General features: G+C 71.3%; 152 protein-coding genes, 1 rRNA gene and 3 pseudogenes. 92 read left to right on the top strand and 64 right to left on the bottom strand.

The window, feature by feature from the left end; all coding sequences use genetic code 11:
- The first annotated feature begins 211 nt into the window (after positions 1 to 211).
- The 3 genes and pseudogenes from rrf (at position 212) to ABZ906_RS41750 (ending at position 2,556) form a co-directional block, all read left to right on the top strand.
- Positions 212 to 328 (top strand): 5S ribosomal RNA (gene rrf / locus ABZ906_RS41740).
- Positions 329 to 471: 143 nt separating this feature from the next.
- Positions 472 to 1,368: pseudogene (locus tag ABZ906_RS41745) on the top strand (hypothetical protein); the annotation flags it as partial.
- Positions 1,369 to 1,674: 306 nt separating this feature from the next.
- Positions 1,675 to 2,556, top strand: coding sequence for a hypothetical protein (locus ABZ906_RS41750; protein ID WP_361392058.1), 882 nt, complete (start codon positions 1,675 to 1,677; stop codon positions 2,554 to 2,556).
- 71 nt (positions 2,557 to 2,627) lie between these two features.
- On the opposite strand, the gene ABZ906_RS41755 is transcribed toward ABZ906_RS41750, so the two are convergent.
- On the bottom strand, positions 2,628 to 3,905 hold the full coding sequence (locus ABZ906_RS41755; RefSeq protein ID WP_361391815.1) for a DUF1015 domain-containing protein: 1,278 nt from the start codon (positions 3,903 to 3,905) through the stop codon (positions 2,628 to 2,630).
- A gap of 72 nt (positions 3,906 to 3,977) precedes the next feature.
- Here ABZ906_RS41755 and ABZ906_RS41760 point away from each other — a divergent pair, with 72 nt between their 5' ends.
- Positions 3,978 to 5,006 (top strand): HAD hydrolase-like protein, encoded by a 1,029-nt coding sequence (locus tag ABZ906_RS41760; RefSeq protein ID WP_361391818.1) that lies wholly within the window; start codon positions 3,978 to 3,980, stop codon positions 5,004 to 5,006.
- A 508-nt stretch (positions 5,007 to 5,514) separates the two neighbouring features.
- Here ABZ906_RS41760 and ABZ906_RS41765 read toward each other — a convergent pair.
- Both ABZ906_RS41765 and ABZ906_RS41770 read right to left on the bottom strand, forming a co-directional pair.
- Positions 5,515 to 6,363, bottom strand: coding sequence for a siderophore-interacting protein (locus ABZ906_RS41765; RefSeq protein WP_361391821.1), 849 nt, complete (start codon positions 6,361 to 6,363; stop codon positions 5,515 to 5,517).
- Complete coding sequence (locus ABZ906_RS41770; protein ID WP_361392061.1) at positions 6,363 to 7,364, bottom strand: ABC transporter substrate-binding protein; 1,002 nt, start codon at positions 7,362 to 7,364, stop codon at positions 6,363 to 6,365. The genes ABZ906_RS41765 and ABZ906_RS41770 overlap by 1 nt, the downstream gene beginning before the upstream one ends.
- Before the next feature lie 280 nt (positions 7,365 to 7,644).
- Here ABZ906_RS41770 and ABZ906_RS41775 point away from each other — a divergent pair, with 280 nt between their 5' ends.
- The 3 genes from ABZ906_RS41775 to ABZ906_RS41785 are packed head-to-tail and all read left to right on the top strand — an operon-like array spanning position 7,645 to position 10,672.
- Complete coding sequence (locus ABZ906_RS41775) at positions 7,645 to 8,688, top strand: iron chelate uptake ABC transporter family permease subunit (RefSeq protein ID WP_361195912.1); 1,044 nt, start codon at positions 7,645 to 7,647, stop codon at positions 8,686 to 8,688.
- Entirely contained in the window at positions 8,685 to 9,713 is a 1,029-nt protein-coding gene (locus ABZ906_RS41780; RefSeq protein WP_361195910.1) for an iron chelate uptake ABC transporter family permease subunit, read from the top strand. Before ABZ906_RS41775 ends, ABZ906_RS41780 begins: the two co-directional genes overlap by 4 nt.
- A complete protein-coding gene (locus tag ABZ906_RS41785; protein ID WP_361391824.1) occupies positions 9,710 to 10,672 on the top strand; it encodes an ABC transporter ATP-binding protein in 963 nt (320 codons plus the stop codon). Before ABZ906_RS41780 ends, ABZ906_RS41785 begins: the two co-directional genes overlap by 4 nt.
- On the opposite strand, the gene ABZ906_RS41790 is transcribed toward ABZ906_RS41785, so the two are convergent.
- Positions 10,656 to 11,003 (bottom strand): alkyl sulfatase C-terminal domain-containing protein, encoded by a 348-nt coding sequence (locus tag ABZ906_RS41790; protein ID WP_361391827.1) that lies wholly within the window; start codon positions 11,001 to 11,003, stop codon positions 10,656 to 10,658. The genes ABZ906_RS41785 and ABZ906_RS41790 overlap by 17 nt on opposite strands.
- Positions 11,004 to 11,045: 42 nt before the next feature.
- On the opposite strand from ABZ906_RS41790, the gene ABZ906_RS41795 reads away from it, so the two are divergent.
- Genes ABZ906_RS41795 through ABZ906_RS41805 form a run of 3 tightly spaced genes read left to right on the top strand, consistent with a single transcriptional unit; the run spans position 11,046 to position 13,130 of the window.
- Complete coding sequence (locus ABZ906_RS41795; protein ID WP_361195904.1) at positions 11,046 to 11,390, top strand: hypothetical protein; 345 nt, start codon at positions 11,046 to 11,048, stop codon at positions 11,388 to 11,390.
- Between the two features lie 7 nt (positions 11,391 to 11,397).
- Complete coding sequence (locus tag ABZ906_RS41800) at positions 11,398 to 12,213, top strand: TlyA family RNA methyltransferase (RefSeq protein WP_361195902.1); 816 nt, start codon at positions 11,398 to 11,400, stop codon at positions 12,211 to 12,213.
- Positions 12,210 to 13,130, top strand: a complete 921-nt coding sequence (locus tag ABZ906_RS41805) for an NAD kinase (protein ID WP_361195900.1) — start codon at positions 12,210 to 12,212, stop codon at positions 13,128 to 13,130. Before ABZ906_RS41800 ends, ABZ906_RS41805 begins: the two co-directional genes overlap by 4 nt.
- Before the next feature lie 116 nt (positions 13,131 to 13,246).
- Here ABZ906_RS41805 and ABZ906_RS41810 read toward each other — a convergent pair whose 3' ends face one another.
- On the bottom strand, positions 13,247 to 14,596 hold the full coding sequence (locus tag ABZ906_RS41810; RefSeq protein WP_361391830.1) for an FtsX-like permease family protein: 1,350 nt from the start codon (positions 14,594 to 14,596) through the stop codon (positions 13,247 to 13,249).
- Positions 14,597 to 14,817: 221 nt separating this feature from the next.
- Between ABZ906_RS41810 and recN the strand changes: the two genes are divergently transcribed.
- The 3 genes from recN (at position 14,818) to ABZ906_RS41825 (ending at position 18,955) form a co-directional block, all read left to right on the top strand.
- On the top strand, positions 14,818 to 16,545 hold the full coding sequence (gene recN, locus ABZ906_RS41815) for a DNA repair protein RecN (protein WP_361195941.1): 1,728 nt from the start codon (positions 14,818 to 14,820) through the stop codon (positions 16,543 to 16,545).
- A gap of 138 nt (positions 16,546 to 16,683) precedes the next feature.
- Positions 16,684 to 17,466 (top strand): hypothetical protein, encoded by a 783-nt coding sequence (locus tag ABZ906_RS41820; protein ID WP_361391833.1) that lies wholly within the window; start codon positions 16,684 to 16,686, stop codon positions 17,464 to 17,466.
- A gap of 352 nt (positions 17,467 to 17,818) precedes the next feature.
- A complete protein-coding gene (locus tag ABZ906_RS41825) occupies positions 17,819 to 18,955 on the top strand; it encodes a glycosyltransferase family 4 protein (protein ID WP_361391836.1) in 1,137 nt (378 codons plus the stop codon).
- A gap of 24 nt (positions 18,956 to 18,979) precedes the next feature.
- Here the strand turns inward: ABZ906_RS41825 and ABZ906_RS41830 are convergent, their stop codons facing one another.
- Positions 18,980 to 20,623, bottom strand: coding sequence for a PucR family transcriptional regulator (locus tag ABZ906_RS41830; protein ID WP_361391839.1), 1,644 nt, complete (start codon positions 20,621 to 20,623; stop codon positions 18,980 to 18,982).
- Between the two features lie 154 nt (positions 20,624 to 20,777).
- Positions 20,778 to 22,589 carry a glycoside hydrolase family 15 protein gene (locus ABZ906_RS41835; RefSeq protein ID WP_361195891.1) on the bottom strand — a complete coding sequence of 604 codons (1,812 nt, stop codon included), beginning with the start codon at positions 22,587 to 22,589 and terminating at the stop codon, positions 20,778 to 20,780.
- 412 nt (positions 22,590 to 23,001) lie between these two features.
- Between ABZ906_RS41835 and ABZ906_RS41840 the strand changes: the two genes are divergently transcribed.
- The 12 genes from ABZ906_RS41840 (at position 23,002) to ABZ906_RS41895 (ending at position 36,581) form a co-directional block, all read left to right on the top strand.
- A complete protein-coding gene (locus tag ABZ906_RS41840; RefSeq protein ID WP_361195940.1) occupies positions 23,002 to 24,651 on the top strand; it encodes a CTP synthase in 1,650 nt (549 codons plus the stop codon).
- 86 nt (positions 24,652 to 24,737) lie between these two features.
- Complete coding sequence (locus ABZ906_RS41845; protein ID WP_361195889.1) at positions 24,738 to 25,364, top strand: NUDIX hydrolase; 627 nt, start codon at positions 24,738 to 24,740, stop codon at positions 25,362 to 25,364.
- A gap of 217 nt (positions 25,365 to 25,581) precedes the next feature.
- Complete coding sequence (locus ABZ906_RS41850) at positions 25,582 to 27,672, top strand: tetratricopeptide repeat protein (protein WP_361392064.1); 2,091 nt, start codon at positions 25,582 to 25,584, stop codon at positions 27,670 to 27,672.
- A gap of 144 nt (positions 27,673 to 27,816) precedes the next feature.
- A complete protein-coding gene (gene ald / locus ABZ906_RS41855; protein WP_361392067.1) occupies positions 27,817 to 28,932 on the top strand; it encodes an alanine dehydrogenase in 1,116 nt (371 codons plus the stop codon).
- A 366-nt stretch (positions 28,933 to 29,298) separates the two neighbouring features.
- Entirely contained in the window at positions 29,299 to 30,432 is a 1,134-nt protein-coding gene (locus ABZ906_RS41860) for a ParA family protein (RefSeq protein ID WP_361195888.1), read from the top strand.
- Complete coding sequence (locus ABZ906_RS41865) at positions 30,417 to 31,016, top strand: hypothetical protein (protein ID WP_361195886.1); 600 nt, start codon at positions 30,417 to 30,419, stop codon at positions 31,014 to 31,016. The genes ABZ906_RS41860 and ABZ906_RS41865 overlap by 16 nt, the downstream gene beginning before the upstream one ends.
- A 17-nt stretch (positions 31,017 to 31,033) precedes the next feature.
- Positions 31,034 to 32,092, top strand: a complete 1,059-nt coding sequence (locus tag ABZ906_RS41870) for a segregation/condensation protein A (RefSeq protein WP_361391842.1) — start codon at positions 31,034 to 31,036, stop codon at positions 32,090 to 32,092.
- Positions 32,089 to 32,745 carry an SMC-Scp complex subunit ScpB gene (gene scpB, locus ABZ906_RS41875; RefSeq protein ID WP_361195883.1) on the top strand — a complete coding sequence of 219 codons (657 nt, stop codon included), beginning with the start codon at positions 32,089 to 32,091 and terminating at the stop codon, positions 32,743 to 32,745. Before ABZ906_RS41870 ends, scpB begins: the two co-directional genes overlap by 4 nt.
- 10 nt (positions 32,746 to 32,755) lie before the next feature.
- On the top strand, positions 32,756 to 33,952 hold the full coding sequence (locus ABZ906_RS41880; protein WP_361391845.1) for a pseudouridine synthase: 1,197 nt from the start codon (positions 32,756 to 32,758) through the stop codon (positions 33,950 to 33,952).
- Positions 33,953 to 34,077: 125 nt separating this feature from the next.
- Positions 34,078 to 34,806: an NUDIX domain-containing protein gene (locus ABZ906_RS41885; protein ID WP_361391848.1), complete on the top strand. Its 729-nt coding sequence runs from the start codon at positions 34,078 to 34,080 to the stop codon at positions 34,804 to 34,806.
- Complete coding sequence (locus tag ABZ906_RS41890; protein ID WP_361391851.1) at positions 34,803 to 35,807, top strand: ADP-ribosylglycohydrolase family protein; 1,005 nt, start codon at positions 34,803 to 34,805, stop codon at positions 35,805 to 35,807. The genes ABZ906_RS41885 and ABZ906_RS41890 overlap by 4 nt, the downstream gene beginning before the upstream one ends.
- A gap of 3 nt (positions 35,808 to 35,810) precedes the next feature.
- Complete coding sequence (locus ABZ906_RS41895) at positions 35,811 to 36,581, top strand: nucleotidyltransferase domain-containing protein (protein ID WP_361391854.1); 771 nt, start codon at positions 35,811 to 35,813, stop codon at positions 36,579 to 36,581.
- Here the strand turns inward: ABZ906_RS41895 and ABZ906_RS41900 are convergent.
- Genes ABZ906_RS41900 through ABZ906_RS41915 form a run of 4 tightly spaced genes read right to left on the bottom strand, consistent with a single transcriptional unit; the run spans position 36,507 to position 39,067 of the window.
- Positions 36,507 to 37,274, bottom strand: coding sequence for a nucleotidyltransferase domain-containing protein (locus ABZ906_RS41900; protein ID WP_361391858.1), 768 nt, complete (start codon positions 37,272 to 37,274; stop codon positions 36,507 to 36,509). The two genes, ABZ906_RS41895 and ABZ906_RS41900, sit on opposite strands and share 75 nt — an antisense overlap.
- Positions 37,275 to 37,296: 22 nt before the next feature.
- On the bottom strand, positions 37,297 to 37,773 hold the full coding sequence (locus tag ABZ906_RS41905; protein WP_361195872.1) for a Rieske (2Fe-2S) protein: 477 nt from the start codon (positions 37,771 to 37,773) through the stop codon (positions 37,297 to 37,299).
- On the bottom strand, positions 37,770 to 38,363 hold the full coding sequence (locus tag ABZ906_RS41910) for a DUF6529 family protein (protein WP_361195871.1): 594 nt from the start codon (positions 38,361 to 38,363) through the stop codon (positions 37,770 to 37,772). The genes ABZ906_RS41905 and ABZ906_RS41910 overlap by 4 nt, the downstream gene beginning before the upstream one ends.
- 29 nt (positions 38,364 to 38,392) lie before the next feature.
- The gene (locus ABZ906_RS41915) at positions 38,393 to 39,067 is read right to left on the bottom strand and encodes a hypothetical protein (RefSeq protein ID WP_361391861.1); all 675 of its coding nucleotides are present in this window, start codon (positions 39,065 to 39,067) and stop codon (positions 38,393 to 38,395) included.
- A 187-nt stretch (positions 39,068 to 39,254) separates the two neighbouring features.
- Between ABZ906_RS41915 and ABZ906_RS41920 the strand changes: the two genes are divergently transcribed.
- The 6 genes from ABZ906_RS41920 (at position 39,255) to der (ending at position 44,301) form a co-directional block, all read left to right on the top strand.
- Complete coding sequence (locus ABZ906_RS41920) at positions 39,255 to 39,722, top strand: YidB family protein (RefSeq protein WP_361391864.1); 468 nt, start codon at positions 39,255 to 39,257, stop codon at positions 39,720 to 39,722.
- Positions 39,723 to 39,855: 133 nt separating this feature from the next.
- Positions 39,856 to 40,218 carry a chorismate mutase gene (gene aroH, locus ABZ906_RS41925; RefSeq protein ID WP_361195866.1) on the top strand — a complete coding sequence of 121 codons (363 nt, stop codon included), beginning with the start codon at positions 39,856 to 39,858 and terminating at the stop codon, positions 40,216 to 40,218.
- The gene (locus ABZ906_RS41930) at positions 40,215 to 41,300 is read left to right on the top strand and encodes a prephenate dehydrogenase (protein WP_361391867.1); all 1,086 of its coding nucleotides are present in this window, start codon (positions 40,215 to 40,217) and stop codon (positions 41,298 to 41,300) included. Before aroH ends, ABZ906_RS41930 begins: the two co-directional genes overlap by 4 nt.
- A gap of 121 nt (positions 41,301 to 41,421) precedes the next feature.
- Positions 41,422 to 42,114, top strand: a complete 693-nt coding sequence (cmk, locus tag ABZ906_RS41935) for a (d)CMP kinase (protein WP_361195934.1) — start codon at positions 41,422 to 41,424, stop codon at positions 42,112 to 42,114.
- Positions 42,072 to 42,758 (top strand): lysophospholipid acyltransferase family protein, encoded by a 687-nt coding sequence (locus tag ABZ906_RS41940; protein WP_361195862.1) that lies wholly within the window; start codon positions 42,072 to 42,074, stop codon positions 42,756 to 42,758. Before cmk ends, ABZ906_RS41940 begins: the two co-directional genes overlap by 43 nt.
- A gap of 70 nt (positions 42,759 to 42,828) precedes the next feature.
- Positions 42,829 to 44,301 carry a ribosome biogenesis GTPase Der gene (gene der, locus ABZ906_RS41945; RefSeq protein ID WP_361195861.1) on the top strand — a complete coding sequence of 491 codons (1,473 nt, stop codon included), beginning with the start codon at positions 42,829 to 42,831 and terminating at the stop codon, positions 44,299 to 44,301.
- A gap of 71 nt (positions 44,302 to 44,372) precedes the next feature.
- Here the strand turns inward: der and ABZ906_RS41950 are convergent, their stop codons facing one another.
- Complete coding sequence (locus ABZ906_RS41950) at positions 44,373 to 44,702, bottom strand: hypothetical protein (RefSeq protein ID WP_361391870.1); 330 nt, start codon at positions 44,700 to 44,702, stop codon at positions 44,373 to 44,375.
- A gap of 128 nt (positions 44,703 to 44,830) precedes the next feature.
- A complete protein-coding gene (locus ABZ906_RS41955) occupies positions 44,831 to 45,634 on the bottom strand; it encodes a hypothetical protein (protein WP_361195857.1) in 804 nt (267 codons plus the stop codon).
- Between the two features lie 521 nt (positions 45,635 to 46,155).
- Here ABZ906_RS41955 and ABZ906_RS41960 point away from each other — a divergent pair.
- Both ABZ906_RS41960 and ABZ906_RS41965 read left to right on the top strand, forming a co-directional pair.
- Entirely contained in the window at positions 46,156 to 46,791 is a 636-nt protein-coding gene (locus ABZ906_RS41960; protein ID WP_361391873.1) for a transglycosylase family protein, read from the top strand.
- A 112-nt stretch (positions 46,792 to 46,903) separates the two neighbouring features.
- Positions 46,904 to 47,827: a transglycosylase family protein gene (locus ABZ906_RS41965; protein WP_361391876.1), complete on the top strand. Its 924-nt coding sequence runs from the start codon at positions 46,904 to 46,906 to the stop codon at positions 47,825 to 47,827.
- A 45-nt stretch (positions 47,828 to 47,872) separates the two neighbouring features.
- Here ABZ906_RS41965 and ABZ906_RS41970 read toward each other — a convergent pair whose 3' ends face one another.
- The 3 genes from ABZ906_RS41970 to ABZ906_RS41980 are packed head-to-tail and all read right to left on the bottom strand — an operon-like array spanning position 47,873 to position 51,742.
- Complete coding sequence (locus ABZ906_RS41970) at positions 47,873 to 48,562, bottom strand: ATP-binding cassette domain-containing protein (protein ID WP_361391879.1); 690 nt, start codon at positions 48,560 to 48,562, stop codon at positions 47,873 to 47,875.
- Positions 48,559 to 51,222, bottom strand: coding sequence for an ATP-binding cassette domain-containing protein (locus tag ABZ906_RS41975; RefSeq protein ID WP_361391882.1), 2,664 nt, complete (start codon positions 51,220 to 51,222; stop codon positions 48,559 to 48,561). Before ABZ906_RS41975 ends, ABZ906_RS41970 begins: the two co-directional genes overlap by 4 nt.
- Positions 51,223 to 51,226: 4 nt before the next feature.
- Entirely contained in the window at positions 51,227 to 51,742 is a 516-nt protein-coding gene (locus tag ABZ906_RS41980; protein ID WP_361195932.1) for a hypothetical protein, read from the bottom strand.
- Positions 51,743 to 51,943: 201 nt separating this feature from the next.
- Between ABZ906_RS41980 and ABZ906_RS41985 the strand changes: the two genes are divergently transcribed.
- The 5 genes from ABZ906_RS41985 (at position 51,944) to ABZ906_RS42005 (ending at position 57,311) form a co-directional block, all read left to right on the top strand.
- Positions 51,944 to 52,477, top strand: a complete 534-nt coding sequence (locus ABZ906_RS41985; RefSeq protein WP_361195848.1) for a hypothetical protein — start codon at positions 51,944 to 51,946, stop codon at positions 52,475 to 52,477.
- Positions 52,452 to 53,732, top strand: a complete 1,281-nt coding sequence (locus tag ABZ906_RS41990) for an ABC transporter substrate-binding protein (RefSeq protein WP_361391885.1) — start codon at positions 52,452 to 52,454, stop codon at positions 53,730 to 53,732. The genes ABZ906_RS41985 and ABZ906_RS41990 overlap by 26 nt, the downstream gene beginning before the upstream one ends.
- A 164-nt stretch (positions 53,733 to 53,896) precedes the next feature.
- On the top strand, positions 53,897 to 55,177 hold the full coding sequence (locus ABZ906_RS41995; RefSeq protein WP_361195844.1) for a glycosyltransferase family 4 protein: 1,281 nt from the start codon (positions 53,897 to 53,899) through the stop codon (positions 55,175 to 55,177).
- A complete protein-coding gene (locus tag ABZ906_RS42000) occupies positions 55,174 to 56,049 on the top strand; it encodes a hypothetical protein (RefSeq protein WP_361195842.1) in 876 nt (291 codons plus the stop codon). The genes ABZ906_RS41995 and ABZ906_RS42000 overlap by 4 nt, the downstream gene beginning before the upstream one ends.
- 164 nt (positions 56,050 to 56,213) lie before the next feature.
- Complete coding sequence (locus ABZ906_RS42005) at positions 56,214 to 57,311, top strand: YafY family protein (protein WP_361391888.1); 1,098 nt, start codon at positions 56,214 to 56,216, stop codon at positions 57,309 to 57,311.
- Here the strand turns inward: ABZ906_RS42005 and ctaD are convergent.
- A pseudogene (gene ctaD, locus ABZ906_RS42010) lies at positions 57,247 to 58,884 on the bottom strand (cytochrome c oxidase subunit I); the annotation flags it as partial. The gene ABZ906_RS42005 and the pseudogene ctaD overlap by 65 nt on opposite strands.
- A gap of 416 nt (positions 58,885 to 59,300) precedes the next feature.
- Here ctaD and ABZ906_RS42015 point away from each other — a divergent pair.
- Positions 59,301 to 59,516 (top strand): I78 family peptidase inhibitor, encoded by a 216-nt coding sequence (locus ABZ906_RS42015; protein ID WP_361195838.1) that lies wholly within the window; start codon positions 59,301 to 59,303, stop codon positions 59,514 to 59,516.
- A 123-nt stretch (positions 59,517 to 59,639) separates the two neighbouring features.
- Here the strand turns inward: ABZ906_RS42015 and ABZ906_RS42020 are convergent, their stop codons facing one another.
- Both ABZ906_RS42020 and ABZ906_RS42025 read right to left on the bottom strand, forming a co-directional pair.
- Positions 59,640 to 60,662 (bottom strand): phosphatase PAP2 family protein, encoded by a 1,023-nt coding sequence (locus ABZ906_RS42020; RefSeq protein WP_361195836.1) that lies wholly within the window; start codon positions 60,660 to 60,662, stop codon positions 59,640 to 59,642.
- A 236-nt stretch (positions 60,663 to 60,898) separates the two neighbouring features.
- The gene (locus ABZ906_RS42025) at positions 60,899 to 62,056 is read right to left on the bottom strand and encodes a glycosyltransferase family 39 protein (RefSeq protein WP_361391891.1); all 1,158 of its coding nucleotides are present in this window, start codon (positions 62,054 to 62,056) and stop codon (positions 60,899 to 60,901) included.
- Between the two features lie 230 nt (positions 62,057 to 62,286).
- Between ABZ906_RS42025 and ABZ906_RS42030 the strand changes: the two genes are divergently transcribed.
- Both ABZ906_RS42030 and ABZ906_RS42035 read left to right on the top strand, forming a co-directional pair.
- A complete protein-coding gene (locus tag ABZ906_RS42030) occupies positions 62,287 to 63,912 on the top strand; it encodes an MFS transporter (RefSeq protein WP_361195832.1) in 1,626 nt (541 codons plus the stop codon).
- Positions 63,913 to 64,043: 131 nt separating this feature from the next.
- A complete protein-coding gene (locus tag ABZ906_RS42035; RefSeq protein WP_361195831.1) occupies positions 64,044 to 65,240 on the top strand; it encodes an acyl-CoA dehydrogenase family protein in 1,197 nt (398 codons plus the stop codon).
- 13 nt (positions 65,241 to 65,253) lie between these two features.
- Here ABZ906_RS42035 and ABZ906_RS42040 read toward each other — a convergent pair whose 3' ends face one another.
- A complete protein-coding gene (locus ABZ906_RS42040; protein ID WP_361195829.1) occupies positions 65,254 to 65,697 on the bottom strand; it encodes a cell division protein SepF in 444 nt (147 codons plus the stop codon).
- 288 nt (positions 65,698 to 65,985) lie between these two features.
- Here ABZ906_RS42040 and ABZ906_RS42045 point away from each other — a divergent pair, with 288 nt between their 5' ends.
- On the top strand, positions 65,986 to 67,281 hold the full coding sequence (locus ABZ906_RS42045) for a DUF5685 family protein (RefSeq protein WP_361391894.1): 1,296 nt from the start codon (positions 65,986 to 65,988) through the stop codon (positions 67,279 to 67,281).
- 74 nt (positions 67,282 to 67,355) lie between these two features.
- Here the strand turns inward: ABZ906_RS42045 and ABZ906_RS42050 are convergent, their stop codons facing one another.
- Positions 67,356 to 68,315, bottom strand: coding sequence for an ABC transporter substrate-binding protein (locus ABZ906_RS42050; RefSeq protein WP_361391897.1), 960 nt, complete (start codon positions 68,313 to 68,315; stop codon positions 67,356 to 67,358).
- Positions 68,316 to 68,318: 3 nt separating this feature from the next.
- Here ABZ906_RS42050 and ABZ906_RS42055 point away from each other — a divergent pair, with 3 nt between their 5' ends.
- From ABZ906_RS42055 to adhE, 10 genes are all read left to right on the top strand, one after another.
- Positions 68,319 to 68,477, top strand: coding sequence for a hypothetical protein (locus ABZ906_RS42055; protein ID WP_361391900.1), 159 nt, complete (start codon positions 68,319 to 68,321; stop codon positions 68,475 to 68,477).
- Between the two features lie 383 nt (positions 68,478 to 68,860).
- Complete coding sequence (locus ABZ906_RS42060; protein ID WP_361195822.1) at positions 68,861 to 69,718, top strand: amino acid ABC transporter permease; 858 nt, start codon at positions 68,861 to 68,863, stop codon at positions 69,716 to 69,718.
- A complete protein-coding gene (locus tag ABZ906_RS42065) occupies positions 69,715 to 70,590 on the top strand; it encodes an amino acid ABC transporter permease (protein ID WP_361195820.1) in 876 nt (291 codons plus the stop codon). Before ABZ906_RS42060 ends, ABZ906_RS42065 begins: the two co-directional genes overlap by 4 nt.
- Positions 70,587 to 71,348, top strand: a complete 762-nt coding sequence (locus ABZ906_RS42070; RefSeq protein WP_361195818.1) for an amino acid ABC transporter ATP-binding protein — start codon at positions 70,587 to 70,589, stop codon at positions 71,346 to 71,348. Before ABZ906_RS42065 ends, ABZ906_RS42070 begins: the two co-directional genes overlap by 4 nt.
- An 83-nt stretch (positions 71,349 to 71,431) precedes the next feature.
- Complete coding sequence (locus ABZ906_RS42075; RefSeq protein WP_361391903.1) at positions 71,432 to 72,403, top strand: ABC transporter substrate-binding protein; 972 nt, start codon at positions 71,432 to 71,434, stop codon at positions 72,401 to 72,403.
- Between the two features lie 59 nt (positions 72,404 to 72,462).
- A complete protein-coding gene (locus ABZ906_RS42080) occupies positions 72,463 to 73,293 on the top strand; it encodes a DUF1684 domain-containing protein (RefSeq protein ID WP_361391906.1) in 831 nt (276 codons plus the stop codon).
- A 257-nt stretch (positions 73,294 to 73,550) separates the two neighbouring features.
- Complete coding sequence (locus ABZ906_RS42085) at positions 73,551 to 74,447, top strand: S1 family peptidase (protein WP_361195813.1); 897 nt, start codon at positions 73,551 to 73,553, stop codon at positions 74,445 to 74,447.
- Positions 74,448 to 74,638: 191 nt separating this feature from the next.
- Positions 74,639 to 75,583 (top strand): slipin family protein, encoded by a 945-nt coding sequence (locus ABZ906_RS42090; protein ID WP_361391909.1) that lies wholly within the window; start codon positions 74,639 to 74,641, stop codon positions 75,581 to 75,583.
- 276 nt (positions 75,584 to 75,859) lie between these two features.
- On the top strand, positions 75,860 to 76,945 hold the full coding sequence (locus ABZ906_RS42095; RefSeq protein WP_361391912.1) for a S1 family peptidase: 1,086 nt from the start codon (positions 75,860 to 75,862) through the stop codon (positions 76,943 to 76,945).
- A 209-nt stretch (positions 76,946 to 77,154) separates the two neighbouring features.
- Positions 77,155 to 79,746 carry a bifunctional acetaldehyde-CoA/alcohol dehydrogenase gene (adhE, locus tag ABZ906_RS42100; RefSeq protein WP_361392070.1) on the top strand — a complete coding sequence of 864 codons (2,592 nt, stop codon included), beginning with the start codon at positions 77,155 to 77,157 and terminating at the stop codon, positions 79,744 to 79,746.
- Between the two features lie 22 nt (positions 79,747 to 79,768).
- Here the strand turns inward: adhE and ABZ906_RS42105 are convergent, their stop codons facing one another.
- Positions 79,769 to 80,917, bottom strand: coding sequence for an AAA family ATPase (locus ABZ906_RS42105; protein WP_361195807.1), 1,149 nt, complete (start codon positions 80,915 to 80,917; stop codon positions 79,769 to 79,771).
- Between the two features lie 67 nt (positions 80,918 to 80,984).
- Positions 80,985 to 82,040, bottom strand: a complete 1,056-nt coding sequence (locus ABZ906_RS42110) for an ABC transporter permease (protein WP_361391915.1) — start codon at positions 82,038 to 82,040, stop codon at positions 80,985 to 80,987.
- A gap of 163 nt (positions 82,041 to 82,203) precedes the next feature.
- Here ABZ906_RS42110 and ABZ906_RS42115 point away from each other — a divergent pair, with 163 nt between their 5' ends.
- The 5 genes from ABZ906_RS42115 to ABZ906_RS42135 all read left to right on the top strand — a co-directional run bounded on the left by ABZ906_RS42115 (position 82,204) and on the right by ABZ906_RS42135 (position 89,802).
- A complete protein-coding gene (locus ABZ906_RS42115) occupies positions 82,204 to 85,662 on the top strand; it encodes a DNA polymerase III subunit alpha (RefSeq protein ID WP_361391918.1) in 3,459 nt (1,152 codons plus the stop codon).
- The gene (locus tag ABZ906_RS42120; protein ID WP_361391921.1) at positions 85,659 to 86,633 is read left to right on the top strand and encodes a hypothetical protein; all 975 of its coding nucleotides are present in this window, start codon (positions 85,659 to 85,661) and stop codon (positions 86,631 to 86,633) included. Before ABZ906_RS42115 ends, ABZ906_RS42120 begins: the two co-directional genes overlap by 4 nt.
- Positions 86,634 to 86,717: 84 nt before the next feature.
- Positions 86,718 to 87,992 carry a sensor histidine kinase gene (locus tag ABZ906_RS42125; RefSeq protein WP_361391924.1) on the top strand — a complete coding sequence of 425 codons (1,275 nt, stop codon included), beginning with the start codon at positions 86,718 to 86,720 and terminating at the stop codon, positions 87,990 to 87,992.
- A complete protein-coding gene (locus ABZ906_RS42130; protein ID WP_361391927.1) occupies positions 87,989 to 88,720 on the top strand; it encodes a response regulator transcription factor in 732 nt (243 codons plus the stop codon). Before ABZ906_RS42125 ends, ABZ906_RS42130 begins: the two co-directional genes overlap by 4 nt.
- A gap of 197 nt (positions 88,721 to 88,917) precedes the next feature.
- Positions 88,918 to 89,802: an alpha/beta fold hydrolase gene (locus ABZ906_RS42135; RefSeq protein WP_361391930.1), complete on the top strand. Its 885-nt coding sequence runs from the start codon at positions 88,918 to 88,920 to the stop codon at positions 89,800 to 89,802.
- Between the two features lie 116 nt (positions 89,803 to 89,918).
- Here the strand turns inward: ABZ906_RS42135 and ABZ906_RS42140 are convergent, their stop codons facing one another.
- A complete protein-coding gene (locus tag ABZ906_RS42140; RefSeq protein WP_361195795.1) occupies positions 89,919 to 90,929 on the bottom strand; it encodes a lytic polysaccharide monooxygenase in 1,011 nt (336 codons plus the stop codon).
- 285 nt (positions 90,930 to 91,214) lie between these two features.
- Entirely contained in the window at positions 91,215 to 91,901 is a 687-nt protein-coding gene (locus tag ABZ906_RS42145) for a response regulator (RefSeq protein ID WP_361195793.1), read from the bottom strand.
- Between the two features lie 250 nt (positions 91,902 to 92,151).
- On the opposite strand from ABZ906_RS42145, the gene ABZ906_RS42150 reads away from it, so the two are divergent.
- The 4 genes from ABZ906_RS42150 to ABZ906_RS42165 all read left to right on the top strand — a co-directional run bounded on the left by ABZ906_RS42150 (position 92,152) and on the right by ABZ906_RS42165 (position 95,657).
- Complete coding sequence (locus ABZ906_RS42150) at positions 92,152 to 93,135, top strand: tripartite tricarboxylate transporter substrate binding protein (RefSeq protein ID WP_361392073.1); 984 nt, start codon at positions 92,152 to 92,154, stop codon at positions 93,133 to 93,135.
- A gap of 77 nt (positions 93,136 to 93,212) precedes the next feature.
- Positions 93,213 to 93,695, top strand: coding sequence for a tripartite tricarboxylate transporter TctB family protein (locus ABZ906_RS42155; protein ID WP_361195927.1), 483 nt, complete (start codon positions 93,213 to 93,215; stop codon positions 93,693 to 93,695).
- Position 93,696: 1 nt separating this feature from the next.
- Positions 93,697 to 95,205: a tripartite tricarboxylate transporter permease gene (locus ABZ906_RS42160; RefSeq protein ID WP_361391933.1), complete on the top strand. Its 1,509-nt coding sequence runs from the start codon at positions 93,697 to 93,699 to the stop codon at positions 95,203 to 95,205.
- Positions 95,202 to 95,657, top strand: a complete 456-nt coding sequence (locus tag ABZ906_RS42165; RefSeq protein ID WP_361195789.1) for a GNAT family N-acetyltransferase — start codon at positions 95,202 to 95,204, stop codon at positions 95,655 to 95,657. Before ABZ906_RS42160 ends, ABZ906_RS42165 begins: the two co-directional genes overlap by 4 nt.
- A 51-nt stretch (positions 95,658 to 95,708) precedes the next feature.
- Here ABZ906_RS42165 and ABZ906_RS42170 read toward each other — a convergent pair whose 3' ends face one another.
- A complete protein-coding gene (locus ABZ906_RS42170; RefSeq protein ID WP_190082724.1) occupies positions 95,709 to 95,849 on the bottom strand; it encodes a hypothetical protein in 141 nt (46 codons plus the stop codon).
- Positions 95,850 to 95,987: 138 nt separating this feature from the next.
- Between ABZ906_RS42170 and ABZ906_RS42175 the strand changes: the two are divergent.
- Positions 95,988 to 96,500 (top strand): annotated as a pseudogene (locus ABZ906_RS42175) (NUDIX domain-containing protein); the annotation flags it as partial.
- Positions 96,501 to 96,509: 9 nt separating this feature from the next.
- Here ABZ906_RS42175 and ABZ906_RS42180 read toward each other — a convergent pair.
- Both ABZ906_RS42180 and ABZ906_RS42185 read right to left on the bottom strand, forming a co-directional pair.
- Positions 96,510 to 97,016 carry a DUF402 domain-containing protein gene (locus tag ABZ906_RS42180; RefSeq protein WP_361391936.1) on the bottom strand — a complete coding sequence of 169 codons (507 nt, stop codon included), beginning with the start codon at positions 97,014 to 97,016 and terminating at the stop codon, positions 96,510 to 96,512.
- Positions 96,997 to 97,926: a GNAT family N-acetyltransferase gene (locus ABZ906_RS42185; RefSeq protein ID WP_361391939.1), complete on the bottom strand. Its 930-nt coding sequence runs from the start codon at positions 97,924 to 97,926 to the stop codon at positions 96,997 to 96,999. The genes ABZ906_RS42180 and ABZ906_RS42185 overlap by 20 nt, the downstream gene beginning before the upstream one ends.
- Positions 97,927 to 97,996: 70 nt before the next feature.
- Between ABZ906_RS42185 and ABZ906_RS42190 the strand changes: the two genes are divergently transcribed.
- A complete protein-coding gene (locus tag ABZ906_RS42190; protein WP_361195783.1) occupies positions 97,997 to 98,392 on the top strand; it encodes a GntR family transcriptional regulator in 396 nt (131 codons plus the stop codon).
- Positions 98,393 to 98,458: 66 nt separating this feature from the next.
- On the opposite strand, the gene ABZ906_RS42195 is transcribed toward ABZ906_RS42190, so the two are convergent.
- Positions 98,459 to 99,553, bottom strand: coding sequence for a DUF5925 domain-containing protein (locus tag ABZ906_RS42195; RefSeq protein WP_361195781.1), 1,095 nt, complete (start codon positions 99,551 to 99,553; stop codon positions 98,459 to 98,461).
- Positions 99,554 to 99,756: 203 nt separating this feature from the next.
- On the opposite strand from ABZ906_RS42195, the gene ABZ906_RS42200 reads away from it, so the two are divergent.
- Positions 99,757 to 101,181: a xylan 1,4-beta-xylosidase gene (locus tag ABZ906_RS42200; protein WP_361391942.1), complete on the top strand. Its 1,425-nt coding sequence runs from the start codon at positions 99,757 to 99,759 to the stop codon at positions 101,179 to 101,181.
- Between the two features lie 67 nt (positions 101,182 to 101,248).
- Here ABZ906_RS42200 and ABZ906_RS42205 read toward each other — a convergent pair whose 3' ends face one another.
- From ABZ906_RS42205 to ABZ906_RS42230, 6 genes are all read right to left on the bottom strand, one after another.
- On the bottom strand, positions 101,249 to 105,145 hold the full coding sequence (locus ABZ906_RS42205; RefSeq protein WP_361391944.1) for a lipopolysaccharide biosynthesis protein: 3,897 nt from the start codon (positions 105,143 to 105,145) through the stop codon (positions 101,249 to 101,251).
- Positions 105,146 to 105,221: 76 nt separating this feature from the next.
- Entirely contained in the window at positions 105,222 to 106,022 is an 801-nt protein-coding gene (locus tag ABZ906_RS42210; RefSeq protein ID WP_361391946.1) for a polysaccharide deacetylase family protein, read from the bottom strand.
- Between the two features lie 31 nt (positions 106,023 to 106,053).
- The gene (locus ABZ906_RS42215; protein ID WP_361391948.1) at positions 106,054 to 107,085 is read right to left on the bottom strand and encodes a glycosyltransferase family 2 protein; all 1,032 of its coding nucleotides are present in this window, start codon (positions 107,083 to 107,085) and stop codon (positions 106,054 to 106,056) included.
- Complete coding sequence (locus ABZ906_RS42220) at positions 107,082 to 107,915, bottom strand: glycosyltransferase family 2 protein (protein ID WP_361195772.1); 834 nt, start codon at positions 107,913 to 107,915, stop codon at positions 107,082 to 107,084. Before ABZ906_RS42220 ends, ABZ906_RS42215 begins: the two co-directional genes overlap by 4 nt.
- Positions 107,916 to 108,295: 380 nt before the next feature.
- Entirely contained in the window at positions 108,296 to 109,396 is a 1,101-nt protein-coding gene (locus ABZ906_RS42225; protein ID WP_361391951.1) for a GNAT family N-acetyltransferase, read from the bottom strand.
- 1 nt (position 109,397) lies between these two features.
- The gene (locus tag ABZ906_RS42230) at positions 109,398 to 109,829 is read right to left on the bottom strand and encodes a hypothetical protein (protein WP_361391954.1); all 432 of its coding nucleotides are present in this window, start codon (positions 109,827 to 109,829) and stop codon (positions 109,398 to 109,400) included.
- Between the two features lie 234 nt (positions 109,830 to 110,063).
- Here ABZ906_RS42230 and ABZ906_RS42235 point away from each other — a divergent pair, with 234 nt between their 5' ends.
- Entirely contained in the window at positions 110,064 to 110,885 is an 822-nt protein-coding gene (locus ABZ906_RS42235) for an SGNH/GDSL hydrolase family protein (protein ID WP_361391957.1), read from the top strand.
- Positions 110,886 to 110,933: 48 nt separating this feature from the next.
- Here ABZ906_RS42235 and ABZ906_RS42240 read toward each other — a convergent pair whose 3' ends face one another.
- From ABZ906_RS42240 to ABZ906_RS42255, 4 genes are all read right to left on the bottom strand, one after another.
- Positions 110,934 to 112,553 (bottom strand): serine/threonine-protein kinase, encoded by a 1,620-nt coding sequence (locus ABZ906_RS42240; RefSeq protein WP_361392076.1) that lies wholly within the window; start codon positions 112,551 to 112,553, stop codon positions 110,934 to 110,936.
- Positions 112,554 to 112,663: 110 nt separating this feature from the next.
- Positions 112,664 to 114,022 carry a sulfite exporter TauE/SafE family protein gene (locus ABZ906_RS42245; protein WP_361391960.1) on the bottom strand — a complete coding sequence of 453 codons (1,359 nt, stop codon included), beginning with the start codon at positions 114,020 to 114,022 and terminating at the stop codon, positions 112,664 to 112,666.
- A gap of 301 nt (positions 114,023 to 114,323) precedes the next feature.
- Positions 114,324 to 115,661, bottom strand: a complete 1,338-nt coding sequence (locus ABZ906_RS42250) for a hypothetical protein (protein WP_361391963.1) — start codon at positions 115,659 to 115,661, stop codon at positions 114,324 to 114,326.
- 157 nt (positions 115,662 to 115,818) lie between these two features.
- Entirely contained in the window at positions 115,819 to 117,378 is a 1,560-nt protein-coding gene (locus ABZ906_RS42255; protein ID WP_361391965.1) for a DUF4331 domain-containing protein, read from the bottom strand.
- Between the two features lie 213 nt (positions 117,379 to 117,591).
- Between ABZ906_RS42255 and ABZ906_RS42260 the strand changes: the two genes are divergently transcribed.
- The 4 genes from ABZ906_RS42260 to ABZ906_RS42275 all read left to right on the top strand — a co-directional run bounded on the left by ABZ906_RS42260 (position 117,592) and on the right by ABZ906_RS42275 (position 121,283).
- Complete coding sequence (locus ABZ906_RS42260) at positions 117,592 to 118,146, top strand: sigma-70 family RNA polymerase sigma factor (protein ID WP_361195759.1); 555 nt, start codon at positions 117,592 to 117,594, stop codon at positions 118,144 to 118,146.
- Positions 118,143 to 118,973 (top strand): anti-sigma factor, encoded by an 831-nt coding sequence (locus tag ABZ906_RS42265; RefSeq protein ID WP_361391968.1) that lies wholly within the window; start codon positions 118,143 to 118,145, stop codon positions 118,971 to 118,973. Before ABZ906_RS42260 ends, ABZ906_RS42265 begins: the two co-directional genes overlap by 4 nt.
- Before the next feature lie 116 nt (positions 118,974 to 119,089).
- Positions 119,090 to 119,356 (top strand): hypothetical protein, encoded by a 267-nt coding sequence (locus ABZ906_RS42270; RefSeq protein WP_361195755.1) that lies wholly within the window; start codon positions 119,090 to 119,092, stop codon positions 119,354 to 119,356.
- A gap of 274 nt (positions 119,357 to 119,630) precedes the next feature.
- Positions 119,631 to 121,283: an amidohydrolase gene (locus tag ABZ906_RS42275; RefSeq protein WP_361391971.1), complete on the top strand. Its 1,653-nt coding sequence runs from the start codon at positions 119,631 to 119,633 to the stop codon at positions 121,281 to 121,283.
- Positions 121,284 to 121,298: 15 nt separating this feature from the next.
- Here ABZ906_RS42275 and ABZ906_RS42280 read toward each other — a convergent pair whose 3' ends face one another.
- Both ABZ906_RS42280 and ABZ906_RS42285 read right to left on the bottom strand, forming a co-directional pair.
- Entirely contained in the window at positions 121,299 to 122,081 is a 783-nt protein-coding gene (locus ABZ906_RS42280; RefSeq protein ID WP_361391974.1) for an ABC transporter permease, read from the bottom strand.
- Positions 122,082 to 122,144: 63 nt separating this feature from the next.
- Positions 122,145 to 123,083 carry an ATP-binding cassette domain-containing protein gene (locus ABZ906_RS42285; protein ID WP_361391977.1) on the bottom strand — a complete coding sequence of 313 codons (939 nt, stop codon included), beginning with the start codon at positions 123,081 to 123,083 and terminating at the stop codon, positions 122,145 to 122,147.
- Between the two features lie 63 nt (positions 123,084 to 123,146).
- Here ABZ906_RS42285 and ABZ906_RS42290 point away from each other — a divergent pair, with 63 nt between their 5' ends.
- A complete protein-coding gene (locus tag ABZ906_RS42290; protein ID WP_361391980.1) occupies positions 123,147 to 123,857 on the top strand; it encodes a TetR/AcrR family transcriptional regulator C-terminal domain-containing protein in 711 nt (236 codons plus the stop codon).
- Between the two features lie 24 nt (positions 123,858 to 123,881).
- Here the strand turns inward: ABZ906_RS42290 and ABZ906_RS42295 are convergent, their stop codons facing one another.
- The 3 genes from ABZ906_RS42295 to hmgA form a co-directional block, all read right to left on the bottom strand.
- Entirely contained in the window at positions 123,882 to 125,081 is a 1,200-nt protein-coding gene (locus tag ABZ906_RS42295) for a type ISP restriction/modification enzyme (protein WP_361391983.1), read from the bottom strand.
- A 15-nt stretch (positions 125,082 to 125,096) separates the two neighbouring features.
- Complete coding sequence (locus ABZ906_RS42300) at positions 125,097 to 125,846, bottom strand: GntR family transcriptional regulator (RefSeq protein ID WP_361391986.1); 750 nt, start codon at positions 125,844 to 125,846, stop codon at positions 125,097 to 125,099.
- A gap of 61 nt (positions 125,847 to 125,907) precedes the next feature.
- The gene (hmgA, locus tag ABZ906_RS42305; protein WP_361392079.1) at positions 125,908 to 127,254 is read right to left on the bottom strand and encodes a homogentisate 1,2-dioxygenase; all 1,347 of its coding nucleotides are present in this window, start codon (positions 127,252 to 127,254) and stop codon (positions 125,908 to 125,910) included.
- Between the two features lie 101 nt (positions 127,255 to 127,355).
- On the opposite strand from hmgA, the gene ABZ906_RS42310 reads away from it, so the two are divergent.
- The 4 genes from ABZ906_RS42310 to ABZ906_RS42325 all read left to right on the top strand — a co-directional run bounded on the left by ABZ906_RS42310 (position 127,356) and on the right by ABZ906_RS42325 (position 133,143).
- Complete coding sequence (locus ABZ906_RS42310) at positions 127,356 to 127,994, top strand: TetR/AcrR family transcriptional regulator (RefSeq protein ID WP_361195743.1); 639 nt, start codon at positions 127,356 to 127,358, stop codon at positions 127,992 to 127,994.
- A gap of 85 nt (positions 127,995 to 128,079) precedes the next feature.
- Positions 128,080 to 130,332: a molybdopterin oxidoreductase family protein gene (locus ABZ906_RS42315; protein WP_361391989.1), complete on the top strand. Its 2,253-nt coding sequence runs from the start codon at positions 128,080 to 128,082 to the stop codon at positions 130,330 to 130,332.
- 121 nt (positions 130,333 to 130,453) lie between these two features.
- On the top strand, positions 130,454 to 131,899 hold the full coding sequence (locus ABZ906_RS42320; protein WP_361391992.1) for a citrate:proton symporter: 1,446 nt from the start codon (positions 130,454 to 130,456) through the stop codon (positions 131,897 to 131,899).
- On the top strand, positions 131,899 to 133,143 hold the full coding sequence (locus tag ABZ906_RS42325; RefSeq protein ID WP_361391995.1) for an MFS transporter: 1,245 nt from the start codon (positions 131,899 to 131,901) through the stop codon (positions 133,141 to 133,143). Before ABZ906_RS42320 ends, ABZ906_RS42325 begins: the two co-directional genes overlap by 1 nt.
- 86 nt (positions 133,144 to 133,229) lie before the next feature.
- Here the strand turns inward: ABZ906_RS42325 and ABZ906_RS42330 are convergent, their stop codons facing one another.
- Positions 133,230 to 134,444: a S8 family peptidase gene (locus ABZ906_RS42330; protein WP_361195736.1), complete on the bottom strand. Its 1,215-nt coding sequence runs from the start codon at positions 134,442 to 134,444 to the stop codon at positions 133,230 to 133,232.
- A 316-nt stretch (positions 134,445 to 134,760) separates the two neighbouring features.
- On the opposite strand from ABZ906_RS42330, the gene ABZ906_RS42335 reads away from it, so the two are divergent.
- The 3 genes from ABZ906_RS42335 to ABZ906_RS42345 all read left to right on the top strand — a co-directional run bounded on the left by ABZ906_RS42335 (position 134,761) and on the right by ABZ906_RS42345 (position 138,890).
- A complete protein-coding gene (locus tag ABZ906_RS42335; protein ID WP_361391998.1) occupies positions 134,761 to 136,149 on the top strand; it encodes an aldehyde dehydrogenase family protein in 1,389 nt (462 codons plus the stop codon).
- 50 nt (positions 136,150 to 136,199) lie between these two features.
- Positions 136,200 to 137,282, top strand: a complete 1,083-nt coding sequence (locus tag ABZ906_RS42340; protein ID WP_361392001.1) for a Zn-dependent alcohol dehydrogenase — start codon at positions 136,200 to 136,202, stop codon at positions 137,280 to 137,282.
- Positions 137,283 to 137,528: 246 nt separating this feature from the next.
- Complete coding sequence (locus ABZ906_RS42345; RefSeq protein ID WP_361392004.1) at positions 137,529 to 138,890, top strand: MFS transporter; 1,362 nt, start codon at positions 137,529 to 137,531, stop codon at positions 138,888 to 138,890.
- On the opposite strand, the gene ABZ906_RS42350 is transcribed toward ABZ906_RS42345, so the two are convergent.
- From ABZ906_RS42350 to ABZ906_RS42360, 3 genes are read right to left on the bottom strand one after another with little or no spacing between them, the layout of a single operon-like run.
- Positions 138,856 to 139,926: an urea transporter gene (locus ABZ906_RS42350; RefSeq protein WP_361392008.1), complete on the bottom strand. Its 1,071-nt coding sequence runs from the start codon at positions 139,924 to 139,926 to the stop codon at positions 138,856 to 138,858. The genes ABZ906_RS42345 and ABZ906_RS42350 overlap by 35 nt on opposite strands.
- Positions 139,927 to 139,986: 60 nt before the next feature.
- Entirely contained in the window at positions 139,987 to 140,691 is a 705-nt protein-coding gene (locus tag ABZ906_RS42355; protein ID WP_361392011.1) for a winged helix-turn-helix domain-containing protein, read from the bottom strand.
- A gap of 43 nt (positions 140,692 to 140,734) precedes the next feature.
- Positions 140,735 to 141,385, bottom strand: a complete 651-nt coding sequence (locus ABZ906_RS42360) for a TetR/AcrR family transcriptional regulator (protein WP_361195726.1) — start codon at positions 141,383 to 141,385, stop codon at positions 140,735 to 140,737.
- Positions 141,386 to 141,469: 84 nt separating this feature from the next.
- On the opposite strand from ABZ906_RS42360, the gene ABZ906_RS42365 reads away from it, so the two are divergent.
- From ABZ906_RS42365 to ABZ906_RS42375, 3 genes are all read left to right on the top strand, one after another.
- Positions 141,470 to 142,621, top strand: coding sequence for an acyl-CoA dehydrogenase family protein (locus ABZ906_RS42365; RefSeq protein WP_361392014.1), 1,152 nt, complete (start codon positions 141,470 to 141,472; stop codon positions 142,619 to 142,621).
- Between the two features lie 99 nt (positions 142,622 to 142,720).
- Positions 142,721 to 143,011 (top strand): YiaA/YiaB family inner membrane protein, encoded by a 291-nt coding sequence (locus ABZ906_RS42370; RefSeq protein WP_361195722.1) that lies wholly within the window; start codon positions 142,721 to 142,723, stop codon positions 143,009 to 143,011.
- A gap of 69 nt (positions 143,012 to 143,080) precedes the next feature.
- Complete coding sequence (locus ABZ906_RS42375) at positions 143,081 to 143,713, top strand: TetR/AcrR family transcriptional regulator (protein ID WP_361195721.1); 633 nt, start codon at positions 143,081 to 143,083, stop codon at positions 143,711 to 143,713.
- A 54-nt stretch (positions 143,714 to 143,767) separates the two neighbouring features.
- On the opposite strand, the gene ABZ906_RS42380 is transcribed toward ABZ906_RS42375, so the two are convergent.
- Positions 143,768 to 144,232, bottom strand: coding sequence for a MaoC family dehydratase (locus ABZ906_RS42380; RefSeq protein ID WP_361195719.1), 465 nt, complete (start codon positions 144,230 to 144,232; stop codon positions 143,768 to 143,770).
- 137 nt (positions 144,233 to 144,369) lie between these two features.
- Between ABZ906_RS42380 and soxR the strand changes: the two genes are divergently transcribed.
- Positions 144,370 to 144,837 carry a redox-sensitive transcriptional activator SoxR gene (gene soxR / locus ABZ906_RS42385; protein ID WP_361195717.1) on the top strand — a complete coding sequence of 156 codons (468 nt, stop codon included), beginning with the start codon at positions 144,370 to 144,372 and terminating at the stop codon, positions 144,835 to 144,837.
- Positions 144,838 to 144,850: 13 nt separating this feature from the next.
- Here soxR and ABZ906_RS42390 read toward each other — a convergent pair whose 3' ends face one another.
- Both ABZ906_RS42390 and ABZ906_RS42395 read right to left on the bottom strand, forming a co-directional pair.
- Positions 144,851 to 145,927 (bottom strand): RNA ligase (ATP), encoded by a 1,077-nt coding sequence (locus ABZ906_RS42390; RefSeq protein ID WP_361392017.1) that lies wholly within the window; start codon positions 145,925 to 145,927, stop codon positions 144,851 to 144,853.
- A gap of 113 nt (positions 145,928 to 146,040) precedes the next feature.
- Positions 146,041 to 146,760: a 3-keto-5-aminohexanoate cleavage protein gene (locus ABZ906_RS42395; RefSeq protein ID WP_361392020.1), complete on the bottom strand. Its 720-nt coding sequence runs from the start codon at positions 146,758 to 146,760 to the stop codon at positions 146,041 to 146,043.
- 40 nt (positions 146,761 to 146,800) lie between these two features.
- Here ABZ906_RS42395 and ABZ906_RS42400 point away from each other — a divergent pair, with 40 nt between their 5' ends.
- A complete protein-coding gene (locus ABZ906_RS42400; protein ID WP_361195712.1) occupies positions 146,801 to 147,319 on the top strand; it encodes a hypothetical protein in 519 nt (172 codons plus the stop codon).
- 73 nt (positions 147,320 to 147,392) lie between these two features.
- On the opposite strand, the gene ABZ906_RS42405 is transcribed toward ABZ906_RS42400, so the two are convergent.
- Positions 147,393 to 148,001, bottom strand: a complete 609-nt coding sequence (locus ABZ906_RS42405) for a hypothetical protein (RefSeq protein ID WP_361195710.1) — start codon at positions 147,999 to 148,001, stop codon at positions 147,393 to 147,395.
- Between the two features lie 238 nt (positions 148,002 to 148,239).
- Here ABZ906_RS42405 and ABZ906_RS42410 point away from each other — a divergent pair, with 238 nt between their 5' ends.
- The gene (locus tag ABZ906_RS42410; protein ID WP_361392023.1) at positions 148,240 to 151,068 is read left to right on the top strand and encodes a penicillin acylase family protein; all 2,829 of its coding nucleotides are present in this window, start codon (positions 148,240 to 148,242) and stop codon (positions 151,066 to 151,068) included.
- Between the two features lie 12 nt (positions 151,069 to 151,080).
- On the opposite strand, the gene ABZ906_RS42415 is transcribed toward ABZ906_RS42410, so the two are convergent.
- The 4 genes from ABZ906_RS42415 to ABZ906_RS42430 form a co-directional block, all read right to left on the bottom strand.
- Complete coding sequence (locus ABZ906_RS42415) at positions 151,081 to 152,352, bottom strand: serine-threonine protein kinase (protein WP_361195707.1); 1,272 nt, start codon at positions 152,350 to 152,352, stop codon at positions 151,081 to 151,083.
- Between the two features lie 53 nt (positions 152,353 to 152,405).
- Positions 152,406 to 153,722 carry an MFS transporter gene (locus tag ABZ906_RS42420; protein WP_361392026.1) on the bottom strand — a complete coding sequence of 439 codons (1,317 nt, stop codon included), beginning with the start codon at positions 153,720 to 153,722 and terminating at the stop codon, positions 152,406 to 152,408.
- Between the two features lie 50 nt (positions 153,723 to 153,772).
- Positions 153,773 to 155,095 (bottom strand): erythromycin esterase family protein, encoded by a 1,323-nt coding sequence (locus tag ABZ906_RS42425; protein WP_361392029.1) that lies wholly within the window; start codon positions 155,093 to 155,095, stop codon positions 153,773 to 153,775.
- A gap of 106 nt (positions 155,096 to 155,201) precedes the next feature.
- Positions 155,202 to 156,470 (bottom strand): DUF1343 domain-containing protein, encoded by a 1,269-nt coding sequence (locus ABZ906_RS42430; RefSeq protein ID WP_361392032.1) that lies wholly within the window; start codon positions 156,468 to 156,470, stop codon positions 155,202 to 155,204.
- 155 nt (positions 156,471 to 156,625) lie between these two features.
- On the opposite strand from ABZ906_RS42430, the gene ABZ906_RS42435 reads away from it, so the two are divergent.
- Genes ABZ906_RS42435 through ABZ906_RS42445 form a run of 3 tightly spaced genes read left to right on the top strand, consistent with a single transcriptional unit; the run spans position 156,626 to position 159,728 of the window.
- Positions 156,626 to 157,393 (top strand): SDR family oxidoreductase, encoded by a 768-nt coding sequence (locus tag ABZ906_RS42435; protein WP_361392082.1) that lies wholly within the window; start codon positions 156,626 to 156,628, stop codon positions 157,391 to 157,393.
- Entirely contained in the window at positions 157,390 to 159,111 is a 1,722-nt protein-coding gene (locus tag ABZ906_RS42440; RefSeq protein ID WP_361392035.1) for an AMP-binding protein, read from the top strand. The genes ABZ906_RS42435 and ABZ906_RS42440 overlap by 4 nt, the downstream gene beginning before the upstream one ends.
- A gap of 20 nt (positions 159,112 to 159,131) precedes the next feature.
- Entirely contained in the window at positions 159,132 to 159,728 is a 597-nt protein-coding gene (locus tag ABZ906_RS42445; RefSeq protein ID WP_361195698.1) for a TetR/AcrR family transcriptional regulator, read from the top strand.
- 20 nt (positions 159,729 to 159,748) lie between these two features.
- On the opposite strand, the gene ABZ906_RS42450 is transcribed toward ABZ906_RS42445, so the two are convergent.
- From ABZ906_RS42450 to ABZ906_RS42460, 3 genes are all read right to left on the bottom strand, one after another.
- A complete protein-coding gene (locus ABZ906_RS42450; protein ID WP_361195696.1) occupies positions 159,749 to 160,963 on the bottom strand; it encodes an acyl-CoA dehydrogenase family protein in 1,215 nt (404 codons plus the stop codon).
- Between the two features lie 7 nt (positions 160,964 to 160,970).
- A complete protein-coding gene (locus tag ABZ906_RS42455; RefSeq protein ID WP_361392038.1) occupies positions 160,971 to 162,002 on the bottom strand; it encodes a phosphotransferase family protein in 1,032 nt (343 codons plus the stop codon).
- 231 nt (positions 162,003 to 162,233) lie between these two features.
- Positions 162,234 to 162,530 carry a hypothetical protein gene (locus ABZ906_RS42460; RefSeq protein ID WP_361392041.1) on the bottom strand — a complete coding sequence of 99 codons (297 nt, stop codon included), beginning with the start codon at positions 162,528 to 162,530 and terminating at the stop codon, positions 162,234 to 162,236.
- 186 nt (positions 162,531 to 162,716) lie between these two features.
- Between ABZ906_RS42460 and ABZ906_RS42465 the strand changes: the two genes are divergently transcribed.
- The gene (locus ABZ906_RS42465) at positions 162,717 to 163,673 is read left to right on the top strand and encodes an NADP-dependent oxidoreductase (RefSeq protein WP_361195691.1); all 957 of its coding nucleotides are present in this window, start codon (positions 162,717 to 162,719) and stop codon (positions 163,671 to 163,673) included.
- A gap of 47 nt (positions 163,674 to 163,720) precedes the next feature.
- Here ABZ906_RS42465 and ABZ906_RS42470 read toward each other — a convergent pair whose 3' ends face one another.
- The 5 genes from ABZ906_RS42470 to ABZ906_RS42490 are packed head-to-tail and all read right to left on the bottom strand — an operon-like array spanning position 163,721 to position 166,415.
- Positions 163,721 to 164,056: a DUF202 domain-containing protein gene (locus tag ABZ906_RS42470; RefSeq protein WP_361195689.1), complete on the bottom strand. Its 336-nt coding sequence runs from the start codon at positions 164,054 to 164,056 to the stop codon at positions 163,721 to 163,723.
- A complete protein-coding gene (locus tag ABZ906_RS42475) occupies positions 164,053 to 164,445 on the bottom strand; it encodes a DUF202 domain-containing protein (RefSeq protein WP_361195687.1) in 393 nt (130 codons plus the stop codon). The genes ABZ906_RS42470 and ABZ906_RS42475 overlap by 4 nt, the downstream gene beginning before the upstream one ends.
- 9 nt (positions 164,446 to 164,454) lie before the next feature.
- Complete coding sequence (locus ABZ906_RS42480) at positions 164,455 to 165,000, bottom strand: NUDIX domain-containing protein (RefSeq protein ID WP_361392044.1); 546 nt, start codon at positions 164,998 to 165,000, stop codon at positions 164,455 to 164,457.
- Positions 165,001 to 165,018: 18 nt separating this feature from the next.
- On the bottom strand, positions 165,019 to 165,792 hold the full coding sequence (locus ABZ906_RS42485; protein ID WP_361195683.1) for a glucose 1-dehydrogenase: 774 nt from the start codon (positions 165,790 to 165,792) through the stop codon (positions 165,019 to 165,021).
- Positions 165,789 to 166,415 carry a helix-turn-helix domain-containing protein gene (locus ABZ906_RS42490; RefSeq protein ID WP_361392046.1) on the bottom strand — a complete coding sequence of 209 codons (627 nt, stop codon included), beginning with the start codon at positions 166,413 to 166,415 and terminating at the stop codon, positions 165,789 to 165,791. The genes ABZ906_RS42485 and ABZ906_RS42490 overlap by 4 nt, the downstream gene beginning before the upstream one ends.
- A 129-nt stretch (positions 166,416 to 166,544) precedes the next feature.
- Between ABZ906_RS42490 and ABZ906_RS42495 the strand changes: the two genes are divergently transcribed.
- From ABZ906_RS42495 to ABZ906_RS42515, 5 genes are all read left to right on the top strand, one after another.
- Entirely contained in the window at positions 166,545 to 168,200 is a 1,656-nt protein-coding gene (locus tag ABZ906_RS42495) for an FAD-binding dehydrogenase (protein ID WP_361392049.1), read from the top strand.
- A gap of 211 nt (positions 168,201 to 168,411) precedes the next feature.
- Positions 168,412 to 169,395, top strand: coding sequence for a hypothetical protein (locus ABZ906_RS42500; protein WP_361392052.1), 984 nt, complete (start codon positions 168,412 to 168,414; stop codon positions 169,393 to 169,395).
- Between the two features lie 41 nt (positions 169,396 to 169,436).
- Positions 169,437 to 171,011, top strand: a complete 1,575-nt coding sequence (locus ABZ906_RS42505) for an APC family permease (protein ID WP_361392055.1) — start codon at positions 169,437 to 169,439, stop codon at positions 171,009 to 171,011.
- 152 nt (positions 171,012 to 171,163) lie between these two features.
- On the top strand, positions 171,164 to 171,829 hold the full coding sequence (locus ABZ906_RS42510; RefSeq protein WP_361392085.1) for a molybdopterin-dependent oxidoreductase: 666 nt from the start codon (positions 171,164 to 171,166) through the stop codon (positions 171,827 to 171,829).
- A complete protein-coding gene (locus ABZ906_RS42515; RefSeq protein WP_361195673.1) occupies positions 171,801 to 172,406 on the top strand; it encodes a cytochrome b/b6 domain-containing protein in 606 nt (201 codons plus the stop codon). Before ABZ906_RS42510 ends, ABZ906_RS42515 begins: the two co-directional genes overlap by 29 nt.
- Positions 172,407 to 172,471 lie beyond the last annotated feature (65 nt).

The raw sequence follows: 172,471 nt of genomic DNA on the forward strand, positions 1-172,471 counted from the left end.
GTTGATAGGCCAGATCTGGAAGCCCGGTAACGGGTGGAGGTGACTGGTACTAATAGGCCGAGGGCTTGTCCTCAGTTGCTCGCGTCCACTGTGTTAGTTCTGAAACAACGAACAGTTGTGTCGGCTGAACGGCTACACCACTTAATTGAAGAGTGTGCTTGTTCGCTGCCCTGTTTGAGACCCCGCTATGCGGCGGGATATTTCATAGGGTTTCGGTGGTCATAGCGTGAGGGAAACGCCCGGTTACATTCCGAACCCGGAAGCTAAGCCTCAAAGCGCCGATGGTACTGCAGGGGGGACCCTGTGGGAGAGTAGGACGCCGCCGAACAATTTTTGGAGGACCCCTGGTCCCAGCGTCCACGCTGGGACCAGGGGTCCTTTTGTTTTTGTCGAAGCGCGCCGGCTACCCGGCTGCGCGAGAATGACTGCGGTACCGAAGACGAGGAGTCACCGATGTCCACCAACTCTCCCGACGAGCGACCGGAGCGCGGGCAGCGCAGCCGGGACGGTGGCGACCGGGGCGGATACCGCGGCGGCGCACCCCGTCGCGACGACCGCAGCGGCGGTGGGCGTCCTCCGTTCCGCCGTGACGACCGCTCCACCTCCGGTGGCCCCCGTCGTGACGACCGTGACCGGGGCGGCCCGCGTCGCGACGACCGCGGTGGTTTCCGCCGTGACGACAACCGTGGTGGCGGCGACCGCGGCGGGTTCCGCCGTGATGACCGCTCGACTTCCGGCGCCCCGCGTCGTGACGACCGCCGTGACGGTGACCGTCCCCTGTTCCGCCGTGACGACCGTCGCGATGACCGTCGTGACGATCGCGGTGGTGACCGTGGCGGGTTCCGTCGCGACGACAACCGTGGTGGCGGCGGTGGCGGCTACCGTGGTCGCGATGACCGCTCCGGCGGCGGGCGTCCTCCGTTCCGTCGTGATGACCGCTCGACCTCGGGCGCCCCGCGTCGTGACGACCGTCGTGACGGTGACCGTCCCCCGTTCCGTCGTGACGACCGCTCGACCTCGGGCGCCCCGCGCCGTGACGACCGGCGCGATGGCGACCGTCCCCCGTTCCGTCGCGACGACCGCCGCGATGACCGCCGTGACGACCGTGGCGGTGACCGCGGTGGTTTCCGCCGTGACGACAACCGTGGCGGCGGCGACCGTCCCGGATTCCGTCGTGACGGGGACCGTCCGGGGTTCCGCCGCGATGACCGGCGCGATGACCGGCGTGACGACAACCGTGGTGGCGGCGACCGGGGTGGGTTCCGGCGTGACGACCGCGGTGGCGATCGCGGTGGTGACCGTGGTGGCTTCCGTCGCGACGATCGGCGTGATGACCGTCCCCGTGGTGGCGACCGTCCCGGTTTCCAGCGCGATGACCGGCGTGACGACAACCGTGGTGGCGGCGACCGGGGTGGATTCCGGCGTGACGACCGCGGCGGCGATCGCGGTGGGTTCCGGCGCGATGACCGTGGTGGCGACCGGCGTGATGACCGCGGCGGGTTCCGTCGTGACGACAACCGTGGCGGCGGTGGCGGTTACCGCGGCGGGCGCGATGACCGCGGGCCGCGACGTGACGACCGTGGTGGGCGGCCCGGCGGGTTCCGCGGGCGCGACGACCGGCGTGACGGCGACCGCGGTGGCTACCGCGGGCGTGACGACCGTGACCGCGAGCCCATCAAGCGGCTGCCGATCCCGGATGACGTCACGGGCCACGAGATCGACAAGGACGTACAGCAGGAGCTGCAGAGCCTTCCCAAGGGGCTCGCCGAGGACGTCGCCAGGAACCTGGTGATGGTCGCCAACCTCATCGACGAGGACCCCGAGCAGGCCTACGCGTACTCACGGGTCGCGCTGCGGCTCGCCTCGCGTGTCGCCGCCGTACGGGAAGCCGCGGGCTTCGCCGCGTACGCCACGCAGAACTACAACGAGGCGCTCGGCGAGTTCCGTGCCGCCCGGCGGATGACCGGCAGCGTCGAGCTCTGGCCCGTCATGGCCGACTGCGAGCGTGGTCTTGGCCGGCCCGAGAAGGCGCTGGACATGGCCGGTGCGCCCGAGGTGCAGAAGCTGGACAAGCCGGGGCAGGTCGAGATGCGTCTCGTCGCCGCAGGCGCCCGTCAGGACCTGGGGCAGACCGATGCCGCCATCGTCACCCTGCAGGGGCCGGAGCTGGCATCGAACTCCGTCCAGCCGTGGACCGCGCGGCTGCGGTACGCGTACGCCGACGCGCTGCTCGCCGCGGGCCGTGAGGACGAGGCGCGCGAGTGGTTCGCGAAGGTCATCGAGTCCGACAAGGACGGCAGCACCGACGCGTCGGACCGCCTTGCCGAGCTCGACGGCGTCGAGTTCGTCGACGCCCTCCAGAACGACGCGCCGGCGCCGGTCGCGGAGGCGGCTCCCGCCGCGCCTGCGTCGCAGCCCGACGTCGTCTTCGTCGCCCCCGTCCAGGAAGACGAGGACGAGGGCGTGGAGGAGTTCTACGACGAGGACGACTTCGAGCTGGACGATGACGATGACGGTGACAGTGACGCCGGTGGTGACGAGGGCCGCAAGGCCTGAGCACTGAGCTGGTCGTACGGCGACGGGCGGGACCCCCACCAGGGTCCCGCCCGTCGCCGTATGTGCGTGCTTCAGAGGTCCAGGTCGCGCAGGACCAGGCCCGATGCGGGCTTGGGGCCGAAGGACGTGGACTTGCGGGGCATCGTGACCCCCTGGCGGGCCAGGTCGCGTACGACCTCTTCGCGGACCGGGTGCATCAGGACGGCCGTGCCGCCGTCGCGTTCCGCCTTCTCCACGGTCGCCGCCGTGTCGTGGATGTACGCGATGTGCTCCGGGGCGTCCGGGATCCTCCATATGTGATCAAGGAGCGTGGAGTGCAGGACCGTCGCGTCCAGGGTGCGCCAGGCCTCGGGGTGGTCGTTGGGGATCGTAGCGGCGAGGAGGTCCGGGGACGGGCGGTCGATGAGGTGGAAGCCGCCGTCACCCGCGAGGACGAAGGCGTTGCTTTCGGCTGCGGCCTCGGCCAGGGCTTCGAGTGCGCGCGGCAGCGGGCCCTCGACGGCGCGTACCCGGAAGGAGCCCGCGAGGGCCGCGAGGGCGTCGGAGACCGGGAGGCGGTGGAGGTAGCGGTGGATGGCGCGGACCCGGAGGGGGTAGCGCGCGGTGTCCACCAGGAGGACCAGGCCGTGGTCCCAGGGGCCGGGCGTCGGGTGCTCGGAGCGCAGCCGGAGATAGGTCGCCCAGCGGTGGTGCCCGTCCGCGATCAGGGCCTGGTGGCGGGCGAGATCTGACCGGATCTCGGCGAGGTCGGCGGGGTCGGTGACCGCCCACAGGCGGTGGCTGAACCCGTCCTCCGTGGTCGTCGACAGGAGGGGCTCGGTCAGCGCGGTGCGTTCGACGACGGCCGTCGCGCCCGTGGTCGCTCCGTTGGAGCGGTACGTCAGGAGCAGCGGTTCGAGGTTGGCGCTCGTCGCGCGCATCAGGCCCGCCCTGTCCTCCACGACGTGGGACATGACGCCTTCGTGGGGCAGGACGATGCCTTCTTCCGCCTCGGAGAGGCGCAGTGCGCCGATGATGCCGCGCTGGAGCATGCCGGCGTCGCGCTGCTCGTAGACGTAGAAGCCGGGTTCCGGGTCGGGGGCGAGGATGCCCTCCGAGAGCCAGGTGTGCAGGGTGCCGGCCGCCTGGTCGTTGCGGGCCGCCGGTGTGGTGGCCTGGGGGAGGATCAGGCGGACGATGTTGTGCGGGTCGGCGGACTCCAGGTGGAGCAGCCCGTCGGGCCGTACGACCACGTCGTACGGAGGGGACGTCACCGCGGCAAGGCTGCCGACCCGTTCGGGGACGTAACGCACGCCGCGGAACGGGATCAGGTCGAGGCCTTGGCTGTCGGTATGACCCGCTGTGTTCATTGCTGCATCGTATGTGTGTCAGTGGCATGAGCGATGATCGGGGGAGTGGGATCGATCGAGGAGCGATGCGTAATGAGCCAGACCGTCAGGACCCGGCCCGATGGCAGCCGGAATGTGCTGAGCGAGGCGTATGACACGGCGCTGCTCGACCTGGACGGGGTGGTGTACGCGGGCGGGCAGGCGATCGCGCACGCCGTCGAGTCGCTGGGTAAGGCCCGCACAGGCGGCATGCATCTCGCGTACGTGACGAACAACGCGCTGCGCACGCCGGATGCCGTGGCCGGGCATCTGTCGGAGCTCGGCATCCCGACCGGGGCCGCAGACGTCATCACGTCCGCGCAGGCGGCGGCGCGGCTCGTGAGCGAGCAAGTCCCCGCGGGCGCGCGGGTCCTGGTGATCGGCGGGGAGGGACTGCGGGTCGCGCTGCGGGAGCGCGGGCTCGAGCCGGTCGATTCGGCGGACGACGGGCCGGTGGCGGTCGTGCAGGGGTACGGCGGTCCCGACATGGCGTGGGGGCGGTTCGCCGAGGCCTGCTATGCGATCGCGCGCGGGGTGCCGTGGTTCGCTTCCAACACGGACCTGACGATTCCCAGTGCGCGGGGTATCGCTCCGGGCAATGGGGCGGCCGTCGAGGTCGTACGCATCGCGACGGGGGCGGAGCCGCAGGTGGCGGGCAAGCCGCTGCCTCCGATGCACCGCGAGACGATTCTGCGGACCGGTGCGGAGCGGCCGTTGGTCGTGGGGGACCGGCTCGACACGGACATCGAGGGGGCGTTCAACGGCAAGGTGGACTCGCTGCTCGTCCTGACCGGGGTCACGGACGGCGCCCAGCTGCTCGCGGCCCCGCCCGAGCACCGGCCCACGTACGTGGACGCGGACCTGCGCGGCATGCTCACGGGTCAGCCCGAAGTGACCCCGGAGGACGGGGGCTTCGGCTGCGGCGGGTGGACGGCGTCCGCGCGGGGGCACGAGCTGGTGCTCGACGGCGAGGGTGACGCCATGGACGGGCTGCGGGCGCTGTGTGCGGCGGCGTGGACGGAGGCGGGGGACGGGAAGTGCGCGCTGGACGGGGAGAAGTCGCTGACGCGGCTGGGGTTGTAGCCGGGCCGGGGGGGGGCGGGCCGGAGTGACGGGGACGCTCACCTGGACGGCGGTGCTGAGCCGGGTGCCGTGCCCAGCGGGTTGCCGTGCTCGGCCGTCCGCCGTGCCGTCCGGGCGGGCCGGAGTGACGGGGACGCTCAGCTGGCCGGCGGTGCTGAGCCGGGTGCCGTGCCCAGCGGGTTGCCGTGCTTGACCGTCCGCCGTGCCGTCCGGGCGGGCCGGAGTGACGGGGATGCTCAGCTGGCCGGCGGTGCTGAGCCGGGTGTCGTGCTGAGCCGGGTGCCGAGCTCAGCGGGGTGCCGTGCTCGGCCGTCCGCCGTGCTGTCCGGGCGGGCTGGAGTGACGGGGATGCTCACCTGGCCGGCGGTGCTCAGCCGGTGCCGTGCTCAGTGGGGTGCCGGGCTCGACCGTCCGCCGGGCTCGACCGTCTGTCGCGTTGTTCGGCTGGTGGTCCTCTGTGGCCGAAGCCCCGGCCGGCGGGCGGGCAGGGCTTCGGGCCGGAGAGGGGTCAGGCTGCTTCGTTGCGGTCTATCAGTTCGTCCGTGGTGGTGCCCTTGCGCCAGTAGCCGGAGAAGCAGATCCGCTTGCGGTCGAAGTCGCGGTCGCGGACCAGGTGGCGGCGGACCGTCTTGACCGTCGCGGACTCGCCCACGACCCAGGCGTACGGGGTGCCCGAAGGCAGCTCGGCGGCCTGGATCGCCGACGGGGTGCCGCCTTCCTCCGTGAGCCAGGTGATCTCGGCGTCGGCCTTCGTCGTCAGCTCCTGCTTGTCCGCCAGGTCGTGGACCTCGATCCAGACGCGGGCCGGTGTGGTGGACGGGAGCGTCTCCAGGATGGCCGCCACGGCCGGGAGCGCCGACTCGTCGGCGGTCAGGAGCACCCAGTCGGTGTCCTGCGGCGGCCTGAACTCGTACGCGCCGTTCTCCTCCTCGAGCGGTGCGAGCACGCCGATCCGGGCGCCGGGCACGGCGTTCCGTGCCCAGCTGGTGGCCGGGCCGTCGGAGGGCGAGGGCGCCGGGCCGTGGACCGCGAAGTCGACGATCAACTCGTCCGGATCGCGGCGCAGTTCACGCGTGGTGTAGGTGCGCATGATGCCCCGCACGTCGGGGTCGAGGGCGCACCAGTCGGCGTACCAGTTGGCCGCGTCGCCCGACGTGTCCGGCATGACAGGGGCGTCCTGGCCCGGGTGCGGCAGGAACACCTTGATGCGCTGGTCGCGGCCCGCAGAGGCCATCCGTTCCAGGCCGTCGCCGCCGAGAGCGACGCGGATCATCGCCGGGGTGACGTACTCGGTGCGCAGTACGTGGCAATCGAAGAAGTGGTACGGGGAAGCAGGGGACGCAGGGGTCGCAGTCATCAGGTGAGCCTCTTCGACTTCTCGATGGCGGTGGCGAGTTGTTCGAGCACCGGGGCGTAACCGGCGTAGCTGTAGCGCTCCTCCATGGACCAGGGCACGGTCTGGCCGGCCTTGACCGCGGGGAGCAGCTTCCAGGTGGGTTTCTTCGCGAGCTCCTTGGGCGGCAGCGCGCTCGAACGGTTGTCGATCATGATGAGGTCGGAGTGGTACTTGTCGGCGTTCTCCCAGCTCAGGAACTCCCAGAAGCCCCATTCGTCGCTCTTCTTGCCCTCGACGAACTCGACGCCGAGGTCCTTGAAGTAGTTGAGGTCGCAGTAGGAGTCCGGCACGGCGACGTAGAACTGGTCGGCGTCGCCGGTCATCGCGAGGACCTTCAGACCGCCCTTGGCCTTCGCGTCCTTCGCGGCCTTGCGCAGTCTGCGCTCAGCCTTGTCGAAGCGGGCCCTGGCGGCCCGCACCTTCTCCGTCCCCAGGTCGCCGCCGAGCGACTCCGCGAGTTCGGTGTAGCGCTTCAGGGGGTCGAGGAGCGAGGTGCGGGCGCCCTTGATGCCGACGGTGGGGGCCAGGGACTCGATCTTCTTGGCGCCTTCCTCGGGGATGAACCAGAGGGCGGGCGGCGGGAACATGTTGCTGATCAGGAGGTCGGGCTTGAGGCTCGCGTACTTCTCGATGTTGAACTGCCCCCAGGACTCGCCCAGGCTCGTCAGCTTGCCGACGTCGAGATCGCCCGCCTGCGGGTTGGGCTTGCCGCCCACCGGCTTGGAGGGGCCGAAGATGCCGGTGACCGAGACCCCGTAGTCGTGCAGGGCGGCGGCCGTGCTGACGAAGGCGACGATGTTCTTCGGGGCGTGGTTCACCTTGGCGGTCTTGCCGCGGTCGTCCTTGAAGCTCCAGGGCTCGGAGCCCGCGTCCTTGGCGGTCTTGTCGTCGCTTCCGCAGGCGGTGAGCAGGGCTCCGAGGCCGAGGGCCCCGCCGGAGGCGAGCAGGCCGCGACGGGTCATGCCCGGGCCCGGGGTGTTTCTGCCGGAGATGCTTCTGCCGGAAAGGGAGCGGTGGGTGGTGGTCATCAGGCTGCCGCCTTCTTCGAATGGGCGACGGCTGCTGACGACTTTGCGTCATCGTCGTTGGCGCCGCATGCTGTCAGGGGTCCGCCGATGACGAGAATGCCGCCCGCGCCGAGCACACCACGACGGCACAGAGCGGGAGGTATCGGGCGGCGGGCGTGCATCGGTGGTGCTTCTCTCGTCGAAGTCAAGTGCGAGGGTAGGCTAACCTAACCTGGTGTTGGTCGACAGTCCCCCCGAAGCCAGCGCGGAGACCACACCCGCGCCACCCAAACGCCGCGCGATACGCAGCGCCGGGCTCCTCGTCTCGGTCTGTGTGCTGCTGCTCGTCGTCGTCGCGAGCATCGCGGTCGGTGCCAAACAGATGCCCCTGGACCAGGTCTGGCACGGGCTCTTCCACGACACAGGGACGTACGGCGATGTCGTCGTCGGCGAGCGGCTCTCGCGCACGGTGCTCGGTGTGCTCGTGGGCGTCGCCCTCGGCCTCGCCGGAGCCGTCCTGCAGGCGCTGACCCGCAACCCGCTCGCCGACCCCGGACTGCTCGGCATCAACCTCGGCGCTTCGGCGGCCGTCGTCACCGCCATCAGCTTCTTCGGCGTGACCTCGCTGAGCGGCTACGTGTGGTTCGCCTTCTGCGGCGCGGCCGTGGTCGGCGCCGCCGTCTACGCCCTCGGAGGCACCCGCAACGCGACGCCCGTAAGGCTCGCGCTCGCCGGAACCGCGCTGAGCGCCGCGCTCTACGGCTATCTGCAGGCCGTGATGATCACGGACAATGCCGCGCTCAACAAGATGCGCTTCTGGACGGTCGGCTCCCTGGCCTCTGCCAAGAACGAGACCATCATGCAGGTGCTGCCCTTCTTCGTGATCGGCATCGTGCTGGCCCTCGCTCTCGCCCGGCCGCTCAACGCCATGGCCATGGGCGACGACACCGCCCGCGCGCTCGGCGCGAACCTGAACCGCACCCGCGCCCTGTCCATGGCCGCCGCGACCCTGCTCTGCGGGGCGGCGACCGCGGCCTGCGGGCCCATCATGTTCGTCGGCCTGATGGTGCCGCACGTCGTGCGCTCCTTCACCGGCCCCGACATGCGCTGGATCCTGCCGTACGCGGCGATCCTCTCGCCGGTCCTTCTGCTCGGTGCCGACGTCGTCGGACGTATCGTCGCGCGCCCCGCCGAGCTTCAGGTCGGCATCATCACCGCGTTGATCGGCGCCCCGGTCTTCATCTTTCTCGTACGACGGCGGAGGCTGGCTCAGCTGTGAAGGCGATACGCACCCGGGGCGGGCTCAGCTTCCGCCTCGACGTCCGCACGGCCGTGGTCGTCGCCGTGCTCATCGTGGCCGCGCTCGCAGCGAGCGTCGTCCTGATCGGCACCGGCGACTTCTACATCCCCACCGCCGACGTCATCCGCACCCTGCTCGGCAACGGCGACGCCGGGCAGGAGTTCATCATCAACGACCTGCGCCTGCCGCGGGTCCTGGTCGGCCTCCTCGTGGGCGCCGCGCTCGGGCTCGGCGGCGCGATCTTCCAGTCCATCTCGCGCAATCCGCTGGGCAGCCCGGACATCCTCGGCCTCGGCCAGGGGTCCACGGCGGGCGCCCTCATCATGATCGTCCTCTTCCAGGGCAGCGCGGTGCAGGTCGCGGGCGGCGCGCTCGTGGGCGGTCTGGTGACCGGCTTCGCGATCTATGTGCTCGCCTGGAAGCGGGGCGTGCACGGCTTCCGCTTCGTCCTGGTCGGCATCGGCGTCTCCGCCTTCGTCACCGCCGTCAACGGCTATCTGCTCACCAAGGCGGACATCGTCGACGCCGCGCGCGCCGTCGTCTGGATGACCGGCTCCCTCAACGGCCGTGACTGGGAGCAGGTCTGGCCCCTGCTCATCCTGTGCGCGATCCTCGTGCCGCTCGTCATGACGTACGCACGGCCGCTGCGGATGCTGGAGATGGGCGACGACGTCGGGTACGCGCTCGGGGTGCCCGTCGAGCGCACCCGCATCGTCCTGATGGGTTCGGCCGTGCTCCTCACGGCGGCCGCCACCGCGGCGGCGGGCCCCGTCAGCTTCGTCGCGCTCACGGCGCCGCAGCTGGCCAGGCGGCTCACCCGCTCGCCGGGGCCGAACCTGCTGCCCGCGATGTTCATGGGCGCCACCCTGCTCATCGTCGCGGACTGGGCCTCGCAGCGGGCCTTCGGCGCCGATCAGCTGCCCGTCGGCGTGGTCACGGGCGTGCTCGGCGGCATCTATCTGCTGTGGCTCCTCGTCATCGAACGCAAGGCGGGGCGGATATGAACAAGCCCGCGAACCCCCGTACCAAGCCCACGGACCCCCGTACCAAGCCCACGAACCCCCGTACCTCCCAGAGCACCGACAGGCAGGAGCGTGCCGCAGTGAACCGGCTCATCGCGGACGACGTGACCCTTGGCTACGACCAGCGCGTCATCGCGGAGAAGTTGTCCGTCGAGATACCCGACAACTCCTTCACGGTGATCGTCGGCCCGAACGCCTGCGGCAAGTCGACCCTGCTGCGCGCCCTGTCCCGGATGCTCAAGCCCTCGTCGGGCCGCGTCCTGCTCGACGGCAATGTCATCCAGTCGATGCCCGCGAAGAAGGTGGCACGGACCCTCGGTCTGCTCCCGCAGTCGTCCATCGCGCCCGACGGGATCACGGTGGGCGACCTGGTGGCGCGCGGCCGCTACCCCCACCAGGGCCTGCTACGCCAGTGGTCGGCGGAGGACGAGCGGATCGTGGGCGAGTCGATGGCGTCGACCGGTGTCGCCGAGTTGGCCGATCGCTATGTCGACGAACTCTCGGGCGGTCAGCGCCAGCGCGTCTGGATCGCGATGGCGCTCGCCCAGCAGACCCCGCTGCTTCTCCTGGACGAGCCGACGACGTTCCTCGACATCCAGCACCAGATCGACGTGCTCGACCTCTGCGCCGACCTCCACGAGGAGCAGGGCCGCACGCTCGTCGCCGTCCTGCACGACCTCAATCACGCGGCCCGGTACGCCACGCACCTCATCGCCCTGCGCGACGGCGAGGTCGTCGCCGAGGGCGCGCCGTCCGACATCGTCACGACGGAGCTCGTGCGGGACACCTTCGGGATGGAGTGCCAGATCATCGACGACCCGGAGACCGGTACGCCGCTGGTGGTGCCGGCGGCTCGGCGGGTGCGCACGAAGGTGGCGGCGGGAGCGGCGGGGGCCGCTTCAGCGGGCGTCGGGGCGGCCGGGGCTAAAGCAGCGACCTGAGGCGGAGCATGTCGCGCAGGCCCGCCTCCAGCTTGACCCGGCCGGCGGCCCAGGCCTTCGCGAAGTTCAGCTCGCCGTCCACCATCGCCACCAGATCGTCGCCGGTCATGGTGAGCCGGATCCCGGCCTTCTCGCGAGGGGGGCCCGGCTGCGTGTCGAGCACCGTGATCCGGCCGTTCTCCAGGCGCCCCGTGAAGGTCACGTCAAGATCGGTGATCCGGCAGCTGAGCGAGCGGTTGAGCGCGGCGGCGCTCCGTACGCCGCCGTCGGCGCCCGCCAGGTTGTCGCTGAGTTTGTCGAGCGCCGTGCGGCACTCTTCGATCGTCGCCATCGTGATCGACGGTACCGCAGCGCTTCGCGGTAGCGTCTGGGCATGAGCGACTCGATGCCGGGCCCGGGGCCTGAGCCGGTGGAGCCCGAGCCGGTGGAACCGGCGGCGGCCGAAGAGCGGGCGGAGGCGTACGACCCGGCAGGGCCCGCGCCCCTCGGGGTGGAGCGCGCCCCGACGGGGGACGCCCGGGTCGACGGCCTCCTCGGGCGCCTCGGCGATGCCGACCACCTCGCCACGGACGGCCACATTGAGGTGTACGAGGATGTACACCGGGGACTGCGTGACGCGCTGACCGCGCTCGACGCACACCCCGGACCGCCGGTGCCCTCGCCCATGGGGACGCCCGCGGCTTCGTCCCCGCACCCGACCCCGTACAACAGGAGCTGAACAGAACGTGGCAGGAGTGGCACGCCGCCGCCTCGACGCCGAACTGGTGCGCCGGAAGCTGGCGCGCTCGCGCGAGCACGCCAGCCAGCTGATCGCCGCCGGCCGGGTGACCGTCGACAAGAACACCGCGACGAAGCCCGCGACGCAGGTGGAGACCGCCGCCGCCATCGTGGTCGCGACCGACGAGAGCGATCCCGACTACGTGTCGCGGGGCGGCCACAAGCTGGCGGGCGCGTTCGCCGCGTTCGTGCCGCAGGGCCTGGTCGTCGAGGGGCGGCGCGCGCTCGACGCGGGCGCGTCCACCGGCGGCTTCACCGATGTGCTGCTGCGCGCCGGCGCCTCGGGCGTCGTCGCCGTGGACGTCGGTTACGGCCAGCTCGCCTGGTCGCTGCAGAGCGACGACCGGGTCACCGTGAAGGACCGGACGAACGTACGGGAGTTGACGCTCGACCTCATCGACGGCACCCCCGTCGATCTGGTCGTCGGCGACCTCTCGTTCATCCCGCTCGGCCTGGTCCTTCCCGCCCTCGCGCGGTGCGCGGCCCCCGACGCGGACCTTGTCCTGATGGTCAAGCCGCAGTTCGAGGTCGGCAAGGAGCGCCTGGGCAGCGGCGGTGTGGTGCGCAGCACGCAGCTGCGGGCCGATGCCGTACGCAATGTGGCGCGGCAGGCGTGGGGGCTCGGGCTCGGTGTGCGTGGCGTGACTGCGAGCCCCCTGCCCGGACCTTCCGGAAATGTCGAGTACTTTCTGTGGCTGCGTGCCGGGGCGCCCGAACTCGACCCGGCGGACGTTGACCGTGCCGTGGCGGAGGGGCCCCGTTGACCCAGACCCGAGAGACCCAGACCCGAGCTCGAACCGTTTTCCTGCTCGCCCACACCGGACGGCCTGCCGCCATCCGCAGTGCCGAACTCGTCGTCCAGGGGCTGCTGCGCAGCGGCATCGGCGTACGCGTCCTGGAGGCGGAGGCGGCCGATCTGCCGCTGCCCCCCGAGGTCGGCACGGTGAAGGAGGCCACCCCCCAGTGCCTCGACGGCTGTGAGCTGCTCGTGGTGCTCGGCGGCGACGGCACGCTGCTGCGCGGCGCCGAGTTCGCCCGCGCATCCGGCGTGCCGATGCTCGGCGTGAACCTGGGGCGCGTCGGGTTCCTCGCCGAGGCCGAGCGCGACGACCTCGACAAGGTCGTCGACCGGGTCGTCACCAAGGCGTACGAGGTCGAGGAGCGGATGACCATCGACGTCGTCGTGCACAGCAACGGCGACGTCGTGCACCGCGACTGGGCGCTCAACGAAGCGGCCGTGCAGAAGATGTCGGCCGAGCGGATGCTGGAAGTCGTCCTGGAGATCGACGGACGTCCGGTCACCGGCTTCGGCTGCGACGGCATCGTGTGCGCGACGCCGACCGGCTCCACCGCGTACGCCTTCTCCGCGGGCGGGCCCGTGGTGTGGCCCGAGGTGGAGGCGCTCCTGATGGTGCCGATCAGCGCCCACGCGCTGTTCGCCAAGCCCTTGGTGACCTCGCCTGACTCGGTGCTCGCCGTCGAGGTCCAGCCGCACACCCCGCACGGGGTGCTGTGGTGCGACGGCCGGCGCACCGTGGAACTGCCGCCGGGGGCGCGGGTCGAGGTGCGCAGGGGCGGGGTGCCGGTGCGGCTCGCGCGGCTGCACCACGCTTCGTTCACCGACCGGCTCGTGGCCAAGTTCGCGCTGCCGGTTTCGGGGTGGCGGGGAGCGCCTCACTAGCGTTCCGCTGGATGGGCGGTGCGGATCGTACGGGCTCGGCTGTGGGGACACCGCGGGCCGGTGGGGGCTGGGCGCGCAGTTCCTCGCGCCCCTTATGGGGCGCGCTTCCTGCGCGGTCACGTCGAGCAGACAACGGTGATCGCTCTCCTTCGCATCACCGACGCCACCGGCAGCCCCGTCGCCAGCAGCGTGAGCAGCAAGGTGCCCGCCGCGACTCCCGTCGGGACGGCCCACGGCAGGTGCGGGAGTGCTGAGCCGAAAGCCGTGCTGAGGATGGGGGCCAGGGTGCCCAGGGCTATCGCGGCGCCCAGGAGCAGTGCCGTCCCCGCCACGACCACCGCCTCCCAGGCCGCCATGGCCCGCACCTGGGCCCGGCGGCTGCCGACCACGCGCAGCAGGGCGATGTCGCGGCGGCGCTCGAAGGAGATCATGGCGAGGGTGTTCGCCGCGGCGATCGCGGCGAATCCGGCGTAGAGACCCGTGCCCACATAGTCGAGCCAGACCTCGCCCGTGCTGCCCGCCGAACCGGTGTGGTGCTGCGCGGTGGTGTGTATGCCGATCTTGGTCAGGCCGAAGCCCACGACCAGGACGAGCGGCACGACCGCGGCGGAGAAACGGCGGGGCTGCGAGCGGACGTTCAGCATCGCCAGGCGCGCGCTGCCCCCGAACCGGCCCACCAGGGCGGAGACCAGCCAGGCCGCGGGCCCGATGATCCGCGGGCCGAGCAGCCCCGCGCCGACGCAGAAGAGGATCAGGACGAGAAACGCCCCCTCGCCCGCCTCGTCCGCGGGCTGCTTCGACAGCAGCACCGAGACCACGCAGGCCCCCACGACCGCGATCACGCCGAGCGGCGCCCGGAGCATGCCGAGCCCCCGCCGGCCGGTCGCCGCCTCGCTCAGGGCGCGGGCCGGGCGGAGCAGCGAGAACCGCAGTGCCGAGAGGAGCGCGGCGAGCGTCGTCGTCACCACCGCCACGCCCAGGCACACCGGCAGGGCGACCCAGCTGAAGCGGAAGCCCGCTTCGGAGGGGAGCAGCCCGTGCGCGACCATGCCCGCGTGCCACCACCGGGCGACGAACCCGCCGAGGACGAAGCCCGCGAGCGCTGCCGGGATCGACGCGGCGAGGGCCTGACCGGCCACCGCGCGGCGGATCTGGCGCGGCCTCGCGCCGATGGAGCGCACCATGGCGAGCTCGCGGTGCTGCTGTGCGACGGCCGTGCCCATGGTCGACACGACCACGAATATCGACATGTAGACCGAACCGATCAGCAGGACGAGCGCCATGTCCGCGACGCCGTTCGCGGTGATCTGCCTGCGTGCCCGCGCGGAGAGGCCGTCGGTGCCCGTCGCGCCGAGCATCATCGTCGACGCGCTCACGACGGTCGCCGCGAAGAGCGCCGCCACCGCCGTGCCCACGAATGCCGGGCGATGTGCGCGCAGCGCCGCCCGTGCCAGTCCCGTTCCCATACCGATCATGGTGGGGGGCCGGGTCACCCGTGCACCAGGAGGCTGTCAGGAAGATCGTGCGGGGGTAATCCCCACCCGGGAAAACCCCACCCCCGCGGGTGACAGCGTCCGTTCGGTCCGCCTTTGCCACCAGCGTCTTCGTCCCGGGAAGGGGGAAGCGGGCCAGGGCCCGTCGCACACCAGGCCCATGACCTCGTAAGGTCGTGTCCGTGTTGGAGGAGATGCGGATACGGTCGCTCGGAGTCATCGACGACGCGGTGGTCGAGCTGTCGCCGGGATTCACAGCGGTGACCGGCGAGACCGGTGCGGGCAAGACGATGGTGGTCACCAGCCTTGGACTGCTGCTCGGCGGACGCGCGGATCCCGCCTTGGTGCGGATCGGCGCGAAGGCGGCGGTGGTGGAGGGGCGGATCACCGTGCCCGCGGGCGCCTCTGCCGCCGTGCGCGCGGAGGAGGCGGGTGCCGAACTCGACGACGGGGCGCTGCTGATCAGCCGTACCGTCTCGGCGGAGGGCAGATCCCGGGCGAATCTCGGCGGGCGGTCGGTCCCGGTGGGCCTTCTCGCCGAACTTGCCGACGACCTCGTGGCGGTGCACGGACAGACGGACCAGCAGGGGCTGCTCAAGCCGGCCCGGCAGCGCGGCGCGCTCGACCGGTACGCGGGCGACGCGGTCACCGTGCCGCTGGCCAAGTACACGTCGGCCTACCGCAGGCTGCGGGCCGTGACGACCGAGGTCGACGAGATCACCACGCGCGCGCGTGAACGGGCCCAGGAGGCCGATCTGCTGCGCTTCGGCCTCGAAGAGGTCGCGGCCGTCGAGCCGCGCGAGGGCGAGGACACCGAACTGGCCGCGGAGGCCGAGCGGCTCGGCCACGCGGAGGCACTCGCCTCCGCCGCCACGGCCGCGCACGCCGCGCTCGCGGGCATCCCCGAGGACCCGGAGGGGGTGGACGCCACGACGCTCGTGGCGGGCGCCCACCGGGCTCTTGAGGCGGTGCGCTCCCATGACGCCGCCCTGGCCGCGCTCGCCGAGCGGATCGGCGAGATCGGGATCCTGCTGGGCGACGTGGCGGGGGAACTCGCGGGGTACGCCGATGACCTCGACGCCGATCCCCTGCGCCTCGCGGCGGTGGAGGAGCGGCGGGCCGCACTGACCCAGCTGACCCGGAAGTACGGCGACGACATCGACTCCGTGCTCGCCTGGGCCCAGGAGGGGGCCGCGCGGCTCACCGAACTCGAGGGCGACGACGACCGCCTGGAGGAGCTGACCGCCGAGCGGGACGCGCTCCGGGGCGAACTCGCCGGGCTCGCGCAGGCGTTGACCGACGCCCGGCAGGAGGCGGCGTCGCGGTTCGCGGCGGCCGTCACCGAAGAGCTGTCCTCGCTCGCGATGCCGCACGCGCGCGTGACGATCGACATCACCGCCACGGAGGTGCCGGAGGGCGCGGACGGCGTACCGGTGGACGGACGCCTCGTCGCGTACGGCCCTGCGGGCGTCGACGAGGTCGAACTCCTCCTCGCCCCGCATCCGGGGGCTCCGCCGCGGCCGATCGCCAAGGGCGCGTCCGGTGGTGAGCTGTCGCGCGTGATGCTGGCCGTCGAGGTCGTTTTCGCGGGCACGGACCCTGTTCCGACGTACCTCTTCGACGAGGTCGACGCGGGTGTCGGCGGCAAGGCCGCGGTCGAGATCGGCCGCAGGCTCGCGAGGCTCGCCAAGTCGGCGCAGGTCGTGGTCGTGACGCACCTTCCGCAGGTGGCGGCGTTCGCGGACCGGCAGCTCCTTGTCGAGAAGACGAACGACGGGTCCGTGACGCGGTCCGGTGTGCTCGTGCTCGAAGGGGAGGACCGGGTGCGGGAGCTGTCCCGGATGCTGGCGGGGCAGGAGGACTCGGAGACCGCGCGGGCCCATGCGGAGGAGTTGCTGGCCACGGCTCGGGGGGACGGGTAGCGGGCCTTCAGCGGGCGGGGGCGCCTTCACCGGACGCGCTGGGTGCCGTCGGTCACCGGACGCGCTGGATGCCGTCGGTCACCGGCTGCGCCGAGCTCGTCATCGAGCGCCGGACGGGCCGAACGTAGGCTGGGCCGCATGATCGACCGCGCGCCCGCCCGGCGCTCCACCGCCCTCCTCGCCGCGGCCGCCGTCACGCGCGCGGCCACCGCTGCCCTGCGCCGGCGTGCCCCCGGCGGGGCGGGCCGCTGGGAGCGGAAGAACTACGCGGGGCGGACGGTGGAGTTGTACGCCGGGCCCGCCGCCGCCCTCGGTGCCGTGGCCGGGGCCGTGGCGCTGCCGCCCAGGGTCCGCGGCGCCGTCGCGCTCGCCGTGCTCGGTGCGGGGGCCTGCGGGGCGTACGACGACGTGGCGGGCGAGGCCGATCCGCGCCGGGGTTTCCGGGCGCACCTGGGGGCCCTGCGGGGCGGCGAAGTCACCAGTGGGGCCGTGAAGTTGTTCGGCGTCTCCGCGGCGGGTCTCGCCGCGGGTGCGCTGCTCAAGGAGCGGCCTGTGGACAAGGTCCTTGCGGGCGTGGTGATCGCGGGCGCGGCGCACTTCGTCAATCTCGTGGACGTACGCCCGGGCAGGGCCGCCGGTGCGGTGGTGGCGCTGGCCGCGCCCGGGTTGCTGCGCGAGGGCGGCGCCGGGGTTCTCGCCGCCGCTTCCGTGGGGGCCGCGGGGGCCGTGCTTCCGGAGGACGTGGGGGAGCGCGCCATGATCGGTGACGCGGGGGCGCATGCGCTGGGCGCGGCGCTGGGGGCGGCGGTTGTTGCCGGGAACGGGCGGGTGGGGCTGGTTGCTCATGCGGGGGCGGTCGTGGGGGCGGCGGTGTGCGGGGAGCGATTCGGGGCTTCCTTGCTCCGCCCTGCGGGCGGCTGATCGGTGCCGGCGGGGGCCTGCGGGGCCCTGCGGGGCCCTGCGGGGCTGCCGGGGGTGGTGCGTTCGTGGGTGCGGGCTCGTTTGGGTTGCTCGCGCAGTTCCCCGCGCCCCTTGCGGGGCGTGGCAGCGTAGATCCGTGTCCCTTACGGGGCTTCTGGGCTGGTTATGGTGGTGTGTGCGGCTCGGGGTGTCCGTGGGGGTGGGACCGCTTTGTCATCACCCGTGTGGGTGAACCGGGTCAGGGAGTTGTCCGTCGCGACACGGAAGAGACCTTTCAGTGGTGCCGGAACGTCCGTGCGGGCTGGCATCCTTGGCGCAGCCCCCCGACGCCGAACCCAGGAGCCCCGGCTACGTGAGCCACGTGAGCAGCCAGTCGCCGCACGGCCAGCCCCCGCTGCACACCGTGCAGGTGCTGGGCGGTGGCAGCGCGGGCAGCAGCGCGCACGTCAGGTCGCTCGCCGCGGGCCTCGCCGCGCGGGGCGTGCGGGTCACGGTCTGCGCCCCCAGCGAGGCGGCAAGCGCCTACGACCTGACGGGTACCGGCGCCCGGCACGTCCACGTACCCCGCAGCAGCGACCCCGCGTCCGTCGCCTCCCTGCGCATGGCCTGCGCCGACGCCGACCTCGTGCACGCGCACGGACTGCATGCCGCACTCCGCGCCGCCCTCGCCCTCACCGGCCGCCGCATCCCCCTCGTCGTCACCTGGCACACCCGCGCGCACGCGGAAGGCGCCCGCGCCCGCCTCCTGCACCTTCTGGAGCGGCGCGTCGCCAAGGCCGCCGCCGTCGTCCTCGGCACCTCATCCGACCTCGTCGACCGCGCCCGCAGCAGGGGCGCGCGGGACGCCCGCCTCGCCCCCGTCACGTTCCCCGCGCCGCGCGCGGCGGACGACGCGGTCGAGGAGGCCGACGGGCTGCGCCACAAGGCGCGCGCCGAGATCGGCGCCGTCGACCGGCCGCTGGTCGTCACGGTCGGCACGCTCGAACGGCAGCGCGGCTACGACATCCTCCTGGAGGCGTCCCGCGCGTGGCGCCATCTCGACCCCCAGCCGCTCCTCGTCATCGCCGGTGAGGGGCCCGAGCGGGCTGCCCTGCAGCGTCGTATCGAGGGCGAAGGCCTCCCGGCCCGGCTCGTGGGGCGGCGCGACGACATCTCCGAGATGCTTGCCGCGGCCGACCTCGTGGTGCTGCCCAGCAGCTGGGAGTCCCGCTCCGTCCTCGCCCAGGAAGCCCTGCACGCGCGCGTGCCGCTCGTCGCGACCGCCGTCGGCGGCATCCCCGAACTGGTCGGCGACGCGGCCGTCCTGGTCCCGTACGGCGACGCCGAGGCCCTGGCCACCGCCGTCGCCCGCCTCCTCGCCGACCCCGCGCTCGGGGAGCAGCTCAAGGACAAGGGGACGGCCCAGGCGGCGACCTGGCCGACCGAGGACGAGACGGTCACGCAAGTGCTCAGCGTCTACGACGAGTTGACGCAGCCGCTGGCCCTGTAGCCGGCGCGCGGCTGCCTGCGGCCGCTACGCCACATGCCTCCGCGCCCGCAGCGCCAGGCTCAGCGCGAGCACCGTCTGCGGGTCGTCCAGATCCGTGCCCAGGAGCTCGCTGATCCTGGCGAGGCGGTTGTAGAGGGTCTGGCGGTTCAGGTGCAGTTCGCGCGCCGTCTCCGCCTTGCGTCCCGCGTGGGCCAGATACGTCTGCAGGGTGGGCAGCAGCGGCGGCTTCGAGCGCTGGTCGTGGGCCCGCAGCGGGCCGATCGCGCGGTCCACGAACGCCGCGAGCGCCGAGTCGTCGTAGTTGTGCAGGCGCCAGAGGAGCAGGTCGATGTCCAGGCGCCGCGCGTCGTACCAGGGGCGGTCCGACAGGCCCTGTGCGGCCGTCGCCGTCTCCGCCGCGTGCCGGAGCCCCGCCGAGGCCGCGGCCCAGCCGCCCGCGACCCCGACCACCACGACCGGCGGCAGCGCCCCGGCCCGCTGCATCCCCGCCCGCTCGACGCCCGCCCGCAGCGCGGTGGCGACCCGGTCGGCCACCGCGGTGCGTTCGGATTCCGAGCGGAGTCCGAGGAGCAGCGGGACGCGCCCCTCGACCGGACGCACGCCGAGCAGCACCGGCACCCCCACCGCCGCGAGCTCCTCCGCCACCGCACGGGCGAGGACGGCCCAGCCGCCGCCGGGCGGAAGACCGTCCGCGAGTCTCATCACGACCGGCAGCAGGGGACTCTCGCCGGGCTTGAAGCCGAGCACCCGCGCCTGGGCGGGCGCGTCGTCGGGCTTGATGCGCCCCTCGGCCAGATCGGTCAGGAAGTCGCCCCGGCCGCGCGCGGCGAGCTCCTCCTCCTGCCGGGCCTGCATCAGGACCACCGCGAGCGAGCCCGCCGCCCGCTCCGCCGCGATCCGGTGCACCGGAAGCAGCGCGGACTCCACGGCGAGCAGCACGAGCCGGGCGCGTACCGAGCCGGAGCCGGGTCCTCCGCCGGGCACGTCGACGAGCAGCGCGCCCGCGGGCGGCTCGTCCCTGTCGACGGTCCGGCCCCGCAGCCCTTCCCACACCTGGAGGGGATCGGCGCACTCGGTGCCCGCCCCGGCGGCGTACAGCAGCTGCCCGTCCGCCGTCTCCAGGAACACCGGGTTGCCGCTGAAGTCCGCGAGCACGGCGAGGACCTGGGGGACGCCACCCCCGCCGAGCAGCGCCTCCGTACAGCGCCGGTGGACCTCGTCGGCCCGCTGGAGCAGTGCGTAGTGGCCGTTGACGATCTCGGTGTGTACCTCCTCCGTGACCGTCACGAAGGGCACCTCGCGGTGCAGCTGCACCAGCGGCAGGCCCGCCGAGCGCGCCGTCTCCACTATCGCCGCGGGGAGCCGCGCGAAGCGGGGGCCGAGCTCGACGACGAGTGCCGCGATGCCGCGCTCGGCGAGCTTGCGCACGAAGACACGCTGCTCGGCGGGGCGCGCGCCGAGGCCGAGGCCCGTGGTCAGGAGCAGTTCGCCGCCCTTGAGGAGCGAGGCGATGTTCGGCACCTCGCCCGCGTGCACCCACCGCACCGTGCGCTGCAGCCGTTCCGCGCCCGCGACCACTTCGGGGAGCCCGCCGCGCAGACCCGGAAGTTCCAGGGCCCGCTGCACGGTGATCCCGCCCTGAGCGCCCTGCGTGCCCTGACTTTCCATGGAGCGGACGGTACCTGCGGATACGTCCGCAGAACATCTCCGACCGGTTACGGGAATGATCTGTCGCGCTCATATCCCGACAACTCGCCGCCCCGAACACGCAGCGGACGGCGACGGGCAACCCGTCGCCGTCCGGACCGGACGCGGGGCCGGGCTAGCCGCCGTACGCCCCGCTGGCCGTGAGCCGCAGCGCCGTGTCGATCAGCGGCACGTGGCTGAACGCCTGCGGGAAGTTGCCGACCTGCCGCTGCAGGCGCGGGTCCCACTCCTCGGCGAGCAGCCCCAGGTCGTTGCGGAGCGAGAGCAGCTTCTCGAAGAGCTTGCGGGCCTCGTCGACCCGGCCGATCATCGCCAGGTCGTCCGCCATCCAGAACGAACAGGCGAGGAACGCGCCCTCGTCGCCCTCCAGGCCGTCCACGCCCGCGTCGTCACCGGTGGTGGGGTAGCGCAGGATGAAGCCGTCCGGCGTCGAGAGCTCCCGCTGGATCGCCTCGATCGTGCCGATCACGCGCTTGTCGTCGGGCGGCAGGAAGCCCATCTGCGGGATGAGCAGCAGCGAGGCGTCCAGCTCCTTGGAGCCGTACGACTGCGTGAACGTGTTGCGTTCCTTGTCGTAGCCCTTCTCGCAGACGTCCCGGTGGATGTCGTCGCGCAGCTCGCGCCACTTCTCCAGGGGGCCGTCGGCCTCGCCGGACTCGATGAGCTTGATCGTGCGGTCGACGGCGACCCAGCACATCACCTTGGAGTGCACGAAGTGGCGGCGCGGGCCGCGCACCTCCCAGATGCCCTCGTCCGGCTGGTCCCAGTTCGACTCCAGGTAGCGGATGAGCTTGAGCTGGAGCAGCGAGGCGTAGTCGCTGCGGGCCAGGCCCGTCATGTGCGCCAGGTGCAGGGCCTCGGTGACCTCGCCGTACACGTCGAGCTGGAGCTGGTGCGCCGCGCCGTTGCCGGCCCGGACCGGGGTCGAGCCCTCGTACCCCGGCAGCCAGTCCAGTTCGGCCTCGCCGAGCTCGCGCTCGCCCGCGATGCCGTACATGATCTGCAGGTTCTCCGGGTCGCCCGCCACCGCGCGCAGCAGCCACTCGCGCCAGGCGCGGGCCTCCTCGCGGTATCCGGTACGGAGGAGCGAGGAGAGCGTGATGGCGGCGTCGCGCAGCCACGTGTAGCGGTAGTCCCAGTTGCGGGAGCCTCCGATGTCCTCGGGCAGCGAGGTCGTGGGCGCCGCGACGATGCCGCCCGTGGGGGCGTACGTCAGGGCCTTGAGCGTGATCAGCGAGCGGACCACGGCCTCGCGGTACGGGCCGTGGTACGTGCAGTGCTCGACCCACTCGCGCCAGAAGTCCTCCGTCGCCACCAGGGCGTTCTCGGGCTCGGCGGGGGCGGGCGGCTGCTTGTGCGAGGGCTGCCACGAGATGGTGAACGCGATCCGTTCACCGGGCGAGACCGTGAAGTCCGAGTACGTCGTGAGGTCCTTGCCGAAGGTCTCGGCGGACGTGTCGAGCCAGACCGAGTCGGGGCCCGCGACGGCCACCGTGCGCCCGTCGACCTTGTGCACCCAGGGCACCACACGGCCGTAACTGAAGCGCATCCGCAGGGCGGAGTGCATCGGCACCCGGCCGCTGACGCCCTCGACGATCCGTACGAGCTGCGGGGCGTCCGTGTCGCGCGGCGGCATGAAATCGGTCACGCGGACCGTGCCGCGCGGGGTGTCCCACTCGGATTCCAGGATCAGCGAGTCGCCGCGGTAGGTGCGCCGCGCGGCGGTCGGCGGTGGCGCGTCAGGGCTGTGTGCGGGCCCAAGGCGCCAGAATCCGTGCTCCTCCGTGCCGAGCAATCCGGCGAAGATGGCGTGAGAATCGAAGCGGGGCAGGCACAGCCAGTCGACTGTGCCGTCCCGGCAGACCAGGGCAGCGGTCTGCATGTCTCCGATGAGTGCGTAGTCCTCGATGCGCCCGGCCACGTGCATCTCCAGTCAAACGGCCACGTCGCCCTCGCGGGGGCGGTCGCTCTACGGTCAAGGGTTCGCTGTAAAACGAACTGCGCGAGCCTTGTGTTCCGGGAGAACGGTCGGGGGTGGTGCCGTTGATTCGGTCGGCTCGGCAGCGAGTGTCCGAGCAGGATACGACGCACCTCGGCGATCTGCTTGCCGCTCCCGGCAACGGGGCTGCGCCGAACGGGTGAGCACCTGGTGAGGAAGGTGTGACGTGGGTGGCCGAGCGTGGCCTGAAGCAGCCTCCCTTCGTCGCTGATACCCTGGTAGCCCGTGAGCCGGTGGTCATAGAACCCCCGAACCGCAGCGACGGCACCTCCCCAGAATCCCCGGTGAGGGTGCCGGTACGCACCCTTCAGACCGCGACCACGGGAGCCCCCTCTTGGCCATGCAGCCAAAGTCCACGACGACCAAGCACATCTTCGTCACCGGGGGTGTCGCCTCTTCCCTCGGCAAGGGTCTGACTGCCTCGAGCCTGGGTGCGCTCCTCAAGGCGCGCGGCCTGCGCGTCACCATGCAGAAGCTCGACCCGTACCTGAACGTCGACCCCGGCACGATGAACCCCTTCCAGCACGGCGAGGTGTTCGTCACGAACGACGGCGCCGAGACCGACCTGGACATCGGCCACTACGAGCGCTTCCTGGACGTCGACCTCGACGGCACGGCCAACGTCACCACCGGCCAGGTCTACTCGCAGGTCATCGCCAAGGAGCGGCGCGGCGAGTACCTCGGCGACACCGTCCAGGTCATCCCGCACATCACCAACGAGATCAAGCACCGCATCCGCCGCATGGCCACGGACGACGTCGACGTCGTCATCACCGAGGTCGGCGGCACGGTCGGTGACATCGAGTCCCTGCCGTTCCTGGAGACCGTCCGCCAGGTCCGCCACGAGGTCGGCCGCGACAACGTCTTCGTCGTGCACATCTCGCTGCTGCCCTACATCGGCCCGTCCGGTGAGCTGAAGACCAAGCCGACCCAGCACTCGGTCGCGGCCCTGCGCAACATCGGTATCCAGCCGGACGCCATCGTGCTGCGCGCCGACCGTGACGTGCCGACCGCCATCAAGCGCAAGATCTCGCTGATGTGCGACGTCGACGAGGACGCGGTCGTCGCCTGTGTCGACGCCAAGTCGATCTACGACATCCCGAAGGTCCTGCACACCGAGGGCCTGGACGCCTACGTCGTCCGCAAGCTGGACCTGCCGTTCCGCGACGTGAACTGGACCCAGTGGGAAGACCTCCTGGACCGGGTGCACAACCCGAACCACGAGGTCACGATCGCGCTGGTCGGCAAGTACATCGACCTGCCCGACGCCTACCTCTCGGTGACCGAGGCCCTGCGCGCCGGCGGCTTCGCCAACCGCGCCCGCGTCAAGGTCAAGTGGGTCACCTCCGACGACTGCAAGACCGCCGCGGGCGCCGCCAAGCAGCTCGCCGACGTCGACGGCATCTGCATCCCCGGCGGCTTCGGCGACCGCGGCGTGACCGGCAAGGTCGGCGCCATCACCTTCGCCCGCGAGAACAAGATCCCGCTGCTCGGCCTCTGCCTCGGCCTGCAGTGCATCGTGATCGAGGCCGCCCGCAACCTCGCGGACATCCCCGACGCCAACTCCACGGAGTTCGACTCCGCGACCGCCCACCCGGTCATCTCGACCATGGCGGAGCAGCTGGACATCGTCGCGGGCGAGGGCGACATGGGCGGCACGATGCGCCTGGGCATGTACCCCGCGAAGCTCGCCGAGGGCTCCATCGCCCGTGAGGTGTACGACGGCAAGGAGTACGTCGAGGAGCGCCACCGTCACCGCTACGAGGTGAACAACTCCTACCGCGCCGAGCTGGAGAAGAAGGCGGGCATCCTCTTCTCGGGCACGTCCCCCGACGGCAAGCTCGTCGAGTACGTCGAGTACCCCCGCGAGGTCCACCCCTACCTGGTCGCCACCCAGGCGCACCCGGAGCTGCGCTCGCGCCCGACCCGCCCGCACCCGCTCTTCGCGGGTCTGGTGAAGGCCGCCGTGGAGTGCCAGACGGGTAAGTAACACAAGAGCGATACGGTTGCCGGGGTACGAGCCTTGTGGGGCGCGTGCCCCGGTTTCTGTTTGCACGTGTGGGAGGACAGGGCGATATGACGATCAAGGACACCGCCGAGGAGTGGCAGGTCACGGCCACGCAGACGCCCTTCGTGGGGAACAAGACCTCCGTCCGCACGGACGACGTGGTCATGCCCGACGGGACCGTCGTCCACCGTGACTACCAGGTACACCCCGGATCGGTCGCCGTCCTCGCCCTCGACGACGCGGGCCGCGTCCTGGTCCTGCGCCAGTACCGCCACCCCGTGCGCCACAAGCTCTGGGAGATCCCGGCCGGGCTGCTCGACGTCCCGGGCGAGAACCCCCTGCACGCCGCCCAGCGCGAGCTCTACGAAGAGGCGCACGTCAAGGCGGAGGACTGGCGCGTCCTGACCGACGTCTACACCACGCCCGGCGGCTGCGACGAGGCCGTGCGCATCTTCCTCGCCCGCGACCTCTCCGAGGCCGAGGGCGAGCGCTTCGAAGTCTCCGAGGAGGAGGCCGACATGGAGCTGGCGCGCGTACCGCTCGAAGAGCTCGTACGCGGTGTGCTCGCCGGTGAGCTGCACAACAACTGCCTGGTCGTCGGCGCCCTTTCGCTGACCGCAGTGCTGAGCGGCGACGGCGTCGACGCGCTGCGCCCGGCCGACGCGCCCTGGCCCGCGCGCCCCTTCGAGGCCTGAGGCACCGGCGCGGGGCCATCGGAGTACTCCGGTATGACGATCTACTGATCCGATCGGGGGACTTGTGCGCGCCGCTCGTCGGGGGAGGCGGCAGGGCCTGAACTAGGCTCTGGAAGCGTCCCGACCGGAGTCCCGGCGGGTTCGCGCGCAGGCGGACGGAGCATGGCCCGTGACGGATCAGGCGGTCGACACGGACGGATCGGCAGCGGGCGGCGCGGTGCCGCGGCCCGCCCCGGCCCAGACTTCCGACGACGGCCGATTCGTCGGCAGGCGCAGGGAGTTGAAAGAGCTCCGCGCCGACATCGACCGCGCGGGGCTCGACACCATCTCGGGCCGCAAGGCGCCGCGCGCCCGCGTCCTGCTCATCGCGGGCCGCCCCGGATCGGGCCGCACCTCGCTCGCCGAGGAACTCGCGCGGCAGGTCGCCGAGAACTACCCCGACGGGGTGCTCCGCGCCCACCTCACCGAACCCGACGGCACGCGCGTGCCCACGGACCGCACCGCACGCGAACTCCTGGACGCCCTCGGCGTCCCGGCCCCCGCGGGCGCCGACGAGGACGAGCTCTCCGAAGTGCTCAGGGACGCGCTCTCGGGCCGCAGGGCCCTGCTCCTCCTGGACGGCGCGGCGGACGCCGAGCAGGTCGACCCGCTGATCCCGGACGCACCGGAGTGCCTGGCCGTCGCCGTCTCGGAAGGGCCGCTCACCGGCATCCCGGACGTGCGGCCGTGCACGCTGGGCGGCCTCGACACCCCCGCGGCGGTCGAACTGCTCTCCCGCGCGGCGGGCCCGGTGCGCATCACCGTCGACCCGCGGTCCGCGGAGAGCCTGGTCGAGGCGTGCGCCGCGCACCCCGCCGCGCTCGTCCTGGCCGGCGGCTGGCTCTGCGGGCGGCCCAAGGCGGCCGTCGCCGACCTGGCCAAGCAGGTGCACGACCGGCCGGGGGACGAGTCGGCCTCCGGCGCCCTTGCCCGGATGTTCGAGCTGTCGTACACCTCGCTGCCGGGAGCCGCCGCGCGGATACTGCGTCTCCTCTCGCTGGCCCCCGCCGGTCACGTCGACCCGCACACCGCGTCCGCGCTCGCGGGCTGCTCCGTCTCCGCCGCCCGCACGACCCTGGACGACTTCGTGAAGCTCGGCCTGATCAGGGCCGTGCCGTCGCCCCTCCCGCAGTACGAGCTGCCCGGCTGCCTGGTGCCGCTGCTCCGTGCGCGCACCGAGACCCAGGACCGGCCCGCGGAGATCCAGCTGGCGCGGGCCAGGATGCTGGAGCGGACCGTACGCCTCCTGCAGTCCTGCCGGGCGATCACGGAGCCGGACGGCTCGGCCTCCCGCAAGAAGCTCGCCGGCCTGCCGCGCGCCCTGCGCTTCCCCAACCCCGCGGCCGCCTTTGAGTGGCTGCACATCCGCCGCCCCGCCCTGCTCGCCGCCGCCCGCCTCGCGGTGGCCGACGGGGAGCTGGACACCCTCGCCCGGCGCCTGATGGCGGCCCTGACGCGGGCCCTGGTCGCCCACCGGGGCACGGAGGACGCCGCTCCCGACCTGTACGGCATCCACCGCCTCGTCCTGGACGTGGCCGAGCGCAGGAAGCTGCCCCGCGAGAAGGCGGCGGCCCTCCTGAACCTCGCCGATCTGGACGCGAGGACGGGACGTACGCAGGGTGCGCTGGTGCGATATCGCCTCGCTCTGGACGCCGGACGGGAGGCAAATGATCCGTACGCGACCGGCCGCGCGATGGAATCCGTAGGCGGTGCCTACCAGGAGCTGGGGGACTGGTCGCGGGCATCCGACTGGTTCGGCCGCGCCCTCGCCCACCGGCTCGCGCGGGACGAGCGCACCGACGCCGCCCGCCTCTACGGCCGCATCGGCACGGTGCACACGTACGCGGGCCGCTACGGAGAGGCCCTGCGCAACTGGAGCTCGGCCGTCACCGGGCACCGCAAGACCGGCGATGTGGCGGGCCGGGCACGTGCGTTGAGCGAACTGGCGCGGGTGCAGGAGTACGCGGGGCGGCCCGAGGAGTCGCTGCGCACCTGCCAGGAGGCCGTCGAGCTGGCGCGGCAGGCCGACGACGTACGGCTCCAGGCGGCGCTGCAGCTCAGGCTGGCCGACACCCTGGATCACCTGGGCGACCCGGCGGCCGCCCGGCTGCACCGGGGCGCCGCCGAGCGGATGCTGGGAACGGAGCTCGCTGACGCCACAGGGGTCGCGGACGTCACAGAGGCCACAGGGTCGGCGGCCGAGAAACGACCGAAAGGCGCAGGCGGGGCTCCTACCTGCGAAATCCGTAGCGCTGCCGCAGAAGATTGATGCATTGAAAGGCTAGACAGCGAGAAGTCCTTCATTAGACTGGCTCCGCCGCGTACATCCGTGGTGTCTCCGATGCGCCCTCTTGTGTATCGGTATGTAGTGCATTGCCCGAAGAATCCCTGAGCCAAGAGGACCGTGATCGACGTGAAGGTCGGCATCCCCCGCGAGGTCAAGAACAACGAGTTCCGGGTGGCCATCACCCCCGCCGGTGTGCACGAGCTGGTGCGCCACGGCCACCAGGTCGTCATCGAGCGGGACGCCGGTGTCGGCTCCTCGATCACGGACGCGGAGTACGTCTCCGCGGGCGCCGTCATCCTGGACACCGCCGACGAGGTCTGGGCCACCGCCGACCTCCTCCTGAAGGTCAAGGAGCCCATCGCGGAGGAGTACCACCGCCTCCGCAAGGACCAGACCCTCTTCACCTACCTGCACCTGGCCGCCTCCAAGGAGTGCACGGACGCCCTCCTGGAGTCCGGCACGACCGCCATCGCGTACGAGACCGTCGAGACCGCGAACCGTGCGCTCCCGCTGCTCGCCCCGATGTCCGAGGTCGCGGGCCGCCTCGCCCCGCAGGTCGGCGCCTACCACCTGATGGCCGCCAACGGCGGCCGCGGTGTCTTGCCCGGCGGTGTCCCCGGCGTCGCGGCCGGCAAGGCCGTCGTCATCGGCGGCGGCGTCTCCGGCTGGAACGCCATGCAGATCGCCATCGGCATGGGCTTCCACGTGACCCTGCTCGACAAGGACATCAACAAGCTCAAGGAGGCGGACAAGATCTTCGGCACGAAGATCCAGACCGTCGTCTCCAACGCCTTCGAGCTCGAGAAGGCCTGCATCGAGGCCGACCTCGTCATCGGCGCCGTCCTCATCCCGGGTGCCAAGGCGCCCAAGCTCGTCACCAACGAGCTCGTCTCGCGGATGAAGCCGGGAAGTGTCCTTGTCGACATCGCGATCGACCAGGGCGGCTGCTTCGAGGACTCGCACCCGACGACGCACGCCGAGCCGACCTTCCCGGTCCACAACTCGGTGTTCTACTGCGTCGCCAACATGCCCGGCGCGGTGCCCAACACCTCGACGTACGCGCTGACCAACGCGACGATGCCGTACATCGTCGAGCTGGCGAACCGCGGCTGGGCCGAGGCGATCCGCCGCGACAAGGCGCTTGGCCTGGGCCTCAACACCCATGACGGCAAGGTCGTTTACAAGGAGGTCGCCGAGGCGCACGGTCTCGAGCACGTCGAGCTCGAGGCGCTCATCGGCTGAACCGGACCGCTTTCGTCAACGAAAGTCGTCAATCTCACGCCAACGGCCGGACCTTGAGAGGGGTCCGGCCGTATGCGTATGTCCATGGACATGGTCAACTCGCCTTGAACGTAACCCTTTAACCGATTCGCACCCCACGGAATTGTGCCGACGGCACGCCGCGCACCCTTGACATGGGGGCGTTCGATTGCCGACACATCGGGCCGGGTCCGGCGGATTGTGTTGCTGCGGAGCGGTGACACGCCATAGAGTCGCCAACCGTCGGCATGGTGCCACGCTGACCTATCGAGAAATTTCCTGGTCACCAAGGAGGTAAGACGACTTGTGAATGAGTCGACATTTGCTCCCGGGGGTGGTCAACCAGGAATGTCTGAGCGCGGCCAAGGACCCGTGGGGCTCGAGGCTGTCGGCTCCGTCGCTGTCCGCACCTTCGCAGCCCGCCAGAAACCGCAGCCGACACCGACTGCAACCCAGAGCATGGATGGCCATCACGTGAACGCCATGGCCGGCGACCGGAGTGGCGATAACACCACCCACACCCAACTCGCCGACTACGAGGAACTGCCCCAGGGGCACTTCTACGACCCTGACGCCGAGTACGAGCCCGATCCCGAGTACGCGGCCACGCTGGCCCCGGACGCGGCCCGTCAGCGCCGTGAGCGCATCGGTCCCACGGGACGCCCGCTGCCGTACTTCCCGATCCCGGGTCCGCTGACCGATCACGGTCCCGCGAAGATCATCGCGATGTGCAACCAGAAGGGCGGCGTGGGCAAGACGACGTCGACCATCAACCTGGGTGCCGCGCTCGCGGAGTACGGACGCCGGGTCCTGCTCGTCGACTTCGACCCGCAGGGCGCCCTTTCCGTGGGCCTCGGGGTGAACCCGATGGAGCTGGACCTCACGGTCTACAACCTGCTCATGGAGCGGGGCATGTCGGCGGACGAGGTGCTGCTGAAGACGGCGGTCCCGAACATGGACCTGCTGCCCAGCAACATCGACCTGTCGGCCGCCGAAGTGCAGTTGGTGAGCGAGGTCGCGCGCGAGTCCACGCTCCAGCGGGCGCTGAAGCCGCTGATGCAGGACTACGACTACATCGTGATCGACTGTCAGCCCTCGCTCGGTCTGCTCACCGTGAACGCCCTGACGGCGGCCCACAAGGTGATAGTGCCGCTCGAGTGCGAGTTCTTCGCGCTGCGCGGTGTGGCCCTGCTGACGGAGACCATCGAGAAGGTCCAGGAGCGGCTCAACCCCGACCTGGAGCTCGACGGCATCCTGGCCACCATGTACGACTCCCGCACGGTGCACAGCCGTGAGGTGCTCGCGCGGGTGGTCGAGGCCTTCGACGATCACGTGTACCACACGGTGATCGGACGCACGGTGCGCTTCCCGGAGACCACGGTCGCCGGTGAGCCGATCACGACGTACGCATCGAACTCGGTCGGCGCGGCCGCTTATCGCCAGCTCGCCAGGGAGGTGCTCGCCCGGTGTCACGCCGAGTGAGTCTGCCGGGGGCCGACGAACTGTTCCGTACGACCGGGGGGATGGCGCTGCAGTCCTCGTCCCCGCGACGCCAGACCAACGGCGAGGCGCGGGTGCCGGGGCCCGCGGGCGAGAGCGACGAGGCCGCCGCCGTCGACGCGCACGGCAGCGTCTCGTCGCAAGAAGGCACGGACGCCGCCGAACACGGCGCCGCCGACGCGGAGTCGGGCGAGTCCCGCACCCGGTCGGCCGCCGCCGACGCCGAGAAGGAAGGGCGTGCTCCCGCCCGGGGCCAGGAAGGCGCCGCGGCACAGAGCGGCGGCGGCCGGTCCGCGAACTCCTCCTCCACGGCACAGGCGCGGCGGCGAGCGCGGGCGGCCAACCGGCGGCCCAGCGGGCGCGAGCGGCACGACGAGAAGATCACCGTGTACGTCTCCGCCGAGGAGCTGATGGACCTCGAGCACGCGCGTCTGGTGCTCCGGGGCGAGCACGGACTCGCTGTCGACCGCGGACGCATCGTGCGCGAGGCGGTGGCCGTCGTTCTCGCGGATCTTGAGTCCCGCGGGGACGCGAGCATTCTCGTACGACGGCTTCGCGGGCGGTAGCGGTAGCGTTCCCGCCGATGCCCCTGAACGACGATTCCGCACCGGCCGCCCGTCGGCGTGCGCTGGGGCGTGGCCCCGGGGCGGCTCCCGCGGAGCCCGCGCCGGAGCCGATCCCGGAGCCGACTCCCGAGCCGGAGCCGCAGCCGGTGCCGATCCCGGAGCCGGAGGCGACCGCCGAGTCCGAGGTGCCGCCCGAGCCCGAGGCGTCCCCCGAGTCCGAGGCTTCGCCCGATCCTGAGGCTTCCCCCGAGCCCGACGACGGGCGGTTCAAGGTTCGGCTCGCCAACTTCGAAGGCCCCTTCGATCTGCTGCTCCAGCTCATCTCGAAGCACAAGATGGACGTCACCGAAGTCGCCCTGTCGACGGTGACCGACGAGTTCATGGCGTACATCCGCGCCATGGGACCCGACTGGGACCTGGATCAGACCACCGAGTTCCTGGTGGTCGCCGCCACCCTGCTCGACCTCAAGGCGGCCCGGCTCCTGCCGTCCGCCGAGGTCGAGGACGAAGCGGATCTGGCGCTGCTCGAAGCGCGAGACCTGCTCTTCGCGCGGCTGCTGCAGTACCGCGCGTACAAGCAGATCGCCGACATCTTCAGCGGGCGGCTCGACGAGGAGGCGCGGCGCTATCCGCGCACGGTCGGCCTGGAGGCGCACCACGCCGAGCTGCTGCCCGAGGTCGTCATCAGCATCGGCGCCGCGGGGTTCGCCGCGCTCGCCGTGAAGGCGATGCAGCCGCGGGCGAAGCCCCAGGTGTACGTCGACCACATCCACGCCCCGCTGGTCTCCGTGCAGGAGCAGGCCGGGGTGGTGGTGGCCCGGCTCCGGGAGCGGGGCGAGGCCAGCTTCCAGGTGCTCGTCGAGGACGCGGGGGACACCCTCACGATCGTCGCCCGCTTCCTGGCCCTCCTGGAGCTGTACCGGGAGAAGGCCGTCGAGCTGGACCAGGACGAGGCCCTGGGCGAGCTGATGGTGCGGTGGACCGGCGGGGACGGCGAGGGCGAGCCGACGGTGACCGACGAGTTCGACCGCGCACCCGATCCACCGGGTGAGACGACTGAGGAGACGGTCACATGAGTGCGGAGAGTCCTGCGGGTGATCTGGTGAGCGCCGTCGCCGATCTGGAGCTGCGGCCCGCCCTGGAGGCCGTCCTGATGGTCGTCGACGAACCGGCCACCGAGGAGCACCTCGCCAAGATCCTCGACCGGCCCCGGCGGCAGATCGCCGACGCCGTGCGGGAGCTCGCCGACGAGTACACCGTGCAGCGCAGGGGCTTCGAGCTGCGGCTCGTGGCGGGCGGCTGGCGGTTCTACACGCGGCCCGAGTACTCCGCGGCCGTCGAGCGCTTCGTCCTCGACGGGCAGCAGGCGCGGCTCACCCAAGCGGCCCTGGAGACCCTGGCGGTCGTCGCGTACCGCCAGCCGGTCAGCCGGTCGAGGGTCTCCGCGGTGCGCGGAGTGAACTGTGACGGGGTGATGCGGACGCTTCTCCAGCGGGGTCTGGTGGAGGAGGCGGGCGCGGAACCCGAAACAGGTGCGATCCTGTACAGGACGACGAACTACTTTCTGGAGCGGATGGGCCTGCGCGGCCTGGACGAGCTCCCGGAGCTCGCGCCCTTCCTCCCCGAGGCGGAGGCGATCGAGGCCGAGACACAGGAAGGCGCTCTGTCGTTCGATCCGGACGCACCCGATGCGCCGGGTTACGAGTACACGCAGGACACAGCCGACTAACGGAAATTTGATGCGAAGCAGCAACGGCAGGAACAGCAGCGGAAACAACGGCGGGAGCCGTGGTGGCAACAGCGGCAGCCGTGGCAGCAGCGGTGGTCGCGGCAGCGGCGGCGGCCGCGGGAACTACCGCGGCGCCGGCAACAGCCGGGACGACCGGCGCGACGACCGACGCGATGACCGGCGTGACGACCGGCGCGACGACCGGCCGAGCAGGCCGAAGAAGCCGCGCCCCGAGGAGCGTCGCTACGACGTGGGCCCCGGCGGCAACCAGGACGGCCCGAAGTCCGGTCGCGGCGCCTCCGCGCGCGGCGGCGCCAAGGGCGGCCCCAGGGCGCCCCAGGGCCAGGCCAGGGGCGGCAACCGGCGCGGCGCGGGAGCTCCCGCGACGTCCCGTGAGTACGACGCGCGGCAGGAAGAGCGCAACCGCGAGCGTTACGCGGGCAAGCCGAAGGTGAGCACGCCCAAGACCTTCCCCGGCGCCGAGCAGGAGGGCGAGCGCCTGCAGAAGATCCTCGCCCGCGCGGGCTACGGCTCGCGCCGCGCCTGCGAGGAGCTCGTCGACGAGGCCCGCGTCGAGGTCAACGGCGAGATCGTGATGGAGCAGGGGCTGCGCGTCGACCCCGAGAAGGACGAGATCAAGGTGGACGGCCTGACGGTCGCCACGCAGTCGTACCAGTTCTTCTCGCTGAACAAGCCCGCCGGTGTCGTCTCCACCATGGAGGACAACGAAGGCCGCCAGTGCCTGGGCGACTACGTGACCAACCGCGAGACGCGGCTCTTCCACGTGGGACGGCTCGACACCGAGACCGAGGGCGTCATCCTGCTCACCAACCACGGTGAGCTGGCCCATCGCCTCACGCACCCGAAGTACGGCGTGAAGAAGGTTTATCTCGCGCACATCGTCGGCCCGATCCCGCGTGACCTGGGCAAGCAGCTCAAGGACGGCATCCAGCTCGAGGACGGGTACGCCCGTGCGGACCACTTCCGCGTCGTCGAGCAGACCGGCAAGAACTACCTGGTCGAGGTGACGTTGCACGAGGGCCGCAAGCACATCGTGCGCCGCATGCTCGCGGAGGCCGGCTTCCCGGTCGACAAGCTGGTGCGGACGTCCTTCGGGCCGATCACGCTCGGCGACCAGAAGTCGGGATGGCTGCGCAGGCTGTCCAACACCGAGGTCGGCATGCTGATGCAGGAAGTCGACCTCTAGGCGAGAGCGAGTCGGCGAAGGCGGCCGGTCCCTGCGGATGCAGGGGCCGGCCGCCTTTTTTTCGTTGCGGAATCCACCTTCGCGGATTTATAGTCGTGCTGACCATAAAGGGAGAGGGGGGAGTCATGCAGGGCTACGACAAGTACGCGTTCGAGCCGTTCGCCGTCACCGTCGACCTCGCCGTCTTCACCGTCCGCGCGGGCCGCCTGCACGTGCTGCTCGTCGAGCGCGGCCAGGAACCGTACGCGGGACGCTGGGCGCTGCCCGGCGGATTCGTGCTGCCGGACGAGTCCGCCGAGACCGCGGCGGGACGCGAACTCGCCGAGGAGACCGGCCTCGCGGCCAGCTCGGGGCTCCACCTGGAGCAGCTGCGCACCTACAGCGAACCCGACCGCGATCCGCGGATGCGGGTCGTCTCGGTCGCCTTCGCCGCGCTCGTCCCCGATCCGCCCGCGGTGCACGCGGGCAGTGACGCGGCCCGCGCGGAGTGGCTGCCGTACGGCACTCAGGGGCCGCTCGCCTTCGACCACGACGTGATCCTCGCCGACGCCCACGACCGCGTGTGCGCCAAGTTCGAGTACACCGGCCTGGCCACGGCCTTCTGCCCGCCCGAGTTCACGCTCGGCGAGCTGCGCCAGGTCTACGAGACGGTGTGGGCCGCCGATCTCGACCCGGCCAACTTCCGGCGCAAGGCGCTCGGCACCCCGGGCTTCGTCGAGGCGATCCCCGGCGCCGCGCGTCTGACCGGCGGCCGGGGCAAACCGGCGGCCCTCTACCGGGCGGGCCCGGCCACCGCCCTGCACCCGCCCCTCCTGCGCCCCTCGACCGCCCTTTCGGAAGGAAGCCCCTCATGAAGCGTGCCGCCACCGGATCCCTGATCGGCCTCGCCCTCGGGGACGCGCTCGGTTTCCCGACCGAGTTCAACGACGTGCCGTCGATCCTCTCCAAGTGCGGGCCCTGGCGCGAGATGGAGCTGCCCCGGCCCGCGATCGTCACGGACGACACCCAGATGACGCTGGCATTGGGCCGTGCGCTCAAGACCGCTTCGGGGCGGAGCCTCTGCGGGCCCGAGCGGTTCGCGCATCTCGTGCGCAGGGAGTACGTCGCCTGGTACCACGACCCGGAGAACAACCGGGCGCCCGGCAATACCTGCTTGCAGGCCTGTGACCTGCTGGCCGATCCCGACCGCCCCTGGCGTGACGCCAGCCAGCTGCACTCCAAGGGGTGCGGGGCGAACATGCGGGTGGCGCCGCTCGGGCTCATACCGTGGCTGAAGGAAGACATGCGCTCCGGCGCCGCCCAGCTCCAGTCCGCTCTCACCCACGGCCACCCCACCGCCCTCGCGGCCAGCGACCTCACCGGGTACGCGGTCAGGCTGCTCGCCGAGGGCGCGGAACCGATGGGACTGGTCGGCCTGCTGCGCTCGTACGCCATCGAGAACCGCACCGACTACCGCCACGACTGGCTCGGCGACCTGTGGACCCGCTCCCAGGACCCGACCCCCGAGCACTTCATCGCGCGCGGCTGGGACGACTGTCTCGCGATCCTGGAACGCCTCGCGGCCGCGCTGCGCGACGCCAACCCGGAGACCGATCCCTGCCTGGCCACCGGCGCGGGCTGGATAGCCGAAGAGGCGCTCGCCACCGGCCTGCTGTGCTTCCTGATGTTCCCCGACGAGCCCCTCACCGCCCTGCGCCGGGCGGCCTGCACCTCGGGTGACTCCGACTCGATCGCCTGTCTGACCGGCGCGTTCGCGGGAGCCCACCTGGGCGCGGACGTCTGGCCCGCCGCGTGGGCCGAGCGGATCGAGTACCGGGACGAACTCCTCGAACTCGGGGCGCTCTGGGATTCTTGAGCCATGACTGTCGACCTCGGCCCCGACCTGTACGCCGATCTCGCTTCCGTCGCGGCGGAGCAGACGGACCCCCTGCTGTTCGCGACGGTCTCCGGGGCGCACCTCTACGGCTTCCCGTCCCGTGACTCCGACGTGGACCTGCGCGGGGTGCATCTGCTGCCCGCGGCCGAGCTCATCGGCCTGCGGGAGCCGGAGGAGACCCGCTCGGAGATGTGGGACAGCGACGGCGTGGAGATGGACCTCGTCACGCACGACCTGCGCAAGTTCGTGCGCCTGATGCTGCGGCACAACGGCTACGTCCTGGAGCAGCTGCTCTCGCCGCTGGTGGCGCACACGACGGACGTCCACGCGGAGCTCGTCTCGCTGGCGCCCTCGGTGCTCACCAGCCATCACGCCCACCACTACCGCGGGTTCGCCAGGACCCAGTGGCGGCTCTTCGAGAAGAACGGCGAGCTCAAGCCGCTGCTCTACACGTTCCGCGTACTGCTGACCGGGATCCATCTGATGCGCAGCGGGACCGTGCTCGCCCATCTGCCCACGCTCGTGGCGGAAGCGGGCGACTCCGTGGCCCCCGCCTATCTGCCGGACCTCGTCGCCGCCAAGAGCGAGGCCGAGCACGGCGGCGCCGAAGTGGACCGCGCGCGGGTGGCCGCCGACGTGGAGCGGCTGCACGGAGTGCTCGACGAGGCGCAGGCGGGCTCAGGGCTTCCCGGTGCCCACCGTGCGTTCGACGCCCTGCACGACCTCGTCGTCCGCGTACGGCTCCAGGGCTGACGCCCGGCGCACGCGGAACAGGAAGTCCGCCACCCGCTCCCGGTCCGGTTCGGCGGGCAGCGGAGAGCGGGCGGCCGCCGTCTCCGCCTCCTGCGCGAGGCGCCGCATCCACGACTCGACCTCCGGCCAGGACACCTCACCGCGCTTGACCGCGAGCAGCGGCTCGCGCTGGTCGCCGACGTCGATCGTGAGGCTGCCGGTGCGCAGGAGGTCGCGGCAGCTCGTCAGGAGGCGCAGGAGGTGCATGGCGTGCTTCCAGCGGGGAGCGCCGTGCAGGCGTACGTCGTCCTCGAGCTTCTTGTGCTGGCCCAGGGCGTAGCGGGCGAACGTGTCGTGTGCGTGCCGGGAGAGGAACGCGTCCCGCAGGGCGAGGAGTTCACGGCCGGTGTCCGTGACGTGTTCCACCAAGGGGGAGTGCAGGCACTCCAGGATGTTCGGGTTGGCGCGCAGGGCCAGCTCGCAGAACCGCTCCACCTCCCAGCTGAACTGTTCCTCCGCCGGCCCTTCCACGTGCGTGGGCGGCTTCTCGAAGCGCCAGAAGAGCGGTGTGGGGGCCAGGAAGACGCCCCTGCGGTCGGTGTCGCTGCCGTCCGTGGCCAGTCCGAAGGCGCGCGAGCCCATCACGCAGGCGTAGACGGTGTGGTCGCGTACGAGATCCGGGGCCGGGTCCTTGGCGTCTTCAGGGCTGTGCATGCCCGGAGCGTACGGCCACCGGCTAGGCGAGGGTGATCGAATTTCCGGTGACCGTGATGTTCCGCGGGGGCAGCGGGCGCGGCGCGGGGCCGCCCGCCACCGAGGCGTCCGCCACCTTGTACTTGCTGCCGTGGCAGGGGCAGTTGATCGTGCCGCCCGCGACGTCGCCGACCGTGCAGCCCGAGTGGGTGCAGATCGCGGAGAACGCCTTGAAGTCGCCCTTCTCGGGCTGGGTCACGACGACCTTCTCGTCCTTGAAGACCTTGCCGCCGCCGACCGGGATGTCGGAGGTCTTCGCCAGCTCGTCGCCCCCGGGCGGCGGTTGCTTCTTGCCGCCCGACTTCGACGGCGCACCCGAGTCGGACCCCGACTCCGGCTCCGACTCCGGCGGCGGCTCAGGGTCCGCGCCCTCGTCGCCGTACTTGCTGCATCCCGCGGTCAGCGCGACCGCGCCGCCCGCCGCGAGGACCGTGCGCCGTGACGGGCGCGCGGCGCTCATGTCGTCACCCCGAACGTACGGAAGAACCACAGCGCCGACGTCCACCAGACCACCGTGAGGACCACGAAGACCAGGCCGCCGACCACCGGAAGCAACCAGCCGGGCAGCTTCTCCGAGCGGAGCAGCAGCATCTTGGCGCTGAACGCGCCGAAGAAGAAGCAGCCGAGCAGCGAGTGCCACATCACCCGCGTCGAGTACGTCTGGTACCCGAGTGCGTAGAGGCAGTGGACCGCCACGGGCACCGACACCAGGAACGCGATCCGGCCCGACCAGCGGTGCAGCGCCGAGGACCAGGACGGTCCCGGCAGGCGTCCGTACACCATGAGCGCCGAGACGATCTGGACGAGGGCGAAGGCGAACGCCGTCGTGCCGAGCCACGCCTTGACCGCGCTCGTGCTGCTGAACCCGGCGAGGTTGAAGGCCGTGCCCTCGGGGTCGTGCGCCTTGCCGTACACCCCGAGGCCCACCGCGACGGCCGCGGCGACCAGGGCGGGGACGAGATACCGGGCGGCGTGCGGGCGGCGGTGCTCGCCCGCACCGGGGGGCGGGCCGAAGCCGCCCTGTGTCGCGGCGTTCGGATCGACGCTCATGGCGGCTCCCTGGTCGGGGCGGAGCGGGGTCAGGGCACGACGGGACGGGCGGTGAGTTCGCCGCCGTCGTACGGGACGGCGCCGGTCTCCGGGTCGAGGCGCGGGGCGGGCTTCGGGGTGCCGTCCTCCTTGAGGATCCCGACCTGCCGCCCGTCGGGCAGGACGATCCAGCCGCCGTCGATCTCGGCGCCGCGCACCTCGGTGGTCGCGCGGTACAGACCGGAGGGCTTCTTGGCCCTCGCGGCGGTGAAGTCCCGCGGCTGCTTGTTGACCTCGACCGTGCCGCGGACCGCGTTGTCGGCGAGGGTGGCGTCCAGCTTCGCGCCGTTCTTGCCGGTCAGGCGCATGGTGCCGTCGTCCTTGACGTCGCCCTTCAGCCAGGACTCGGCGTCACGGCCGTTGCAGTAGTACGCGATGGCCTTGTCGTCACGGATCGAGACGGAGACCGCGGCGGCGTCGTCGGCCGTGCGGCCCGCGTACTCGGACTTCCCGGCCGGCCTCTTCGACGCGCTCTTCGAGGGGCTCTCGGAGGGTGCGGGCGTGCTCTTGGTGGGCTTCGCGGACGGGGCCGCCGGCGACGCGGCGCCGGGCGAGTCCTTCCCGTACGACGTATTGCCCTCCCCTGTCGTCGCGTTGAGCGACAGCATGAACAGGGCGAGCAGCAGTCCCCCCAGAAGCGTGTACAGCGGTCCCGAGCGCTTCATGCGGCCTCCCCCGAGGCGTGGGCCGTGACGGCTCCTCCATGCAAGCGGACCCGTGCCCCGGCGTCCATAGTTGAACACCCACCAATCGGCCCAAGTGGCGACAGGGGGCGATTCGGGCGACATTGACAGGGTCTGAGGCCCGCGCCCTCCATGCGCCGGCCCGGTCACTCACTCGAAAGGCGCGACCATGGCGGGTAACGATCTGGGAAGCCTTCTCGGCGGTCTCCTCGGCGGCGGCCAAGGGGGCCAGGGCGGCCAAGGAGGCCAGGGCGGCTCCGGAGGCGGCAACGTCCTCGGCTCGCTGCTCGGCGGGCTCCTCGGCGGCGGAGCGGGCGGTGCCGGTGGCTCCGGCGGGCAGGGCGGCAATCCCCTGGGCGGCCTGATGGACATGATCACGAAGTCGGGCCTGGTCAGCCAGGACCAGCTCGACTCCTGGGTCGGCAAGGGCGACAACCAGCCGCTGAGCCCGGACCACGTCAAACAGGCCGTCCCCGACGAGACCCTGGACAGGGTCGCCACCGAGGCGGGCGTCAGCCGTGACGAGGCCGCCGACCAGATCGCGCGGCAGCTGCCGCAGGCCGTCGACAAACTGACCCCGGAAGGGCAGGTCCCGTCCGGCTCCCTGGAGGACCTCATCAAGGAGCAGAAGCTCTGACCCCACGGTGCTCCCCACCTCGGTGAGGCACGCGGCGTCCGTCTCGGCAGGCGGGCGCCGCGCACCCGTCCCCCGGGGCCTGACTACCCTTGTCGGTACATCAGTCATAAGTACGCGAGCGAGGAGCAGCACTGTGGCGGTACGAGCGGTCCGGGGCGCCGTCCAACTGGAGCGGGACGCGGCCGACCACATGGACGAGCAGGTCAGCGAGCTGCTCACCGCCATCCTCGAGCGGAACGGGCTGAGCCAGGAGGACCTGATCAGCATCTGGTTCACCGCGACGCCCGACCTGCACAGCGACTTCCCCGCGGCGGCGGCCCGCAGGCTCGGCATCGTGGACGTCCCGCTGATCTGCGCCCAGGAGCTGCAGATCGAGGGCGCCATGCCGCGCGTGGTCCGCGTCCTCGCGCACATCGAGTCCGAGAAGCCCCGCGCCGAGATCACGCACGTCTACCTCGGCGCCGCGGCCACCCTGCGCAAGGACATCGCCCAGTGAGAACCGCCCTCGTCATCGGCACCGGCCTGATCGGCACCTCCGCGGCCCTGGCCCTCGTCTCACGCGGCGTGGCCGTGCACCTCGCCGACCATGACCCCGGTCAGGCCCGCACGGCGGCCGCGCTCGGCGCGGGCACCGACGAAGCACCCGAGGGACGGGTCGACCTGTGCGTCGTCGCCGTGCCGCCCGCGCACGTCGCGGCGACCCTGGCCGACGTCATGCGGCGCGACGTGGCCCGCGGCTACCTCGACGTGGCGAGCGTCAAGGGCGGCCCGCGCCGCGAGCTCGAAGCCCTCGGCATCGACCTCACCCCGTACATCGGCACGCACCCCATGTCCGGGCGCGAGCGCAGCGGCCCCCTGGCCGGCACCGCCGACCTCTTCGAGGGGCGGCCCTGGGTCCTCACGCCGACCCGCGACACCGACACCGAGGTCCTCAACCTCGCCCTGGAGCTCGTCGCCCTCTGCCGCGCCGTGCCGGTGGTCATGGACGCCGACGCGCACGACCGCGCGGTGGCGCTCGTCTCGCACATGCCGCACCTGGTCTCCAGCATGGTCGCCGCACGCCTGGAGAACGCCGAGGAGACGGCGGTGCGCCTGTGCGGACAGGGCATCCGTGACGTCACGCGCATCGCGGCGTCGGACCCCGGCATGTGGATCGACATCCTGTCGGCCAACCCCGGCCCCGTCGCCGACCTCCTGTCCGCCGTCGCCACCGACCTCGACGAGACGGTGACGGCGCTGCGCGCCCTGCAGTCCGCGGACGACGCCAAACGGCGCGAGGGCGCCGCCGGGGTCGAGAACGTGCTGCGGCGCGGGAACGCGGGACAGATCCGGGTGCCCGGCAAGCACGGCGCCGCCCCGACGACGTACGAGGTCGTCGCGGTGCTCATCGACGACCAGCCGGGACAGCTGGCGAGGATCTTCGCCGACGCGGACCGGGCCGGCGTGAACATCGAGGACGTACGCATCGAGCACGCGACGGGACAGCAGGCGGGCCTGATGCAGCTGATGGTGGAGCCGAAGGCCGTTCCGGTGCTCACCGCGGCGCTGCGGGAGCGGGGCTGGGCGATCCGGCAGTAAAGGCCCGGGGCATCCGGCCGTAAGAGGTGCGCGCGGGAGCCAGTAACCTTGTGCGGGGCGTGTCTGCGCCCCGCTACCCCGCCCCCGCGTCCTGAGAAAGGTTTCGCACCCCGTGGAAACCGTGGAAACCGCCGGTCCGGCGCCCGCAGCAGTGATCGTCGCCATCGACGGGCCCTCCGGCACGGGCAAGTCGAGCACCTCGAAGGCCGTCGCCGCCCAGCTCGGCCTCAGCTACCTGGACACCGGCGCCCAGTACCGCGCGATCACCTGGTGGATGGTCCACAACGGCATCGAGCTGACGGACCCCACCGCCATCGCCGCGGTCGCGGGCAAGCCCGAGATCATCTCCGGCACCGACCCCCTCGCCCCGACCATCACGGTCGACGGCACGGACGTCGCAGGGCCGATCCGCACCACCGAGGTCACCTCCAAGGTCAGCGCCGTCAGCGCCGTCCCCGAGGTACGCACCCGCATCACGGAGCTGCAGCGCACCATCGCCGCCTCCGCCGAGAAGGGCATCGTCGTCGAGGGCCGTGACATCGGTACGACGGTCCTGCCCGACGCCGACCTGAAGATCTTCCTCACGGCTTCGCCCGAGGCCCGCGCCGCCCGCCGCAGCGGCGAGCTCAAGGGCGCGGACGTCGCCGCCACGCGTGAGGCCCTCATCAAGCGGGACACGGCCGACTCGAGCCGCAAGACGTCGCCCCTTGCCAAGGCCGGCGACGCCGTCGAGGTGGACACCACCGAGCTCACGCTGCAGCAGGTCATCGAGTGCGTCGTCACCCTCGTCGAGGAGAAGCGGGCGGCGAAGTGACCGCGGCGCCGTCGGAACGGGGTGCGGAGGTCGGCCGCCGCATCGGCGTCGGCCTCATGTACGGCCTGTGGAAGCCCCGCGTCCTCGGCGCCTGGAAGGTCCCCGCGACCGGCCCGGTGATCCTGGCCGTGAACCACTCGCACAACGTCGACGGCCCGATGGTGATGGGGACGGCACCGAGGCCGACGCACTTCCTCATCAAGAAGGAAGCGTTCGTCGGCCCCCTCGACCGCTTCCTGCACGGCATCGGGCAGGTCAAGGTGGACCGGGACATCGCCGACCGCACGGCGATCACGCAGGCCCTCGGCGTGCTCGCCGACGGCGGCGTGCTCGGGATCTTCCCCGAGGGCACCCGGGGCGAGGGCGACTTCGCCTCGCTGCGCGCCGGCCTCGCCTACTTCGCCGTACGCAGCGGAGCGCCGATCGTTCCGGTCGCGGTCCTGGGAAGCACGGAGAAGCGCGGACGGTTGATAAAGGGGCTGCCTCCGCTGCGCAGCAGGGTCGACGTCGTCTTCGGAGACCCCTTCGAAGCGGGCGACGGCGGCGGACGGCGTACGCGCAAGGTCCTCGACGAGGCGACCGTGCGCATCCAGGAGCGGCTCACCGCTCACCTGGACGACGCCAGGCGCCTGACCGGGCACTGAGCGAGACTTTCAGTAGTGGCCCGTCGCGAGGCGGTCCACCGATCACGAACACGACAGAGGTACGGACTTCATGAACGACCAGATCCAGCCCGAAGGCTCGGCCGAGCCTGACCACGGGGCGCTTGGCGACGCCGAGTACGCGGAGTTCATGGAGCTCGCCGCGGAGGAGGGCTTCGACGCCGAGGAAGTCGAAGGCGCGATCGGCGAGGCCGGCCACGGCCCGCTGCCCGCCCTCGCGGTGGTCGGCCGCCCGAACGTCGGCAAGTCGACCCTCGTCAACCGCATCATCGGCCGCCGCGAGGCCGTCGTCGAGGACAAGCCGGGCGTCACCCGCGACCGCGTGACGTACGAGGCCGAGTGGGCGGGCCGCCGCTTCAAGCTCGTCGACACCGGCGGCTGGGAGCAGGACGTCCTCGGCATCGACGCCTCCGTCGCCGCCCAGGCCGAGTACGCGATCGAGGCGGCCGACGCGGTCGTCTTCGTCGTGGACGCCACGGTCGGCGCCACCGACACGGACGAGGCGGTCGTACGCCTGCTCCGCAAGTCCGGCAAGCCCGTCGTCCTGTGCGCCAACAAGGTCGACGGCCCCTCCGGCGAGGCCGACGCCACCGCCCTGTGGGCCCTCGGCCTCGGCGAGCCGTACCCCGTCTCCGCGCTGCACGGCCGCGGCACCGGCGACATGCTGGACGCCGTCATCGAAGCCCTGCCCGAGGCGCCCGCGTCGAGCTTCGGCACCGCCATCGGCGGCCCGCGCCGCATCGCGCTCATCGGCCGCCCGAACGTCGGCAAGTCGTCCCTGCTCAACAAGGTGGCGAACGAGGACCGCGTGGTCGTCAACGAGATCGCGGGCACCACCCGTGACCCGGTCGACGAGCTCATCGAACTCGGCGGTGTCGTCTGGAAGTTCGTGGACACCGCGGGCATCCGCAAGCGTGTCCACCTCCAGCAGGGCGCCGACTACTACGCCTCGCTGCGCACGGCCGCCGCCGTCGAGAAGGCGGAGGTCGCGGTCATCCTGATCGACGCGAGCGAGTCGATCAGCGTCCAGGACCAGCGCATCGTCACGATGGCCGTCGAGGCGGGCCGCGCCATCGTCGTCGCGTACAACAAGTGGGACACCCTCGACGAGGAGCGCCGCTACTACCTGGAGCGGGAGATCGAGACCGAGCTCCTCCAGGTCGCGTGGGCCCCGCGGGTCAACGTCTCGGCCGCTACCGGCCGCCACATGGAGAAGCTCGTCCCGGCGATCGAGACGGCCCTCGAGGGCTGGGAGACGCGCGTACCGACCGGGCGGCTCAACGCCTTCCTCGGCGAGCTGGTGGCAGCCCACCCGCACCCGATCCGGGGCGGCAAGCAGCCCCGCATCCTCTTCGGCACGCAGGCGGGCACGAAGCCGCCGCGGTTCGTGCTGTTCTCCTCCGGCTTCATCGAGCACGGCTACCGCCGCTTCGTGGAGCGCAGGCTCCGTGAGGAGTTCGGCTTCGACGGCACGCCGATCCACATCTCGGTGCGGGTGCGCGAGAAGCGCGGCCGCAAGAAGTAGGCACGGACACACCAACGGGCCGGGGCCCGCCTTCTTCAAGAAGGCGGGCCCCGGCCCGTTCGGCGCTGTGTTCAGAGCCCCCTGCGCGGCCCCGGCGGCAGTGCCGCCGGGAACTGCTGGTGCGCCGTGCCGTGCTGCTCGTGGCCGTAACGGGAGACGTGCAGCTGGCCGAAGGTGTTGAGCCTCGGGTCGTGCCGGTCGCCGGAACGGTGCGCGCCGTACGACGTGCTGCCGAAGGAGGCACTGCCGAAGGACGTGCTGCCGAAGGCCGTGAAGCCCAGATCCTCCTCGCCGGTCCGGTCGCCCGGAAGGGCCTTGAACGACCTGCGGTACTCCGAGTAGAGCGCGTCATAGATCGGCGTGGCCGAGCGGTCCGCCCCCGTGTCCTGCGACGAACGCATGGAGGGAATGGGGGTCTGGTACGCCGGCCGGGGGCGGGAGGGGTCGTATGTGTGCACGTACGTGCAAACGACCCCGTGCGCATACGGATGCGGGCCGCGCCGCTTTCGACTGCGCGGCCCGCTCGGGCTCAGGTTCCGGCGAGCGGCATCGCCGCGGCGACCAGGCGTCCGTGTGCCGCCGCCTTGTCCAGGGCGCCGCGCAGCAGGTCCTCGCGCGGCTGGCGGCCGATGGAGCCGACCGGCGCCGCGAACAGGAGCACCGACTGCAGCTTGTTGGCCGCGGACCGCCAGGCCTCGGTGACCTGGAGCGGGTGGTGGGCCTGCCACCAGGCGACGGGGGCGCCGCCGTCGGCGCCGGGCTGGAGCACCGCGTGCAGCTGGCCCGCGGCGAGCAGCACCGACCAGCCGTGCAGGACCGGCGGCAGGCCGTCGAGGGACGCCACCGGAGTGAAGCCCTGCTCGACCAGGAGCTGCAGGAAGTTGTCGCCGCCGGACTCGGTGCCGGGGCGCGCGATGGCGCCGGTCGGCTCGACGACGAGCGCGGGCCGCAGCTCTCCGTCGATGAGGACGAGACCGCTGGTCACGCCGAGGACCGCCTGGTCGGGCGCTCCTTCGCCGGGTCCGGGTGCCGGGACGCCGGCGAGGCCGGTGCCGTCCTCGCCGGTGATCGAGCGCACGGCGCCCTGCAGCTGCTCCTCGGAGACCTGGACGATCTGCGAGGGCAGGCAGGTGGCGTGGGCGAAGGCGAGCACGGCGGTTTCGTCGCCGATGAACAGGACCGTGCTGGTGCGTTCCTGCTCTGTGTCGCCGGGGGTCCGGCAGGACGTGCAGTCGTAGCTGCCCGGAGCGTTTTCTCCGGCCAGCAGCCGGTCGGCTTCTTCGTCGCCGATCTCGGCGCGTACGTCGTCGCCGACGTCGAGCATGCGCGGCACGGGGGGCTCCTCGGATTCGTAGCGTGCGGGCCGGGGATGCCCGGCTCAAAGGAGACAACGGGCGATCAGTGGCGCAAGTCACGCGCGAAGGCGAACGGAATCGAACCATCCGCAGCGGAGGGTGAGTTGTCCGCTGGAATCCGTCACTCCGCGCCAACGCCTTCTGCGTACACGGAAGTTGCGCAGGTGAACTGGGTCACAGATCATCATGCCGACAGGTCGACAAATATGGAAATCTGTGAATTAAGTGGTTGGCTTGAAATGGACGATACCTCGGGTAACGGCTAACTGGCCTGGAATGACAAGGAGTTGGTTGATATCGGGGCGAGCAGCCGCCTAGATTCCACCGCCGTGTGCAGCGAGCACCGCTCGGGTACGTCCGCCGGCCGCACCAGCCAGCTCAAGCACCGCGGCACAGGAGTGCCGAACTCCGGCGGACGGGGTGAGCGGACCTCCGGCGCCAGACGCGCGAGGAGGTCCGGGACACCAGGGGGATCCCGGGTCCTTCGAGAGGGATATTCATGTCCGCACGTCCCAAGTGCGTTCGCAGGACAGCAGTGATCGGCGGAGCGGTGTTGCTCGCCCCGTTGGGACTGCTCACCGCCACCGGCCAGGCCGCAGCGGCGGACAGCGGAGTGTGGGATCGCATCGCTCAGTGCGAGAGCGGCGGAAACTGGAGCATCAACACCGGGAACGGCTACTACGGAGGACTGCAGTTCTCCGCTTCCACCTGGCGCGCGTACGGCGGAGGGGCCTATGCGGCCACCGCCGACCGGGCGTCCAAGGCGCAGCAGATAGCTGTGGCGACGAAGGTCCAGCGTGCTCAGGGGTGGGGCGCCTGGCCGAGCTGTTCGGTGCGGGCGGGTGCGTCCGGCAGCGCGCCGGGGGCGGCAGCCGCCAAGGCGGCCCCCAAGGCCGCTCCGGCCCCCAAGGCACCCAAGGCGGTCAAGCAGCGGCCCGCCGAGCCGCTGAAGCGGACGCCCGGTCACGTCGACCGGGGCTCCGGGCGCGGTGATTACACCGTCCGGCAGGGGGACACCCTGAGCCGGATCGCGGCGGCGCACGGTGTGAGCTGGCACAAGGTGTACGCCGCCAACAAGGCGGTCATCGGATCGGATCCGAACATGATTCTGCCCGGGCAGCGGCTGGATCTCTGAGTTCCCTCTCGCAGGGGAGCGGCCCCGCCCGGTCGTCCGACCGGGTGGGGCCGCGCGCCCGTGGCGGCGCGGCACGGCTCTTCGCCGTGTTGACGCTGCCTAGCGTGTCCGGATGTATCCGATGCCGATCAAGAGTCTTCGGTCGCTGTGGCCCGCTGGTCTGGTCGTCGCGGCTGTCTCCTCGCTGGTACTGCCGGTATCCGCTTCCGCGGCACCCGCACCGGCCCTGCCGGGGCTCCGGCCCGCCGTCTCGGCGGCGGGCGAGTGCTCCCGCGCCGAGGGGCCCTGGAACTGCCTCGCCAAGTGCGAGAGCAGCGGCCGGTGGAACGTGAACACCGGAAACGGCTTCTACGGAGGGCTGCAGTTCTACCAGCCCACCTGGGAGGCGTACGGCGGGCTCAAGTACGCGCCGCGTGCCGACCTCGCCACCAAGAAGGAGCAGATCAAGGTCGCCGAGAAGGTGCTGCGCAGCCAGGGGTGGAAGGCCTGGCCCGTGTGCTCCAAGAAGATCCCCAAGGAGATCCGGGACGGGCACCTCCTCGTGCACGTCGTGAAGCGGGGGGAGACGCTGAGCTCCATCGCCCGGGAGTACAAGGTGAAGGGCGGTTGGCAAGCGCTGTATCAAGCCAACCGCAAGGCCGTGGGGAGCCGGCCCGACGTGCTCGGCGTCGGCACCGAGTTGGTCATCCGGAAGAAGGTCAGTTCGAAGAAGGACGCTCCGGAGAAGGACGCGCCCAAGAAGGACGCGCCCAAGAAGGGTGCTCCGAAGAAGGACGCCCCGAAGAAGACCCCGCCGAAGAAGACGCCTCCGAAGACGGCCGCTCCGAAGAAGACCGCTCCGGAGGAGGCCGGTAAGGAGACCGGCGCTCCAAAGGAGACCGCGGCTCCCAAGGAGGCTGCTTCCAAGGAGGCCGCTCCGGAGACCGGCGCTTCGAAGCAGGCCACTCCGGAGAAGGTCGCTCCGGACAAGGTTGCTCCGAAGGAGACCGGCTCTGTCCCCGAGGAGAGCGCTCCGGAGAAGGCCGCCTCGAAGTAGCCCGTAGCCCGTAGTCCGTGGGCCGTGGTCGTAACCGGTGGTCCGTCAGGGCCTGCCCCGGCGGCTGAGTTCGCCGGCCTCCCCGCTGAACACGACCGCGCCACGGCGCAGCTCGTGCACCACCACTGCCGTCCGGCTCGCGTGTTCACGCAGGCCGGGCGGCAGCCGCTGTTCCGCGGTGAGGACGCAGGAGCCCGTGCTCAGGCCGACGAGGAGGTCGTACGTCCGGGACGCGACGGCGGGGGACATGCCCTGCGTGGGTTCGTCGACGAGGAACACCCGGGCGTCCTTCGCGAGGAGGGCACGGGAGAGGGCGAGCATGCGCTGTTCGCCGCCGGAGAGGGTGCCCGCCCGGCGGGAGAGCAGCGGGCGCAGTTCGGGGAACGCCTCCAGGGCCGCGGTGATGTCGGTCCGCGCCTCGGAGCCGGACAGGCTCAGGTTCTCGTCGACGGTGAGGTGGCCGAACACCGCGGGGCCGTCCGGTACGAAGCACAGGCCCCGCGTCGCGCGTGCGTGCGCGGAGAGCCGGGTGACGTCCGTCCCGTCCCAGGTGATGGTGCCGGCGGTGAGGGGGGCCGTGCCGGCCAGGGCGCGCAGTGCCGTCGTGCGGCCGGAGCCGTTCCGGCCCAGGAGGACGGTGAGGCCGGGGGAGGGGGCGGCGAGGGTCACGCCGTGCAGGGCTTCCAGGGGGCCGTAGCGGACGCGGGCCTCGCGGAGTTGGATGCCGGTTCTCATGGGACCGCCCTCTGCAGGACTTCGGTGGGCGGGCCCGACGTGACGATGCGGCCCGCTGCCATGACGTGAACGGTGTCGGCGAGGTTCGCGACCAGGTCGATGTCGTGCTCGACCACCAGGAGCGCCATGCCGTCGGCGGCGAGGGCCCGCAGGACGCGGGCCAGCGCGGCGACTTCGGCGGTGTCCAGGCCCGCCGCCGGTTCGTCGAGGAGGAGCGTGTGGGGCCCGCCGGCCAGGGCGCGGGCCAGTTCCACGCGTCTGAGGGTGCCGGTGGGGAGGTCCGCGGCGGGATGGTCGCGGGTCGCTCCTTCGTGCAGGGAGAGGAGGCGCAGGGCCTGGGCGGTGGCCTCGGGGGCGGAGTGCCTGAGCCTTCCCTGTTCGGTGCCGACCCGGACGTTCTCCGTGATGGTCAGCGAGGGGAAGACCGCCAGCTGCTGGAACGTACGGGCCACGCCCAGGCGGGTGCGGGCGTAGGCGGGGGTGCGGGTGATGTCGCGGCCGCCGAGGGTGATGCGGCCCGATGCGGGGCGGAGGGTGCCGGCCAGGCAGTGGAAGAGGGTGCTCTTGCCCGCTCCGTTGGGGCCTACCACCGCGGTGATGCGGCCGGGGGGCACGCACAGGTCGACGCCGTCGAGGGCGGTGAATCCGTCGTAGGCGGCGGTGAGGTGGTGGGCCGTCAGCGGCTTGGCATTGTCTGGTGGCTGAGGGGTGGGTGAGGGGGAAAGGTTGTTCGTCCAGGGGCGGACGCGGGGTATTCGGGCGGGTGGGTGGGAGGGCATGTTCGTGGAGGGACGGACGCCGGGCGCCCCCGAGGAGAGGGAAAGCGCGCTGCGGGCCCGCCTGCCCAGCGGCGTCAGGGAAGGCCGGCGTAAAACCCCCGAGGCAGCGGCCCGCAGGGCCTCGTACGGCCCACCGGGAAAGCGCCCCACCAGCAGGGCGAGGACACCGATCAGCGCCGCCGCCACCCCGCCCCGCGTCCCCGCGTCCAGGCCCACCAGAAGCGCCGCCGCCAGCAGCGCACCCAGCAGACTGTCCGCGCCGAGGACCACCACCGCCGCGAACCAGAGAAGCCCCCGCACGGGGTCGTACGCGGCGGGATCGAAGGCCCGTAACCCCATGCCCAGCATCCCGCCCCCCAGCGCGGCAAGCGCCGCACCGGCGACGAAGGCCGTCAGTTTCAGGGTGCGCACCGGCACCCCCGCGGCCGCCGCCCCCGCCTCGTGGTCCCGCATCGCGGCCAGCGCCCGGCCGATGCGGCCCCGGCGCATGCCGACCGCGAAGAGCAGCGCCGCGGCGAGCAGCGCCAGTTCGAGGACGTAGAACGCGCGGTCGCTGTCGAAGCCCGCCGGGCGGTCGAGGGCGAGCCCCGACGTCGCGTACGGCTGGGCGAAGACGAAGCGGCTGACCCCGACGCCGACGGCGAACGTGGCCAGGGCGAGCGCGAGGCCGCGGCGGCTGATCGCGGGCCAGCCGGTGAGCAGGCCGAGGGGCGCCACGAGCAGCACGGCCACGGCCAGGGCGGGGAGGTGGGGGAGTTCGGGCAGGCCGGGGAAGCGGCCCGCCGTCAGGAGCGCGGTGAAGAGCGCGCCCAGACCCGCGTACGCCGCCTGGCCCAGGGAGATCTGGCCGCCTCTGCCGGTGACGACCACCAGGGAGAGCAGGATGACGGCAAGCGCCGGGACCTGGACCGCCGTGGTCAGGTCCGAGCCCGCGAAGCCCAGCGGGATGAGAAAGAGGACCGCCGCCACGATCCACGCGCCCGGCGGTGTCGGGACGCGCGCCGTCGCCGTACGGGGGAGTGTGTTGTGCGAGCCGATGCCGGGAAGCACGAGGGCCGCGATCAGCAGGGCCACCACGAAGAGGTTCGCCCCCAGCGCCTGGAGGAGCGGTTCCGCCCAGCCGGACGGGTGCAGGCGGGTCAGCTGGCTCTGGGCCACGCCGATTCCCAGGGCCACCGTGATCGCGACGAACAGGCTCCGCATGCGGGCCGCCACCGCCACCGCCACCACCTCCATCACGAGGAGCGGCATCCCGTACGGGTCGAGGCGTACGAAGGGGGCGAGCAGTACGCCGGTGAGGCCCGCCGTGAAGGCGCCGAACGCCCAGCCCGCCGAGGCCACCCGGTCCGCGTCGATGCCGCTGAGGACCGCGAGGGGTCGGTTGTCGACCACGGCCCGCAGTTCGCCGCCGAAGCGGGTCCAGCGGGTGACCGCCCAGACCGCGGCGGCGAGGACGGCCGTCACCGCCAACTGGGCCCAGGGGTCCGCCGACACGAGGACGGGGGCGTCCGCCCTGGCTCCCGGACCCCAGATCAGCGCGGCGCCGCCGACCAGGAGGATGAAGACGCCGATGGACGCCACCAGGGTCCGGGCCGGGTCGCTGCCCGGGACCGACAGGGGGCGGAACACGGCCTTCTCCAGGAGCAGGCCGATGGCCGGGGCGACGAGGAGGAGCGTGCATGCCGTGGCCAGGGGCAGGGGCCAGTCCCATTCCACCGTCAGATGGCGCAGAACGTAGGCGCAGACCATCGCGATCGCGCCGTGCGCGAAGTTGAGGACACCGGTCGCGCGGTACGTGACGATCAGGCCGATTCCGGTGAGGGCCGCCGCGCTGCCGACCGCGAGCCCGGCCAGCGTCAGGTCGTAGCTCAGGGAGGACACCGGGTCATCGCTCCGGGGACGGCGGGGCGGCGGTGGCCGGTTCCGGTTCGCAGATGGGGCACGGGCTCAGATCGCCGGTCGCGATGATGCGGGCGTCGGCCGGGACCGCCTTCGGCTTCCCCGCCACCAGGGGGCAGTCCGCCCGGTGCCAGAGGGTGCCGCCGGGGATCATCAGCATGTCGCCGCTGGTCGCCACCGGTTGGGCCCGCCCCGCGTCGGCGGGAGCCGTGCCCGCCGTCACCAGAAGCTCGTACAGTTCCTCGACGCGCGCCGTGGCCAGGGTGCTTCTGCCGTGGGTGAAGAGGACGGTCCCGGCGACGATCAGGGCCGCGCCCGGCACCGTGCAGGACGCCAGATACGGGAGTTGCCGCTCGGCGAAGCGTTCGCCCGACATGCCGTACCAGCCGAACACGCAGAGCACCGCACCGACGGCGAGGGCGGCGAAGGCCGCCCAGAGGACGGGGTGCACGGCACGGAGCCGGGCCGAACGAGCTGTCTGATCCGGTCGAGCCGCCCGCATATGGGCCCCCTGGAACACGTCAGTCACGTCGATGGGCTGTCCATGTCAGTCAATGGATTGCACTATGCCTTCTGGAAGCCGACCCTGAAAGCTCCGGGCCGTGACGGCTCGGACCGACACCCGGTGGTGAACCAGATGGTTCTCTGGACCAGCCCCAGGCGGGGGAGCGATCTCAAGCGGGGAAGGGTGCACAGCGCGGCGATGGCGGCAGCCGCGGTCCTGCTCGTCGCTCCGGCCGCCGTGGCGTGCGGCGACGACAGCGGCGGGGGCGGCGAGAGCGATCCGCCGAAGCCGTCCGCAGAGAAGACCGCTCAGGACACGCAGGACGCCCCTACCGATGACACGGACGCCCCCTCGGACGACGCCTCCGCGCCCGCGGACCCGGCGGCGGCCGAGAAAGAGGTCAAGGAGAACTTCGAGAAGTTCTTCGACCCCGCCGTCTCCATGAAGGACAAGGAGGCCGTCCTGGAGGACGGCCCGAAGATGAGCGCCGTCCTGAAGAGCTTCAGCGGCGACGAGCGCGGCAAGCAGGTCAGCGCCGACGTCAACAAGGTCGAGTTCGGCTCGGCGACCGAGGCGGACGTGACGTACGCACTCACCCTCAAGGGCGCCACCGCGCTGCCCGACGCCGCGGGCACCTCCGTCAACCAGGACGGCACCTGGAAGGTGTCCGTCAAGACTCTCTGCGCACTGGTGAAGCTGAGCGGCAATGAGTCGCCCGGTCCGGGTTGCTGAGACCCTCGCGGTGGCCGCGCTGCTCGTGGCCGTGGCGGGCTGCGGCAGCCGGCTCCCCGAGAGCGACTTCGAGGGCCGCGGCACCGCGCCCGCCCCCGCGGGGGCGCCGGTCAGGGTCGGCATCATCACCAGCGCGACCAGCCCGGTCGGCGGCTCCGCGTTCACCGGGCCGAGGGACGGGGCCAAGGCGTACTTCGAGCGGCTGAACGCGCGCGGCGGGATCGGCGGCCGCAAGGTCGAGGTGCGCACGTGCGACGACGGCGGCAGCGGCGTCGGCAACAGCGCGTGCGTGCGCAAGCTGGTCGAGGAGGAACGCGTCGTGGCGCTCGTCGCCACCAGCTCCCTCGACTACGCCGGGGCCTCCCGTGTCTCCGGCGCCGGCGTGCCCGACATCGGCGGGCAGCCGATCGGGTCCGCGTACGACACCTATCCGCATCTGTACGGGATCTACGGCAGCCTCGCCCCGCGGAACGGGAAGCCGGGCTGGGGCGGCAAGCTGATCGGCGGCACCGAGGTCTACCGCTACTTCAAGCGGGAGCAGGGAGCGCGGACCGCCGCCGTCGTCTCCTACAACCAGGCCGCGTCCGCCGCCTACGCCCGCCTCGTCACCCGCGGTCTGAAGGCCGAGGGCTACAAGGTGATCACCGAGCAGGTCGACTTCGCGCTGCCCAACTTCCGCGCCGCGGCGGCCGACCTCAAGGAGCAGGGCGCCGACCTGGTCTTCGACGCGATGGACACCCATGGCAACGCCCGGCTGTGCGAGGCCATGGACGAGGTGGGGGCGAACGTCACCGCCAAGGTCACCAACGTCCAGAACTGGACCTCATCGGTGGCGGACGACTACAAGGACGCACCGCGCTGCCGCAACGCCCTGTGGGCCACCGGAGCCAGCCGCAACTACGAGGACACGGATCATCCGGCGGTACGCGAGTTCCGCGACGCCATGAAGGGGCACAAGGATCTCGGTCAGTGGCAGCTGGAGGGCTGGGCGGCCGCCATGTGGTTCACCGACGCGGCGACGTCGTGCCGGCAGGACGTCACGCGCGCGTGCGTCGACCGCTTTATGCACCGGGGTAAGTCATACACCGCCCGGGGGCTGCTGCTTCCGGTGACGTATGAGGAACGGGCCGATCCGCCGGAGACCCGTATGACCTGTGTGTCGGTGGCCCGCTGGAAGGACAGTGAGGGCTGGGTCACACAAGGCGACATGAACAAAAACTGCTTCCACGTGCCGCAGCTCTCCTACCAGCCATGATGCGTGTAAACGGCAGGAAAGTTCCCGGAGCCGCGTACCAAAGGCACAACTGTTGAGGAACAAGATGATGATGAAACCCAACCCTCTGACCGTAATCCCCGTCTAACCCTGCGGTAGGCGGACGAGAAGGACTGTCCGCGGGGAAGCGTGGGATACGGGGACGCATGCACATCTCTTTCCTTATTCACAACGCGTACGGAATCGGCGGGACGATCCGGACGACGTACAACTTGGCGAACACGCTCGCCGAGCAGCACGACGTCGAGATCGTCTCCGTCTTCCGGCACCGCGACGAACCCGTGTTCTCGCCCGGCTCCCGCGTCCGGCTGAGTCACCTCGTCGACATGCGCAAGGAAAGCCCCGGCTACGAGGGAGAGACCCCCGACGCCCTGCGGCCCGCCCGGACGTTCCCGAGCGCGGAAGGCCGCTACCGCCAGTACAACGCCCTCACCGACCGGCGGATCGCCGAGCACCTCTCCTCGCTCAGCGCCGACGTGGTCGTGGGTACCCGCCCCGGCCTGAACGTGCACATCGCACGCGAGGCCGCGCGCGGACCGCTGCGCGTCGGCCAGGAGCACCTCACGCTCGACAGCCACTCCAAGGACCTGCGCCGCCAGCTGCGCAGCGTCTACCCCCGCCTCGACGTCCTGACCACGACGACCGAGGCCGACGCCCGCGCCTACCGCCGCAAGATGCGCCTGCCCGGAGTCCACGTCCAGGCCGTGCCCAACCCCGTCCCCGCACCCGGCATCGAACCCGCCGACGGCAACCAGAAATGGGTCGTGGCGGCGGGGCGCCTCGCCCCCGTCAAACGCTACGACCTGCTGATACGGGCCTTCGACCAGGTCCGCGCCGAGCGCCCCGACTGGCGCCTTCGGATCTACGGCGGCGGCAAGCAGAAGGACAAGCTGCGCGCCCTGATCGACGAACTCGGCCTCTACAACCACGTCTTCCTGATGGGTCCCGCCCACCCCATCGAGCCCGAGTGGGCCAAGGGCTCCATCGCGGCCGTCACCTCCAGCCTCGAATCCTTCGGCATGACGATCGTCGAGGCCATGCGCTGCGGCCTGCCCGTCGTCGCCACCGACTGCCCGCACGGCCCCGGCGAGATCATCGAGAACGGCGTCGACGGACGCCTCGTCGAGGTCGGCAACCCCGACGCGATCGCGGGCGGCCTGCTCGAACTGATCAACAACGACACACTGCGCCGGCAGATGGCGGGTGCGGCCCTCGAGGACTCCGAGCGCTTCGACCCGACCCGCATCGCCGAGCGCTACGACGCGATGTTCACCGGGATGGTCGCCCGCGGCAGCTCCTTCGGCGGCCGGGTGCGCGGATCGCTGCACCGCACCCGGGGCGCCCTGCTGGGCGGCGCGTACGCGGTGCGGGACATGGGACACGGGGTACCGACCAGCGGCATACAGACGAAAGGATCCACCGCATGACGGCCTTGGCCACCTCGGACGCCTCATCGCCCTGCGACGCCGGTGTCGATCAGGACGTCGCCGCGGCACCGCGCGCGGACTGCATAGCCGACTCGGCGGGCGGGCTCACCTTCGACGTGACCGACCCCGGCGGCGAGGGCGCCGCCTACCTCCTGCTGCGCCGCCGCGATGCCGCGTCCGCCGACGAGGACGTGCGCCTGCCGCTGTCCCCGGCCGCCGACGGCAGGCTGCGGGCCGCGCTGCCCAGCAGCGTCGAGCTGGCCGAGGGCCGCTGGAACGCCTACGCGGAGGTCGGGGGAGGCACCCCGCGCCGCCTCGCCCCCGGCGTGAACGACCTGCGCTCCCTCGTCGACCGCGCCCCCAGCGGGGCCCGCGGCTACATCTCCGTCCGCATTCCGTACGCCACCAAGCAGGGAAACCTTTCTGTACGCAGCTGGCTGCGCGCACCGCACGCCGAGATCGGCGAGCTGAAGATCGCCGGCACCTCGGTCACCGCGCAGGGCCGCGTGTACGGCACCGCGCTGACCGGCGCCGCCTGCGCCGAGGCGTCCCGCCGCGGGGAGCCCGACCGGATCGAGCGCTACGAACTGACCGCCGACGGAGCGGAGTTCGGCTTCGCCCTGGACTGCGACGTGCTCGCGGCCGACGGCCCGGGGCCCTGGGACCTCTGGCTGCGCCCGGCGGGCGGGAGCGGGCCGCGGATCCGGCTCGCCCGGCTCCTGGACGACGTGCCGGACAAGAAGCAGATCTTCACCTACCCGTCGGCGCGGCTCGACACCGAGGCGCACGGCCCGCTGGACGCGGGGATGTACTACACGAACGACAACGACCTCTCCGTACGGATCCGCGAGGCGAACGCGGTCGAGGACTGACGCGAACAGGGCTGACGCGAACAGGCCTGACGCGAACCGGCCTGACGCGAACCGGCCTGACGCGAACCGGCCTGACGCGAACCGGCCTGACGCGGACAGGGCTTACGGGAGCCCGGCGCCATCGCGGACCGTGGTTGTCCGCGACGCCGGGCACAATCGGCTCCATGTTGGAGACCTCCGCACGACTGCTCCGCCTGCTCTCGCTGCTGCAGGCCCACCGCGACTGGTCGGGCGCGGACCTCGCCGACCGGCTCGGCGTCACCCCGCGCACGGTGCGGCGTGACGTGGACCGGCTGCGCGAACTCGGCTACCCCGTGAACGCCAGCCCCGGCACGGGCGGTGGCTACCAGCTCGGCGCGGGCGCGGAGCTGCCGCCGCTGCTCCTGGACGACGACGAGGCGGTCGCGGTGGCCGTCGGTCTGCGCACCGCCGCGGGACAGGGCATCGAGGGCATCGGCGAGACCTCCGTACGCGCCCTGTCCAAGCTGGAGCAGGTGCTGCCGAGCAGGCTGCGGCGCCGGGTCGGCGCGCTGACGGCGTTCACGGTGCCGATGCTGCGCAGCCCGCAGCAGCAGAGCGTCGACCCTTCGGTACTGACCGAACTCGCGCACGCCTGCCGTGACGCGGAGCGCCTGCGCTTCGACTACCGCGACCACGGCGGCAGTTCGACCCGCCGCACCGTCGAACCGCACCGCCTCGTCTGCACCGAGCGCCGCTGGTACCTGGTCGCCTGGGACGTGGAGCGCGACGACTGGCGCACCTTCCGCGCGGACCGCATCGAACCCCGGCCGCCGCACGGCCCCCGTTTCGCGCCGCGCACCCCGCCCGCCGACGATCTCGCCGCGTACGTCTCCAAGGGCGTCTCCACGCGCGCGTACGCGGCACAGGCGGTGTTCCGGCTCCTGGTGCCGCTTGAGGAGGCGGCCCAGCGGGTCTCTCCGTCGGACGGCACGCTGGAGGCGGAGACCGACCACAGCTGTCTGCTGCGCACGGGCGCCACGAGCCTGGACGTCATGGTCATCCATGTCCTGCTGATGGGCTTCGAGTTCCAGGTCGTCGAGCCGGCCGGCTTCACCGAGCGGCTCGGCTCGGCGCGGGACCTCCTCAGCCGGGCCCTGGACCGGGGTGTTCGGTCTGCGGATCAGGGTGCTGGGCTTCCGACGGCCCAGACGGCCCAGACGGCTCCGGGGGCGGGAACGCCGCGTACTCCGGATGGTGCAGATCGAACGCCGGGGACTCCGAGCGGATCCGGGGCAGCGTGACGAAGTTGTGGCGCGGCGCCGGGCAGGCGGTGGCCCACTCCAGGGAGCGGCCGAAGCCCCAGGGGTCGTCGACGTCGACCTTCTTGCCGTACTTGGCTGTCTTCCAGACGTTGTAGAGGAACGGCAGCGTGGACATGCCGAGCAGGAACGCGCCGATGGACGAGATGGTGTTGAGCACCGTGAAGCCGTCCGCCGCCAGGTAGTCCGCGTACCGCCGCGGCATGCCCTCCGCGCCCAGCCAGTGCTGGACGAGGAACGTGAGGTGGAAGCCCACGAAGAGCGTCCAGAAGTGGATCTTGCCGAGCGGTTCGTCGAGCATCTTGCCCGTGAGCTTCGGCCACCAGAAGTAGAAGCCGCCGAAGGTCGCGAAGACGACGGTGCCGAACACCACGTAGTGGAAGTGGGCCACGACGAAGTACGAGTCGGTGACGTGGAAGTCGAGCGGCGGCGAGGCCAGGATGACGCCGGTGAGCCCGCCGAAGAGGAAGCTCACCAGGAAGCCGATCGCCCACAGCATCGGCGTCTCGAACGACAGCGAGCCCTTGAGCATCGTCCCGGTCCAGTTGAAGAACTTCACGCCCGTGGGGATCGCGATGAGGAAGGACATGAAGGAGAAGAAGGGCAGCAGCACCGCGCCCGTGGCGAACATGTGGTGTGCCCACACGACGACCGAGAGCCCGGTGATGGCCATCGTCGCGCCGATCAGGGGCAGATAGCCGAAGATCGGTTTCCTGCTGAACACCGGGATGATCTCGGAGATGATCCCGAAGAACGGCAGCGCGATGATGTAGACCTCGGGATGCCCGAAGAACCAGAAAAGGTGCTGCCACAGCAGCGCACCGCCGTTCTCCGGGGCGAACACCATGGCGCCGAAGCGCCGGTCCGCCTCCAGGACGAGCAGCGCGGCGGCGAGCACGGGGAACGCGAGCAGCACCAGGATCGAAGTGAACAGGACGTTCCAGGTGAAGACGGGCATCCGGAACATCGTCATGCCGGGCGCCCGCATCCCGATGATGGTCGTCAGGAAGTTCACCGAGCCCAGGATCGTGCCGAACCCGGAGAGCGCAAGCCCCATGATCCATAAGTCGGCGCCGATCCCCGGCGACCGTTCCATGCTGTTGAGCGGCGCGTAGGCGAACCAGCCGAAGTTCGCCGGGCCGCCGGGCACCAGGAGCGAGCCGAGCACCATCAGGCCGCCGAACAGGAACAGCCAGTACGAGAGCATGTTGAGCCGCGGGAAGGCGACGTCGGGCGCGCCGATCTGCAACGGCATGATCTCGTTGGCGAAGCCCGCGAAGGTCGGCGTCGCGAAGAGCAGCAGCATGATCGTGCCGTGCATGGTGAACGCCTGGTTGAACTGTTCGTTCGTCATCAGCTGGAGGCCGGGGCGGGCCAGTTCGGCCCGCATCATCAGCGCCATCAGGCCCGCGGCGAGGAAGAACACGAAGGACGTGATCAGGTACAGGTGACCGATCTTCTTGTGGTCGGTGGTGGTCAGCCAGTCCACCAGGAGCCGGCCGGGGGTCCTCTGCCGGACGGGTCGCGCCTGCGCCGTTGCGGTCTCGGTCCCCATACGCTCGCCCCTTCGCCGTCGCGCACCCCGGGCATGCCAACCGGGGCCATGATGCTCGCGTCACCCCGACTCCGACAGGGGGCGTACGGGAACGCCGTGCTGGAACCGTGAATTCCCCATGCGCCGTCACATCCCTTCGGGCGCCCGGAAACGAGGAAATTGCACAGGGTGCGTAAAGCCGTCCCGGCCGTTTTCCCGCCGTGCTATTACGGCCGATTCCCGGCGCCGTCAAGGAGGCGGCGGTAAATCCGGGAATCACGTCGGAACAACTACACAACCGCCCGTACGTGTGACGGAGTTAAGGGGAAACGCGTGTCGTGATCCTGTGACAAAAGCGTGACCGGAGGGGGACCGGTGACCCATGGTGTCCGGCTACGGCCTTCCCCGGCCGGGCCGCGCCGCCTAACGTGGCGGACATGGCACCTATTCCGACCCCTCCCGCCGAACCCCAGGACAGCCTGGACGCCTACGTGGGCCTCGCGGCCGAGGGCGCCGAGCAGCAGGCCCGCGCGCGCGGCTGGTCCACCGTCAGGTCGTTGCCGCCGGGCGCGATCATCACGATGGAGTACCTCGCGGGGCGGCTCAACTTCGAGGTCAAGGAAGGCGTCGTGATCCGCTGCTGGAAGGGCTGACGGCCGCCGACGCGGCACGACGTACGGCCGAGACAGGCGAAAGGCCCCGGTTCCGTGACGGAACCGGGGCCTTTCGCGATGCGGGGGAGGGTTGTGCGTACCGGCCCCCGCTGTCTTCGGGGCCTAGCCGCCGGCCACCGGGCGGGGCGACGTGGCGGCGCGTGAGGCGCGCTCGGAGTGCGGCGGGCGGCGGCTGCCCGCCGGGGTGACCGGGCTGCGCTCGGAGCGCGGTGTGTGCGGGCCCGGCGCGAGGTAGGCCGGGGCGCGGGCGGGGCGTGCGGAGCCGACCGGCTCGCGGTGCGGGGGCTCGTCCGTCGCTGCCGCGGGGGCGGGCTGGGGCACCATCGCGGGGACCGGGGTGACCGGCGCCGGGACGGCGGAGCCCGCACGGCGGGAGCGCCAGAGGTCGCGCACGTGGAAGATCCAGCCCTCGACGCGGGTGAGCAGCGGCTCCACCCAGGGCAGCGCCAGCAGGACGAGCAGACCGGCCGCCCAGCCGAGGAACACGTCGCTCAGCCAGTGCGTGCCGAGGTAGACGGTGGTCAGGCCGACGCTGAGGGAGACCACGGCGGAGAGCGCCGAGAGATAGCGGCGGGTGCGCGGGGTGGAGGCCATGTAGGCCAGGATTCCCCAGGTCACCACGGCATTGGCGGTGTGTCCCGAAGGAAATATATCGCCGCCGAGCCACATCTCGTTGGCGCCGATCGTGGTGGCGTAGTGCGGGCCGAGGCGGCCCATGCCGATCTTGGCGGCGCCGACCGTGACGTTGAGGAGCAGCAGGGCCGCGCCGAACGTCAGGAGCGGGCGGATCGTGTGCTGGCGCCAGGAGCGCCAGCCCAGCCAGGCCGCGACCATCACCGCCGTCGGGCCGCGCTGGCCCAGGACCACCCAGTAGTCGAGGAAGGCGTGGATCTCGGGCCACTGCTGATAGGGCCGGAAGAACATGACCTGCCAGTCGAACCGCACGAGCCACGAGGTGGCCAGCACGGCGACCACGATGGCGAGGTAGAAGGCCAGGGTCGCGCTGAAGAGCACGATCCGGTGCCTGCTCATCCTCGGTACATCGAGGCCGGCCGGTCGTTCCGGCTCACGGTCGAGACGGGCGAAGACCCGGTCCAGACGGGTGAGGTTTCGTTCGGTACGCACCCAATCGACGTTACAGCGAGTGAGTGTGTGACTAGGCCGAATCGGTGTCTTTGTGATGACGATGTGATGTGGCATTGATCTCAGACGGGGGTTTATTCCGGCGTTTTCCCTATTAGGCCGGGAGTCCCGTACTGAATTCGTTGATCATTTCTACGGCTGTTTTATGGCGCTTATGAATTAGTTCACCGTAGCCTGGTGTGGAATTTCCCCCGCGCTCACCGGAACTCCGGAAACGATCATGGCGGACCCGAGCCGTTCAACCAGAACGCCCCGTACACCGCGCTCGCCGCGGCCACACCCCCCAGGACAAGGGCTGACCTGGACGTACGCAGCCGGGCGAGCGCCACGGCGAGGGGCAGGAGGAGCGGGAAGGCGGGCAGCAGGAGGCGCGGCTTCGAGCCGAAATAGCCCGCGGCGCACAGGGCGAGCGCCACGACGATCCCGGTGTAGACGAGCAGCGGCAGGGGCTGCCTCCCGCGTACGCCGACGACGTAGAGCCAGATCACCAGCGCGACCCCGACGAGCAGACCGACCCCCGCGAGGGCCGCGGGGAAGGCGGTGAACTTGTCGCCGATGAAGCGGGCGAAGGCGTAGCCGAAGTCGAAGCCGTTGCCCCAGCCCGCCTGGACGTCGAGATAGCCGAGGATGCCGTCGCCGGTGCGCCGGCCGACCCACAGGACGTAGCCCGCGGCGCCCAGCGGGGCGAGCACCGCCCCGAGGAGCATCCGCCGGTCCGCCGACCGCTCCCGCCGGATGCGGACGGCCGCCGACACCCAGATCGCCGCGACGACCGCCGCGCCCACGGGACGGGTCAGCCCCGCGCAGGAGGCGAGCACGCCCGCCCACACCCAGCGCCCGGTGAGCACCGCGTACAGCGACCAGGCCGCGAGCGCCGTGAAGAGGGACTCGCTGTACGCCATCGACTGCACGATCCCCACGGGCAGGACCGCCCACAGGGTGACCGCGCAGATCCCCGCGTGTCGCCCGTAGAGGTGATCGGCGATCGCGAAGATCCCCGCGGCGGCGCAGAGCGACGCGAGCCAGCTCACCACCAGGCCCGCGTCGGCGTACGACAGCGGGCTGACCGCCGAGACGAGCCGCTCCAGCCACGGCAGCAGCGGGAAGAACGCGAGGTTCGAGTGGACGCTGCCGTCCGGCAGCCTCACCTCCCAGCCGTAGCCGAACTCGGCGACGCGGGTGTACCAGAGCGAGTCCCAGCGGGCCGTGAGGAGCGTGTGCGGGCTCTTGCCCGCCGCCGCGCTCCACACCGCGAGCACCGCGACCCCGAGGGCGCGCACCCCGGCATAGGCGAGGAGCGCGGGTGCCGCGCGGTGCAGCGCGGCACCCGCACGGGCCCCGTACGAAGGCGGCGGGCACTGATCAAGGTCGTTCACGGGCACGATTATCGGCGTAGGCGGGAACCGGCCACCCGGTCGGGTGCGTGGTCCAGGCGTGGGCAGCGTGGCGTACGCCACACCCTCTCCGCTCAACCGTGAGAGGTCCGCCACGCGCCACTGCCGTGAACTCGCGTACTCTGACGGCTCACTCGCCCTTCGTTGCCGCCAGCTGGGAGATCACGTCCCGCGGGGCCGCCGATGCGAGGGATCACTGGGAGGTATCGCACATGTCGGGTTCAACCACGGCCACCGCTCCTTCCGGCCGTCGGGTACCCGGGTCGCAGGGTGGCGCCAACCGCTGGCTGGTGCTCGTCGTTCTCTGCGTAAGCCTGCTGCTCGTCGCCGTGGACGCCACCGTCCTGCACGTGGCGGTGCCCGCGGTCACGGAGGACCTGAAGCCCGGCGGCATAGAGCTGCTGTGGATCGTGGACGTCTATCCGCTGGTCTGCGCCTCGCTGCTCATCCTCTTCGGCACCCTCGGCGACCGGGTGGGCCGCAGACGGGTGCTCCTGCTCGGCTACGCCCTCTTCGGCGTGGCGTCCGCCGTGGCCGCCACGGCGGACAACGCCCAGATCCTGATCGCGGCCCGCGCCCTGCTCGGCATCGGCGGCGCGATGATCATGCCCGCGACGCTCTCGATCCTGCGCCAGGTCTTCCCCGACCGGCGTGAGCGCGCCGTCGCCATCGGCGTGTGGAGCGCGGTGGCCGGAATCGGCGCCGCGGGCGGACCGCTGCTCGGCGGTTTCCTGCTCGAGCACTTCTGGTGGGGCTCGGTCTTCCTCATAAACATCCCGCTGATGCTGGTCAGCCTGCCCATCGGGCGGCTGCTGCTTCCCGAGTCGACGGGGGATCGCGACGGGCCGTGGGATGTCGTCGGGGCGCTGATGGCCGCGGGCGGTCTCTTCGGTCTGGTGTTCGCGGTGAAGCGGGCGGGCAGCGGAGAGTCGCCGTTCGGCATGACGACCCTCCTCTCGTTCTTCGTCGGCGTGGCCCTCCTGATCGGCTTCGTCCGCAGGCAGCGACGGCGCAAGCACCCGCTGATAGACCTGTCGATGTTCGCGCGGCCCGCGTTCAGCACCTCGCTCGGCTGCATCGTCCTCGCGATGCTCGCCCTGGTGGGCCTGGAGCTGGTCGCCGCGCAGTATCTGCAGCTGGTGCTCGGCCTCTCGCCGCTGGAGACCGGCATGCGGCTCGTGCCGCTCACCGTCGCCGCGATGGTGGCGGGCCTCGCGGGGTCGAAGTTCCTGCACCGTTTCGGCCCGCGCGTGATGGTCGCCTCCGGCTTCACCCTGACCGCGGTGGCCGTGGTGGTGCTCACCGGCATGGGCGACCAGATCAACGACCCGTTGATGATCACCAGCTTCGTGCTGCTCGGCCTCGGCCTGCAGACCACGCTCTTCGGCAGTTACGAATCGATGCTCAGCGAGGCTCCCCAGTCGCAGGCGGGCGGCGCCGCGGCGATCGGCGAGACCTCGTACCAACTGGGCGCCGGCATCGGCATCGCGCTGCTCGGCAGCGTCATGAACGCCGCGTACGCGCCGGGCCTCTCGAACGTGCAGGGCGTCCCCGCCAGGGAGAGCGCCGCCGCGAGCCACTCGCTCGGCGAGGCGTACCAAGTCGCCTCGGGGCTCGGCGGCGGGGCGGGCGAGGCGCTGCGCACCGCGGCGCGCGAGTCCTTCGTGCACGGGCTGCACGTGACCCTGCTGGTCAGTGCGGGGCTGCTGCTGCTCGGCGCCCTGATGGCGCTGAAGCTGCCGCGGACCATGGAGTGCGGGACGCCTGCGGCGCCGCCCGAGCAGGGGGTACCGGCACCCCGCACCGAGGCGGAGGTCCCCGCGGAGTCCGTCCGCTGACGTGCTTCCCGGCCCCCGGCCGGGGAATGCCCCCACCCATACGCCCTTGTTCCTGCGCGACCCCGCGTCGTAACGTCGGCGCGAACCCTAGTAACTACCACTGCTAGTTTTTGCGCCGCCGGAGGCCCGAGATGTCCGCACGCAGCCGTACGCCCCTGCCGCCCTTCGACCCCGCCGACCCCCTCGGCATCGACGACCTCCTGGAGCCGGAGGACCTCGCGATCCGGGAGACCGTCCGCGGCTGGGCGGCCGACCGCGTCCTGCCGCACATCGCCGACTGGTACGAGAAGGGCGAGCTGCCCGGCATCCGCGACCTCGCCCGCGAGCTGGGCTCGATCGGCGCGCTCGGCATGTCCCTGGAGGGCTATGGCTGCGCCGGGGCGAGCTCCGTCCAGTACGGCCTCGCCTGCCTGGAGCTGGAGGCCGCCGACTCCGGCATCCGCTCACTGGTCTCCGTGCAGGGCTCCCTCGCCATGTACGCCATCCACCGCTTCGGCTCCGAGGAGCAGAAGCAGCGCTGGCTGCCCGGCATGGCCGCGGGCGAGATCATCGGCTGCTTCGGCCTGACCGAGCCCGACCACGGCTCCGACCCGGCGTCCATGCGCACGTTCGCGAAGAAGGACGGCACCGACTGGGTGCTCACCGGGCGCAAGATGTGGATCACCAACGGTTCGGTGGCCGGGGTCGCCGTGGTCTGGGCGCACACCGACGACGGAATCAGGGGCTTCGTCGTCCCCACCGACACGCCCGGCTTCTCGGCGCCCGAGATCAAGCACAAGTGGTCGCTGCGCGCGAGCGTCACCAGTGAGCTGGTCCTCGACGAGGTGCGGCTGCCGGCCGACGCCGTGCTGCCCGAGGTCACCGGGCTCAAGGGCCCCCTGAGCTGTCTCTCCCACGCGCGCTACGGCATCGTCTGGGGAGCCATGGGCGCCGCCCGCTCCTCCTTCGAGGCAGCCGTCGACTACTCCAGGACGCGCGAGCAGTTCGGCAGGCCCATCGGCGGCTTCCAGCTCACCCAGGCCAAGCTCGCCGACATGGCGGTCGAACTGCACAAGGGCATCCTGCTCGCGCACCACCTCGGCCGGCGCCTGGACGCGGGCAGGCTCCGTCCCGAGCAGGTCAGCTTCGGCAAGCTCAACAACGTACGAGAAGCGATCGACATCTGCCGCACTTCCCGGACGATCCTCGGCGCGAACGGCATCTCGCTGGAGTACCCCGTGATGCGGCACGCGACGAATCTCGAATCGGTGCTCACCTACGAAGGCACCGTCGAGATGCATCAGCTGGTGTTGGGCAAGGCGCTCACCGGCCTCGACGCCTTCCGGTGAGCGGCCTCGCCCGCTAACTCTGGTTGAAGAAACCGTCCGTCGGACGGCTCGCGGCCTCCCCGTTGACGATGTGCGTGTCGGCGGGGGTCAGCAGGAAGACCCGCGTCGCCACGCGCTCGATGGAGCCGCGCAGGCCGAAGGTGAGGCCCGCGGCGAAGTCCACGACGCGCTTGGCGTCGCCGGGCTCCATCGACGTGAGGTTGATGATGACCGGGACACCGGACCGGAAGAGCTCGCCGATGCCGCGCGCGTCCCGGAAGCTGTCCGGGGTCACGGTCCCGATCCGACGGCCTTCCTCCTCGGCCGCCTCGCTCGCCACCCGCACCCGCGGGTCGGTCACCCAGGCATCCCCGGGTCCCTCGGCTCCGTCGTCGTCATAGCCGTCGTAGTAACGCTCGTCGTTGTTGTTGTCGTCGACGAGGCCAAGCCAGGCACTCGCCTTGCGCACCGATCCCATGGACGCCTCCTCTCACAGCGGGCTTTCTGCGTTCCGCATCCCCATGTTCGTCCATGATGCGGATAGTGCGCCAAGTGGATAGTCGCCGCGCGGGGTTTTCGTGACGGGACTGGTGCAGAGTCAACACGCTGTTTCTCGTGGTCCTCAAGGGTCCTGCTGTGTACGGCTGCTGACAGTGAGTGAAATATGATTCTTCACGGCGTATGGGTGACGGGCGGTGCGTCCGGGTGAACGACCTCCTCGATACGATGCCCCGGTTGATCGTAAACAGGCTCACGGGGGAGTCGCATGTTCGGAATCGTCAGGCCCTGCAGCCATCGCCTGGGCGAGGGTCTCAAGACCCAGTGGATGGCGCATCTGTGCGGGCTCTGCCTCGCGCTGCGCGGTGACCACGGGCAGTTCGCCCGGGTCGTGACCAACTACGACGGCCTGATCATCTCGGTTCTGACGGAGGCTCAGGCCGAGGCGTCCACCGGCTGGCGCCGCACCGCGGGCCCCTGTCCGCTGCGCGGCATGCGCACCGCGTCCGTCGCGCAGGGCGAGGGCGCGCGGCTCGCCGCCGCGGTCTCGCTGGTGCTCGCGTCGGCCAAGGTACGGGACCACGTCGTCGACGGGGACGGCCTCTTGGCCCGCAGGCCGGTGGCCGCCGCCGCCCGCAAGGTCGCCCGGAGCTGGGACCGGGCGGGCGCCCGCACCGGCGCCGACGTGGGCTTCGACACGGCGGTCCTGCTGGACGCCGTCGAACGGCAGGTCGGCATCGAGGGCTTGGCGGGCCCCGGCACCTCCCTGCTCACGGTCACCGAGCCGACCGAGACCGCGACCGCCGCGGCCTTCGCGCACACCGCCGTCATCGCGGGCAGGCCGGGCAACGCCGAGCCGCTCGCCGAGGCGGGGCGGCTCTTCGGCAGGCTCGCGCATCTCCTGGATGCCGTGGAGGACAAGGAAGCTGACGCCGCGTCGGGAGCCTGGAACCCGCTGACGGCCACGGGCACGGGCCTTACCGAGGCCAGGCGACTGGCCGACGACGCCCTGCACGGCATCCGCCTCGCGCTGCGCGACGCCGAATTCACCGACGGCAAGCTCGCCCACATGCTGCTCGCGCACGAGCTGGGGCGGTCCGTGGACCGTGCCTTCGGCACCGACGCGTGCGGGCACAGCCACGAGGTGACGGCACATCAGGGCGGCTCCTTCGGGCCGCCGCCTCCGGGCCAGGGCGGGCCGTACGGACCTCCCTCCAGCGGTCCGTACGGCCCGCAGTCCCCGTACGGAGGCGGCAATCCGTACGGAGGCGGGGTGCCCGGCGGTCCGGGCGGTCCTGTGGGGCCCGGTGGTCCCGGCGGGCCGGGCGGTTTCGGTGGCGGGCCCGGGTTCGAGCCGCAGCCGCCGAAGCCGGGCAAGCGGGGGTTCTGGGCGGGGTGCGCGGTCGCCATCGGCCTGTGCTGCACCTGCAAGCTGTGCTGCGCCGATTCGTACGAGGGCCCCTGGTCCCGCAAGAAGCGCGAGGGCTGCTGCAACAACTGCGGCGGTGACGCGGGCTGCTGCTCGTGCTGCGAGTGCTGCTCCTGCTGTGACTGCGGGCTCTAGGGGCTTCGGGGCCGGCGCCCCGAAGGGGCGCGGGGAACTGCGCGATCAGCCACGACGAACCCGCAGACGACAGATCAGTCCTTGATCTCCGGCGGGGAGATCCGGGACTCCTCGATCGCGGAGTCCCGGGTGCCCCACTTCCGCAGGATGCGGTCGTACGTGCCGTCCTTGATCAGCTGGTTCACCGCTGCTTGGAAGGCGGGCGCCAGCCTCGTGCCCTTCTTGAAGGCGAAGCCGACGTCGAGACGGTGGTACTCGCCGAGGAACTTCAGGCCCTCCTGGTGGTCGACCGCGTAGCGCAGGCCGTTGATCGTGGACATCACCACATCGGTGCGGCCCTGCTGGAGCGATCCCCAGATCGCGCCCTGCTCGGCGTACGTCTTCACGCTGTACGGCTTCTTGCCCGCGTCCTCGCAGACGTGCTTGTTGTCCTCCAGGGTGACCTCGAAGGTGGTGCCCGCGCCGGTCGCCACGTTCAGGCCGCACAGCTGCTCGAAGTCGGTGACCTTCTTCAGCTTGCTGTCGTCGCGGACGGCGAAGCCCTGGCCGTCGTTGATGTACGTGACGAAGTCGATGGTCTTGCGCCGCTCCTCGGTCACGCCGAAGTTTCCGGTGCCCAGGTCGTACTTCCCGCTGTCCAGGGCCGGCAGGATCGCCTCGAAGCTCGCGGCCTCGCGTTTCAGCTTCAGGCCGAGCGCCTTGGCGACGGCCGCGGCGAAGTCGGCGTCCTGGCCGACGATCGTCTTGCCGTCCTCCAGGTAGGTGTTGCCCGGCGGGCTGCCGCCGACGGCGGTCGCGAGACTGAGCGAACCCCGCTCCCGTACGTCCGCGGGCAGGAGCTTCGCGGCCGCCGCGTTCTTCTTGACCGAGGAGACCACGTCCTGCGTGGGAATTTTGTCGCTCTTGCCCGCGGGCGCCGCGCCGCCCGTGGTGTCGGCCGAGTCGCCGGAACCGCAGGCGGTGACCGTGAGAGTGGCGGCGGTGATCAGGGCGAAGGCCGCCGGGATACGGCGGGCATACGGGGACTTGCTCATGGCGTGACGGTCTCCATCAGGCAGCAGGGCAGGGCGGAGCGGACGTACGAGGGAGGGGTGCCGTCGCCCGGTGCGGTGCGTGCGGAGCGTGCGGTGCACAGCGGTGCGGCGGCGGTGTACGCGTGTGAAGGCGAGGTCAACGGCGCGCGGACGCACGGATAGTGCGGTCCACGGGATACGCGAAGCGGAAGAGACCCCGGAAACGGAAGGGCTCAGCGCGCAGGGGGTCGGCTCAGAGAGTCGTCGAACACGACGCCGACCACACTCGACCGAAGTCGATGTGGGAGCGCGTGACCAGCCACTGCTGCGGATGCATGGGGCAAGTGGAACAGGCATCCGTTTCCGCGTCAACTGCCGTGAGACCTACCGCTCATATCCTGGACATCCTTGACAGCGGGCCGAAAGTGCCCCGTACTCTCAAGGCGGATCGTGCTGAGGGGCTCGGTCCGTGTGAAGGCACCACCCGTGTGTGATCTCCCGCCGAGCGTTTCGCCACGCGATCGCGCCGCGCGCCGGAGATCTCCGACATCCACGGAGCCTTCGCCATGTCTTCCGACACGCTCGCCAAAGCCGCGCAAGCCCCTCCTCAGGAACCACCGCCCGACGTCCCGCACATCGTGCCGCGGCGCCGCGCCGGGCAGTGGGTGGCCGCCGCCGCGGTTCTCGTGCTCCTCGGGCTCGCCGTCAACTCCGTCGTCCGCAACGACGCGTTCCAGTGGGACGTGGTCGGCGACTACTTCACCTCCGCGTCCGTGCTGCGCGGCCTGTGGCTCACGCTCTGGCTGACCGCCGTCGTCATGGCGCTCGGCTTCGTGCTCGGCGCGATCCTCGCCATGGGGCGGCTCTCGTCCAACCCCGTTCTGCGCGGGGTCAGCTGGGGCTATGTGTGGCTCTTCAGGTCGATGCCGATCCTGGTGCAGCTGCTGTTCTGGTTCAACATCGGGGCGCTGTACCCGTACCTCTTCGGCGTGAAGACGGTGAACCTCCTCGGGCCGATCACCATCGCCGTCATCGGGCTCACCCTGCACGAGGCCGCGTACGCCGCCGAGGTGGTGCGCGGCGGCATCCTCTCCGTCGACCGCGGGCAGATCGAGGCCGCGCAGGCGCTCGGGCTCAGCCGGTGGCGCAGATGGCGGCGGATCGTCCTGCCGCAGGCCATGCGCTCCATCGTGCCGCCCGCCGGGAACATGCTGATCGGCACGCTCAAGGGCACATCGATCGTCAGCGTGATCGCGGTGCAGGACCTGCTGTACTCCGTGCAGCTCGTCTACCACCGCACCTACCAGGTCATCCCGCTGCTCCTGGTCGCCACCATCTGGTACGTCGTGATCACCTCGCTGCTCAGCGTCGGCCAGTACTACGTCGAGCGGCACTACGCCCGCGGTTCGGAGCGCACCCGATGAGCGTGACGGAGCGCAAGCCGGTCGATGACATCACCGAGGACGACTTCGGCGCGCTGAAGGTCGTCCCCGTGCGCCACCCCTGGCGCTGGGCCGCCGTCGTCGCGACGGCCGTCCTCGTGGCCCAGTTCGCCCACGGCCTCGCCACCAACTCCGGCTGGGAGTGGGAGGTGTTCGCCGAGTTCTTCACCGCCGACGTGATCCTCAAGGCGGTCTGGGTCACCCTCCAGCTCACCTTCTACGGCACGGCTCTCGGCTTCGCGCTCGGCATCGTGATCGCCTTCATGCGGCTCTCGGCGAGTCCGTTTCTGAAGGGGGTGGCCTTCGCCTACATCTGGGCGTTCCGGTCGATCCCGCTCATCGTGCAGCTGCTGTTCTGGTTCAACCTCGCCTACCTCTACAAGGAGCTCCAGTTCGGGATCCCGTTCGGGCCCGGCTTCTTCTCCTTCGACACGATGGGGCTCGTCGGCGCGATGAGCGCGGCGGTCCTCGGGCTCGCCCTGCACCAGGCCGCGTACGCCGCCGAGATCGTGCGCGCGGGCGTCCTGTCCGTCGACGGCGGCCAGCTGGAGGCCGCGGCGGCGCTCGGCATCCCGAGGCTGCGCCAGATCCGCCGCATCATCCTGCCGCAGGCGATGCGCTCGATCCTGCCCAACGCGGCCAACGAGATCATCTCCCTCTTCAAGGGCACGTCGATCGTCTCCGTGATGGCGATCGGCGAGCTCTTCTACCAGGTGCAGGTCATCTACGGCCGCAACGGCCGCGTGGTGCCGCTCCTGATGGTCGCCACCGCCTGGTACGTCCTGCTCACCAGCGCCCTCTCCGTCCTCCAGCACTACGTCGAACGTCACTTCTCGAAGGGGGCATCGCGATGAGCGCGATGGTAGAACTCCGGTCCGTACACAAGTCCTTCGGATCCCTGGAAGTACTGCGGGGCCTGGACCTGGAGGTGCGCAAGGGCGAGGTCACCGTCATCCTCGGCCCCTCCGGCTCCGGCAAGTCCACCCTCCTGCGGGCCATCAACCACCTGGAGAAGGTGGACAAGGGCTGGATCAGCGTCGACGGCGCGCTCGTCGGCTACCGGCGCTCCGGCGACAAGCTGTACGAGCTGCGCGAACGCGAGGTGCTCAAGCAGCGCACCCAGATCGGCTTCGTCTTCCAGAACTTCAATCTCTTCCCGCATCTGACCGTCCTGGAGAACATCGTCGAGGCGCCCGTGTCGGCGCTGAAGCGCCCGCGCAGGGAAGCCGAGGCGGACGCCGGGACCCTGCTCGCCAGGGTCGGGCTCGCCGACAAGGCGGACGCGTACCCCAAGCAGCTCTCCGGCGGACAGCAGCAGCGGGTCGCCATCGCCCGCGCGCTCGCCCTGGAACCCAAGCTGCTGCTCTTCGACGAGCCGACGTCGGCGCTCGACCCCGAACTGGTCGGTGAAGTCCTCGACGTCATCAAGGACCTGGCGAGCCAGGGCACCACGATGATCGTCGTCACCCATGAGATCGGCTTCGCGCGCGAGGTCGCCGACACGGTCGTCTTCATGGACGAGGGACTCATCGTCGAGCAGGGCGCCCCCGGCGACGTACTCGACCGGCCGCGGCACGACCGCACCCGCGCGTTTCTCTCCAAGGTCCTCTAGCCGAGGTCCTCTGACCAAGGTCCTTTAGCCAAGGTCCGCTAGCCCACGCCTCCGCAGACCCACCCCTCTCCAGGAGCTCCCGCATGCTTTCCCGACGTTCCCTCTCCGCCTCCGTCGCCGCCTTCGCCCTCGTGCCCCTGCTCGGCGCCTGCGGCGGGGACAGCGACGCCGCGACCGGCGGCGGCGAGCCCGGCACCAAGAAGGTCGGCAACATCAACATCGGGCCCGACCAGAACCGGATACGCGGCAAGAAGGTCGACGCGATCGCGGAACTCCTGCCGGACAAGGTGCGCGAGCGCGGCACCCTGCGCCTCGGCGGCAGCGCGGACTCGGTCGCGCCGCTCGGCTTCTACGCCACCGACGACAAGACCCGGATCGGCTCCGAGGTCGACATCGCGAGCCTGGTCGCCGACACGCTCGGCCTGAAGCCGAAGTTCGAGCAGGTCTCCTGGGAGAACCTGTTCGTCGGTCTGGACAGCGGGAAGTTCGACGGCGTCTTCTCGAACGTCACGGTGACCGAGGAGCGCAAGGAGAAGTACGACTTCGCGACCTACCGGCACGACAACATCGCCTTCGAGGCCCGCAAGGACGCCGACTGGACGGCGAAGAAGCCGGCGGACGTGGCGGGCAGGACGATCGCGGTCTCCTCGGGCACCAACCAGGAGAAGATCCTCGTCGACTGGAGCGAGCAGAACGAGAAGGCCGGTCGCGAGCCGGTGGCGATCAAGTACTTCCAGAAGGACTCCGACTACTACCTCGCCCTCCAGTCGGGCCGCATCGACGCCTACCTCGGCCCGAACCCCTCGGCCGCCTACCACGTCGCGTCATCGGGACAGACGAAGATCATCGGGACGATGTCGGGCGGCGGCCCCGCCATCCAGGGCGAGATCGCCGCCACCACGAAGAAGGACAGCGGGCTCGTCGAGGCGTACGCCGCCGCGCTCAACCACGTGATCAAGGACGGAAGCTACGCCAAGGTCCTGGGGCGCTGGGACCTGACGAGCGAGGCCGTGAAGAAGTCGCAGATCAATCCCGAGGGCCTGCCGAAGCCGTAGGGGCCGCCGGCAGGGCGCCGCAGAGGGATTTCGCATACCGGTATGGAAGGGTTGATCACATGACGACGGACGCATCGAGTGACGCATCGACGGACGCTTCACGCGACTGGAAGCACTGGCACGAGCAGCGGACGGAGTTGGTGTCGGCGCCCTACGGCCCGCTCTCCCTCACCGGCACCCACTGGCTCGCGGACTACCCGGACGGTTCGCTTCCGGACATCCCCGGACGCTGGACCGAGGAGGGCGACGAGATCGTCCTGACCGCCGCAGCGGACGACGGGCTCACCCTCGACGGGCGGCTCATCGACGGCGAGGCCCGCCTCGGCGCCGACCCCGGCCCGGTCGCCGCCGCCCGCGTCGGCCTCGGCGAGCGCCGTCTGGTCGTGCTGCGGCGCGAAGGGCTCTGGGCGGTACGCGACTTCGACCCGGAGTCCGCCACGCGCCGCGCCTTCCGGGGCATCGAGGCCACCGAGTACGACGCGCGCTGGGCGGTGCCGGGGCGCTTCACGCCGTACGCCGCCGAGAGCACGGTGGACGGAGTGCGTACCGTCCGGGTCGGCAACGCGGACGGGGTCGAGCGGGGGCTCGGTCTCGGGGGCGAGCTGGCCTTCGTCCTGGCCGGAAAGGAGCACACGCTCCAGGTGTCGGTGGAGGCCGACGGCTCGCTGTGGGCGGTGTTCGGCGACGCGACCAGCGGGGTGTCCAGCTATCGGTTCAGGTTCCTGCGGCCCGCCGCGCCGGACGCCGAGGGGCGCACGACGGTCGACTTCAACCGCGCGCTGCTTCCGCCGTGCGCCTTCGCCGACCACTTCATCTGCCCCTTCCCGCCGCCGGGCAACACCCTTGACGCCGAGATCGCCGCGGGGGAGCGGAACCTTATCGACCGCTGACTCGTCTGTAAGAGAGCCGATGACCCAAGCCCCGGTGGCGTACGAGAAGTACGACAGCCGCCGGGGCCGGTCGCCGTATATCTGGCTGACGGCCGAAAGACACCTTGTGCGCGCTGTCCCCGGCCCGAATACTCCCGAGCAGCGCTTGTCAGGGGCACGGCGTATCCGGAATCCGGCTTACCCGTTCTGCCCATTGGCTGCGCCTCACGGGCCCCAACCCACCGGGCCCACTGACTTCCCCCCGGGAGGAACAACAAGTGAGGAACAAGCGCACCACCCCCCGCAGCGGCATAGCGAGACGCACTCGTCTGCTCGCCGTGGCCACCGGACTTGTGGCCGCCGGCGCGCTCGCCGTCCCCGCTGCGAACGCCAATGACGTCACCACCTTCAGCTCGGCGCAGCTCACCAAGGCGAGCGACGCGGTGCTCGACGCGGATGTCGCAGGCACCGCATGGAGCGTCGACAAGGCGACGAACCGTCTTGTCGTCACCGCCGACAGCACCGTCTCCCAGGCCGAGATCGCCAAGATCAAGGAGGCGGCGGGCAGTAATGCGGGCGCCCTCAAGGTCGAGCGCACTCCCGGCAAGTTCAGCAAGCTGATCTCCGGCGGCGACGCGATCTACGCGTCCAGCTGGCGCTGCTCGCTCGGCTTCAACGTCCGCAGCGGCAGCACCTACTACTTCCTCACCGCCGGTCACTGCACCGACGGAGCGGGCACGTGGTGGTCCAACTCCGGGCACACCACGACGATCGGGTCCACGACGGGATCCAGCTTCCCGACCAACGACTACGGCATCGTCAAGTACTCCGGCTCGGTCAGCCACCCCGGCACCGTCGGCAGCCAGGACATCACCAGCGCGGGCAACGCCACCGTGAACCAGACGGTCACCCGGCGCGGCTCGACCACCGGTACCCACAGCGGCAAGGTCACCGGCCTGAACGCGACCGTCAACTACGGCGGCGGCGACATCGTCTACGGCATGATCAAGACCACGGTCTGCGCGGAGCCCGGCGACAGCGGCGGCCCGCTCTACGCCGGGTCCAAGGCGCTCGGTCTGACCTCGGGCGGCAGCGGCAACTGCTCCTCGGGCGGCACGACCTTCTTCCAGCCGGTCACCGAAGCGCTGAGCGCGTACGGCGTGAGCGTCTACTGATCCCACGTACAACTGATCTCACGTACGACTGATCCCACGCACGACCGGTTCTGCAGCCAGCAGCGGAAGGGCCCTCGTCCGGTACTCCGGGCGGGGGCTCTCTCCTGTCTCCCGTCTCCCTTTGCGCGCCGTGCGGCGCTACCTTCGAAGGGCACGCCCAACACGCCCAATTCGGACCCCGGGGGGCCGGCATGGTCGAGGAGCTGGTGGCGACGGGAGTGGCCGTCGGATGTGCCGGAGCGGTCTACATGATGGCTGCGGCGCGTGTGATCAAACAGTACGAACGGGGCGTGGTGCTCCGGCTCGGGAAGCTGCAGCGTTCGGTGCGCGGCCCCGGGTTCACGATGATCGTGCCGTTCGTGGACCGGCTCCGTAAGGTCAACATGCAGATCGTGACGATGCCGGTCCCCGCACAGGACGGCATCACCCGGGACAACGTCACGGTGCGGGTCGACGCGGTCATCTACTTCAAGGTGATCGACGCGACCGAGGCCGTCATCCAGGTGGAGGACTACCGCTTCGCGGTCTCGCAGATGGCGCAGACGTCGCTGCGCTCGATCATCGGCAAGAGCGACCTGGACGATCTGCTCTCCAACCGCGAGAAGCTCAACCAGGGCCTGGAGCTGATGATCGACTCTCCTGCCGTGGGGTGGGGCGTGCAGATCGACCGGGTCGAGATCAAGGACGTGTCGCTCCCCGAGACGATGAAACGGTCCATGGCCCGCCAGGCCGAGGCCGACCGCGAACGGCGGGCCCGCGTGATCAACGCGGACGCCGAACTCCAGGCGTCCAAGAAGCTGGCCGAGGCCGCGCACGAGATGTCGGAGGAGCCGGCCGCGCTCCAGCTGCGGCTGCTCCAGACGGTGGTGGCGGTCGCCGCGGAGAAGAACTCCACCCTCGTGCTGCCCTTCCCCGTCGAGTTGTTGCGCTTCCTGGAGCGGGCCCAGCAGGCGCAGCAGCCGCCGGACGCCGGGTCCGATGCGCCCGCCGCGGTGTCGAAGTCACCCGCCGTGGTGTCCGAGTCGCCTGCCGCCGTGTCCGATTCGCCCGCTCCCGCCCTGCCGGAATTCGGCACGGCGCCTTCACAAATCGAGGAGCCGAGCATTCCGGGAACGTCGAAAACTGGACAGGACTAGTCCTTACCCGCTGCCGATCACCTGCTCGCACGGGGTGTTTGCAGCGGGGACCGACGTGGTGAGACCGGGCATCGGTGAAGACACAGGGGGCGCACAGTGACCGTCGCGTGCGCGTCCTGAAGTAGACCTTGTGTGCTACCAGACGGTATCGGGATAGTGGGCCGCACCATTTGGCATGGACGCGGCTTTCTCGGCGTGTGCGACTCCGTGCCGGTACGCCTTCCGGTCCCCAGGTCCCCACACCGAACGGGCCGACCCCCCACAGGAGGACGTGAATTGAAGCACCGACGCATATCCAAGCGACGTGCCACCGTGGCAGGTGCGGGCATCACCGCACTGATCGCCGCCGGAATCACCTTCCAGACTGCGAACGCCAGTGAGAGTGCCCCGACCCCCACGCCGGACACCCTCTCGGTCGCGAAGGCCGGAAAGCTCGCCTCGTCGCTCGGAAAGGACCTCGGCCTCGACGCGGCCGGAACGTACTACGACGCCAAGGCCAAGAACCTCGTCGTGAACGTCCTCGACAAGAGCGCGGCCGAGACGGTCGAGTCGGCGGGGGCCAAGGCGAGAATCGTCGAGAACTCCCTCGCCGAGCTGAAGAGCGCCCGTACGACGCTCAGCGACAAGGCGTCGATCCCCGGCACCTCGTGGGCGGTCGACCCGGCCACCAACAAGGTCGTCGTCACGGCGGACCGCACGGTCAAGGGCGCCGAGCTCGACAAGCTGGGCGCGGTCGTGAAGGGGCTCGGCTCCAAGGCCGAACTCAAGCACAGCAAGGGAGAGTTCAAGCCCTTCATCGCGGGTGGCGACGCCATCTGGGGCGGCGGCGGACGCTGCTCGCTCGGCTTCAACGTGGTCAAGGACGGTGCGCCGCACTTCCTGACCGCGGGCCACTGCACCGAGTCGATCACCAGCTGGTCGGAGGAGCAGGGCGGCTCCGTCATCGGTGAGAACGCGGGTTCCAGCTTCCCCGACAACGACTACGGCATCGTCAAGTACAGCGGCGACACCCCGCACCCGAGCGAGGTGAACCTCTACAACGGCTCGACGCAGGCCATCTCCAAGGCGGGCGACGCGACCGTGGGCCAGAAGGTGCAGCGCAGCGGCTCGACCACGCAGGTGCACGACGGCACGGTCAAGGGCCTCGACGCCACCGTGAACTACGGCAACGGCGATGTCGTCAACGGCCTCATCCAGACCGACGTCTGCGCCGAGCCCGGTGACAGCGGCGGCGCGCTCTTCGACGGCGAGACCGCGCTCGGTCTCACCTCGGGCGGCAGCGGCGACTGCAGCGCCGGAGGGGAGACGTTCTTCCAGCCGGTGCCCGAGGCGCTGAGCGCCTTCGGCGCCGAGATCGGCTGACCCGCGTCGGCTGACGGATCAGTTCCGGGGCCGGTCCACGACGGTGGGCCGGCCCCTTCTGTCCCTCCCTTTGTGAAAGCATTCACAAAGGGACCTTCGGCCTGCCCTCAGGGGCCTTTGTCGGCCCCCGGGGCGCGATGCACAGGTGTGCAATGGAGACATAAGCGAAAAGGTCTCATCGAAGGAGCCCCGTCATGGAGGCCAGCGAGATGGTGGACGGACTGGTCGAGCGAGCGCTGACCGCGCTCGACCGGTTCGCGTCGTACGACCAGGAGCAGGTCGACCACATCGTCACGAAGGCGTCCCTCGCTGCCCTTGACCGGCACGGGGACCTGGCGAAGCTGGCCGTGGAGGAGACCGGCCGCGGCCTCTTCGAGGACAAGGCCGTCAAGAACCTCTTCGCCTGCGAGCACGTCGTCAACTCGATGCGCGGACTGAAGACCGCGGGCGTCATCTCCCGCGACGAGCTGAACGGCATCACGGAGATCGCCGAACCGGTCGGCGTCGTCTGCGCCATGACCCCGGTGACCAACCCGACGTCCACGACCCTCTTCAAGGCCCTCATCGCCCTGAAGACCCGCAATCCGATCATCTTCGCCTTCCACCCCAGCGCCCAGCGCTGCTCCGCACAGGCCGCCCGCGTCGTGCGCGACGCCGCGATCGAGGCGGGCGCCCCCGCGGACTGCGTGCAGTGGATCGAGGAGCCCTCGATGGAGGCGACGGGGCTGCTCATGAACCACGAGGGCGTCTCCACCATCCTCGCCACCGGCGGCAACGCCATGGTCAGGTCCGCCTACTCCTGCGGCAAGCCCGCGCTCGGCGTCGGCGCGGGCAACGTACCCGCGTATGTCACGCGCAGCGGAAAGCTGCGGCGCGCCGTGCACGACATCGTGCTCTCCAAGTCCTTCGACCACGGCATGATCTGCGCGTCGGAGCAGGCCGTGATCCTCGACGAGGAGATCTACGAAGCGGGGCTCGCGGAGTTCGAGCGGCTCGGCGCGTACGTCGTCACGGCGGCCGAGAAGACCAAGCTGGAGGAGTTCGTCTTCGGGGCGACGGCCTTCGGCGCCGACTGCTCGGGCGCGAAGCTGAACGCGTCCGTCGTCGGCAGGTCACCGCGGTGGATCGCCGAACAGGCCGGATTCGAGGTCCCCGAGGGCACATCGGTCATCGTCGCCGAGTGCGCGGAGGTCGGTGAGGGGGAGCCGCTCACCCGCGAGAAGCTCTCCCCGGTACTGGCCGCCCTGAAGGCTGGATCCACCGAGCAGGGCCTCGAACTGGCCGCCCTGATGGTCGAGTTCGACGGTCTGGGCCACAGCGCCGCCATCCACACCGAGGACGAGGAGCTCGCCGAGGAGTTCGGCAGGCGCGTCAAGGCGGTCCGCGTCATCGTCAACGCGCCGTCGACCTTCGGCGGCATCGGCGACGTCTACAACGCCTTTCTGCCCTCGCTCACCCTCGGCTGCGGTTCCTACGGACACAACTCGGTGTCCGACAACGTCTCCGCGGTCAACCTGATCAACGTCAAGCGGATCGGACGGCGCAACACCAACATGCAGTGGTTCAAGGTCCCGCCGAAGATCTACTTCGAGCGCAACTCCCTGCGCTACCTCGCGGAGATGGACGGCATCAGGCGCGTCTCGATCGTCACGGACAAGACGATGTCGACGCTCGGGTTCGTCCAGAAGGTGACCGACATCCTCGCGACGCGCCCCGAAGCCGTCACCGTCCAGGTCATCGACGACGTCGAGCCCAACCCGGAGCTGGCGACCGTGCGGGCCGGCGCCGCGCGCATGCGGGAATTCGGTCCTGACACGATCATCGGGCTCGGCGGCGGCTCGCCGATGGACGCGGCAAAGATCATGTGGCTGATGTACGAGCACCCGGAGATCGAGTTCGCGGACACCAAGGAGAAGTTCTTCGACATCCGCAAGCGGGCCTTCAAGTTCCCGGGACTGGGCGAGAAGGCGCAGCTCGTGGCCATTCCGACCACCTCGGGCACGGGCAGCGAAGTCACCCCCTTCGCCGTCATCTCCGACCCGGAGGCGGCGCAGAAGTACCCCCTCGCCGACTACGCGCTCACCCCGAACGTCGCGATCGTCGATCCGGTCCTGCCGATGAGGCTCCCCGCGACGGTCACCGCCGACTCCGGTTTCGACGCGCTGACCCACGCCACCGAGGCGTACGTGTCGGTGTACGCCAACGACTACACCGACGGGCTCTGCCTCCAGGCCATCAAGCTGATCTTCGAGAACCTGGAGCGGTGCGTCGTGAACGGCGCCGGTGACCCCGAGGCGCGCGAGAAGATGCACAACGCGTCGACCGTGGCGGGCATGGCCTTCGCCAACGCTTTCCTGGGCCTGGTGCACGCGATGGCGCACACCCTCGGCAACACCTTCCACGTCTCGCACGGCCGCACCAACGCGCTGCTCCTGCCGCACGTCATCCGGCACAACGGCACCGTCTGCGGCAAGGCGACCCCGTGGCCGAAGGCCGAGGTCTACCGGGCACCGGAGCGGTTCCAGGAGATCGCCCGCATGCTGGGGCTTCCGGCGGATTTCCCGGAGCAGGGGGTGGAGTCCTACGCCGCCGCCGTCGAGGAGCTGCGGGCCAAGTGCGGGCTTCCCGCGTCCTTCGCGGAGGAGGGCGTCGATGAAGCGGCCTTCATCGAGGCGCTGCCCGAGCAGGCGATGAATGCCTACGCCGATCAGTGCGCGCCGGCCAACCCTCGTATGCCGATGATCGATGAGATGCAGGGGTTGATGCGGCGGGCGTACTACGGGAACGGGGTGGGTGCCTGATCCGGTTCGCCGTCCGCGGGGCTCACCGCTTGGGCCAGTACCACAGCGGTTCGTCCAGGAGGCTTTCGCGGCCCGCCACCTCCGTCCGTCCGGACTCCTTGCACAGCTCTATGGAGTTCACGTCGATGCGGTGGCGGGTCGCTCCCTTGGCCACTGCCTCGGCCAGCGGTTGGGCGTGGGTCACCAGGACGACCTGGGTGTCCTTCGTCGCCGTGAGGATCAACTCGGCCAGCGGGCGCAGGAGGTCGGGGTGCAGGCTTGTCTCCGGCTCGTTCAGGACGAGGAGTGACGGCGGCCGGGGCGTGAGCAGCGCGGCGGTCCACAGGAGATAGCGCAGGGTGCCGTCGGACAGCTCGGCCGCTCCCAGCGGGCGGTTCAGCCCGCGCTGGTGAAGCTGGAGCTCGAACCGTCCGCCGTGCTCGGCGATCCGCACCCGGCTGCCCGGGAAGGCGTCGTCCACGGCAGCGTCGAGCGCCGCGTGGTCGCCGGTCTCCCGGATGGTCTGCAGGGCCGCTGCCAGGTCCGCGCCGTCATGTCCGAGAACCGGGGTGCGGGTGCCGATGCGCGCGGCGCGTGCGGGAGCCCCGGCGTCCGTGCGGACGTGGTCGTAGAACCGCCAGGATCTGATCAGCTCGCGCAGGCGCAGGAGGTCGGGGGCCAGCTGCGGGTCGGCGAGCTCGCTCAGCATGCTGTCGTAGGGACGGATCTCGTTCACGGAGCGGTGCCAGCCGCCGTCGGCGGTGCGGGTGCGCACGGCAGGGCCCGCGCGGTCGCAGAGCAGCGCGGCGGGGCGCAGCACGGGCCCTGCCCAGGTGCACTCGCGCTTGATCTCCGGGTCGAGATTGAAGAGGGAGGGCTCGGCGCCCGCGCCCGAGGTGGGGATGGGGTGGCCGAAGTCCACCGCGTACCCGAACTCGTCGCCGGCGAAGCCGAGGCGCAGGCTGGTCGCCTCCGCCTTCGCGGGGCCCGCCCACAGCGCGGAGGGCAGTCCGCCCTCGTGGGCCAGCGCGGCCACCGCTCCGCCCCGCGCCGACTCGGCGAGCAGCCGCAGCGCGCGGTACAGACTCGACTTGCCGGTGCCGTTCGCGCCCGTGACCACGTTCAACCGGTCCAGGGGGACGATCAGTTTGCGCAGGGAGCGGTAGTTCTCGACCGCCAGAGTGGTGAGCATCGCTCCAGCCTCGCACCCGGGTCTGACAACGGCCCTGGGGAGCGGCCTTGGGTGCGGACCGCCCGCCTCACCCGCGGTGGGCGCCGCTGTCCGTGTCCGTGTCCTGCATCGCGGGTTTCTGCCCCGGCTGGCGGTCCCCGCGCAGCGCGGACATGACCAGGGTGACGGCGGTGCCCACGACCGCCCAGGCGGCGAGCACCAGCATCGGTCCGGTGATCGCGTTGCCCTTGAAGTACGCGATCGAGCGCGCCGCCCAGGTGCCGGCGCCCGGCGGCAGCCAGGGGCCGATCCCCTTCCAGAACGGCGGCAGCATCGGCAGCGGGAAGGCGCCGCCCGCGCTCGGGTTGCCCGCGATCACGACGAGCAGGACGGCGAGGCCGATGCCCACGATGCCGGTGAGCGACTGCAGGGCGAGCGTGATCATGCCGACCCCGAAGACGACGAGGGAGCCGAGGCCCCACAGCGCCATGATGCTGCCGGGCAGGGCGCCGAGGATCGGCCCGATGATGAGCGCGCCGCCCAGGCCGCCCGCGATCGAGTAGAGCGCCATGACGCCGGTCCTGATCAGCGCGCGCGGGCCGTTGGCGGCCCTGGCGCCCGCGCTGATCGCGAGGATCGACGCGCACAGATAGCCGCCGACGCACCAGCCGACGACCAGGTAGAAGGACGAGAGGCCGTTGAAGTCCATGGCGGACGCCGGGGCCACGTCGACGGTCTTGACCGTCCGCTTCTCGGCGCCGTCGGCCTGGGTGGTGATCCTCTCCAGGGCGGTGGCGAGGGCGGTGCCGCCGCCCGAGCCGACCAGGAGGGTGTCGGTGGTGCCGCGGGGGTCGACGAGCAGGGCGCCGTCGATGTCGCGGTTCATGATCTGCTTCCGGGCCTCGGCCTCGTCCTTGACCACGCGCGGGTCGAGCGGTTCACCGGGGAGTTTCCCGAGCTTGTCCGATGTCTCCTGTGCCGCGGGGCCCGGAGCGACGACCCCGAAGGGCACGTCCTTCGGCTTCGGGTCGTGCAGGGCCCCTACGTAGGAGGCGATGAACAGCAGCTGCAGGGCCAGTACACCGATGACCAGCAGGGCTGCTCGCGGGGTGACGGCGCTCTTCAACTCATCGGTGAAACTCATGCCCCCACGCTCCGTGGCCGCCGGTGTTCCCGCAGGTGGGCGGGGCCGAATGGGCGAAGCGTGGTGCGGTTCGACTCGGTTGTCGTACATGCGTTCGAAACTTGGTCTATGGTGGAGGCGGGGGCTGTGAGGTCGGATCGGTTCAGGGTTTCAGGAGGTGCGTGTGCCAGGGTTCACGCATCTGCACACCGTCTCCGGCTTCTCCCCGCGGTACGGGGCCTCGCACCCGGAGCGCCTCGCCGAGCGCGCCGCCGAGCGGGGCATGGACGCCCTCGCGCTCACCGACCGGGACACCCTCGCGGGCACCGTCCGGTTCGCCAAGGCCTGCGCGAAGGCGGGGGTACGGCCGCTGTTCGGGGCCGAGCTCGCGGTGGGGGAGGCGGCCTCGGTGCCCGGTGCGCGGCGGCGGACCCCGGTGCGCGGAGGCGCCTTCATCGACGAATCGACCCCGCGCGTGACCTTCCTCGCCCGGGACGGCGCCACCGGCTGGGCCGCGCTGTGCCGCCTGATCACCGCCGCGCACCGCGGCGGCGAGGGGCAGCCCGTGCTGCCGTGGGAGGAGAACCACGGCGACGGCATGACCGTACTGCTCGGCCCCGCGTCCGATGTGGGGCGCGCGCTCGCCGCCGGACGCCCCGACCGGGCCGTACGCCTCCTCGCGCCCTGGCGCGAGCGCTACGGGGACGCGCTGCGCCTGGAGTCCGTGTGGCACGGCCGCGAAGGCACCGGACCCGGCTCCCTGCGTCTGGCCGCCCGCACCGTCGGCTTCGCCGCCGAGCAGGGGGTGCGCCCCGTCCTGAGCAACGCCGTCCGCTACGCCGACCCCGGCATGGGCCCGGTCGCCGACGTGCTCGACGCCGCGCGCCGTCTCGTCCCCGTGGACCCGACCAAGGAGCTCGACAGCGGTGAGCGGTGGCTGAAAGGCGCCGACGCCATGCTGGCCAACGCCGAGCGGATCGTGGAGGCGGCCGGGTTCCGCCGCGACACCGCCCGCCGGCTCGTCGAACAGACCCGGTCGGTCGCCGCCGAGTGCCTCGTCGACCCCGAGGACGACATCGGCATCGGTTCCGTGCGCTTCCCCGAGCCGCACCTCGTCGGCGCGGGACGCCGCAGCGCGCAGCGCGTGCTCGCCTCGCGGGCCGCGGCGGGGATGGTCCTGCGGGGCTACGACGGGGACCGCGCGTACTGGGAGCGGATGCACCACGAGCTGGACATCATCGCGTACCACGGCTTCGCCTCCTACTTCCTGACCGTGGCCCAAGTGGTCGACGACGTACGCGACTTGGGCATCCGGGTCGCGGCCCGCGGCTCCGGAGCCGGGTCTCTGGTCAACCACCTCATCGGCATCGCGCACGCCGACCCCGTCGAGCACGGCCTGCTCATGGAGCGGTTCCTGTCCACGCGGCGGGCCGTCCTGCCGGACATCGACATCGACGTGGAGTCGGCCCGCCGCATCGAGGTCTACCGCGCGATCATCGACCGCTTCGGCACCGAGCGGGTCGCGACCGTCGCCATGCCCGAGACCTACCGCGTCCGCCACGCCATCCGCGACGTGGGCGCGGCCCTCTCCATGGACCCGGCCGAGATCGACAAGATCGCCAAGTCCTTCCCGCACATCCGCGCGCGGGACGCCCGCTCGGCGATGGAGGAACTGCCCGAACTGCGGGCGGTGGCGGGCCAGACGCAGAAACACGGCCGCCTGTGGGACCTGGTCGAGGCCCTGGACGCGCTGCCGCGCGGGGTCGCCATGCACCCGTGCGGGGTGCTGCTCTCCGATGCCTCGCTGCTCGCGCGTACGCCCGTCATGCCCACCAGCGGCGAGGGCCTGCCCATGTCCCAGTTCGACAAGGAGGACGTGGAGGACCTCGGGCTGCTCAAGCTCGACGTGCTCGGCGTGCGGATGCAGTCGGCGATGGCGCACGCGGTGGGCGAGGTCGAGCGGGCCACGGGCGAGCGGGTGGACGTGGACGCGGTGCCGCCGGGGGACCCGGAGACGTACCGGCTCATCCAGTCGACCGAGACGCTCGGCTGTTTCCAGATCGAGTCGCCCGGCCAGCGCGACCTGGTCGGGCGCCTTCAGCCCGCGACCTTCCACGACCTGGTCGTCGACATCTCGCTCTTCCGCCCCGGACCGGTCGCCGCCGACATGGTGCGGCCCTTCATCGAGGCCAGGCACGGCCGCGCGCCCATCCGCTATCCGCACCCCGACCTGGCGGAACCGCTCAAGGAGACATACGGGGTCGTCGTCTTCCACGAGCAGATCATCGACATCGTGAACATCATGACCGGCTGCGGACGCGACGAGGCGGACCGGGTGCGGCGCGGGCTCTCCGACCCCGAGTCGCAGGGACGGATCCGGTTCTGGTTCGCGCAGCAGGCGGCGGCCAAGGGGTACGACGCCGAGACGATCGGCCGGACCTGGGAGATCATCGAGGCCTTCGGTTCGTACGGCTTCTGCAAGGCGCACGCGGTGGCCTTCGCCGTGCCCACCTACCAGTCGGCGTGGCTGAAGGCCCATCACCCGGCCGCCTTCTACGCGGGGTTGCTCACGCACGACCCCGGCATGTACCCGAAGCGGCTGCTGCTCGCGGACGCGCGGCGGCGGGGGGTGCCGATCCTTCCCCTGGACGTGAACCGGTCCGCGGTCGCTCACCGTATCGAACTGGTGTCCGAGTCCAGGGAAACCTGGGGCCTGCGCCTCGCGCTCTCCGACGTCCACGGCATCAGCGAGGCCGAGGCCGCGCGGATCGCGGACGGGCAGCCGTACGCCTCGCTCCTCGACTTCTGGGAGCGGGCCAGGCCCGGCAAGCCCGTCGCCCAGCGGCTCGCGCAGGTCGGCGCGCTCGACGCGTTCGGCGCCAACCGCCGCGACCTGCAACTGCACCTGACGGAGCTGCGGCGGGGCGCGCGCGGCGCCTCCGGGGCCCAACTGCCCTTGTCCGGCGGGCGGAAGACGGCTCCCGCGGGGCTGCCCGACCTGGACGACGCGGAACGGCTCAGCGCCGAACTCGGCGTCCTCGGCATGGACTCCTCGCGCCATCTCATGGGCGACCACGCGGAGTTCCTCCGGGAGCTCGGCGTGCTGACGGCCCGCCGCCTGCGGGAGGCCGAACACGGGGCGACCGTCCTGGTCGCGGGCGCCAAGGCGGCCACCCAGACCCCGCCGATCCGCTCCGGGAAACGGGTCATCTTCAGCACCCTGGACGACGGTACGGGCCTGGTCGACCTGGCCTTCTTCGACGACGCCCACGAACGGTGCGCGCACACCGTCTTCCACTCCTGGCTGCTCCTGGTCCGCGGAGTGGTGCAGCGGCGCGGCCCGCGCAGCCTCAGCGTGGTCGGCGCGGCGGCATGGAACCTGGCGGAACTGGTGGAGCTGCGGCAGGAGGGCGGCCTCGAAGCGGTGGCGGCGCGCCTTGCCGAGCCGGGTCCTGCCGAGCCGGGGCCTGAGGAGGCGCCCGATGAAACCCCCGTGTCCGACGGAGCCCCCGCGGACGAAGGCCGCCGCATCCGGATGTCCACGGGGTACGAGATGCACCCCTGGGCCGATCTCCAGCCACCCGGCGAACGGGCGGCGACCGGACGGAAGTTGTGGCACCAGAGCCCGGGGAGCGCGGGATGAGCACCCTCTGTGTCCGCTTCCTCCTGCCGCCGATGTACGAGGCGGCCATGCCCCGGCTGCTCACGCTGCTCGGCGAGTTCAGCCCGGTCGTCGAGGCCCTGCCGCCCGACGCCGCGCTCGTCGACGTACGGGGAGCGATGCGCTACTTCGGGCGTGACGCCGTCGAGCTCGCCTCGGTGATCCGGGTGCGGGCGCTCGCCCACCACGGCGTGGACTGCGTGATCGGCGCCGGGCCCGGGCCGATGCTCGCGCGGATGGCCGTGCGGGGAGCCGCGCCGGGCGTGACCCTGTCCGTGGGCCAAGAGCCGGACGCCGTCGCGGAGTTCCTCGGGCCGAAGCCGGTCGGCGAGCTGCCGGGGGTCGGCCGCGCCACCGCCCGTACCCTCTGCGAGTACGGGCTCGACTCCGTCGGCAAGGTGGCCGCCGCACCGCTGTCCACGCTCCAGCGCCTCGTCGGCGCCCGCGCGGGGCGGGAGCTGCACGAGGCGGCGAACGGCATCGACCGTACGCGCGTCGTGCCGAACGCGGCAGCCCGCTCCCTCGGCTCCGAAAGGCCCTTCCCGCGCGACGAGTTGGACCCCGCGCGCCACCGCAGGGCACTGCTCTCGCTCACCGGGGAACTCGGCGCCCGGATGCGCGACGAGGACCAGGTGTGCCGCTCCCTGACCCTCACCGTGCGCTACGCGGACCGCTCCACGACGACCCGCACCCGCGTGCTGCCCGAGCCGACCGCGCACTCTTCCGCGCTGACCGGAGCCGCTTACCGGATGTACGAGGCGCTCGGCCTCCAGCGGGCCAGGGTGCGCGGCATCTCGCTGCGCGCCGAAGGGCTCGGCCCCGCCGAACAGGCCTCCCACCAGCTGATGTTCGACCCGGTGGACGACCGGGCACGCCGGATCGAGGCGGTGGCGGACCGGGCGCGGGCGAAGTTCGGCCCGGGCGCGATCGTGCCGGGAACGCTGGCGGCCTGACCGCCCGGGTGTGGCTCCGGTAGCCCACGGGTGTAGGACCGCGGGCCAATACCCCCGCGGGGCACGGGCACATACGATCGGCGCATGGACATCGACCCAGGTCAGCCCACGATGGAAGAGGGGCGGAACCGGCGTGCGCGCGGGCGCTTCTGGCCGCCGGTGCGCACGGGCCTGGCCTGGAGCGGCGCCGTCGTCTATCCGGCCGTCACGTACGTGACCTTCGACCACGGGCAGCAGGGCTTCACCGTCCTGATGGTCCTCGCGTCGATCGCGCTGACGTTCGTGGTCGCCTCGCTCCTGCGGCGCCGGCCCCTGCCCGCGCTGGTCCTCCTGCTCCTCGGCACCGTGACGGCCACGATGGAGATGCGCAAGATCGAGGTCACCTATCTCCAGACCCTCGCCGCTGTCTGGGCCGTCGGCTATCTCGCCGCCACCCGCCCGCGCCGCACCTCGGTGATCGCCGCCCTCCTGGCGTTCACGGCACAGATGGGCTCCCTCTTCGGCTTCCCGCCCGACCAGGGCTGTTCTCCCCCCTACACGCCGCACGGCTGCGCACCCTCCGGATGGGCCGCCAGCAATGACCAGAGCGCCCTGCTCGTCGTCGTCCTCATCGGCGCCGCCTGGATGGCGGGAAACTCGGCCCGCGAGCGCCGCACCCATGCCGAGGCCCTGCGCGCCCAGGCCACGGCGCGTGCCGTCACCACTGAACGACTGCGCATCGCAAGGGAGTTGCACGACATGATCGCCCACAGCATCGGCGTCATCGCCATCCAGGCGGGCGTGGGCAGCCGGGTCATCGACACCCAGCCCGCGGAGGCCCGCAACGCGCTCACCACCATCGAGGCCACCAGCAGGGAGACCCTGGCGGGGCTGCGCAGGACGCTGGTCGCGCTGCGCAGGCCGGAGCCGGGCGCTGACGACGAGGGGCGCGCCGCCCCGCGTGACACCTCCGCGCCGCCCCGCGAACCCGCTCCGGGGCTGGCCGACATCGACCGCCTCGTCGCGTCGGCGCGGGACGCCGGGGTCCGCGCGGAGGTCCGGTGGCAGGGGGAGCGCGGGGCGCTGCCGCCCGACATCGACCTGGCCGCGTTCCGCATCCTGCAAGAGGCCCTGACCAATGTCATCAGGCACTCGGGAGCGGACACCTGCCGGGTCTCCGTCGAGCGGCGCAAGGGCGAACTGTCCCTGGAGATAGAGGACGACGGCCGCGGCGGCCTGCCCGCGGGCAACGGCTTCGGCGTCGTCGGCATGCGCGAGCGGGTCGCCCTGCTGCACGGCCGGTTCACCGCGGGGCCGCGCCCCGATGGCGGCTTCCGGGTCACGGCGCTGCTGCCCCTGCCGCCGGTGGAGGCCCGATGACCGGCTCCGCCGACCTCACCGGCCCCTCTGACCCCTCTGACCCCTCTGACCCCTCTGACCCCACCGTCCCCGCCGTCCGTGTCGTACTCGCCGACGACCAGCCCCTCGTCCGCGCGGGCCTGCGCGTCCTGATGGCCGACACCCCCGGCCTCGAAGTCGTGGGGGAGGCCGGTACGGGCGCCGAAGCGGTGCGACTGGCCCGCGACGTACGCCCCGACGTCGTCGTGATGGACATCCGCATGCCCGGCATGGACGGCATCGAGGCCACCCGTCTGATCACCGCCGAGATGGAGTCGACCCGCGTTCTCGTCCTCACCACCTTCGACGACGACGATTACGTGTACGGCGCGCTGCGCGCGGGGGCGAGCGGGTTCCTCGTCAAGGACATGGCGCTCGAAGCCATCCTCGGGGCGATCCAGGTAGTGGCCGCCGGGGACGGTCTGATCGCGCCGAGCGTCACCCGGCGGCTGATCGAGGAGTTCGCCGCGCGGCCCGATCCGGCGCCGCGCGCACGGCGGGCCATCGACGGCATCACCGACCGCGAGTGCGAGGTGCTCACGCTGATCGGCCGCGGGTTCTCCAACGCGGAGATCGCGGCCGAGCTCGTCATCACCGTGGCCACGGTCAAGGCGCATGTGGCGCGGCTCTTCACCAAGCTGGACTCGCGCGACCGGGTCCAACTGGTGATCATCGCCTACGAGGTGGGGCTGGTGTCGCCGCCGCGGTAAGCCGTCAGGGCTTCTCCGACGCTTCCCCGGGGCCGTGCCAGTGTCTGGATCGTGCCAGTGTCCGCTGGAAGTTTTACTGACGCGTAACTTCACACTTTTACTACTGGCCCGTAATTTGGCATGTGCACGGCATCCTCGTGATCCGGATCACAGGGCTCACTCATCGCAACTCCCTTGAGCCGCAAGGAGATCCCACGATGCTGCCCTGGAGACGAGCGCTCAGAGCGTTCACCGCCGCCCTTCTCATGACGGGCGCGCTCACCCTCACCCCCACCGCCACGGCCTCCGCCGCTCCTGCCGCCGCGTCCGCTCCGTCGAGTTCGTCGCGTTCGTCGAGCGGCTGGAACGACTACGGGTGCAAGCCGTCCGCCGCCCACCCGCGCCCCGTGGTCCTCGTCCACGGCACCTTCGGCAACTCGATCGACAACTGGCTCGTCCTGGCGCCCTACTTGGTCAAGCGCGGCTACTGCGTCTTCTCCCTCGACTACGGCCAGCTGCCGGGCGTGCCGTTCTTCAACGGGCTCGGCCCGATCGACAAGTCCGCCGAGCAGCTCGACGGCTTCGTCGACAAGGTGCTCGCCTCGACGGGCGCGGCCGAAGCGGACCTCGTGGGCCACTCGCAGGGCGGCATGATGCCCCGCTACTACCTGAAGTTCCTCGGCGGCGCGGAGAAGGTCAACGCCCTGGTCGGCCTCGCGCCCGACAACCACGGCACCACCCTGCTTGGCCTCACCAGACTGCTGCCCTACTTCCCCGGCATCGAGGACCTGCTCACCACCAACACCCCCGGCCTGGCCGACCAGGTGGCGGGCTCACCGTTCCTGACCAAGCTCAACGCGGGCGGCGACACCGTCCCCGGCGTGCGCTACACCGTCATCGCCACCAAGTACGACGAGGTGGTCACCCCGTACCGCACACAGTTCCTGGACGGCCCCGGCGTACGCAATGTCCTCCTCCAGGACCTGTGCCCGGTGGACGTGTCGGAGCACGTGGCGATCGGGATCCTCGACCGCGTCGCGCACCACGAGGTCGCGAACGCGCTCGACCCGGCCCACGCGACACCGACGACCTGCTTCTCCTGAGCCGGTCCGCCGACGACAGAGGGCCGCCGTCCTCCCGTGGCACACACGGGAGGACGGCGGCCCTCACACTGCCGACTGGGCTCGGCAGCGGCTCAGTGGTTCAGCGGCTCAGTGGCTCAGCGGCCGTGGCGCGCCGTGCGGCGGCGGGCCGTGCCGAACATGGCCGCGGCACCGACGGCGAGCGCGGCGGCGCCGCCGATCGCGATGTACGGCGTGTTGCTGTCGCCGCCGGTCTCGGCGAGGTTCTCGTCGGCCGCGACGGGCTTGGCGTCGCCGCCGTTCACCTCGGGCTGGTTGGCGGCGGTGTCGTCACCGGCAGCGGTGTCGTCACCCGCGGCCGGGGCCGCCTCGGAGGCCTCGGCGCCCGTCTTGGCGTCGCTGTCGCCGTGGCCGTGGTGCTCGACGGTGGACTTGTCGGCGCCCGCGGCGATGTCCTTCTCGGAGGGCGCGGAGGCGGTCGGGGCCGGAGCCGCGGCCTCGCTGCCGCCGCTGTCCTTGCCGAAGACGACGTCGGAGCAGGTGTAGAAGGCCTCGGGGGAGTCCGAGCGCTGCCAGACCGAGTAGATGAGGTGGCGGCCCGACTTGGCCGGGACCTTGCCGTCGAAGACGTAGTCGCCGTTCTCCATCTTCGGGTCGGCCACGTCGACGAAGGGCTTCTCCTCCAGGTCCGACCACTTCAGGGGCTTGGTCGGGTCGTACGAGTCCTTAGTGATGTACAGCTCGAAGGAGCCCTTGTGCGGGGCGGTGCCCTTGTAGTGGAAGGTGTGGTTGCCGCCGGACATCTTGCTGGACGGCCAGTCGGCGCGCGGCAGGTCGAGGCCCTTGTACTTGTCGTTGCCCGCGCTGCACAGCTTGCCGTCGGGGATGATCTCCTTCGACTTGCCGGCGGCGTTGGCGATGTTGACGCCGTTCCAGTCGTAGAAGGCCTGCGCGCCGCTGGCGGCGACAGCGGCCTTGCAGGCGGCCGACGTCGGCGACTCCGGGCCCTCCTGGAAGCACGCGGAGACGCGGCTCACCGGGTCCGTCATCGAACCGTGCGCGGCGGCCGGGGCGGCCGACAGGGCGGTCAGGGCGAGCGGGGCGATGCCGGCGGCGGCGATCGCGGCGACCTTGCGGCGTGCAGTCATGGGTGGTTCTCCTCAGCGGCGGTTCTGGGGGTGTGGGGGACACGAGACGGTTGCGAACGGCCGGTGCCGCCCCCCGATCACGTGCGGCGCCGACGGTTCGTAACCGTCCCGGCGCCGAGAAAACTAGCCGCTGAAAACCCCGGATTCGCCTGCTGGGAGGGGGTGATGGCGATCTTTATGGTGCGGTTAAGGGAGCCCTCAGACTCCGCTCAGGTCGTGCCCGAATTGCCCTGGAGCAGCCCCGCGGGACGAGGTGGGCCGAGGTGGGCAGAGGCGGGCCGAGCTCTAGCGCACCCACCGGTACCGCCGCTCCGGCCGCCCCGTCCCCCCGTAGCGAAGCGTCACCTCGGCGCGGCCCGTGTCCGCGAAGAACTCCAGATAGCGGCGGGCGCTGACCCGCGAAAGCGTGCCCTCCTGTGCGCACTCCGAGGCGGACAGGCCGTCCGGATGTCCCCGCAGCGTCTGCTCCACCAGGTCCGCGGTGTGCGCCGCCAGGCCCTTCGGGAGCTCGCGGGAGCCGGGCGGGCGGGGGCCGAAGATCTGGTCGACGTCCTCCTGACGTGCCTCGTCCAGGCCGTCGAGGCGGGCCCGCAACGCCGCCACGTGCAGCAACTGCTCGCGCAGCGCCGCCTGGTTGAACGGCTTGATGAGGTAGTGCAGCGCCCCGGCCCGCAGCGCCGCCCGCACGATCTCCGCGTCCCGCGCCGCCGTGATGAACAGCGCGTCCACCGGCTGCCTGTCCCGGTCGCGCTCCTCGGACGACCGCAACTCCCGGAGCACCGCGATGCCGTCCATATCGGGCAGATAGATGTCGAGGAGCACGAGATCGGGGCGCAGCCGCTCCACCGCCGCCAGCGCCTCGGCACCGCTGTGTGCCACCCCCACCACCGAGAATCCGTCCACAGCGGACACATAACGGCTGTGCAGTTTGGCGACCATGAAGTCGTCGTCCACGACCAGCACCCTTGTCATCGCCGCAGGCTATGGGCGCGACCACAACGACCACAACGTCCGTTGATTCCGGAAGAGAGACAGCTTCTTAACGCCCAGGCAACATGTGGGCCACCTCACAGGTAACCCCGTCCCCTGACCCCGTCCCCTATCCCTGTCCCCGCGGACGGCGGCCGGGCTCCCGCCCCCACGGGGAGTCCGGCCGCATCAACTTCCCCGTACGACCGAGTTCCGACACGTACCGACTAAGTACCGACAGGTGGTGGCACCCGTGCGCCTGCGCACACCCCTTGCCCTGCTCGGGGCCGCGCTGCTCGTGCTCGCCGGGCCGCCGCTGCTCTCCACGGGCAGCGGCGCCGAGACCGGCACACAGATTCCCGGCCTGCGCTTCATGGTCCCCAACACGCCCGGCGGCGGCTACGACATCACCGCCCGCACCGCGGCGAAGAACGCCGAGGACGCCGGACTCACCCACAACATCGAGGTGTTCAACCTGCCCGGCGCCGGCGGCACCGTGGGCCTGAGCCGCCTCGTCGGCGAGCACGGCAACGGCAAGCTCGCGATGTCCATGGGCCTGGGCGTCGTGGGCGCCGCACGCTCCAACGACTCGCCCAAGACTCTCGCCGACACCACCCCGATCGCCCGCCTCACCGAGGAGCCGGACGTCGTCGTGGTCGCCAAGGACTCGCCGTACAAGAACATCAAGCAGCTGGTCACCGCCTGGAAGAAGAACCCGGGCAAGCTCCCGGTCGGCGGCGGCTCGTCCCCCGGCGGCCCCGACCACCTCGCCCCGATGCTGATGGCACGCGCCGCTGGGATCGACCCGAAGAAGGTCAACTACGTCCCGTTCGACGGCGGCGGCGAGCTCCTCGCCTCGATCCTCGGCAAGAAGGTCGCCTTCGGCGTCTCGGGCGTCGGCGAGTACCTGGACCAAATCAAGTCGGGCGAGCTGCGCCTCCTCGCGACCACCGGACCCAAGCGGGCCAAGGGCCTGGACGGGCCGACCCTCAAGGAGTCCGGCTACGACGTCAACTTCACCAACTGGCGCGGCATCGTCGCCCCGCCCGGCCTCTCCGAAGCCGAACGCAAGAAGCTCACCGGCCTGGTCAGGAAGCTCCACGACTCCCCTCAGTGGCGCAAGTCCCTCAAGACCAACGGCTGGGACGACGCGTTCCTCACCGGCGACAAGTTCGGGGACTTCCTGGCCGAACAGGACAAGAGCGTGGTGTCCGTGCTGAAGGAGCTGGGACTGTGACGACGACGACCGACACCCCGTCGACCCCGCCCCCGCCGCCCCCGCCCGGGGAGAGCGGGAGCGGCCGCCGCGCCTGGCTGCGCGAGCACTCCGAACTCGGTGTGTGCGTCATGCTCCTCGCCCTCGGCGTGCTCGTCCTCGGTGACGCGCTCACCATGGACGTCGAGATCGCCCAGCGCGGCCCGATCGGCCCCAAGACCGTCCCGATCGTCGTGGGCATCGGGCTCCTCGCCGTCGCCGTGATCCTCGCGATCGACGTCCTGCGCGGCGGGCGCGGCGAGGCCGAGGGCGGCGAGGACATCGACCTGTCCGAACCCGCCGACTGGCGTACCGTGCTGCTCCTCGCCGGGGTCTTCCTCGGTGCCGCCGTCCTCATCGAACCGCTCGGCTTCCCCGTCGCGGGCGCCCTGCTCTTCTGGGGCGCGGCCTACGCGCTCGGCAGCAGGCACCTGGACCGCGATCCGCTCATCGCGGCCGTGCTCTCCCTCCTCACGTATGTCGTCTTCAACAACCTGCTCGGGGTGCCGCTGCCCGGCGGGCCGCTGATGGGAGTGCTGTGACATGAACGCCTTCAACTCCCTGATGGACGGCTTCGGCACCGCCCTCACCCCCGTCAACCTGCTCTGGGCCGCCGTCGGCGTGCTCCTGGGCACCGCGATCGGCGTCCTGCCCGGCATCGGCCCCGCGATGGCTGTGGCGCTGCTGCTCCCCGTGACGTACGGCCTGGAGCCGACCGGCGCGTTCATCATGTTCGCGGGCATCTACTACGGGGCGATGTTCGGCGGCTCGACGACCTCGATCCTGCTGAACACCCCGGGGGAGAGCGCCGCGGTGGTCGCCGCGATGGAAGGCAACCCGATGGCCAAATCGGGCCGCGGCGCACAGGCGCTCGCGGCCGCCGCCATCGGGCACTTCGCGGGCGGCATCATCGGCACCACCCTCCTGGTGGCGCTCGCGCCGACGGTCGCCGAGCTCGCGGTCGACATCGGGGCGCCCGACTACTTCGCCATCATGGTCCTCGCGTTCATCGCGGTGACGTCCGTGCTCGGCTCCTCGCGGGTACGCGGACTCGCCTCGCTCCTCATCGGCCTCACCCTCGGCCTGGTCGGCCTCGACCAGATGACCGGACAGCAGCGTCTGACCTTCGGCTCGCTCCAACTCGCCGACGGCATCGACGTGGTGATCGTCGCGGTGGGCCTCTTCGCGATCGGCGAGGCCCTGTGGGTCGCCGCCCATCTGCGGCGCACCAGCGGCGAGGCGATCCCCGTCGGCCGCCCCTGGCTCGGCAGGTCCGACGTCAAGCGCACCTGGAAGTCCTGGCTGCGCGGCCCGCTCATCGGCTTCCCGTTCGGCGCGATCCCCGCGGGCGGCGCCGAGATCCCCACCTTCCTCTCGTACGTCACCGAGAAGCGTCTGTCCAAGCACAAGGACGAGTGGGGCAAGGGCGCGATCGAGGGAGTGGCGGGCCCGGAGTCCGCGTCATCGGCGTCGGCGGCCGGAACCCTCGTCTCCATGCTGACGCTCGGCCTGCCCACCACGGCGGTGGCGGCCGTGATGCTCGCCGCCTTCCAGCAGTACGGCATCCAGCCGGGGCCGCTCCTCTTCGAGCGCGAGCCGGACCTGGTGTGGGGCCTGATCGCCTCGCTCTTCGTGGGCATGGTCCTGCTCCTGGCCCTGAACCTGCCGCTCGCCCCGGTCTGGGCGAAGCTGCTGCGCATCCCCAGGCCCTACCTCTACGCGGGCATCCTCTTCTTCGCGGCGGTCGGCGCCTACGCGGTGGGCGGCGAGGCGCTCGACCTGGTGATCCTGCTGATCATCGGCCTGATCGGCTTCGGCATGCGGCGCTACGGCCTGCCCGTCCTGCCGGCCGTCATCGGCGTCATCCTCGGCCCGAACGCCGAGCAGCAGCTGCGCCGCGCCCTCCAGATCAGCGACGGCAGCGTCAGCGGCCTGGTGAACACGCCCTTCTCGATCACGGTGTACGCGATCATCGCGCTGATCGTGCTGTGGCCGCTCCTGAAGAAGCTGCTGGTGCGGGGGCGGGGGAGTGACGTAGACGTAAAGGCATGACCCCGCACACGCCCGACGCCATCCGCCCCGCCACCGCCGCCGACGTCCCCGCCGTACGGGCGGTGACGGAGGCGGCGTACCACCCCTACATCGAGCGCATCGGTGTCGTGCCCGTCCCCATGGAGGCGGACCACGCCGCGGAGGTGGCGGCGGGGCGGGTGTACGTCACCGGGGACCCGGTGATCGGCGTCCTGGTCCTCGTCCCGTACGAGGACCACCTGTTCCTGGACAGCATCGCGGTCCACCCCGGGGCCGCGGGCCAAGGGGTGGGCCGCCGCTTGCTCGCCTTCGTGGACGAGCGGGCGCGGGCCCTCGGACTGCCCGAGGTCCGGCTCTACACGAACGCGATGATGTGGGAGAACCAGCGGCTCTACCCGCGATACGGCTACGAAATGGTGGAGCGCAGGGTGGACGGCCCCTACGACCGCTACCACTACAAGAAGACCCTCTAGCGGTCCCGCAGGCGCCCCGGGAGGTGTCTCGCGCCGTCAGGGCGCCGGATCTCACCCATCGGGCCACCAGGTCCGCTGGATGTCCTTGCGGACCTCGGGGCGCTCGCGGAGCCGTTCCCGCTCCTCGGACTTCTCCCGGATCTGCCGATTGGTGGGCTTCCCGACGGTCTTGTGCACGGTCACACGGCGCATGGCTGCCTCCCTGTACTACCGATGTCCAAGGTGGGACGTCTGTAGACCTCTGCCGGGAGGGTTTCTCATCGAAGTTGAATTGTCAGTGGCGGGTGTCACCATCGCCGGATGACGATCGACTGCGACGACGCCCCTCCCGTGCCCCGCCGTCACAAGGAGGTGGTGGACGTCCACCTGATCCTCCGCCGCGGCGACGAAGTGCTCCTCGCCCGCCGGGCGAACACCGGTTACGGCGACGGCTTGCTCCACGCCCCCTCCGGCCACGTCGAGCCGGGCGAGGACGTCCGTACGGCGGTCATCCGCGAGGCACGCGAGGAAATCGGCCTGACCCTCGCCCCCGAGGACGTGACCGCCGAACTGGTCCTCCAGCACCGGGGCCCCGGCGAGGAGCCCCGCATCGGCTGGTTCTTCGAGGCGGCGTACGGCGCGGGCGGCGAGCCCCACAACGCGGAACCCCACAAATGCGCCGAACTGACCTGGCACACCATCGCGGCCCTGCCGGACGACATGGTCGCGTACTGCAGGGCCGCACTAGAGGCCTGGCGATCAGGACAACACTTCGCCCTGCACTGGCAGGAGGAGGCCGACACGGTGAGCTACGAGAGAGGCGGCGCCGGACGGACGGTCGCTCTCGGGACACGGCCGTCGTGACGTGAGAACTCAGACGGCGGGCGGAGAGAGGGGGGATCCGGCCCGGGCCAGGGACTCCAGGGTGTCCAAGGCGGACAGGGCCGCCGCTGCGGCTTCCGGGTCGCTGGCCGTGAGGCCGCTTGCCGTGAATTCGTCTTCGTCCAGGCGCAGGATTGTTCTGCCGTCTGCCGAGCACCACAGGTCGAGGTCCAGGTCCTCCACCGTGAGGGTGGTGCCGGCACGTACGGCGGGGCGGGTCACGTCGCAGTACCAGCCCTTGAGGACGCCCGTTGACGTGCGGACCTCCTTGACGGCGTACCAGCGGTCGCGCCAGTAGTGCTCCGTGAAGACGTCGCCCGGCTCGAAGCGGACGAAGCCGAAGTCCCGTACCCCCGCTGCCGCCCACGGCGCGCGGACCGTCACCACGGTGCCGTCGTCCGAGACGACCTCCGCCGGGTAGCGGATCTTCGTGCGGCCCGCCTTCGTCAGGACGACCTCCACCCGGTCGGTCCCCGGATCAGCCGAGGTCTCGGACATGGCGTACCTCCGTCGCGCAGATCTCGTAACCGAACCACTTGTTGATCGCCAGCATCGGCTCGTTCCCGGCGTCGTTGCCGGTGAACGCCTCCTTGTATCCGGCGGCCCGCGCCCGGTGCAGGGAGTCGTTCTTGGCGAGCTTGGCCAGGCCGCGCCCGCGGAACGCGCGTGCGGTGCCGGTCATGCCGCTCGCGTAGCGCGCGTCGTCGTCCGTGCGGGCCAGGGTGAAGGCGGCGGGGCGGCCGTCCACCACCGCCACCGAGGTCAGCCCGCGGTCCACCAAGGGATGGTTCCAGGTCTCGCCGAGCCAGTGCTCGTAGTCCGTGAACTCCGCCGCCACATCGCTCGGTTCATCGGCGACCGTCTCCGCGTCCAGGTCGAACAGGGCGCGCGGGTCGTCCCCGAAGTCCGCCCCCGAACACAACTCCACCCCGGCGGGCGGCTCCTGGCGCGGCGGCAGCGTGCCGCCGGCCAGATCGAGGCGGAGGAAGTGGGCCGAGCGGCTGGCGCGATAGCCGCGCCCCGCGGCGAAGGCGAGGTTCGCCGGGTCGTCGAGGACCCAGGAGAAGACCGTGACGGCACCTTCGTCCGCGAGGTACTCCTCCGCCGTCCGCAGGATCAGCGAACCCGCGCCGAGCCCCCGCCGCCGCGGAAGCACGTAGACATTGGCGAAGCCCTGACCGGGCTCGGGGCTGTCGTAGGCGATGCCCACCTGCGCCGTGCCGATGATCTCCCCGTCGGCCTCGGCCACCAACTGCCGGTAACGGGAGTCGGGATGGGCGTGCGCCAGGTCGAACAGGACCGAGTCGGCGGTGGCGAGCATGGCGGGTACGCAGGCGCGGCAGACGACGGCGAAGGCCTCGGCGTCGGCCTTGTCGCCGGGGCGCAGGGCGCGGACTAGGACGGTCATGGGGCCGCACGCTACGCGCGGGGTGCGTCGGGGTGCCTCCTATTTTCCCCGGGTGCGGGACAATCGCCGCGTGACGTTGAAGATCGAGATCGACGATGGCGGCGCCTCCGGTACGGCCGGCGTGCCCTCCTACGAACAGGTGCGGGTCCAAATCGCCGAGCAGGCCCGTGGCGGGGTGCTGCCGGTGGGGTACAAGCTGCCCACCGTGCGGGGGCTCGCCCAGGAGTTGGGGCTCGCCGCCAATACGGTGGCCAAGGCCTATCGCGTGCTTGAGGCGGACGGGGTGATCGAGACGCGGGGGCGCAACGGGACGTTCGTCGCCGCCGCGGGGGACACCGCCGCGCGGGAGGCGTCGGCTGCCGCCCAGGCCTTCGCCGGGCGGGCCCGGCGGCTCGGTCTCTCCGAAGAGGACGCGCTCGCCGCCGCGCGGGAGGCTCTGCGGGCGGCATACGGCGACTCGGGGTGAACCCGCGCCGGGCTGGGCGGGAGGGACAATCGCCGCGAGACGGCGGTCGGCCCGCCCGCTGCCGGGCTACAGATACAGCCCCGAGTCCGCCCCCTCCCGGGGATCCGGGACCGACGTAGGGGTCGTGCCCCGCCGCAAGGCGTACAGCTCCGCCAGGGTCGCGCCCTCGCGGGGAACTCCCTCGTCCGTGCCGAGCCAGTCGACCGACTCCGTACGGGTCAGGCTTCCGACCTCGATACGGGCGAGGCACCGCCCCGGCCGCACCACCGCGGGGTGGAGCCGCTCCAGGTCCTCGTTCGTCGTGACCCCCACCAGGACATTGCGGCCCTGCCCGAGCAGCCCGTCCGTCAGGTTCAGCAACCGCGACAACGCCTGCCCCGCGGTGTGCTTCGCCTCCCCCCTGATCAGCTCGTCGCAGTCCTCCAGGAGCAGCAGCCGCCAGCGGCCCTTCGCCGTGCCGTCGTCCTCGCCGATCGCGATGTCCATCAGATAGCCCACGTCGCTGAACAGCCGCTCCGGGTCCAGGACGCAGTCCACCTGGCACCAGTCGCGCCAGGACCGCGCGAGCGTCCGCAGCGCCGACGTCTTGCCGGTGCCCGGCGGCCCGTGCAGGAGGAGCAGACGGCCCGAGATGTCCTCGGGGGTGGTCTTCATCAGGGAGTCCATCGCCCCGGCGACCGGCGCGGTGTAGTTCGCCCGCACCTCCTCCCACGTACCCGCGGTGATCTGCCGTGTCGTGCGGTGCGGGCCGCGCCTGGGAGACACGTACCAGAACCCCATGGTCACGTTGTCCGGCTGGGGTTCCGGCTCGTCCTGCGCGCCGTCCGTCGCCTGCTTCAGGATCTCGTCCGCGAGGTCGGCACTCGTCGCGGTCACCGTCACGTCCGCGCCGTGCTTCCAGCGGGAGACCAGGAGCGTCCAGCCGTCGCCCTCGGCCAGCGTCGCGCTGCGGTCGTCGTCGCGGGCCGCGCGCAACACCGTGGCCCCCGGCGGGAGCAGGGAGAAGCCGTGCTTGACGCGGTCGATGTTGGAGCTGTGCGAGAAAGGCTGCTCGCCGGTGGCGAAGCGGCCGAGGAACAGGGCGTCCACGACATCCGACGGGGAGTCGCTGTCGTCTACGTTGAGCCGGATCGGCAGGGTGTCCTGAGGGTTCGCAGACATGCCGCCATGATCCGGCACGCAAGTGCCCTCGTGCATCCCGGTTTACGCACTCCGCGGCAGTCCACCCGCACTCCACGGCACTCCACACGCGCTCCGGCGTACCCCGCCCGGCAGGGCAAGGCTTGAAGGCGCCGCCGGAATGCCCGAACCGGTGGCAACGGAACCTGTCCTACCGCCAACTGCCCCGGTTACGATTGCCCCTGATGGGACGTCATGGGTGGAATTCGGGGGCACAGCGGTGGCGGCTCACCGCGCTGCTCGGCGTAGCTGTGGCCGCACTGGCCCTGATCCTGACCGTCATCACCACGCTCCCCGGTGACGAGACGGGCACCCGGGGCACCACACGCGACGGCGACAAGGTGCACGGCACCCCCGCGGTCCCGCCCGGCGATGCGAAACCGGCCGTCGGCTGGGGCTTCACCCACACCCAGTACAGCGCGGACCACGGCGAGGCGGACGCCACGCGGCGCGTCGAGGAGATGCTCGCGGACCAGCCGCGCCCGCTGCCGCAGATCCAGCACGTCATGGGCTGGGGCGCGGGCAACCCCGAGCCGGTCGAGGGCCGTTACGACTTCTCGGCGATGGACAGCCGGATCGACTTCATCCGCGCCACCGACGGCACGCCGGTCGTCACCTTGTGCTGCGCCCCGGACTGGATGAAGGGCGGCAAGCCCGGCAAGGACAACACCGACTGGAGCCAGCAGTCCTTGGAGACCGCCCCGGAGCCCGCCCACTTCAAGGACTACGCCAAGCTCGCGGTGACCGTCGCCAAGCGCTATCCGGACGTCCGGCACTTCATCGTCTGGAACGAATTCAAGGGCTTCTGGAACAGCGAAGAGGCCCGCTGGGACTACGAGGGCTACACCAAGCTCTACAACCTGGTCTACAAGGAGCTCAAGAAGGTCAACAAGGACATCATGGTCGGCGGTCCCTACCTCGTCATGGACAGCGTCGACCCGCGCCAGACCGAGGGCGCGTCGACGGAGGTCAAGGGCGCCTGGGGCCGCGTGGACCAGCGCGTCCTCGACGCTTTCGACTACTGGAACAAGAACAAGGCGGGCGCGGACTTCGTCGTCGTGGACGGCTCCAGCTACACCGTCGACGACGAGATGCTCCCCGACGAGTTCAAGGCCACCGACAAGCTCACGGCGGTCAGCAAGTGGGTCCGGGAGCGCACCGGCGACCTGCCGCTGTGGTGGGCCGAGTACTACGTGGAACCGGCCGACGGCGACGACAACCGCGACGACTGGTCCGAGCCGCACCGCGTCGCCGTCCAGGCCGCGGGCCTGATGGCGATGGCCCGCGGCGGCGCGAGCAGCGGCTTCTACTGGAACCCGCAGAAGAGGGGCGAGGACTGCGCGGGCTGCCTGTGGCGCTCCACGGAGCTGGACGACGGCGGCAAGGAGCTGCCGATGATGAAGCTGCTCTCCCGCTTCAGCGACGCGTTCCCGCCCGGCACGAAGTACGAGAAGGTCTCCGTCGCCGCGGACGACGTACCGAACGTACGCGTCCTCGCCGACAAGGACACGGTGCTCGTCGTGAACACCCTCGACCGCCCGATCGACGCGAAGGTCGACGGCAAGCGGTTCGCGATGAAGGGATACGAGGTGAAGTGGCTGGAGCGCTGATCCGCTCCAGCCACCGGTACTCGCACCGGCACCCGCACCGGCACCTGCGCCCCGCCGCCCGGGACCGTCACGCCATCGTCAGGAACCGCTGGATCAGCGAGGCGAGCAGCACCGCGAGCAGCGGCAGCGAGAACCAGAACGTGCTCTGCATCCAGCGCAGTTGCCGCACGCTGGGCTCCACCGCCACCCGCACGACCTCACGGGCGCCGAGCAGCAGAACCAGGGCGATCGCCGCGAGCGCGCCGATCACCGACCAGGGAGTCCAGGTCACCTGTGGTCCTATCGGGCCCGGAGCGGCCTTCTCGACCGTGCCGTTCGGCTGTTTGCGCAGGGTGTAGAGGGTCGCGTCGTCGTTCGTGAAGACCTTCTTCAGCTCCTGGCGGTTGTCGAGGTTCGTGATCAGCCGGGCGTCCCAGGACCTTGGATAGCCCACGTCCATCTGGAGATACACCGTCTGACTCTTGTTGATCATCAGATACGAGTTGGGGCCCGCGTCCTTGAGCGCCTTCACCAGGCCGGAGACCAGGACCGGGTCGGCCGGGGCGAGGGTCGGGACGTACTGCACCTTCTCCATGTCCTTGGTGCCCCAGGGCATCGCGGGCGTCACGTTGTCGACCGTGTCGTCGCTCATCCACAGCAGCCGTACGGTCGGGTCGTCATGTTCGTAGACGTAGTCCATCGCGGCGACCTCGCCGACCCGGGTCCGCTCGAAGGGTTCGTTGCCCCAGCGCGCCACCAGGAAGCCGCCCATCAGGACGAGCCCCGCCATCAGCGCGGCGAGCGGCGCCAGGCTCACCCGGTCGCGGTCCCGTTCCTTCGCGGTGATGCCCGCGCGCGGGAACAGCGCGAGACCCGCGAGGAGGGCCGCGCCCGGCAGGGCGAACATGAAGACGCGCAAGGCCATCTCGCCGCCGTACGACTGCATGCCGAAGCCCAGGAACGGCACGAAGGTCAGGACGAGCAGCGAGCGCTCGGTGTACTTGTGGTCGCGCCGCCGCCACCAGCCCCAGCAGGCAAGGGCCATCACACCGCCGGCAAGCGCCACGCGCGCGTAGAGCACGAGTTGATGGGTCGAACTGCCGCCCTCGATCCGGCCCGATACCGACGACGACACATTGCCGCCGACGCCGCCGATGCCGCCGAACAGCTCGTCGAAATGCCCCGACCAGTACGGCTCCGCGAGGAAGCCCAGCCAGACGGCGACGAACACCGCGAAGAGGATCGGCAGCCCGCGCAGCTCCGAGCGGCCCACCAGGACGAGCACGGCGAGGACGCCGAGCATCACGAACGGCGTGAGCTGGTGCGCCGGGACCGTCGCCGCGAACAGGGCGATCAGGATCACGAGCAGCACCGCGCGCTGGCGCCGGTCGGCGGGCTCGACCTCGAGTTCGCCGGGGCGGCGCTTGGCCCACAGCACGTGGGGCGCCCGGAACCACACGAGAAGCACCGCGACGAACACCAGATAGAGCAGATACGTGAAGCCCTGCGGGGAGAAGTAGTCCTGGCCGACCCAGCCGCTCAGCGCGAAGATCCACACCCCGGCCCACTTGGCGCGCCAGGACGCCCGCATGGCGCGCACGAGCAGCAGCATCGGGGCGAGATAGAGCAGCTGCATGGCCAGCGGCCACCAGCGGATGACCTCGGTCATGTCCGAGACGCCGCACGCCTTGGCCACGAACGTCGCCGCGGCGAAGAAGCCGGGCCAGCTCCAGCGCGCGTCCAGGTCGGGCACCGCGGAGCCGGTCCTGTCGATGTACTCCATGAAGCCGAGGTGCTGCCAGGCCGTCGCGAACCGCGGCTCGTCCTCGAGGACGGCGGGCAGCGCGTGCAGGCACACCACGGTGGCGATCAGAGTCGTCAGGAGCAGGGCCTGGTGCGGGCGTTCCGTCCAGAGCAGCGAGGCGAAGACGACGACGAGCAGCGCGGCCCCGAGCAGGGTCGGCGCGGGCAGGACGGAGATGAGCCCGAGCCCGCCCATCTCGTCCAGGTCCGCCTCCGTGATGCCGAGCGCGGGCAGCCAGTAGAGGGCGAGCGCGAAGGCCAGGAACAGCGCCATGAACAGCGTGCGGCGGCCGGGGAACGGCTTCGGGCCGACGTCGGGCGCGGGCGGAGCCTGAGGCGCGCGTGCGTCGGTGCCCGGCTCCTCCGCGGGCGCCGTCACGGCCGATGACACCGAGGGGGGAATCGGCGGGGGAGGCGGCGCGGGTTCCCTCGGCCCCGGCGGAGGCGTTCTCAGCGCCCAGGTCGGCCTGTGCTCCATGTGGTCCCCCTCGTCCCCCGTGCCCGCGCTCTCCCCGGAAGCGGGCTTCGCCGAAGCACCCTCCCCGGCGGCGGGCTTCCCCGAAGCGGGCGTCCCCGCAGCAGCCGGCTTCCCCGAGACCGGCTTGCCACCATCCACCCGCCCGTCAGCGGCCCTCCCGGCAGCCGCCCTCCCGAAAGCCGGTGTCCCCGACGCGGGCGTCCCCGGCCCCGGACGCACGTCGGGCCTGCGCTCCGGATGCTCGAAGTCGGTCTGCACGGCCAGTTGCAGCGTGTCCGAGTCCAGTGTCTCGCGCAGCGCCCAGGCGGGCCCCCGCCGCTCCTTGGGCTGCCCCGGCACCCGGGCGGGGGACGGGGGCGTCACCTCGGGCGTCCCCAGATCGGCGAGATCGCCGTCCGGAGCCGCGTCGGCCGGCTCGGAGGAGGGAGCTCCCCGCGCCACCCGGTACAGCTTGGGCGCCGCGATCGCCACGATCACCGCGAGGCTGGAGATCTCGGCGACGCCCGCACCCGTCAGACCCATCCGCGGCAGCAGAAGCAGCGTCAGGCCGAGCACGAGCACGCACAACAGGCCCTGGAGCCAGGCGATCCCGGACGTACGGCTCTGCGCGCGCTGCACCGCGAAGTACGTCTCCATGACGACCCGCAGCGCCGCGCCCACCGCGAACCAGCGGAGCAGCGGCGTCGCCGCGTCCGCGTACCCCTGGCCGAAGACCCGCAGGACGTAGGGCGCGAGGATGAAGAGCAGACCGCACACCGGCAGCATGATGCGCGTCATGCGGCGCAGCACCGCGCGGGTGTTGGCCGCGAGCCGCGCCGGGTCGTGCGCGCCCTCGACGGTCAGCGAGGCACCCATGTTGATGGCGAGCAGATTGACCGTGCCGCCGATCGTGGTGGTGATGTAGAAGTACGCGTTGTCGACCGAGCTGACCTGCGAGGCGACGATCACCGGCACGAGGTAGACCACGGCGAGCGAGAAGAGCGAGCCCGTGTAGTCCCCGGCCAGGAAGCGGCCGATCTCGCGCAGCGTCGGCGGCTGCGCCTTGTCCCTGGTCGCCTCCACATGCCGTGGCACCAGGCGCCGGAACACCAGCCAGCCCAGCGGTACGACCGACACGGCGATCGCGGCGACCCACGACACGAACACGCCCGCGGTCGGGATCGCCGCGGCGATCGCGATGAGCAGCCCCAGCTTGACGACCGAGAAGACCGTGTTGCCGACCGGCACCCACAGGGCGCTGCGCAGCCCCGTGAGCACCCCGTCCTGCAAGGTGAGCAGCGACCAGGCGACGACCGCGGCGATGAAGCCGAGGCCGTGCAGCGGGCCGTGCAGGAATCTGTACGAGGGGCCCCACAGGTCCAGCGTGAGCAGGAAGATCAGTGCGGCGAACGCGACGACCAGCGAACTGCCCGCGTACGTACGGAAGATGAGCCTGCCCGTGGCGCGTCCCGCGACCGGTATGAAGCGGGCGAGGGCCCCCATCAGGGTGAGCGCGGTGAGTCCCGCCAGGAACTTCATGGCGGCGATCGCCGCCGAGCCCTGGCCGACCGCCGACTCCGAGTAGTACCGGGCGGCGGCCAGCCAGAAGCCGAGACCGAGTACGCCGGAGATGCCGGTGTTCAGCATCAGGGCGTAGGCGTTGCGGAACAGCGGGCTCCCGTCACCGGAGCCGCCGCCCGTGCCGGGCAGGCGCATTCTGCTCATCCTGCCCGCCTTGCCGGACGGCGGCTGCTGTTCGGTCACGGAAGACCCGGAGACGTCTGGCTGGGCGGTCGACGTGTCAGACACGGGTACGAATTGCCTTCCGGCGGGCCTGTCGTGCTCTGCGGACCACTGCGTACCCCTTGGTGAGGGCAGCGTCCCTTGCGAAGTTGCGGGTGATCGCACGGCCCTCGACGAGCCGCTCGAACTCCTCGATGCCGGTGGAGCGCCGAACGGTCACCCGCTTGAGGGCGTACGGGCCCTGGGTGCGCCGCGCGAGGCCGTTGTTGACCGCGAGCGACTGGGCGAACCCGGCGCCGCGCACCGTGCGCCGCACCCGGCGGCTGGAGTAGCCGTACGGATAGGCGAAGGAGACCGGTCTTATGCCGAGTTCATCGGTGACGATCTCCCTGCACCGCAGCAGTTCGAACCAGAGGTCGTCGTCGTCCAGCTGGTCGAGCTCGGGGTGCGTATGACTGTGACCGCCTATCTCCGTACCCGCCGAGGCCAGTTCGCGCACCTGGTCCCAGTCGAGCATCAGGTCGAGGCCACCCCCGGTGTCGTGCTCCCCGCGCAGCCAGCCCGTGGAGACGAACAGCGTCGACGCGAAGCCGTGCTTGGCGAGCACGGGCAGGCCGTGCCGGTGCACGCCCTCATAGCCGTCGTCGAAGGTGATCAGGACCGGCTTGCCCGGCAGCGGGCGGCCCGGAGTGCGCCAGATCGCGCCGAGAGCGGCCGTGGTGAGCGGCGTGAACCCCCGCTCGCCGAGCAGTTCGAGCTGGTCGGCGAACGCCTCCGGAGACACCGAAAGGTCCCGTGTCTCCCGGGTCGGCCGGTGGGAGATGGAGTGATACATCAGTATCGGAACCGCGGCGTTCATCGCGGTCCCCCTCGGCCCATCGGTGCCGTGCTCATGCGGCAGCCCCCTCACCGTCCGCTGCCTTCCCGATCTCCACGACCGAGAACGCGGCGCCTCCCCTGCGCGCGCGGACACTGCCGAGGACGTACCCCCCTGCCGCCGAGACCACGCCCGCCACAATGGCCCCCGCGCGACCGGCGCCGCCCGGGCGTGCGAGCAGCGCGTCACGCAGTCCGCGCCCGACCCCCGCGGGCAGGACGCGCGTGGTGTAGCGCCGCTCGGACTCAAGCCCCTTGCCGGCGCCGACGCTCCTGGCCACGAGCGCCTTGGAGAGGCCTTCCGCGTACGTCCGCGTACGGAAGTAGGAGAAGCGCTCCCGCGCGGCGGGGACCCGGTGGTGGATCACCGCACGGTCGTCGATGAGGAGGATCGCGTCCGGTCTGGCCCGGGCGAGCCGGATGCACAGCTCCGTCTCCTCGCCGCCCAGGGGACGCTTGTCGCCGTCGCGTCCAATGCCGGTGGCGAAGCCGCCCGCGGCCTCGAAGGCGGTGCGGCGGAAGGAGGCGTTGCCGCCGAGGACGTTGCGCACCCGCACCCGCCCCTCGGGCAGCCCCTTGTACGTACAGCCGACGACCCAGTCGAACTCCTCGGGGAACCAGGCGGGCCTGCGCCGCGACTCCCACAGGGGCATGGTGCGCCCGCCGACCGCGAAGACCTTCGGGTCGGCGTACCCCTCGGCGAAGTGGCGCAGCCAGTCCCGCTCCGCGACGGCGTCGTCGTCCAGGAACGCGATGATCTCGCCGCCGGAGGCGGTGATCCCGGTGTTGCGGCCCGCGGAGAGGCCGCGGGGGCCCGCGTTCGCGAGCACCCGCACCTCCTCGGTCTCCTTGTACTCCTTGGCGAGCCGGTCCAGGAGCGAGGCGTTGTGATCCACCACGAGCAGCGTCTCCAGGGCCGCGAGGGACTGCGCCCGCACCGAGGCGACCGCCGCGAGGATGTCCTCCCAGCGGTCTTCGGTGTAGACGCAGATGACGACCGAGATGCCCGCCGTCGTGCTTCCCCCGTGCCGGCCGGGAGCGCTCAAGACACCTCTCCCTGACGCGTGCGGAAGGGAACGCCACGGGTGCCGCGCCGCCGGTCGCGGCGGTTCGAGCGCTCCGTGAGGATCACCTTCAGGACCCGCAGACCGTCGCGCACGGCGCTGAGATTGCTGGCGCCGTGGATGCGCAGGTACTCGTGGCTGGGGATCTCCTGCACCTTGAGCCCGGCCTTGACGACCCGGATGTTCATCAGGGTCTCGACCTCGAAGCCCGTGCAGTCGAGCTCTATCTTGTCCAGGCAGTGCCGCCAGAAGGCGTTGTAGCCGTAGCACAGGTCGGTGTAGCGGGCGCCGAACTTGGCGTTCACGACGGAGCACAGGACGTGGTTGCCGAGCTTGCGGATGGGCGTCATGTCGTCCGTGGCGCCGCCGTTGGCGAACCGGGAGCCCTTGGCGAAGTCCGCGCCCGAGACGAGGGCGGAGACATAGCTGACGATCTCGTGCCCGTCGGCCGAGCCGTCCGCGTCGACCATCACGATGATGTCGCCGGTGCAGGCCTCGAATCCGGTGATCAGGGCGTCGCCCTTGCCCTTGCCGAGCTGCCGGACGACCTTCACGTCCGGCCACAACTCGCGTGCGACGGCGACCGTGTCGTCGGTGGAATTGCCGTCGACAAGCACGACCTCATGGATCCAGTCGGGCAGTGTCTTGAAGACGTAGGGAAGATTCTCCGCCTCATTCATCGCGGGAATCACCACGCTCACCGGCGGTGCGATCGCCAGGTGCGTGGAAATGGGTTTGTAGTTTACGGTCAGCGTCGGCTTGTCCAACGGGCCCTGGTCCGGTTCGGCGGCCGGGCGCACAACAGAACTCATGAGTCTGGTCCCTCTCGTCCGGTGGACCGCCCACCCCCGGGCAGTCCGGCTATGTATCCGGTTCGAAAGGGGGGTTCTCACTTACGCATGACGAAATGGATCTCCGTGCATGCCAAAGTGGGCTGGCATCGCGCGGGACGTGACTCGGCATTGATTCGGTCACCGAGCACGGCACCCCCCTACCGCGCCCCGCGCCGGAACCACCGCGATCTTGAGCCCTCCCCTAGATCGCATTACGTGATGGACCGATGCGGGTGGATGTACGACGGTATTGATGATTGAGACCTTATGGCAAGACCTGGAACGTGGCCTCACGTTTTTTATGATTTGGCCTGTCTTGGTGGGCACATATGGAACGCCCTGTTCCTACTTGGCGACCTTTATTCGTTCTTTCTTGATCGCATTTTTCCCATCTGTTTGAGCAGCTTGTCGGCCGGTTCAAAGAATTCCGGTCGCGACAAGACCGTGTTGCGCAGCGCCCTGACCGGGGCGCGCCGCGCCCGGTGCCCGATCGCTGCCGGATGGCGCAGAGCCACCCACCCCTCGGACACGGTGAGTTCGCGTGTCTTCAGGGAGTCCTTGTACTGCTTCTGGCCCCGGCCGAGGTCGAGATACGCGATGCCGTCGGCGGCGGCCGCCTCGGCCATGCGCAGGTGCATGATCAGGCCGGGCGAGTACTTGGCGTACGCCGGGTCGTAGGCCGGGAACCACTGGGCGATGACCCGCTCGGAGCGCATTCCGAAGTGCGCGGCGACCGGCGCCTCGTCGACGTAGAGCACGGAGAGCAGCCCGGAGAACTGGTCGAACCGCGTGTGGAAGAGGTGCCCCACGAGCTGCTTGATCCAGGGGTGCGAGAAGCGGTCGCTGCGGCCGGTCCTGCGGTACTGGGCCGATTTCCACTGCATCAGGGTGCGCAGGACCGCGGGGTCGCGCTCGTCGTGCACGTAGCGAACGGTGCCGTGGTCGCGCCCGAGCCTGCGCTCCTTGGAGAGCGTCGAGCGGGTGAACTTCGGCGACTTCGCCTTGAGGTGGCCGAGATAGGCCTCGTACCCCTGGTCGATGTCCATGACGGGGGAGGCGAAGGAGCCGGAGGCGTTCGCCTCGAACGGCCCCTGACCGCCGGCCAGATGGTCGAACTCGTACATCGCGAGCCCGCAGGCCCGCAGCAGCTCTCGTGCGTCCCAGGTGAAGCCGGGCCGGTGGACCAGGCCCTGGCAGTCCGAGACGCCGAGCCCGATGGCCCGGCCGACGCCGGTGATGGATCTCTGGAACGGGAAGAAGGCCGCGGGCTCACCGGCCTCGCGCACGACCGCTATCCGCACCCCGCGCCGCCAGTGGCCCACCGCGAGGGTGAACTCGGGGGAGAGGAAAGGATTGGCCAGCTCCGGCGAGCCGTGGAGATGCGCCTTGGACTGCAACGCCGTCCAGGCCACCCGGTCCGCGGCGGTGAGCTCTCCGGGGCGGTGCACGGTGATGTCCACGTCAGGAGGTCCGCCTCGTCGGGGTACGGCGTCGCAACCTCCGTACCAGTACCAGCAGATAGATGAGCGAGCCGATCACGGTGATGGCCGTGACCCCGCCGCGCACCGACCAGATGTGCAGGGCCAGCATCGCCTGGGCCACCAACAGGTTGACCGCGACGGCCCCGGAAACGGAAGCCAAGATCCGGCCCCATGGCTCAAGTCCGCCGAGCGCGGCGGCGATCGCGGCGCCCGGAGCGGCCAGGAGGAAGAACAGGGTGAAGGGGGCGCGCAGCGGCGATTCGATGTCCGTGAGCGCGAGCAGCGCGCCGACGACCCCGACCACCACAGCCGTTCCCGCGAGCAACGGCAGTGCGTCCTCGTGACGGATCGGCGGGTCCGATGGGCCGCGTCCGGTGTCTGATGACGGTGCCTTGATCCTGATGGTCTGCATTGGCGACTTTGCCCCCCGACGCGCCGGATGCCGGGCTTCAATGTCGCGCAGTCGACGGCGGCCCGTCAAGATGCGGAGGGAGTGTGCAGATGTTCCCCACGGGCGCTCTGGGTGGGAGGGCAACTCGCTTTGCGGGAAGGGGAATTGCATGCGAACTTATTGACATGAACACTACCGGTGGCCTGAGGGGAGTGGTACCACAGTCGTGGCAGAAATCCTGCTAAGGGAGGTTCCATGAGATTGTCCCGAATCACGGCATACGCTTCCTCACTCCTCCTCGCCACCGCCTTCGCCCTCACCGGGGCCGCAGCGGCACAGGCAGCCCCCTCCGGCCAACAGGCCGCCGCCACCGGCTATGTGGCACTCGGCGACTCCTACTCGTCCGGTGTCGGAGCCGGCGGATACGACAGCGGGAGCGGCGACTGCAAGCGCACCCCGCGCGCGTACCCGGCGCTCTGGGCATCCGCCAATTCACCCTCCAGCTTCAACTTCACGGCGTGTTCCGGCGCTCGTACGGGTGACGTTCTCGCGAACCAACTCGGCCCGCTCGGCTCGGGAACGGGCCTCGTCAGCGTCACCATCGGCGGCAACGACGCCGGCTTCGCCGACGTCATGACGACCTGCGTCCTGCAGTCCGAGAGCAACTGCCTCAAACGGATCGCGACGGCACGCAGCTACGTCGAGACAACGTTGCCCGGCAACCTCGACAAGGTCTACTCGGCGATCAGCGCCAAGGCACCGGCCGCCCGGGTCGTCGTGCTCGGATACCCCCGCTTCTACAAGCTCGGCGGCGGCTGCATCGCCGGTCTCTCCGAGAAGGAGCGCAGCGCCATCAACAGCGCGTCCGACTTCCTCAACTCCACCACGGCCAAGCGCGCCGCCGACCACGGCTTCGCCTTCGGCGACGTGGCCGCCAAGTTCACCGGGCACGAGATCTGCTCGGGCGACGCGTGGCTGCACAGCGTGAACTGGACCAACATCGGCGAGTCCTACCACCCCAAGGCCGCGGGCCAGTCCGGCGGCTACCTTCCCGTGTTCGGCGCGGCGGCGTCCTGACCCGCTGAGTCCGGCGCTCCGGAATCCGGGCGCCCGGCAGTACGCCCCTCAGGAGTTCGGCGCGTAGGAGGAGGAGCCCCCGCCCGTAGTCGGGGGCTCCTCCTCACATTTCACCGAGTACGCCACGGAGTTGGAGGTTGCCTCCACCGGGCTGCGCACCTCCACGCTGATCGCGTTCTGATACGTCGAGCCGGGCTCGCCCGTGACCGTCTCCGTGTGCTGCACCTGCTTGGTCCTGCCGCCGCCCGACGCGAAGCTGAGCGTCTTCCAGCCGGGGTCGCTCGGCTCGCCCGATGTGGTCACCCAGCGGTAGTCGACGGTGACCGGGACCCGCCCCACGGTGAACGTCGCGGTGAAGGAGGGGGCCTGCCCGGCGGCGGGCGGACAGACGCCGCTGTACTGCGTGTACGAGCCGGTGACCGAGACCTTCACGGACTGCGCGGGGTGCTTGGTCGACCCTCCGCCGTTGCCGCCGCCTCCGCCGTTCGTGGAGCCGCCGCCCGTCGAGCCGTTGTTGTTGCCGTTGCCGTTGTTCGAGCTGCCTTCGTTGCCGCCCGATGTGTTGTTCCCGCCGCTGTTGCCGCCGTCGGAGCCGCCGTCGCTGCTGCCCCCTTCATTGCCTCCGCTTCCGCTGCCGCCGCCCTCGGAAGAGCCGCTGCCGTTTCCGCCACCGCCTCCGCCGTCGCGGTTGATCAGCGCGTACGCGATCCCGCCCAGAGCCAGCGCCAGGGCGATGAGGCCCGCGGTGAAGGCGAGGACCGAACGGCGCGAACGCGTCGGCGGGACGGTGGTGGTGGTCGTGGCGACGACCGGCTCCTGCTGATCCGGTGGCGGCGGAAGCGGCGAGGGGTACTGCTGTTGCTGCTGTGACGTGACGGTCGGCATGTACGGGAGGGGCGTCGGAGCATCCGGGGTGCCGCCTGCCGCGACGAGCCGCAGCTGGTTCTCGGCCTCCGCGGCGGAGATCCGGGCCGCGGGGTCCTTGCGCAGCAGTCCTTCGATGGCCGGGGCCAGCGGGCCCGCGTTCCGGGGCCGCGGCAGCTCCTCGTCGACGACCGCACGCAACGTACTGAGCGGGGTGTCCTGCCGGAACGGCGACACGCCCTCCACGGCCGCGTAGAGCAGCACGCCGAGCGACCACAGATCGGACTCGGGCCCCGGCTTGCGCCCCAACGCCCGCTCCGGGGCGAGGAATTCGGGGGAGCCCACCACCTCGCCCGTCATGGTGAGCGCCGAACTGCCCTCCACCACGGCGATCCCGAAGTCGGTGAGGACGACCCGCCCGTCGTTCGCGATCAGTACGTTGCCGGGCTTGACGTCGCGGTGCAGCACCCCGGCCTCGTGGGCGGCCCGCAGGGCGGCGAGCACCTCGGCGCCGATGCGGGCGGCGCGCTGCGGCTGCATCGGTCCCTCCGCGTCCAGGACGTCGGAGAGCGAGAGCCCCCGCACGATCTCCATGACGATCCACGGGCGCCCGTCCTCGCTCGCCACGTCGTAGACCGTCACGACATTGCGGTGCGGGATACGGGCCGCGGCCCAGGCCTCCCGCTCCAGGCGGGCGTACAGCCGCTCGACGTCACTGGCCGGAAGCCCGGCCGGGGCGCGCACCTCCTTGACCGCGACCTCGCGGCCCAGGACTTCGTCGCGGGCCCGCCAGACCGTGCCCATGCCGCCTTCGCCCAAGGGGGCGAGGAGGCGGTAGCGCCCTGCGATCACACGCTCGTTCCCGCTCACGGGATTCCCCCATCCGCAGCCGTGCGATTCTCCACAAAACTACCTCAACCGAGCGCTGTTGCCGCCCCTTTGAACACCAATCCACACCCGAGGGCGACCACGACACAGGCGGAGCCGAGCGGCAGGAAACGCTGCGTGGCCCGGTGCAGCCACCGGGGCCCGCGGACCACCCGGCGCCCGGCGAGGGACCCGACCCGCACCACGAGGAACCCGGCGGCCGTCAGCGTGACGGCGAGGCCCACCCCGTACGCGAGGACGAGCAGCAGCCCGAACCAGGCCTCGCCCAGGGCGGCGGCGCCGACGAGCACCACGACCGCGGACGGGCTGGGCACGAGACCGCCGGCGAAGCCCAGGAAGAGGGCGCCGCGGAGGGTGGGCGGTGCGTCGTGCGTGTGGTGGTGCGTGTGAGGGTGAGGGTGGTGATGCCGGGCGTGCTTGCGCCGCCGCCAGGCTCTGCGCACGAGCAGGGCTCCCGCGCCGGTGACGAGGACGCCGCTGACCACTCCGAGCCAGGCGATGACGGACGGGGCCGCGACCGAGCCTCCCGCCACGAGCAGCCCCAGGGCGGTCACCCCCAGCGTGTGCGTGACGGTCACGGAGGCGGCCAGCGGGAGGACGTCCCGCAGGGAGGCGTGGCCCCGCGCGGCGGCGGTCGCGGCCATCAGCGTCTTGCCGTGCCCGGGCGCGAGGGCGTGCAGCGCCCCCAGCAACAGCGCGGTGGCCAGGGCCAGTCCGGCAAATCCGGGGGTGAGGTCGTGGCGGGCGACGAGGCCGGTGAGGGCCTGCGTCCACCGGTCCGCGCCGCGCGGCAGTACGGAGGCGGGCGCCTGTGGCCGCTCCTCGCTCAGGGCGGGGCCGCCGGGGGCGATGCGCAGGCTGGCCGAGTCCTCGCCGGGCGGCGATTCGAGCAGCCGCTGCGGATAGCGGGTGAGGCGCTTCGACACGGACTCGCGCGGTACGTCGGACGCGCTCAGGGTCATCCGGTCGCCCTGCGCGGTGACTTCGCGCCAGCCGGGGCCCGGCCGGCCCGCCGCCTTGAAGCGGGCGGCGAGCTCGGTGCCCCGGGGGAGCGGGGCACCGAGCTCGCACTCCACGCGCAGGGTGGGCAGTCCGGCCTGCCCGTCCCGGCGTACCGCCCGGGCCTGCTCCACGCGGAGTTCCGCCGCTCGCCCGTCCACCCGCAGCAGGCTGCCGCGGGCGGCGTCCTCGCACCGCCCTTCGGCCCAGCTCCGCATCCCTACGCGCTTGATGCGGGGCTCGGCCTGGGTGGCCGGGATCTCGGCGAGGTCCTCGACGTGGTCGACCCGCAGATGCCCGGGCCTCGCCACGAGTCCGTCGTACCGATTGACGGTGAAGTTCCCCAGCGGGTGAGCGTGCGCCTCGATGGCGGGCAGCAGCACCATCAGGAGCCCCGCGAACAGGGCAGCGCCCCCGCAACCAACCCCCCGCCACTTCACAGTGGCCCCGCAACGCCGGCACCCCGAACAGACATGTCCCGCCCACCCACCCGATTGCCCCGCAGCGACAGTGGTGACGGCCCGCACCCGGCGTCGAGACGTGAGGGGGTGTGTCGGTATTTCCGCCCGGAGCACGGTTCGCGGCGCTCCGGTGCCGAAGCAGCCAGGCGCCCAGAGGCGGATGGCGAGGACGGACATACCGGCGCGGCCCCGCCCCCAGGACGGAGCAGTACCGCACTGGACGGCCTCACGACGCTCCCCCCGCTTCCTTCTCAGCCTTCGCGACCGTCGGAGAGAACCCCGGGTTCAAGTCCAGCGCCGCAGACTTCCAGCGGCGAGCCGCTGCCCCGTGGCCCGTCGCCCCCTCGATCACGCCCCGGTGGTAAAGGAAGGACGCCTCGCGGAACCCCGTCGCCGTGGCCCGGCGTGCGTACGGCAGGGCTTCCTCCGAGCGGCCGTTGACGTGCAGGGCCCAGGCGAGCGCGTCCGCCGTGTGGACGGTGTGCCGCCGCCCCCACTCCGCCCGCGCCGCCCGCAGCGCCGCCCTCCGCTCGCCCCGCGTCCCGTGATCCGTCAGCGCGACCGCCGCGTCCAGGTCCGCGTTCACCCCGTTCGCCCGGGCCAGCGACACCCACGCGGACACCAGCGCGTACTGCTGCCGGGCCTTCGCCGCGTCACCCCGCTCGCCCCGCGCCTCGTACAACTCACCGAGCGCGACCAGCGGCCCCGGCAGCGGCGCCCGCGCGACGACCTCCCGGAGCCCCCGTATCGCCCGCCCCGTATCGCCCTGCCCGGCCCACGCCCGGGCCCGGCACTCCAGCGCCGGAAGGTACGAGGCGTCGGCCCGCAGCGCCTTCCCGCACTGCTTGAGCGCCTCCCCGTACTGCCCCTGCCGCCAGGCGAGCTGCCCCAGGGCCGTGGCCACATACGCGACGTCCCCGGCACCCGCACCCCTGCCCGGCCCGGCGGCCAGCGACAGCGCGCGCCGGGCCCCCGCCACATCACCCCGGAGCTCCCGCACATACGCGTACCGCGTGAACACCGGCACCCCGGGCCGCCGTGCGTCGGCCTCCCCGGCGGCCCGCGACGCCGCCCCGTACCGCCCGAGCTCGACCAGCGCGTCGATCCGCGAGGCCAGCGCGCCCTCGCTCCGCGGGTTCACGTCGAGCGCGGCCTCCGCGTGCCGCAGCGCCCCCGCGAAGTCGTGCCGCGCCGCGGCCAGCGCGGCCCGCCCCGCGAGCCCCGCGTCATTGCGGGGCCGCACTTCCAGGGACCGGTCGAGAGCGCGTTCCGCCTCGCGGTAGCGCGACGGGTCACCCTGCGTGCGGGCCTGCTCGACATAGGCGGTCCCCAGCGTCGCCCAGGCCCCGAAGTCGCGCGGCTGGTCCCGCAGATGAGTCTGCAGCGCCTGCACGCCACGCGCGAGGTCGGCACCCCGAAGCGCGCCCGGCGCCACGGCGACGGACGACGACGGCGACCGGCCGGGCCCGTCCTCACCGCCGACCACCACGGCACCCCCGGTGATCGCGAACGCAAGAGCGACGGCCGCCACCACGGACCGGCCGACAGGACGAGGCAATGCCATCACTGGACCTTCCACGAGAAGTCGATGAGACGAGAAAGAGAGAAAAGAGAGAAAAGAGAGAAGACGGAGAAGACGGAGAAGACACCCGGAGGAGGGAGAGAAGGCGCGGCCCGCAGGGGGATTAGTGCGGGCCGCGCCGGTCATAGGGGGGAGGGACTCAGCCCGCGACCCCGGAAGACCCCCGCCTGCGCCACCACGCGAGCCCGAGCCCGACGAGGAGCACACCGGCCACCCCCGCGGCCGCGGACGCGATCAGCACGGCATCCGTGTCGTCGCCACCGCCGGAGCCCGGACGCCCGGGCACGGCACCGCCGTTCAGCGCGTCACGCGCCGCGCTGTTGTCCGCGTCGCCGCCCTTGGCCAACGGTCCCCGTGACCCGGACGTGGGCAGTGCCACGTACGGGAAGGTCCCGCCGAACTTCTGGTCGTTGACGTTCACCGCGTCACCCAGGTCGTTCTTGTTCCCGACGAGTTCGCCCTCGACGGCCTGGAGTTCGATGTCGACGACGTCATCGGCGAGCCGCCGCCCGTTCGGGAACCCGGCGTTGTCGCCGTCGAGCACCCCGAGCCGCTTCGGCGATTCCGCGGGCTTGATGGACGTGTTGAGCCGCAGGGCCTCGGCGGGCCGTACGCCCGGCGGCTGGTTGAGGTCCTTCACGCCCGTCAGGAACACCGACACGAGGTCATTGCGCGGCTCGTCCGGCGCCTTCAGCTTGTAGATCTTCTCCAGGAGCTTCGGCAGCTCGGGCTTGGTCACGTACTTCAGGAACTGCGCGTCGTTCCAGGGCGAGGACGCGTTGAACTTGTCCTTGTCCTTCTGCGGCACGACCACCTCGTTGACCAGCGGGTTGCCCATCCGCGACACCTGGGTCCACTTGCCGCCCGCGTTCTTGCGCTGGGTCGTGGACCAGATGCCGACGGTGGGCTGCTTCCCCGACTGCCGTATCTCGGAGGTCGGCACCTGAAGGGCGAGGGAGTTCACGTTGTAGCCCTTGAGGGTGTCCCTGCCGACCTCCGACAGGTCACCGCCGTACAGCAGGTCGAACACCCGCAGATCCAGGAAGAACGGATCGTCGGCCTGCCCGGCGAACGTCGAGCCGCCGCCCTTGACCGGGGTCACGGCCTGGTCGCGCAGCTTCTTGTAGTTCGGCATGGACGCCTTGCCGACGTGCGACGGCGCCGTGGGCACGTCGTCGGCGATGGTCGTCTTCGAGGTGACCTTCTGGTCCTTGAGCTTGATCAGCTCCAGGTCGTACGTCTGCGTCACGTTCAGATCGGGATCGTCCAGGCTCGTCACGGGCCCGGTGTTGTAGAGGAACGTGTCGCCGTTCTTGGTCTTCGTGTCGAACGTCCACCGGTAGAGGAGATCGCCCTGCGCGTCGCCGTCGCTGTCGATGTGGACGTCGTACTGGGCGTCGTCGGCCCACGGATAGAAGTTGGGACCGCCGGCGGGCTCCTCGAAGGGCAGCCAGTTCGCCACGATCGTCGTCGAGTCGGGCTTGTCCGGGCTCACGAACGCGTACACGTCCGTGTTGTCGTACTGAGGCTGCCCGGAGATCAGCGGGGCCTCCCGGTGGCTGGCGGCGCCCGCCGTCCCCGGTTCGAGTGCCGTCACGCCGGCGGCTGCGAGCCCCCCGGCTGCCAGTGCGCCACAGACGAGCGCGGCGAGGCCGCGCCTGCCGCGCCGCCCCGTCCGGCCCTTGGCGATAGCTGTCATCGCGTCCGTCCTTAACTGTCCTCGCGCGACCCCGCACGGTGCGCGGAGGCCGCCTGACGAACGCCATTCGGGGATCAAGGGCCCGGCGGATTGGCCCGGTTGCCAATCCGGTGCCTTCTCTCGCGTCGAATCCCGCTGCGACCGGACAGTGAGCCGCCCGGCCCCGGCCGGACGAGAGCCGTCCGGGGCCGGGAAGAGGTGAGGGGGACACGCATGGGGCCCGACGAACTGCTTCCACTGGTCGCCAAGGGCGACCAGCAGGCCTTCGAGGAGTTGTACGGGCTGGTCTCCGGACCGGTCTACGGACTGACCCGCCGCGTCCTGCGCGATCCGGCGCAGTCCGAGGAAGTGGTCCAAGAGGTGCTGCTCGAACTCTGGCGGACGGCCGCCCGTTTCGACCCGGCGCGCGGCAGCGCACTCTCCTGGATCCTCACGCTCGCCCACCGCAGGGCAGTGGACCGGGTGCGCAGCGTCCGCGCGGCGAGCGACCGGGAGCGGCGCGTGGCCCAGCGCGGCGACGTCCCCGCCTTCGACCAGGTCGCCGAGGCGGTCGAGGGCAGGCTGGAGCGCGAGTGGGTGCGCCGCTGCCTCCGGCACCTCACGGACCTCCAGCGCCAGGCCGTCACCCTCGCCTATTACGACGGCTACACGTACCGGGAAGTGGCCCGGCGCCTCTCCGTTCCGCTCGGCACCGTCAAGACGCGGATGCGGGACGGGCTGCTGCGGCTGCGCGCATGCCTGGGCGCCGCGACGGGAGGCGCGGCATGAGGAGGGAGAGGAGCGACAGGCAGTTCGTCGGCGGCCGGGCTTTCGGGAGCCTGCCTTCCGGCGGGCCCGCCGGGCAGCGGCTGCGGACCCGCCTGGGGGTGCATTCCCTGGCCGTCCCGTACGCCCTGGACGCCCTCGCGCCCCGCGAACTGCGCCGCTTCGAGCGGCATCTGCCCCGCTGCGCACCCTGCCTGACGCAGACCAGGGAGCTGGCCGAAGGCGCCGTACGCCTTGCGGGCGCCGCGGCGACCCCCGCGCCGCCCGGCCTGCGCGAGCGGGTGCTGACCGCCGTACGCACGACGGAGCAGGAGCCGCCCCCGCGGGCGCCCGTGACCCGCGGCGCGCCCCCGCGCGCCCGTGTGCTTCTTCTCCCCGCCGCCGTCCTCACCGTGCTCGTGCTCGTGGCGTCCGCGGTCCTCGCCCTCCAGTTGACGCGCGCCGATGACCGGCTCGACCGCGAGCGCGCCCGGGCACGTGAGATCGCCCACGTCCTGGCAGCTCCGGACGCCCGCGCGGCCGGGGAGCGGGACGCGTGGGGGCGCGGCATCAGCGTCGTCGCCTCGGAGTCCAGGCGGCGCGCCGTGGTGACCGTCACAGGGCTCGGGCCGCCGCCTCCGGGGCGCGTGCACCAACTGTGGCTCGTGAGGCCCGCCGCCGCGCCCCGGTCGCTGGGGCTGCTCGACGGCGAAACGCCCGTGATCGCCTCCGGTGTGGGTGCGTCCGGCAGGTCACTGGCAGTGACCACCGAACCCGACGGAGGCTCAGAGCGGCCCACTTCTGCCCCTCTTGTCCAACTCGCCCTGGAATCAGATGGATTCGGAGAGTAATCGTCAACCTCCTTACGGGGTAGGTGAATACCGTGACCGGGATACACGAGTGTCGTGCGAGGGCGATAGGGTTAACCTGCCCTGGGCCGGGTGCCCTCGTACGGGTGGGGAGTGACATGGAACAGATAACGGTGCGCAGCAGGGCGCGTGTCCCTGCGATCACCTGCGGGAGCAGCGCGACCAGCTCGCGTCTCGACCGCCATCTCTCGGTGCTGGGCGGCCCCGCCGTTCCGCAGCGCGAGACGGCCGAGGCGACGCTGCTGATGCGTGAGCTGACCTCACGGGGTGCGCATGACCACAGTGGCCGACGTGCACGTGTGCGAAGGGTCTCCCTCTTCGCTCCCTTGCGCAGGCTGCGGCGGTCGCTCTTTGGGGGTCGCTGACCACGGGTGGTCGGGGGTTCGGCCGTCGCTCAGCGGCGGATTGCTCCCACCCACCCGCCCCTTCCCCTGTCACACACGTCGCTCATCACGCCCCTGACGTAACACCCGTGTCATGCGCACCTGTTGACGCCGCAACTTTCCGGCCCCACTGTGGCTGATTGTTTGGCCGATACACCCAACCTCACCCCCGGAGGTGCGCGTGTGTGACCTGCACGATCAGCATGAGCATGAAGTTCTCCCCGCCGGCGGCCAACCCCTGAGCCGCCGTCGCATCATGCAGCTCCTCGGCACGGCCGGTGTCACCGCCGGTGCCATGACCGCCGACGCGGACCCGGCGATGGCCGCGGGCGCCGACGACTCTCCCGCCGCCTACGAACCGCCCGAAGGCCTCGCGGCCGACACCCCCGCCAAGCGTGCGGCGCTCGACTGGATCACCTCCCACGACGACCGGATCACCGGCCTGAACGCCGAGATCTGGGACAACGCCGAACTGTCCCTGCGCGAGTGGAAGTCCTCCATCGCCGAAGCCGCATTCCTCGAACGGGCCGGATTCGACGTGCGGTTCGGCACCGCGGGCTTCCCGACGGCCTTCACCGCCACGTTCACGCACGGCAAGGGCGGTCCCGTCCTCGGCTTCAGCGGCGAGTACGACGCGCTGCCCGGCCTCTCGCAGCACAAGGGCGTCGGCCACCACGATCCGCGCGAGTACGTCCACGACCCCTTCGCGCCGGGCTACGGCCCCGGCCACGGCTGCGGCCACAGCGCGCTCGGCACGGCGGCAGCAGCCGCGGCGGCGGCCGTCGCGCAGGCCGCGAAGAAGCACGGGCTTCCCGTCACCGTGAAGTTCTTCGGCTCCACCGCCGAGGAGATGCTGATCGGCAAGACCTACGCCGTCAGCAAGGGCGTGTACGACGGCCTCGACGCGTTCCTCGACTGGCACCCCTCGACGGCCAACGCGACGGGCTGGGGCAGCACCACCGCCATGACCGCCGTCACCTTCACCTTCCTCGGTGTGGCAGGACACGGCGGCACCCCGCTCGGCAACAAGTCCGCGCTCGACGCCGCCGTGATGATGGCGACGATGTCGGAGTTCCTGCGCGAGGAGAACCTCACGCCGAGCGGCCGGCTGCACTGGGTGATCAACAACGGCGGCGACATCCCGAACGTCACCGCCGAGATATCCGAGATCTCGTACTACGTACGCGAAGGGAGCCCCGCCCGCGTCAAGGTGCTCCTGGACAAGGTGATCGCGGTCTCCGAGGCGGCCGCGAAGGCGTCACAGACGAGCGTGCGGCACCGCGTCACGTCGGCCTGCTGGAACCAGCTCCCGTCCAAGGCGTTCGCCGAGCTCCTGCACGCGAACATGCGTGAGATAGGCCCGCCCGAATTCACCTCCGAGGCGCACGAGTTGGCCAAGCAGCTCCAGGAGTCCCTCGGTCTGCCCCAGAAGGGCATGCACGACAAGGTCGGTGAACTGACGCCGCCCAACCCGGTCTTCGCGGGCGGCGGTTCGACGGACGTCGCCGACATCAGCTGGAACGTCCCCACCGTCTCGATGGGCGCCGCGCTCGCCCCCATCGGCACCAAGATGCACACCTGGTCCACCGCGGCCTGCGCGGCGGCGGCCCCCGGCCAGGCCGCGGTGATCGCCGCGGCCAAGTATCTGGCGGCGACGGCGGTCGACCTGATCACCCAGCCCGAGCGCCTGAAGGCCGTCAAGGACGAGTTCGCCGAGCGCACGAAGGGCGTGCACTGGAAGACCGCGCTGCCGGACGGCTATGAGCCGCCCATGTACGAGCCCCCGGCGTGGTTCCTGAAGAAGACGGGCCAGAAATGGCCGCCGTCGAACATCACGTGGCCGCCCGAGCGCGTGGTGTCCCGGGAGAAGTTCTCCTCGCTGGGACCGGAGCTCGCCCCCCAGAAGTAGGGCGCGGCCGACCGCTCACCGTCCCCCGCGCGCGTACCGGCGGACGGCGAGCGGCACGCACACGCCCAGCAGCACGAGCGACCAGAGGATCGCCCCGGCCACGGGATGCGCCACCGGCCAGGCCGCGCCCTCCGGTACGGGCGCGTTGCCGAACAGATCGCGCACCGCGGTGGCCACCGCGCTGATCGCGTTCCACTCGGCGACGGTGCGCAGCCAGCCGGGGAGGCCGTCGGCGGGGATGTACGCGTTCGAGAGCAGCGGCAGCATGAACGTCGCGCCGCCCAGCTGTCCCGCCGCCTCCTCGCTCTGCGAGGCCAGCCCGAGCAGGATGCCGATCCACGTCGACGCGAACCGGAAGAGCAGCAACAGGCCGAAGGCGCCGACGGCCCGGAGCGGCCCGCCCTCAATCCGCCAGCCCATCGCGAGCCCGACGAGCACCAGCGGCACAAGACCCGCGGCGGTGGTGAGCAGATCGGCGGCGGCCTGCCCGAGCGGCACCGCGGAGCGGCTCATCGGCATCGTGCGGAAGCGGTCCATGACGCCCCGGTGGGAGTCCTGGGCGGCGGTGAACATGCCGGTCATGATGCCGTTCGCGGCGGTCGCGACGAGCATCCCCGGAACGAGGAAGGCGCGGTAGTCGGCGCCGGGCATGGCCAGGGCGCTGCCGAACACGTAGCCGAAGAAGAGCAGGAAGACGATGGGCATCGTCTGCGTCAGGACGAGGATGGCGGGCGCGTGCCTGACGCGCCGCAGATGCCGGCCGAGGACGGCGGTGCCGTCGTAGAGGATGGCGTTCAAGGGAACCTCCGTGCGGGGTGATCGGGCGCGTGGGCGGGCAAAAATCCGCCGCGAAGCGGTGGTCTAGGAAACGCGGGCGACAAGCCGAAGAAAGACCTCGTCGAGAGTCGGGGCACGCAGCGTCGCGTCGACGACAGGCACCCCGGCCGCATCCAGCTCACGCACGACCCGCGGCAGCGTCAGCCGCGTATCGAGGGCGACGACCCCGGCGGTACGCCGCTCGGCATCGAGGACCGGCTCGCCCCCGGTGAGCTGGTCGAGCACGACCGCGGCGGCGTGCAGCGCCCGCGCCTCCGCGTCCTGCGGCAGCACGACCTCCACATAGCTGCCGATCTGCGCTTTCAGCGCCACCGGCGTTCCGCGGTGCGCGACGCGCCCGCCGTCGATCAGGACGATCTCGTCGGCGAGCTGGTCCGCCTCCTCCAGATACTGCGTGGTCAGCAGCACGGTCGTGCCCTCGGCTGCCAGCTCCCGCACGGCGTCCCAGATGCCGCCCCGGCTGTGCGGATCGAGCCCGGTGGTCGGTTCGTCGAGGAAGAGAACACGCGGCCGTACGAGCAGACTTGCCGCGAGGTCGAGCCGCCGCCGCATGCCCCCGGAGTAGGTGCGGGCGGGCCGGTCGGCGGCGTCCGCCAGGTCGAACCGCTCCAGGAACTCGTCGCCCCGCGCCCGCGGAACCCGCAGCAGCCGCGCGAAGAGCCGCAGGTTCTCCCGCCCGGTCAGATCGCCGTCGACGGAGGCGTACTGCCCGGTCACGCCGATGATCCTGCGCACCGCGGCGGCCTCCCGCACCACGTCGTGCCCCGCGACGAGCGCGCGCCCGGCGTCCGGCGCCTGGAGCGTCGTCAGCAGCCGCACCGCCGTCGTCTTGCCTGCGCCGTTGGGGCCGAGCAGACCGCAGACCGTGCCCTCGGGGACGGCGAGATCGAGCCCCCGCAGAGCGTGGACGTCCCCGAAGCGCTTCTCCAGACCTTCACTAAGTACAGCGTACGTAGAAGTCATAGCGGCACGGTACCTCACTACGTACGCTGTACGTAACTAACATGGGTGGCGAGGTGATGATCAATGGCGGGCCGAGCGGCCGAACCGGAAGTGATCTGGGCGCGCCCCGAGCGTGCGGGCCGTGGCCCGAAGCCCGCGTACAGCAGGGCGGACATCGCGGCGGCCGCCGTCCGCATCGCCGACGCGGACGGCATCGAGGCCGTCTCCATGCGCAGAGTCGCGGGCGAACTCGGCTGCGGCACCATGTCGCTCTACAACTACGTGCCGCGCAAAGAAGACCTGTACGAACTGATGGTCGACGCGGTGAGCGGCGAGTACGAGCTGACGGCGGGAGCGCCGGACGCGGACTGGCGCGCGGCGATGCTGGCGCTCGGCCGCCAGACGCGCGACCTCATGCGGCGCCATCCGTGGATGCCCCGGATCATGTCTGCGCTCTACGGCTTCAGCCCGAACGCCCTGCGCTATCTGGAGCACTGCCTCGGCGCCCTGGACGGGCTCGACGCGCCCTACGGCACCAAGGCGGAACTCATCGGGATGGTCAACGGCTCGGTCATGACGTACGTCGCCAACGAGCTGGCCATGGCGGAGCGCGCGCGGGCGCTGCCGTGGTCGGCGGAGCGGGAACAGCAGGTGCGGTACGCGTATCTCGCCGGGCAGGTGGGCACCGGGGCCTACCCGCGGCTCGCGGAGGCGCTCAAGGAGGCGCCGGCGCCGGGCGACGCGGACGAGCTGTTCGACCGGATGATGAACCGGCTCCTGGACTCGTTCGCCTGAACGGGACCGGAGGCCCGGCCGGGATCAGATGAGGGCGAACTGGCCGCCGGGGCCCTCTTCGTGGTGGTCCAGTACGGACGCCGGGCGCCGTGCGGCATCGGGGGCGGGAAGCACGCCCGCGCGGCGCAGCTCCTCCGGCGTGACGAGGAGGCCGAGGTCCGCGGTCAACTCGTCGCGCAGCGGCTCCAGTTCCGCGAGGAGCGCGAGCACCGTGATCAGTTCGAGGAGTTCGGACGTCCAGGCCTGCGGCCACCGGTCGGGCCCGATCGCGTCGAGCGTGCCCGCCTCACCCGCGGTCATGCGCCGCTCGAACCACAGCTCCAGGACCCGCACTCCGCTCACCTCGAAGTCCCACGCCTCCCGCGGCACCGGTGAGATGCGGCCCTCGTCCACGCACAGCGCCTCCGCGTCGGCGTCGTACGAGAGCTCCGCGGGGCGGGCCGGCAGCGGTGCCCGCACATACGGACGCCGCCCGCCGGGGAGCTTGGGGCGGGCGCCGTCACCGCGGGCCTGGAGCGCGAGGACACGGCGTCCCAGCTCGGTGCCCCGCTCCCAGACCCCGGCGTCGGACGTGAGCGGCACCCGGCATCCCGCCGGGGACGCCTGCGCCACGGCCAGCGTCCAGGCCAGCAGGTCGACGGCGCCGACGTCCTGGCCGAGCGAGGCCGAGAGGTGGGCGAGCAGGCCCGGAGCCACGTTGGGTTCAAGGCCGCCGGGGCGGCGGAACAGCGGGCGGATGCGGCCCGGCCGCCCGGCGGGGGAGCGGCCGTCCGGCAGCACGGCCGAGGTGAGCACCGCGGGCCCCGCGGCGCCGGTGACGTAACCCTGTTCGACGAGGAACAGCTGGCCCTCGCCCGTGACCCGCCACAGCTCCGGGCGCGCGGCGTCGATGAGCCGGTGGTCCGGGATCAGCCACTGCTCGTCGAAGGGGCCGTGCAGGACGCGCACGGGATCGGGGCAGGGGCCCGTCTCCGCGGCCAGCGCGGCCGTTGATCCCTGGTGGCCGGGGAGTTGCGCGACGGCGGTGTGCAGGGTGCGCGAGCGCGAGGGCGAGAGCAGCCTCTCGCGCTCGGCCGTGTCCGCCCGCAGGAACGCGGCCCAACGGGCTCTGAGGGATGCGGCGTCCGGTCCCATCGGCCACCCGCGGCCCGGCCGGAGCGGTGCGACGGACCACGGCATCAGGTCGGCGAGCAGCGCCGCTTCGTCGTGCGTCACGCCCGGCATCGTACGTCGAGACCCTTACGTCGCGTCGAGGGTGACCGTGAAGGAGAAGCGGTCGCCGCGGTAGTGGATGCGCGCCACGTCCAGGGCGCGTCCCTCCTCGTCGTACGTGATGCCCGTGTAGTGCAGGATCGGGCTGAGCAGCGGCACTTCGAGGAGACGGGCCGTCTCCGGGTCGGCGAGCGTGGCCTCGACGGTGTCGGTGATGCGGCTGATGCGGACGCCCACGACATCGCGCAGCACCTTCGTCATGGGCCAGCGCGCCAGATCGTCCAGCTCGACGCGCTCCGCCAGCTCGGGGCGGATGAAGTTATGGGCGTGATTGGTCGGTTCGCCCGTCTTCTCGTCGCTGCGCAGCCGGTGGTACGTCGCCACCTCGGGCAGATCAGGGAAGTGCTCGGCGAGTTCGCCGGAGACCGGGGCCGTGCCGTGCGCGAGCAGCTCGGTGCTCATGCCCGACTGCTGGGCCACGATCGCGTCGACCGAGCCGAGCAGCCGGACCGGGGAGCCGCGCCGGGCGCTCGGCTCGATGAACGTGCCGCGCCGCCGGTGCCTGCTGATCAGGCCCTCGTCCTCCAGCTCCTTGAGCGCCTGGCGCATGGTCAGGACGCTCACTCCGTAGTGCCCCGCCAGCTGCTCCTCGGTGGGCAGCCGGAGCGGGGCGTCGGGTGTGCGGCCGAGTATCGAGGCGCGCAGAGACTGCGACACCTGGTACCAGAGCGGGAGTTTGCGATTCAGGACGATCGAGTCCGGGGCGAAAGCGGTCACGGTCTCTCCGAATCAGTCCGCATCGGCTTCGAAACGGGATCAGCTACAGGCGGTAACGGGATCAGTTTCGAAAATGGCGCTCCAGACCCTCCCACACATCGTCGTATCCGCGCTGCAGGTGGGAGGCCTGAGCCGCCTGTTCGGTGGCCGTCACCGGCCAGCGTGTCTCGAACATGAAGGCAAGCCCGTCGTCGATCTTCTGCGGCTTCAGCTCGGCGGCCGACGCCTTCTCGAAGGTGTCGCGGTCGGGGCCGTGCGCCGACATCATGTTGTGCAGCGAGCCGCCGCCGGGCACAAAACCCTCCGCCTTCGCGTCGTACGCGCCCTCGATCAGGCCCATGTACTCGCTCATCACGTTCCGGTGGAAGTACGGGGGCCGGAAGGTGTCCTCGCCGACCAGCCAGCGCGGCGCGAACACCACGAAGTCGACGCCCGCGAGGCCCGGGGTGTCGGACGGCGAGGTGAGCACCGTGAAGATCGACGGGTCCGGGTGGTCGTAGCTGATGGTGCCGAGGACGTTGAAGCGACGCAGGTCGTACACGTACGGGACGTGGTTGCCGTGCCAGGCGACGACGTCGAGCGGAGAGTGGTCATAGGTCGCCTGCCACAGGTTGCCGCAGAACTTGTTCACCACCTCCACCGGCCGCTCCACGTCCTCGTAGGCGGCGATCGGGGCCCTGAAGTCCCGTGCGTTCGCCAGGCCGTTCGCGCCGATCGGGCCCAGGTCGGGGAGCTGGAACGCCGCGCCGTAGTTCTCGCACACGTACCCGCGGGCGCTTCCGTCGAGCAGGTCGACGCCGAAGCGCACCCCGCGCGGGATCAGCGCCACCTCGCCCGGTTCGGCGTGCAGCAGCCCGAACTCCGTGCGCAGCAGCAGGCCGCCCTGCTCGGGGACGACGAGGAGTTCGCCGTCCGCGTCGCTGAACACCCGGTCCGTCATGGAGGAGTTGGCGTGGTAGAGGTGCACGGCCATGCCGGTGCGCTGGGTGGCGTCGCCATTGCCGCCGAGTGTCCACAGGCCCGCGAGGAAGTCCGTGCCGGGCGCGGGCTCGGGGAGCGGGTTCCAGCGCAGCCGGTTGGGGTCGGGAGTCTCGGCGAACGGCGCCGTGCGGATCGCGCCGTTGTCGGCGCGGGTGAACGCCGGGTGCGCTGCCGAGGGGCGGATGCGGTAGAGCCAGGAGCGGCGGTTGTGCGCGCGGGGCTCGGTGAAGGCGGTGCCGCTCAACTGCTCGGCGTAGAGGCCGAGGGGCGCGCGCTGGGGGGAGTTGCGGCCGTGCGGCAAAGCGCCGGGCACTGCTTCGGAGCTGTGTTCGTTGCCGAAGCCGGAGAGGTACGTCAGTGCCTCCGCCGTCTTGCGCGCGCCGTTCGCGTCCGTACGGCCTGCGTCGCTGGTGTTGTCCCGGCTCATCATCGCTCCCTCGTCCACGATTCCTATGGGACACCGTAGGATTCCCGTTTTCCTTCCGCAAGGGGGATCCATGGATGTGAACGATGCTCTACTCTCCGGGGGTGTCCCACGGTGATCAGCACAAGCCCCCGCCGCCCCCGAAGACCCTGCGCCGCGTGCCCGTGCAGGAGCGCAGCGCCGAGCGCCTGACCCGCATCCTCGACGCCTGCGCCGAGGTTCTCGACGAGGTCGGCTACGAAGAGTTGAGCACCCGCGCCGTCGCCATCCGCGCGGGCGTCCCGATCGGTTCGGTCTACCGCTTCTTCGGCAACAAGAGGGCCATGGCGGACGCACTGGCCCACCGCAATCTCGACGCGTACGGCGAGCGGGTCGCGGCCCGCATGGCAGGGGCGGAGCGCGGCGACTGGCGCGGCGCCGTCGACGCGGCCTTCGACGAATACCTCGCCATGAAGCGCACCGTCCCCGGCTTCGGCCTGGTCGACTTCGGCATCCCCTCGGCCCCCGACGCGATGCCGGACGCCAACTCGGACGTCGCCGAGCGCGTGGCCGGGCTGCTCGCCGCCCACCTCGACCGGCCCCTCGACGAGAAGCTGCGGCGCACCGTGCTCGTCGGCGTCGAAGCGGTGGACGCGGTCCTCCAACTCGCCTTCCGCGCCGATCCGTCGGGCGATCCCGGCCTGATCGACGAGACGCGCACCCTGCTGCACTCCTATTTCGCGGGCTCACTGGACCGAACCTGATCCCCGCAGGGTCCTGACGGCATGCATACCGGTCGGTATGGTGAGAGCGCACGTGCGCCGTAGCCGCCGCCCCGGAGGGTCCTCCATGCCCAGCACCGCCCTGCGTATCTGCCCCCTCTGCGAAGCCACCTGCGGGCTCACGCTCACCGTCGAAGGCAGCCGGGTGACCGGTGCGCGCGGGGACCGGGACGACGTGTTCAGCCGGGGCTTCATCTGCCCCAAAGGCGCCTCCTTCGGAGAGGCCGACGCCGACCCCGACCGCCTGAAGGGGCCGCTCGTCCGCAGGAACGGCGTCCTGGAGGAGGCGACCTGGGACGAGGCGTTCGACGCCGTCGCCGCCGGGCTTCGCCCCCTGATCGAGAGGCACGGGCCGCAGGCGGTCGGCGTGGTGCTCGGCAACCCCAACGTGCACACCATGGCCGGGGGCCTCTACCCGCCCGTACTGCTCGGCTCGCTCGGCACCCGCAACGTCTTCACCGCGAGCACCGTCGACCAGATGCCCAAACACGTCTCCAGCGGGCTCCTCTTCGGCGACGCCTTCGCCATCCCCGTGCCCGACCTGGACCGCACCGACCACCTCCTCCTGCTCGGCGCCAACCCCCTGGAATCCAACGGGAGCCTGTGCACCGCCCCCGACTTCCCCGGCAAGCTGAAGGCGCTGCGCGCCCGCGGCGGCACGCTCACCGTCGTCGACCCGCGCCGCACCCGCACCGCGAAGCTCGCCGACCGGCACCTTCCGATCCGGCCCGGCACGGACGCGCTGCTCCTCGCTGCCATGGTCCGGGTCCTCTTCGAGGAGAAGCTCACCGACCTCGGCCCGCTGGAGGAGCAGGTGGAGGGGGTCGAAGACGTACGGGAGGCCGTACGTGACTTCACCCCCGACGCCGTGTCCGCGGCCTGCGACGTGCCCGCCGACACCATCCGCGCCCTCGCCCGCGAACTCGCGTCGGCACCCACCGCCGCCGTCTACGCCCGCGTGGGCGCGAGCACCGTCGCCTTCGGCACGCTCACCAACTGGCTGGTCGACGTCCTCAACGTCCTGACCGGCAACCTCGACCGGCCCGGCGGCGCCCTGTTCCCCCTCTCGGCCACCGACCGCGAGCCCCGCCCCGCGGGCCCCGGCCGGGGTTTCGCCCTCGGCCGCTGGCACAGCCGCGTGAGCGGGCACCCCGAGGCCAAGGGCGAACTGCCCCTCGCCGCGCTCGCCGAGGAGATCGACACCCCCGGCGACGAGGCGATCCGCGCGCTCGTGGCCGTCGCCGCCAACCCGGTGCTCTCCGCGCCGGACGGCGACCGCCTCGACAAGGCCCTTGCCTCGCTCGACTTCATGGTCAGCGTCGACCCGTATCTGAACGAGACCTCCTGCCACGCCCATGTGGTCCTGCCGCCGCCCCCGCCGTCCCAGAGCCCGCACTTCGACTTCGCCTTCAACGGATTCGCCGTACGCAACCAGGTCCGCCACACCCGCGCCGCGGTGCCCCTGGCGGACGGCAGGATGCCCGAGACGGAGATCCTGGCCCGGCTCGTCCTCGCCGCGAGCGGCATGCACGGCGCCGATCCGGCGGCCGTCGACACGATGGTGATCGACAGGGCCCTCGGCAAGGCCGTCACCGAGCCGCACTCGGTCGTGTACGGGCGTGACCCCAAGGAGCTGTCCGCCCTCCTCACCGGCGAGAGCGGACCCGAACGACGGCTCGACCTGATGCTGCGCCTCGGCCCGTACGGCGACGGATTCGGCGCCCGTGAGGACGGTCTCACTCTCGACCGGCTCCTCGCCCACCCGCACGGCATCGACCTCGGCCCCCTCGAATCCCGCCTCCCGCAGGTGCTCAAGACCCGCAGCGGACGCGTGGAGCTCTTCCCGGAGCCGATCGCGGACGACCTGCCCCGCCTCACGAACGCGCTGCGCACCGCGCCGGACGAGCTCGTCCTCGTGGGGCGCCGCCATCTGCGCTCCAACAACAGCTGGATGCACAACGTCCGCACCCTCACCGGCGGCACCAACCGCTGCACCCTGCACGTCCACCCCGAGGACGCGGCCCGCATCGGCATCGAGGACGGCGGCCACGCGCGCGTGCGGGCCGCCGGAGGCTCGCTCACCGTCCCCGTGGAGGTGACCGACGCCGTGCGCCCCGGAGTGGTCAGCCTGCCGCACGGCTGGGGCCACGACCGCCCCGGCACCCGTCTGGCCGTCGCCGCCGAGAACCCCGGCGCCAACGTGAACCAGCTCCTGGACGGCACGCTCCTCGACCCGCTCTCCGGGACGGCGGTGCTCAACGGCTTCCCGGTGTCCCTGACCGCCCTCGTTCCGGCAGCTGCTCCGGCGGCAAGTCGTTGACCTGGAGTTTTGCGCTTATTGCTCGCACGTCAACATCTTGTTAACGGATCTGAACCGGTCCTAACGTCATCCGGACCGCCAGACCTGGTGGGAGTTCGATGGTGAACGTTAGGTAGCCCCCATGCTGACAATCCTCGGATTCGTCATGATCGCCACCTTCCTGGTGCTGATCATGATGAAGAAGATGTCGCCGATCGCGGCACTGGTGCTGATCCCCGCGCTCTTCTGCGTGTTCGTAGGAAAGGGAGCCCATCTCGGGGACTACGTCCTCGAAGGCGTCGGGAATCTGGCGCCCACGGCGGCCATGCTCATGTTCGCCATCGTGTACTTCGGCGTCATGATCGACGTCGGCCTCTTCGACCCGATCGTCCGGGGCATCCTGCGCTTCTGCAAGGCGGACCCGGTGCGCATCGTGGTCGGCACCGCCGTGCTCGCCGCGATCGTCTCGCTCGACGGCGACGGCTCGACGACCTTCATGATCACGGTCTCGGCGATGTATCCCCTCTACAAACGCCTCAAGATGAGCCTCGTCGTCATGACGGGTGTCGCGGCCACCGCCAACGGCGTCATGAACACGCTGCCCTGGGGCGGTCCGACGGCCCGCGCCGCGACCGCGCTCAAGGTCGACGCGGCCGACATCTTCGTCCCCATGATCCCCGCGCTTGCCATGGGCCTCGTGGCCGTCTTCCTGCTCTCCTACGCACTGGGTCTGCGGGAGCGCAAGCGGCTCGGCATGCTCTCCCTGGACGAGGTCCTGGAGAAGGAGACGGCGAGCGAGACGGTCCTGGTGGGCGCGGGCGGCGGCACCGGCGACGGGCGTATGTCTCTCACCAAGAAGACCACCGGGGGAGCGGGCTCGGGCACGGACGCCGACGCCGCTTCCGGGTCCTTTGGCGGCGACAACGACGAGGACGAGGACGAGGGCTTCCAGGGGCTCGACCCGAACCGGTCCACCCTGCGCCCCAAGCTCTACTGGTTCAACGCCGGTCTCACCGTGGTCCTGCTCACCGCCATGATCATGGAGTGGCTGCCGATCCCGGTCCTCTTCCTGCTCGGCGCCGCGCTCGCCCTGACCGTCAACTTCCCGCACATGCCCGACCAGAAGGCCCGCATCGGCGCCCACGCGGAGAACGTCCTCAACGTCACCGGCATGGTCTTCGCGGCCGCCGTCTTCACCGGCGTGCTCCAGGGCACCGGCATGGTCGACAGCATGGCCAAGTGGCTCGTCGACGCCATCCCGGAGGGCATGGGCCCGCAGATGGGCCTGGTCACGGGCCTGCTGTCGCTGCCGCTCACCTACTTCATGTCCAACGACGGCTTCTACTTCGGCGTCCTGCCGGTCCTCGCCGAAGCCGGCCAAGCACACGGCGTCGGCACCCTGGAGATCGCCCGCGCCTCGATCGCCGGTCAGGCCCTGCACATGTCGAGCCCGCTGGTGCCCGCCGTGTACGTCCTCGTCGGCATGGCCAAGGTCGAGTTCGGCGACCACACCAAGTTCACCGTCAAATGGGCCGTGCTCACCTCGCTCGTGGTGCTCGGCTCCGGAATCCTCTTCGGCATCATCTGATGCCATCGACACCGGGCCGGTCCTGGTTGCTGCGCCTCGTCATCGCCTTCAGCTTCGCGCAGGGGGCGGTGTCGATGGCGCGTCCGGCCGTCTCCTACCGGGCGCTCTCCCTTGGCGCCGACGAGCGGGCGATCGGCGTCATCGCCGGTGTGTACGCCCTGCTTCCGCTCTTCGCGGCCGTGCCGCTCGGGCGCAGGACGGACACCGGGCGGTGCGCGCCGCTCCTTCCGATCGGCGTCGTCCTGATCTCCGGAGGGTGCGCGCTCAGCGGTACGGCGGGTTCGCTCGGTGCGCTCGCCGCCTGGAGCGGTGTGATGGGCCTGGGGCACCTCTGCTTCGTGATCGGCGCCCAGTCGATCGTCGCGCGGCAGTCCGCCCCCGACGAACAGGACCGCAACTTCGGCCACTTCACGATCGGGGCCTCGCTCGGGCAGCTGATCGGGCCGATCGCCGCGGGGTCCCTCATCGGGGCGGGCATGGGGCGTACGAGCGCCTTCGCGCTGCTGGTGTCGGCCGGGGTCGCCGCCGTTTCCTTCACTTCGCTGTGGCGGATCGAGCATGTGCGGTCGGTGGCGCCGGGGAGTGGGGCCGCCGCTTCCAAGGTGCCGGTGCTCGGCATCCTGCGGACCCGGGGTGTCCCGGCCGGGATCTTCATCAGCCTCGCGGTGCTCTCCGCCACCGACATCCTCACCGCCTATCTCCCCGTGGTCGGTGAGCACCGGGGCATCGCGCCCGCGACGGTCGGGGTGCTGCTCTCGCTGCGGGCCGCCGCGACCATCGCCTGCCGGCTCGTGATGACGCCGCTGATCAATCTGCTCGGGCGGACCGTGCTGATCGTCGTCACGTGTCTGCTGGCGGCCCTGCTGTGTGCGGGAGTCGCGCTGCCGGTGCCCGTGTGGGGGCTGGGGGTGATGCTCGTTCTGCTGGGGTTCTGCCTGGGGGTCGGGCAGCCGTTGTCGATGACCACGGTGGTGCAGGCGGCGCCCGACGGGGCTCGGTCCACGGCTCTCGCGCTGCGGCTCACCGGGAACCGGCTGGGGCAGGTGGCCGCGCCTGCCGGGGCGGGGCTGATCGCCGGGGTGGCGGGGGTCGCGGCGCCCTTCGTGATGCTGGGCGGGCTGCTGTTGGTCGCGGCCGGGTTGGGGCTGAGGCGAAGCCCTGCGCGGCCGTCCCCTGGCTCGCCCCTTCCCGAAGCCGGGGAACCTGCTCCCGGCCCCCCGCTCCTCAAACGCAGGAAGGGCTGAGAAGACCGGAGGCGCCGACGAGCAAACGTTCCCCGGAGGCGCCGGCTGCCTCCGGGGAACGGCGTACTACCGAGCGTGCCGGGGTACTACTGGACGATCTTGAGCAGCTTGTTCGGCGAGCCGCTGCCGGGGCTGGTGACCTTGCCCGACGTGGCTCCGTTCACCAGCGCGGACGAGACCTGCGCGGGCGTGGCCGAGGTGTGGCCGGCCAGGTAGACCGCCGCGGCGCCCGCGACGTGCGGGGTGGCCATCGACGTACCGGAGATGGTGTTGGTGGCCGTGTCGCTGGTGTTCCAGCCCGCCTTGATGGAGACGCCCGGCGCGAAGATGTCCAGGACCGAGCCGTAGTTGGACCAGCTGGCCTTCGCGTCCGTGTTGCTGGTGGCGCCCACCGTGATGGCCGCGGGGACCCGCGCCGGGGACGACGAGGAGGCGTTGACGCCCTCGTTGCCCGCGGCGACCGCGTAGCTCACGCCGTCGGCGATGGAGTTCTTCACCGCGTTGTCGAGCGAGGTGGAGGCGCCGCCGCCGAGCGACATGTTGGCCACGGCGGGGGCGCCCGCCGCGTGGTTGCTCGTCACCCAGTCGATGCCCGCGATGACACCGGCGGTCGTGCCGGAGCCGTTGTTGTCGAGCACGCGGACGGCCACGATCTTGGCCTTCTTGGCGACGCCGTACGTCTTGCCCGCGATGGTGGTGGCCACGTGCGTGCCGTGGCCGTTGCCGTCCTGGGCGGTGCTGTCGCCGTCCACGGCGTCATAGCCGTTCACCGCGCGCCCGCTGATCTCGGAGTGCGTGATGCGCACGCCGGTGTCGATCACGTACGCGGTCACACCCGAGCCCGCGGTGTCCGGGTAGGTGTAGGTGCCGGACAGCGGCAGGCTCGTCTGGTCGATGCGGTCCAGGCCCCAGGGGGCGTTGGACTGGGTCGCGTCGGCCTGGACCCGCTGGTTCTGCTCGACCGTCGCGACCGAGGGGTCGGCGGCGAGCTGTCTCGCCTCCGCCGCGCTCAGCTTCGCGGTGTATCCGTTGAGCGCGGACTTGAAGGTCTTCTGCACCGAGCCGCCGTACTCGGATATCAGACCCTTGCCCCGGGTCGAGGCGGCCTTGAGGCCCGAGTCCTTCTTCAGCGTGACGATGTAGCTGCCCTTCACGGCGTCGGCCGAGCCGGCTCCGATCACGGTGCCCTCGGTGGGGGCGGCCTGGGCCGGAAGGGCGGTGACCGCACCGAACAGAGTGGCGGCGGTGGCGGTCGAGATCGCCGCGGCGATCACGGTCTTCTTGCTGCGCAGCATTGCCATTACGAGGGAGTCCTCCTCATAGGCGTGCGCGCCCGGGGTGGGGCGGCGCAACTGTGGGGGCGTGTGCGTGATCGCACACACAGCCGGGAGCGGAAGGTTCCGCTCTCGGCGCGAACAGCAGAATGTCGGCTCTACAGGCGTAGATCAAGGGAGTTGGCGCCTTGACATGTGTCTGTCACATGCACGAAATCGAACTTCGGCGGAACCCTTGGGGGGTAGGTGTCGAGCTGCGGTGAATGTCCCTCGCCCGGACGCCTCTGGTGCCGAAAAACTATCAGCGCTAGTTTGGGGTGCGGACGACTACCTGAGGAGAGCGATGAAGGCCCACGACGGCATGTACATCGGCGGCGCCTGGCGGCCCGCCGTCGGTACGGACACGATCACGGTCCTCAACCCGGCCGACGAGAAGCCGGTGGGCGAGGTCCCCGCCGGTACGGCCGAGGACATCGACGCGGCGGTACGGGCGGCCCGCGAGGCCTTCCCCGGTTGGGCCGCGACCCCGCCCGCCGAGCGCGGCGCGCTCATCGGGGCGCTCCGTGACCAGCTGGTCGCCCGCAAGGACGAGATCGCCGAGACGGTGACGGCGGAGCTGGGCTCCCCGCTCCCGTTCTCGCAGATGGTGCACGCGGGCGTACCGATCCTGGTCTCCGGTTCCTACGCCGAACTCGCCGCGACGTACGCCTTCCAGGAGAAGATCGGCAACTCCACCGTCTACATGGAGCCGGTCGGTGTGGTCGGCGCGATCACGCCCTGGAACTACCCCCTCCACCAGATCGTCAACAAGGTCGCCCCCGCCCTCGCCGCGGGCTGCACGGTCGTCCTCAAGCCCGCCGAGGACACCCCCCTCACCGCCCAGCTCTTCGCCGAGGCCGCGCACGAGGCGGGCATCCCCGCCGGTGTCTTCAACCTGGTCACGGGGCTGGGCCCGGTCGCGGGCCAGGCGCTCGCCGAGCACGAGGGCGTCGACCTCGTCTCCTTCACCGGCTCGACGGCGGTCGGCAAGCAGATCGGCGCGACCGCGGGCGCCGCGGTCAAGCGCGTGGCCCTTGAGCTCGGCGGCAAGTCCGCCAACGTCATCCTGCCCAGCGCCGACCTGACCAAGGCGGTCAAGGCGGGCGTCGCCAACGTCATGTCCAACTCGGGCCAGACGTGCAGCGCGTGGACCCGCATGCTGGTGGACTCCGCGCGCTACGACGAGGCGGTCTCGCTCGCTTCGGAAGCGGCGGCCAAGTACGGCTCCCGCATCGGCCCCGTCGTCAACGCCAAGCAGCAGGCGCGCGTGCGCGGTTACATCGACAAGGGCGTAGAGGAGGGCGCACGCGTGGTGGCGGGCGGCTCCGAAGCACCGCGCGAGCAGGGCTACTACGTCCAGCCGACCGTCTTCGCCGACGTCACCCCCGAGATGACCATCGCCCAGGAGGAGATCTTCGGCCCGGTCGTCTCGCTCATCCGCTACGAGGACGAGGACGAGGCCCTGCGGATCGCGAACGGCACCGTGTACGGACTCGCGGGCGCGGTCTGGGCGGCCGACGACGAAGAGGCCATCGCCTTCGCCCGCCGCATGGACACGGGCCAGGTCGACATCAACGGCGGCAGCTTCAACCCCCTTGCCCCGTTCGGCGGTTACAAGCAGTCGGGCGTCGGCCGGGAGCTGGGCCCGCACGGACTCACCGAGTACCTCCAGACGAAGTCCCTGCAATTCTGACCCCTCGGTTCTGAACCCCCGCACGTCCGCCCCATAAGGAGTACGTCACCGTGGTCCGCGCCGCTGTTCTGCCCGCCGTCGGCTCTCCCCTGGAGATCACCGAGATCGACCTGCCCGAGCCGGGCCCCGGCCAGGTGCGGGTGCGTCTCGCCGCCGCCGGGGTCTGCCACTCCGACCTGTCCCTGACCAACGGCACGATGCGGGTGCCCGTGCCCGCCGTGCTCGGGCACGAGGGCGCGGGGACCGTGGTGTCCGTGGGCGAGGGGGTCACGCATGTGGCGCCGGGTGACGGGGTGGTGCTCAACTGGGCGCCGTCCTGCGGGAATTGTCACCCCTGCTCGCTCGGCGAGGTCTGGCTGTGCGTGAACGCGCTGGCCGGCGCCGCCGACGTGTACGCCCGCCGCGCCTCGGACGGCGCCGACCTCCACCCCGGTCTGAACGTCGCCGCGTTCGCCGAGGAGACGGTGGTCGCGGGCAACTGCGTACTGCCCGCCCCGGCCGGGGTCCCGCTGACCGACGCGGCGCTCCTCGGCTGCGCCGTGCTCACCGGGTACGGGGCCGTGCATCACTCCGCGAGGGTCCGCGGGGGCGAGACGGTGGCGGTCTTCGGGGTCGGGGGAGTGGGCCTCGCGACGCTCCAGGCGGCGCGGATCGCGGGGGCCTCGCAGATCATCGCGGTCGATGTGTCCCCCGAGAAGGAGGAGTTGGCCCGTTCCGCGGGGGCCACGGAGTACGTCGTCGCCTCCGAGAAGACGGCCAAGGCGATCCGGGGGCTGACCGGGGGGCAGGGCGTGGACGTGGCCGTGGAGTGCGTGGGGCGTGCGGTGACGATCCGTACGGCCTGGGAGTCCACGCGGCGCGGCGGGCGTACGACGGTGGTCGGCATCGGCGGCAAGGACCAGCAGGTCAGCTTCAACGCCCTGGAGATCTTCCACTGGGGGCGGACGCTTTCCGGGTGCGTGTACGGGAACTCCGACCCGGCGGTGGATCTGCCGGTCCTGGCGGACCATATCCGGGCGGGGCGCTTTGACCTGAGCGGTCTGGTGACGGACCGGATCGCCCTGGACGGCATCCCGGCGGCCTTCGAGAACATGGTCGCGGGGAAGGGGGGCCGGGCACTGGTGGTGTTCTAGTCCCCAACCCCGCCCCTTCCCGAAAACCCGCTGGCGCGGGGGCCTTGGTTGCCGTCATCACCGGCTTCGCCGAGTTCGTCCTCAAACGCCGGACGGGCTGGAATCCTCAGCCCGTCCGGCGTTCGGCTACCGCGACGAGAAACCCCCTGCTAGAACCGTTGACCGCATACGTACCGGTCGGTACGGTCCCTGGAATCACACGCCACCCCCTGTCCCGTCCCCGGACCCACCGGAGTGTGCACCCCCATGGACCCCGCACCGCCCCCCGCGTCCCCCCTCTCCGCCCCCGCTTCCGCTCAAGCGGCGCCGGCGGACCCCCACCGCCGCAAAGTGGCGACCGCCGCCGCTCTCGCCTCCGCCGTGGAGTGGTACGACTACTTCGTCTTCGGCATCGCCGCCGCCCTCGTCCTGGGCGATCTGTACTTCCCCTCCGGCAGCTCGTCCGCCGGAGTCCTCGCCGCGTTCGCCACCTTCGCCGTCGGCTTCCTTGCCCGCCCCGTCGGCGGCATCATCGCCGGTCACCTCGGCGACAAGCGGGGCCGCAAACCCATGCTGGTCCTCGCGCTGACCCTGATGGGCCTGTCCACCACGGGCATCGGCCTGCTCCCCACGTACGACACGGTCGGCATCGCCGCGCCGATCCTCCTCGTCACCTTCCGCGTGCTCCAGGGCATCGCGGTCGGCGCGCAGTGGGGCGGCGCGATGCTGATGGCCACGGAGTACGCCCCCGAGGGCAAGCGCGGCCTCTACGGCAGCCTGGTCCAGCTGGGCGTTCCGATCGGCGTGGTGACCGCCAACACGGTCTTCCTGATCGCGGGCGCAGTGACCAGTGAGAGCACCTTCGAGGCGTGGGGGTGGCGGGTCCCCTTCATGGTCGGGCTCCTCGTGCTCGTACTCGCCTGGTACATCCACACGCGCGTGGAGGAGACGCCGGAGTTCCGCGAGGCGGAGCGTGCGCTCGCCGAGAAGGAGAAGAGCGAGAAGGCGGCGGGCGGTGAAGGGGGCAACTCGCCCCTGCGCACGATCCTGCGCCACCACCTCGGCACCGTCTTCCTGGCCGGAGGGTCGTTCGCGGTGAACACCGCGACCTTCTACATCATCATCACCGGCGTCCTCGACTACACCACCCGCGAACTCGACATGAAACGCAGCGCGGTCCTCACCGTCTCGCTCTGCGTCAGCCTCACCCAGCTCGCCCTGATCCCCGCGTCCGCCGCCCTCTCCGACCGCATCGGACGGCTGCGGATCTACGCGATCGGCGCCGCGGGACTGGCGGTCTGGGCCGTGCCGATGTTCCTGCTCATCGACACCGGTTCACTGCTGTGGCTGGCCGTGGGCACCTTCGTCACCAGCTGTTTCCTCAGCATCATGTACGGGCCGCAGGCCGCGCTCTTCGCCGAGCTGTTCACCGCGGAGATGCGGTACACGGGAGCCTCGCTCGGCTACCAGATCGCGGCCGTGTTCGGCGGTGGGCTCGCGCCGTTCGTGATGGTGCTGCTCCTGGAGGCGACGGGCACCTCGATGGCCGTCTCCGCGTACATCATCGGCCTCGCCGTGATCGCCCTGCTCTCCATCAAGGTGCTTGCGGCGCGGGCGCGTTCCCGCTGACGGGACCGGACGCGAACGGCACGTCCGGCTCCGGCACCGTCACCTCCGACGGCGCCGGAGCCGTCGTACGCAGCCGTGAGAAGGACTTGGTCGCCGCCAGGAACGCGAGCGTCGTCAGGACGAACGGCCAGGTGAACGTGTGCCCGCCGGACGGCGCGAGGAGCGCCGACATCGCCGCGCCGACGGCGGTCGCCGTGGCGGCGCCCACGATCGCGTACGCGAGCGTCGCACCCCGCGCCGGAAGGAAGACGCCGCACAGCGCGAGCGCGACGAGCACCGAGTTGTATCCCATGGTGCCGTCCGCGATCTGGGCGGCGGGCGCACCGAGCGCCCACGCCGAAGCGATGCCGACCGCGCTGCCGAGGCAGGCCACGGCCCCCGCGCGACGGCTCGCGACGAAGAGGCCCACGAGCAGCACCGCACCCACGTACCACTGCGGCATGAAGAAGATCTGCGCGAAGCCGGCGAAGAACGCCCGTGCCAGATCGTCGGGTCCCAGCGAGGTCGGGCCGCTCGCCGCGCGGGTCAGCGCGGCGAGCGCGTCCCCGTGGTGCCAGACCCGTTCAAAGCCGGGTGCCGCGATCGTCGTCGCGCTCGCGAGCAGGCAGTACGGCAGGGTGAGCGAGGGCAGGCCCCATACGGCCAGGACGTTGACGGCCGCCGCCGTCACGACCGTGACCACCACGCAGCCCGCGAGGGCGAGCGCGGCCGTGGACAGATGCCCGGCCCCCAGGAACACCGCGAAACACAGCGCGGTCAGACAGGCGTTGAAGCCTTCGAGCCCGCTCGACACGCGATCGCCCGGCGCCCCGAGCAGCCGCGCGGTGGCCGTGCCGACGGCCGTCCCCGCGAGCCCGTAGAGGCCGTACTCCCAGCCCGCCGCGAAGAGCGCCGCACAGAAGACGGCGCCCGCCGCCGCGCTGGGCAGGAAGGTGACCTGGGCGTGGCCGCGCAGGACGTGAGCGGCGAAGGACCGCGCGGCAGGTGTCCCCCTGGCTCCAAAACGCAGGCCCCTGGCATCCGTTGAGTGCCCCACGGCTCACTCCCGTGTTACGTCCATGTTTCACCCGGCAAGACGGATGCACCTTACAACTAGTTAGGGGAGTGCCGCGATACCGAGGTGCGTCTCCAGGGCCCGCGCGCCCGGCGGCGTCACCTTGACCGCCCGCTCCGAACCGATCCGCACGCACCACCCGGAGTCCAGCGCGTGGCGGCACAGCGCCGCGCCCGCGACCCCCGCCAGATGCGGCCTGCGCTCCGTCCAGTCGAGGCAGGCGCGGGCCAGCGGGCGGCGGCCTGAGCGATCGAGGCCGATGCCCAACTCCCCGAACCAGCCGATCCCTTCGTCGGTCAGGGCGAACCCCGCGTCCTGCCGCAACAGCCCGCGCTCCGTCATCGCCCGGGTGATCGTGGTCCCCAGCCGGCCCGCCAGATGGTCGTAACAGGTGCGGCCCCGCGCCATCGCCCCGCTCGCACCGGACTCCCGCAGCGTACGCGGCGGACGCGGCGCGGCCCCGCCCGGCCGTACGTACGCGGTCAGGTCCTCGACCAGCTGCGCGACGCGCGCGTCGGCGAGGCGGACGTAGCGGTGCCGCCCCTGGCGCTCCTCGGCGAGCAGGCCCCCTGCCACCAGCTTCCCGAGGTGCTCGCTCAGCGTGGAGGCGGCGACCCCCGCGTGCCGTGCCAGCTCGCCCGCGGTCCAGGCCCGCCCGTCGAGCAGCGCGAGCAGGCAGGCGGCGCGCGTCTCGTCGGCGATGAGCCCGGCGAGCGCGGCGAGGCGGGGGGTTGCGGGGTCCGTCATGGATCAAGCATGCGCCCGTGACCGTTCGGTCCGCGCCGAACCGTCATCCGGTGACGGCGGCCACCTGCTCGTACTGGGTCGTGAGGCCGTCGAGCAGCGCCCGCAGGCCCGTCTCGAAGGCCCGCTCGTCGATCTCCTGCTGGCGGTCGGCCAGGAGGTGCGCCTGGCCCAGGTGCGGATAGTCGGCGGGGTCGTACGCCGTCTCGTCGTCCACGAAGCCGCCGGCGAACGAGCCGAGCGCCGAGCCCATGATGAAGTAGCGCATCAGCGCGCCGATCGACGTGGCCTGCGCGGCGGGCCAGCCCGCGTCCACCATCGCCCCGAACACCGCGTCCGCGAGCCGCAGTCCGGCCGGGCGGCGGCCGGGGCCGCTCGCGAGCACCGGAACGATGTTGGGGTGCAGGGTGAGCGCGGCGCGGTAGGAGACGGCCCAGTCGTGCAGCGCCGTCCGCCAGTCGCGCGCGTCGTCGGCCTCGAACATCGACAGGTCGACCTGCGCGCTCACCGAGTCCGCGACCGCCTCCAGGATTTCGTCCTTCGTGCGGAAGTGGTTGTAGAGCGAAGGCCCGCTGACCCCGAGCTCGGCGGCGAGGCGGCGCGTCGAGACGGCGGCGAGGCCCTCGGCGTCCACGAGCGCGCGCGCCGTCTCGACGATGCGATCTCTGCTGAGGAGGGGCTTGCGCGGTCGGGCCATGCGGCACATAGTAGGGCTGCCGCCGTAAACTAGCAGTGCTAATTTAAATCTGGTCCAACGAGTCGATCCGAAGAGGTGCCCCCGATGAATCTGGAGCTCAGCGAGGAGCAGTCCGCCGTCCGGCAGCTGGCCGAGGACTTCGTGGCCCGCGAGATCGCCCCGCACGTCATCGAGTGGGACCGCGCGGAGAGCGTGGACCGGTCCCTCGTAAAGAAGCTCGGCGAGGTCGGCTTCCTCGGACTGACCATCGACGAGGAGTACGGCGGCTCGGGCGGCGACCACCTCGCGTACTGCCTGGTGACCGAGGAGCTGGGGCGCGGCGACTCGTCCGTGCGCGGCATCGTCTCCGTCTCGCTGGGTCTCGTGGCCAAGACCATCGCGCACTGGGGCAGCGAGGAGCAGAAGCGGCAGTGGCTGCCGGGGCTCACCTCCGGGGAGCTCGTCGGCTGCTTCGGGCTCACCGAGCCGGGCACCGGGTCCGACGCGGGGAACCTCTCCACGAAGGCCGTGCGCGACGGCGACTCGTACGTCGTCAACGGCTCCAAGATGTTCATCACGAACGGCACCTGGGCCGATGTCGTGCTGCTCTTCGCCCGCACGAACGACGCCCCCGGCCACAAGGGCGTCTCCGCCTTCCTCGTGCCGACCGACACCCCGGGCCTGAGCCGCCGCACGATCCACGGCAAGCTCGGCCTGCGCGGCCAGGCCACCGCCGAGCTGGTCCTGGAGGACGTCCGGGTTCCGGCGTCGGCCATGATGGCGCCCGAGGGCAAGGGCTTCTCCGTCGCGATGTCGGCGCTCGCCAAGGGGCGGATGTCGGTGGCCGCCGGGTGCGTGGGCATCGCCCAGGCCGCCCTCGATGCGGCGGTGGCGTACGCGGGCGAGCGCGAGCAGTTCGGCAAGCCCATCGCGGGGCACCAGCTGGTGCAGGAGCTGATCAGCGACATCGCGGTGGACGTGGACGCCGCGCGCCTGCTGACCTGGCGGGTCGCCGACCTCATCGACCGCGGGCAGCCCTTCACCACGGAGTCCTCCAAGGCCAAGCTGTTCGCCTCCGAGGCCGCGGTGCGCGCCGCCAACAACGCCCTCCAGGTCTTCGGCGGCTACGGCTACATCGACGAGTACCCCGCGGGCAAGCTGCTGCGCGACGCGCGCGTGATGACGCTCTACGAAGGCACGAGCCAGATCCAGAAGCTGGTCATCGGGCGGGCGCTGACCGGGGTCTCCGCGTTCTGAGTACGGGAGTTGAGTACGACAACTGTGTACGACAACTGAGTATGGGAGCTGAGTACGGGGGCGGATGTGGCGCGGCCGCTCCCGGGTGAAGCTCTGACCATGAGTGAGACACCGGTCAAGCAGCAGAGCAGTACCGCCTACTACGGTCAGGCGATCGCGTCGTTCGCCGTGGCGCTCGGCGCGACGGCGATCGGCATCTACAGCCTCGACGTCAGCGGCTGGATCCGCGCCTTCCTCGCCATCTCCGTCCTGTACCTGACGACGTCCGCTTTCACCCTCGCCAAGGTCATCAGGGACAAGCAGGAGGCCGGGCAGCTCGTCAGCCGCGTCGACCAGGCCCGCCTCGAAAAGATCCTCGCCGAACACGACCCGTTCAAGCCGGTGGCCTGACCGGCGTCCTAAGCGCTTGCTCACCGTCAGGGGTATGGTGTCCCTCCCGACCGGTGGAAGGAGTGGGCGATGAGCACGGCGGAGCAGACCGAGGGCGATGACCTGCCATGGGGCGAGGTCACGCCTGATGCGGCGCGGCGGCTGCTGATCGCCGCCGTCGAGGCCTTCGCCGAGCGTGGGTACCACGCGACGACGACCCGTGACATCGCGGGCCGGGCCGGCATGAGCCCGGCGGCGCTCTACATCCACTACAAGACCAAGGAAGAGCTGCTCCACCGGATCAGCAGGATCGGCCACGACAAGGCCCTGCGGGTCCTGCGCACCGCGGCCGACCGTCCGGGCAGCGCGGCGGAACGGCTCGCCGACGCCGTGCGCTCCTTCGTCCGCTGGCACGCCGACCACCACACCACCGCGCGCGTGGTCCAGTACGAGCTCGACGCGCTCGGCGAGGAACACCGCACGGAGATCATCGCGCTGCGCCGCCAGTCGGACGCCGCCGTGCGGGACATGATCAACGAAGGGGTGCGGGACGGGGAGTTCGACGTCCCCGACGTGCCGGGCACCACGCTTGCCGTGCTCTCGCTCTGCATCGACGTGGCCCGCTGGTTCAACGTCGCGGGGCAGCGCACGCCGGACGAGGTCGGCGCGCTCTACGCCGACCTCGTGCTGCGCATGGTCGGAGCCCGGGAGCGGGTCTCCTGAGCTTCTGAGCTCCGGGTCTTCTGAGCTCCGGGTTTCCTGGGCTTCCGGGCGCCGTCAGAAGTAGTAGCGGGAGACCGACTCCGCGACGCAGGCCGGCTTGTCGCTGCCCTCGCGTTCGACGGTGACCTTGGCCGTGATCTGTACGCCGCCGTCCTTGGTCTCCTCGACCTCCGTGAGCACGGCGGTCGCCCGCACCCGGGAGCCCGAGGGCACCGGGGAGGGGAAGCGGACCTTGTTGGTGCCGTAGTTGACGCCCATCTTCATGCCCTCGACCCGCATGACCTGCGGCACCAGGCTCGGCAGCAGCGACAGCGTCAGATAGCCGTGCGCGATCGTCGTCTTGAAGGGGCCCTGCGCCGCCTTCTCCGCGTCCACGTGGATCCACTGGTGGTCGCCCGTGGCGTCGGCGAACAGGTCGATCCGCTTCTGGTCGACCTCCAGCCAGTCGCTGTGTCCGAGCTGCTCGCCGACTCCGGCACGCAGGTCGTCGGGCGACGCGAAGATCCTCGGCTCTGCCATGTCCCTGGTCTCCTCAAAGTATGCGGACTAAGCGCTTGCTCAGCATGCGGTGTGCGCCGACGTGTGTCAACGGACCGGCCGTGAGGGGCGGCGGACCGGCCGTGAGGGGCGACGGGTCAGCCATTAGGGTTGGCGGAGTGCCCCAGATCCCAGAGAAGATCCACGAGCTCACGGTCGGCCAGCTCTCCGCGCGCAGCGGCGCGGCCGTGTCCGCGCTGCACTTCTACGAGTCCAAGGGTCTGATCTCCAGCCGCCGCACGTCGGGCAACCAGCGCCGCTACCACCGTGACGCGCTGCGCCGCGTCGCGTTCGTCCGCGCCGCCCAACGCGTCGGCATCCCGCTCGCCACGGTCCGCGAGGCGCTCGACTCGCTCCCCGAGGAGCGCACGCCCACCCGTGAGGACTGGGCGCGGCTCTCGGAGGCCTGGCGCTCGGAACTGGACGAGCGCATCAAGCAGTTGGGCCGCCTGCGCGACCACCTCACGGACTGCATCGGCTGCGGCTGTCTCTCCCTGGAGAACTGCGTGCTCTCCAACCCGGACGACGTCTTCGGCGAACGCCTCACCGGCTCCCGCCTGCTGGCGGAGCGCCGGTCGCAGCCCTGACCCGCGGCGAGGGCTACTCGTACTCCGTGCCGCCCTTGCGTGTCAGGTACGCGGGGCTGACCGCCTTGGCGATGGCGCGGCCGCCGGTCACGGGGGAGTACCGCTCGGTCGCGGGCCGGATCACGACCCCCTCGCGCAGATGCAGCCCCCGCCCCGACACCGTCTCGCGCCCGGAGGCAAGCTCCAGGATCCGCCCGGCGTCGTACGGACCCTCGTACAGCCGAGGGACCAGCGGCAGGGCGCCGTCGAGCACGGCGGCGGGGTCCAGCCACCGGACCTCGCCGTCGATCTCCGCGCTCACGTCGAAGACCGCGTAGCCGAGCGTCTCGCGGCGCCCGTCAGCGCCGTACGTGAGGTCCTGGACCCCGTCTCCGTACACCTCGCCGAAGATGCCGACCCGGCGCGCGCCGAGCCGCTCCGCGAGTGCGGCGGCCGCGTCCGCCACCGCGTGCCCGTGGATCGCGCGCCAGTAGAGATTGCGCGCGTCCTCCTTCAGTGCGAGGGACTTGGAGCCGAACCCCTTGGAGGAGACGTACACCCGGCCGCCCTCGCCCCCGCCCGCGACGTACGTCAGGAGGCAGGCGGACCCGTGCAGCTTCTCCGTGATCGCCACCGGCTCGCCGGGCGTAAAGATGTCGGGGTAGCGCTGGATGTTCTCGATGTCGACCCATGGCAGCAGATCGGGCGCGGACTCGACGTCGCCGCTCATGGTGGGAGGGATCGGCGGCACCCACTTCACGACGCCGAGCCGCTCCGTGAAGTCGGTGCCCCGCGCCGCGGCCCGCGCCAGGTCGACGTCCGCCAGCGCCCGCGGTCGGCACACGATGCCCTGTGACAGCTCGCCCCGCAGCCGGACGGCCTTCACCCGGTCCGACTTGCCGCCCGCGAGACGCCCCGTGAGCCCCAGCTCCTCGATCAGCTCCGCGGGAAGCACGGACTGCTCGGGGATGTAGAGGGCCACGTCACCGGTGCGGTACGCGCCCTTGGCCACGACCGCGCGATACAGGCCCACCTGGGCCAGTTCGAGGGCGTCGGCGTTGGGATGCTCGTGGATGGTCAGCACTTCGGCGGTGACGCGCAGCGTCGACATTCGATCGGGCTCCTAGGTTCTACGTACCGCGCGGGTACGCACACATGTCGGTCATCGAGGTCAACTGTGCCGACGGCAAAGCGCTGGAGCGATCGATTTTGTGCCTGGTAGCGTCACGCCGGCGTGCTCAGGAGGGACAGCGCAGCCGTCACCAACTGGGCGTTCGACGTGGCCCGTTCCCCGTCCGGCAGTACGAGCGTGTCCTCGAAGCCGATGCGGGTCGCGAGCCGCAGCCGCCCCGAGAGGCGCAGCACCGGCCAGGTGCCGCCCTCCTCGCCGTGCAGCAGAACGGGACGGCCGTGTGCCGCGCCGATCACCCCGAGCAGGGCGCGGGCCGAGTCGCGTGCCGTGGCCGGGTCGGGGTCCGTCACCTCCGCGAGGACCCGCAGGACGCGCGGGCCGAGCGCGGACGCCGTGAAGCGCTCCGCGCCGTCCGTGCCGGACCAGATGCCCGCCTCCACGCCCACACCCCGCTCGATGAGCGCCGCGGCCACCGCCTCCGCGCCCGGCTCGTGCCAGTTGACCGACGCGTGGTCGGGCAGGACCGTCCACCCGCGGATGTGCTCCACCCGCCGGTCCGGGTCCTGCTCGGCCCAGGCGCCCGTGGTCACCCCCACCGGGACCGACGTCACCGCGCGGACCGCTTCCAGCGCGGCCGCAACCGCCCGTGGTGTCAACGTGTCTTGTCCACAAGGGGACTTGGGGTGTACATGAACATCCCGAGCGCCGGCCGCCACGGCCTGCGCGACGGACTCGGCCATCGCCCCGGGTGACAACGGGATCACCGCACCATCGCCCGCGCCGCGGGCGCCGTTCACACATACCTGCATCACCACAGGACAGCACAGACGACGACACACAGGGGGAGGGCCGATGGGAATCGCCATCTGCTCGTTGAAGTGGGACGCCGCCCGCACCGGGCCGCAGAAGATCACGTACGACAGCGACGGCTACCACCTGGTGCGGTTTCCCTACCAGGACGCCGAGGAGTCGTACGACCCGTGGCACATGCACGACCCCGGCAAAGGGGCCACCAACCCGTCCCGGTTCCCGGACCCGCGGTCCGGGCTCATCTGGCCGAGCCACGACGGCTGGGGCACCCTGTCGGCGATGATCTTCTGGGAGCCGAGCTCCCGGTCCACGGAGTACCGCGCGCGCTATGTGCGCGATCCGCTCGGCGGCTCCACGGGGTACGACTCGACGGCCACCACCGACTGGACGTCCACCAAGGGCGGGCAGTACCGCACGCACACCTGGCAGATGTTCGTCCACCCCCAAACACCGCTCGGCCTGAAGATATCGGCGCGCGGCACGGGCGACGTGAAGATCGCCGCGCCGCTCATGTTCGCCGAGTTCAAGCTGGCCATACAGACGGATGTGGTGACGCCCTAGCCGGCGTGCGCCCGGGCGTCACCGGACGGCCGGTTGTTCGTCGATCGGCCGGCCGTCGTCGATCGGAGGGTCGTCACGCCGAGATCAGCGGCCGTTCCCGTGGTGCGCGTGCCCGTGCCATGGCCGCGGGCGTGAGCACCGGGTCGGGCACCACGATTCCGCAGCCCGTGCAGACGGCGCCCGAGGAGGGCTCGTGCGCCAGGCCGTGCGTCCAGACGAGCCCGGAGCGGGTGCACACCGGGCAGACCGTGCCCGGCTCCCGCTCGAGCGCCGCGATCAGCCGGCGCAGGACTTCGGCGAGTGGTTCGGAGGGGTGGATGCCGGGGTCGTCGCACCAGGCGACCCCGAACCCGCCCCAGGTGCAGCGGTGCCAGTCGTCCACGCTGCCGGGCCTGCGGAGCCCGTCGTGCTTCTCCTTGCGGCGGCGTTGCGCGAAGCCCTCCTCGTAGGCGAGCCACACCGCACGCGCCGCTTCCAGTTCGTCGAGCGCGGCCACGAGCCGCGCCGGGTCGGGCGACCGGTCCTCGGGCCCGAAGCCCGCCCGGGAGCACAGATGGTCCCAGGTCGCCCGGTGGCCGTAGGGGGCGAATCTCTCCAGGCACTTGCGCAGTGAGTACCGTCGCAGTGCCAAATCGCTCAGCGGATCGCGCACCTGTCTCGCGAGACTCCGGAATCCGGCCATCGCCCTGCACCTCCGTCGCACGTTCTCGGACGTTGCCGAGTAGACGTATCGACTTGCGATTCGGCTCCCTCGACTTCCATTCGATTTTCGATGGACGACATAAGACGGCGGTGAGCTGGAGCTATGTGGTGGTTCTGAAAAAGCGACGCATGTTCATCTTCCCGGTTCGGCAACCCGCCAGTAACCTCCGCCTCAACTCCACCCCACAGGAGCACAAGCGGAGCCCAGAGGAGCACACATGCGACGACGCATCGTCCGGCTCAGAACCCTCACCGCCACAGCGGCACTCGCGCTCGCCGCCTCCCTCCTCTCGCCGCAGCCGGGGAGCGCCGCCGACGAGCCGCCGCCTGCCGCCGACTACTGCGAGGGGCAGTGCGCGGACGTCCTTCCGCCCGGCGCGAGCGGCAACGCCACCCTCGCCGAGATACTCGCCCACCGCGTCTTCGGCACCCAACCCGCACACGCGGAAGACCAGTTGGGCCCCTACGACAAGCTCTCCTCCGGCTATCCGTCCCTCACCGACGACAAGCTGACGGAGTTCTTCAACGACGCGTCCTTCGGCGTCCGCGACGGCCAGGTCGCCTCCGTCACCAAGCCCCGCGACGACGTGACGATCACCCGCGACAAGAAGTACGGCATCCCGCACATCAAGGGCAGCACGCGCTACGGCACCGAGTTCGGCGCGGGCTTCGCGGCCGGGCAGGACCGGCTCTGGCTCATCGATCTCTTCCGGCACATCGGCCGCGGCCAGCTGACCTCGTTCGCGGGCGGCGCCCCGGCCAACCAGGGCCTGGAGCAGCAGTTCTGGCCGCAGGCCCCGTACACGGAAGAGGACCTGGAGAAGCAGGTCGAGTACATCAAGTCGACGCAGGGCGAGCGCGGCAAGCAGGCCATGGAGGACGCGCAGGCCTACATCGACGGGCTCAACGCCTACCGCACGAAGTCGAAGAACGGCCGCTACTTCCCCGGCGAGTACGTCCTCACCGGCAAGATCGACGCGATCACCAACGCCGGCGAGATCGAGCCCTTCAAGGTCACCGACATGATCGCGCTCGCCTCCGTGGTCGGCGGGCTCTTCGGCAACGGCGGCGGCGGAGAGGTCGACGCGGCGCTCTCGCTCCTCAAGGCACAGGAGAAGTACGGCGTCGAGAAGGGCACGCAGGTCTGGGAGTCCTTCCGCGCCCGCAACGACCCCGAGTCCGTCCAGACGATCCACGACGGCACGAGCTTCCCCTACGCGGGCAAGCCCGAGAACGCGCGCGGCACCGCGATGCCCGACCCCGGCTCGGTCGAACGCGAACAGCTGGTCTACGACCGCGAGGGCGGCGCCAAGCCCACCTCCGGGGACAAGGCCCTCAAGGACCCGGTGAAGGCCCCCGAGAAGCTCAAGCCGCTCCAGGGCATGTACGACAAGGGCGTCCTGCCCTCGGACCTGTTCCAGCGGGACGGCCAGAAGAAGGGCATGTCGAACGCTCTCGTCGTCTCCGGGAAGCACACCGCGAGCGGCAACCCGGTCGCCGTCTTCGGCCCGCAGACCGGCTACTTCGCCCCGCAGCTGCTCATGCAGCAGGAGCTCCAGGGCCCCGGCATCAGCGCACGCGGCGTCTCCTTCGCGGGCGTCGGCATGTACGTCCAGCTGGGGCGCGGCCAGGACTACGCCTGGTCGGCCACGTCCGCCGGGCAGGACATCACCGACACGTACGCCGTCGAGCTGTGCGAGCCGGGCGGCGGCACCCCCACCAAGCAGTCCGCCCACTACCTGCACCACGGCACCTGCACTCCCATGGAGAAGATGGAGCGCAAGAACGCCTGGAAGCCGACCGTCGCCGACTCCACGGCCGCCGGCTCCTACCGCATGCAGGTGTTCCGCACGAAGTACGGCGTGGTGACGCACCGCGCGAGCGTCGGGGGCAAACCCGTCGCGTACGTCTCGCTGCGCTCCACCTACCGCCACGAGGCCGACTCGATCATCGGCTTCCAGATGCTGAACGACCCGACGTACGTCAAGGACGCGTCGACGTTCAAGAAGGCAGCCCAGAACATCAGCTACGCCTTCAACTGGTTCTACGCCGACTCGCGCGACACCGCGTACTACAACAGCGGCGCGAACCCCGAGCGCGCCAAGGACATCGACCCCGCGCTTCCCGTGAAGGCACAACAGGCCTACGAATGGCGGGACTTCGACCCGGAGAACAACACATCGGCGCAGACCCCGGCGGCCGAGCACCCGCAGTCCGTCAACCAGGACTACTACATCTCCTGGAACAACAAACAGGCCAAGGACTTCAGCACGGCGGGCTTCGGCGTGAGCGCCGTGCACCGGGGTGACCTGCTCGACGGGCGGGTGAAGAAGCTCACCGAGCAGGGCGGCGTCACGCGGGCCAAGCTGACGCAGGCCATGTCCGAGGCGGCGGTCACCGATCTCCGCGGCGAGCAGGTGCTTCCCGAGCTCCTGAAGGTGCTGCGGAGCAAGCCCGTCACCGACCCCGCGCAGGCCAAGGCCGTACAGCAGCTGGAGGCCTGGCAGCAGGCCGGGTCGCAGCGCAACCAGACGGCGGCGGGCTCCAAGAAGTACGCCCACCCCGACGCCGTACGCATCATGGACGCCTGGTGGCCCCTGCTGATCGAGGCCGAGTTCAAGCCGGGCATGGGCAAGGATCTCTACGACTCGCTGACGGCGCAGCTCGGCACCGACGAGTCGCCGTCGGCCGGGCACGGCCCGACCGGCGCGCATGCCGGATCGGCCTTCCAGTACGGCTGGTGGGGCTTCGCCGACAAGGATCTGCGGTCCGTGCTCGGAGAACCCGTGAAGGGCGGGCTCGGCGAGAAGTACTGCGGCGAGGGGAAGCTGGACGCCTGCCGTGACGCGCTCCTGACCACCCTCACGCAGGCCGCGGCCAAGCCCGCGAACGAGGTCTACCCCGGCGACGCGAGCTGCTCGGCGGGCGACCAGTGGTGCGCGGACTCGGTCATCCACCGGGCGCTGGGCGGCATCACGCACGGGCCGATCCAGTGGCAGAACCGGCCCACGTACCAGCAGGTCGTCGAGTTCCCCGAGCACCGCTAGAGGAAGCGGAGTTCAGCTACGGGCGATCCGCCCGGCGGCGAACACGACACGCGCCAGTTCCTCGTGGCAGATGTCGCTGTGCGCGCCGGCGGGCGGACCGCCCCGCCGCACCACCGCGGAGGCGTCCACGCTCACGCACCCCTTGGCGGGGACGGCCCGGCCCAGCTTGATGCGTTTGGCGCCGTCCACCGCCCGGAAGCCGTCGTAGCCGATGGCGCCCCAGCGCTCCCAGAGTCCGAGGAAGGTCGACGAGTCCCCGGCGAGCTTCGACGCCAGGGGGTAGATCTTGCCCAGGGCGTCGTCATGGCGGGAGTGGCAGGCCACCAGCGGTCCGTCGATCCGCCGCTGCACCCCGCTCAGGGCGCCGCTGCGGGAGGGTGCGTGCGGCAGGCGCTTGGAGAACGCGTAGTGCGAGAAGGCGCCCTGGAGCAGCGTCGTGGACTTCACGGTGCGCACCGACGCGGGCATCCCGCGCAGCGCGTACGACACGAGCCGTGCGCCGAAGCTGTGCCCGACGAGGTGCACCCGCACGTCGGGCGCCTCGCGGGCCAGCAGTCCGATCGCCGGGCCGAGGCCCAGCTGGCCCACCGATCCCGCCCGGCGTTTCATGGCGTAGTAGCTGGCCTGGCGCAGGAGTTCGTGCGCCCCGTTCCACAGGCGCCCCCGCAGGCTGCCGAAGAGCTCCTGCTGCCCGGTCTCCTCCATGGCGGCGGCGAACACCTGGCAGACCTCGACGGCGTCGTCGGTCAGCATGGCGGGCACGCCCGTCCAGATGTCGTCGGCGAAACGGTGGGCCGCGCTGTTCTGGTGCACGGCGACGAGATTGCGTACGTGGCGCCCGTACTCGTAGAGGCGCGAGGGCACCTCGGAACGGTCGGCGAGGAGCGCGCCGATGCGAAGGAGTTGGGCCTCGCCCTCAGGAAACGTTCCTGCAAGCAGCCGCATGGTCGGCTCGTCCAGCAGGGGGCCCGCGCCCGGTGCCGGGCCGGGGCCGGTGGCCGTCACGGAGGGTTCGAAGTCGGGTATGCGTTCGTCGGGGAAACGGATGGCGGGCCAGAGCACGCCCACATAGCCCAGGCGTACACGCGGTCCCGCGAGTCCCTGGCACGGCGCGAAGAACCGCCGGTAGAGGTCGGTAGCCATGTCTTGGTCGTTGTTCCAGCCGTGCGCCAGTACGAGGAGATCGGTGATGCGCTCGCGGCCCGCCTCGGCGAGGAGGCGGTCACGCTGCGTGGTGTTGACGTCCCCGTCGGCGTCGAAGGTCAGTTCCCAGTAGGGCTCCACGCGGTCATCGTCCTGCGGTACCGATGTACTGACCAGATGTCCCGCAGGGGAAGCTACGCCAGTTCCCGCTCGCGCGTTTCCGGCAGCGCGAGAACACACACCAGGGACACGACCGCCATCGCGCTCACGTACCAGCCCACCGACGAGGAGCCGAAAGCGGACTGCAGCCGCGTCGCCACCAGCGGGGAGACCGCGCCGCCGAGCACGCCGCCCAGGTTGTAGGCGAGCGAGGCGCCCGAGTAGCGCACGTTCGTGCCGAACAGCTCCGGCAGGTACGCGCCCATCGGCCCGTACACGACGCCCATGCAGAACAGCGCGCCGCCGATCGCCAGGGCCATGAGCACCGGCTGTTCGGTGTCCAGGAGGGGGAAGAGCACCAGGCCCCACACCACCGCGAGCCCGGCGCCCGCGAGGACGAGCCTGCGGCGGCCCGCGCCGTCGGAGCGGGTCGCGGCGAGCCACGTACCGGCCGCGAGGAAGAGACAGGCGAGCAGCGACAGACCGAGCATGGTGTTGCGGGAGACGCCGAGGGTGCCGGTGGCGTAGGCGAGGCAGTAGGTCGTCGCCGTGTAGAAGAGGCCGTACGCCACGATCATCCCGCCCGCGCCGAGCAGCAGTTCGCGCGGATGGCGCCGCAGCACGTCGAGCGTGGGGACCTTGCTGGCCTCCTGCGCCTCCATGACCTTCGCGAAGACCGGCGTCTCGCTGATGCGAAGCCGTACGAAGAGTCCGACGCCCACGAGCAGGAAGGAGAGCAGGAACGGCACGCGCCAGCCCCAGGAGCGGAACGCGTCGTCGGAGAGGACGGCGGAGAGCAGCCAGAAGACGCCGGTTGCCGCGAAGAACCCGACGGAAGGGCCGAGTTGCGGGAAGGCGGCATAGAGCCCGCGCTTCTTCTTCGGCGCGTGCTCCACCGCGAGCAGCGCGGCCCCGCCCCACTCGCCGCCGAGCCCGATGCCCTGGAGGAAGCGCAGCAGGATCAGCAGGACGGGCGCCCAGATGCCCAGCGTGCCGTAGCCGGGCAGGAGCCCCACGAGAGCCGTCGAGAGGCCCATGAGCAGCAGCGAGGCCACGAGCACCGACTTGCGCCCGACCCGGTCGCCGAAGTGCCCGAAGACCACGGAGCCGATGGGCCGCGCCGCGAACGCCACCGCGTAGGTGGAGAACGAGGCGAGGGTGGCGTTGACCGGGTCCAGGGTCGGGAAGAACGCCTCGTTCAGGACGAGGGCCGCCGCCGTGCCGTAGATGTAGAAGTCGTAGAACTCGATGGCCGTCCCGATGAAGGACGCGACGGCCACCCGGCGCAGGCTCTCGGGGCTTGCGTCCGGCTGGGTCTTCTCTGGTGAGATTTCGCTGTGCACGAGCGGCACTCAAGCGTTGGATGTATGGGGCAGTCAATACTTGGGACGGTCGGTCTCGGTCATTGAGACTGGCGGCGGGCAGCCGTGACGTCGTGCAGATGGACCAGGATGTCGTGCGAGGGCGCGAGCCGGATCGAGTAGGGCCCGTCCGGGTAGGCGGCGCCGATGCTCCGGGTGAGCCGCCCCTCGCCGAGCCACTTCCGGGCAGCCGCGGGAGCGGTCCGCAGGTCGAGGAAGTAGTCGTCGTGGCGGACCTTGTCGAGCGTGTACTCGTTCATGCCGCGCGGGGCCGCGCCCACGGAGCGGGGCTTCCACGTCTCGGACTCCGCGCTCTGCGCCATGAACGACCCCCGGGCGAAGGTGAACCCGATGCTGACGTACCGCCCGCCGAGCCGGTCGCGCAGGAAGGCGCCCTGCATCTTCGGATAGCGCGGATCGTAACTCTCGTACGAGACATGGGCGTTGTGCGCGGACAGGAGGACCTTGTCGCCGGTGTGCCGCTGCCACCACGCGGTGTTCTGTGCCATGAGGCGGTCGCGGTAGAGCATGGCGTCCTGCTGGCCCTCCGGGGTGTCCAGGGGGAAGGCGTAGATCGTGGCGGTCTGCGACACGGACCGGGCGTGGTGCAGCGCCATGGTGAACTCCCGGTCGGGCGATGCCGGTCGCAGGCCCTTCAGTAGCTTGAGTGCCTCCCGCGCCTGCCCGGCCAGCTTCCGCCGCTCCTCCAGGGGCCTGGCCATGTACGTGTCGCCGTCCGCGAGGCGGCGGATCGGCGCGTGGAGCCCGGTGATCCGGGGGAGCAGCGCGGGCTCGTGCGCGCGGACGTAGTCCTCGACCCCGTCGAACAGCTCGTGTCCGAGCTCGGGGTAGTTGAGGTCGTCGCCCATGAAGCGCACCCGGCGGTCCGGGTGCTCGTCGTTGTACGCGCGCATCCACGTCAGGAGCTCGACGTACTCCTCGGTGTCCCAGGGCGTCTTCGCCAGCTCCTTGTGCACGAGCTCGCGCACGTCCCCCTTGCCGCCGTTGACGTACGCGTCGAACCGCAGCCCCGTGGTCCAGCTGACCTCCTGGGCGAAGGTGGTGAACCCCTTCTCCTCCACGAGATAGCGGAACACCCGGTCCTTCATGGTGAAGAACTCGTGCGAACCATGTGTGGCCTCACCCAGGCCCACCACCTTTGCGTCACCGACCATCCGGCCCAGGGGGCGCAGGTCCCTGGTGGAGCCGCCGGGGTCGGTCGAGCGCAGGGGGTGGGCGGCGCGTTCGATCGCCGGGACCGGGTCCGCGGACTCGGCGGTGGCCGCTCGGGGGGCCACCAGAACCCCGAGGGCGAGCGTGCCCGCCAATGCCAGGGGGACCGTGCGCCGTGCCGTCCGTGCCATGCGGGATCTCCTCAACTCGGGTGTACGGAGCTGAAGATCACGATCCCGGCCCGCCAGGGGTGCCCGCCATCCGGCAGGCACCCCTCCCGCGGGTGGGGGCTGCCCCCTACCGGTAGTGCAGGTACCGCCTGCGCACGGCCCGGAAGCGCGCGAGGTCGTCCTGCCAGGCGCCCACCACCTCGTCCGTGCCCGCGCCCGCGTCGATCATGGTGCGGACCTGGGTCGAGCCGGTCAGCTTGTCGATCCAGTTGTCGGAGCGCCAGGCGAACCCGCTCCACGCCTTCTTGGCGGTCACCAGGAGCGCGATGCCGGTGCGCACCGGTTCGTACGCGTCGCGGTCGTGCACGTGCAGCTGGACGCCGCCGATCGTCTTGCCCGCGAACTTGGAGAACGTCGGCGCGAAGTAGGCCTCCCTGAAGTGCACGCCGGGCAGCCCCGCGTCATGGGCGGCGGCCGCCCACTTGCGGTCGATGCCCTCCGCGCCGAGCAGCTCGAAGGGGCGGGTCGTGCCGCGCCCCTCGGAGAGATTCGTGCCCTCGAAGAGGCAGGTGCCGCTGTACACCAGGGCGGTCTCGGGCGTGGGCATGTTCGGGCTAGGCGGCACCCACGGCAGCTCGGAGGCGTCGTAGAACTCCGAGCGCTTCCAGCCCGTCATCCGTACGGTCTCCAGCTCCACGGGACGCTCCAGGAACTCCCCGTTGAACAGCAGCGCGAGCTCCGTCACGGTCATCCCGTGCTGCTGCGCTATGGGCTGGCGCCCGACGAACGTCGCGAACTCCTTGTGCAGGACGGGCCCGTACGCGCCCCGCCCCGTCACCGGATTGGGCCGGTCGAGGACCACGAACCGCTTGCCCGCGAGCGCGGCCGACTCCATGCAGTCGAAGAGCGTCCAGATGTACGTGTAGAAGCGCGCACCAGCGTCCTGGATGTCGAAGACGATCGTGTCGACCCCGGCGGCCGTGAAGATGTCGGCAAGCGCCTTGCCGCTCTTCTGGTACGTGTCGTAGACGGGCAGACCGGTCGCCGGGTCGTCGTAGCGCCCCTCGGAGCCGCCCGCCTGCGCCGTCCCGCGGAAGCCGTGCTCGGGGCCGAAGACCGCGACCAGGTTCACGCGCTCGTCGGCGTGCATGACGTCGACGATGTGGCGCACGTCCCTGGTGACGCCGGTCGGGTTGGTGACGACGCCGACCCGTTCCCCGTCCAGGAGCGCGTAGCCGTCGGCGGCCAGGCGCTCGAAGCCGGTGCGCAGCCGCCGTCCGCCCCCGGAGCCGCCCCCGCCCGCCGCGGCGGACGCGGGGGCCGCCGAGGTGAGGGCCGTGGCGGTGGTGGCGGCCAGCAGGCCCCGTCTGGACAGGCTGCCTCGGGACAGGTTCATGCAGAGACCTCCGTGAGCGCGGTGGCTGTCATGGCCACGCACGCTAGCGCGCGGACCCGCCGCGGGGAACGAACCGTGCTGCCCGACCCCCTTCCATCCGCACATACCGACTGGTTAGTCTGCGATCACAGCGGAGCCGCAGTCGAAGGAGACTGATCGTGGAGACCCTGCAGGACAAGGGAGTTGTCGTCACCGGTGCCGGAGGCGGGATCGGGGCCGCACTGGCCCGCCGGTTCGCCGCCGCCGGGGCGCGCGTGGTGGTCAACGACCTGGACGCGGCCAAGGCCAAGACGGTGGCCGACGAGATCGGTGGCATCGCCGTACCGGGCGACGCGTCCACGATCGTGCCGGAGGCCAGAGAGGCCCTGAGCGGCACCGTCGACGTGTACTGCGCCAACGCGGGCCTCGGCTCGGGCGGCTCCGAGGCCGCCCCGGAGGAGGTCTGGGCCACGGCCTGGGACGTCAACGTCATGGCGCACGTCCGCGCGGCCCATGCCCTGCTCCCCGAGTGGCTTGAGCGCGGCAGCGGCCGTTTCGTCTCCACCGTCTCCGCGGCCGGTCTGCTCACCATGATCGGCGCCGCGCCCTACAGCGTCACCAAGCACGGCGCGTACGCCTTCGCCGAGTGGCTCTCGCTCACGTACCGCCACCGCGGGATCGACGTCCACGCGATCTGCCCCCAGGGCGTGCGCACCGACATGCTCGCCGCCACCGGCACCGCGGGCGACCTCGTGCTCACGCCCACCGCGATCGAGCCGGACGCCGTCGCGGACGCGCTCTTCGCCGGGATGGAGGAGAACCGCTTCCTGATCCTGCCGCACCCCGAGGTCGCCGAGTACTACCGCATCCGCGCCGCCGAGCCGGACAAGTGGCTCACCGGCATGAACCACATCCAGCAGAAGTGGGAGGCGGCACAGCGGTGAGCGAGGCGATCCCGACCACGTCCGAAGCCACCCCGACCGCGTCCATCTACGCCGCCAAACCCTGGCTGGGCCGCCTCTCCGAGGCCCAGCGCGGCCCGATCGAGCCCGCCGCCTCCGTCGTGCACGCCTTCCGTGCCTCGGTGCTCAGGGCCCCGGAGCACACGGCCCTCGCCTACTTCGACGGGCGTCTGAGCTACCGCGAGACGGACGCCCTCTCCGACTCCGTCGCCGGGCATCTGGCCGCCCGCGGGATCGGGCGGGGCGAGAGGGTCGCGATCCTCCTCCAGAACACCCCGCACTTCGTGATCGCGCTGCTCGGCGCGTGGAAGGCCGGCGCCACGGTCGTGCCGGTGAACCCGATGTACAAGTCGGCGGAGGTGCGGCACGTCCTCGCGGACGCCGACGTGACCGCGCTGATCTGCTCGGACCGCGCCTGGGAGACGTATCTGCGCGAGACGGCCGCGGCCTCTCCCGTACGCGTCGTGCTCACCGCCTGCCAGCTCGACCTCCAGACCCGGAACGACACCCGCGTCCTCGACCTCGAACGCCTCCCGCAGGCCGCCGACGCCGACGACCTGGTGACGGTCGCCCGGCAGGGGCTCCCGGCGCCCGGAGACCGGGTGCTCGGCCCCTCCGACGTCGCGCTGATCAGCTATACGTCGGGCACGAGCGGCACCCCCAAGGGCGCCATGAACACCCACGGCAACATCACCTACAACGCCGAGCGGCAGCGCACCGGCTCCGGCATCCCGGAAGGCGCCTGCTACTTCGCGATGGCGCCGCTCTTCCACATCACGGGCATGGTCGCGCAGGTCGCGGCCTGTCTGACCAACGCGGGCACCCTCGCGCTCGCGTACCGCTTCGAGGCCGGGGTGGTCCTCGACGCCTTCGCCGAGCACAAGCCGGCGTACACCGTGGGCCCCTCCACGGCCTTCATGGCGCTCGCCGCCCACCCCGCCGTGACTCGGGAGCACTTCGACTCCTTCGTGATGATCTCCTCGGGCGGCGCGCCGCTGCCGCCCGCCCTGGTCGAGAAGTTCCGTGCGGGATTCGGCCCCTACATCCACAACGGCTACGGCCTCACCGAGTGCACCGCGCCCTGCGCCTCCGTGCCGCCTGGCCTTCAGGCGCCGGTCGACCCGGTCTCCGGCACGCTGGCCGTCGGCGTCCCCGGCCCGGAGACGGTCGTCAGGATCGTCGACGACCACGGCGCGGACGTCCCCTTCGGGGAACAGGGCGAGATCACCGTGCGCGGCCCGCAGGTCGTGCCCGGCTACTGGAAGCGCCCCGACGCCACGGACGAGGCGTTCCCCGACGGCGAGCTGCGCACCGGCGACATCGGCTTCATGGACGCGCAGGGCTGGCTCTACGTGGTCGACCGCAAGAAGGACATGATCAACGCGTCCGGTTTCAAGGTATGGCCGCGCGAGGTGGAGGACGTCCTCTACAGTCACGCAGCCGTCCGTGAGGCGGCGGTGATCGGTGTCCCGGACAGCTACCGCGGCGAGACGGTCAAGGCCTTCGTCAGCCTGCGCCCGCAGGCCGACGTGGCCCCGGACGAGCTCGCGGCGTACTGCAAGGAACGGCTCGCGGCGTACAAGTACCCCCGCGCGGTCGAGATCCTGCCGGAGCTGCCGAAGACCACAAGTGGGAAGATCCTCCGGCGGGAACTGCGTTCCCGCGACGACGCGAACTCCCGGCACGACGAGAGCCGGTAACCGAAAGGCAGGTGGCGGCAGTGGCAGCCAGGACGACGGACGGTGACGGCACGCCCGTCCCGCAGCGGCTGCTCGCCGCCGCCACGCGGCTCTTCGCCGACCGCGGCTACGACCGTACGTCGGTGCAGGAGATCGTGGAGTCGGCAGGCGTCACCAAGGGCGCGCTCTACCACTACTTCGGCTCCAAGGACGATCTCCTGCACGAGGTGTACGCGCGCGTCCTGCGCGTCCAGCAGGAGCGTCTGGACGCCTTCGCGAACGCCGACGCGCCGATCGAGCAGCGGGTGCGGGACGCGGCGGCGGACGTGGTCGTCACGACGATCGACAACCTCGACGACGCCTCGATCTTCTTCCGCTCCATGCACCATCTGAGCCCGGAGAAGAACAAGCAGGTACGCTCCGAGCGCCGCCGCTACCACGAGCGGTTCCGCGCCCTGATCGAGGAGGGCCAGGAAGCAGGCGTCTTCTCCAAGGCGACCCCGGCGGACCTGGTGGTGGACTACCACTTCGGCTCGGTCCACCACCTGTCCACGTGGTACCGCCCCGATGGCCCGCTCACCCAGCAGCAGGTCGCCGACCACCTGGCGGACCTGCTGCTGAGGGCGTTGCGGCCGTAGTGCCGTAGGAGCAGGGACCCCTACAGGTACTGCTTCAGCTCCCGCCGGGCCAGCGACCGCTGGTGCACCTCGTCGGGCCCGTCGGCAAGACGCAGGGTCCGCGCGGACGCCCACAGCTCGGCGAGCGGGAAGTCCTGGCTGACGCCCCCGGCGCCGTGCAGCTGGACGGCCTGGTCGAGGATGTCGACGACCGTGCGCGGGGTGGCGATCTTGATGGACTGGATCTCCGTGTGCGCGCCCTTGTTGCCGACGGTGTCCATCAGCCACGCGGTCTTCAGGACGAGCAGCCGCAGCTGCTCCACCGCGACCCGCGCGTCGGCGATCCACTCCTGTACGACGCCCTGCTGGGCCAGGGGCTTGCCGAAGGCCGTACGCGCCACCGCGCGCTTGCACATCAGCTCGATGGCCCGCTCGGCCATGCCGATCAGGCGCATGCAGTGGTGGATGCGGCCCGGACCCAGGCGCGCCTGGGCGATGGCGAAGCCGCCGCCCTCCTCGCCGATCAGGTTGCTCACGGGGACCCTGGCGTGGTCGAAGACGACCTCCGCGTGCCCGCCGTGGGAGTGGTCCTCGTAGCCGTACACCTGCATCGCCCGGCGGACCTCGACGCCGGGGGTGTCGCGCGGCACGAGCACCATGGACTGCTGGCGGCGCGGGTCGGCGTTCCCGGGGTCCGTCTTGCCCATCAGGATGAAGATCTGGCAGTCCGGGTTCATGGCCCCGGAGATGTACCACTTGCGCCCGGTGATGACGTACTCGTCGCCCTCGCGCTCGATGAGCGTCGTGATGTTCGTGGCGTCGGACGAGGCCACCTCCGGCTCGGTCATCGCGAACGCCGAGCGGATCTCACCGGCGAGCAGCGGCTCCAGCCAGCGCTTCTTCTGCTCGTCGTTGCCGAACTGGGCAAGGACCTCCATGTTGCCGGTGTCCGGTGCCGCGCAGTTCAGCGCGGTGGGCGCCAGGTGCGGGGAGCGGCCGGTGATCTCGGCGAGCGGGGCGTACTGGAGGTTGGTGAGCCCGGCGCCGTGCTCGGCGTCCGGCAGGAAGAGGTTCCACAGGCCCTGCTTGCGGGCCTCGGCCTTCAGCTCGCCGACGATGGCCGGGGTGTCCCAGGGGGAGTCGAGGAGAGCGCGCTGCTCGTCGGCGACCTGCTCCGCCGGGTAGACGTGCTCGTCCATGAAGGTCAGGAGCCGGTCGCGCAGCTCCTCGGTGCGGGCGTCGAATGCGAAGTCCATGGCTGTCTCAGCCTTCCTGTCGTCCCTGGAGGGTGGTGAGGCCGTGCTCGATGAAGACGGGGACCAGCTCCCCGATGCGGTCGAAGCCCGCGCCGACCGTCTGGCCGAGCGTGTACCGGTAGTGGATGCCCTCCAGGATCACGGCGAGCTTGAACCACGCGAACGCCGTGTACCAGGAGACCGCGGAGACGTCGCGCCCCGAGCGCGCGGCGTACCGCTCGATCAGCTCGGCGGCGTCCGGGTGTCCGGGCGCGCCCGCCGTGGTGCTGATGGGGGAGTCGGGCAGTTCGAGCTTCGTGCTGTACATGACGAGCAGGCCCAGGTCGGTGAGCGGATCGCCGAGGGTGGACATCTCCCAGTCGAGGATCGCCTTGATCCGGTCGTCGTCGCCGATCAGGACGTTGTCGAGGCGGTAGTCGCCGTGCACGACGGTGGCCGCGGGCGACGCGGGAAGCTGCCGCCCCAGGGCGGCGTGCAGCTCGTCGATCCCCGCCAGGTCGCGGTTGCGTGAGGCGTCCAGCTGCTTGCCCCAGCGGCGCAGCTGGCGGTCCAGGAAGCCGTCGGGCCGCCCGAAGTCGCCGAGGCCGACCGCCTCCGGGTCCACGGAGTGCAGGTCGACGAGGGTGTCGACGAGGCCGAGCACCGCGGCCCTGGTCCGCTCGGCGCCGAGCGGGGCGAGCTCCTGCGCGGTGCGGTAGGGGGTGCCGTCCACGAACTCCATGACGTAGAAGGGCGCGCCGAGCACGGCGTCGTCCTCGCAGAGCAGCAGCGGGGCCGGCACCGGCACGTCGGTGCCGTGCAGCGCGCTGATCACCCGGTGCTCGCGCTTCATGTCGTGCGCGGTCGCGAGCACGTGCCCGAGCGGCGGCCGCCGTACGACCCAGCGCGTGGCGCCGTCCGTCACGGCGTACGTGAGGTTCGACCTGCCGCCCTCGATGAGCCGGGCGGTGAGCGGTCCGCCCACGAGGCCCGGCCGCTCGCGGTCCAGATGGCCGCGCAACTGGTCGAGGTCGAGGCCTGGTGGATGGTCTGAGCTCATCTTCGCTCCTGGTCGGACGGTGTCGGACGGTCGTGGTGGAATGCCGCGCTGCGTCGCGCTGACGTTCATGATGCCGACCAGTCGGTATGTAGTCCAGAGCGCAGTGGGAACGTGATCAGGGTCGCGGTGGCGTCAGGCCCCCCGGACATGGCGATCCCCCGCCACAGACTGCCAGTCGGCGCCCGTGCGGGGGAAGTCGGCAACCCGTGCGGGGGAAGTCGGCAATGAGCCTCAGTGATCGTCCCAGTGGCCCTCGTGGGCCGCGTGCCGGTGGCCGTCGTGGACGTAGTCGACGTGGTCCCCGTGCAGCACCGAGTCGTGCCCGCAGCCCTCGCCGTGCTTGTGGTCGTGCCCCTCGTGGACGGCGTGCTCGGCGGGCTCGCACTCGTCCCAGTGGCCGGAGTGCAGGCGGTGCATGTGGCCGTCGTGCGCGTAGTCGACGTGGTCGCCGTGCGGCACCTCGGCGTGGCCGCAGGCCGGGCCGTGGACGTGCTCGTGGACGGGGTGTTCGTGGTGGAGCGTGGTCATGGCGCGTGCACCTTCTGTGAGGGCTGCGGGAGGGGAGTGACCCTCTCAGGCTAGTACTCAATGCCCGTTTGGTGTGGATATGGAAGCCTTGTTGATGTTTCAGCTTCCGACCACCGGACCACCGGACCACCGCACCCCGGCCCGCACGGGCCGTCCCACGAAGGCGCTCCCCATGAAGCCGACCTCATGAAGGCCATCAGCTACCTCCACTACGGAGGGCCCGAAGTCCTCGAGTACGGCGATGTGCGCGACCCCAAGGTCGGCCCCGACTCCGTCCTGGTGAAGGTACGCGCCGCCTCGGTCAACCCCGTCGACTGGAAGTGCATGGCGGGCCACCTCGACGGCATCCTCGACCCCGTCTACCCGGTGATCCCCGGCTGGGACGTCGCGGGCGTCGTGGTGCAGCCGGGCGCCGCCGTCCCGGAGTTCGCGGTGGGGGACGAGGTCATCGGCTACGTACGTGAGGACTTCCTCTCGCGCGGTACCTTCGCCGAGTACGTCGCGGCCCCCGTGCGCACCCTCGCCCGCAAGCCGCGCAACCTCACCTTCGAGGAGGCGTCCGGCCTTCCGCTCGCCGGGCTCACCGCCTTCCAGGTGATCACCAAGACGCTCGCGGTGACGGAGGGCGACGTCGTCCTCGTGCACGCGGCGGCCGGCGGGGTCGGCTCGATCGCCGTCCAGCTGGCCCGGCACGCGGGCGCCCGCGTCATCGGTACCGCCAGCGAGCGCAACCACGACTTCCTGCGCGAACTGGGCGCGGAACCGGTCACCTACGGCGACGGTCTCACCGAACGGGTGCGGGCCCTGGCCCCGGAGGGCGTGGACGCGGCCTTCGACACGGTCGGCGGCGACACCCTCAGGGCCTCCGCCGCGCTCCTCGCGCCCGGCGGCCGTCTCGCGTCGATCGCGGACGGAGCGGTGATCGGGCTCGGCGGCCACTACTGCTTCGTGCGCCCGGACGCCGACGACCTCCAGCGCCTGGCGCAACTCGCCGAACAGGACGTCGTCACCGTCCACGTCTCGGAGACGTTCCCGCTGGAGCGGGCCGCGGACGCCTACCGCCTGAACGCGGAGGGCCGTACGCGCGGCAAGATCGTCGTCACGGTGGACTGGACGTCCGAGGACGGACCCGCCGAGCACTGAGGGCGCTCCGGAGTCGGTTCCGTGTGCGCTTAACGCCACAGAACAGCTCAGAACACCATGGCCGTCGCGCACACCGCGAGCGCCATCGTGCACAGCGCCGCCGTCGCCGCGGCCCGCGCCGGAAGCCGCCGCGGCCTGCTGGTGGCCGCGAGGTCGGTCATCCTGCGATGCGCCACGCCCAGGAAACCGAGCCACAGGAGCAGGCAGAGGGCGCAGGCGATCACGGCCACCGCGGTGGTGCCTTCTTGCAGCACGGCCCGCGCGGCCAGGACCGCCGCGACGGTGCAGGAGAGGGTCGTACGCCGCCACGCGAGCCGCGTGCGCTCCGGCTGGAGCCCCGGATCACGCTCCGGGACCCGTACCTCGTCGCCCCGGTCCGTCACCCCTCCCACCCGAAGAGCACGACGACGACCATGGCGAGCGCCACGACCGCGACGGCCAGGCTCAGGACGGTCGGGAAGCGCGAGACGGGCAGATCCTCGCCGCGCCGCATGGCCCGCTCGCAGCGCACCCAGTGGTTGACCGCCCGCAGCGAGCTGAGCACGCCCGCGGCGAGCAGCGCGAGGGCGAGCCCGATGCGCCACCCCCAGCGCAGATCGGGCAGGAACTGGTCCACGGCGAAACCGCCCCCGATGAGGGCGAGCGCGGTGCGCAGCCAGGCGAGGAAGGTCCGCTCGTTGGCGAGCGAGAAGCGGTAGTCGGGGGTGTCGCCCTCGTCGCGGATCCGCTCGGGCGCGAACCACAGACGAAGGCCTTGTACGAAGTTGCTCACCAGCCGACCCTAGCTGGCGCGATAGGCCCGCAGCCGTTCGTAGGCGGCGAGCCCGTCGGGCACCCACGCCCAGTCGCCGAGGCGCTCCTCCAGCTCCCCGTCGGTGATGAAGGCGTGCCAGTCGACCTCCTCGACCTGCGGGTCCACGGGCACATCGCAGCGCACCTCGTAGAGGTACGACCACCAGGTGTGCCCCGCGCCGTCGTTGTACAGGAACTTGAACAGCGGCCTGGGACGCGGGAGTCCGCGGACGCCGAGCTCTTCCTCCGCCTCGCGCAGGGCCGCCTCGTCGTACGACTCGCCGGCCCCGACGACTCCGCCGACGAACATGTCGTACATCGAGGGGAAGACCAGCTTGGTCGGGGTGCGCCGGTGCACGAAGACGCGGCCTTGCGCATCCCGCGCCTGGATGAACACGCAGCGGTGGCGAAGACCGCGCGCGTACGCCTCGCCGCGCGGGGCCTCGCCCACGACCTCGTCGTTCTCGTCGACGATGGACAGGATCTCTTCACTGGGGTCGGGCACAGGCCGGCTGTTCGTGGTCATACCGGCCATCCAACCGCACCGCCGGTCTCACTGACCCATGACGTACTTCACGGTGGGCCCCGCGGTCCAGCCGCCGTCCACGGCGAGCTCGGCGCCGGTCACGTACGACGCGGCGTCCGAGAGCAGGAAGATCATGGCGCCCGCGATCTCGTGCGGCTCGCCGACCCGGCCCATCGGGGTGTTGGGGTACTTGCCCTCGCCCTTCTCGATGCCCACCTGCGCGGTCATCGGGGTGTACGTCATGCCCGGGTGGACGGAGTTGACGCGGATACGGGCGGTGCCGAGCTCCACGGCGCCGGTCTTGGTCAGGCCCCGGACGCCCCACTTGGAGGCGCCGTATCCCGCGGTGAGCGCGAGGCCCATCAGACCGGCCGCCGACGAGATGTTGACGATGGAGCCGCCGCCGGCCTCCTTCATGGCCGGGATGACGCTCTTCATGCCGATGAACACGCCGGTGAGGTTGATGTCGAGCACCTTGCGGAAGTGCTCGACGGACTCCGACTCCAGGAACTGGCCGGTGGATATACCGGCGTTGTTGACCAGGCCGTGGACCCCGCCGAACTCCGCGACCGCCAGCTCCACCACGCGCTGCCAGTCCGCCTCCGACGTCACGTCGTGGTGCGCGAAGCGGGCGCGCTCGCCGAGCTCGGCGGCGGTGACCTCGCCCTCCTTGTCGAGGACGTCGGTCAGGACGACGTTCGCACCGGCGGCGACCGCCTGGCGTGCCGCCTCGGCGCCCAGGCCGCGCGCCGCGCCGGTGATGATGACGGTCCTGCCGGTGAGGTCGTGCGGTTGGCTCATGGTTCTCTCCGTGGGGCTGGGGCCCGCAGCAGGGCCATGGTCGTCTCTACGAGGTCGGCGAGGAAGAGCTCCTCGCCGGTCAGGGGGGTGGTGCCGGCCAGGTACTGACCGGCGCGGTCGGCCATGGCGGCGCCGACGAGGGTGAGGGCCAGGTCCAGGCGTTCGAGCCGGACCGGTTCCGGGAGCGCGGCGAGGCAGTCCTCCGCGCGGCCGATGAGCTCCCAGTAGACGGTTTTGTCGATGGTGGGGTGCGGGGTCCGGGTGCGTACGCCGCTCTCGTGGCTGAGCTGGGCGGAGATCCGCAGACAGCGGCGGCCCCGCTCGGTGCGCAGCTCGGTGGCCTCCGCGGCCACGAGGGCGGCGAGCAACCCGCGGAGTCCGTCCGGCGCCTGTGCCAGCTCCGCCGCGAGCACTTTCTCCGTACGAGTCTGGCGCTCGGCCATGACGGCGTCCACCAGGGCGGCCCTGCTGCCGAAGTGGTACTGCACGGCGGAGGGATTGCTCTGGCCCGCGAGCCGGACGATGTCCCGCAGCTGCGCGCCGTGCACGCCCTGGACGGCGAACACTTCCTCGCCCGCGCGGATCAGCTTCTCCCGGGTTTCGGGTCCCGATGTCCTGGCCATGCCGCCATAGTAATGCTGGCCATTATTAAAAGCGAGGCGCTGTTCAGAGGGCCAGACGGTTGACGCCGGTCCCGCCGTTACTCAGGATCTGAACTCACCAGTAAGCCGCTGCTTAGGAGGAACCCCCGGATGGCCTACGACGCAGACGTCATCGTGATCGGCGCGGGTCTCGCGGGCCTCGCGGCCACCGCGGAACTCGTCGACGCGGGCCGCCGGGTCATCCTTCTCGACCAGGAGCCCGAGCAGTCGCTCGGCGGCCAGGCGCACTGGTCCTTCGGAGGGCTCTTCTTCGTCGACTCCCCGGAGCAGCGCAGGCTCCGCATCAAGGACTCGCACTCCCTGGCCCTCCAGGACTGGATGGGCACGGCCGCCTTCGACCGGCCCGAGGACCACTGGCCGCGCACATGGGCCGAGGCGTACGTCGACTTCGCGGCGGGCGAGAAGCGGTCCTGGCTGCACGGGCAGGGCGTGCGCTTCTTCCCCGTGGTCGGCTGGGCGGAGCGCGGCGGCTACGACGCGCAGGGCCACGGCAACTCCGTGCCGCGCTTCCACATCACCTGGGGCACCGGGCCCGGCCTCGTCGCCCCCTTCGAGCGCCGGGTCCGCGAAGGCGTCGCCCGCGGCCTGGTCCAGCTCAAGTTCCGCCACCGCGTCTCGGGCCTGACCCGCAGCGCGGGCAGCGTCGACACCGTCACCGGTGAGATCCTCGAACCCTCCGGCGCCGAGCGCGGCACGCCCAGCAGCCGCGAGGCCACCGGGTCCTTCGAGTTCAGGGCCCAGGCGGTGATCGTCACCTCCGGCGGCATCGGCGGCAACCACGACCTCGTACGCGCCAACTGGCCCGAGCGCCTGGGCACCCCGCCCCAGCGGATGGTCTCCGGCGTGCCCGCGCACGTCGACGGGCGGATGCTCGGCATCACCGAGGAGGCGGGGGCGCGGCTCATCAACCGCGACCGCATGTGGCACTACACCGAGGGCATCCAGAACTGGAACCCCATCTGGGACAACCACGGCATCCGCATCCTGCCCGGCCCCTCGTCCCTCTGGCTCGACGCGCGCGGCGACCGCCTTCCCGTGCCGCTCTTCCCCGGCTTCGACACCCTCGGCACGCTCGAACACATCATGCGGTCCGGGTACGAATACACGTGGTTCGTGCTCAACCAGCGCATCATCGGCAAGGAGTTCACGCTCAGCGGCTCCGAACAGAACCCCGACCTCACGGGCAAGTCCGTGCGCGGCGTCATCGACCGGGCGCGCGCCGACGTGGCCGCCCCGGTGAAGGCGTTCATGGACAACGGCGCCGACTTCGTCGTGGAGAAGGACCTCTCCTCCCTGGTGCGCGGCATGAACGCACTCACGAAGGAACCCCTCATCGACGAGGCCGCGCTGCGGCGCACGATCACCGCCCGCGACCGCGAGATCGCCAACCCCTTCACCAAGGACCTCCAGGTCACGGCGATCCACGGCGCCCGCAAGTTCCTCGGCGACCGGCTCATCAGGGCCGCGGCGCCGCACCGGATCCTCGACCCCAAGGCGGGCCCGCTCGTCGCGGTGCGGCTCAACATCCTCACCCGCAAGACCCTCGGCGGCCTGGAGACCGACCTGTCCTCGCGCGTCCTGACCGAGGGCGGCGAACCGCTCCCCGGCGTGTACGCGGCGGGGGAGGCGGCCGGATTCGGCGGCGGGGGAGTGCACGGCTACCGCTCGCTGGAAGGCACCTTCCTCGGCGGCTGCCTCTTCTCGGGGCGCACGGCGGGCCGCGCGGCCGCCAAGTCGGTGAGCTGACGGGCGCGTTCATCGCGTCGCACGGTGCTCCACGCCGCTTGTCCGAATCGTGTCCTGGCGGGTAACTCCGCAGGTCGGGGGTGAAGTCCGGAGATTTTGAAACGAGTTGGTGAAGGGCGTGAACGTGGGCTGACCTTGACTGGAGGGCTGCCTACCGGTTTGCTGTGCGTGATCATCCGTACGCGAACCGCGCCGGGGAGGAAGTCCCGCGGTGTCACCACCCCCACCCCCCCTGGGCCGATCCCGCAAGCGGGCGGCCCACGCCTTCGACCCCGCGCTCGACGACGCCGAACTGGCGGACGCGCGCACCGCACTGACCCAGGGCCGCTGGAGCGAGGTCCGCGCACTGCTCGCCGCGACCGGCGACGACTGGGACCGCAGGGGTCACCGCTTCGACGTACTCGCGCAGGAACAGACCACCGCCGCCTGGGCCCGTGACTGGCAACTCGCCGAGCCGGAAAGCACCGATGCCGCGCTGCTGCTCGCCTACGCCTCCGTGCACCGCGCGCTGCGCGGCAAGGGGCGCTCGGAGAAGGCGCGGGACGCCTGCCGTGCGGTGTCCGCGCTCCTTCCCGCCGACCCCACGCCGTGGCTCGCGCTGCTGGCCCTCGAACGCTCCCTGGGCCGCGAGGAAGACGTGGTCCGGCTCTTCGACGAGGTCCGCCACCGGCACCCCGAGCACCACCACGCCCACCACCTGATGGTGGCCAGGCTCGCCGAGCGGCGCCCCGCGGCGGGCCAGGACCCCCTGCACGAGGTGTACGACTTCGCCGCCTGGGCCGCCGAACAGGCGCCCGCCGACTCGCCGTTGGCGGTCCTGCCCGTCGTCGCCCACGCCGAGCGCTACCGCGTCCTCGCCACCGCGGGCAGCGAGCCCGGCGACCCGGTGGCCTCCGGACACTGGACGGGACGCCGGGCCCGCCAGGTCATGAAGGCCGCCTTCGACTGGTGGCTGGAGTGGGAGATGCCCGACAGCCCGGCAAACGGCGGCCCCGGGACCACCACCCACCCGCGCTGCCGCGTCGACCTGAACTTCCTCGCCCACGCCAAGTTCTGCGAGGGCAGAGCGGCCGAATCGGCCGCCCTCTTCCACCGCATCGGGCGCCACGCGACCCCAGCCCCCTGGTCGTACCCGGACCGGGACCCGTACAAGGCGTTCACCGCCGCGCGCGGCGCCGCGCGCGGCTCCGCCTGACCCACCGCACCAACCGGCCCACCCGAAAGGACAACCGCGCCATGGCGACGGGCAGTTCGAGCAGCACGAGCGACACGAGACCTGCCGGCAAGGCCGCCGGCGGCAGCGGGATCAGCACGTACAAGGGCCAGGAGACGGCCCTGCGCGCCGGTCGCCTGGGCACGGCGGGCCTCCTCCTGTCCGTGCTCGCCGCGACCGGGCCGCTCATGGTCGTCGCGGGTGTCATGCCCACTACGTACGGCGTGATGGGTGTCGTCGGACAGCCGCTGCTCTTCCTCGTCCTCGGCGTGGTCCTCGGCCTGTTCAGCTTCGGTTACGCCGAGATGAGCCGCCACGTCCACAACGCGGGCGCCTTCTACGCGTACATATCCAGGGGCCTGGGCGGCACCGCGGGCGCCGGTGCCTCGCTCGTCGCGCTCGTGGCCTACAGCGTGCTCCAGGCGGGCCTCTACGGCCTCCTCGGCTTCGAGGTGTCCGGGCTGATCGACACGTACTTCGACGTCGAAGTCGCCTGGTGGATACCGGCCCTCGTCACCGTCGCCGTGGTCGCCGTCCTCGCCTGGCTGAAGATCGACCTGAACGCGCGCGTGCTCGGCGTCCTGCTGCTCATCGAAGTGGCGCTCGTCGTCATCTTCGACATCGCGGCCATCGCGGACCCGGCCAAGGAAGGCCTGTCCCTGCACGCGTTCAACCCGGAGACCCTCACCGGCGCGGGCGTCGCCACCTCCCTCTGCTTCTGCATCGCCGCCTTCACCGGCTTCGAGCAGGCCCCCGTGTACGCGGAGGAGACCAGCCGCCCGCAGGTCGTCGTCGCCCGCGTGATGTTCTTCGCCGTCGGCTTCGTCGCGATCTTCTTCGCGATCAGCTCCTGGGCGCTCACCGTCGCCGCGGGACCCTCCGGCATCGTCCCCGCCGCACAGGAACAGAGCGCGGGGCTGCTCTTCGGGCTCACCGAGTCCCGGCTCGGCGGCACCTTCACCGACGTGCTCCATGTCCTGTTCGTGACCGGCATGTTCGCCGCGATCCTCTCCTTCCACAACGTGGTCGCGCGGTACGCCTTCGCCATGGGCCGCGAGGGTCTGCTGCCCGCCGCCTTCGGCAAGACGAACACCGCCACCGGCGCGCCCGGCACCGGCTCCCTGCTCCAGACGATCGTCTCCGTCGTCGTCGTGATCGCCTTCGCGGTGACCGACGACGGCGGGTTCGGCGACCCGACCGCGCCGGTCCTGCACCTGTTCACCTGGGGCGGCAACGTCGGCGCCCTGGGCGTCATCCTCCTGATGGCCACGGCGTCCGTCGCGGTCATCGTCTTCTTCGTGCGGCGCGGTGCGGCGCGCGCGCAGGTCTGGCGCATCACCGCGTCCGCCCTCGCCGCGGTCGGCCTGTTCGTCATCGCGGGCTTCACCGTCAAGGACTTCGACGTCCTGGTCGGCGCGGGCCCCGGCTCGGCGCTCAGCTGGGTGCTGCCCGGCATCATCCTGCTCGCCGCGGTGATCGGCGTGGTCTACGGCGCGATCCTGCGCTCGACCAAGCCCGACGCGCACGCCAGGATCGGCCTGGGCAACGAGGCGTTCCAGCTGGAGAAGGCGTCGGAGACACCGCCCGGCCAGGCATGACGGAAACCTGACGAAACGCTGACGGACCCCCGCGGCCCCTGTACCCACGGTGCCGCGGGTGCTCGAATCGGAGGGTGACGACTTCCCCTCCCAACCGGCCCCAAGAGGACCACGGCGGCGGCACGCCGGTCGGCCGCCGCCTGGTCCTCGGCATGCTCGGCCTCGGCGTCGCGGGTGTGGCCGCGGCGCCGCCGCTCCAGCGCGGCCTGGAATCCTTCCTGGGCGCCGCGTCCGACAAGGACCCCACGGGCCTGACGGACCTGCTCCCCAACGGCGGCGGCTTCCGCTACTACTCGGTGGCCGCGTCCGTCCCGCACAAGAACGCCTCCACCTACCGCCTGAAGATCGACGGCCTGGTGGACCGCCCCGCGACGTACTCCCTGGCCGAGCTGCGCGCCCTGCCGCAGACCCGCATGGTGCGTGACGTCCAGTGCGTGACGGGCTGGCGGGTGCCGGGCACCCCCTTCGAGGGCGTACGCCTCTCCCGCATCCTGGACGCGGCGGGGGTACGCCCGACGGCCCGCGCCGTCCGCTTCACGTGCTTCGACGGCACCTACAGCGAGAGCCTCACGCTGAAACAGGCCCGGCGCAAGGACGTCCTCGTGGCCCTGCGGATGCAGGACAAGGACCTGGGACACAGCCACGGCGGCCCGGTCCGCCTCTATGTCGCCCCCATGTACTTCTACAAGTCGGCGAAATGGCTCTCCGGGATCACCCTGACCGACGAGGTGGAGACGGGTTACTGGGAGAAGCGGGGCTACGACGTCGACGCGTGGGTGGGTGATTCGAATGGCAGGGACGACAAGCCCACGGCTTGAGGCGGCCGCGGCGCGGGTGCGCAGGTTCAGCCCCGCCGAGCGCTGGGTGCACCGCATGACGGCGATCCTGATGGGCGTGTGCGTCGCGAGCGCCGCCTGCCTGTACGTCCCTCAGCTGGCCGAACTCGTGGGGCGCCGCGCGCTCGTGGTGACCGTCCACGAATGGTCGGGCCTGCTGCTCCCGGCCCCGTTCCTGGCGGGCCTCGCGTCCCGCGCCTTCCGCGGCGACCTGCGCCTCCTGAACCGCTTCGGGCCCTACGACAAGGCCTGGCTGCGGCGTCGCACCCGGCGGGCGGGCAAGTTCAACGCGGGCCAGAAGCTGTACGCGGGCTGGCTGGCCGGAGCGGTCCTGGTGATGCTGGGCACGGGCCTGCTGATGTGGTTCACGCATCTGACCCCCCTGGCCTGGCGCACGGGAAGCACGTTCGTCCACGACTGGCTGGCCCTCACCCTGGGCGTGGTGATCGCGGGCCACGTGGGGATGGCCTGGGCGGACCCGGAGGCGAGGCGGGGGATGCGGACCGGGTCGGTGGACCCGGAGTGGGCGGAGCGGGAGCATCCGCTCTGGCGCAGGTAGCGCAAACGCCGGGCTGCTGCCCGAGCGGATCGCACCGCCGCGCGGCACACTCGCCACCACCGCCT

The sequence above is a fragment of the Streptomyces sp. NPDC046925 genome, from assembly GCF_040644915.1.
Taxonomy (GTDB): domain Bacteria; phylum Actinomycetota; class Actinomycetes; order Streptomycetales; family Streptomycetaceae; genus Streptomyces.

Excerpts from the sequence above, each read along its gene's own strand:
- ABZ906_RS42030 (WP_361195832.1), top strand. The coding sequence starts at position 62,287 with ATGTCGGGTTCAACCACGGCCACCGCTCCTTCCGGCCGTCGGGTACCC.
- ABZ906_RS42105 (WP_361195807.1), bottom strand. The coding sequence starts at position 80,917 with ATGCTCACCACTCTGGCGGTCGAGAACTACCGCTCCCTGCGCAAACTG.
- ABZ906_RS42165 (WP_361195789.1), top strand. The coding sequence starts at position 95,202 with ATGACCCCGCACACGCCCGACGCCATCCGCCCCGCCACCGCCGCCGAC.
- ABZ906_RS42400 (WP_361195712.1), top strand. The coding sequence starts at position 146,801 with ATGGGAATCGCCATCTGCTCGTTGAAGTGGGACGCCGCCCGCACCGGG.
- ABZ906_RS42205 (WP_361391944.1), bottom strand. The coding sequence starts at position 105,145 with ATGAGCAGAATGCGCCTGCCCGGCACGGGCGGCGGCTCCGGTGACGGG.
- ABZ906_RS42490 (WP_361392046.1), bottom strand. The coding sequence starts at position 166,415 with ATGGCCAGGACATCGGGACCCGAAACCCGGGAGAAGCTGATCCGCGCG.
- ABZ906_RS42405 (WP_361195710.1), bottom strand. The coding sequence starts at position 148,001 with ATGGCCGGATTCCGGAGTCTCGCGAGACAGGTGCGCGATCCGCTGAGC.
- ABZ906_RS42140 (WP_361195795.1), bottom strand. The coding sequence starts at position 90,929 with ATGACTGCACGCCGCAAGGTCGCCGCGATCGCCGCCGCCGGCATCGCC.
- ABZ906_RS41920 (WP_361391864.1), top strand. The coding sequence starts at position 39,255 with ATGGCGGGTAACGATCTGGGAAGCCTTCTCGGCGGTCTCCTCGGCGGC.
- ABZ906_RS42290 (WP_361391980.1), top strand. The coding sequence starts at position 123,147 with ATGGCGGGCCGAGCGGCCGAACCGGAAGTGATCTGGGCGCGCCCCGAG.
- ABZ906_RS42000 (WP_361195842.1), top strand. The coding sequence starts at position 55,174 with ATGACGGCCTTGGCCACCTCGGACGCCTCATCGCCCTGCGACGCCGGT.
- ABZ906_RS41910 (WP_361195871.1), bottom strand. The coding sequence starts at position 38,363 with ATGAGCGTCGATCCGAACGCCGCGACACAGGGCGGCTTCGGCCCGCCC.
- ABZ906_RS41990 (WP_361391885.1), top strand. The coding sequence starts at position 52,452 with ATGAGTCGCCCGGTCCGGGTTGCTGAGACCCTCGCGGTGGCCGCGCTG.
- ABZ906_RS41790 (WP_361391827.1), bottom strand. The coding sequence starts at position 11,003 with ATGGCGACGATCGAAGAGTGCCGCACGGCGCTCGACAAACTCAGCGAC.
- ABZ906_RS42060 (WP_361195822.1), top strand. The coding sequence starts at position 68,861 with ATGTCTTCCGACACGCTCGCCAAAGCCGCGCAAGCCCCTCCTCAGGAA.
- ABZ906_RS42355 (WP_361392011.1), bottom strand. The coding sequence starts at position 140,691 with ATGACGGACCCCGCAACCCCCCGCCTCGCCGCGCTCGCCGGGCTCATC.
- ABZ906_RS42250 (WP_361391963.1), bottom strand. The coding sequence starts at position 115,661 with ATGGCATTGCCTCGTCCTGTCGGCCGGTCCGTGGTGGCGGCCGTCGCT.
- ABZ906_RS41980 (WP_361195932.1), bottom strand. The coding sequence starts at position 51,742 with ATGCGGGCGGCTCGACCGGATCAGACAGCTCGTTCGGCCCGGCTCCGT.
- ABZ906_RS42495 (WP_361392049.1), top strand. The coding sequence starts at position 166,545 with ATGGCCTACGACGCAGACGTCATCGTGATCGGCGCGGGTCTCGCGGGC.
- ABZ906_RS42390 (WP_361392017.1), bottom strand. The coding sequence starts at position 145,927 with ATGTCGACGCTGCGCGTCACCGCCGAAGTGCTGACCATCCACGAGCAT.
- ABZ906_RS42315 (WP_361391989.1), top strand. The coding sequence starts at position 128,080 with ATGCCCAGCACCGCCCTGCGTATCTGCCCCCTCTGCGAAGCCACCTGC.
- ABZ906_RS41895 (WP_361391854.1), top strand. The coding sequence starts at position 35,811 with ATGACTGTCGACCTCGGCCCCGACCTGTACGCCGATCTCGCTTCCGTC.
- ABZ906_RS42185 (WP_361391939.1), bottom strand. The coding sequence starts at position 97,926 with ATGACCGTCCTAGTCCGCGCCCTGCGCCCCGGCGACAAGGCCGACGCC.
- ABZ906_RS41755 (WP_361391815.1), bottom strand. The coding sequence starts at position 3,905 with ATGAACACAGCGGGTCATACCGACAGCCAAGGCCTCGACCTGATCCCG.
- ABZ906_RS42285 (WP_361391977.1), bottom strand. The coding sequence starts at position 123,083 with ATGACTTCTACGTACGCTGTACTTAGTGAAGGTCTGGAGAAGCGCTTC.
- ABZ906_RS42080 (WP_361391906.1), top strand. The coding sequence starts at position 72,463 with ATGACGACGGACGCATCGAGTGACGCATCGACGGACGCTTCACGCGAC.
- ABZ906_RS42325 (WP_361391995.1), top strand. The coding sequence starts at position 131,899 with ATGCCATCGACACCGGGCCGGTCCTGGTTGCTGCGCCTCGTCATCGCC.
- ABZ906_RS42480 (WP_361392044.1), bottom strand. The coding sequence starts at position 165,000 with ATGGCCGGTATGACCACGAACAGCCGGCCTGTGCCCGACCCCAGTGAA.
- der (WP_361195861.1), top strand. The coding sequence starts at position 42,829 with ATGAACGACCAGATCCAGCCCGAAGGCTCGGCCGAGCCTGACCACGGG.
- ABZ906_RS41985 (WP_361195848.1), top strand. The coding sequence starts at position 51,944 with ATGGCGGCAGCCGCGGTCCTGCTCGTCGCTCCGGCCGCCGTGGCGTGC.
- ABZ906_RS42465 (WP_361195691.1), top strand. The coding sequence starts at position 162,717 with ATGAAGGCCATCAGCTACCTCCACTACGGAGGGCCCGAAGTCCTCGAG.
- ABZ906_RS42380 (WP_361195719.1), bottom strand. The coding sequence starts at position 144,232 with ATGGCAGAGCCGAGGATCTTCGCGTCGCCCGACGACCTGCGTGCCGGA.
- ABZ906_RS42170 (WP_190082724.1), bottom strand. The coding sequence starts at position 95,849 with ATGCGCCGTGTGACCGTGCACAAGACCGTCGGGAAGCCCACCAATCGG.
- ABZ906_RS41900 (WP_361391858.1), bottom strand. The coding sequence starts at position 37,274 with ATGCACAGCCCTGAAGACGCCAAGGACCCGGCCCCGGATCTCGTACGC.
- hmgA (WP_361392079.1), bottom strand. The coding sequence starts at position 127,254 with ATGAGCCGGGACAACACCAGCGACGCAGGCCGTACGGACGCGAACGGC.
- ABZ906_RS42330 (WP_361195736.1), bottom strand. The coding sequence starts at position 134,444 with ATGGCAATGCTGCGCAGCAAGAAGACCGTGATCGCCGCGGCGATCTCG.
- ABZ906_RS41890 (WP_361391851.1), top strand. The coding sequence starts at position 34,803 with ATGAAGCGTGCCGCCACCGGATCCCTGATCGGCCTCGCCCTCGGGGAC.
- ABZ906_RS42485 (WP_361195683.1), bottom strand. The coding sequence starts at position 165,792 with ATGAGCCAACCGCACGACCTCACCGGCAGGACCGTCATCATCACCGGC.
- ABZ906_RS42245 (WP_361391960.1), bottom strand. The coding sequence starts at position 114,022 with ATGGTGCTGCTGCCCGCCATCGAGGCGCACGCTCACCCGCTGGGGAAC.
- ABZ906_RS41810 (WP_361391830.1), bottom strand. The coding sequence starts at position 14,596 with ATGGGAACGGGACTGGCACGGGCGGCGCTGCGCGCACATCGCCCGGCA.
- adhE (WP_361392070.1), top strand. The coding sequence starts at position 77,155 with ATGGTGGACGGACTGGTCGAGCGAGCGCTGACCGCGCTCGACCGGTTC.
- ABZ906_RS42240 (WP_361392076.1), bottom strand. The coding sequence starts at position 112,553 with ATGGGCACGGTCTGGCGGGCCCGCGACGAAGTCCTGGGCCGCGAGGTC.
- ABZ906_RS41765 (WP_361391821.1), bottom strand. The coding sequence starts at position 6,363 with ATGACTGCGACCCCTGCGTCCCCTGCTTCCCCGTACCACTTCTTCGAT.
- ABZ906_RS42005 (WP_361391888.1), top strand. The coding sequence starts at position 56,214 with ATGTTGGAGACCTCCGCACGACTGCTCCGCCTGCTCTCGCTGCTGCAG.
- ABZ906_RS42040 (WP_361195829.1), bottom strand. The coding sequence starts at position 65,697 with ATGGGATCGGTGCGCAAGGCGAGTGCCTGGCTTGGCCTCGTCGACGAC.
- ABZ906_RS42015 (WP_361195838.1), top strand. The coding sequence starts at position 59,301 with ATGGCACCTATTCCGACCCCTCCCGCCGAACCCCAGGACAGCCTGGAC.
- ABZ906_RS42370 (WP_361195722.1), top strand. The coding sequence starts at position 142,721 with ATGAGTGAGACACCGGTCAAGCAGCAGAGCAGTACCGCCTACTACGGT.
- recN (WP_361195941.1), top strand. The coding sequence starts at position 14,818 with ATGCGGATACGGTCGCTCGGAGTCATCGACGACGCGGTGGTCGAGCTG.
- ABZ906_RS42510 (WP_361392085.1), top strand. The coding sequence starts at position 171,164 with ATGCTCGGCCTCGGCGTCGCGGGTGTGGCCGCGGCGCCGCCGCTCCAG.
- ABZ906_RS42075 (WP_361391903.1), top strand. The coding sequence starts at position 71,432 with ATGCTTTCCCGACGTTCCCTCTCCGCCTCCGTCGCCGCCTTCGCCCTC.
- ABZ906_RS42455 (WP_361392038.1), bottom strand. The coding sequence starts at position 162,002 with ATGAGCTCAGACCATCCACCAGGCCTCGACCTCGACCAGTTGCGCGGC.
- scpB (WP_361195883.1), top strand. The coding sequence starts at position 32,089 with ATGAGTGCGGAGAGTCCTGCGGGTGATCTGGTGAGCGCCGTCGCCGAT.
- ABZ906_RS42230 (WP_361391954.1), bottom strand. The coding sequence starts at position 109,829 with ATGCAGACCATCAGGATCAAGGCACCGTCATCAGACACCGGACGCGGC.
- ABZ906_RS41995 (WP_361195844.1), top strand. The coding sequence starts at position 53,897 with ATGCACATCTCTTTCCTTATTCACAACGCGTACGGAATCGGCGGGACG.
- ABZ906_RS42180 (WP_361391936.1), bottom strand. The coding sequence starts at position 97,016 with ATGTCCGAGACCTCGGCTGATCCGGGGACCGACCGGGTGGAGGTCGTC.
- ABZ906_RS42145 (WP_361195793.1), bottom strand. The coding sequence starts at position 91,901 with ATGACAAGGGTGCTGGTCGTGGACGACGACTTCATGGTCGCCAAACTG.
- ABZ906_RS41860 (WP_361195888.1), top strand. The coding sequence starts at position 29,299 with ATGTCTGAGCGCGGCCAAGGACCCGTGGGGCTCGAGGCTGTCGGCTCC.
- ABZ906_RS42515 (WP_361195673.1), top strand. The coding sequence starts at position 171,801 with ATGGCAGGGACGACAAGCCCACGGCTTGAGGCGGCCGCGGCGCGGGTG.
- ABZ906_RS42035 (WP_361195831.1), top strand. The coding sequence starts at position 64,044 with ATGTCCGCACGCAGCCGTACGCCCCTGCCGCCCTTCGACCCCGCCGAC.
- ABZ906_RS42505 (WP_361392055.1), top strand. The coding sequence starts at position 169,437 with ATGGCGACGGGCAGTTCGAGCAGCACGAGCGACACGAGACCTGCCGGC.
- ABZ906_RS42195 (WP_361195781.1), bottom strand. The coding sequence starts at position 99,553 with ATGTCTGCGAACCCTCAGGACACCCTGCCGATCCGGCTCAACGTAGAC.
- ABZ906_RS42295 (WP_361391983.1), bottom strand. The coding sequence starts at position 125,081 with ATGCCGGGCGTGACGCACGACGAAGCGGCGCTGCTCGCCGACCTGATG.
- ABZ906_RS41840 (WP_361195940.1), top strand. The coding sequence starts at position 23,002 with ATGCAGCCAAAGTCCACGACGACCAAGCACATCTTCGTCACCGGGGGT.
- ABZ906_RS42120 (WP_361391921.1), top strand. The coding sequence starts at position 85,659 with ATGAGCACCCTCTGTGTCCGCTTCCTCCTGCCGCCGATGTACGAGGCG.
- ABZ906_RS42360 (WP_361195726.1), bottom strand. The coding sequence starts at position 141,385 with ATGGCCCGACCGCGCAAGCCCCTCCTCAGCAGAGATCGCATCGTCGAG.
- ABZ906_RS42460 (WP_361392041.1), bottom strand. The coding sequence starts at position 162,530 with ATGACCACGCTCCACCACGAACACCCCGTCCACGAGCACGTCCACGGC.
- ABZ906_RS42050 (WP_361391897.1), bottom strand. The coding sequence starts at position 68,315 with ATGAGCAAGTCCCCGTATGCCCGCCGTATCCCGGCGGCCTTCGCCCTG.
- ABZ906_RS42255 (WP_361391965.1), bottom strand. The coding sequence starts at position 117,378 with ATGACAGCTATCGCCAAGGGCCGGACGGGGCGGCGCGGCAGGCGCGGC.
- ABZ906_RS41960 (WP_361391873.1), top strand. The coding sequence starts at position 46,156 with ATGTCCGCACGTCCCAAGTGCGTTCGCAGGACAGCAGTGATCGGCGGA.
- ABZ906_RS42065 (WP_361195820.1), top strand. The coding sequence starts at position 69,715 with ATGAGCGTGACGGAGCGCAAGCCGGTCGATGACATCACCGAGGACGAC.
- ABZ906_RS41870 (WP_361391842.1), top strand. The coding sequence starts at position 31,034 with ATGCCCCTGAACGACGATTCCGCACCGGCCGCCCGTCGGCGTGCGCTG.
- ABZ906_RS41830 (WP_361391839.1), bottom strand. The coding sequence starts at position 20,623 with ATGGAAAGTCAGGGCACGCAGGGCGCTCAGGGCGGGATCACCGTGCAG.
- ABZ906_RS42345 (WP_361392004.1), top strand. The coding sequence starts at position 137,529 with ATGGACCCCGCACCGCCCCCCGCGTCCCCCCTCTCCGCCCCCGCTTCC.
- ABZ906_RS42425 (WP_361392029.1), bottom strand. The coding sequence starts at position 155,095 with ATGGCACGGACGGCACGGCGCACGGTCCCCCTGGCATTGGCGGGCACG.
- ABZ906_RS42235 (WP_361391957.1), top strand. The coding sequence starts at position 110,064 with ATGAGATTGTCCCGAATCACGGCATACGCTTCCTCACTCCTCCTCGCC.
- ABZ906_RS42220 (WP_361195772.1), bottom strand. The coding sequence starts at position 107,915 with ATGAGTTCTGTTGTGCGCCCGGCCGCCGAACCGGACCAGGGCCCGTTG.
- ABZ906_RS42210 (WP_361391946.1), bottom strand. The coding sequence starts at position 106,022 with ATGAACGCCGCGGTTCCGATACTGATGTATCACTCCATCTCCCACCGG.
- ABZ906_RS42130 (WP_361391927.1), top strand. The coding sequence starts at position 87,989 with ATGACCGGCTCCGCCGACCTCACCGGCCCCTCTGACCCCTCTGACCCC.
- ABZ906_RS42365 (WP_361392014.1), top strand. The coding sequence starts at position 141,470 with ATGAATCTGGAGCTCAGCGAGGAGCAGTCCGCCGTCCGGCAGCTGGCC.
- ABZ906_RS42045 (WP_361391894.1), top strand. The coding sequence starts at position 65,986 with ATGTTCGGAATCGTCAGGCCCTGCAGCCATCGCCTGGGCGAGGGTCTC.
- ABZ906_RS41885 (WP_361391848.1), top strand. The coding sequence starts at position 34,078 with ATGCAGGGCTACGACAAGTACGCGTTCGAGCCGTTCGCCGTCACCGTC.
- ABZ906_RS42200 (WP_361391942.1), top strand. The coding sequence starts at position 99,757 with ATGGGACGTCATGGGTGGAATTCGGGGGCACAGCGGTGGCGGCTCACC.
- ABZ906_RS41835 (WP_361195891.1), bottom strand. The coding sequence starts at position 22,589 with ATGCACGTGGCCGGGCGCATCGAGGACTACGCACTCATCGGAGACATG.
- ABZ906_RS41760 (WP_361391818.1), top strand. The coding sequence starts at position 3,978 with ATGAGCCAGACCGTCAGGACCCGGCCCGATGGCAGCCGGAATGTGCTG.
- ABZ906_RS42270 (WP_361195755.1), top strand. The coding sequence starts at position 119,090 with ATGGAACAGATAACGGTGCGCAGCAGGGCGCGTGTCCCTGCGATCACC.
- ABZ906_RS41845 (WP_361195889.1), top strand. The coding sequence starts at position 24,738 with ATGACGATCAAGGACACCGCCGAGGAGTGGCAGGTCACGGCCACGCAG.
- ABZ906_RS42275 (WP_361391971.1), top strand. The coding sequence starts at position 119,631 with ATGCAGCTCCTCGGCACGGCCGGTGTCACCGCCGGTGCCATGACCGCC.
- ABZ906_RS42320 (WP_361391992.1), top strand. The coding sequence starts at position 130,454 with ATGCTGACAATCCTCGGATTCGTCATGATCGCCACCTTCCTGGTGCTG.
- ABZ906_RS42410 (WP_361392023.1), top strand. The coding sequence starts at position 148,240 with ATGCGACGACGCATCGTCCGGCTCAGAACCCTCACCGCCACAGCGGCA.
- ABZ906_RS42090 (WP_361391909.1), top strand. The coding sequence starts at position 74,639 with ATGGTCGAGGAGCTGGTGGCGACGGGAGTGGCCGTCGGATGTGCCGGA.
- ABZ906_RS42110 (WP_361391915.1), bottom strand. The coding sequence starts at position 82,040 with ATGAGTTTCACCGATGAGTTGAAGAGCGCCGTCACCCCGCGAGCAGCC.
- ABZ906_RS41905 (WP_361195872.1), bottom strand. The coding sequence starts at position 37,773 with ATGAGCGCCGCGCGCCCGTCACGGCGCACGGTCCTCGCGGCGGGCGGC.
- ABZ906_RS42335 (WP_361391998.1), top strand. The coding sequence starts at position 134,761 with ATGAAGGCCCACGACGGCATGTACATCGGCGGCGCCTGGCGGCCCGCC.
- ABZ906_RS41965 (WP_361391876.1), top strand. The coding sequence starts at position 46,904 with ATGTATCCGATGCCGATCAAGAGTCTTCGGTCGCTGTGGCCCGCTGGT.
- ABZ906_RS41820 (WP_361391833.1), top strand. The coding sequence starts at position 16,684 with ATGATCGACCGCGCGCCCGCCCGGCGCTCCACCGCCCTCCTCGCCGCG.
- ABZ906_RS42375 (WP_361195721.1), top strand. The coding sequence starts at position 143,081 with ATGAGCACGGCGGAGCAGACCGAGGGCGATGACCTGCCATGGGGCGAG.
- ABZ906_RS42450 (WP_361195696.1), bottom strand. The coding sequence starts at position 160,963 with ATGGACTTCGCATTCGACGCCCGCACCGAGGAGCTGCGCGACCGGCTC.
- ABZ906_RS42430 (WP_361392032.1), bottom strand. The coding sequence starts at position 156,470 with ATGAACCTGTCCCGAGGCAGCCTGTCCAGACGGGGCCTGCTGGCCGCC.
- ABZ906_RS42260 (WP_361195759.1), top strand. The coding sequence starts at position 117,592 with ATGGGGCCCGACGAACTGCTTCCACTGGTCGCCAAGGGCGACCAGCAG.
- ABZ906_RS42125 (WP_361391924.1), top strand. The coding sequence starts at position 86,718 with ATGGACATCGACCCAGGTCAGCCCACGATGGAAGAGGGGCGGAACCGG.
- ABZ906_RS41970 (WP_361391879.1), bottom strand. The coding sequence starts at position 48,562 with ATGAGAACCGGCATCCAACTCCGCGAGGCCCGCGTCCGCTACGGCCCC.
- ABZ906_RS41795 (WP_361195904.1), top strand. The coding sequence starts at position 11,046 with ATGAGCGACTCGATGCCGGGCCCGGGGCCTGAGCCGGTGGAGCCCGAG.
- ABZ906_RS41950 (WP_361391870.1), bottom strand. The coding sequence starts at position 44,702 with ATGCGTTCGTCGCAGGACACGGGGGCGGACCGCTCGGCCACGCCGATC.
- ABZ906_RS42160 (WP_361391933.1), top strand. The coding sequence starts at position 93,697 with ATGAACGCCTTCAACTCCCTGATGGACGGCTTCGGCACCGCCCTCACC.
- ABZ906_RS41880 (WP_361391845.1), top strand. The coding sequence starts at position 32,756 with ATGCGAAGCAGCAACGGCAGGAACAGCAGCGGAAACAACGGCGGGAGC.
- ABZ906_RS42265 (WP_361391968.1), top strand. The coding sequence starts at position 118,143 with ATGAGGAGGGAGAGGAGCGACAGGCAGTTCGTCGGCGGCCGGGCTTTC.
- ABZ906_RS41915 (WP_361391861.1), bottom strand. The coding sequence starts at position 39,067 with ATGAAGCGCTCGGGACCGCTGTACACGCTTCTGGGGGGACTGCTGCTC.
- ABZ906_RS42135 (WP_361391930.1), top strand. The coding sequence starts at position 88,918 with ATGCTGCCCTGGAGACGAGCGCTCAGAGCGTTCACCGCCGCCCTTCTC.
- ABZ906_RS41785 (WP_361391824.1), top strand. The coding sequence starts at position 9,710 with ATGAACAAGCCCGCGAACCCCCGTACCAAGCCCACGGACCCCCGTACC.
- ABZ906_RS42070 (WP_361195818.1), top strand. The coding sequence starts at position 70,587 with ATGAGCGCGATGGTAGAACTCCGGTCCGTACACAAGTCCTTCGGATCC.
- ABZ906_RS41770 (WP_361392061.1), bottom strand. The coding sequence starts at position 7,364 with ATGACCCGTCGCGGCCTGCTCGCCTCCGGCGGGGCCCTCGGCCTCGGA.